This is a genomic window from Pseudomonas koreensis, from assembly GCF_024169245.1.
Lineage (GTDB): Bacteria > Pseudomonadota > Gammaproteobacteria > Pseudomonadales > Pseudomonadaceae > Aquipseudomonas > Aquipseudomonas koreensis_F.
Genome location: NZ_JALJWP010000001.1, coordinates 2,520,757 through 2,748,673, shown reverse-complemented (window position 1 = coordinate 2,748,673; position 227,917 = coordinate 2,520,757). Strand labels below are relative to the sequence as shown.

Below are 227,917 nucleotides of genomic sequence, written 5' to 3'. Positions count from 1 at the left end.
CGACGCCCCGGAAGTGGTCGATGACCCGCGCCCGGCCAATGTGCTGATCGACGAAGCGCTGAAAGCGGCGAAGGATGCTGACGTGATCGTCGCCGCAGTCGGCGAGTCCCGTGGCATGTCTCACGAATCCTCGAGCCGCACTGACCTCAACATCCCGGAAACCCAGCGTGAATTGATCCGCGCACTCAAAGCCACTGGCAAACCGCTGGTGCTGGTGTTGATGAACGGCCGCCCGTTGACGATTCTCGAAGAGAACCAGTCGGCCGACGCGATTCTGGAAACCTGGTTCAGCGGCACCGAGGGCGGCAACGCCATCGCCGACGTGCTGTTCGGCGACTACAACCCGTCGGGCAAACTGCCGGTGACCTTCCCGCGCTCCGTGGGCCAGATCCCGACCTACTACAACCACCTGAGCATTGGTCGACCGTTCACGCCGGGCAAACCGGGCAACTACACCTCGCAGTATTTCGATGACACCACCGGCCCGCTGTTTCCGTTCGGTTACGGCCTGAGCTACACCACGTTTGCCCTGAGCGACATGGCACTGTCGTCGACCACGCTGAACGCCACGGGCAAGCTCGACGCCAGCGTCATGGTCAAGAACACCGGCAAGCGTGACGGCGAAACCGTGGTGCAGTTGTACATCCAGGACGTCACCGGCTCGATGATCCGCCCGGTGAAAGAACTGAAGAACTTCCAGAAGATCATGCTCAAGGCCGGCGAACAGAAAGTCGTGCACTTCACCATCACCGAGGACGACCTGAAGTTCTACAACGCCCAGCTCAAATACGCAGCCGAGCCTGGCAAGTTCAACGTGCAGATCGGCCTGGATTCGCAGGCGGTGACGCAGCAGAGCTTTGAACTGCTGTAACCCATGAAAGCAAAAGATCGCAGCCTTCGGCAGCTCCTACAGGGTGTACACCCTGCCATTGTAGGAGCTGCCGAAGGCTGCGATCTTTTGATCTTGCTTCAACCGCGTCTATCGAGAATATTCACCACCAACCGATCCACCCAGCCCCACACCCGCTGCTTGACCCGCCGCCACAACGGTCGGCGCTGCCATTCTTCCAGGCTGACCAACTGACTCAGTCCGAAGTCCTTGACGAAACTCGTCTCCACCGCTGCCGTAAGAGCTGGATCGAGCGCCTCCAGATTCGCCTCCAGATTGAAGCGCAAATTCCAGTGATCGAAGTTGCACGACCCGATGCTCACCCAATCGTCCACCAGCACCATTTTCAGATGCAAGAAGCACGGCTGGTATTCGAAGATCTGCACGCCAGCCTTGAGCAGGCGCGGGTAGTAGCGATGCCCGGCGTAGCGCACCGAAGGGTGATCAGTGCGCGGCCCGGTCAGCAACAGACGCACATCGACACCGCGCGCAGCGGCTTTGCGTAGGGAGCGGCGGATTTGCCAGGTTGGCAGAAAGTACGGCGTGGCCATCCAGATGCGTTGCTGGCCGCTGTTCAAGGCGCGGAACAGGGATTGCAGAATGTCTCGGTGCTGACGGGCGTCGGCGTAGGCCACGCGGCCCATGCCCTCGCCCTTGTCCGGCACACGCGGCAGGCGCGGCAAACCGAAATGCGCGGCCGGGCGCCAGGCGCGGCGGTAACGGTTGGCGATCCACTGCCGATCAAACAGCAATTGCCAGTCGAGCACCAACGGGCCGCTGATCTCCACCATCACCTCATGCCATTCGCTGACATCATGACCCGGCGTCCAGAATTCATCGGTCACGCCCGTGCCGCCGACCACCGCGAGGCATTGATCCACCAGCAGCAATTTACGATGATCTCTGTAGAAGTTGCCGACCCAGCGCCGCCAGCTCAGGCGATTGTAGAAACGCAGCTCGACGCCGGCCTGGGTCAGGCGCTGACGCAACGTCAGTGTGAAAGCGAGACTGCCGTAATCATCGAACAGGCACCGGACGCGCACTCCGCGCTCGGCCGCCGCGACCAGCGCCTGGACGATGGCTTCGGCGCAGGCGCCGGCCTCGACCAGGTACAACTCCAGTTCGATCTGCTCTGTAGCTCCAGCGATATGCTCGAGCATGCGCGGAAAGAACTGCGGGCCGTCGATCAACAGTTCGAAACGGTTGCCGTCACGCCAGGGGAACACCGCACCGCGCATGTCAGCGCGCCGTGAAGATCAGCACCGCACCCACCGGCACCGACAGACTGATCGCCGACAGGTCGGCGAGTTTGCGCAGGCTTTCCAGGCCCGGCGCCAGATCGAAATCCTCGGCGTTGATCACCAGCGGCTCCAGGGTCACCACTTGAAAACGCCGATCATCGAGACGGGTGGCGAGCAACTCGGCCGGGTATTCGTGCTGCTTGCCGTGCAGGCTGACGGTCAGCGGCAGGCGTAATTCCAGCTGCGCGCCGGGGGCCAGATCGTTGATCGGGCGCAGGTCGATCTGCGTGGTGATGGTCGCTGCGGGGAATTGCTCGATCTGGAACAGCTCCTTGCGCATGCGTTCATCACGCAAGGGAACGCCACTGTTGATCGATTCGAGCTCGACTTCGACTTCGGCGCGGCCGTTGGGATCGACCTTGCCGTGCAGCACCAGAAAGCGCTGCACTTCCGACACGCTGGCATTTTTGGTGCTGACGAACGACAGCCGCGACGACTCGCCGTCCAGATACCAATTGGCCTGGGCCGGCAGTGCAGCGGCAGTCAACAGCAGAGTGGCGAAGACTGTATAGAGGGAGCGGTTGAACATTGAACACTCGTGGGGGCGATAAACCTGCACGAACCTTAACCGCCCATGGGTTTATTGCAACATCAAGATCAAAAGATCGCAGCCTTCGGCAGCTCCTACAGGATTGTGTACGCCCTGTAGGAGCTGCCGAAGGCTGCGATCTTTCAAGGCTGTAAGCGGCAGCCCTGGCGTTCGCTCAGCCACTGCGCGCTGTTGCTGCGGCCCATGCCGCTGACGGTGATGGTTTTGCTCGACGGGTTATCGGTGAAGCTACTGGTCGGCAACCACTGTTTTACATAGCCATGGCAATACTCTGCATCGTTGTGCATCACATAACGGCACGAGCAATACTCCTTGGCGGTGTAGGCGCTGATGATGTCCGGGAACGCCCAGAGATTCTCGCGTTCATACCAGCCCCAGCCGAGCAGCACCACCAGCAGCAACAATAGAAAACGCCTCATGGCCGCACCGCCTGCAACACACGTTTGAGCAGTTCGTTGTGTTTATAGCTGCCATCGCGATCATCGGCGTAACGCACGATCACCAGCTTCTGGCTGGGCATTACGTACAGCGCCTGGCCCCAGTGGCCGAGGGCGGCGAAGGTGTCGGGCGGGGCGTCGGGCCACGGTGATGCTGCGCCATCGACAGGACGATTGAGCCACCAATGGCCGCCCGGCACGGCTTCGTCCTGCTGCGCCTTGTAGCCGGCAAAAGGTGTGAGGTTGAACGTTACCCAATCTTCGGGCAGCAACTGCCGATCGTTCCAGCGTCCACCGCGCGCCATCAACAGACCGACCCGCGCCAGATCCCGCGCGGTGAGATAGGCATAGGACGAGGCGACGAAAGTACCGCGGGCATCGCTTTCCCACACGGCGTGGCGAATGCCCAACGGCTCGAACAATGCTGTCCACGGATAATCGACATAACGCTGCGCGCCGACCATGCTTTTCAGCGCGGCGGCGAGCAGGTTGCTGTCGCCGCTGGAGTAACGGAACGCCTGACCCGGTGCAGCGTAAGCGTCGTGGTACGCAGTGAACGCGGCCATGTCGCGATGGCCCCGGGTGTAGAGCATCGCTACCACCGAAGACTTCAGCGGGGCGTATTCGTAGTCTTCCTGCCAGTCCAGACCCGAGGCCCAGTTCAGTAGATGGCCGAGGGTGATCGCCGGGTGTTTTTCCAGCGCCGGATAGAACTTCAGCACCGGATCGTCGAGTTTGAACCGGCCTTCGCCGTAGGCCACACCGAGGACCGTGGCCATCAGGCTTTTGCTGATCGACCAGGTCAGATGTGGGGTCTGGTCGGTGGTTGGCCTGGCGTAGCGTTCGTAGATGATCTGGCCGTCGTGGATGATCAACAAGGCGTCGGTGCGGATGCCTTTGCGGGTGGCGTCGTTGCGGGCCGGGAAGGCGTAGTTTTCCAGCGCCTCGACGGCGGGGCCGGTGATCTGCGCGGCGGTTGGCCACTGTTCGCCGGGCCATTGTTCGGCCCGGGCGGTGAGGCTGATCAGCAGCAGGAACAGGGACAGGCCTTTGAACATGGTGGGGGGCTCGGGGAATGAACCTGCTGAGCCTAGTCTGGGTTCATGACAGGTTGTGGCGTTTCATGCATTGCTATCGCGAGCAGGCTCACTCCTACAGTTGATCGCATTCCAACTGAACAAACGTCCGGCCGGATTGTTCGGCGCTTGCCGACTGGCCTCGGCGCACCCGGCCAGCAGCGCCAGGGCTGTCATATAAGCATCACCGAACGTTCATGGCGATGACACCGGGGCTACATAGCCTGACTTTGCACAACACGGCTGCATAAAGAAAGTCGATCGGCTGCAACCCACGACGGGTTAAAGGCCCGTACGGAGATTCACATGACGCAAATCGCCCGCATCAGCGACACCGGCAATGAACGCCGCCTGCAAGCCGAACGCCTGATCGGCGCCCAAGCGTTGCAGCAAGCCCAGGCCCTGCGCTTCGCCGTCTTCAGCGGCGAGTTCAACGCCAAATTGAAAGGCGCCGAACTGGGTCTGGACATGGATGATTATGATGTTCACTGCAGCCACATCGGCGTGCGTGATCTGAACACCGGGCGCCTGGTCGCGACCACGCGTCTGCTCGATCACACCGCTGCCAGCAGCCTCGGCAAGTTCTACAGCGAAGAAGAATTCAGCCTGCATGGCCTGGCGCATCTGCAAGGCCCGATCCTGGAAATCGGCCGCACCTGCGTCGATCCGGCATATCGCAACGGTGGCACCATCGCCGTGCTCTGGGGTGAATTGGCCGAAGTGCTCAATCAGGGCGGCTACAGCTACCTGATGGGTTGCGCGAGCATCCCCATGCAGGACGGCGGCATCCAGGCCCACGCGATCATGCAGCGGCTGCGCGAACGTTATCTGTGCACTGAACACCTGCGCGCCGAGCCGAAAAATCCGTTGCCGACGCTGGATATTCCGTCCAACGTCATCGCCGAAATGCCGCCGCTGCTCAAGGCCTACATGCGCCTCGGTGCGAAGATCTGCGGCGAGCCGTGCTGGGACGAAGACTTCCAGGTCGCCGACGTGTTCATCCTGCTCAAACGCGACGAACTCTGCCCGCGCTACGCCAGGCACTTCAAGGCGGCGGTGTGATGAGCCGGTTGCGGGTGTACGCGCGAATCGCGCGAGTGCTGCTGGTGGTGACGCTGGGGCTGACCATGGCCAGCGTCTTCGGCGTGTTCGAACGCATCGGTCTGGCGCATTCGATGGAGCGTCGCCAGCGCTGGTCGCGCTTCTTCATGGCGCGGCTGAGCAACGCCCTGCCCTTTCGCGTGAGCGTGCACGGTGAGCTGCCGAAACAGCCGATGCTGTGGGTCAGCAATCACGTGTCGTGGACCGATATTCCGCTGCTGGGCATGCTCACGCCGCTGTCGTTTCTGTCCAAGGCCGAAGTGCGCACCTGGCCGGTGGCCGGCTGGCTCGCGGCCAAGGCCGGCAGCCTGTTCATCCGCCGTGGTTCGGGCGACAGCCAGTTGATCCGCAAGCAGATGACCCGCCATCTGCAGACCGAACATGCGCTGCTGATGTTCCCGGAAGGCACCACCACCGACGGCCGTTCGCTGCGCACCTTTCACGGTCGCCTGCTGTCGGCGGCGATCGATTCGGAGGTGATGCTGCAACCGGTGGCGATCCGTTACCTGCGTGATGGTGAGATCGATGCGCTTGCGCCGTTCATTGGTGACGATGATTTGCTCTCGCATTTGATGCGCCTGTTCAGCCATGACTGCGGCGATGTCGAAGTGCATCTGCTCAAACCGATTGCCTGTCAGGGCCGCGAGCGTGCGGCGCTGGCGTTCGACGCGCAGCAGGCGGTGCAGAAGGTGTTGTTCGGATCGATTCCGGAAAGCCGACAATCGCCCATGCGCCCGGCAATTGCTGCCTGAAACACAAATCCCCTGTAGGAGTGAGCCTGCTCGCGATAGCGGACTGTCAGTTGATGCAACTGTGCCTGACAGACAGTTATCGCGAGCAGGCTCACTCCTACATTAGATTTTCGGTGGTTTGGCGTTCTGGGCAAAATCCTGCAGCTGCGGGTAAAACAAACTGAAGTCTTCACTCAACGGTTCATACAACCGCCGCAACTCCGCCATCGCCCCGGCCAACTCTTCAGGCCTCGTCAACCGTCGCGAGATCCCGCGCAACACCTGCTCCAGCACGGCAAATTCGCGATACGAACCCAGCCAGTCATTGGCAACCATGTGCGGCGCGATCTTCGCCAGCCGTTCCGGCAATTGCCGTTCGCGGGACAGCACTCGATAGACATCCGCGGTGAACTGTTCCAACGGTTGATCGGCATACAAACCCCAGTCCCGCGCCAGGCAGTGATCGAAAAACACATCGAGGACGATCCCGGCGTAGCGCCGCCGCGTTTCGGTAAACCGCCCCAGAGCAATGTCCACCAGCGGATGGCGATCAGTGAACACGTCAATCCGCCGATGCAGCGCAATCGCCGCCTCTACCTCCGGGTCGAACTGGCCCTGCAGCCGACCTTTGACGAAGTCGCCATAGAGACTGCCGAGTAATTGACCGGGGCGCTGGCCGCCGAGATGCAAATGCGCGAGATAGTTCATTGGCGCAGCTTAGCACTGGGTTCGAACATTCAGCACCCTTGTATCGTTATAACCCGATATAGCGATTTACAAGATCCTCAGACTATTTTCATATTGGTATATCGCGATCCAACGATTTAAAGTTCGCTTCATCGCGATATATCGCCACTGCCACCACGAGCCCACGCCATGAACCTCGATCTCGACGAAATAATAAAAGCCCTGGCGCACCCAGTACGGCGAGACATCCTCAACTGGCTGAAAGACCCGAAAGGCGAATTCCCCGAGCAGTTGCACAACCATGAATACGGAATTTGCGCCGGGCAGATCGATCAGCGTTGCGGCCTGTCGCAATCGACCGTATCGGCACACCTGGCGACCCTGCAGCGGGCCGGGCTCATCAGCAGCCAGAAGGCCGGGCAGTGGCATTTTTTCAAACGTAACGAGGACGTCATCCAGGCGTTTCTCAGCACCCTCAGTAAAGAGCTCTGACCCTTAACGTCAGCCAGCCGACAAGGAAACCTGCATGCCCCTTTCGCTTCTCATCCTCGCCCTGAGCGCCTTCGCCATCGGCACCACCGAATTCGTCATCATGGGCCTGCTGCCCGACGTGGCGGCGGATCTCGGTGTGTCGATTCCCGGCGCCGGCTGGCTGGTCACCGGTTACGCCCTGGGCGTGGCCATCGGTGCACCGTTCATGGCGCTGGCCACCGCCAGGCTGCCGCGCAAGGCAGCGCTGGTGGCGTTGATGGGCATCTTCATTGTCGGCAACCTGCTCTGCGCCATCGCCAGCGACTACAACGTGCTGATGTTTGCCCGGGTGGTCACGGCGCTGTGTCACGGTGCGTTCTTCGGCATCGGCTCGGTGGTGGCGGCCAATCTGGTCGCGCCGAACAAACGTGCCTCGGCGGTCGCCCTGATGTTCACCGGTCTGACCCTGGCCAACGTGTTGGGCGTGCCGCTGGGCACCGCATTGGGTCAGGAAGCCGGCTGGCGTTCGACGTTTTGGGCGGTGACCGTTATCGGTGTGATCGCCCTGATCGGCCTGATCCGCTTTCTGCCGGCCAAGCGTGACGAAGAGAAACTCGACATGCGCGCCGAACTGGCCGCGCTCAAAGGCGCCGGCATCTGGCTGTCGCTGAGCATGACCGCGCTGTTCGCCGCCTCGGTGTTCACCCTGTTCACCTACGTCGCCCCACTGCTTGGCGAAGTCACCGGCGTGTCGCCGCGTGGCGTGACCTGGACGCTGATGCTGATCGGCCTCGGTCTGACGGTCGGCAACATCATCGGCGGCAAACTCGCCGACAAAGGCATGGCTGCCACGCTGATCGGCGTGTTCATCACCATGGCCGTGGTGTCCACGGTGCTGAGCTGGACCAGCGTTGCGCTGATCCCGACCGAGATCACCCTGTTCCTCTGGGCCACCGCGTGTTTCGCCGCCGTGCCTGCACTGCAAGTCAACGTGGTGACCTTCGGCAAGGCTGCGCCAAATCTGGTCTCGACCTTGAACATCGGCGCCTTCAACGTCGGCAATGCCCTCGGCGCCTGGGTCGGCGGCAGCGTCATCGCCCACGGCTACGGCCTGACCAGCGTGCCATTGGCCGCCGCCGCACTCGCGGTACTGGCCCTGCTGGTGACCCTGATTACTTTCCGCCAGAACGGCAATGCCGAGCTGGCGCCTGCATCCAACTGATCAACTTCCTTAATTAAAGAGAGGCTTTTAGACATGGCGACTATTTTCGACCCGATCAAACTCGGCGACATCGAGCTGAACAACCGCATCATCATGGCCCCGCTGACCCGCTGCCGCGCCGACGAAGGCCGTGTGCCGAACGCGCTGATGGCCGAATACTACGTACAACGCGCCTCGGCCGGCCTGATCCTCAGCGAAGCCACGTCGGTAACGCCAATGGGCGTCGGCTACCCGGACACCCCGGGCATCTGGTCCAACGATCAGGTGCGTGGCTGGGCCAACGTGACCAAGGCGATTCACGGCGCCGGCGGCAAGATCTTCCTGCAACTGTGGCACGTTGGCCGCATCTCTCACCCTTCGTATTTGAACGGTGAAGCACCGGTGGCGCCAAGCGCCATCCAGCCAAAGGGCCACGTCAGCCTGGTGCGTCCGCTGGCCGACTATCCAACCCCGCGCGCTCTGGAAACCGCTGAAATCGCCGACATCGTCGACGCCTACCGCACTGGTGCCGAGAACGCCAAGGCCGCCGGTTTCGACGGCGTGGAAATCCACGGCGCCAACGGTTACCTGCTCGACCAGTTCCTGCAAAGCAGCACCAACCAGCGCACTGACCAGTACGGCGGCTCGCTGGAAAACCGTGCGCGCCTGCTGCTGGAAGTCACCGACGCGGCGATCGAAGTCTGGGGCGCTGGCCGCGTTGGTGTGCACCTGGCACCGCGTGCCGATTCCCACGACATGGGCGATGACAACCTCGCCGAAACCTTTACCTACGTCGCCCGTGAACTGGGCAAGCGTGGCATCGCGTTCATCTGCTCACGGGAAAAAGAAGGCGCCGACAGCCTCGGCCCGCAACTGAAAGAAGCCTTCGGTGGCCCCTACATTGCCAACGAAAAATTCACCAAGCAAAGCGCCAACGAGTGGCTGGCCAGCGGTAAGGCAGACGCCGTAGCGTTCGGCGTGCCGTTCATTGCCAACCCGGATCTGCCGGTACGTTTGAAAGCCGATGCGCCGCTGAACGAGCCGCATCCAGAGACTTTCTACGGTAAAGGTCCGGTGGGTTATATCGACTATCCGACGTTGTAAGCACGCTGTAGCGCAGAAATGAAAAAGCCCCGGACTTGTGAGAGTCCGGGGCTTTTTGTTGTTCGGCTTCAGATTTGTTGCGTGGCACCCGACGTAGCCCCTCACCCCAGCCCTCTCCCGAGGGAGAGGGAGCCGATTTGCAGAGCTTTCAGAACCTGAGTTCGGCGGGATATTTCAGGTCGGCACGGCCTGAGCAAACAACCCGGTCGGTCCCGCCATTGGGGAAAGGGAGCCGATTTGCAGAGCTTTCAGAACCCGAGTTCGGCGGGATATTTCAGGTCGGCGTCACTCGAAAGATCAGCTCGGTCGGTCCCCTCTCCCTCTGGGAGAGGGCTAGGGTGAGGGGAAAGCGGCGAAACACGGTTTCACAAGAGCTACACAATTTCCCTACAAAATGCATGGCTCGCTAGGTTTAAACTCCCCGCCGCGATCATCAGCCATGGCGGCTGATTGACATCTCCCCGGGCAATTGCGCATTTTGTTTCATTTGCGCAGGCTCGGGCTCAGGCGCAGCATGTCCAGCCCGGTGTCGACCCAGCGTTCAGCCTCGGCGTGCAATTCGAAGCTGTCCGGGGCCAACAGCCAGCCGTACAGCAGGCCGTCGATGTAGGCATGAATGCTGATGGCCGCGCGGGCAGTGTCGAGGTCTTCCGGCAACTGGCCGCGATTCACCGCATTACGCAGGGTCAGGCCGATGCGCAGGTTGCAATCGAGACTGGCCGTCCGGCGCTGCTGGCGCAGATCGCACATTTCATCGGTGAACTCGCACTTATGAAACAGAATTTCGTTGATGCGTCGGGTTTTCGGGTCCAGTGCAACTTGATGAAACAAATGAATCAGCAACTGCCGCATGCAGCCCAGCGGGTCCGGTTCGTCCTCGCTTTCGCTGGCCTTGGCCAGTTCGTCCAGCGGTTCGTGCAGGCTGTCGAGCATGGCCTGGACCAGGTCGGCCTTGTTGCTGAAATGCCAGTAAATCGCGCCACGCGTCACGCCGGCGAGGGTCGCGATGTCCGCCAGGGTGGTGCGGGCAACCCCCCTTTCATAGAAGGCTTTCTCGGCCGCTTCCAGGATCTGGCTGCGGGTTTCCTGAGCTTCCTCTTTGGTACGACGGACCATGGCAGTAAAACCTCAAACAGGATGTTTCAGGGATGGCTGATTATCCGCTGAATAAAGAGGGGGCGATCTCTCGTGAATCGGCTCCCCGGCCTACAATTTCAAACCTCGCGCCGCTTTTGGTAACAGGGTGGGTACGCGGCGCAGGTGTTTACAAACAACCATGAACGTAAGTATATTACTTAGCAAGCTACTTATCCACCCGGTGCCCGATTTTTACTCTTTCACACTTCTTGTGCGCTCCTTGCGCGCCTGACCCGAGGATCTTCATGCAATTCAAGCCAGCTGTTACCGCTCTGGTCACTGCCGTCGCCCTGGCATCGCTGCTCAGCGGATGTAAAAAGGAAGAAGCGGCCCCTGCCGCTCCGCCCCCTCAGGTCGGCGTCGTCACCCTGCAACCACAAGCCTTTACCCTCACCTCCGAGCTGCCGGGCCGCACCAGTGCGTTCCGCATCGCTGAAGTTCGCCCGCAGGTCAACGGCATCATTCTCAAGCGTCTGTTCAAGGAAGGCGCCGACGTCAAGGCCGGCCAGCAGCTGTATCAGATCGATCCATCGGTCTATGAAGCGACGCTGAAAAGCGCCGAAGCCAGCCTGCGTTCGACCAAGTCGATATCCGATCGCTACAAGCAACTGGTCGATGAGCAGGCCGTCAGCCGGCAGGAATACGACACGGCCCTGTCCAACCGTCTGCAATCGGAAGCCGAGTTGCAGAGCGCGCAGATCAACGTGCGTTACACCAAGGTTTACGCACCGATCTCCGGCCGTATCGGCCGTTCTTCGGTCACCGAAGGCGCTCTGGTCAGCAATGGTCAGGCCGATGCGATGGCAGTGATTCAGCAGCTTGATCCGATCTACGTCGACGTGACTCAGTCGTCGGTGGAACTGCTGGAGCTGCGCCGCGAACTGGAAAGCGGCCGTCTGCAGAAGGCCGGCGACAACGCCGCGGCAGTCAAGCTGACCCTGGAAGATGGCAGCCAGTACAAGCTCGACGGCAAGCTGGAATTCTCCGAAGTCTCGGTTGACCAGACCACTGGCTCGGTGACCCTGCGCGCGGTGTTCCCGAACCCTGATCACACCCTGCTGCCAGGCATGTTCGTCCACGCCCAGTTGCAGGCCGGCGTCAACAGCGCAGCGATTCTCGCGCCGCAGCAAGGCGTGACCCGCGACCTCAAAGGCACCCCGACCGCACTGGTCGTCGGCGCCGACAACAAGGTCGAGCTGCGTCAGCTCAAGGCCAGCCGCACCGTCGGCAGCCAGTGGCTGATCGAAGACGGCCTGAAAGCCGGCGATCGTCTGATCACCGAAGGCCTGCAGTACGTCAAACCGGGCGTCGAGGTCAAAGCGACCGAGGCGACTAACGTCGGCACCAAGAACCCGGCCCCCGCACAGGCAGCTGACAAAGCCGCCGGCGGCAAAGGGGAGTAACCCATGTCAAAATTTTTCATCGACCGTCCGATTTTCGCCTGGGTGATCGCCCTGGTGATCATGCTGGTCGGGGCACTTTCGATCCTGAAATTGCCGATCAACCAATACCCGAGCATTGCGCCACCGGCCATTGCGATCCAGGTGACCTACCCGGGCGCATCCGCACAAACCGTGCAGGACACCGTGGTCCAGGTCATCGAGCAACAGCTCAACGGTATCGACAACCTGCGTTATGTGTCGTCGGAAAGTAACTCCGACGGCAGCATGACCATCACCGCGACCTTTGAGCAAGGCACCAACTCCGACACCGCGCAGGTTCAGGTCCAGAACAAGCTGAACCTGGCCACCCCGCTGCTGCCGCAGGAAGTGCAGCAACAGGGTATTCGCGTGACCAAGGCAGTGAAGAACTTCCTGCTGGTGATCGGCGTGGTGTCGCGTGACGGCAGCATGACCAAGGACGACCTGTCCAACTACATCGTGTCGAACATGCAGGACCCGATCTCGCGGACCGCCGGTGTCGGTGACTTCCAGGTCTTCGGTGCGCAGTACGCGATGCGTATCTGGCTCGACCCGGCCAAGTTGAACAACTTCAACCTGACCCCGGTCGACGTGAAAAACGCCATTGCCGCGCAGAACGTCCAGGTTTCATCCGGTCAGCTCGGTGGCTTGCCTGCCGTGCAGGGCCAGCAACTGAACGCGACGATCATCGGCAAGACCCGTCTGCAGACTGCCGAGCAGTTCAAGGAAATCCTGCTCAAGGTCAACAAGGACGGCTCGCAGGTTCGCCTCAAAGACGTCGCTGAAGTCGGCCTCGGCGGTGAGAACTACGCGATCAGCGCCCAGTTCAACGGTAGCCCGGCGTCCGGTCTGGCGGTGAAACTGGCCAACGGCGCCAACGCCCTCGACACGGCCAAGGCACTGCGCAACACCATCGACAGCCTCAAGCCGTTCTTCCCGCAAGGCATGGAAGTGGTGTTCCCGTACGACACCACCCCAGTGGTGACCGAGTCGATCAAAGGCGTGGTGCACACCCTGGTCGAAGCGATCGCGCTGGTGTTCCTGGTGATGTTCCTGTTCCTGCAGAACTTCCGCGCCACCGTCATCACCACGATGACCGTGCCAGTGGTACTGCTCGGTACGTTCGGCATCCTCGCCGCCGCCGGCTTCAGCATCAACACCCTGACCATGTTCGGCATGGTGCTGGCCATCGGTCTGCTGGTGGACGATGCCATCGTCGTGGTGGAAAACGTCGAGCGGGTGATGAGCGAAGAAGGCTTGTCACCGAAGGAAGCGACGAAGAAATCCATGGGCCAGATCCAGGGCGCGCTGGTCGGTATCGCCCTCGTGCTCTCGGCGGTACTGCTGCCGATGGCGTTCTTCAGCGGCTCCACCGGCGTGATCTACAAGCAGTTCTCGATCACCATCGTGTCGGCCATGGCCCTGTCGGTACTGGTTGCGCTGATCTTCACCCCGGCGCTGTGCGCGACCATGCTCAAGCCGATTCCGAAAGGCGAGCACGGTACTCCGAAGAAAGGTTTCTTCGGCTGGTTCAACCGCAACTTCGACCGTGGCGTGCGCAGCTACGAGCGCGGCGTCGGCAACATGCTGACCCGCAAGGCGCCGTATCTGTTGGCCTATCTGCTGATCGTGGTCGGCATGATCTGGCTGTTCACCCGCATCCCGACCGCGTTCCTGCCGGAAGAAGACCAGGGCGTTCTGTTCGCTCAGGTGCAGACCCCGGCCGGTTCCAGTGCCCAGCGCACGCAAGTGGTGGTGGATGAAATGCGGGAGTACCTGCTGCGTCCGAACAAGGACGGCGGTGAGGCGGACGCGGTGGCTTCGGTGTTCACCGTGACCGGCTTCAACTTCGCCGGCCGTGGGCAGAGCTCGGGTATGGCGTTCATCATGCTCAAGCCGTGGGGCGAACGTAACGCCGATAACAGCGTGTTCAATCTCGCTGCGCGTGCCCAGCAACACTTCTTCAGCTTCCGTGACGCGATGGTGTTTGCCTTTGCCCCGCCAGCGGTTCTGGAATTGGGTAACGCCACCGGTTTCGACGTGTTCCTGCAGGACCGTGCCGGTATCGGCCACGAAAAACTGATGGAGGCGCGTAACCAGTTCCTCGGCATGGCGGCGCAAAGCAAGGTGCTGACGCAGGTGCGTCCGAACGGCCTGAACGATGAGCCGCAGTTCCAGCTGGAAATCGATGACGAGAAGGCCAGTGCCCTCGGCATCACCATCAGCGACATCAACAACACCCTGTCGATCGCGCTGGGCAGTAGCTACGTCAACGACTTCATCGACCGTGGTCGGGTGAAGAAAGTCTACGTGCAGGGCCAGCCGGACTCGCGCATGAGCCCGGAAGACTTGAAGAAGTGGTACGTGCGCAACGCCGAAGGCACCATGGTTCCGTTCTCGGCATTCGCCAAGGGCGAGTGGGTCTACGGTTCGCCGAAACTGGCGCGCTACAACGGTGTGGAAGCGGTCGAGGTCCTCGGGGCTCCGGCGCCGGGCTACTCCACCGGTGAAGCGATGGCCGAAGTCGAAGCGATTGCCAAGAAGCTGCCGTCCGGTGTCGGTATCTCCTGGACCGGTCTGTCCTACGAGGAACGTCTGTCCGGCTCGCAAGCGCCAGCGCTGTACGCCCTGTCGTTGCTGATGGTGTTCCTGTGTCTGGCGGCGCTGTATGAAAGCTGGTCGATTCCGATCGCGGTCATGCTCGTGGTACCGCTGGGGATCATCGGTGCACTGATGGCGACCAGTCTGCGCGGTCTGTCCAACGACGTGTACTTCCAGGTAGGCCTGTTGACGACCATCGGTCTGGCGGCTAAAAACGCCATTCTGATCGTAGAATTCGCCAAGGAACTGCATGAACAGGGACGCACCCTGCGTGAAGCGGCAATCGAAGCCTGCCGCATGCGTCTGCGCCCGATCATCATGACCTCGCTGGCCTTCGTCCTCGGCGTGGTACCGCTGGCAATCTCCACCGGCGCCGGTTCAGGCAGTCAACATGCGATCGGTACCGGCGTGATTGGCGGTATGCTCACGGCCACGATCCTGGCGATCTTCTGGGTCCCACTGTTCTTCGTTACTGTGTCGTCGATCGGTCAGCGCAAAAAGACCGACGCGGATGAGACTACTGAAACTCCTAAAGAGGCTGGCCAATGAGCAAGTCGCTACTCTCCATCGCAGTCGCCGCCTTCGTGCTGAGCGGTTGCTCGTTGATACCTGACTATCAGCAGCCTGAGGCTCCGGTCGCAGGGCAGTACCCGCAGGGGCCGGCATATTCGCCGGCCCAGGCTCCGGCGCAAGCCGCTGCCGAACAGGGCTGGAAGCAGTTTTTCCATGACCCTGCCCTGCAACAGCTGATCCAGGTCGCCCTGGAAAACAACCGCGACCTGCGTGTCGCGGCGCTGAACATCGACGCTTACGCGGCGCAGTACCGCATCCAGCGCGCCGACCTGTTCCCGGCGGTGTCGGCCAATGCCGCCGGCAGCCGCCAGCGGGTTCCGGCCCGTGCCTCGCAGACCGGTGAGTCGGCTATCAGCAGCTCCTACTCGGCCACCGTCGGCGTCAGCGCCTACGAACTCGACCTGTTCGGTCGAGTGCGCAGCCTGAGCGAGCAAGCGCTGCAACAATACTTCGCCACTGAAGAAGCACGTCGCAGCACGCAGATCAGTCTGGTGGCCAACGTCGCCAATGCTTACCTGACCTGGCAGGCGGACAAGGAACTGCTCAAGCTGACTCAGGACACCCTCGGTGCCTTCGAAGAAAGCTACAAGCTGACCAGCCGCAGCAACGAAGTCGGTGTGGCTTCGGCGCTGGATCTGGCGCAGTCGCGCACTTCCGTGGAAAACGCCCGGGCACAATTGGCGCGTTACACCCGCCAGGTTGCACAGGACGAAAACAGCCTGACCCTGCTGCTCGGCACCGGTATTCCGGCCAACCTGCAAGCGGCCAAACCGCTGGCCGACGACCTGCTCAGCGACGTGCCGGCCGGTCTGCCTTCGGATCTGCTGCAACGTCGTCCGGACATTTTGCAGGCCGAGTACAACCTGAAGGCGGCCAACGCCAACATCGGCGCGGCCCGTGCAGCGTTCTTCCCGAGCATCAGCCTCACCGCCAACGCGGGCAGCCTGAGCCCGGACCTGTCCGGTCTGTTCAAGGGTGGTTCGGGGACGTGGCTGTTCCAGCCGCAGATCAACCTGCCGATCTTCAACGCCGGCAGCCTGCGCGCCAGCCTCGACTACGCCAAGATCCAGAAGGACATTGGCGTGGCAAATTACGAGAAGTCGATTCAGACAGCCTTCCAGGAAGTCGCCGACGGCCTCGCCGCCCGCCAGACCTACACCGAGCAGCTGCAAGCGCAGCGTGACTTCGTTCAGGCCAACCAGGATTACTACCGCCTGGCCGAACGTCGCTACCGCATCGGCGTCGATAGCAACCTGACCTTCCTCGATGCCCAGCGTCAGTTGTTCAGCGCGCAACAGGCGCTGATCACCGACCGCCTCGCGCAGCTGACCAGTGCGGTCAACCTGTACAAGGCCCTGGGTGGCGGCTGGAATGCGCAGACCGCGCAGAACGAACCGCTGAAAGAAGAAGCGCCGAAGATGAAGCTGTTCTGATCATCGGCTGAATACATCAAGCCCACCCTTTTGGGTGGGCTTTTTGTTGCCTGAAAATCGAAAGATCGCAGCCTCCGGCAGCTCCTACAGGGAAATGCATTCCAAATGTAGGAGCTGCCGAAGGCTGCGATCTTTGCTTTTTGCTGTTCGATAACCGCCCAAAACCCGCTTTCAGCAATTGAATCCGAACACACAGGCCCTTCACCATTCGACCCAGAAAACCAATAACAACAAGGTTCGACACCATGCTCCAGCGCCCTGCCCTGCCCGGCTGACCGCCACTGCTCCATCTCAAACCAGCATTTCCCGCCTGCGCCGCACCCGCCGCGACAGCGCAGCCGTTCGCCCTAAAAAAACAAGAGAGACCCAAGTCCATGACAGTTTTCCCTGTGCCCTACGCATTGCCCGCTGTGATCGCCCTGGCCGTCGCCGGTCTGGCCCTGCCAGCCAGCGCCGAAGAAAGCGGCTTCGTTGAAGGCGCCAAGGTCAACCTCAACCTGCGCAACTTCTACATCAACCGCAACTTCACCAACCCGACCAAGACCCAGGGCAAGGCCGAGGAGTGGACGCAGAGTTTCATCCTCGACGCCAAATCCGGCTTCACCCAAGGCACCGTCGGCTTTGGCATGGACGTACTCGGGCTTTATTCGATCAAGCTCGATGGCGGTAAGGGCACGGGCGGCACGCAGTTGTTGCCGCTGGACCATGACGGCCGCCCGGCGGACAACTTCGGTCGCACCAACGTCGCCTTCAAGGCCAGACTTTCCCAGACCGAAGTCAAGGTCGGCGAGTGGATGCCAGTGCTGCCGATTCTGCGTTCGGACGATGGTCGTTCGTTGCCGCAGACCTTCCGTGGCGGCCAGATCACCTCGAAGGAAATTGCTGGCCTGACCCTCTATGGCGGCCAGTTCCGCGCGAACAGCCCGCGCGACGACAGCAGCATGAGCGACATGTCGATGACTGGCAAAGCCGCGTTCACCTCTGACCGTTTCAACTTCCAGGGCGGTGAATACCTGTTCAACGACAAGCGCACGCAGATCGGCTTATGGAACGCGCAGCTCAAGGACATCTACAGCCAGCAGTACCTCAACGTGCTGCACAGCCAGCCGCTCGGCGACTGGACGCTGGGCGCCAACCTCGGGTTTTTCTACGGCAAGGAAGATGGCAGCGCCCGCGCCGGCGATCTCGACAACAAGACCTGGTACGGGATGTTTTCCGCCAAATACGGCGGCAACACCTTCTACGTCGGCCTGCAGAAACTCACCGGCGACAGCGCGTGGATGCGGGTCAACGGCACCAGTGGCGGCACCCTCGCCAACGACAGCTACAACGCCAGTTATGACAACGCTCAGGAACGCTCCTGGCAACTGCGCCACGACTACAACTTCGCCGCCATGGGCATCCCCGGCCTGACCCTGATGAACCGCTACATCAGCGGCGACAACGTGCACACCGGGACCATCACCAACGGCAAGGAATGGGGTCGCGAGTCGGAACTGGGCTACACGGTGCAGAGCGGCACGTTGAAAGACTTGAACGTCAGATGGCGCAACTCAACCATGCGCCGGGATTTCAGCAATAACGAGGTTGACGAGAACCGCTTGATCGTCAGCTACCCGATCAGCCTGCTGTAACCACCGATCCTTGTAGGAGCTGCCGAAGGCTGCGATCTTTTGATCTTGTTTTCAAAGAATCAAAATCAAAAGATCGCAGCCTTCGGCAGCTCCTACACGGGTACGCATTCCAACTGTGGGAGCGAGCCTGCTCGCGAAGGCGTCGGTTCAGGCGCTATCACTCACGGGATTCAACACCCAATTCATCCCAAACCGATTCCGCCAGATGAAACGTCGCATTCGCTGCAGGGATGCCGCAGTAGATCGCGCTCTGCATGATCACTTCCTTGATCTCGCCACGGCTGACGCCATTATTGGCCGCGGCGCGCAGGTGCAGTTTCAGTTCGCCTTCGCGGTTCATGCCGATCAGCATGGCGATGGTGATCAGGCTGCGGGTGTGCCGTGGCAGGCCCGGGCGGGTCCATATGTCGCCCCAGGCGTGGCGGGTGATCATCTCCTGGAATTCCGAGTTGAACTCGGTCAGCGTGGTCAGGCTGCGATCGACGTGGGCATCACCCAGTACCGCGCGGCGCACTTGCATGCCTTCGTCGTAACGTTGTTTCTCGTCCACAAAATCTTCCTCACTGAGCCTGCAAAAACGCCAGCACTCGGTCGCTGAAATCGGCGCCGGCCTGCACGTTGGACAAATGCGCCGCATAGAACTCGGCGTACTCGGCGCCGCGCACATGGTCGCGGATGAAATGCCCGCCGGACGGCGGCGTTACTGCATCTTCGCTGCCGGCAATCACCAGCAACGGCACATTGATCGAAGCCAGTTGTTCACGGAAATCGGCATCGCGCACGGCCGCGCAGTTGGCCGCATAGCCTTGTGGATTGGTCGCGGCAAGCATGTCGGTAATCTTCTTTGCCGCCTCGGGATGCGCCGCCGAAAAGTCCGGAGTAAACCAGCGCGCAATCGAAGCATCACGTAGTGCAACCATCGCCGCCGGGCCATCGCGCAATACGGTTTCGATGCGCGGATTCCACACCGACGGATCGCCGATCTTCGCTGCGGTGTTGCAGACGATCAGTTTGTGCAGACGATGCCCGGCGTTGATACCCAGCCACTGGCCGATCAGTCCGCCCATCGACAGCCCGCAGAAATGCGCGCGCTCGATGTGCAGCGCATCGAGCAGACCGAGCACGTCGTGGCCCAGTAGCTCGATGCTGTAAGGCCCTTCGGTGACCAGCGATTGTCCGTGGCCGCGCGTGTCGAAACGCAGCACGCGAAAATGCTCGGTGAATGCCGGCATCTGCGCGTCCCACATGTGCAGGTCGGTGCCCAACGAGTTGGACAGCACCAGCACCGGCGCATCGGCCGGGCCCTCAATTTGATAGTGCAGTTCGCCATCGGCGAGTTGAACGAAAGCCACAGCCCTCTCCTTCAGACAGTCAAAGCGTTGTGTTCGGCCACCGCGCGCTCGACCCAGACTTGCGCCTGACCGAGGTAATGCGCGGGGTTCAAGAGATCATCCAGTTCAGCGTCGCTCAGTTCGGCGGTGACCTGCGGCTCGTCAGCGAGCACGGCGCGCAAATGGCGTTGTTCGGCCACCGCGCGTTTGCAGCATTGTTCGAGCAGATGATGCGCGGTGTCGCGGCCGACTCGTTGCGCGAGGACGATGCTTACGGCTTCGGCCAACACCAGACCCTGCGTCAATTCGAGGTTGCGGGCCATGCGCGCCGCGTCGACCTCCAGGCCATCGGCGAGCAAACGCGCCTGTTGCAGCGAACCGGACACCAGGCAGCAGATTTCCGGCAGGGTTTCCCATTCGGCGTGCCACAAACCGAGGCTGCGTTCGTGCTCCTGCGGCATGGCGCTGAACAGTGTCGATACCAGCCCCGGCACCCGCGTTGCCGCGCCGATCAGCACCGCCGCGCCGACCGGGTTGCGCTTGTGCGGCATGGTCGACGAACCGCCCTTGCCCGGTGCGGCGGGTTCGAACACTTCCGCCGCCTCGGTCTGCATCAACAGGCTGATGTCGCGACCGAATTTGCCGAGACTGCCGGCGATCAGGCCAAGCACCGCGCCGAATTCGACGATGCGATCACGCTGGGTGTGCCACGGTTGCTCGGGCAGGCTCAGTTGCAGCTCTTCAGCCAGCGCTTGAGCAATCGGCAACCCCTGCTCGCCCAGCGCCGCGAGCGTCCCCGACGCGCCACCGAATTGCAGCACCAGCAGCCGTGGCTTGAGTTGTTGCAGACGCTGACGGCTGCGCGTGACGGCGCCGAGCCATCCAGCGATTTTCATCCCGAGAGTCACCGGCGTGGCGTGTTGCAGCCAGGTGCGCCCGGCCAATGGTGTGGTGGCGAAACGTTGCGCCTGAGCGGCCAGCGAGTCGGCCAGTTGCGCCAGTTCGCTTTCGATCAGCACCAACGCCTGGCGCAGTTGCAGGACCAGCCCGGAATCCATCACGTCTTGGCTGGTCGCGCCCAGATGCACATAGCGCTCGGCTTCGGCATCGCTCGCGGCAATCTGTTTGCCCAAGGCCTTGACCAGTGGAATCGCCGAATTGCCGGCGGTGGCAATCGCCTCGCCCAACGCGGCGAAGTCATACAGGCCCGCGTCGCACGCTGCAGCAATCGGCGCCACGGCAGATGAAGGAATCAGCCCGACCCGCGCCTCGGCCCGGGCCAGCGCCGCTTCGAAATCGAGCATCGCCTGCAGCCGGCCCTGATCGCAGAACACTTCGCGCATATCGCGGGCGGTGAAGTAGGCATCGAACAATTGATTGCCCGGTCGCTGAGTCATAAACAGTCCTTGCCGGCGCGGGCCAGAACAGCCCGCGCACTTCGGGTTAGAGATCGTGGTGCAAATACTTCGCCTGCTTGGGCAACCGCAGGCTGAACAGGAAGGCCACCGCCATCATCGCCGTGACGTACCAGTAGAAGGCGTTTTCCATACCGCCGGCCTTGAGGCTCAGGGCCACAAACTCTGCCGAACCACCGAAGATTGCATTGGCCACTGCGTAAGCCAGGCCGACACCAAGCGCGCGGACTTCCGGCGGGAACATCTCGGCTTTCACCAGACCGCTGATCGAGGTGTAGAAACTGACGATCGCCAGCGCCAGGGTAATCAGCACAAAGGCGAGGAACGGGCTGTTGATGCTTTTCAGGCTGAGCAAAATCGGCACGGTGAACAGCGTGCCGAGGGCGCCGAACCAGAGCATCGAATTACGCCGGCCGATCTTGTCGGCGAGCATGCCGAACAGCGGCTGCATGCACATGTACAGGAACAACGCGCCGGTCATGATGTAGCTGGCGGTCTTGGCGTGCATGCCGGCGGTGTTCACCAGGTATTTCTGCATGTAGGTGGTGAAGGTGTAGAAAATCAGCGAGCCGCCAGCGGTGTAACCAAGCACGGTGATGAACGCCGCTTTGTGATCGCGGAACAGTGCGGTGATGCTGCCGGCATCCTTGTGCGCGCGGGTTTCTTCGTTGGTGGTTTCTTTCAGCGAACGACGCAGGAACAGCGAAATCAGCGCCGCCACCGCACCGACCACGAACGGGATGCGCCAGCCGTAGGCGCGCAAATCTTCTTCAGTGAGGAACTGTTGCAGCACCACCACCAGCGACACCGCCAACAGCTGTCCGCCAATCAGCGTCACGTACTGGAACGAGGCGAAGAAACCGCGCTGGCCCTTGAGCGCGACTTCGCTCATGTAAGTCGCGGTGGTGCCGTACTCACCGCCGACCGACAGGCCTTGCAGCAAGCGCGCAAACAGCAACAGCACCGGCGCCCAGACGCCGATGTCCTTGTACGTAGGCAAGCAGGCGATCAGCAGCGAGCCGAAGCACATCATCAGGATCGAGATGAGCATCGAATTCTTGCGTCCGTGCTTGTCAGCGACGCGGCCGAAAATCCAGCCGCCAATCGGCCGCATCAGGAACCCGGCAGCGAACACGCCAGCGGTGTTGACCAGCTGCACGGTAGGGTTATCGGAGGGGAAGAACGCCGGGGCGAAATAGATCGCGCAGAAGGCGTAGACGTAGAAGTCGAACCATTCGACGAGGTTGCCGGAGGAAGCGCCGACAATGGCGAAGATGCGCTTGCTGCGCTCTTCCCCGGTGTAATGGGAGGTGGGCGTTGTCATTGTTTTTTCACTCGATAGGGACAGTCACAGTCTAGACATACTTTGCAACAGTCCCGTTCCACAGTTCCATCTGCAACACAGTTCCCTTGTAGGAGTGAGCCTGCTCGCGATGGCGGTGTGTCATGCAGACCATTTAAATCTGGCACACCGTCATCGCGAGCAGGCTCACTCCTACAGGGATTGGGGTGTTCTTAATAATCGAAGAACACCGTCTCGGCATCGGTGCCCTGCAGAACTACATTCCACTGGTAAACACCCGAGGCATCTTGCTTGGCCAGCAACGTTGCGCGACGCTCCGCCGGCACACATTCGAGCAACGGATCAGCAACGTTCGCCGGCTCACCCTCAAAATAAATCCGCGTCAGCAAGTGCTTGACCAGACCACGGGCAAATACCAAAACGACCAGATGCGGCGCCTGAGTCGAGCCTTTCAGGCCGGGCACGGTGCCGGGTTTGATCGTGGTGAAACGGAAGCGTCCTTCGGCATCCACCGGCACCCGGCCGAAGCCTTCGAAGTTCGGGTCGAGTGGTTTGTCCTGCTGATCTTCCGGGTGGTCGTACTTGCCGGCGGCATTGGCCTGCCAGACTTCGAGCATGGCGTCGTTGACGACATCACCATTGCCATCCACAACCTGGCCGGTGATCGCCACGCGTTCGCCGAGGGTCAGCTCGCTGGCCAGGGTTTCGCGGTTCAGCCAGGTCAGGCCGATGTGGTAATACGGCCCGACGGTGTGGGACGTGGTCGCATAGAGCGTCATCTTATTTCTCCATCGGCGTGGCTTCACGCCCGCGCAGCACGATGTCCCAGCGGTAACCGAGGGCGTAGGACGGAATGGTTTTTTCCAGATCGAAGCTGGCGATCAGGCGTTCCTTGGCCGAGGTGTCCGGCACGCAGTTGTAGATCGGGTCATATGCCAGCAACGGGTCGCCGGGAAAGTACATTTGCGTGACCAGTCGGGTGAGGATGCTCGGCCCGAATAGGGAAAAATGGATGTGCGCCGGGCGCCACGCGTTGTGGTGGTTGCCCCACGGATAGGCGCCGGGCTTGATGGTCTGGAACTGGTACCAGCCGTCGGCATCGGTGACGGTGCGGCCAGTGCCGGTAAAGTTCGGGTCCAGCGGCGCGTCGTGCAAGTCGCGGGCATGGTTGTAGCGGCCAGCGGCGTTGGCCTGCCAGATCTCCACCAGAATCCCCGGCACCGGCAGGCCGTCTTCGTCGAGCACGCGGCCGTGAATGATGATGCGCTCGCCCAACGGCTCGCCAGCGTGCTGCGCGGTCAGGTCGTTGTCTTTCTCGGCAACGTGTTCGGCACCGATGGTCGGCCCGGTGATTTCCGACAGCGAATGCGGCAGAAACACCAGCGGCTTGGACGGCGAGCGCAGGTTGGTGGATTGATACGTCGGGTGCAGGTACTCAGGCTGAGTGCCTTCCTGCGGGCGACGGTAACCAGGCTTGTCAGACATTTCGCTTTCCTCTGTTCTTTTTCGTCACGGCTCGCGTCAGACGCGTTCGATGGCCAAGGCCAGACCTTGGCCGACACCGACGCACATGGTCGCCAGACCTTTCTTGCCAGCGGTCTTTTCCAACTGATGCAGGGCGGTCAGCACCAGCCGCGCACCGCTCATGCCCAACGGGTGACCGAGAGCGATCGCGCCGCCATTGGGATTGACCTGCGGCGCATCGTCGGCCAGCCCCAACTCGCGCAGCACCGCCAGGCCCTGGCTGGCAAACGCCTCGTTGAGTTCGATCACGTCGAAATCGCTGACCGCCACGCCGAGGCGCTCGGTCAGTTTGCGCACCGCCGGCACCGGGCCGATGCCCATCACCCGCGGTGCAACGCCGGCGCTGGCCATGCCCAGCACTTTCGCGCGGGCGGTCAGGCCGTGTTTTTTTACCGCTTCAGCCGAGGCAAGTATCAGCGCCGCGGCGCCATCGTTAACGCCAGAGGCATTGCCGGCGGTGACGGTTTTGTCCGCGCCGTTGACCGGTTTCAGTCTGGCCAGCGCTTCGATCGTGGTGTCGGCGCGCGGATGTTCGTCCTGGCTGACCACGGTTTCGCCTTTTTTATGAGCGATGCGCACTTCGACGATTTCTTCAGCGAAGTAACCCGCGGCCTGAGCGGCAGCGGTACGTTGCTGACTGCGCAGGGCAAAGGCGTCCTGATCCTCACGCGAAACCTGGTAGTCGTCGGCGACGTTGTCAGCGGTTTGCGGCATGGCATCGACGCCGTACTGCGCCTTCATCAGCGGGTTGATGAAACGCCAGCCGATGGTGGTGTCTTCCAGTTTCATGTTGCGCGAGAACGCCGCGTCCGCCTTGGCCATCACGAACGGCGCGCGGGACATCGATTCGACGCCGCCGGCAATTGCCAGCTCCATTTCGCCGCTGGCGATCGCACGAAACGCAGTGCCGATGGCGTCCATGCCCGAAGCGCAAAGGCGATTGAGGGTCACGCCGGGCACGCTGTCCGGCAGACCGGCGAGCAACAGCGCCATGCGCGCAACGTTGCGGTTGTCTTCGCCGGCCTGGTTGGCGCACCCGAGGAACACCTCATCGACGGCGTTCCAGTCCACCGATGGATTGCGCTCCATCAGGGCCTTGATCGGCACGGCGGCGAGGTCATCGGCGCGCACGGCGGACAGTGCGCCGCCGAAACGGCCGATGGGGGTGCGAATCGCGTCGCAGATATACACGTCACGCATCATGCTTCTCCCGGTGCCTGGCCGTGGGCGGCAGCGGTGCGCGCTTCCAGATCACGCAGCGCCGTCAGCTCGACTTCGGTCGGCTCAGCGGTGGTTTCGACAGAGTCGGCAAAACGAATCGCCCAACCGGTGGCGGCGACCACTTGCTCGCGGGTCACGCCCGGATGCAACGCGGTGACCACGAACTCGTGGGTGCCCTGCTCCGGTTCCATGATGCACAGATCGGTGATGATGCCGACTGGACCGGCGCCCGGCAGACCCAGACGGTTGCGCGAATCGCCGCCCTCGCCGTGACCGACCGAAGTGATGAAATCGAGTTTGTCGACAAACGAACGCGCCGACTGTTTGAGAATGATCAACACGCTCCTCGCCGAACCGGCAATTTCCGGCGCACCGCCTGCACCTGGCAGGCGCACTTTCGGCGCGTGGTAGTCGCCGACCACGGTGGTGTTGATGTTGCCGAAGCGGTCGACCTGCGCGGCGCCGAGAAAACCGACGTCGATGCGCCCGCCCTGCAACCAATAGCGAAAAATCTCACCGGTCGGCACGACGGTGTCGGCGGTTTCGGCCAGCTCGCCGTCACCGATGGACAGTGGCAGCACGCTCGGCTTGGCGCCAATCGGGCCGGATTCGTAGATCAGCACCACGTCCGGCGATGACGTCAGGCGCGCGAGGTTGGCGGCTTTCGACGGCAGGCCGATGCCGACGAAGCATACCGAGCCGTTCTTCAGGCGCCGGGCCGCAGCGACGGTCATCATTTCATTGGTGGTGTAAGTCATTATTTGGCCTCCGAAGCAGCGGCCAACTTGGCCTGGAATTCGCTGAAATCAGCGCAGCCATGGATGTATTCGTTGATCCACGCGGTAAACGTCTCACGGTCGCGAGCGATCGGGTCCCACGCCTGATAGAAACGATTGTCGCGCTCGGTGTAACCGTGGGCGTAGGACGGATGCGCGCCACCTGGCACATGGCAGACCGCGCTCAAGGCCCAGGTCGGCAGTACACAGGCGTTCATCGGTGCATTGAGGTCATCGACGATTTCTTCCACGGTGACGATGCAGCGCTTGGCCGCCAGCGCGGCTTCTTTCTGCACGCCAAGAATGCCCCAGAGCAGAACGTTGCCTTTGCGGTCGGCCCTCTGCGCATGAATCACGGTGACATCGGGGCGTACCGATGGCACGGCCGCCAGCACTTCGCCGGTGAACGGGCAGGTCACGGTTTTGATCAGCGGGTTGACCTTCGGCAGGTCGGAACCGGCGTAGGCACGCAGCACCGCGAACGGCAGGCCGGACGCGCCGGCGACATAGGCATTGGCGAGGTCGGCGTGACTGTGTTCTTCGATTTCCAGCGCGTGCGGCCATTGCTTCTCGACCGCGTCACGCAGACGGTGCAGCGAGCCCACACCCGGGTTGCCGCCCCAGGAGAAAATCAGTTTGCGCGCGCAACCGGCGCCAATCAGTTGGTCGTAGATCAGGTCGGGCGTCATCCGCACCAGCGTCAGATCTTTCTTGCCTTGACGAATGATTTCATGACCCGCTGCCGTAGGGATCAGGTGAGTAAAGCCTTCGAGGGCGACGGTATCGCCGTCGTTGACGAATTGCTTCACCGCGTCGTGCAGCGAAAGGATCTCAGCCATGGAGCGGGCTCCTGTTCTTGTAAGGAATCGCCAGTGATAAAAAGGCGCGAGGTTCAGCGCCGGAGTCACTGAAGATTAAGCCTGGGAAAATCGCCAAACAATCCGATAATCGACTGAGTGTTCGTTTATCGAACGGATTGTTGCTTCCCTATCGGTTCGTGTCGCCTGCAAAAGATCGCAGCCTTCGGCAGCTCCTACATTTGAAATGCATTCCCCTGTAGGAGCACCGAAGGCTGCGATCTTTTCGCTCTAAATGAAAATATCAGGTGGCATCGGCGTGACTGACCATGCCCTTGATCAGCACCGCCGCCGTGGCCAAACCGGCCGGGATCACCAGTGCGGTCAGCACCTGCTCGAAATTCCAGCCGAGGCCGAGCAAAGTCGCGCCCATCCACGCGCCGAGAATCGCGCCAAAGCGGCCGATGCCGAGCATCCACGACACCCCGGTCGCGCGGCCCTGGGTCGGGTAAAAGCGCGCTGCCAGCGACGGCATCGCCGATTGCGCGCCGTTGACGCACATGCCCGCCACCAGCACCAGCGTCGCCAGCAGAGTGATGTTGCCCAGGCTCTGCCCTACCGCGTAGGCAAACACCCCGGCGAGCAGGTAGAAAATACCGATGACCTTGTGCGGATTGAAGCGGTCCATCGCCCAGCCCACTCCGACCGCGCTCAACACGCCGCCAAACTGGAACAAGGCACCGATGAACGCAGCCTGCTCCATGCTCGCGCCACTGTCGCGCATCAGCGTCGGCAGCCAACTGGTCAGCAGATACACGATCACCAGACCCATGAAGTAGGTCAGCCACAACAGCAGTGTGCCGGTACTGTAAGTGCCGGAGAAGATCACCGCGAAGACATTGCGCGCCTTGACGGTTTTCTGTTCCGGCACGCTGAAGCTCGCAGCCTGGGCGACGGTAACCGGGTCGATCGGCGCCAGGGTCTTGCGCACTTTGTCAGTGCCACGGTTGCGCACCACGAGATAGCGCGCCGATTCCGGCAGCCAGAACACCAGCACCACAGCCAGGATCAGCGGCAGGATCCCGCCGATCATCAGCAATGCGTGCCAGCCGAATGCCGGGATCAGTTTTGCCGAGATGAAACCACCGCCGGCCATGCCGAGATTGAAGCCGCAGAACATGCTCGTCACCAGCAGCGACTTCTTGCGCTCCGGGGTGTATTCCGACAGCAGTGTCGTGGCGTTGGGCATCCCCGCACCCAGACCGAGGCCGGTCAGGAAGCGCAACACCAGCAGTTGTTCGACGTTGGTGCTGTACGCCGAGGCCAGGCTGAAGCCGCCGAACAGAATCACCGCACCGACGAGTACGACTTTTCGTCCGAAGCGGTCAGCCAGAGGGCCGGAGCCGAGGGCTCCGAAGACCATGCCGATCAGCGCGGCGCTCATCACCGGGCCGAGGCTGGCGCGATCGATGCCCCAGTCCTGTGACAGCGCCGGGGCGATGAAGCCCATCGCGGCGGTGTCGAGGCCGTCGAGAAATACGATCAGGAAACACAGGATCACCACCCGCCACTGATAGCGCGAGATCGGTTGGGCGTTGATAAAGGTCTGCACGTCGAGGCAGTTACCCACAGCGGACTGAGGCTGGTTCATTATTTTTATTCCACGCAAAAAACGCAGTCGAACGGCGGCCGGCCAGAACAAGGCACGGTCACAAGAGTAGAAGGTTGTAATCAGGCGTTGCGCGGGACCCGGCAACAACGGGTGAAACACAGACAGACGGAAATCGGGCGCATGATGAGTTGCCTCTTGTCATTATTATGGGGTCGACAGTCCGGCGGGCTCATTCACATCAGCGCCGGATGACGCTGCCGCGACATTAATGATCCGGGGGTTTTAGCGTCAATTCGATAAACGCAACACTGTGCGTTTATCGAACAGGTTCATCAGGCAAACAACTGCGCACTGAGGTCGCGACTGGCGCTGAGCAGGCCCGGCAAAAAGCGCTGCTCCAGTTCGGCACGGCTGACCCGGCCAGCGTGGGTGCTGACATTCAGCGCCGCCACCACTTGCCCGGAGGCGTCGTACACCGGCACGGCGATCGAGCGCAGGCCCTGTTCCAGTTCCTGATCGACAATGCACCAACCCTGCTGACGCACCTGCTGCAAGCATTCGAGCAAAGCGTCGGGGGTGTGAATGGTGCGACTGGTCTTGGCCACCAGTTCAGCGTGGTCGAGGTATTCGCCCAGTGACGTGTCGTCCAGCGCCGCCAACAGAATGCGCCCCATTGACGTGCAATACGCCGGCAGCCGCCCACCGACCGAAAGGTCGACCGAGATCAATCGTTGAGTGGTAGCCGAACGAGCGATATAGAGAATGTCGTCGCCCTCCAGCGTCGCCATGTTGCAGGCTTCGTGCAGCTGCTCGCTCATGCGGTCGAGATAGGGCTGGGCAGAAACCGCCAGTGGCGTCGAGGACAGATAGGCATGGCCGAGGGTCAGCACCTTGGGCAGCAACGAATAGGTGCGACCGTCGGTGGTGGCGTAGCCGAGCTTGATCAGCGTATGCAGGCAACGGCGCACGGCGGCGCGGGGGATTTCCGTGCGATGGCTGATCTGCGCGATGGTCAGGTGGCGCTTGCGCTCCTGAAATGCCTGCACCACCGCCAAGCCACGGGCCAGCGAGGTCATGAAGTCCGGATCACCGGTCAGCGCCTGAATGCGCTTGGCCGGCGAGGCGACGATGGGCGGCGCCACCGACGTGAAGGAGTTGCGCATTTGATCGTTCATTTCTTGTCCTTGTCCGGCACGCATCAATGCCTAGTCAAACGGCTCGCCACGCGATGCACAAGCACCGGGGCATCAACATTGGGCGATTATCGAACCGCCGACCGATAATCGCAATCCAGCGCGATGCCCTCCTCGTCAGCCTTGAGGCGACTTAATCGATTCTGCGCGCAACTTAGTTGTTCGAGTTAATGGCGCCAAAAACAGAACGCCTGTTCTACAACGCTGTCTTTTCACTTAACTAGCGAAGAAACTTGCCAGCCACAAAACCATCACACATTCAGAACCGTTTTTAACTTGGCAAAGATAGTCATTCCCGAATCGACCGCTATAATGCATCCTGATCGCGACGCTTTAATCAAAAGCCCGCGACTTGCTGAAACGAGGCCCTTCGTCTCAGCTCCGGCCAGCGCCCGGCGCCCATTACACATGCAACGCCAGCGCTCGCTGAAACAGGAAACTGATGCTGCGTCAGTTTTAATCTGGTGCCGTAGCCGCCTGTAACACGGAAGTCTTGATCGCCTCTGCAATGTTTCCCCGCCTGTAAAGGCTGTGGATGACTGGCGGGAGCGCGCAATTGACTCGTTGCAGTGTGTTTCACCGGATAGTCAATTCAACTCATACAGGTAGCACCGTGACGAAAGACGAACTGCGCGCGGAACTAGAGCGCCAGGAACAACGTTACAAGGAAGTTTACGGCGGGGAAGTCACCACCTACGCCGCTCAGCCGGAACCGGAACGCAAGGCATGGCGCAAGCGCCCTACCGTTCAGGATCAAGTCTTCAAGCAGGAAATCGAAAAGATCGAGAAGGGACTCAAAGCCGAAGAGCCATGATCCACGGCTGTTGAACATTCCAGAGTCGGCGTCCACCCGAGCATCAGCGCGGTGGCAGGACGACACCTCGCGCGCCCGCTACCCGCGGGCAGCGGCTGCATCGCTATTGTGTGGCTCAAGAACGAACGTCCCACAGGTTTCAGAGATATTTCAGACAAACGTTTGAGGCGCCAAAGCGCCGGGAAAACGGTGTTGAAAATCCATTTTCCTTAGAAAAATCAATCAGTTGAAAAACCCTTCGTGACACCTGGATTTCACGCCCTGCAACAAATTAAATCGAACAAGGGTGAGACCAGTGAGCAGACGGGGCATCGATTTCCTGTCTTTTCTGGCATAATCGCGCCCCCTTACGACCGGGTCAGAAAACCTTCATGATCGATTTATTCAGCGGACTGGATGCTTGGGTGCTTGTGAGCCTCTTGCTCGCCCTGACGTTTGTCCTCGCCTTCGAGTTCATCAATGGATTTCATGACACCGCTAACGCGGTAGCCACTGTTATCTACACCAAAGCCATGCCGCCGCACCTGGCGGTGTTCTTTTCCGGTGTGTTCAATTTCCTCGGCGTGCTGCTGGGCGGCGTGGGGGTGGCGTATGCCATTGTCCATCTGCTGCCGGTTGAGCTGCTGATCAATGTGAACACCGGCCATGGCCTGGCGATGGTGTTTTCGTTGCTCGCCGCGGCAATCGCCTGGAATCTGGGCACCTGGTACTTCGGTATCCCGGCTTCCAGCTCGCACACCCTGATCGGCTCGATCCTCGGTGTCGGCCTGGCCAACGCATTGATCAACGATATCCCGTTGAGAGATGGCGTGAACTGGCAGAAAGCGATCGACATCGGCGCCTCGCTGGTGTTCTCGCCGATGGCCGGCTTCCTCATCGCCGCGCTGGTGCTGATCGGCCTGAAGTGGTGGCGCCCGCTGTCGAAGATGCACAAGACGCCGGAACAGCGCCGCAAGATCGACGACAAGAAACACCCGCCGTTCTGGAACCGTCTGGTCCTGGTGATCTCGGCCATGGCCGTGAGCTTCGTGCACGGTTCCAACGACGGCCAGAAAGGCATCGGCCTGATCATGCTGGTGCTGATCGGTATCGTCCCGGCGCAATTCGTGCTCGATCTGAACAGCACCACCTACCAGATCGAACGCACCCGCGACGCGACCCTGCACCTGAGCCAGTTCTACCAGCGCAACGCCGATTCGCTGGGTGAGTTCCTCGCCTTGGGCAAGAGCGTGGAAGGTGACCTGCCGGAGAAATTCCGCTGCAACCCGCAGCAGACCGAACCGACCATCACCGCCCTGCTGCACACCCTTAAAGGTGTAGCGGACTATCATTCGCTGTCGTCGGACAGCCGCATCGAAGTGCGTCGCTACCTGCTCTGCCTGGACGACACGGCGAAGAAAGTCGGTAAATTGCCTGGCCTGGAAGCCCGTGAAAAGGCTGACCTGGACAAGCTGCGCAAAGACCTGACCACCACCACCGAATACGCACCGTTCTGGGTGATTCTGGCGGTCGCCCTGGCTCTGGGTCTGGGCACCATGGTGGGCTGGAAGCGTGTGGTGCTGACCATTGGCGAGAAGATCGGCAAGCAGGGCATGACCTATTCGCAGGGCATGTCGGCACAGATCACCACGGCCAGTCTGATCGGCATGGCCAACATTTTCAGCCTGCCGGTGTCGACCACTCACGTGTTGTCTTCGGGTGTCGCCGGGACCATGGTTGCCAATAAGAGCGGCCTGCAGGGTGGCACGGTGAAGACTATTCTGCTGGCCTGGGTGTTGACCCTGCCCGCGACTGTGGCGCTGTCGGCCGGGTTGTTCTGGTTGGCTTCGAAGGCTTTGGGTAGTTGATCGATTGCTGCTTGTGAAGGAGGCGCGATTCTTTGGAATCGCGCCTTTTTCGTTTTGGGATTGGGGGCATATCCGTTTCTGGGGGTGCTGCCGCTGGCGGTTTCGCTCTTACAGCGACTCACTTTTCCAGACGCCGAAAAGTAAGCAAAAGGCTTTGCCCCGGCGTACGGCCCGCTCGCTGGGGCTCGGGGTTCCTTCGTTACGGGACCGATCCGGACGCAGCGGCTCCGGTTTGCTCCGCTGCACCTACACTCGCTGTGTACGACTGCGTCGTACGGTCGCTGCGCTCCCACCCCCGGATCGATCCCGTAACGAAGCCTGCCGAAGGGGCAAAAGATCAAGAGCAGAAGCAAAGCAAAAGCCAGATCAAGAGCCCCTCACCCTAACCCTCTCCCGGAGGGAGAGGGGACTGACCGAGGTGTTTAGGCGAAATACGCCGACATGAGATACCGAGTCGAATGCAAATATGCAGAAAATCAAAAGCCCCCTCACCCTAGCCCTCTCCCGAAGGGAGAGGGGACTGAACGAGGTGTTTGGGCGAGGTACGCCGACGTGCGATACCGCGTCGAACACAGATTTTGAAAAGCCCAAAAATCGGCCCCCTCTCCCTCGGGAGAGGGCTGGGGTGAGGGCGAACCCAACACAGATCCAAAGCAGACCACACGCTTTTCACCACTCAAAACAATGAGCGCAAGCTCGAGTACCGCTTTTGATCTTGATCCACAGGCGACTTCGGAAGGCTGAGCGGAGGGATTGATCCGGGCGTGGGAGCGCAGCGACCGTACGACGCAGTCGTACACAGCGGAAGGAGGTGCAGCGAAGCAAACCGGAGCCGCTGCGCCAGGATCGATCCCGCAGCGAAGGAACCCGAGCCTGCGAGGGCCGAACGCAGGAGCTAGCGTTTTTTGCTTACTTTTTTAGGCGCTTGTAAAAAAGTAAGTCGCCGTCAGGCGAAACCGCCAGTAGCCGCTACCGAAGCAACGGATATTCACCCAACCCCCCAAGAGCCTGGTCGGCCCAAAGGCCGCCAAGGCACAAAAAAAAGGGGCAACCGAAGTCGCCCCAAAATGCCTTGCGTGCCCATCAAATCCAGAAGAACTCACTTGCGCCGCTTATGCGCATCCTTCCAGATAAAAAATCCAAACCCTGCAAAAAACAGCACCATGAGCCCCACCGTCAGAACCCCGGCAAACACCACGTTATCGAAAAACATGACTGGCCTCCTGGCCCTGCTTTGCTGCGATGGACTCAAATTAACAAACACACAGGCGCACATATTGACCAGGATCAATATCCGCAACGAAGGGAAATAAAGGAGGGGAAATAACTGACCTGCATCAATGGATGCGGCGGGAGATCAACGCTTTTTCGGTTTGTTCTTCGACTTTTTCCTGGTTTTTCCCAACGGCATCGCCTGCTCGAAAGCCTGGCGCACTTCGTTCAGGCGCTTTTCGTTGAGGTCATGCACACGCTTGGCGCGTTCGGTGCTGAGGTCGATCAGTTTGTCGTCTTGGCTCATGGCGTTCGGCACATCGCAAAAGAGATCACAGCTGCCGTCACCGACAGGATTGCGCCAATCATGCCGCCTGGCGCACGCGCTGACCAGTCACAGCTCAAATCTCGATATCGACCCACAAGCCCTGACGCGGCTGATCGTCTATCAGCGGCACCACCGGCACAGTGTTGTCGGCGTTCAGTTCAGTGCCCGGCACGGCGAGATGCTCTTCAGGATCCTCATCCGCCTCGCGGCGCCGACGATCACGTTCCTGCTGGCGGCGCTGTTCTTCTCGCGCCAGCAGCCGATCCTCTTCCGGATCACGCTTCTGCAGGTCGATCGTGCTTTCGTTGGAGCTCTCCTGCACCGGCACCACCGGCGGAATGTCCGGCCGCTGGCGGATCGGATCCTGCTGGGAAGTGATCGGCACAGCGCTCAAGGGGAGCATGGGTGGCAACATATGAAGGTCTCCTGTCTGCAGGCTATCGGCTGGGGTGCAGGCGCCTTGAGCCGCCTGTCGTAATTGTGTGATGCACCTCGCACCCGTAGGAGCTGCCGCAGGCTGCGATCTTTCATGGGACAACGCAAAACCCAACTGTTCCCACAGATCAAAAGATCGCAGCCTTCGGCGGCTCCTACGCCAGTAATCTTTGGCCCTGAAGCCGTCATTCCGTTAAGATAGCCCGCTTTTTCAAGGTGGGAGTCAGGCAGCATGGCGCAGCAGTATCAACCGGGGCAACGCTGGATCAGTGACAGCGAAGCAGAGCTTGGTTTAGGCACCGTTCTGGCACAGGACGGCCGCTTGTTGACCGTGCTTTACCCGGCCACTGGCGAAACCCGCCAGTACGCGCTACGGAATGCGCCCCTGACCCGTGTGCGGTTCTCGCCCGGCGACTCCATCACCCATTTCGAAGGCTGGAAGATGACCGTGCAGCAGGTCGACGACGTCGACGGGCTGATGGTCTATCACGGCCTCAACGGGCAGAACGAAGTCGTCACCCTGCCGGAAACCCAGCTGTCGAACTTCATTCAGTTCCGTCTGGCCAGCGACCGTCTGTTCGCCGGGCAAATCGACCCGCTGCCGTGGTTCTCCCTGCGCTACAACACCCTTGAACACACCAGCCGCCAGTTGCAGTCGTCGCTGTGGGGCCTGGGCGGCGTGCGTGCGCAGCCGATCGCGCACCAGTTGCACATCGCCCGTGAAGTCGCCGACCGTATCGCCCCGCGTGTACTGCTGGCGGACGAAGTGGGTCTGGGTAAAACCATCGAAGCCGGTCTGGTGATCCATCGCCAACTGCTCTCGGGCCGCGCCAATCGCGTGCTGATTCTGGTTCCGGAAAACCTTCAGCATCAGTGGCTGGTGGAGATGCGCCGCCGCTTCAATCTGCAGGTCGCGCTGTTCGACGAAGAACGCTTTATCGAAAGCGATGCCACCAACCCGTTCGAAGACACGCAACTGGCGCTGGTCGCGCTGGAGTGGCTGGTCGATGATGAAAAGGCGCAGGACGCCTTGTTCGCCGCCGGTTGGGATCTGATGGTGGTCGATGAAGCGCACCACCTGGTGTGGCACGAAGACAAGGCCAGCGCGGAATATTCGCTGGTCGAGCAACTGGCCGAAGTGATTCCCGGCGTGCTGCTGCTCACCGCCACCCCGGAACAACTCGGTCAGGACAGCCACTTCGCGCGTTTGCGCCTGCTCGACCCGAACCGTTTCCACGACCTGGCCGCCTTCCGCGCCGAGAGCGACAACTATCGCCCGGTCGCCGAAGCCGTGCAGGAACTGCTCGACAAGGGCCGTCTCTCGGCCGAAGCGCACAAAACCATTCACGGTTTTCTCGGCAACGAAGGCGAAGCCCTGCTCACTGCCGTCAACGATGGCGACACAGAAGCCAGTGCCCGCCTCGTCCGTGAACTGCTCGATCGCCATGGCACCGGCCGCGTGCTGTTTCGCAACACCCGCGCCGCCGTGCAGGGTTTCCCCGAGCGCAAACTGCACCCCTACCCGCTTCCTTGCCCGGACGAATACCTCGAACTGCCGCTGGGCGAACACGCCGAGCTGTACCCGGAAGTCAGCTTCCAGGCGCAGCCGGACGCCAGCGAAGAAGAACGCTGGTGGAAATTCGATCCGCGCGTCGAGTGGCTGATCGATCAGCTGAAAATGCTCAAGCGCACCAAAGTGCTGGTGATCTGCGCCCACGCCGAAACCGCGATGGATCTGGAAGACGCCCTGCGCGTGCGCTCCGGCATCCCGGCCACGGTGTTCCACGAAGGCATGAACATCCTTGAGCGTGACCGCGCCGCCGCCTACTTCGCCGATGAAGAGTTTGGCGCGCAGGTGCTGATCTGCTCGGAAATCGGCAGTGAAGGTCGCAACTTCCAGTTCGCTCACCATCTGGTGCTGTTCGATCTGCCGGCGCACCCGGACCTGCTCGAGCAGCGCATCGGCCGTCTCGACCGGATCGGCCAGAAGCACATCATCGAACTGCACGTGCCGTACCTGGAAACCAGCCCGCAAGAGCGCCTGTTCCAGTGGTATCACGAAGCGCTCAACGCATTCCTCAATACCTGCCCGACCGGCAACGCCTTGCAGCATCAGTTCGGCCCGCGTCTGCTGCCGCTGCTCGAAGAAGCCGATGACGGCGAGTGGCAAGCGTTGATCGACGAAGCGCGCGCCGAGCGTGAACGTCTCGAAGCCGAGCTGCACACTGGCCGCGACCGTCTGCTGGAACTCAACTCCGGTGGCGCTGGCGAGGGTGAAGCGCTGGTAGAAGCGATCCTCGAGCAGGACGACCAGTTCGCCCTGCCGATCTACATGGAAACGCTGTTCGACGCGTTCGGCATCGACAGCGAAGACCACTCGGAAAACGCCTTGATCCTCAAGCCGAGCGAGAAGATGCTCGACGCCAGTTTCCCGCTGGGCGACGACGAAGGCGTGACCATCACCTACGACCGCAACCAGGCGCTGTCGCGCGAGGACATGCAGTTCATCACCTGGGAACACCCGATGGTGCAGGGCGGCATGGATCTGGTGCTGTCCGGCTCGATGGGCAACACCGCCGTCGCGCTGATCAAGAACAAGGCGCTGAAACCCGGCACCGTGTTGCTCGAATTGCTCTACGTCAGCGAAGTGGTCGCACCGCGTTCGCTGCAACTGGGGCGCTACTTGCCACCGGCGGCGCTGCGTTGCCTGCTCGACGCCAACGGCAATGACTTGTCGCCACGGGTTTCCTTCGAAACCCTCAACGACCAGCTGGAAAGCGTGCCGCGCGCCAGCGCCAACAAGTTCATCCAGGCCCAGCGCGATCAGCTGACGCCACGGATCAACGCGGGCGAAGAAAAGATCGCCCCGCGTCACGCCGAGCGTGTGGCCGAAGCACGCCGCCGTCTGGCCGCCGACACCGACGAAGAGCTGGCGCGCCTGACCGCGTTGCAAGCGGTCAACCCGACCGTGCGCGACAGCGAACTGGAGGCGTTGCGCACTCAGCGTGAGCAAGGTCTGGCGATGCTGGATAAAGCGGCGTTGCGCCTGGAAGCGATCCGGGTGCTGGTGGCGGGCTAACCGCCCCGCTCCACCGCTGAAAAAGAAAAGGCCCGCAGCGATGCGGGCCTTTTTGTTCTAGAAGCAAAAGCAAAAGATCGCAGCCTTCGGCAGCTCCTACAGGGAGAATGCGTTCCTCCTGTAGGAGCTGCCGAAGGCTGCGATCTTTTGATCTTAAGCAGTCGCCGCAGAAATTTCTGGCTCAACCACCGCCACCAACCCCTCCTTCATCCGCTGCGCATCCCGCACGAAACAGCGCGACGCGAGAAACAGAAAGACCATGGTCAAAAACAGTGCCACCGGGATCAGGTACATCGCGTCATGCAGGCCGACAGCCTTGAACGCTTCGGTCATCTGCTCAGCGCCCGCCGACAGCATCGCCGTGTGTGCGAAGTGATCCGACAGCCCACCCACGACTACCGGACCTAACCCGCCTCCCAGCAAATACAGACCGGCAAAGAACAACGCCATCGCCGTCGCCCGCAGGCGCGGCTCGACCACGTCCTGAATCGCCGTGTACACGCAGGTGTAGAAGTTGTAGGCGAACAGCCAGCCGACGCTGAACACCGCAACGAACACGCCGATCTCGACGCGCCCGGCATGCAGCGCCCACGCCGTGCACAAGGTCGAGATGATCAGACTGAACGCCGCAAACAGCAGGCGTCCACTGGCGAAACGCTGATGAATCTTGTCGGCGATCCAGCCGCCGAGGGTCAGCCCGACCAGCCCGGTGACGCCGACGATAAATCCGGTGGCGACCGCCGCCTCCTGCAACGGCATGAGGAAATAGCGCTGCAGCATCGGCACCAGAAACGAGTTGCAGGCATAGGTCGCGAAGTTGAAGCACAGCCCGGCCATCACCAGCCACAGGAACGTCGGCACGGCGAGGACGCGACGGATCGGCTTGTCGACTTTCTCTTGCGAAACCTGCACGGATTCCGCCGCACCGCGCTTGGGCTCTTTGATGAAGAACATGAAAATCGCCAGGATCAGCCCCGGCACGGCGGCGATGAAGAACGGCGCGCGCCAGCTGTCGAAGGCCTTGACCATCGCACCGATGGTGAAGAACGCCAACAGCAGCCCCAGCGGCAGGCCGAGCATGAAAATGCCCATCGCCCGCGCCCGACGGTGTGCCGGGAACAGGTCGCCGATCAGCGAGTTGGCCGCGGGTGCGTAACTGGCCTCGCCGATGCCGATGCCCATGCGCACGATCAGGAAGCTCCAGAAACTGCCGACCAGACCGTTGACCGCCGTCAGCGCGCTCCACGTCGCCAGGCCCCAGCCCATCAGTTTGCTGCGCGAACCGGTGTCGGCCATACGCCCCAGCGGCAGGCCGGCAATCGCATAAACGACGGTGAACGCGGTGCCGATGATGCCCAACTGAAAGTCACTGAGGTGCCATTCCATGCGGATCGGTTCGATGATGATCGCCGGGATGGTGCGGTCGAAGAAATTGAACAGGTTGGCGAGGAACAGCAGGAACAGAATGCGCCAGGCATTCGCCGCTTGGGTCGAGTTCTGCATGGGTCCGTCTCTTTATTGTTATGAGGGCTTCACTGCCAGCGCGTCGAGCCCGGAACCTGCAATCTAGTCAGCCGCGCGGGGGCTGTCTGTCATCATTCGTCAGCCTGATATCGGCCCATCGCACTGTAACGAAACGTAAGCCCTTGATAAGTCTGGAATCCCCCGCCATACGGGGCTTTCGCGGCAAAATCCGGCGACAAAAAAATAGTTTCGCGCCCCCCTTCCCAACGCCATGGCAAAGCCTAGAATGGCCGCCGGATCCGTCCGGATCTTCCGATCAATCCCTTTGATACCCCCGCTCATGTCCGAAGCCAGTCCGTGTCTGAATTGCGGTGCCTGCTGTTCCCATTTTCGCGTGTCGTTTTTCTGGGGTGAGTGCTCATCCGCTGGCGGGACGGTGCCCGATGAACTGGTCGCACAGATCACCCCGAGCCGGGTAGCAATGATCGGCACCGACCGCAAGCCGACGCGTTGCACGTCTCTGGCGGGTGAGGTCGGCAGCGCTGTGGCCTGCACGATCTATGACAAACGCTCGAGCACCTGCCGCGAGTTCGAGGCGTCATGGGAGAACGGCGAGCACAACCCTGACTGCGACAAGGCCCGCGCCGCCCACGGCCTGTCACCCTTGCCGCCACACTGGAACGACCTGCCGCTGGAGCGCATTGCCTGAGCCTTAGCGCGAATCGCTATGAGGCTAATGGCAAAATCGTTACCACCAATGTGCCACTACGCCTTGCAGCCGGAAAACCGCCTCTATACTCCCTGCATTCGCCTGCGTTGATTGACGCACGGGCCAAATGAATCCGAGACGGGGCACGCTATGGAGTGGCTTGGTTTGCAGTTTGTTGCCGAGCTGCCGGCGAGCGGGCAGATTCTCCTCGATTGCAGTCACAACCCGCTGTTGGTGATGGTGGCCTACCTGGTCGCCTGCGCGGCCAGTTTCGCCACCCTGGATATGGCTGAGCGCGTGGTGCATGCCGAAGATCGGGGGTCGCGGCGAATCTGGCGCTGGATCGGCGCGACCTGCCTGGCCGGCGGCATCTGGGCCATGCACTTCATCGGCATGCTGGCTTTCCAGACACCCATCGACATTCAGTACGACCTCGGCATCACCCTCTTCTCATTGCTGATCGCCCTGCTCGCCTCATGGCTGGCCATGCACACCCTGAGCGAGGTCCAGCCAAGCGCATTGCATTGCCTCAAAACTGCGTTTGTCATTGGCTTGGGCATCGCGGGGATGCATTACGTCGGCATGGCAGCGATGAAGTCGAGCGCCACCGCCTACTATCAGCCAGGGCTGTTCGCGCTGTCGGTGCTGATTGCCATCGGCGCCAGTTTCGCCGCGCTGTGGGTGGCGCGCTATCTGAGCGAAGGCAGCGGCGTCGCGCACCAATTGCTCAAATACAGCGCGGCGCTGATCCTCGGTGCCGGCATCATCAGCATGCACTTCACCGGCATGGCTGCGCTGGATCTGGTGCTTCCCGAAGGCGCTCTGGCAGCGAGCGGCGGCGATACCGGGCATCTGCAACTGGGCCTGACCGTGGCGCTGATCATCCTGTTGATCCTCGGCAGTGCGATCAGCGCCGCCCTCGCCGACAAGAAGTTGCAGAACAAGGAAAACGATCTGCGCCGGGTCAACGCCCTGCTCAGTCAGCTCGATCAGGCGCGCATGTCCCTCCAGCAAGCGGCCAATTACGACGCGCTGACCAACCTGATCAACCGCCGTGGCTTCAACCAGATGTTCGCCGAAAAACTCAGCCAGAAAACCAGCGAGGGCGGCATGCTCGCGGTGATGTTTCTCGACATCGACCACTTCAAGCGCATCAACGACAGCCTCGGCCATGACGCTGGCGACGCGCTGCTCAAAGTCATCGCGCAGCACATCAAAAGCTCGGTGCGCAGCCACGAAGACGTGGTCGCGCGGTTCGGCGGCGACGAATTCTGCATCCTCATCAGCCTGCGCGACCGCGAAGAAGCGCGCGGCATGGCGCAGCGCATCATGCACAAGATGAAGGAGCCGATTGAACTGGCCGGTCGGCGCATGGTGATGACCACCAGCATCGGCATCAGTCTGTTTCCCGAAGACGGCACCACTTGCGAGGAACTGCTCAAGCACGCCGACCTGGCGCTGTACCAATCCAAGGGCGCCGGGCGCAACGGCCTTCACTTTTTCAATTCCAGCCTGAAAACCCGCGCCAGTTTCGAGCTGCAACTGGAAGAAGAATTGCGCAGCGCGCTACGGGAAGACAACGCGCTGATGCTCTACTACCAGCCGATCTTCGAACTGAAAACCGGGCGCGTGACCAAGCTCGAAGCGCTGATTCGCTGGCAGCACCCGGTCCACGGTTTGCTCACACCGGACCGTTTTATCGGTATCGCCGAGAACAACGGTCTGATCGCCGAACTGGACAACTGGGTGCTGCGCCGCGCCTGCAAGGATCTTGGCGAGCTGTCGCGGCATGGTTGTGCCGAGGTGAAAATCGCCTGGAACTGCTCGCCCCTGAATCTGGCGCGGGAAGAGCTGGCCGAGGAAATCGAGCAGGCGTTGCGCACCGCCGGTGTAGCGCCGGAACGCCTGGAACTGGAGGTCACCGAAAACGCCTTGATGGGCAATATCGCCAACACCCTGGTGCTGCTGCGGCAGATCCGTGCCCTCGGCGTGTCGCTGTCGATCGATGATTTCGGCACCGGCTATTCGTCGCTGGCCTACCTCAAGCGCCTGCCGCTGAATACTCTGAAGATCGATCGCTCGTTCATCCTCGATATCCCCACCGCCACGGCGGACATGGAGATCGTCCAGGCGATCATCGTCATGGCCCACACTCTGCATCTGCAAGTGGTCACCGAGGGCGTCGAAAGCCTGGAGCAATATGAGTTCCTCAAGCGTTCAGGCTGCGATTTCATTCAGGGCTATCTGCTCAGCCGCCCGCTGCCGCTAGACGAATTGCGCGCGGTGCTCGATGAAATCAACCAGCGCAACCCCGTGCTCGGGGTCAATCCGTTGAGTCTGGCCCGCGATACATTTGCACCAGCGTCGCTGGATCCTGCGCCAAAAAGCCTTGCGCCCCATGCAGGCGCATCAATTGTGCGGCCAATCCGCTGATGGGCGTCGCCGAGCCCTGCTCACGAGAAAATTTCACTGCCGTGTCAAGATCCTTGAGCAACGTGCGCACGTGCCACTTGATCGGCTCGAAACGGCTCTCGGCCATTTGCGGAGCGAGGATCTGCAACGGCTTCGAATCGGCAAAACCGCCAGCCAGCGCCTCGGCGATCAGACTGGCATCGACCCCGGCCTGTTCGGCCAACGCCACCACTTCGGCGATCACCAGCGCATTGCAGGCGACGATCATCTGGTTGCAGGCCTTGGTCACTTGCCCGGCGCCAACGCCGCCCATGTGCGTGACGCGCTGGCCAAGATCGAGCAGCACCGGGCGCACGCGCTGAAGATCCGCCGCCGCACCACCGACCATGATCGCCAGGCTGCCGGCCTCGGCCCCGACCACACCGCCGGACACCGGGGAGTCGAGCCAGGCCATGGCGCTTTTCTCGGCCAGCGCTGCGGCCATCTCGCGAGTCGCGGTCGGTTCAAGGCTGGAAAAATCCACCAGCAACTGTCCGCTTTTCGCTCCTTCGGCAATACCGCCGGCGCCAAACACCACTTCACGCACCACGGCGGTGTCGGCCAGGCACAGCATGACGATGTCAGCGTGTGCGCAGAGTTCGGCGGGGCTCGTCACTTGTCGGGCGCCGGCAGCGACCAGTGGCGCGCACTTGTCCGGGTTGCGGTTCCACACGGTCAGCGGGTAACCCGCGGCCAGCAGACGCTGGCACATCGGCAGGCCCATCAGGCCGATTCCGGCAAACCCCAACGAAGGTAGCGTTGACATCATTTTGCCTCTTTTCCATTAAAGATCACCGAATCATGGCCGATTCATCAACGATCAGGAAAGGATTCCGCCCGGCGATCAAAGCAGCCAGCACCACGACGCCCGGGCCGTATTCGCGCACACAAGACGCGAGATCTTATTCCGTGAGGTTCGCCGACACTGTGCGGCGAGCCAACCCAGTCCAGGTAAATGGCGCACCATGACCTCCAAAAACAATCCCGCCAGTGCAACAGCCGATCTGACCCTGAGCCCCGCCGCGAACAGCGCGTCACTGTCCCGACCCGCGCCGCCTTCGCGTCCGCTGTCGACCCAGCAATACCTGTACTTCACCGAAACCAACACTGACCGCATCCTCGATAATCTCGACGGCCTGCGCGATTCGGTATTCCCGCGCCCGGCGCATCAGGAAGGCGACAACGAGCAGCACAACGATCAGGAATTCCCTTCGGTGTGCCTGATCGGCCTCGGTCGCTGCGGCTCCAACATCGCCCTCGACGTGGCGGAGCTGGTGTACAACGCGCGCAAGTTCTACCTCAACGAATTCAACAACGAAGACCGCCCGGCTGACCGGCGTCTGGCCGACAAGGGCTACAGCCCGGCGCAGTGGATCAAGAACAACCTGCGCATCGGCACCAGCAAATCGACCAAACCGGTATTCCTGGTCGAACCGCTGGTGATGCTCGGCGACCTCGACAAGGACATCGCCGGGCGCATCCGTTTTTCGCGCAAGGGCGAAAAAAGCGGCTTCCTGCGCGACTACAGCAAAATGAAGATCATGGACTTGTCCGAAGTCCACGCCGGCGGCGCCGGTAACGCGCCGATCCTCGGCCAGTACCTGGCGAAGATCATCCTCAACAAGGACACCCAGCGCTTCTCCAGCCCGGACTGGAAAATGATCCACTCGTACCTGATCGACAGCTGCGGGATCAAGGCCAACCAGTCGCGCCTGTATTTCTCGATCTTCAGTGCCGGCGGCGGCACCGGTTCGGGCATGGCCTCGGAGTTCGGTCTGGCCCAGCAGCACTCGTACATGAACAAGACGTTCGACACCAAGCCGATGGATGAGCATGACGGCAAGAGCGGTCATTCGTTTGTGTTCGAACCGATCTTCACCAGCGGCATCTGCGTGCTGCCGAACATTTCCGATCACCGCAGCGAAATGTCCGAAGCCCTGCACATCAACGCCGGGCGCCTGCTGTGCAAATACCTGTCGGAGGAATGGGATTTCTCCTACAACTTCGCCAACGAAGACAGCAGCGAAGCCAGCGTCATGGGGCGCATCCGCCCGTGGAACGCGATGATGCTGATCTCCAACGACATCATGCGTTACGCCGAAGAGAGCGATGACGGCAACATCCAGAACATTGATGTCAATGCCATGGAGAAGCACGCCAACCAGTACATCTCCCAGCAGATCTTCAACATTCTGACGGCGCAGGCAGTCACCACTGACTACGATCAGAACTACTTCCGCCGCGCCGGCATCGACATCGGCGAAACCATCCGCCTGGACGCCAACGACCTGTTCATGAGTCTGGCCGGGCCGGTGGCGATTGCCTACGCCGAATCGGTGGTCCCGGAAACCCCGCCGCCGAGCAGCGACAAGTTCAAGGTCTTCGATAAAGAGCCGCAGCGCCTGAACATCGACGACCTGTTCTTCCGTTCGATCGACCTGCCGCACTTCAACAAGGTCACCCAAGCGATCGAAGGCATCAGCCTGCTGCCGATCGAATCCAAGCGTTATCGCGCTTCGCTGGAGCAGTACAAGAACTCCGGTTACGACGCCGCCGCGCTGCACGACCTGCACTTCTTCAAGAATTGCTCGTCGGTGGTCTCGATCGTCTCGCTGCCGAAGGACTACAAGCTGTCGTACATGGACCTGAACCGGTTGAAGACCCACCTCAACAGCCTGTTCCCCAACACCACGCTCAAGCGCTACGCGCTGGTGATCGGCGCTTCGGCCAACCTGTCGCTGACCACCCTGATCGCCAAGAGCCCGTGCCTCTCGGACGACTTCCTGACCTTGATCGTGGCGTTCATCAAGCGCTGCTTTGCCAAGAACCCGTACCGTTTCGACGAGACGCTGGACAACTCGATTCTCGACTTCATCATTCAAGAGGATTTCGACGAAGCGCGTATCGACGACCTGCTCAACGAATTCGAAAACCCGGCGAAGATCCTCGACACCAACTGGTACGCGATCAAACCGATGTACGAGAAAAAGTATCGCGAGCTGATCAACGACAAAGACAAGTTCGTCTCGATCAATGACATTCGCCTGTCGCGTGATTGCGTGAAGAAGTCGATCAAGTATTTGCGCGAGATCTATCGCCACCGGATTGGCAAGACCAAGGTGATTTCGCTGAATAACCATACCGGCAAGACTTACTCGGTCTGATCAAAACCGAGTAACCCCCTTCGCGAGCAAGCTCGCTCCCACATTTGGAATACATTGCCCTGTGGGAGCGAGCTTACTCGCGAAGGGGCCGGCTAATTCGCCGAAAATCTCAGGCCTCCCAACATCCAGAAACAATTAAGCGACCCTAAGGCCGCTCAATAAACTGTTCCCGTTACGTTTACGTCACCGTGATGCGTGGTGTTTCTCTACGGCAACGTGCCATCACGCTACTCCGCTACACACTTGCGTGGTGGCGATGGAAGCACCAAAACGGTGCCCCCACTCAAACAGCCGCCCTTTCCTGGATCAGAATCCACGGCGAAACCACCACGGCCCACAGCTGCGGATCACGCTCGAAAATATCCAGCGCCCGCATTTCAGACAGCTTGGCGACCTTGTCCTCGGCCAGCCAGGCCGCGACTTTCTCGCCCTCATCCGATGCCACGGCCTCGGCGGCAGCGATCAAATCGAGGTCAGGGTCGACCCACAATAGGGCACCCTTGGCGAAGAACGGCTCCAGCTCTTTCCAGGTAATTGATGCCGTTTCACCAAGCAGCTTGGCATAGAGGGTGCTAGGTTCTTGATTCATGGGGAGCTGTCCGGAAAAGAAAACGACGCGAATGATAACGTCGGTGGTCCGTCAGAAAAACCCGGTTGCAAATCGCTGCACCGAACGAAAAAAGCAGGAAGGCCAGGGAATGCTGCCTTTTGGGATATATGCCCCCGATTGCCCCGCCGCAATTCTGTCTCTTTCATTCAAAAATGCGACACCCTCAAGTTTTGCCCCGTGGCGCCTGCTTCCCAGTTGATCAAGCGGCGCTCTACACTGTACCGGTACAGTTGCCGGGGCATTTTCCGGAGGGTATCGCAAAGATATCTGACCCGGTTCTGCTGCTACGGCGCCAGAACTCTAAAAAATACAACAGTAAGAGTGGAGCACTATGACTAAGGCTACTAAGCAGATTTCCAAACTGTTTGCCGCTATGGTTCTGGCCGGGGTTGCCAGCCATTCGTTCGCAGCTGACACCATCAAAATCGGTATCGCCGGCCCCAAGACCGGTCCAGTAGCCCAGTACGGCGACATGCAGTTCAGTGGCGCAAAAATGGCCATCGAGCAGATCAACGCCAAGGGCGGCGTCGACGGCAAGCAACTGCAAGCCGTTGAATACGACGATGCCTGCGATCCGAAACAAGCGGTAGCGGTAGCGAACAAGGTCGTCAACGACGGCGTCAAGTTCGTGGTCGGTCACCTGTGCTCCAGCTCCACCCAGCCAGCTTCGGACATCTACGAAGACGAAGGCGTGATCATGATCACCCCGGCTGCCACCAGCCCGGACATCACCGCTCGTGGCTACAAAATGATCTTCCGCACCATCGGTCTCGACAGCGCCCAGGGCCCTGCCGCCGGCAACTACATTGCTGATCACGTCAAACCGAAAGTGGTTGGCGTGCTGCACGACAAACAGCAGTACGGTGAAGGCATCGCCACCGCCGTCAAATCGACCCTCGAGAAGAAAGGCACCAAGGTTGCCGTCTTCGAAGGCGTCAACGCTGGCGACAAGGACTTCTCCGCAATCATCGCCAAGCTCAAGCAAGCCAACGTCGACTTCGTCTACTACGGCGGCTACCACCCGGAGCTGGGTCTGATCCTGCGTCAGGCTCAGGAAAAAGGCCTGAAAGCCCGCTTCATGGGTCCGGAAGGCGTGGGTAACGACTCGATCACCCAGATTGCCAAGGACGCGTCCGAAGGTCTGCTGGTGACCCTGCCGAAATCCTTCGACCAGGATCCGGCCAACGTTGCTCTGGCTGACGCATTCAAAGCCAAGAAAGAAGATCCGAGCGGTCCGTTCGTGTTCCCGTCCTACTCGGCGGTGACCGTGATTGCCGAAGGCATCAAGGCGGCCAAGTCCGAAGACGCGACCAAAGTGGCTGAAGCCATCCACGCCGGTTCGTTCAAGACCCCGACCGGTGACCTGAGCTTCGACGACAAGGGCGACCTGAAGGACTTCAAATTTGTCGTGTACGAGTGGCACAACGGCAAACCTAAAACCGAAGTTTCGCCTCAGTAAGGCCTTGCCCGACTGACTGCCAATAAAGCCCACGGCGTGCCGTGGGCTTTGTTTTGCGAATGTAAGGGCCGCGCTGGCGTGATCCGCCAGTCTGCCCACCTGAAAATCTCAAAACCGTCATCAGCGGTTCGCTGGCAAAACCCGGATTCGAAGTGGATAGAGATCCACGGGGCCGGGCGGGAAAATGACTCCACCAGTGAAATGCGTACAGGTTTTTAGGAGCGCTGTAATGCCTGACCTCTATCACTTCTTCCAACAGCTGGTTAACGGCCTCAACGTTGGCAGCATGTATGCCCTGATCGCCATCGGCTACACGATGGTTTACGGCATCATTGGAATGATCAACTTCGCCCACGGCGAGGTGTACATGATCGGTTCCTACGTGGCGTTCATCGCCATTGCCGGGCTGACCATGATGGGACTCGACAGTGTCCCGCTGTTGATGACCGCGGCGTTCATCGCCAGCATCGTCGTCACCAGTTCTTACGGTTACAGCATCGAACGGATCGCCTACCGCCCCCTGCGCGGCAGCAACCGTCTGATCCCGCTGATTTCCGCCATCGGTATGTCGATCTTCCTGCAGAACACCGTTCTGCTGGCGCAAGACTCCAAGGACAAAGCGATCCCCAACCTGATCCCGGGCAACTTCGCCTTCGGTCCGGGTGGCGCACAAGAAGTGCTGATTTCCTACATGCAGATCGTGGTGTTCGTCGTGACCCTGATCGCCATGCTCGGCCTGACCCTGTTCATCTCCCGTTCCCGCCTGGGCCGCGCCTGCCGTGCCTGTGCCGAGGACATCAAGATGGCCAACCTGCTCGGCATAAACACCAACAACATCATCGCCCTGACCTTCGTCATCGGTGCTGCGCTGGCAGCTGTTGCAGCAGTGCTGCTGAGCATGCAATACGGCGTGATCAACCCGAACGCCGGTTTCCTTGTCGGCCTCAAGGCCTTCACCGCTGCGGTACTGGGCGGCATCGGCAGCATCCCCGGGGCCATGCTCGGCGGTCTGGTGCTGGGTGTAGCGGAAGCGTTCGGTGCCGATATCTTCGGCGACCAGTACAAGGACGTCGTTGCGTTCGGCCTGCTGGTTCTGGTGCTGTTGTTCCGTCCGACCGGCATTCTGGGCCGTCCGGAGGTTGAGAAAGTATGACTAGGAATCTTAAACAGGCACTGTTCAGTGCCTTGCTGGTGTGGGCGGTGGCCTACCCGGTACTCGGACTGAAACTGACCATCGTCGGCATCAATCTGGAAGTGCACAACACCAGCCCGGCCATCCTCGCGACCATCGCGATCTGCTCGGTACTGATGTTCTTGCGCGTGCTGTTCAACCAGCAGATCAGCAAGGCCTGGCGCTCCTCGCCGGGCATGCCGCTGATCCCGGCCAAGGCCAGCAACTTTCTGACCCTGCCGACCACCCAGCGCTATTTCATCATTGCGCTGATTCTGATCGCCCTGGTCTGGCCGTTCTTCGGCTCCCGTGGCGCGGTGGATATCGCAACGCTGATCCTGATCTACGTGATGCTCGGCCTGGGCCTGAACATCGTCGTCGGTCTGGCCGGTCTGCTCGACCTCGGTTACGTCGGTTTCTACGCCGTCGGCGCCTACAGCTACGCGCTGCTGTCGCACTACTACGGGCTGAGTTTCTGGATCTGCCTGCCGATTGCCGGCCTGATGGCGGCGACGTTCGGCTTCCTGCTGGGCTTCCCGGTGCTGCGTTTGCGCGGTGACTATCTGGCGATCGTGACCTTGGGTTTCGGCGAGATCATCCGTCTGTTCCTGCGTAACCTGACCGATATCACCGGTGGCCCGAACGGCATCAGCAATATCGAAAAACCGACGTTCTTCGGCCTGACCTTCGAGCGCAAGGCCGCCGAAGGCCTGCAGACGTTCCACGAGTATTTCGGCCTGCAATACAACTCGATCAACAAGGTGATCTTCCTTTACCTGGTTGCGCTGTTGCTGGCACTGGCCGCGCTGTTCGTGATCAACCGTCTGCTGCGCATGCCGATCGGTCGCGCGTGGGAAGCGCTGCGTGAAGACGAAATCGCCTGCCGCGCGTTGGGCCTGAACCCGACCGTGATCAAGCTTTCCGCGTTCACCCTGGGTGCTGCGTTCGCCGGTTTCGCCGGCAGCTTCTTCGCCGCGCGCCAGGGTCTGGTGACCCCGGAGTCGTTCACCTTCATCGAGTCGGCGATCATCCTCGCCATCGTCGTGCTGGGTGGCATGGGCTCGCAACTGGGCGTGATCCTGGCGGCGATCGTGATGATCCTGTTGCCGGAAATGATGCGTGAGTTCAGCGAGTACCGCATGTTGATGTTCGGTGCGCTGATGGTGCTGATGATGATCTGGCGTCCACAAGGTCTGCTGCCGATGCAACGCCCACACATGGAGTTGCGCAAATGAGCCGCGAGATCCTTAAAGTCGAAAATCTGAGCATGCGCTTCGGCGGCTTGCTGGCGGTCAACGGCGTGGCGCTGACCGTCAAGGAAAAACAGGTAGTTGCCCTGATCGGCCCGAACGGCGCCGGCAAGACCACCGTGTTCAACTGCCTGACCGGTTTCTATCAGCCTACCGGCGGCAGCATCCTGCTCGACGGCGAGCCGATCCAGGGCCTGCCGGGCCACAAGATCGCCCTCAAGGGCGTGGTGCGTACTTTCCAGAACGTGCGTTTGTTCAAGGACATGACCGCGGTCGAGAACCTGTTGATCGCCCAGCATCGTCACTTGAACACCAACTTCCTGTCAGGCCTGTTCAAGACCCCGGCGTTCCGCAAAAGCGAGCGCGAGGCCATGGAGTTTGCCGAGTACTGGCTGGAAAAGGTCAATCTCAAAGAGTTCGCCAACCGCACCGCCGGCACCCTCGCCTACGGCCAGCAACGGCGCCTGGAAATCGCCCGCTGCATGATGACCCGCCCACGGATCCTCATGCTCGACGAACCGGCCGCCGGCCTGAACCCGAAGGAAACCGAAGACCTCAAGGCGCTGATCGGTGTGTTGCGCGAAGAGCACAACGTCACCGTGCTGTTGATCGAACACGACATGAAGCTGGTCATGAGCATTTCCGACCACATCGTCGTGATCAATCAGGGCACACCGCTGGCCGACGGCACGCCGGAGCAGATCCGCGACAATCCTGAAGTGATCAAAGCCTACCTGGGGGAAGCGTAAATGCTGCAGTTCGAAAACGTTTCCACCTTCTACGGCAAGATCCAGGCCCTGCACAGCGTCAACGTCGAAGTCCGTCAGGGCGAGATCGTGACGCTGATCGGCGCCAACGGTGCCGGGAAATCCACGCTGCTGATGACACTCTGCGGTTCGCCGCAGGCGCACAGCGGCAGCATCCGCTACATGGGTGAGGAACTGGTCGGCCAGGACTCGTCGCAGATCATGCGCAAGAGCATCGCCGTGGTCCCGGAAGGTCGTCGGGTGTTTGCCCGTCTGACCGTGGAAGAAAACCTGTCGATGGGCGGATTTTTCACCGACAAGGGCGACTATCAGGAACAGATGGACAAGGTTCTCGGACTTTTCCCACGCCTGAAAGAACGCTTCAACCAGCGCGGCGGCACCATGTCCGGCGGCGAACAGCAGATGCTCGCCATCGGCCGCGCGCTGATGAGCAAGCCCAAGCTGCTGCTGCTCGACGAGCCGTCGCTGGGCCTGGCGCCTATCATCATCCAGCAGATCTTCGACATCATCGAACAGCTGCGCAAGGACGGGGTGACGGTGTTCCTGGTCGAGCAGAACGCCAACCAGGCGCTGAAAATCGCCGACCGCGCCTACGTTCTGGAGAACGGCCGCGTGGTCATGCAAGGCACCGGTGAAGCGCTGCTGACCGACCCGAAAGTACGCGAGGCGTATCTCGGCGGTTGAGTGTTATCGCTGGACAAAAAAACGGTCTTCGGGCCGTTTTTTTATGCCCACCACAAATCCCCTGTAGGAGTGAGCCTGCTCACGAAAGCGGTGTATCAGTCGCAACGGCAGTGACTGACAAAGCGCCATCGCGAGCAGGCTCACTCCTACAGGGGACGCGGTGGTCTGAAGATTTTTATAAAAAATTGAGCCCCGCGTGTAACGCATCCCCCCACCCGTTCTCTAGAGGGACAAGCAAGCGCAAACCGCTTGCAGAAACCCTGATAAATCTGGAGAAACATCATGACTGCAACCACCCGCACCCTGTCCGCCACCGCCCTGGTTCTGGCCCTCGGTTCCGCTCTGAGCATCGCCACTGTCTCCACCGCCCAGGCCGCCGATGCCAACATGGAAAAATGCTTCGGTGTGGCCCTCAAGGGCAAGAATGATTGCGCCGCAGGTGCCGGGACCACCTGCGCCGGCACGGCGAAAATGGACTATCAGGCCAACGCCTGGAAGCTCGTTCCGAAGGGCACCTGCGCCACCACCGAGAGCAAAACCTCGCCGACCGGTTTCGGTCAGCTCGAAGCCTTCAAAGCCAAGTCCTGATCCACGGCCTGCCTGAGTGACGCCCATGTTCAGTCATCACGAACCGTCCCTGCCGCGCACTCAGGCAGCTCGCACCGAGCTCCCTGCCCGCGCCGGGCTGGGGCTCAAGACCGGGCACTTCCTTGAAGTGCTCGGTTCCTTGCCGGACCTCGGTTTCTTCGAAGTCCACGCCGAAAACTACATGGTGGCCGGCGGCCCGTTTCATCATTTTCTTGGTTTGATTCGTGAGCAGTACCCGCTGTCATTGCACGGCGTGGGACTGTCGATCGGTGGCGAAGGCCCGCTGGACAGCCAGCACCTCAAACGCCTCGCCGAGCTGATCGAGCGCTATCAGCCACAAGCCTTTTCCGAACATCTGGCCTGGTCGAGCCACGGCCCGGTGTTCCTCAATGATCTGCTGCCACTGGCCTACGACACGCCGACGCTGAACCGCGTCTGCGCGCACATCGACCAAGTGCAGAACACCCTGAAACGACCGATGCTGCTGGAGAATCCGGCGACGTATCTGGCGTTTGAGCATTCGACGATCGACGAAGCCGAGTTCATCGCTGAAGTGATCCGCCGCAGCGGCTGCGGCTTGTTGCTCGACGTCAACAATGTCTATGTGTCGTGCGTCAATCATCAACGCGATCCACTGGCCTATCTCGATGCGTTACCGCTGCACGCAGTCGGCGAAATTCATCTGGCCGGCTTCGCTGAAGATTGCGACAACCTCGGCGATCGCTTGCTGATTGACGATCACGGCGCGCCGATTGATCAGGCCGTCTGGGATCTGTACCGGCAAGTGCTGCAACGTATCGGCCCGGTGGCGACGCTGATCGAACGCGACAATCAAGTGCCGGCCTTCGACGTGTTGCTCGCCGAAGCGCAGCAAGCCGAGACGCTGTTGCGTCGAGCGGAGCGTGCGGCATGAGCACGCAAGCGGACTTCGCCGACGCCCTGCTCGATGTGCACCTGCCCTGCCCCAAGGGCCTGGGCAGCCGCAACGGCGCCGATCCGTCGCGGCGTTTCGCGGTCTATCGCAACAATGTGCAGAGCTCGCTGATCAATGCCCTGGCCGACAGTTATCCGGTGGTGCAGCAATTGGTCGGTGAGGAATTCTTTCGCGCGATGGCAGCGATTTTCGTACGCAGTCAGCCGCCAAAAAGTCCGTTGCTGAGCCGCTATGGCGAGAACTTCGCCGACTTCATCGCAGAGTTTGAACCCATCGCCGGCGTGCCTTATGTCGCGGATGTCGCGCGACTCGAGCACTTGCGTACTGTCGCCTACCACGCCGCTGATGCGCAGCCGATCCGGTCTGAACAAGTCAGTGCCGCGCTGGCCGATCCGCAGTCGCTGAGTGAGCTGTGTTTCGAACTGCATCCCTCGCTGCGCCTGCTCGACTCCGCTTTTGCGGTAGTGGCGATCTGGGCCGCGCATCAGCAGGAGCCAAGTCTGGCGGGCATTGGCCTCAATCAAGGCCAGCATGCCCTGGTGCTGCGCAACGGTCTCGACGTTGAGGTGTTTGCTCTTGAACCGGGTGCGAGCGTGTTTATTCGTCATTTGCTCGAGGGCTCGCCATTGCTCGCGGCGGCAGAAAACAGCCCGCCGTTCGATCTCGCCCAAACCCTCGCACTGTTGATTGCGCACAACGCCATCACCCGGCTGAATTACAAGGAGTTGCCATGAACGCTTTTATCCTGCGCGTCATCGCGTTGTTCGAAAAAATCCCGCACAGCCTGATTGCTTTGGTCGCGCGTTTTTCCATTGCTGCCGTGTTCTGGAAATCCGGGCAAACCAAGGTCGAGGGGCTGGCGATCGACTTGTTTGACGGCACATTTGAACTGGGCTGGCCGCGTTTGGCCGATTCGACGATTCCGCTGTTTCAGAGCGAATACGACTTGCCGCTGTTGTCGCCAGAACTCGCCGCACACATGGCGGCGTTCGCCGAGCATGTGTTCCCGCTGCTGATTCTGCTCGGCTTCGCCACACGGTTTTCGGCGCTGGCATTGCTCGGCATGACCCTGACCATTCAACTGTTTGTCTACCCGGATGCCTACCCGACCCACGGCACCTGGGCGGCGGTGTTGCTGTACCTGATGGCGACGGGGCCGGGTAGATTGTCGATTGATCACCTGATTGCCCGCCGCCTCCAACGCTGACCTGAATTGTAGGAGTGAGCCTGCTCGCGATAGCGGACTGTCAGTTGATGAATTCGTAGCTGATGTACCGTGATCGCGAGCAGGCTCACTCCTACAAGGGGATTGCTTTCAGCGCTGCAGTCGATCCAGCGCCTCGCCACTGCGTTTGAACCAGCCCATCAGATAATCCGCCAACACCTGCGTGCGTTTCGGCAATCCACCCTGATACGGATGCACCAGATACATCGGCATCCGTCGGGTCTGGTAATCGCGCAGCAACCAGCGCAAGCGGCCTTCAGCCAGTTCGGTTTGCAGCAGGTACGATGGCAAACGAGCGATGCCGGCGCCGGTCAACGCAGCTTTTTTCAGCAGGCTGTAATGGTTACTGGCGAAAGGGCCTGACACCCGCACCCGCAGCAGTTCGTGCTGCTGGTGATACAGCCATTCTTCGCGCCCGCTGTAATGGCTGTTGAGCAGGCAACGATGCTCGGCCAAGGCCTGCGGCGTCTGCGGTTCGCCGAAACGTTCAAGGTAGGCCGGGCTGGCGCAGGTCATTTCGTGCCACGCCAACAGCGGCTTGGCCACCAGCCGCTCGTCATTCGCCACATCGGCGCGAATCGCCAGATCAAAACCATCGCGGGACAGATCGCGATAACTGTTGTTCAGCTCCAGCTCGATCTGCACTTCGGGGTATTGCCCGGAAAATTCCAGCAACAAGCCATCGAAGAAGGTCTCGCCGAGCGATACCGGAACCGTCATGCGCACGGGGCCGGCCATGTCGTCCTTCAAACGCGCCAACGCCTGCCGTGCCCGTTCGACCTGAACCACCAGTGCCTGCGCCTGCGGCAGCAGCGCGGCCCCCGCCGCCGTCAGGCTCAAGCGCCGGGTGGTGCGTTGCAGCAACACCACACTGAACTGCGCTTCGAGCTGGCTGATGCGCTTGGACAACTGGCCCTTGCTGCAGCCCAACTGCTGCGCCGCGAGGGTAAAACTACCGGCCTCGATCAGCACGGCAAACGCAGCAAGATCATCCATTTCGCTCATGGATTGTTTCCATTTGAAAACCAAAGGTTGCCTATTAGTGCGCTTATCCGCTGAAAAAACCACTCTAGACTGAAACCTCATTCATTCACTTGGGGTACAGCTCGATGAAGATTCTGTTGATAGGCGCCGGCGGCACCATCGGTTCGGCGGTGGACAAAGAGTTGTCGCAGCGTCACGAAGTTATTCGCATCGGCCGCAACAGCGGAGACTTGCAGGTGGATATCAGCGACAGCGAGTCGATCCGCAAGCTGTTCGAACAGACCGGCAAGTTCGATGCGCTGATCTGCGCCGCGGGCAACGTGACCTTCGCAGCGCTGGACGAGATGACCGAAGACAGCTTCGCCCTCGGTCTGAAAGACAAGCTGATGGGCCAGGTCAACCTGCTGCTGATCGGTCGCGAATTCGCCAATGACGGTGCCTCGTTCACCTTCACCACCGGCGTGCTCAGCCACGACCCGATTCGCAGCGGCGCCTCGGCAGCACTGGTCAACGGCGCCCTCGACAGCTTCGTCCGCGCCGCCGCCATCGAACTGCCACGCGGGCTGCGGGTGAACTCGGTCAGCCCGACCGTGCTGACTGAAGCCCTTGGCAAATACGCGCCCTATTTCCGTGGCTTCAAGTCGGTTCCTGCAGCGGACGTCGCATTGGCCTACGCGAAAAGTGTTGAGGGATTGCAAACCGGGCAGACGTTTCACGTCGGTTAAGAGCAAAAGATCGCAGCCTTCGGCAGCTCCTACACAGGACTTTATGGTTCCCTGCAGAAACTGCCGCAGGCTGCGATCTTTTGCATTTGGGGGTCAGGCTGCGTAACGTGGCAGCACTTGTCTGGAGAGCCAAAGATGCGTGTTGCCCGTCCGTTAATCCTCGTTGCCCTGCTGCCGTTGTTTGCCGCCTGCCAGTTGTTCGACGGCCAGCGTGAAAGTGTTTCCCATGCCGGGCAGACGCGGATGCAGGGGCAACTGACCGCCGCCGACGGCAAGCTGGTGTTCCAGCCGTGTCAGGAGCAGCGGCAACTGGTAGTCAATGACATCGGCGGCACCAGCGTCCTGCAAGAGGCCGCCACCCTCGCCGACGAACAGGGCAAGCTGTTTGCCGATGTGCGCGGCAAGGTCTCCGGCGATCGCCTCGACCTGGGCCAGTTGTATCGCGCGGAACGCTCGGGCACAGCCTGCGATGACCCGAATTTCAAACTGTTGATCCTGCGCGCCGCCGGCCATGGCCCGGAGTGGAACGTCAAGGTCAGCGGCAAAGGCATGGTCATCGAGCGCGACGGCCAGTCCCCGCTCGCCGTGCCCTATGTGGAAGAGCAACTGGGCGACGGCCGCTTCAATCTCAGCAGCGAAGCCAACAACCAGCGCATCGAACTGTGGGTCGCGCCGCAGCGCTGCCTCGACAGCAGCACCGGCAGCGTGCAGCACATGAGCGCCGAGTTGCGTATCGACGGTCAGGTGCAGCGCGGCTGCGGCTATTTCGGCGGCGCGCGTAACGACTGATCGTTTTTCCGCCACGGATCCGCTCGCGGCGGCTTATAATCGCCGCCTTCAAACGCCCTGGCGCAGTTGTGCGCCCCGCGAATCCGGATCCTGCCATGTTACGAATCACCGAACTCAAGCTGCCAATCGACCATCCCGAAGAAGACCTGCGCGCCGCCATCGTGCAGCGTCTGGGCATCGCCAGCGATGATCTGCTCGATTTCACCTTGTTCAAGCGCAGCTATGACGCGCGCAAAAAGTCCTCAGAACTGTGCTTCATCTACACCATCGACCTCAACGTACGCGACGAGGCCAGAGTGTTGGGCAAGTTCGCCGACGACCGTAACGTCAACGTGGCGCCGGATGTCAGCTACAAATTCGTCGGCCAGGCACCGAGCGATCTCGGCCAGCGGCCGATCGTCGTCGGCTTCGGCCCGTGCGGCATCTTCGCCGGCCTGCTGCTGGCGCAGATGGGCTTCAAACCGATCATTCTCGAACGCGGCACCGAAGTCCGTCAGCGCACCAAGGACACCTGGGGCCTGTGGCGTAAAAGCGTGCTCAATCCCGAGTCCAACGTACAGTTTGGCGAAGGTGGGGCGGGGACGTTCTCCGACGGCAAGCTGTATAGCCAGATCAAGGACCCGAAATTCCTCGGCCGCAAAGTCCTGCACGAGTTCGTCAAGGCCGGCGCGCCGGAAGAAATCCTCTACGTCAGCAAGCCGCACATCGGTACGTTCCGTCTGACCGGCATGGTCGAAAACATGCGCGAGCAGATCCGTGAGCTGGGCGGCGAAGTGCGCTTCCAGGAGCGCGTCAGCGACGTGCTGATCGAAGACGGTCAACTGGTCGGCGTGCAACTGGCCAGCGGCGAAACCCTGCAGTCGAAACACGTGGTTCTGGCCCTCGGCCACAGCGCCCGCGACACCTTCCGCATGCTCCACAGCCGTGGCGTGTTCATGGAAGCCAAGCCGTTCTCGGTGGGTTTCCGCATCGAACACCCGCAATCGCTGATCGACCGCGCGCGCCTGGGCAAATACGCCGGCCACCCGAAACTCGGCGCTGCCGATTACAAGCTGGTGCACCACGCCAGGAATGGCCGTTCGGTCTACAGCTTCTGCATGTGCCCGGGCGGCACCGTGGTCGCGGCGACGTCCGAGCCCAATCGTGTGGTCACCAACGGCATGAGCCAGTACTCGCGTAACGAGCGCAATGCCAACTCCGGCATCGTCGTCGGCATCACCCCGGAAGTCGATTATCCGGGCGGCCCGCTCGCCGGTATCGAGTTGCAGGAACGCCTCGAGTCCCACGCCTTCATCCTCGGCGGCAGCGATTACAAGGCCCCGGCGCAACTGGTCGGCGACTTCATCAACGGCAAGCCGTCGACCGAACTGGGCGAAGTCGAACCATCGTACAAACCGGGCGTGGCGCTGGGCGATCTGGCTCTGGCGCTGCCGGATTTTGCCATTGAGGCGATCCGTGAAGCCTTGCCAGCATTCGAGAAGCAGATTCGCGGTTATTCGCTGCACGACGCAGTGCTGACCGGGATCGAGACCCGCACCTCGTCGCCGCTGCGCATTACCCGCAATGAGTCGCTGCAGAGCATGAACGTCAAGGGCCTGTTCCCGGCGGGCGAAGGCGCGGGTTATGCCGGCGGAATTCTCTCGGCGGGCGTCGACGGGATTCGCATTGCCGAGGCTGTGGCTCGCGATATCCTCGGCCTGGAAGCCTGATCCGCATAAGCTGACACAACACAAAACCCTGTGGGAGCGAGCCTGCTCGCGAAAGCTGTATTTCAGTCGACGATGATGTTGAATGAAAAAATGCCTTCGCGAGCAGGCTCGCTCCCACAGTGGTTTCTGCGTTCAGCTTTAGATATTCGCGCGCAGCACCGAGGTCGGCAGCGCCTCTCCGCGCTCGGCACTCGCCGCCACCGCTGCAATCAAATCATCCAATTCATACCCCTGCGCCCGCAGCCAATCCTGATCGTAATACGTGTCGGCATACCGCTCGCCGCCATCGCACAGAATCGCCACGATCGACCCCGACTGCCCCGCCGCTTTCATCTGCTGCGCCGCCATCAGCGCGCCGATCAGATTGGTCCCGCTCGACCCGCCGACATGCCGCCCCAAACGCTGCGCCAGATAATGCATGGCCGCCAGCGACAAGGCGTCCGGCACCTTGACCATCGCATCGATGACCTTGGGCAGGAATGACGCTTCCACCCGTGGCCGGCCAATGCCTTCGATGCGCGAGCCGCAGTCCAGGCGCAGGCTCGCATCACCACTCTGGTAAAAATCGAAGAACACCGAACGCTCGGCATCGGCACACAACACGCGGGTGCAGTGCTGGCGATAGCGCACGTAACGGCCGAGTGTCGCGGTGGTGCCGCCGGTGCCGGGGCTGGAAATCAGCCAGGTCGGCTCAGGGTGCTTTTCGTAGCGCATCTGCTGGAAGATCGATTCGGCGATGTTGTTGTTCGCCCGCCAGTCGGTGGCGCGTTCGGCGTAGGTGAACTGGTCGATGAAGTGACCGCCATGCTCACGCGCCAGGCGCTCGGATTCGGCGTAGATCTGCGTCGGATCCTGCACCAGATGGCTCTGGCCGCCGTAGAAGGCGATCTGGGCAATCTTCTCTTTCGAGGTGGTCGCGGGCATCACCGCGATAAACGGCAAACCGAGCATGCGCGCGAAATACGCTTCGGAAATCGCCGTCGAGCCGCTGGACGCCTCGATCACCGGCGCGCCGGGTTTCAGCCAGCCGTTACACAGCGCGTAAAGGAACAGCGAACGGGCGAGGCGATGCTTGAGGCTGCCGGTCGGGTGGCTGGATTCGTCCTTGAAATACAACTCGATGCCGGCAAAACCGGGCAGCGGCAAAGGGATCAGGTGGGTGTCGGCGCTGCGCTGGAAGTCCGCCTCAATGATGCGGATGGCTTCGCGGGCCCACTGTCGGTTGTCGCTCATGGTCTCGTTTCTCATTGAATCGGACAGGAGATGGGTCCCCTGAAAAAGGTCTTGCGCAAGCTTAGGAAATATCCCGCAGACGGCAAAGATACAGCTGAGTCTCAATGTGTCAGGCAACTGCTAGGCTCAATGCTTCCGAGCCAGACAGCCCGTAACGACATATAACAAAAAAGAATATAACTTTTGTTTTAACAACTAACGGTACGGGTTAGGGTAGCCCACCTTTTTCACCAATCGATGGAGAGCGACCTTGCCTCTGCGTAGCACTTTCACGCGTTTCTTTCAGTTGGAAGCTGCCAGCGGTCTGTTATTGATCGCCGCAGCCATTCTCGCCCTGATCATCAACAACTCACCATTGTCGTGGCTGTACACCGGCCTGCTCGACACTCCGGTGGTGGCGCAGATCGGCGCGTTGAAAATCGCCAAACCCCTGCTGCTATGGATCAACGACGGTCTGATGGCGCTGTTCTTCCTGCTGATCGGTCTGGAAGTCAAACGCGAAGTGCTCGACGGTCAGTTGTCCAGGCCCTCGCAGATCGTCCTGCCCGGCGCTGCGGCGATCGGCGGCATGCTGGTGCCGGCGCTGATCTACTGGTTCCTCAACCGCGACAACCCCGCCGCCCTGAGCGGCTGGGCCATTCCGACCGCCACCGACATCGCTTTCGCCCTCGGCGTATTGGCGCTGCTCGGCAAGCGCGTGCCGGTCTCGCTGAAACTGTTCCTGATGACCCTGGCAATCATCGATGACCTCGGCGCCATCGTCATCATCGCGATTTTCTACTCTGGCGAACTGTCGACCCTTTCGCTGGGCCTGGCGGCGGCCTGCATTGCCGCGCTGGTGGCGATGAACCGGCTCGGCGTGGTCAAGCTCGGGCCGTACATGATCATCGGCCTGATCCTCTGGGTCTGCGTGCTCAAGAGCGGTGTCCACGCCACATTGGCCGGCGTGACCCTGGCTTTCTGCATCCCATTGCGGACGAAAAATGCCGAGCCGTCGCCACTGCTGACCCTCGAACACGCGCTGCACCCGTGGGTCGCCTACGGCATCCTGCCGCTGTTCGCTTTCGCCAACGCTGGCCTGTCGCTGAGCGGCGTCACCGTCGAAAGCTTCACCCACGACGTACCGATGGGCATCGCCATCGGCCTGCTGCTGGGCAAGACCATCGGCGTGTTCGGCCTGACCTGGCTGGCGGTCAAGATCGGCATCGCCGCCCTGCCCCAAGGCGCCAACTGGGGCCAGGTCCTCGGCGTCGCGATCCTCTGCGGCATCGGCTTCACCATGAGCCTGTTCGTCGGCTCGCTGGCCTTCGAACCGGGCGTGAGTGATTACGCAGGAATGGATCGGATGGGCATCCTCACCGGCTCGATTCTCGCGGCGCTGATTGGTTATGCGGTGACGGCGGCGGCGAGTCGCAAGAATTCACAACTGCAATAACCCTTGCTCCCGCTGAACTGCGCAGCACGCCCACTTCTTGGGGGCGCTTCGCACCCCAGCGGGAGCAAGCTCCCTCGCCACAGATTCCTCGCCTCTCAGTTAAGCAGCGAACAATCCCACGTCTTTAGCGACGCGTCCTACAGCCACACTTTCCCCGCTTCGATAACGTCGTGCAGCCCCTTTCCAGGGGCTGTCGACGATGAACGAAGGGACGATCAGTGGCGCGGAACAAGGACATTCCCCGGGTGCAAAACCCACCGGAGGGCGACGGACATCACGTTACCTGGCGGTATATGACGGCGGCTGAACTGGCCGAGCGCGAAGCCGGGCAAAACGCTTACGACGCGATGCTGGCGCGGCAGGAAGCTTTCGAGCGCAGCCGTGAAGTGGCGGCGAAAAAACCTGAAGCCGTGCGTGCCGGCTGTGTATTCGCCAAGTCCTGCAAGCTGCCGGATGCGATCATCGATTACAGCAATCCTTCCGGCATGGTGCCGACCGACAGCCTCAAGGATTACGGCGAGCTGATCCTGCTCGGCGCTCGCGAAGCCGACCCAAGCGGCGGCATTCCACTCAAGAAAATCAGCGCCAACGCGATCCCGATCGGGTTTGGCAGTCTGGCCTTGGCAGGCTCGGCTTTTGAAGCGCTGCCGGCGCTCGTCTCCAGTGCGGTGGCTGCGCCCTTGGTCGGGCTGGTTGCGCTGCTGATGCCGTCAAGCCTGGGCGACAGCGCGCTCTACACCGATGAGCAACTGAGCACACTCAAACAAGCCAGAACACGCGTACGCCTGCGCGTCGAGCAACAGGCCAATGGCAGCCTCAAGGGTTACGGCTTCTACACCGGCAAGAACCGCGATTGGGAAATGGTCGATGTCGTGCAGTTCACTGCACGCGGCGACCGGTTCATTGCGGATCTGGGCGAAGGTATCGAACTGCTCTGGACCCCGGCGGTGGATGGTTCGGACATCCTCGGCATCCCAGCGCTGGAGGCTGCCCCGCAGGCACCGCATATCTGGGTGTATCCGCCGACGAAAGCGGCGGACGGGATACTGGTGAATCCGCTTTATCCGCCGGAGTACAAAGATTTCATTCTGGTGTTTCCGGCAAGTTCAGGCGTTAAACCGGTTTACATCGTCATCAGTACTCGCGCTGGGGATCACGAATATCATCAACCGCCTGACATACTGCCGGCCTTTCCAGATGCCAGAATCGTAGGCCGTAAAACAGCAGTCCAAGGCGGCGGTGCAAAACGCAAAAGATGGAAAACTCCCAAAGGGCATATTCTCGAATGGGACTCCATGCACGGAACGATTGAAAAATATGATGCTCGGGGAAACCACATCGGGGAATTTGATCCAATCACTGGTGAGCCTACGTCTACAAAAAAGAATAAAAACTCGAAGAAAGGAAAAACGGAGCATTGAGCCTTGAGATTTTTGATAGAAGCTTTTGATAAGCAGACTGACTACCAGGTATGGGTAGCGGAAATACCCAAAGAGTATGAGGAGCACATTGAATCAATTATGGGTTGGACGACCAAGCAGCAAGGTTGGGAAGGCTACGACTTGGATCAGAATCAAGTTCAAGCCTTTGAAAAACTGATGCAGATATCAATCGCAGATTCACGCTATTACTTTCAACTGACATGTAACGGCCCCGATTAGCCGTAAGCGAGCAATGTGAAGAACAAAAAACAAAAGCAACATCAAAGTATCTGCGAGGAAGAAATGGGTCTGGTATTGAGGCTGGAGTGGTACGACACAGCAACCTTAGAAATTCAGGGCGAGGAATCGTCAAAAGATCTGGGGGACGATGAATCAGTTTTGAATGCTCTGAGTATTCCGGTGGAAGGCAACATCAATAATGGCGGCTTCAACGTCATCGAAAAGTGGGTAGCTAGCATTCAGCCGTACTTTCAACATCAAATCACTCTGAATACCTGCGACTACCAGATTTCGTTTGATTACAGTTAAATAACCGGGATGAGTTCTTCATGCGCTTTCTTTCGATTACCGGATTCTTCCCTGACGAAGTTCAAGATGACTCCTTGCAGTTCGAGCTGGATATCACCGGCAGCGAGATGAATGAAAGAGTCGCCCAGCTCATTGAGTCCAAGCCCTTGGATGAGGTGGAACCCGGCGAGTTGTTGTTGACTCAGGATCAGGTAACCGCACTGGAAAATCTGCTCAGCGTCAGTTTCCCAAAGGGCCTCGTATACTTCATGGGGACCTGCGCCAAATACTGACTGACCCACTCACAAGCAAAGAAAAACCCCGACCAGTCAGCAACAATCTGCAAAATTATGATGAGAAACAGAATGGATTCTGACTGGTCACTTTGCACCAAAGCGAGATCAGAAACAGAACATGGATCAACCAGCTATACGCTGATTTTTCTGCACTCATAGTCGTGAGACGGAGGATTTTTCTCTCGGAGTGATCGGAGTCGAAATATTTATACGCCGCTGTAGTTCTGCCGGCTGCCGACGAGCATAGACTAACGAACTAGGAAGGCATCTGCGGCATCCAAAAGTCAGGGTGTAAAACGTATGCCCGGCCCTTGGCAGTCAACGTGACGTATCGACGATCATTGTAGTATTGGAACTCGATCAACTTCCTTGCCGCCAGCACGTCCATCGCCCCATCTGCTTCCAACAGATTCAGCCCAATGCGACCCGGGAACTCCTTTGCCGGACATTCTTTGCCTTCGCTGTCATAGGTTGCGATAACGGCGATCACTTTGTCTTGATCTTCTGTCATGGGCGGCAACGCCGGAGTACGCAGCTCTGCAATTTTCGCGTACGCAGCTTCAAGCTCCAAACTGACAGTATCAAGATCCTTGCGGGTTACACCCAGTTCAAGCTTGGTTCTGTCCAACTCGGCGTTGGCCATTTTCAGCTTAGAGGTAGCCTCCTCCGCTGTCGCAAATGCCTTGTCCTGCTCATTCTTTGCAAAAATCACTCCGTGACGTTTATCCGAAAGCGACCAAATTCCGAAAGCGATGGCCAGCGTTGCACCTATCCCTGCAACCCAAAACAACCACAGCTGAATTGAGACTGTCTGGCCTAGCCAAACGCCCGCAGTTGCGAACATGGTGCTGAAAGACGCAACGTCGAAGTAGCGCTCTGCCAATTTCGTAATGGGAACACCGAATACGGGTTAAGAGCATCGCAGCCCAAAACCATTTGGCCAGTTTCCAACCTGTACCCTGCTTTGCGTTTTCTGTGTGCATGCCCTCACCTGTACCAGCCGATTTTCGCGGATGTTAACCGAGTAATCTGCCCGAAAGCCAACCAGACTAGCGCATCCGAGGGACACAACCCTTGAAGCTTTACGGACAGAGCTTCGACTGTTCGCACACCCTTTGGCGTGACTGCAATGAAAGACTAATTGGTTGACGATCTGATTGATGATCCTGGCTTTAAGCTAGGGGCGCCAACACACGTTGAATTGCTCCAGAACTACAACCGCCTGTTGTAAGCAGAGTTGGACACTAATCGCCTTTGCCTACGGAAAGCCCATAGCGACATCGTTGGATTGATTGTGATATGCCGGGACAGCTCCACCGAGCTTGCTGCATTGAAGGGGGAACACGGGCGATTGCAGCGGACGTTGAGTAATGTGTACCGGCGCCAAACCGAGCAGGACACAGCCCGAATGGGATACCAGTACGGTGATCACACACCTTCTGAGAAAAAATATTAAACGAACTAGACCAGTCGGCACGGGGCTTGCAGGGCATTTCCGATTTTTAAATGCATTTACGCACTGGTTTATCCACAGGTAGTACGTTGCAATCGCCACATGAAACGCAATATGCTGGGCGTAAGCGGCGAAACAACCCTACATATTGGGGTTTGCCGTTAGCTGCTGACCTCGAATGAGGTACTTAGGAAAGTCTGCGAGCGGTTGTGATTTAAGTTGTCGAGACCGATTCACAACCACCCGCACCAACCAAAGCTAAACAGTAGTGACTATGTTAGCCCTAGGGGGACTGCATTGAGCCAAACATTGACGTGATCGTCAACAGCTCACTGCTGGCCGGCAATCCTTGGGGGTGACAATTCTATCCTTTGCTACAAAGGTAAAATGTCATGCCTAGTAATTCAAAGCAGTCCTCCGCGAAGGTGGCCAAGCTGGCCTCTGAAACCCTCCGCGATCCTCATGCCTCTAAAATTGCCAAAAGTCTCGCTGCCTGCACGTTGGCCCAAGCCAATACTGGTAAGCAAACGAGTGCTGAGATGGAAGCGAAAGCAGGTCGAGTGCTTCAGAGTGAGAAGTACAGCGAAGAGACGAAAACCCTTGCTGGTTCGGTTGTCTCTCAAGCCAACAAAGCGCGGGGGGAATGAATCATGACCCGTCATGCGATTCTCACTGTTGATTTGAACGGATATGTGCCGGAAGAAGCGAGAAAGACATTTGAGCGTGTACTTGATGCTCATCATTATGTCAAACGCAAGCTGACCACTGTCTGGAGGGTTCAATTTACTCCGGGCACGACCGCAGCCGATGCGGAGAGGATTATGCGAGAGCATGTTGCGCTTGCTGCTAGTACCGCAGGGATTCGAAACTACGAGGCGCTGGTGATGGTGGGTGAGCAGCCGCCCATTGAGTGGAAGAAAGATGGCGTATCCACAGGCTTGCTAGCGGAGGCACTCCTGCGATTGAGGTAGGTGGTTACGGCTTCAGACCCCACTCCGGTGGGGTTTTTTACATCTGGCCATCTGATTTTTAGCTACTGATGGTCTTGACGCAGCTTCTCTATAGCTGTGGTTATCGCGTCTGCATTCAAATCTAACGTTCCCAGCGCGGTGGTGATGTTATCGTGAGTATCCAGAGAGCCGCGTGCCTCGATCCACAGCGCCACTTCCTCAAGCCCGGCAGCGATAGCATGTTGGTTGAGAAGAAGCAGTTCCAATGCGTCGGCCATCGTTTCGTTGCTGTCACTCATTGGGTCGTCCTTGATTGAGTTGAAAGAAGATCGTAGCTCGATTCGAGATTGGTGGGGAGCTGGTGGAGCGATTTCCAAATCCCGCGAAAATCGGGATAACGCTTCTGAATGAATTTCCCAAAATCCCGCCAAAAATAATGGCTCCGACTTTAGAGGGTGCCCCTTCCACTCTGGAAGCGGTCGAGGTGGACTATGCATTCTATCAACACAGTTTTCCTGTCCAGCGTCTTCAATTCGTGGGCGATCTTCCTGCCTATGCTCCGACTGCATTTTCACTATTGAGGTGTCGGCGGGGCAACATGGGTGGATGGTTCGGGAGCTTCTGGTGCAGGCTTGATGATCGTTAACCCGCCGATACGAATCGGACAAGTGAAAGTGCTGGTGATAGCAAGCTTGACTTGTTCTTCGGCGTCGCTTTGTAGTGCATCAGGAAAGCGTTTGATCTATGATTTGCTCCATACTGATCATGGATGGATATCGCAGTGCTACAAAATCAAATAACACTTACATTCGATGGTACCTTAGCCCCTAATCATAGTGTGTCATTGCGTACACTTGCTTATACCTTGCCTCATATACAACGATCGATTGACAAGATTGTTTACTTCGAGCGTAAAGGGGAGATTAGAAAGTATACTTCGCTGCCTAAAGAGCTTCAGGGCTACGCTGATATTTATGTAAATGAGCTTGAAGAGGGCTCTCTTAGGATTCCTTTTGTCAGCGATCTGGCAGCTAAAGTGCCTGAGCTGTTTAATGCGTTTATGGCGGAGCCATATGAGAAATCAGCAAAGGAAGTAGTTTCTCACAGTAAAATTCTGCAGAGCGATTTGCAAGCGTGTAAGGGTTTAGTAATCCACGATAACGTTGATCCAATAACTCAAGAAGATTTGATTGCGGTCGAGGGTGGTCGAAAGCTGGCATATGCTCGGACTGCTGTGCTGAAGGATATAAATAACGCTTTAGCATTGGTGCGAACCACTCCCGGTGCACTTTTGAAAATTGACGTTGATTCACACAAAGGCTACGGTAGTTATTTGTTTGACGAGATGAGGGCTACACGATTTTCCAAAGTTGTTGCAACAAAACGGCTGGATAATCCAGCTGTCTATATTGGTCAGATCACAGGTCTAGAGCAGCAAGGAACAACAGCTGCATTTAAATATGCGGCAAAATTTTGGAGTCGTGTCACCGGACAGGAAAGCAAGATAATGATTCAAGACTATGATGACGTTTTGAAATTGCATGCCCACAACTTGAGTAACAAGGATATTGCAATTTGGGCAGCTCCTATTTCTGTGCATGAAACATTCGATCCGGTGCGTGGTGATCTTGTGTTTATTGATATTTTGCCGACAAAATGATTTTTGATAAGTTTTTTGAGTCTGTCTATAACGTAGCGTCGCGCTACGTCACGCTTTGTCGAATATTTTGTTTCGTATTTGCAATGCTCGTGGGGTCAGACAAGTTTTATCAGTTAATTTTTAGTGAGTTTTGGATCGGGTCAGCGGCAGACTTCGCAGAGGCGCTGCTTGATGCGATCACCAAGGCTCCGCTGTGGATTTTTATTGTAACTTTTATAATGGCTTTCTATGTTGTTCCTTTAATATCTAAGATCACTGCTCTGAAAATTTTGGAGTCGGAGCTACAGCAGGTGCGAGTGTCCGCGCTGATAGAGACGGTTGATATAGCAGTTCATTCCGTTCCTCTAGAAGCGGCAAGTGAAGAGCTTAAGTTAGCAAGACTAAAGGCCGAATTTGCAGAGAAGAAAATACTGAGATATAAGTCTCTATTGGAGATATTTAGCTTCTGGGTTTTTTATGGGTTATTATTTTTTGTACTAGGGAAGGCAAGTTTCGTTGTCGTGCTGATTTCATTGTCATGGCCTTTTCTGTGCTGGCGTGTTGCGCCTTATATTTTAAATGATTATATTCGATGGATATACTATTATAAGCAACTGGCGGTGAGGGTTGGTAGTGGGATCATTGCGAGCGAGTCAGGGAGAAACTAATGACGAAACTTCGGGTGCAAAAAACCGCCAAGAAGAACATTCACATACACAACGATATCTCCAACACGGCTCACCACCTCAAGGCTCGTATCGAGGAAATGGAAGCGACGGGAAACAGGCAAGGTATCGCTCTCGACATCACTGCCTGTCTCGTCATGTTGGCGTTCACCTTTGAATCGCGCCTTAACTTCATTGGCGAACAGACGGTGGAGGATTTAAAGGAAAGGCGGTGGTTCGACAAGAAGGTCGAGATTGTGTTGAAGGCTCTCGGGCTGGAACCTGACTTTTCAGTGCGTCCGTACTCGTCCATTAAAGAGTTGAAGAGCTTTCGTGACACCATCGCACATGGCAAGCCGGACACCATCGAGGTAGATGAAACGGTGGACTTTCAGCCAGGGACTAACTATGACGACTTCGATCTTCGTGGCGATTGGGAAGCTTTTCTAACCATCGACTTCATGCGGCAATGTTCCGATGACATCGACCAAATCTGGAGTGAATGGGTTGCTACTGCTGAAATCAAACTGCATCAAACACTGACCTACGGCGAGTACAGCGTTTCACTGATAGAAGAGCCTACGGTCTTTGGCGGGTGATCGAGTCGTGTTGAGGATAGGGGGCGTGTTGAAAATATCCCTGCCCCCGCCAAAATTTCGGGTGCACTTCGATAACCGTTTGGTTTTCGAGCTTGGAAAATAATTCTGGTGGTTTTGCCCGAGGTGCTAAGCCAAGTGCGAGGGGGCCAAATGAAAGCCGCAGCTTTTCTAAAATAAGGGGGCACTTGGCCCCGGATAGCTTGATCAGAAGTATCTGTGAAGCAACCAGCGTCACGCCGCCTTCGTTTCTTTTTTGATCCTGTACACCGTGGCGACACCACACTCAGCCAACTTGGCAATTTCATCGGCAGACATGGTTGGATGCTTCCGCATTAGCGACTGTACCTCAGCCCATTTGGCAGTGTTCCTTCCTTTGCCTGATGGCTTCCATTCAGGCTCAGCAGCTTTCTTGTTCTCCAAACCCTGCTTGATGCGTTCCACGCGCTTCTCTTGATCCAGTCGAGCCATAGTTGCCATGAGGTCGATCAGCATGTTGTTGATCACGTCCATGATTTGACCGGTGATCCCCTTCGCTTCAACCAGCATGTGACTGGTTGGCAGGTCAGCCACAACCAGACGCAACCCCTTCGCCCTGATAGTGGCCTTGAGCGTGTCCCAGTCAGCTTGTGAGAGGCGACTCAGACGGTCTACAGACTCAACCAATAGCACGTCTCCACTCTGGGCAGTATCGAGCAATGCAAGCAGCTCAGGACGGTTGAGCTTGGTGCCACTGATGTTCTCCGCATACACGCCAACGATTTTCAAACCCTTCTCGGTAGCGAACAACTCCAGAGCCACTTTTGCACGGTTGGCGTCTTGATCTTTGGTCGATGCTCGGAGGTACAAGTGGGCGTTCATGGCTGGCTATCCTTTGGAGTCTTGATTTGATAGAGCAATGATAAAGTATCATTAAGCTATTTTAAAGACTTTATTGATAGCTTGTGCTGGCCACTACGGAGCTACCGCCGCACTACCGGATAGGTCTACTGCTTTGATAGTGGTTATTGCCGGAGCTTGAGAATTCCAATGGTGATAGCAGACGCGTTCGCATCGAGAGTCTGCAATGCAGTGACGGCGTTCTCGTGGGTTTCGCTTGAGCCACTGGCTTTAGCCCATAGGGCCACTTCTTCGATTGCAGAAGCCAAAGCGTGCTGGTTGTGCAGCAGGAGTGTTAGAACGTCTGCTATAGCTATATGGACATCTGTGTTTTCTGCCATGGGTGGTCATCCTTGAGGGGTGGCAAGGATAGTAGTTCAACTTGAAGCTGGCTGAGGCTGTAGTGCGGACATGTCAACAGGAGCCTAAGCACTGGGAGGTTGGTGGCATTGCCGAATGGGCAGTACACTCAGGCATGACCAATTCGAAGCAAGGTGAGTGATGGGAAACGTTTTTGAAAAGCCTTTTGACACTGCACGTCAGTTGCTTGACTACGTTTCACCTCTTAATGAAGTTTGGAAAAACGGCAAATACGTCTTCAGGGGCCAGCCAAGCGACGAATACAAGCTAACCCCTTCTGTATGCCGTAATGGCGAGGGGTCATTTGGGTACGGCTCCCCTCGAAGAATGTTCGACAAATCAAGTTCAGGCCAAGTCCGCTTTGAACTAGACATTCTGAAGAAATTCTTAGATGGGTGTGACCGGTCTGGATTGATTGTGCCCGGATATACAGAACAGATTAGAGACAGATTGCTAACTGCTCAACACTCGTTCATGAGTGGACACAGACCATGGCCTCAGCAAGAAATGCACCAAATCATGGCGATAGCTCAGCACTATGAAGTGCCAACCCGCCTTCTAGACTGGACTGACCGAAGCTTTGTTGCATGTTACTTCGCCGCAGCATCAGCGAGCTTTGAGATTGACTTTATGGGGATGCCAAAGATTGCTGTGTGGGCGTTGGAAACAACTTCTGCTCCTTTCTGGAAAACGGTGAAGATCATTCGACCACCGGGAGGCACAAGCCAGAATCAAGCGGCTCAGTCTGGTTTGTTCACTGCTCACCACGCGAAGGATTACAGTGTAGACGATACATACACGACTGATGCACTTGAGGACGTTCAAGAGATATACGACATAACGAGTGGCTATGCTCCGCTTATCAAAATGACGCTACCATTAAGTGAAGCACCGGACTTGTTGGAGTTGTGTTCAAAGATGGGCATTGATGGCTCAACCCTCTTCCCCGGATTCCACGGTGTAGCAAAGATGGTTAAAGACTGGGGTAATGTCGAGATTGGAGTCAGGCATACACAGTCAGCAATAGACGAATACAACGCTGATAGCTTCGACCATGATCCAGACTTCCATTGATAGCAAAAAAAATACGATAATGGCGCATAGCCATTGAAAAGCCAGTATCCTGCCCCCATACCTTGATCACACCGCACTTCGCGGTTAGTCAGGCTACAATGAGAAAGGATGCATCGTATGATCAAGGTAATGCTGTCGCTGGACCTCACAAATGCAAAGGATAACCGACCTGAGTTCTATAGCGCCTTGGAAGACGCTGGTTGGAAAAAGGCACAAAATGTGGATACCGTCTGGTTGCAAGATTTCAGTAAGTATACAAGTCTCGATGAGCAGACTCTAACCAATATTAGGAATGATATTGCTAGGCCGCTCCTAGATGCTTATAAAAACCTAAAGCTGGATAAAATTTACTACGTCGCCCAAATAGGTAACGGCGCAGTCATTAGCCGCGTAGTTGAAAAACGTAATGGCGAGCTGAAGGCTTACGTTGAAAACCTGTTTTGATTAGCTAATCCTGTAAGAGTCCGGTGACTAAACACCACCGGATTTTAAGCAGTAGGTAAACCAGATACACCACTTCCCGGAGTAACACCAGTGTGTTTGTGGGTATCAAATGGAATCCCGTTGAATGCCCATGTTCCGCTGATTTTGGTGTTGCCCGTTAGTAACCTAGCCATCATAGGAAATCCCCGCCTATCTCCCCAACTCCTTCTCCACCAAGAGAATCAGCGTGGATGGGCTGCACTTCAACGCACCGGCTAACTTGAATAGGATTGCAATCGTAGGCTGATTGAGGCCCCTTTCGATCAGACTGACGTAGTTGCGTTGCACATCTGCTTCCAGTGCTAACTGTTCTTGGGTCAGGCTCGCTTCCTGTCTTTTCTGTCGCAGTACACGCCCAAAGGCTACCCCGATCTCCAATGCAATCCCTCCACGCTAGTGAGCGGGCACTGTCATGGTTGAGCATCGGCGGGTCTTCACAATATACTGTGAATATCACATCCAAATAAATGAAGCCCACCAAAGGAACGCTTGATGAACACCGTTACTCGTTTGCTCTGCCTGCTGCCCCTGATCGCGTCTGCTGCCGCTATGGCTGACACCTACCCAAAGCGAACGCTCGTTGCTGGTTCGATGGTTTGCTACAAGGCTGGTGACTGGACAAAGATGGTGGAGGCGTCCCTTGATCAGGACGAAGATGAGGCTGAACGCTTGATCGACTCGGGAAAGTGCCGAACGATCTCAACAGCTACCAAGGTCAATTTCATCGAAGGTCCTAAGGACGGCGACAAGTCAGCATTGATCCAGCTTCCCAGCGGGAAAACCGCCATGACAGCGAATGGTTGGCTGCGTTGATTCATTATCAAATGAGCCATTGGGGCACCAACCTCAGACCGAATAAGGGTAAGACATGAACGAAAAACTGTTTGTACTGACTACCCAGAAGAAGAAAACCAATCACATCCTGCACATCATCATGACCGTTCTAACCGGAGGTCTATGGTTGTTGGTGTGGGGCATTACCATGCGGAGCAATGACGCACACAACAGAAAGATTGACTGGCAAATCAGTCAGATCATGGAGAGCAAGGTGCGAAGTGAGAAACAACACAGTTGGGTTGAAACTGATCTAACATCCAAATGGTAATCCTGAGAAGTAGCGGATTCATCTAAGCGACGCATCGAGGATTTCAACTACTGTGGTTCTGTCAGTGTGTTTGCACCGAAAACGAGAGCTTTCAACGGAACTCAGCCATGGCGTTACCGCCGACGATCCTTCGGATGTACTTCAGTAACAAACAGAAATCACACAAATCCAGCTCTTCGCTTGTGATTTTGATCTTACTCTTGTCTATTGGTGCAAAATCGAATCGGGACGTATTAGGTAGTATTCCCGTCAACGTTCGCTGAAAGTTATCGCACGTTACCTTCATTGCAGCAGATCAAGAGCAAGAGCTAGGGTATGTGTTGATCCTTTTATTTTACTGATGTACTGATCCGGAATCGGGACGATGCAACTTCAGTCTTCGAAGCGGGTTACCTCGTTCCGATGTCTACCTTAGGCATAGAGTGCACAAGTGAACCTTGTATAGTCTTTATGGACAAAAAGTTCACCAACACAGGCGGTCGTACTCATGATCCACTTCTTGGGCAGATTCTTCAAACTGTAATCGTTGAGGAAGACGTTCCTCCATCTTACTCACAGCGTCTGACATTTGCCGTCCTTGAACGATTGGTCCAGCCGGATGGCTGCCTGTGACCATCGACAGAATCGCATCACGTACGTGCCAAGAGGAAGCGTTGGGGTACATTGCACAAAATTCTCCATGTAGTTCATCGAGTCGGTCTCTCAGGACGCTTGCAGCTTCGACAATTGCTGCTTGGCTTGATCTGGCCGCTTCAGGCTCCATCCAGTCAGGGCGGACAAACGCATCCTCGGGAAGACTTCGCTTGGTTTTCCGCTCGATGGATTCAGGGATCATGTCTCCAAATGGAATGCCGTACGCAGCTTTGATCTTGGTGCGGAACTCAAGGCGGGATATACCTTCAGGACGCAGCGCCAGCGGAGTCAGCTGTTCCATCAAGAAGAAATGAGTATCGTAGACGGCAACGGAATTCAGATTCTTCTTGCACCAATTGAGGGTTATGCCGTCATCGCTCAAGGCTAGGACGATCTCCGCATAAGTATCACCTTCAGTGCGCATCTGTATTGCTTTGGTGCGAGTTGTAGGCGTGATTTTGCTTCTTGTCATTTGTTCTCCTTCGTCAGTTCATTTCATAGGCGTTTGCCCCGTTGGTTTTGATGACCGCAGGCATGCACCTGCGGTTGTGCTTGGGTCTGCTAATCAGTCCCGAACGTGACGGGAGCAGGTTCGTAGCCGATTGATCACGCGTGCATCAAGTTTTGACTCGTAGCGATCTGCCAACTGATTGCAGTACGCCTGATGGGCCGACTGGTACGCTCCGAAAGCTTCAGTGATGTCATAGAATTTTCCCAGTACAACAGGCTTGCCGAGCATCGAAAGCACAGACACAAATCCAACTCCACCTGGCGCCACCGACACTCCGATAGGCAGTATCCCTCGACGACTTCTTGTATCCCTGAAAATCTGATTGATCAGCTTCGGAACCACCGAGCAACGCTCGGATGAGTACGTTGTGTTCAGCGGGTCTAAAATGTCTTTGTCCAGCTCGGCGTCAGCCTCGAATGCGTAGGGCTGCATGGAGTACCACGCCGCGAACTCTTGATAGTCCCACCACTTGATACAGACACTGCAACCTTCATAGGCAGCGGCCTTCTTGGGGCCGTAGGAACGCCGCATCATGTTGGACCAAGTTTTGTGTGGGGTGCCCTTGCCTGTCTTGAAGTAGGGCAGACCCATGGCCTTACGTCGATCCCGACTGTTGTAGCCGACGCCGTAGGTCAACTTCTTATCCTTCGGTGCTCCGAACAGTGGCAATTCTTCCCCGAGGGTGTAATCGAGTCTGTGTCCGGCAACGCATGGGAGTACGAGGATAGTTCGGGTGACGTCATATATGCTTTGTTGTTGCATTTGTTACCTCCGTTTGGTCGAAAAATGGGCAATAAAAAACCGACTCAAGGTCGGCATCGGAGGCTCGTCATTCTTCTGTCTCGGAGGAGCAGGAACTTAGCTATTCGATGTCGTTAACCTCATGTTGGTATTCACTTGCTTTGCAATGGTCATGGCGATTCTCATGGCTTGCTGTGATCGTCAAATGGTGATCAGCCAAATATCAGGCGTTAAAAAACCTCCTGCGGTTTCGTGCATTTTCAGCACTGGCCACGTAGAGGTTTCTCGGCGATCTGTTCTGCCTACGGAGGCAGACCAGTAATACTACACGAATTCAGACGAAAAGCAACCATTAATGGTTGACATTTACGTTTGCCGCGTTTTTAAAAACTGGATTTCATGGTGAGGAACGCCCTTTGCTTAGTTCAGACTGCCGATGAGCCCTGTAAACACTGGGCGGAATGGAGGTGGGGGGTGGAGCATGAGGAATTCAGTGCAGGTTATTCTGGGGTTTACGGAGGTTTTCAAAGGGTTTCTGTCGCCGATTATGCGACGACAGATTTCCGATATGCTCCAAACTTTTAAGCGCTTTCCTCAACAAGCTCAGTGCCATTCCAGCGTAAGTGTTGGGTTATGGGGGTAGCTTCAAAGTCGGCTATAGCGGCAGCCACACGCTTGGAATTTGGCATATCGAGGTCATATTCCGTATGGCCGTTCTCAATCAGCCTGTAAGTCTCTGTGGAGCGATGTGCCCCCTTATACTCGTATACTTGGCGCTCGCCCCCTGCCTGAAGGTGTGGCTCATCTACAGTAATTGAGGCACCGTCACAGACGATGACATATCCCACGCCTTGTAGTAGGGCGTTCAATCTCATTTCATCGTCATCCAGCAATGTATGCTGGAGGTCAACCATGTCATCCAAGGACGCTGGAGCCGGTGCTACTTTGAGCAACGCCCTTTCCCGCTCAAGTTGCTGGACTTGCTCCGTCAATCTGTCGAGGACAGTGGTGATCGCAGGAACCATTCCATACTTTGCCAACCCTTCCGCAGCGTTATCCGATTGGCGGCGTAGTTCGCTCAACTCACCTTCGATTTCAATCAAACGCTTTTCGCCTGACGTGAGATTCCGACTTTGGGCTGCACGCTGCATCGCACCGTACATTGTCTGGCTACGGACAAAATCGAGTACGTGCATAGGAATCGAACTTCCATTCGAACAACCCTCAGCACCCTGACGATGACGCCGATAACAACGCATCACAGCCGGCGAACGCTTCGTATCCACAACACAGTAATTCGTGCCACACCGCCCGCACCGAACCAACCCAGACAACAGATACTTCGACGGAGCGGATCGCGGCACATACCCTTCCTCTAAACGCTTCTGCACCCTGTACCAGAGTTCTTTACTTATGACAGGAGGGTAAACATCCTCGATGTCGTTCCAACGTCCAATCGCAGTTGGATTCCGCAACCAACGCTTCAATGTGGTGGGGTTAGTAGTTTCAACTGACGGGTGTTTGCCACGAATTCGGGAAAGAATTCGACGCTCTCCAAGTCCGTCTGCGTAGTCTTCAAACACTTGGACAATAATCGGTGCAAGTCCTTCAACAAGTTCGCCTTCAGAAGTGAGCCAGATCGGTGTGTGACGTTTGACACCATCACCGGCAGCGGCCTTCTCCCTTTTCCGGGTGTACGCATCCTTGACCCTTCGACTCAACGCGTCACTGTACTGATGCGCCTGTTGAACCTTGGCAACCAGAAGAAAGAGGTTGTTCGAATTGTTGGGGTCGTTGCTATAGGTGATTCCATCGTCCAGCGTGATCAGCTTTACACCCGCATTCACAATGCCAGTGAGCAGGTGGAGCATCACGGATGGCTCAAGCCTCCCTGCCCTGTCGATAGCTTCGATCAACACAACATCTGTCGACTTGATAACGCCGTTCTCAACAGCGGCGAGCAACTTGCCGAAACCATTTTCAAGGTGCTTACCGGAGTAACCACTGATGCCAAGGTCTTGGAAGCTCGCGCTACTCAGACTGTATTCGCCGTGAGCCAACAACCATTTGGCGACGTACTCTTGCTGGCGCGTGAGGCTGTCGCCATGAGCCTGTTCTGCACTGCTGAAACGGATATATGAGAATGCAACGGGCATGAAAAACCCCGACCGGTTGGACGAAAGCAGCGATCATAACATCGCCGATTCCTTCCACCTGATCGGGGTTTTCTCTACCCGGCTTCTTCCCGCTTAGTGCGAAACGCGGCTGGTCCCGCCAACGGTGGAAATCCGTACCCGCTCGCCAACGCGGAACACTTCATTCTCCTGAACCTGCTGCACATAGGCGCGCATGCTGCCGTCGTCTTCGCGGACGGTGATTTCCACGCCCTGGGTGCGGGTCAGGCCTTCTTCGGTGGCCGAACCGAGCAGGCCGCCAGCCACTGCGCCGATGACCGCAGCAACGATGCTGCCCTTGCCGCCGCCGATGGCGCTGCCGCCGACGCCGCCGACCACTGCGCCTGCTGCGCCGCCGATCGGGGTTTTGGTGCCTTCGATTTTTACCGGTCGCAGGGATTCGATGGTGCCCATGCGAATCGTCTGCACACGACGCGCTTCGTCACGGGAGTAGGAGTCGCCGGTGAGGCTCGATTGGCAGCCGGTCAGCAACATCGCCATCGTGGAAAAGGAAGCAACCAGCAGAACAGACTTACGCATAGCATCAACTCCAAAAGAACATGTGTTCATTAAACTCCGTGGCCTGGCGTCTGTCACGACACCATCCGGATAAAATTGGCTTCCATTCAGGCTGGGTACAGATGCCCGCGAGCGTTCACTTAAAGTAGCGTGAAATCACCGATCCGCCATCGTCCTTCATCCCGCTCGGTAGACTGCTCAGGGTGCCAGACGTTCAAGAATCCACTCGGCGCCCTGCAGCCGGTAGTTGAGGCGATCATGCAGGCGGCTCGAACGGCCCTGCCAGAACTCGATGCGCTCGGGCAGCAAACGGTAACCGCCCCAGTGTTCCGGGCAGTGCGGCTGGCTGTCGCTGAAGCGTTGCTCGGTGGCCTTGAGCAAATCTTCCAGCTCGCCACGACCGTTGATGACGCGGCTCTGCGGTGATGCCCAGGCGCCCAAGCGGCTGCCCAATGGACGCACCTGATAATAGGCATCGGACTCTTGCGGCGTGACCTTCACCACCCGCCCTTCGATGCGCACCTGGCGCTCCAGGGTTGGCCAGAAGAACGTCATGGCGGCAAACGGGTTGGCTGCCAGATGCTGGCCCTTGGCGCTGTCGTAGTTGGTGAAGAAGGTGAAGCCCTGCTCGTCCAGGCCCTTGAGCAACAGAATGCGGCAATGCGGACGACCGTCGGCATCGACCGTAGCCAGGGTCATGGCATTGGCTTCCACCGGCGCCTGCTCGGTTTTCACCGCATCGGCGAACCACTGATGAAACAACGCAAACGGCTCGGCCGGAGCTTGCGCCTCGGTCAAACCGTCACGGGTGTAATCGCGACGCATATCGGCCAGAGCCTGGGTCATGGCGGATTCCTTTTCGTTAGCGGATCACTTCTTCGCGGCGTCGGCTGCGGCGACTTTCTTGTCGGTCGCGGCGGCTTTGGCTGGCGCAGTCTTTTTCGCCGCAGCTTTGGCCGGAGCCTTTTTGGCTGGAGCCTTGGCGGCAGCTTTCTTGGCTGGCGCCTTTTTCGCCGCCGGGGCAGTAGCTTTCTTCGCCGCAGGCGCTGGGGTGGCTGGTTTGGCCACTGGCTTGACGTCTTGCGCGGCGACCATCGTTACCGGCTTCGGCGCTGGCATGTTGTATTTGCTCAGCAGTGCCACCATGGTGTTTTGCGGAGTCACCAACAGTTCGACACGGCGGTTCAAGGCGCGGCCTTCAACGCTGTCGTTGGCCGCACGCGGCGCTTCCGAACCCATGCCACGCAACATCAGGCGATCGCGCTGCAAGCCGCTGAGGCGGAAGATCGCTGCCACCGATTGCGCACGTTCCTGGCTCAGCTTGATGTTGGCCGGCGCGGCACCGCTGGTGTCGCTGTGACCGAGCACCAGCACTGCAGTCTTCGGGTCGGCTTCAAGGATTTTCGCCACGCGAGTGAACGGGCCGAGGGTGACCGGCAGCAGCATCGCCGGGCGGTCCGGGTTGAACGAGCCTTCAACCGGCGCCGTCACCACCAGCACGTTGTCGCGACGTTCGAGTTGCAGGTTGCTGTCCTTCACCGCTTCACGCAGACGCGGTTCGTAGTCGTCGAGCCAGGCTTGAGTCACCTTCGGATCCGGCATCGGCACGGCTTTGGCGGTTGGCTGATCCTTACCGCCGAACGGCCACCACCATTTGCCATTGGACTCGGCCTCGGCCTTGGCCACCTCGACCGGTTTGGCTTCAGGTTTGACCTCGGCTTTCAGATCAGCTTTTACCGCTTCATCGCTGGAACCGAACGGCCAGTACCACGGGTTGCTGCTCTCGGCTTTGGCCACTGGCGCGGTCGCCGCCGGTTTCAACGGAGCTGGGGCCGGAGCCGGGTCTTTGGCCGCGACTTTGTCGGAAGAACCGAACGGCCACCAGCTGCCGCCGTCCGCGTCGTTTTTCGGGTTCTGTGCGCAACCGGTGATCGCTACACACAGGGCCAGGGCGAGGGTCTTTTTAGATGACATTGAAAATCCACAAAATGAAGTAATGAAAAATCAGAGCACTTTCGCCCGGATAAACAGCCGTTTTGAAACGAAAATCCCTTCGAGGTTCCGATCCTGGAACCTCAGTCGAAGCTTTACAGACAAGTGGCAAGCACCCGCGCCAGCTTTTGCGCACGCGGATCCATCAAAACGTAAGGCCCCAAAGTATTGGTCACGAAACCGAAGGCGACATCGCGCTCGGGATCAGCAAAACCGATCGAGCCGCCCGCCCCCGGATGGCCGAAGGCGCGCGGGCCGAGGCCGTAGGTGGCGTTGGCCACGTCCGGCTGATCGAGCATGCAGCCGAGGCCGAAACGGGTGCGGGTGAGCAAGGTCTTGTCGTCGCCGAGGCTGTGCTCGCGGGTCAGCTCTTCAAGCATCTCGCTTTCGAGCAGACTGCCGTCGAGCAGGCCGGCGTAAAACCCGGCGAGGCTGCGCGCATTGCCGTGGCCATTGGCCGCAGGCTGCTGCATGCGGCGCCATTCCGGCTTGTTGGTGCTGGTCAGCACCGACGGCGGATTGGTGAAGGCGCGGGTAGTCATGGCAGTCGGTTCGCGCATGGTCACTTGCAGCAGGCGCTGAGCCGCGGCGTCGCCGGCATTGCCCTTGCCACGGGCGATGTGCGCCACGCGGTGAAACTCTTCGTCGGCCAGGCCCACATGGAAGTCCAGCCCCAACGGCTTGGCAACCCGAGCGACGATCGACTCGCCCGGCCCACGCCCGTCGGCGCGGCGCAGCAATTCGCCGACCAGCCAACCGTAGGTGATCGCGGCATAACCGTGACCGGTGCCCGGCGTCCACCACGGTGCTTCGGCCGCAAGGGCGTCGACCATGGTTTGCCAGTCGTAAAGGGCTTCAGGGGCGAGCAGTTCACGCAGCGCCGGCAGGCCGGCCTGATGGCAGAGCAATTGGCGCAGAGTTACTGATTCTTTGCCGGCGTCGGCGAATTCCGGCCAGTAGCGGGCAACCGGGGCATCGAGTTGCAACTTGCCTTCGGCGACCAGTTGCAGCGCGGTGACGGCGGTGAAGGTCTTGGTGCAGGAGAACAGATTGGCGATGGTGTCGCTGTGCCAGGCTTCGGTGCCATCCTTGTCGGCCGTACCAGACCAGAGGTCGAGGACGGTTTCTCCACCGACCTTGATGCACAGGGCTGCGCCGCGTTCCTGGGGATCGTCGAACAGTGCGGCGAAAGCCTCGCGCACCGCTTCGAATTGAAGCTCGTAATGTCCCTGAATCTGCACCCGCAACTCCCCCGCGAAAACGCTCTACAAAGTGGTCCGCATTGTTCCAGCCCTTGAGGGATTTGGGAACAGGCGCGGGCCAGACGGTTGATCGGCAATTTGTGCTGATCCCTTCGCGAGCAGGCTCGCTCCCACACTGAATCTCAACAGCAGCGGAGATCCCCTGTGGGAGCGAGCCTGCTCGCGAAGAACGATAACGCGGTCTGAAACCTAGTGACCATTCCCCGAATGCCCGCCCGCTTGCGCAGCCCCCGCCGCTTTGCCAGCCTCAGCCTTGCGCCCGCCTTCAGCCTCGGTATTCGGCGTTTTCTGCGCCTCCTTGCCCAACTGCTCCAGCGCTTGCAGGTTGCTTTTGCGCACTGCCTCGACAAAACCCTGATACGGCAGATCGGTGACCCCGACCAGGCCGAAATGGCCATTCTCGCCGTCGAGCAACCGGCCGGTAACCGGTTGGTCGAGATACTGGAACCAGTGCACGCCGACAATCGACGGTTCGCTCAGCGCCTGTTTGAGGAAATTGGCATAGGCCGGACCGCGATCTTCTTCCTTGGCCAATTGCGTCACGCCGCCCCAGAACGGGCCGCGGTCGGCCGAGCCGAAGTTGAATTCGGTGATCAGCAGCGGTTTGTCCAGCGCTGCCAGCGCGGCGAAGTCGTAACCGTCCTGCGGCTTGAGCGTGTACATGTTGAAGCTCAACACATCGCAATACTGCGCGCAGGACGCCACGGCCTCAGGCGTGCTGATAGCGAAGCGACCGCCCAGCAGCATCTGGTTCGGCGCGTGCCATTTCAGCGAATCAGAGATGGTCTTGAAATAGGTATCGGCGAAGACCTTCTGGAAGTATTTGAAATCCGCTTCGATCTCCGGGTGCTCAGGATTGGGCAGCGGGGGCACGAAGCCCGGGTCTTCCATCAACTCCCACGCCGGTAGCTCGATACCCCAGGCCTTGGACAGCCCGGCCTGATTGCGGTACTTGTCGCGCAACTGCTTGAGAAAGGCGCGTTTGGCCGGCACGTCGGTGGTCATTTTCAACGTCCCATAGGCCAAAGCGTAGCGAGCCTTCGGATCGTCACCGGGGCCGGCCCAGGCCAGCTCGTTGTCGGCGTAATAACCGATCAACCAGGGATCGTCACGGTGATCGCGAGCGGCAATGGCTACGGCGCGCTCAGTGGCCATGGCAAAACGCGGATCGAACGGATCCGGCATCCCGCCCCACCAATCGCTACCGGTGCTGATGCTGGCGTAATCGCCGACGATCGACAGCGGCAAGGTGTACGGCACACGTTCAGCGTCTGCCAGCGACGGCGCGCTCCAGTTGCCGACGGTGTTGAAACCCCAGGCTTGCAGGCGGTCGAGGGTATGCCGGGTCCAGCGTTCTTCATCAATCGTGGCTGTACACGGAGCGGCTTGCGTGCTGGACGTTTGCACCGCGTCGGTCTGCGCCGCTTCGGCGATACCTGACTTCGGCTCGGCAGGCGCCGCCACAGACTCAGCCGCCTGCACCGAGCTGGCCTCTGCGGCGCCCGCCTTCGCTGCTTCGGCGATCCCGGCCTTGTTGTCGCTGTCCGCCTTGCACGGTTCGCCGTACAGGCGTTGCAGATTGGCGCCATAGAAGTCGTACCAGCGGCCGTTGCCGTAGCCACGGCCCTGATCGGCGCCGTTGCCGCCACGGTTGTCACCTTCACCGAAATGCGCAGCCAGCGGGTCGTCGTTCTTCGGCAGTGATTCGAACATGTATTCGCGACCAGCCACGTAGGTCTGGTTGACCTGCGAGCTGACTGTGTTGACACCCAGCGAGTAGAACGGATGGCCTTCGGGGGTTACCAGATACCAGCGGCCATCGCGTTTTTCTGTGCGGAAGAACCCGCTGGCCTTGAACGCCGGGCCTTTGTTCCAGCCGCCGAATTTATCCAGCGAGGATTTCTCGCGCTCGGCCAGCCAACTGTTCAGTTGTTGCTGTTCTTTGCTAGCGGCGCTTTTCAGTTGCTCATCGCTGCTGACTTTTTCCGGCCATTTGCTGCGGGTCGACTGCCCGTAAGCATCGAGCAGATTGCCGTACACCGCCTGCGTCACCGATTCGCCGTCCTGCACCCCGAACCGCTCGAGCAACAGGCTCTGCGCCACTTTCGGCTGATCCATCGACAGGCTCACCGAAACCACCTGGCTGCGGTCGATCTCGCCCGTACTGCTGGCCAGCAGGATGCGCTGACCGTCAACGGTCGTCGGCATCGGCGGTCCGGCTTTCATGCCCTGACTCAGCGGCGTCGAAGCCACCAACGGCACCAGCAAGGTTTGCGCGGGGCCGGCCGGCAGATCGACGCGGCTGACCAGCGTGCGGCCATCGTTGCTCTGGATCTGCACATAAACCGTCACCGCCCAGTTCATCGCACTCTGCAGACGCAGGCTCATCATGCCGGACTGCGACCAGTCCCAGGCGCCGGTCTGTGGCGTCAGGCGCAAGGTCGGCCTGGCGACCGGGTTGAACGTCACCCGACGCAGCACTTCGCCTTCGGGGGTCTGTTCGGCATTGGCCTGCGGCAGGTCGGCGTTTTCCGTGGCGACCTTGACCACGTCGGCCGGACGCACGAAGTTGAACAGCGTCTGCTGACCGGCGGGTGCCGCCATCGACGGCCCGGCAAAGATCAAGGCGAAAACAGCGGGCAACGAACGGCGGATCATAAGAACGGAGTTCTCCCTAACAACCAGTCAAGGCCAGTGGAAAAGCGGTGGCAGAGAGATAGACAACGCGGTGGGCCAATCGGCCCACCCGTGTCTCAGGATATTTCACGACGGAAAGGAGGCAACGCATTGAGGATCGCCTTGCCGTAGCGCTGGGTGACCAGACGCCGGTCGAGCAAGGTGATGGTGCCGCGGTCTTCTTCGGTACGCAGCAGACGCCCGCAGGCCTGAACCAGTTTCAGCGAGGCATCGGGCACGGAGATTTCCATGAACGGATTGCCGCCGCGCGCCTCGATCCACTCCGACAACGCGGCCTCGACCGGATCATCGGGCACCGAGAACGGAATCTTGGCGATCACCACGTGTTCGCAGTAGGCCCCCGGCAAGTCGACACCCTCGGCAAAACTGGCCAGCCCGAACAGCACGCTGGAATCACCGCCATCAACCCGCGCCTTGTGTTTGTTCAGGGTTTCCTGCTTCGACAGGTTGCCCTGAATGAACACTTGTTTGCGCCAGTCGCGGTCGAGGCCGTCGAATACGTCCTGCATCTGCTTGCGCGAGGAGAACAGCACCAGCGTGCCGCGCGAACCTTCGACCAGATCCGGCAGTTCGCGAATGATCGCCGCCGTATGGGCGGCGGCATCGCGCGGGTCGGCTTTCAGATCCGGCACGCGCAACACGCCGGCGTCGGCGTGATGGAACGGGCTCGGCACCACTGCCGTGACGGCTTTTTTCGGCAGGCCGGCGCGCATGCGGAAGCGGTCGAAAGTGCCCAGCGCCGTCAGCGTCGCCGAGGTCACCAGACAGCCGTAAGCGACGTTCCACAAACTGCGACGCAAGGTTTCCGCCGCCAGAATCGGGCTGGCGTTGACCTCGATGTCGAACAGCGAGCCGCTTTCGGCCAGGGTCAGCCAGCGCGCCATTGGCGGGCTCTCTTCCGGGTCTTCGGCGGTGAACGCGGTCCACAGCTCCCAGTTGCCGGAAGCCCGGGACAGCAGGCTGCCGAACAGCGGATACCATTCTTCGGCCTGGTTGCTGGCGATACCAATGTTGACCTCGCCATCCATGCCTTCCTTGAGCAGGTCGGTCAGGCGCTGGAACAGGTCGTTGAGACGGGAAAAGCCCTTCTTCAACTCGATACCCATCTCGCGCATGTGCTCGGGAATCACCCCGCCGACGAAGCGATGACGCGGACGCTCACGGCCTTCGACATCTTCACCGGGTTTGAAATCGGCGATCTGCTCGCACGCGGTAAACATGAACTGCTGCTGGGTCTTGATCTCCCGCGCCAGCTCCGGCACCTGCTCGATCAGTTTGCCGAGATCGCCCGGCAACGGGTGCTGAGCGAGCAGTTTGGTCAGATTCTTCGCGGTGGTTTCCAGCCAGTCGGCGGTGGAGCGCAGGCGTGTGTAATGGGCGAAGTGGCCGATGGCCTTGTCCGGCAGGTGATGGCCTTCGTCGAACACGTAGATGGTGTCGCGCGGGTCCGGCAGCACGGCGCCGCCGCCCAGTGCCAGATCAGCCAGGACCATGTCGTGGTTAGTGACGATCACGTCGACCTTGCCCATGCCTTCGCGGGCCTTGTAGAAGGCGCACTGGCCGAAGTTCGGGCAATGCCGGTTGGTGCACTGGCTGTGATCGGTGGTCAGGCGCGCCCAGTCGGCGTCCTCCAGCGCGTTCGGCCAGCTGTCGCGATCGCCGTCCCACTTATTGCCGGCGAGTTTCTCGATCATGCTGGTGAACAGCTTCTGGCTGGCCTCGTCGACTTCGATCTTGAAGCCTTCTTCTTCGAACAGCTGCGCTGTGGCAGTTTGCGCGTGGCCTTCCTGCAGCAGCATGTCGAGCTTGGACAGGCACATGTAGCGGCCCCGGCCCTTGGCCAGGGCGAAACTGAAATTCAGCCCGCTGTTGCGCATCAGGTCAGGCAAGTCCTTGTAGACGATCTGCTCTTGCAGGGCGACTGTCGCGGTGGCGATCACCAGACGCTTGCCGGCCAGTTTCGCCGTGGGAATCGCCGCGAGGCTGTAGGCCACCGTCTTGCCGGTACCGGTGCCGGCTTCCACCGCGACAATCGCCGGGTCGCCACTGCGCCGGCCTTCATCGTCGGTGTCGATGTCACCGAGGACCTTGGCGATTTCGGCGATCATCAGGCGCTGGCCATAACGCGGCTTGAGGCTCTTGGCCTCTAGAAAACGCGAATAAGCGCCCTGGATCGTGGTTTTGAGTTCAGTGCTGATCATTGAGTGTCGGGCGCTAAAAACGCTGGATAAATTTTCAGTAGTTTGGTTCGCCGGCTATCATACCTGCCTAATCGATCCTGCGCAGAACGGAGTGCCCGAATGACACCTTTTAGCCTCGTTTATCCCCTGCATGTCCTCGCCGCTCTGGTGTGGGTCGGCGGCATGTTTTTCGCCTGGATGGTCTTGCGCCCTGCGGCTGTGAAGGCTCTGGACGGCCCCGCTCGCCTGACCCTGTGGGCGGAAGTGTTTCAAGGTTTTTTCCGTTGGGTCTGGGTGGCGGTGATCCTGTTGCCGATCAGCGGCGTGGGCATGCTGCATCTGCAGCAGGTCGGGTTTGAAACCGCGCCGAAGTATGTACAGGTGATGATCGGTTTGTACGTGGTGATGACCGCGCTGTTTATCCGCATTCAGGGGTTGATGCTGCCGGAGTTGCGCAAGGCGGTTGAGGCGAAGGATTGGCCGGCGGGTGCGGCGGTGCTGGGGCGGATTCGGCGGGTGGTGGGGCTTAATCTGCTGGTTGGGTTGGTACTGGTGGCGGTGGCTGCGGCTCGGCCGTGATCGTTCCCACGCTCTGCGTGGGAATGCCGTAAGGGACGCTCTGCGTCCAGTGACGCGGAGCGTCACGGCCTGTATTCCCACGCAGAGCGCGGGAACAATCAGCGGGTTGGCCGTTAGAGGCGCTGCACAGTAACCGAACCCGCCGCCCCTGTCGGCCCTGGCTGGCCATCCGCGCCGGCCTTGCCGTTCTTGCCACCATCGGCGCGGTACACCAGGCAGCCCTTGGACTTGCCGCCCTTGCCTGCTTTACCACCGATACCCGCCGGGCCGCCGGCACCGCCAGCCACGTTGACCTTGATCAGCTCGGCAGGAAAATCCCGTGGCACGGCCAGGCGCACCAGCGCACCCGGCGCGCCTGGCTGGCCATCGCTGCCGTCACTGCCATCGGCCCCGTGGCCGGCCGAGCCATAGGTGCAGCCCGGATCTTCACCGTTGCCGCCGTCGAGCCCGACGAAACCCGGCGCTCCGGTGCCGCCACGAGCATCGACGGTCAGTTGCGGCGCGCTCAGGGCCTGAAATTGCAGATTCAGATTGCGCCCGGCGCGGGCAGCTTTTTCATAAGTGCCGGGGGCGCCGCGTGCGGTGATCTGGCTGCCGTCGCTCAATTCAGCGCGCTTGACCTTCAGCTCCAGCGCCTGTTCAGCCGGAACGATGGCAATACGCGCTTCATGGCCAAGGCGCAGTTCATCGATGTTCAATTCGGTCACGTTGGAGGGGATCAGCAAAGTGCCGTAATCGGCAACTTCCAGCTTCTCCAGTTGCAGAGTGCTGGTGGTATTGGGCAAACGCATCAGCGAATTGCTTTGCACGTTGACCACCTGGGCGCAGGCCAGTGGACTGATGAATGCAGCGAGCAGGCAGAGTTTACGCATGGGAAGAAGCCTCCGGAGCGGCCGGGGCCGGGATGGTTTGCTGATGGAAAACGCCGAACAACAGAATGCGCCCACGATCACGCCAAGGATGCGGACGCCCCTTGAGACTGCGATTGCACAGCAGCACTTCGAGTACGTGAATCAGCAACAACAGAGCGCCGGCCAGATTGACCAGCAGATGCAGCGGATGGACGAACGGCACCAGTTGATTGGCCAGCACCACGCAGCAGAACAGCAGGGTCAGCAAACGCCCCAGCCCCCAGAACACCTTCATACGCTCCCCCGTGTTGCGAATTATTCTTTGCACGCACAGTACCGGCTTCTGCGGGGGATAAGCCAGAGGGAAAAATGAAATTTCTACAAACACCGGGTAAAAGGCTGCCGAGCCGATGATTTCGGCCCGGCAGCTCTAGCCTGCGGACTACAGACCTTTCCTAGCGATTGATGTGCAGCTCGACCCGGCGATTTTCCGCGCGGCCTTCATCGCTGGCGTTATCGGCCACCGGTTCACTCTCGCCTCGTCCTTCGCTGGTGAGCTTGTTCGGCGCCAGTCCCTGACTCAGCAGGTACGCGGCGACACTGCTCGCGCGGCGTTCCGACAATGCCTGGTTATAGGCGTCGGAGCCTTTGCTGTCGGTATGTCCGATGACTTTGATGCTCACCACATCGGCATTGCGCAGCTTGTCCATCAAGGTGTCGAGCTGGGCTTTTGCCGCCGGGGTCAGATCGGATTTGTCGAAATCGAATAACACGTTGCCAGCATCGCTCAGAGTGATCACTTCGGTTTGCGGCGCCGGTTCGACCGGTTTTACTGCGACGGGATATTGCGGCCGCGGGCAGCCACGGTGATCGACTTCGGTGTTTTCCGGGGTGTCCGGGCAGCGGTCGCGGCGGTCGAATACGCCGTCGCTGTCTTCGTCGCCATCCTGGGCGTAACAGATCAGGCCACCGGTGACGATGCCCAAGGCCGCGCCACCACCGGCCCAGCCAGCGCTTTCAATGGCGCCAAGACCGCCGCCGACCAGGCCGCCAAGCAGGCTGCAGATCGGCCACGTACGTTGATTGAGGGGGGCGGTGCCATCGCTGTGAGTGGCACAACCGGTGAGCAAGCTGCCAAGCAGCAGCACCGGCAAGACGGACCTTGAGAAAACACGCATTTGTGAACGCTCCTGTGTACCGGCCCATACCGGTTACTCAGGAGTAAAGACCCGCATCCGCGACTGCACAAGCCGCGGATGCGAGAGGGGCTAGCGGACGATTTTGATTTCGGTACGACGGTTCTGCGCGCGACCATCGGCCGACTTGTTGTCAGCGACAGGCTGGCTTTCACCAAGGCCCGACACCGAAACGAAGCTGGCACGCGGTACGCCCTGCTGGATCAGGTATTCCACCACCGAGTGCGCACGCCGATCCGAGAGTTTCTTGTTGTAGGCATCGCTGCCGACACTGTCGGTGTGACCGGTCACGGTCAATTGTGCGGTGGAGGATTCCTGTTTCAGGCGATCGGCGACCTTGTCCAGCACTTGCTTGTCAGGGCCGGTCAGCGTGGCTTTGTCGAACTCGAAGTGCACATCACGAATCACGATGGTTTCTTCCTTGACCACAACCGCTTCTTCGACCACTGGCGCAGGCGTTGGTGGCGGGCAACCGTCAGCGTCGACCTGCACGCCTTTAGGCGTACCCGGGCACTTGTCGCGACTGTCCGGCACGCCATCGCCGTCTTCATCGCCATCACCGTGCACCCAGCAATAAGCCGCTGCCGTACCGCCGACCAGCAGCGCACCATAACCGGCCCACGAAGCGCTTTCCGTCGCGCCGAGACCGGCACCGACCACACCACCGACCGCCGCACAGGTCGGCCAGTCGGTTTTCTGCAAACCTGCACAACCAGTCAACACACTGGTTAGCAGAACCAAGGGTAATGCTGTCCGAACTATGCTCATCTAGTTTTCTCCTGAGGGATCGGCTTAAAACCGATTCAGGGAGTAAAGACCGGAGTTTTAATCTCCGCCAGCAATAGGCCACCGCTGTTTGCGACCGTGTTCACAGGGGTTTGCCACATTCAGCGCAAACCAACGCAACCGGGCGCTTTGCCGCCGCAGTCTGGCAGGCTAGTCTTGGCGGTCTGACTGAGGAGCTTCGATGAACGTCGCCATTTCTTCGCGCACGCCACAACAGGCGCTGGCCGCTTTGCTGGATCGCTACGCCCCGGCCCGTCTGCTGCTGATCGGTGCCAGCGAATTTCCCGCTCTGAGCGCTTTCAAGGACGCGCATCCAGATACCATGGTCGCCCATGCCGCGCCCGGCGCATTGCCCGCCGAACTCGCCGCGCAACGTTTCGATCTGGCGCTGGTGGTCGATTGCCTGGAACATTTGCCCAAGCGCGATGGCCTGAATCTGTTGGGCGGGATCCGCAATCTCAACGCCAGTCGCATCGCGGTGCTGGCCGATCTTGCGGCCAGCGGCTGGCAGGAAACCGATTTCTATTCGCTGGCACTGCAGGCCAGCGAGCGTTTCCAGCGCGACGCGCAGGTGCTGACCCTGTTCACTTACGATCTGCTTGACTACAAACAAGTCCCCGACTGGCTCAACTCACGCTTCTGGGCCAATCCGGAAAACTTCGGGAAATACTGGTGGTAATGCAATGAGTACAGCCATTTGCCCATGCGGCAGCGGCAATCTGCTGGATGCCTGCTGCGGCCCTTATCATGACGGCCACCCGGCACCGTGTGCCGAGGCCTTGATGCGCTCGCGCTACAGCGCTTATGTGCTGGGCTTGGTCGACTATCTGGTGGCGACTACCCTGCCCGCGCAACAAGAGGGTTTGAACCGACAATCGATCAGTGACTGGAGTGCGCAGAGCACGTGGCTCGGCCTTGAGGTTGAAAGCTCGGAAGTGTTCGGCGGCCAGCCGGAGCACGCTTTTGTGACCTTCACCGCGCGCTGGCATGACAGCCAGGGCGAGCACAGCCATCGCGAGCGCTCATCCTTTGTACAAAACGCCGGGCGCTGGTATTTCATCGATCCCACGGTGCAGATGAAGCTGGGGCGCAATGACGGATGCCCTTGCGGCAGCGGGCAAAAGTTCAAGAAGTGCTGTGCGGGTTATTTCGGCGCTTGAGCTGAAGAACAAAAGATCGCAGCCTTCGGCAGCTCCTACACAGGATTTGCGGTCGCTCTGCAGGAGCTGCCGAAGGCTGCGATCTTTTAGCGTCTAGACTGGCAACAAAGGGAGTACAACCATGCTCGGTCGTCGGCGCACATTACATTTCCTGCTGTTGATGCTGATCGTAAACCTCGGCGGCTGTGCCTCGTGGTTCAGCGATGACAGCGTCGAGCCTGCCGTGCATCTGGTGAAAGTCGAGGTGATGCGGGCCAAGCTGCTCGAACAGAAATTCATCCTGCACTTTCGCGTCGACAATCCCAACGACAGCGATCTGACCGTGCGCGGCCTGGAATACCGGATTCACCTGGCCGACATGCTGCTCACCGAGGGCGAGCATGAGCACTGGTTTACCGTGGGGCCCAAGCGCAGCGCTTACTTCAAAGTACCGATCCGCACCAACCTGTGGCCGAAGGTCAAGCATGTGGTGAAACTGCTGAAAAATCCGAATCAGCAGATTCCCTATCGATTGCAGGGCGAAATGGAAACCGGTTTATTCATCGCGCACTACGTGCACCTGGAGCGCAATGGCGTGATAATCCCCGCCGATCTAACTCCGGAGTGACCTCGATGACCCAGCAACCTCATGTCCATGGCCCTGACTGCAACCACGATCATGACCACCATCACGATCACGACCATGGCCATGTCCACGGCCCGAACTGCGGCCACGCCCACCAGGAACCGGTGCGCAACGCCCTGAAAGACGTCGGCCGCAACGACCCTTGCCCCTGCGGCAACGGCAAGAAATTCAAGAAGTGCCACGGCGCTTGATGTCACTGGCGAAGATCTTCTTCGCCTGACACATCGCCTGCTCGCGAAGGCGGCGGCGCCTCCACTACAAAACTTCAGCCCGCCGCCAGAATCTGCGAAGAGCCGACCACCGTCGCATACTCCCCATCAAGATTCCCCAGCGACATCCCGTGCACCTCTTCAGCGGTACGCGGTGTGCCGAAATAATCGGCCTTGTCGAAGGTAAAACACGCATCCTCTGCCACCCATGCGTCGAACCCCAGGTTGCCCGCAGTGCGCGCCGTCGACTCAACAGAGTTATTGGTCGCCACACCAACGATGATCAGTTGCCCGATCCCAGCCTCACGCAACTGCGCCTCAAGCCCACTGACACAAAACGCATCCGGCACCTGTTTCTGCACCAGCCATTCCCCGTCCCGAGGAACAAATCGCTCTTGAAACTCCACCCCGTCCTGCTCCGGCCAGAACACCGAATCTGGTGAGCGCGATAAATGCTGCACGTGGATTACCGGGCGCCCGTGCAGGCGCCACAGCGCCAATAACTCAAGCATTCGCTCTTCGGCCTGAGGATTATTCCGCCGCCCCAGACGCGGATGCAGAATGCCTTTCTGCTGGTCGATGATGATCAGCGCAGCGTTGCTTTGAAGCTCCATAGCGATCTTTCTCCTGACAGGTCTCGGGACTCATTCCGCAGTTCAACATCAGCTCTTTCCCACAAGCAACTGTCACAGCTCTGACCGATCAGCCGACAACTGCACAAATAACCACTCGCCCCGCTTGCGCGGCCCTCGCGCCGTCACTAACGTAGCGGCTTTATTGCGCCCCCAGCCTTATACCCCCGCAGGAGCTTCGCCATGGCCTCGCCAGCCCTTACACATTTTCTTCCCCGGTTCGGCGTTGCCGCAGCAGTGGCCGGTGTCCTCGGCTTGTCCGGTTGCCAGACCTGGAACGCCCAGGACAGCCTGCCGCCGACCTCGGGCGTGCAACCGCTCAAGGGGCTGGCGCAGAACGTGTCGGTGCGGCGCAATGCGATGGGCATGCCGTTGATCGAGAGCAACAGCTTTCATGACGCGCTGTTCAGTTTGGGCTACGTCCACGCCAGCGATCGCATCAACCAGATGGTCATCCTGCGCCTGTTGGCTCAGGGCCGGCTGGCGGAAATGTCCGGCGCGTCGATGCTCGATGCCGACCGCTACATGCGCGCGGTCAATCTGAAGAAGAGCGCCGGCGAGCTGTACAAGGCCTCGTCGCCCCGGCTCAAACGCTTCTTCGAGGTGTACGCACGGGGCGTCAATGCCTACCTGTTCCGCTACGCCGACAAGTTGCCGGGCGACCTCGCCGCCAGCGGATACAAGCCGGAATACTGGAAACCGGAAGATTCGGCGTTGATTTTTGCCCTGCTCAACTTCAGTCAGTCGGCCAACCTGCCGGAGGAAATCCAGTCGCTGGTGCTCGCGCAAACCGTGACCACTGACAAACTCGCCTGGCTGAGCCCATCGGCGCCAGACGAAAATCTGCCCGTGGCTGAGGCCGACAAGCTGCAAGGACTCAAGCTCAACGGACAGATTCCCGGCCTGACAGAGCTGAGCAGCGCCAGCCAGCAACTGTCGGCGCTGAACCTGCTCGGCACGCCGACTGCGAACAACTGGGCGATTGCCCCGCAGCGCAGCCGCAGCGGCAAGAGCCTGCTGGCCAGCGATGCGCACGGGCCACTGGCCGCGCCGTCGCTGTGGAGTTTCGTGCAGATCCGCGCGCCGAAATATCAGGCCGCCGGCGTCACAATTGCCGGTCTGCCGATGGTGCTCGGTGGCTTCAATGGCAAAGTGGCGTGGAGCATGACCAGCGTGCTCGGCGACAATCAGGACCTGTTTCTGGAGAAAATCCGCCGTCAGGGCAGCAGCCTGACCTATGAGGTCAACGGCAAATGGCAGCCGCTGGGCGTGCGCAACGAAACCTACTTCGTCAAAGGCCAGCGGCCAATTCGCGAAGCCGTTTACGAAACCCGCCACGGCGCGCTGCTCAACAGTGCCCAGGCAGCGGCGCAGGGCAGCGGTTTCGGCCTCGCCTTGCAGACGCCAAGCTTCACCGACGACAAAACGCTGGATGCCTTCTTCGATCTGACCCGCGCTCAGAATGTCGAGCGCGCTTCGGACGCCAGCCGCGAAATCCGTGCCATAACCCTGAATCTGGTGTTTGCCGATGCGAGCAATATCGGCTGGCAAGTCACCGGGCGTTTCCCCAACCGTCGCGAAGGTGAAGGCCTGCTGCCCTCGCCGGGTTGGGACAGTCGCTACGACTGGGACGGTTACGCCGACCCGATGCTGCACCCCTACGATCAGGACCCGGCACAGGGCTGGCTCGGCACCGCCAACCAGCGTGTGATCCCCGACGGCTACGGCATGCAGTTGTCGAAATCCTGGGCGGCACCGGAGCGCGGCGAACGCCTGGCGGAAATGGCGGGAGGCGGCAAGCACGACAGCCGCAGCGTGATCGCCATGCAGTACGACCAGACCACCACGTTCGCCGCCAAGCTGAAAAAAGTCTTCGAAGCACCGGGGATGAAGCAACCGCTGAAACAGGCGATCGACGCCCTGCCGGACGCCGAACGCAGCAAGGCTCGCGAAGCCTTCACGCGCTTGATGGCGTTCGACGGCAAGCTCAGCCCGACCTCTGCGGATGCAGCGATTTATGAGTTGTTTCTGCAGGAAAGCATGAAGCAGATTTTCCTCGACGAACTGGGGCCCGAGTCGAGCCCGGCGTGGAAAGCCTTTGTTGCCAGCAGCGATCTGTCGTACGCGGCGCAGGCGGATCATCTGCTGGGTCGTGAGGACAGTCCGTTCTGGGACGATGTCCGTACGCCGCAGAAAGAAGACAAATCCGTGATTCTTGCCCGCAGCCTCGCTGCGGCGATAACTGCCGGCGACAGTCAATTGGGCGGCGATCATCGCGCTTGGCAGTGGGGCAAATTGCACAGCTATGCATGGACAAACAGCAACGGTCAGACTGTGCGCGGACCACTGGCAGCCGGTGGCGATCACACCACGCTGAACAGCTCGGCGTTTGCCTGGGGCCAGGACTTCGTCACCACGCGTGCGCCGTCGATGCGTTTTATCGTCGACTTCGGCCAGAGCGAACCACTGATGGCGCAGAACGGAACGGGTCAGTCGGGCAATCCGCTGAGTCCGAATTACCTGAACGGGATCGATGCCTGGCTCAAGGGTCAGTACATCGGCTTGCCGATGCAGCCGCAGAATTTTGATCGGGTGTATGGCAAGACGCGGTTGACCCTGACTCCTGGAAAATAGAGCGAAGATCAACAGCCCCTCACCCTGGCCCTCTCCCGGAGGGAGAGGGGACTGATTGGGGGATGCTGCAGACTTACGCCGACCTGAACGTGCAGCGCCGAATCCGGAACTGGCTCGGTTCGTGTTTTTCCACATCCGGATTTGCTCGGCTCTTGCCGTGCCGAAGCCATAATCGACTCGGTTTTTCAGGTCGATATCACTCGCTATACACCTCGGTCGGCCCCCTCTCCCTCCGGGAGAGGGCTGGGGTGAGGGTAGCGCTTCAAAGCCGATCGAACTTCCAGCCTCACACCCGCCTCATAGCTAACAAGCCCCCCATTGCGGTCATGACATGGATCTTGTTATCGCCCGACCTGAAGGTCTCTACTGCCCCGCCGGGGATTTCTATATCGATCCGTGGCGGCCGGTCGAGCGTTCGGTGATCACCCATGCTCATGGCGATCACGCGCGCACCGGTAATCAGCATTACCTGTCGAGCAGCGCCAGCGCCGGTATTCTGCGCGCGCGTCTCGGTCAGGATATCCAGTTGCAAACCCTCGACTACGGCCAGCGTCTGACCCATCACGGCGTCACTCTGAGCTTTCACCCGGCCGGGCATGTCCTCGGTTCGGCGCAGGTGCGCCTGGAATACGGCGGCGAAGTCTGGGTTGCGTCAGGCGATTACAAGGTCGAGCCGGATGGCACCTGCACGCCGTTCGAACCGGTACGCTGCCACACTTTCATCACCGAATCGACCTTCGGCCTGCCGATCTATCGCTGGCAGCCGCAAGCTCAGATCTTTGATGAGATCAATCAGTGGTGGGCGGCCAATATCGCCGCCGGCAAGGCCAGCGTGCTGTTCTGCTATTCCTTCGGCAAGGCCCAGCGCATTCTCCACGGCATCGACGAAACCCTCGGGCCGATCCTCAGCCACGGCGCGGTCGAGCCGTTGAACCGCGTCTACCGCGATGCCGGCGTGTACCTGCCGCCGACGATTTACGCGGGCGACGTGAAAAAAAGCGATCCAATCATGCGCCAGGCGCTGGTCATTGCGCCGCCATCGGCGGGCGGCAGTACCTGGATGCGCCGTTTCGGCGATTTCAGCGATGCCTTTGCCAGCGGCTGGATGCGCCTGCGCGGCACCCGGCGGCGGCGCGGCGTCGATCGCGGTTTCGTCCTCTCCGATCACGCCGACTGGCCCGGCCTGCTGTGGGCGATCAACCAGACCGGCGCCGAACGGGTGATGGTCACCCACGGCTCGATCGGCGTGCTCGTGCGCCATTTGCGCGAGCAAGGCCTCGATGCCCAAGGCTTCACAACCGAATACGGCGATGACGAAGAAGACATCGCCGTCGAACCCACCGTTGTCGAGACTTCCCCATGAAAGCCTTCGCCGAGTTATATGCCGAACTCGATGCGACCACGTCGAGCAACGCCAAGCTGGCGGCAATGCAGGCCTACTTCGCGCAGGCCGCGCCGGAAGATGCCGCATGGGCAGTGTATTTCCTCTCCGGGGGTCGGCCGCGACAGCTGGTGCCGGTGCGCATCCTCCGTGAACTCGCGGTGGAAGTTTCGGGGCTGGAGCCGTGGTTGTTCGAAGAAAGTTATCAAGCCGTCGGCGATCTGGCCGAGACCATTTCTCTGGTGCTGCCGGAAAACTCCCACAGCTCCGAGGCCGGTCTCGCTGAATGGATCGAAGACAAGCTGCTGCCATTGCGTGGCGAAACGCCGGAGTTTCTGGCGCGCCAACTGCCGATGTTGTGGGCGCAACTGGATCGGCCAAGCCTGATGCTGTGCATCAAACTGATCACCGGCAGTTTCCGCGTCGGCGTGTCGAAGTTGCTGGTCACCCGCGCCCTCGCCTCAATGGCGGGACTGGACAGCAAACGTGTGGCTCAGCGTCTGGTCGGGTACACCGATCTGTCGAACCGGCCGAGCGCCGCCAGCTATCTGAAACTGATTGCCCCGGAATCCGCCGACGAACATGCCCAGCGCGGCGGCCAGCCCTATCCGTTTTTTCTCGCCCACGCCCTGTCGCAACCGGTCGAGGAATTCGAAGCGCTGCTCGGCCCGGCCACTGACTGGCAGGTGGAATGGAAGTGGGACGGCATTCGCGCGCAAGTGGTCAAGCGTGACGGCAAGCTGTGGGTGTGGTCGCGCGGCGAAGAACTGGTGACCGAGCGCTTCCCTGAATTCGATGTGCTGGTGCACGGCTTGCCCGATGGCACGGTGATCGACGGCGAAATCGTCGTATGGAAGAGCACGCATCCGACTACCGAGGATGCCTTCGATCCGCAATCCGATGAGCCGCCAGCGGTGCAACCGTTCGCCCTGCTGCAACAGCGCATCGGTCGCAAGACGCTGGACAAGAAGATTCTTGAAGAAGTGCCGGTGGTGGTGCTGGCCTACGACCTGCTGGAATGGCAGGGCGAAGACTGGCGCAACCAGCCGCAGGTCAAGCGGCGGGCGCAACTCGAGGAAGTCATCGCGCGCTGCAACAGCCCGGTGCTGCTGCCCTCCCCTGTACTCACCGGCGAAGACTGGCTCGACCTCGGCCGCCAGCGCGAGGCGTCACGCAAACTCGGCGTCGAAGGCATGATGCTCAAGGCGCGGGACTCGTTGTATGGCGTCGGCCGGACCAAGGACATGGGCGTGTGGTGGAAGTGGAAGGTCGATCCTTTCAGCGTCGACGCCGTGCTGATTTACGCTCAGCGCGGACATGGCCGCCGCGCCAGTCTGTACAGCGATTACACCTTCGCCGTGTGGGACGGCCCGCCCGAATCCAGCCAGCGCTCGCTGGTGCCGTTCGCCAAGGCGTATTCGGGGCTGACCGATGAAGAGATGCGCCAGGTCGACAGCATCGTGCGCAAGACCACGGTGGAGAAATTCGGCCCGGTGAGCAGCGTGAAACCAAGTCTGGTATTCGAACTGGGCTTCGAAGGCATCGCCCTGTCGCGCCGCCACAAGAGCGGCATCGCCGTGCGCTTCCCGCGAATGCTGCGCTGGCGCAAGGACAAGACCGTCGAAGAAGCGGACAGCCTGGCTACCCTTCAGGATCTGTTGGCGTAATCCATATCCCAGACAACGCTGGACGCAATGGATCGTTACCCCGCTCTGCGTGGGAATGCAGCCAGGGACGCTCCGCGTCCCATGCAAAGCCGAACGCAGAGCGTCCGATGAGGCATTCCCACGCAGAGCGTGGGAACGATCCGTAGCGCGCGGCCAACCGGGCGCCAAAACAGTGCAGAAATTTTCAGTCAACCTTTCCGCCGCACCAAATACTTTCCTGCCCCTGTGCTACAACCTTTTAAAACGCCTGTTCGGCACTCTGGTTCGGAAATTGCTACTTTCTATAGGTCGTAAGCGTTGCAGTAACAATAATTCTGCGCCACAAGCGCTCATATTGGTTCTTAGGGATTGAATAATGAAAAAAGCATTGCTGACCCTTTCTGCACTGGCGTTGTGCATGGCCGCCGGCTCGGCGCTGGCCAAGGAATACAAAGAGCTGCGCTTTGGCGTTGACCCTTCGTACGCACCGTTCGAGTCGAAAGCGGCCGACGGCAGCCTGGTCGGGTTCGATATCGACCTGGGCAACGCGATCTGCGCCGAACTGAAGGTCAAGTGCAAGTGGGTCGAAAGCGATTTCGACGGCATGATTCCGGGCCTCAAGGCCAACAAGTTCGACGGTGTGATCTCGTCGATGACCGTGACCCCGGCCCGCGAGAAGGTCATCGACTTCTCCAGCGAGCTGTTTTCCGGCCCGACCGCTTACGTATTCAAAAAGGGCTCCGGCATCACCGCCGACGTCGCTTCGCTCAAGGGCAAAACCGTTGGCTATGAGCAAGGCACCATTCAGGAAGCCTACGCCAAAGCCGTGCTGGACAAGGCCGGCGTGAAAACCCAGGCCTATCAGAACCAGGATCAGGTGTATTCCGACCTGACTTCCGGCCGTCTCGATGCTGGTATCCAGGACATGCTGCAAGCCGAACTGGGCTTTCTGAAGTCGCCGAAAGGCGCCGATTACGAAATCAGCCAGCCGGTCGACAGCGAATTGCTGCCCGCCAAAACGGCTGTCGGTATCAAGAAAGGTAACACTGAGCTGAAGGCGCTTTTGGATAAAGGTATCAAAGCGTTACACGACGACGGCAAATACGCCGAGATTCAAAAGAAACACTTTGGCGACCTGAATCTGTACAGCGGCAAATAATGCCCCGGCGCCCATCCTCGATGGGCGCCTTTTCCATCCGCTCAGGTTGCTGATTTATGTTTGAAACCCTCCTGCAAAATCTGGGGCTGGCCTCGTTCAGTCTGCAGGGCTTCGGCCCGTTGCTGCTGCAAGGCACCTGGATGACCATCAAATTATCGGCGATGTCGCTGCTGGTGGCCGTGTTGCTCGGCCTGCTCGGCGCCAGTGCCAAACTGTCGAAAGTCAAACTGGTGCGCCTGCCCGCGCAGCTCTACACCACCCTGATTCGCGGCGTGCCGGACCTGGTGCTGATGCTGTTGATCTTCTACAGCCTGCAAACCTGGTTGACCTCGCTGACCGACTACATGGAATGGGAATACATCGAGATCGACCCGTTCAGCGCCGGCGTGCTGACGCTGGGCTTCATTTATGGCGCGTATTTCACCGAGACCTTCCGGGGCGCGATCCTCGCGGTGCCGCGAGGTCAGGTCGAAGCCGCCACCGCCTATGGCCTCAAACGCGGCCAGCGGTTTCGCTTCGTGGTGTTTCCGCAAATGATGCGCTTCGCCCTGCCCGGCATCGGCAACAACTGGATGGTCATGCTCAAGGCCACCGCGCTGGTGTCGATCATTGGCCTGGCCGATCTGGTCAAGGCCGCCCAGGACGCCGGTAAAAGCACCTATCAACTGTTCTACTTCCTGGTTCTCGCCGCCCTGATCTATCTGCTGATCACCAGTGCTTCGAACTTCATCCTGCGCTGGCTCGAACGCCGTTACGCCGCTGGTGCCCGGGAGGCCGTACGATGATCGAACTCCTGCAGGAATACTGGAAAGCCTTCCTTTATACCGACGGCCAGAACATCACCGGGCTGGCGATGACGATGTGGCTGCTGACCGCCTCGATCGGCATCGGCTTCATCGTCTCGATTCCGCTGTCGATCGCCCGGGTTTCGCCGCACTTCTATATTCGCTGGCCAGTGCAGTTCTACACCTACCTGTTCCGTGGCACGCCGCTGTATATCCAGTTGCTGATCTGCTACACCGGCATCTACAGCCTCGCCGCCGTGCGCGAACAGCCGATCCTCGACAGCTTCTTTCGCGATGCGATGAACTGCACGATCCTCGCTTTCGCTCTCAACACCTGCGCCTACACCACGGAGATTTTTGCCGGGGCGATTCGCAGCATGAACCACGGCGAAGTCGAAGCGGCCAAGGCCTACGGTCTGACCGGCTGGAAGTTGTACGCCTACGTGATCATGCCGTCAGCCCTGCGCCGTTCGTTGCCTTACTACAGCAACGAAGTGATCCTGATGCTGCACTCGACCACGGTGGCGTTCACCGCGACCATTCCGGATATTCTTAAAGTTGCGCGGGACGCCAACTCGGCAACCTTCCTGACGTTTCAGTCGTTTGGCATCGCCGCGCTGATCTACCTGACCATTACCTTTGCGCTGGTCGGCCTGTTCCGCCTCGCCGAACGCCGCTGGCTGGCCTTCCTCGGGCCAACTCACTAGCACCGGGTTCAGAGATAAAGAGAGAAAAATGCGCCACCAGATCCATGACTTGCTGGCCCCGCTGCCGGGGACCGCACGGCAGATTCACAGCTTCCACTTCGGCCCACAGCAGGCCAAGGGCAAGGTTTACATTCAAGCTTCGCTGCACGCCGATGAACTGCCGGGCATGCTGGTCGCCTGGCACCTCAAACAGCGTCTGGCCGAGCTGGAAGCCACTGGCCGCCTGCGTAGCGAAATCGTCCTGGTGCCAGTGGCCAACCCGGTCGGCCTCGAACAAGTGCTGATGGACGTGCCGCTGGGCCGTTACGAGCTGGAGAGCGGGCAGAATTTCAACCGCTGGTTTGTCGACCTCAGCGAAGAAATCGGCAACGCTATCGAAGGCCAACTGAATGACGATGCGCAGCACAACCTCGAACTGATTCGCACCAGCCTGCGCAACGCCCTCGCCCGCCAGACGCCAACCACGCAGCTGCAGTCCCAGCGCCTGACCCTGCAACGCCTGGCCTGCGATGCCGACATGGTGCTGGATTTACACTGCGACTTCGAATCGGTGGTGCACCTGTACACCACGCCCGAGGCATGGCCGCAGGTTGAACCTTTGGCGCGCTACATCGAAGCGCAGGCCAGCCTGCTCGCTACCGATTCCGGCGGCCAGTCGTTCGACGAATGCTTCACCCTGCTCTGGTGGCAATTGCGCGAGCGCTTCGGCGAGCACTTCGAGATTCCCCTGGGCAGTTTCTCGGTGACCGTCGAATTGCGCGGCCAGGGTGACGTCAATCACCCGCTGGCCAGCCGCGACTGTCAGGCATTGATCGATTACCTGATCCAGTTTGACGCCATCGTCGGCGAGACCAAACCGCAACCGCCGCTGCCGTACCCGGCCACGCCGCTGGCCGGTGTCGAACCGGTGACCACGCCCGTCGGCGGCCTGCTGGTGTACTGCGCGACGCCCGGTCAATACCTTGAAGCCGGGCAACAGATCGCCGAAGTCATCGACCCGATCCACGACAAGGTCACCCCCATTCATTGCACCGCCGCCGGCCTGCTGTATGCGCGCTCGCTGCGGCGCATGGCCACTGCCGGCATGGTCATCGCCCACGTCGCGGGCGCCGAAGCCTATCGCAGCGGCTACCTACTTTCGCCTTGAGGATGCTCGTCCATGTACAAACTGACCGTTGAAGGCCTGCACAAAAGCTATGGCGATCATCAGGTGCTCAAAGGCGTTTCGCTCAAGGCCAGAACCGGAGACGTGATCAGCCTGATCGGCGCCAGCGGCTCGGGCAAAAGCACCTTTTTGCGCTGCATCAATTTTCTCGAACAACCGAATGACGGCGCCATGAGCCTCGATGGCCAGGCGATCCGCATGGTCACCGACCGCCACGGCATGCACGTCGCCGACGCCAACGAACTGCAACGCCTGCGCACACGGCTGGCGATGGTGTTCCAGCATTTCAATCTGTGGAGCCACATGACCGTGCTGGAAAACATCACCATGGCCCCGCGCCGGGTGCTGGGTTGCAGCAAGCAGGAGGCCGAGGATCGCGCCCGGCGTTATCTGGACAAGGTCGGCTTGCCGGCGCGGGTGGCCGATCAATATCCGGCGTTTCTCTCCGGCGGCCAGCAACAGCGCGTGGCGATCGCCCGGGCACTGGCGATGGAGCCGGAAGTCATGCTGTTCGACGAACCGACCTCGGCGCTCGATCCGGAACTGGTCGGTGAAGTGTTGAAGGTGATTCAGGGCCTGGCCGAAGAAGGCCGGACGATGATCATGGTGACGCATGAGATGAGTTTTGCGCGCAAGGTGTCGAATCAGGTGCTGTTTCTGCATCAGGGTCTGGTGGAAGAAGAAGGCGCGCCCGAGGAAGTGCTGGGCAATCCCAAGAGTGAACGCCTGAAGCAGTTCCTCAGCGGCAACCTTAAATAACGCCATACACATCTCCCTGTAGGAGCTGCCGAAGGCTGCGATCTTTTGACTCTGCTTCCAAGATCAAAAGATCGCAGCCTCGTTTCACTCGTCAGCTCCTACAAGGGAATCGCGTTGTTTTAAACCTTTGGTCTGTTGCTGTGGTCTCTGAAACAACACCTCCAGAGCGCACGCAGCCGGCATGGCGAAATCCCCCGACTTTGCAAAAACCTGGTTCAGCGCTCGCGCCTGGAAGCCGTTCGCCTTTCAGAAACAGGTGTGGGCGGCGGTGAAAAACGGCGAATCCGGCTTGCTCCACGCCAGCACCGGCGCCGGCAAAACCTATGCGGTGTGGTTTGCCGCGCTCAATCGCTTCGCCCGCTTGCAGCCGCCCGTGGCCACGCCACGCAAACGCAAACCGCCGGCCGAACCGCTGACGGTGCTGTGGATCACGCCGATGCGCGCCCTCGCCGCCGACACTGCCCGCGCGCTGCAAAGCCCGGTGGATGATTTGCAGATTCCGTGGAGCATCGGCCTGCGCACCGGCGACACCAGCAGCAGCGAACGCGCCCGTCAGGGCCGGCGTCTGCCAACCACGCTGATCACCACACCCGAAAGCCTGACCCTGCTGCTCGCCCGCGCGGATGCGCGCACGGCGTTGTCGACCCTGCGCATGATCGTCGTTGATGAATGGCACGAATTGCTCGGCAACAAACGCGGCGTGCAACTGCAACTGGCCCTCGCCCGTCTGCGTCACTGGCAGCCGGAACTGATCGTCTGGGGCGTTTCCGCCACCCTCGGTAATCAATCCCACGCCGAGCAAGTGCTGATCCCACAGGGCGGCGCCGTCAGTGTTCAGGGCAAAAGCGAAAAAACCCTGCAGGTCGACACTTTGCTCCCACCCGCCACCGAGCGTTTTCCGTGGGCCGGGCACATCGGTCTGAAGATGCTCCCGCAAGTGGTGGCCGAACTTGACGCCTGCGCCAGCACCCTGGTATTCACCAATACCCGCGCGCAATCGGAAATCTGGTATCAGGCGCTATTGGAGGCGCGGCCGGACTGGGCCGGATTGATCGCGTTGCACCACAGCTCACTGTCCCGTGAGACCCGCGACTGGGTCGAACAGGCACTGAAAAATGGCCAATTGAAAGCCGTGGTGTGCACCTCGAGCCTGGATCTGGGCGTGGATTTTCTTCCGGTCGAGCGCGTGCTGCAGATCGGCTCGGCAAAGGGCGTCGCGCGTTTGATGCAACGTGCCGGGCGCTCCGGCCACGCGCCGGGGCGCACCTCGCGGGTGACGCTGGTGCCGACCCACAGCCTCGAACTGATCGAAGCGGTCGCCGCCCGCGATGCCGTCGAGCAACGGCGCATCGAGCCGCGGCTGTCACCGCACAAGCCGCTGGATGTACTGGTCCAGCATTTGGTCAGCATGGCCCTTGGCGGTGGCTTTATTCCTGAAGACTTGTACGAAGAAGTCCGCGGCGCCTGGGCTTATCGCGACCTGACAGCGGCGGATTGGACCTGGGCGCTGGCATTCGTACGCCATGGCGGGATGTCTCTTACCGCGTATCCGGATTACCGCCGGGTCGAGCCGGATGAACACGGCGTCTGGCGCGTGCCGGATGCGCGTCTGGCGCGGCGCCATCGCATGAGCATCGGCACCATCGTCAGCGACGCGAGCATCAACCTGAAATTCTGGAGCAAGGGCGGCGGCGGCAAACAGCTGGGCAGCGTCGAGGAAGGCTTTATCGCGCGGTTGAAACCCGGCGATGGTTTCCTCTTCGCCGGCCGCTTGCTGGAGCTGGTGCGGGTAGAAAACATGACCGCCTACGTCAAACGCAGCACCGCGAAAAAAGCCGCCGTGCCACGCTGGAATGGCGGACGCATGCCGTTATCCAACGAACTGGCCGAAGCGGTGGTGGCGCGTTTCAGCGCCGCAGCTCAAGGTCATTTCAACGGCCCGGAGATGCACGCGCTGCGGCCGTTGCTGGAAACGCAGATACGCTGGTCTGGTTTGCCCACCACGGAAAATCTGCTGGCGGAGGTGCTGAAATCCCGCGAAGGCTGGCACCTTTTCCTCTATCCGTTCGCCGGGCGCCAGGTGCATCTGGGACTGGCGAGCTTGCTGGCGTGGCGTGTCAGTCAGCGGCAACCGGTGACCTTCTCGATCGCGGTGAATGACTACGGCCTGGAATTGCTCAGCGCCACGCCGGTGGATTGGGCCACGCATCTGGACGCGCAACTGTTCAATGCCGATGACCTGTTGCTGGACGTGCTGGCCAGTCTCAATGCCGGCGAACTGGCGTTGCGCCGCTTCCGCGAAATCGCACGGATCGCCGGGCTGGTGTTCGCCGGCTATCCGGGCGCACCAAAAAGCACCCGCCAGGTGCAGGCGTCGAGTGGCTTGTTTTTCCAGGTGTTCAAACAATACGACGCCGACAACCTGCTGCTGGCCCAGGCCGGGGAAGAAGTCTTACGTGAAGAACTGGATATTCGTCGTCTGGAACAGACGTTGGAGCGCATCAATCAGATGAAACTGAACGTACATCAGGTTAAACGTCCTACACCGCTGGGCTTTCCGCTGCTGGTGGAGCGGATGCGCGAAAGCATGAGTTCGGAAAAACTGGCTGACAGGATCAGAAGAATGGTCGGTGACCTGGAAAAAACCGCTGATAACGGAAAATCATCGTGAGCGCATACCCGGTGCGCCTGGCGGGCGAAGAATTGTGGTTGCTGCCGGAGAAAGCGCTGTACTGGCCCGCGCAGGAGGCGTTGCTGATCGCCGATGTGCATTTCGGCAAAGCGGCGGCCTATCGCAGCCTCGGCCAGCCAGTGCCGCATGGTACGACCGCGAGCAATATCGCGGTGATCGACGCGCTGCTGGCGCGGCTGCCGTGTCGCCAGTTGATCTTCCTCGGGGATTTTCTGCATGGGCCTGGCTCCCATGTCGCAATCACACTGAATGCGCTGGCAGAATGGCGCGCGCGGCACGCCGACCTGCCGATGACACTGATTCGCGGCAACCACGACAAACGCGCCGGTGACCCACCAGCCTCGCTGAATATTCGCGTAGTGCCAGAGCCGCTGTTACTTGGGCCGTTCGCCCTGCAGCATGAGCCCGATCCGCATCCCGAGCGGCACGTGCTCGCGGGCCACGTGCATCCGGTTTATCGATTGCACGGCAAAGGTCGGCAGAGCCTGCGCCTGGCTTGTTTCAGACTCGGTGAGCGCATCAGCCTGATGCCGGCATTCGGTGCGTTTACCGGCGGCTATCAGGTCGAGCGCGACGACAGTTGCAAAGTCTTCGTGATCGGCGACAACGAAATATGGCCCGTCAGCTAGATCGCAAATCGATCGGACTGACGGGCCATACTCATGACAGTGGATCAGGCGACAGGCGCCGGAGGCGGTTCGTCCGGCAGCGTTGGTTCACCTGGTTCGGTTGGTTGTTCGTTGGGAGTATCGGGATCAGGCTGGCCAGGCACGCCACCGCCCAGGCTCAACGACGGATTCGCCAATAACGACCAGGCCAGGACGCCTATCTGATTGGGCTCAAGCCTTGCCAGTTCAGCGCTGATTCGCGGGTCGATCTTCATAGGGCACTCCTCAGTGAAGGCCCGGATTTGTGTGTAACAAAAACGGGCAGTACACCCCATAGAGTGTCTGCCCGCCAAAGAATTCCCGACATCCGTCGGATGGTCGATCAGGTACGCGGCAAGGTCACGCCACGCTGGCCCTGGTACTTGCCGCCACGATCCTTGTAGGAAACTTCACATTCCTCGTCGGATTCAAGGAAGAGCATCTGCGCCACGCCTTCGTTGGCGTAGATTTTCGCCGGCAGGTTGGTGGTGTTGGAGAATTCCAGCGTCACGTGACCTTCCCACTCAGGTTCGAGTGGGGTGACGTTGACGATGATGCCGCAGCGCGCGTAGGTGCTTTTACCGAGGCAGATGGTCAGCACATTGCGCGGAATACGGAAATACTCGACGGTGCTGGCCAGGGCGAAGGAGTTCGGCGGGATGATGCAGACATCGCTGTGGATGTCGACAAAGCTGCCTGCGTCGAAATTCTTCGGATCGACGATCGCCGAGTTGATGTTGGTGAACACCTTGAAGTGGTTGGTGCAACGTACGTCGTAACCGTAGCTCGACACGCCGTAGGAAATCACCCGGCTGTCGTCGCTGCCGCGCATCTGGCGCTCGACGAACGGTTCGATCATGCCGTGTTCCTGCGCCATGCGGCGAATCCACTTGTCCGATTTGATGCTCATGGCGGGTTTGTCCTGAATAGCGAGGTGGAAAAATTCTGTCCGGCATCTTACCGGGCGCGTCGCCGCGATCAAAGTGCGCAACGCAATTCTCGGCGAACACCCCGTATTTACGCGATGTGGCGACGAACAGTCGCACCGCCGATCCCTAAAACACAGAATCCTTTGCAAGAAACATTGGCACGTTCCGGAAAAAGGGTTAAGGTGGCGTCACTGTGTTGCTTGTGTCACTGAGAATCTCTACACGATATGTTGAATTTCGATCCAACCATCTACAAGAATTTTTCCTGCTCTTTGCACTCAGTCTCGGCCAGGGTTCTTCCTGAGTCGCAGTTATCTTTGTTCAAGGAGTTACACCATGTCTAATCGCCAAACCGGTACCGTTAAGTGGTTCAACGATGAAAAAGGCTTCGGCTTCATCACTCCACAATCCGGTGACGACCTGTTCGTTCACTTCAAAGCTATCCAATCCGACGGCTTCAAAAGCCTGAAAGAAGGCCAACAGGTTTCTTTCATCGCTACCCGCGGTCAGAAAGGCATGCAAGCTGAAGAAGTACAAGTTATCTAACTTGTAGCTTCTTTAGAAAAGAGCCCCGCCCTTAAAAGCGGGGCTTTTTTGTGGGCGCTTGTTTTTGAGCGTAAAAAAGATCGTCCGAACGCGGCCCGAGCCTTCAGCAACTCCTACGGGATGTACATCAATCCTCTGTAGGAGCTGCCGAAGGCTCGGGCCGCGTTCGGACGATCTTTTGCTTTAAGCTTTTACCAGGCCACGCCAAACCCTGCGGTATAACGGGTCTTGTTCAAGTCGGCATCGTTGGTGCCGCTGATGATGTCGCGCTCGGCCTTGAGGTTGAGCGAGGCCCACTCGGTGACCTTGTAGCGCAGGCCCAGCTCGGCATCCAGTGCGTAATCGGCAACGCCCGACAGCGGCTTGCCGACTTCGCCATTGGTGAAGAACTCGACCTTCTTGCCGATCAGGTAGCGGTTGTAGTCCCACTTCATCGCGACGGAATAGAAGTTGTCCTTGCTGCCATCGCGATATTCGTAATCGGTACGGTTGAGCAACGAACCCAGCGAGAACGCACCCAGTTCATCGTCCCAGAACTGGTAACCCGGACCGGTACCGACCACACGCTGACGCGCCAGCTCTTCGATGTGATCACGCTTGTAGTTGATGCGCCCTTGCCAGAACCACTGATCGGTGAGGAAGCGGTCGAGGGAGTATTCGGCGCGCCAGTTGTTGGTGGTGGTTTCCGCATCCTGCACTTCGCGGTTGTACTCGCCCTCGGCGATATGCCGCCAGCGACCATGGCGAGCGGAAGTCTTGAAGCCAACATCGTAGTCGTCGGTGTCCTTTTCGGCGCGCTGATAGTCCAGTGCCAGGTCGACGTTGCCCTTCCATACCAGGTCGGTGACGATCGGCTTGGGCTTGAGTATCTGCTGAATGCTCGCCAGCTCGACCGTCTTGGGCGCCTCGCCATTGGCCAGGGTGACTTTGCCGTCGTCGGCCGCAGTGAGCGATTTCGACACTTCGCCGGCATAGGCGTCCTGCTTCACCAGCAAGTGCTGATCGCTGTCGAGGGTCTTGACCTCTTTCCAGTCAATTGCCACCGCACCGGCGTATTTGGTCTGGATCAACAGCTTGCCGCCGTCGAAGACCGTGATAGTGCCACTCAGCTTGTCGCCGTTTTTCAACCAGACGGTGTCGGCAAGCAGGGGCGTGGACGTGCTGAAAACAGCAAGGCACAACAAGGTTCTGGGGAACATAAGCAGACCGGGGGCTCAGAGTTGGCGAAAAGGGTCGGCATTATCCGTAGGATTTTGCCCATGACAAGGACTGACCGGACTATTTCAATTGAGTTCATTTCTCAACTGCGCCCCGAGCGATTACGCTTGTCGCCATCGTCACGCCAATGCTCAGGAGCCGCTTACGTGAAAGACCCGCTCGACAGCGTCGAAAACGATGCGCAAATCCGACGCACGGCGCTCTACTCGACACTCGCGCAAGTGCCCGAAGGCAAAGTCGTCAGTTATGGACAACTGGCCGAACTGGCCGGACTGGGCCGCGCCGCGCGCTGGGTCGGGCGCACCCTGAGCCAGTTGCCCGGCGACACCAGGCTGCCCTGGCACCGCGTGCTCGGCGCCGGCGGACGCATCAGCCTGCCGGTCGGCAGCCCTTCCGGTGACGAACAACGCGCGCGATTGCGCATGGAAGGCATCACCGTCCAGAACAATCGTGTGGATATTCGGCGCCATGGCTGGCGTCCGGTAGAGCACAGCGGTTAGAGTGCGCGCTTTGTTTTCGCAATTTTGAGGCAGACTTCAGCCCATGCCCCGTAAAACCTGGCGCGCCGCGCTCGCCGCCTATGCCAGTCCTTCGACGCTCGTGCTGTTGTTGCTCGGTTTTGCCGCCGGCCTGCCGTACATGCTGGTGTTCTCGACGCTCTCCGTGTGGCTGCGTGAAGCGGGCGTAGCCCGTGAAACCATCGGCTATGCCAGCCTGATCGGCCTGGCGTATGCGTTCAAATGGGTCTGGTCACCGCTGCTCGACCAATGGCGCCTGCCATTGCTGGGCAAACTCGGCCGTCGCCGTTCCTGGCTGGTGCTGTCCCAGGCACTGGTGATTCTCGGCCTGATCGGGATGGGTTTCTGTGATCCGCAGAAGCATCTGTCCTGGCTGATCGCGATTGCCGTCGTCGTCGCTTTTGCCTCAGCCACGCAAGACATCGCGGTCGACGCCTATCGTCTGGAAATCGCCGATGACAGCCGCCAGGCCGCCCTTGCCGCCAGTTACATGTCCGGTTACCGCGTCGCCGCCCTGCTCGCCACCGCCGGTGCGCTGTTCTTCGCCGAAGGTTTTGGCTCGACCGGTTTCAACTATAAGCACGCGGCGTGGACCGGCACCTATGTGCTGTTCGGCGCATTGATGGTGCCCGCGCTGCTGACCACGCTGTTCATGCGTGAGCCGCCGGTGCCGCTGCGCACGCAGTTGCAGGCCGGGCGCTACACGTTCATGCATCAACTGATGTCGGTGTTCGTGCTGATCGTTTTGCTGGTTTCCGTACCGGCGATGTTCACCCAGCTGTACAACACTGATTTCGCTGGCGTGCTGTTCGGCGACATGAGCCCGCTCGACCTGCTGCTCGAAGACCGCGCGTTCCTTCGCGCCATTCTCTATACGCTGCTGACGGGAATGTGTCTGTCGGCCATGGGCCGGCGTGGATTGGCGCCGGTGCTGACGCCGGTCAATGACTTCATTCTGCGTTACCGCTGGCAGGCGCTGTTGCTGCTGGGCCTGATCGCCACCTATCGCATGTCCGACACGGTGATGGGCGTGATGGCCAACGTGTTCTACATCGACCAGGGCTTCACCAAGGATCAGATCGCTAGCGTCAGCAAGATCTTCGGCCTGATCATGACCCTCGTCGGCGCCGGCATGGGCGGCCTGTTGATCGTGCGCTTCGGTATTCTGCCGATCCTGTTTATCGGCGGCGTGGCTTCGGCGGCGACCAACCTGCTGTTCGTGATGCTCGCGGACATGGGCCCGAACCTGCAAATGCTGGTGGTGACCATTTCCCTCGACAACTTCAGCTCGGGCCTGGCGACCTCGGCGTTCGTCGCTTATCTGTCGAGCCTGACCAACCTGAAGTTCTCCGCCACACAATATGCTTTGCTCAGCTCGATCATGCTGCTGCTGCCGCGCTTGATGGGTGGTTATTCCGGCGTGCTGGTCGAGAAGTTCGGCTATCACAGCTTCTTCCTCATTACTGCGCTGCTCGGCGTGCCGACGCTGGTGCTGATTGCGCTGCACTGGTTTCAGGAGCGCCGCCGCGAAGGCCCGACACCTACGCCTGAGCCTGCACCGACGCCCGTCACCGAAGAATCGTAGGACGCTTCGCGAGTGGCGGGAGGAATCCCGCCGCTGGACCTCTGCGCCGGCCACACTTCTGTACGTCAGCAAAACTCGCCGGTACACTGCTCCGTCATTTCCAGTCATAGCAACCGACAACGGCCAACCATGCGCACCAGTCAATTTTTGCTCGCCACACAAAAAGAAACGCCTTCCGACGCGGTCGTGATCAGCCACCAGCTGATGCTGCGCGCCGGCATGATCCGCAAGCTTGCCTCGGGCCTGTACACCTGGCTGCCGATGGGCCTGCGAGTCATGCGCAAGGTCGAAGCCATCGTTCGCGAAGAGATGAACGCTGCCGGTTCTCTGGAAGTGTTGATGCCGAGCACCCAACCGGCCGAGCTGTGGCAGGAGTCGGGGCGCTGGGAAGAATACGGCCCTGAGTTGCTGCGCATCAAAGACCGCCACGGTCGTGATTTCTGCGCGGGCCCGACCCACGAAGAAGTGATCACCGATCTGATGCGCAACGAGTTGAGCAGCTACAAGCAGCTGCCAATCAACCTGTACCAGATCCAGACCAAATTCCGTGACGAAATCCGCCCACGCTTCGGTTTGATGCGCGGCCGCGAATTCATCATGAAGGACGCCTACTCGTTCCACGCCGATCAGGCGTCGCTGCAGATCACTTACGACCGCATGCACGAGGCGTACTGCAACGTGTTCACCCGCCTGGGTCTGAAATTCCGTCCGGTTGAAGCCGACAACGGTTCGATCGGTGGTGCCGGCTCCCACGAATTCCACGTACTGGCCGAGTCCGGCGAAGACGATATCGTTTTCAGCAACGGTTCCGACTACGCGGCGAACATCGAAAAAGCCGAAGCGGTGCCACGTGAAACCTCGCGCCCTGCGCCAACCGAAGAGCTGCGCCTGGTCGACACACCGGACACCAAAACCATCGCGGCGCTGGTGGAAAAATTCAATCTGCCGATTGAAAAGACCATCAAGACCCTGATCGTCCACGCCGAAGAAGAAGGCAAGCTGATCGCGCTGGTGATCCGTGGCGACCACGAACTGAACGAAATCAAGGCTGCCAACCAGCCAGGCGTTGCAAGCCCGCTGGTCATGGCCTCCGATGCCGAACTGCGCGACGCGATCGGCGCCGGCGCCGGTTCGCTCGGCCCGCTGAACCTGCCGCTGCCGATCATCATCGATCGCTCGGTCGCGATGATGAGCGACTTTGGCATCGGCGCGAACATCGATGACAAGCACTACTTCGGCGTGAACTGGGAGCGTGATCTGCCGGTTCCGACCGTTGCCGACCTGCGCAATGTCGTCGCTGGCGATCCAAGCCCGGACGGCAAAGGCACGCTGGAAATCAAACGCGGCATCGAAGTCGGGCACATCTTCCAGCTGGGCAACAAGTACAGCAAGGCGATGAAGTGCGAAGTGCTGGGCGAGAACGGCAAGCCGGTGACCCTGGAAATGGGCTGCTACGGCATTGGCGTTTCCCGCGTAGTGGCTGCTGCGATCGAGCAGAACAACGACGCCAACGGCATTATCTGGAGCGATACGCTGGCGCCATTCCAGATCGCTCTGGTACCGCTGCGCTATGAAACCGAGCAGGTGCGCGAAGCCACCGACAAGCTGTATGCCGAACTGACGGCGGCCGGTTTCGAAGTGCTGCTGGACGATCGCGACAAGAAAACCAGCCCGGGCATCAAGTTCGCGGACATGGAGCTGATCGGCATTCCACACCGGATCGTGGTCAGCGACCGCAGCCTCGCCGAAGGCAACCTGGAATACAAGAGTCGCACCGAAGGCGAGGCGCAAGCGCTGCCGGTGGCCGATGTTGTGTCCTTCCTTCAGGCCCGTATCCGCCGCTGAAACCAGATAGAGACGTCATGTTCAAGCGAAACACCTTAGGCCTCGGTGGCGCCGCCCTGTGCGGCGCCCTGCTGGTCAGCGGCTGCGCCAATCACATGTCGCAACGCAGCGAGCACGAAGAGCGGGTCGAGCGAAAGTTGCTCGACCACAGCCTGCAGATCGATGTCGGCGAGCCCAAGGTGCTCGAGCTGCCGCAGCGACGCGTGAAGATCAACGAGCAGAAGACTTTTGAAGTCACCGAGTTCGAGGTCACCCGCCGCTACGACCGCTACACGCCTTATCAACCCTGGCGCGAGGTCTATGAGATTCCGCTGGGCGCGGTGGCCGTGGTCGGTGGTGTCGGTGCGAACGTGGTCAACGTGTTCGCCCTCGGCAACCTGCCGGACAGCGTTACCAAAGACTGGCTGAGCTACGGTTTCGCCGGGCTCAACCCGTTCATGAACGTGCAGTCCAACGGTCGCGCGCAGCAGAACCTCGCGGGCATCGACGAACTCCAGCGCGACAAGCGCACGGAGTATTCGAGCCTGCCATGGAGCGAGCGGCCGGTGCAGGTCAAGGCCGGCAAGCAGACCTTCGACATGACGACCGATCGCAACGGCGTGCTGCGCTTGAATCTGCTCGACAGTCCGTTCGCCGAACATGACCTCAATCATATCGGCCGCTTGCAGATCAGTGTCGAGGACGCCAAGGACGACGTACATACCGACTCGACGCTGATGCTCAGCGGTCACCTGCGCGGCAAGTTGCTGGAAGCGCACGGGCTGATTTATGACGATCTGGAAGATGACGAGGTGAGCCAGTGGGTGCACCGGGTCAAGCGCCTGTCGGAACTGGGTCTGGAAGAGGAAGCCAGCGAACTGGAACAAAGCCTGATCGAACTGACCCGCAATGATCCCGAGTTGCAGACTGAGTTTCTCAAGTCTTTGGCCAAGGATGCCGGGCGTTTAGTGGCTGATCCTGGGCCGAATTAAAAGCAGAAGCTTCGCGAGCAGGCTCGCTCCCACAGGATAGAATGCATTCCAAATGTGGGAGCGAGCCTGCTCGCGAAGAGTCCTGACAGACGACGCAAAATTACCGCTCAAACAACTCCATCTGCTCAAACCCGCCGCGCAAATCCTCCAGCCTTACCCCCACCCCCAACAACCGCACCGGTTTGCCACCACGGTTGAACGCCTGCGTCAGCAGCAACTGATAGCTGCCCAGGTCGCGCCCTGCCCCGGCCTGTTCCAGCGTGGTCTGGGTGAAGTCATGAAATTTGACTTTGACGAACGGCTTGCCCGGTCGATAACTGCTGTCGATCCGCGCCATGCGGGTTTTCAGGGTCTCGAGCAGCTCGGGCAATTTGTCGAGGCAGGCGCGCAAATCCGGAAGATCAACGTCGTAGGTGTTTTCCACGCTGATCGACTGACGCCGACTGTCGTTATGCACCAGTCGGTCATCGATGCCTCGCGCCAGATTCCACAAGCGCTCGCCGAAACTGCCAAATTCGCGCACCAGCGCCAGCCTGCCCCATTCGCGCAGGTGCTGGCAGTCGACGATGCCGAGCTTGCCGAGCTTGTCGGCGGTGACTTTGCCGACGCCGTGCAGCTTGCTCACCGGCAGACCGCTGACGAAATCCTCGACCTGATCCGGAGTGATCACGAACAGACCGTTGGGCTTCTTCCAGTCGCTGGCGATCTTCGCCAGAAACTTGTTCGGCGCAACGCCAGCCGAGACGGTGATGTGCAGTTGATTGGAGACCCGGCGGCGAATGTCCTGGGCAATCCGCGTGGCGCTGCCGCCGAAATGTGCGCTGTCGGACACATCCAGGTAGGCCTCATCCAGCGACAGCGGCTCGATCAGATCGGTGTAGTCGGCAAAGATCGTATGAATTTCCTTCGACGCTTCCCGATAAGCATCCATTCGCGGCTTGACGATGGTCAGGTCCGGGCACAGCTTCAGCGCATGCCCCGAGGCCATCGCCGAGCGCACACCATAGGCCCGCGCTTCATAGTTGCAGGTGGCGATCACCCCGCGCCGATCCGCCGAACCACCCACCGCCAGTGGCTTGCCGGCCAGACGCGGGTCATCGCGCATTTCGATGGCGGCGTAGAAACAGTCACAGTCGATGTGGATGATTTTTCGCTGGGTCATGTAGGAAAAAGACAACGTGGCAAGCCGGAGCAGCAGTATCTCATTGGCACCTGTATATAGCACCAGTGGTTGAATGTTCTTTTCCGACCGTAGGAGATTTCCGATGAATTCATTTTTTCAATCAGAGATCAGCGGTCAATAGAGCTGAAAGCCTTGCGCCGCCTGCCCTGCACGCCGGTCAATCGCAAGAAAAAAACGCTAAGCGCTTGAACCTCAACAGATTTATCCAGATCGAAGGTTGACACACTCGTGAACCTCTGTAGAATGCCGCCACACAGACGCGGGATGGAGCAGTCTGGTAGCTCGTCGGGCTCATAACCCGAAGGTCGTCGGTTCAAATCCGGCTCCCGCAACCAAACATCAGAAAAGGCTACTCGAAAGAGTGGCCTTTTTTGTGCGCGTCTGTTTTGTCCAGCCAGCGTCGTGCGACGCGGGTTGAGGAGAAACAGGATTTCTTTGCATTTCCGAAACTTAACGCGCGCCTGCGACCGTTTGCCGCGATTTAGCAGTTATTTGATCCTTTCCTGGATTAGCGGTTGACACCTCGTCGTTCGCCTGTAGAATGCCGCCACACAGACGCGGGATGGAGCAGTCTGGTAGCTCGTCGGGCTCATAACCCGAAGGTCGTCGGTTCAAATCCGGCTCCCGCAACCAAACATCAAAAAAGGCTACTCGAAAGAGTGGCCTTTTTTGTATCTGTCGAAAAAGTCCTTTCGCAACAATGATCTGTCACTGTGCAGTGAACCGCTGGGGATCATTAGAAGTGCTGTGTTGCGACTATGCTTGAGTCGCAGACAGGGTTTCTGCAATCCAGGAACTGCCCTCGCCGATGCCCGACGAGAGGCGTAGTATTTTGTGATTATTTTTTTCTACAGGGATTGGTAACTTGGCTGGATACCTCCATCCTGTCGCGCACAATCCAAGAGGTGATTGATGCGCGCCAACTCGTCTGATCCACAAGACACCGTTACAGCAGAACAACCGATCAAGCCCCAGCGTTTGCGCTGGCTGGATCGGTTAAGCAAATACCGTCAGCCGATCGGTCTGGCGGTGACGTTGCTGCTGTTTGCCATTGCCCTGATTGCCTGCCGCCATCTGCTCGCCGAGCTCGATCTCTATGCGTTGCATGACTCGATTCTCGACGTGCCGAAACCGGCCCTGCTCGGCGCCATCGGCGCGACCGTGGTCGGTTTCATCATTCTGCTCGGCTATGAATGGTCGGCCAGCCGCTACGCTGGCGTGAAGCTGCCGCCGCGTACGCTCGCCCTCGGCGGCTTCACCGCTTTTGCGATCGGCAATGCGATTGGCCTGTCGCTGCTTTCCGGTGGCTCGGTGCGTTATCGTTTATATGCGCGATTGGGCGTCGGTGCGTCGGAAGTCGCGCACATGACCTTGTTCGCCAGCCTCTCGCTGGGCTGCGCCTTGCCGCCGCTGGCAGCATTGGCGACTTTGAGCAATCTGCCCGCTGCCTCGCAAGCACTGGGATTGTCCGAAGTCTTGCTCGGTTCGGTTGCCGCCGCTGTACTCATCCTCGGTGCAGTGCTGGCGATCGGCATCTATCGCCGTCGTCTGCCGGAACAACCCTACCCCGACAATCTGCTGGTTCGCGCCGGTCGGCGCACATTGCGCCTGCCAGGTCGACGCCTGACCTTCCTGCAACTGGTGATCACCGCCCTCGACGTCGCGGCTGCCGCCACCGTTCTCTATTTGTTGCTGCCGGAAGCGCCGCCGTTTGCGCCGTTCCTGCTGGTCTACCTGCTGGCCCTGGCCGCGGGCGTGCTCAGTCATGTGCCGGGCGGCGTCGGCGTGTTCGAAGCAATTCTGCTCGCGGCGTTTGCCGACAAGCTCGGCGCCGCACCGCTGGCCGCTGCCCTGCTGCTGTATCGACTGATCTATGTGGTGTTGCCGCTGCTGGTCGCCTGTGTGCTGTTGCTGATCAACGAAGGCCAGCGCCTGTTTCAAACCCAGACCATGCGTGCCGCGTCCGGTTTGGCAGCACCGATTCTGGCGGTATTGGTGTTCCTGTCTGGCGTGGTGCTGCTGTTTTCCGGCGCTACTCCTGAAATCGATACGCGCCTGGAACACATCGGTTTTCTGATCCCGCATCGTCTGGTCGACGCGTCGCACTTCGGCGCCAGCCTGGTCGGCGTGCTCTGTCTGCTGCTCGCCCAAGGCCTGCGCCGGCGCCTGTCGGCGGCGTGGATGCTGACCACCATTCTGCTGCTGGTCGGCGCCCTGCTCTCGCTGCTCAAAGGCTTCGACTGGGAAGAAGCCACGCTGATGACGCTGACGGCAGCACTACTGGGACTGTTCCGCCGCTCCTTCTACCGCCCGAGCCGTTTGACCGAACTGCCGTTCTCGCCGCTGTATCTGGTGGCCAGCCTGTGTGTGCTGGGCGCTTCGGCCTGGTTGCTGCTGTTCGCCTATCAGGACGTGCCCTACAGCCATCAACTGTGGTGGCAGTTCACCCTCGATGCTGACGCGCCGCGCGGTCTGCGCTCGCTGCTCGGCGCGGCGGTGTTGCTGGTGATCATCTCGCTGACCTGGCTGCTGCGCACCGCACGCCCGGTGATTCATTTGCCGACGCCAGACGAACTGGATCGCGCGGCAAAAATCCTCATGGCCTCATCGCAACCCGACGGCGGTCTCGCGTTGACCGGTGACAAGGCGTTGCTGTTTCACCCCAACGACGAGGCGTTCCTGATGTACGCCCGCCGTGGCCGCAGTCTGGTGGCGCTGTACGACCCGATCGGGCCGAGCCAGCAGCGCGCGGAAATGATCTGGCAGTTCCGCGACCTCTGCGACATCCATCACACCCGCCCGGTGTTCTATCAGGTACGTGCGGAGAATCTGCCGTACTACATGGACATCGGCCTGACCGCGATCAAGCTCGGCGAAGAAGCCCGGGTCGATCTGCGGCGCTTCGATCTGGAAGCCAAGGGCAAGGAGATGAAAGACCTGCGCTACACCTGGAACCGTGGCACCCGCGACGGTCTGTCGCTGGAAATCTTTGATCCGGGCCAGGCGCCGATGGATGAGCTGAAAGTGATTTCCGATGCCTGGCTGACCGGCAAGAACGTGCGCGAGAAAGGTTTCTCCCTCGGCCGGTTCAGTGACGATTACCTGAAGCACTTCCGGATTGCGGTGATTCGCTTTGAAGGCCGTCCGGTGGCGTTCGCCAATCTGCTCGAGACTTACAGCCACGATCTGGCCAGTCTCGACCTGATGCGCGCGCACCCGGAAGCGCCGAAGCTGACCATGGAATTCATGATGGTCGGCCTGATTCAACACTATAAGAGTCACGGATACGCGCGCTTCAGCCTGGGCATGGTGCCGTTGTCGGGGTTGCAACCCCGCCGTGGTGCGCCACTGACCCAGCGTCTGGGCTCGATGGTTTTCCGCCGTGGTGAGCAGCTGTACAACTTCCAAGGCTTGCGCCGCTTCAAAGACAAGTTCCAGCCTGACTGGGAACCCCGTTATATGGCCGTGCCCGCCGGACTTGATCCGCTGGTGGCGCTGGCCGACACTGCCGCCCTGATCGCGGGCGGCTTGACTGGATTGGTGAAACGCTGATGATTCAACGCTCCCTGAAGTACATCCTGGCCGCACTGATCGTGCTGGCCGTGATTGCCGGCGGCGGTTACTGGTACCTGAAACGCCCGGCACCGGAACCGACCGTCGAACAGCTGAAACCCGCCGATGGCGCGGCCATGACCCGGGTGATTCCGGGCAGCAAGCCGAAGGCTCAGGTGTTGGTCGCTGTCACCGACGAACAGAAGCTTTCCGAGAAACAACTGACCACCCTCAGCCGCAGCGCTTCGGCGCAGATCGTTCAGGTGATTCTGCCCAAGGACTGCCTGCTGCAAAGCCGTGCACTGCAATCTGGCCTGCGCGAACTCAACGGCCCGGCCACTCTGGTCAGCGGCATCGGCCCGGGCGCCGTACTGGCGTGGCGCTGGCTGGCGGAACAGCAAGACGACAAGGCCCAGGCCATCTCCGTCGATCTGGCCCTGGAAAAGCCCGGCTGCACCCACCTGCTGCCAAAATCCGCCGCCCATGGCCACTGGCTGGTGGCGTGGAACGACAACCCGGACGACGCCAGCGCAGGGTTCGTGCGCGATCAGCCGAACGCCGAAACCAGCATCAGCGACTACGACATCAACCTGCCGCAAGTGCTGAACAACGAACTGCGCAAAATCCTCGTCGGCGGCGACAAGGCCAACGGCGGGCTGGCAATACCGGTAGTGGAAGTCCCGGCCGGTCAGGCCAACGACACCGTGACCCTGTTCCTCTCCGGTGACGGCGGCTGGCGCGACCTCGACCGCGACGTCGCCGGGGAAATGGCCAAGATCGGCTACCCGGTGGTCGGCATCGACACCCTGCGCTACTACTGGCAGCACAAAAGCCCGGAACAAAGCGCCCTGGACCTCACCGAACTGATGCACCACTACCGGCAGAAATGGGGCACCAAGCGCTTCATCCTCACCGGCTACTCGTTCGGCGCTGACGTCCTGCCGGCGATCTACAACCGCCTGCCAGAGAACGAACAGCAGCGCGTCGACGCGATCATCCTGCTCGCCTTCGCCCGCACCGGCAGCTTCGAAATCGAAGTCGAAGGCTGGCTCGGCAACGCCGGCAAAGAAGCCGCCACCGGCCCGGAAATGGCCAAGCTGCCAGCGGCGAAGGTTGTGTGCATCTATGGTGAAGAAGAGACCGATGAAAGTGGCTGCACCGACAAGACTGCCGTTGGCGAACCGGTGAAACTGCCCGGCGGTCACCACTTCGACGAGAACTACCCGGCGCTGGCCAAGCGTCTGGTGGAGCTGATTCAGAAGCGCCAGAGCAAGGATTCGGTCGCTGAAGAGTGATCAGAGCCACACCCACAAAAAGCTCCCGCAACTTCACAGTTTCGGGGGCTTTTTTACATTTCGGATGATGAACCCGTTCCCCTGTAGGAGTGAGCCTGCTCGCGATAGCGGTGGGTCAGTTTACAGATTCGTCGACTGAGACTATGTCTTCGCGAGCAAGCTCGCTCCCACAGGGGAACCGCGCTGGATTCAGCGGTTTGTGCCGACGCTCGTAAATTTCTTGACTCTTCAGGAAGCTAAAAACGCCAAGTGTCCACATTCCATAAAACGTGGACACCTGCTTGATTGGCATTATCGAATCGTCAACTCCACACTCATTCATCTGCCGAACAAATACCCGCAAAACCGCCATCAACGTTTAGTTTCGTTTACTTCTGGTCTCGCAATATCAGATGACGCCCACAGACCTTGTAGGCAAACTCCGAAACTCGTGTTTGGACGCTCTGCCGCTCTATTGCGCTGTTTTTCGACGGGATACTCTCCGGACGTCGCTGACCCATTCAGCGATCGGGTGTGGTAACCCGGAGAAACCAGCGCAACAGCGCGCTCATCGAGTTATGGCGGCTGTGCGTGGGACGCTTTCGGGCGTGCCGGTTTCCTTGGTTCCCGGTTTACCACCCTGCGTACAGCTGCCTCCCTTTCGTGTGGTAACGAAAGTCGCGGCGCTTCGAACTAAGGAGTTACACGATGACCGAACCTGATCTGCACGGACTCGCAAGCGTTAAAACCATCGGCTTCACCCCTTTCCTCTACAGCTCGGATCAAGCGTTCTTCAACGTCCGCTCCGGAATCCCGATCATCAATGCCTTGTCCCAATCCTCCGACCTGCTGTCCCTCGCAAAATCCTTCGCAGAAGACGCAGCCTTCAACAGAGACACCGACCGCCATGCCTGGGCCGCGCATTACCTGACGGTGATGGGCAAAGCCTTGATTGATGATGTAATTCAGGCGTTGATGCCACGACCTGCGCGGACGAAGACCGAGTCTGAAGCTGATCTGTCTGAACGCACCTCTTGATTCAATCCAACACCCTGTGGGAGCGAGCTTGCTCGCGAATGCGGAGGGTCAGTTAACAGATTGTCGACTGACACTACGCCTTCGCGAGCAAGCTCGCTCCCACAGGGGGATTTGCAGTGGATTTGAAGTTTATCTGCGGGCACAAAAAAGCCCCCGCCAGCCACAAGGCTGACGGGGGCTCTTTCTATAACGCGAAGTTACATCTCCACCTGCGTCCCCAACTCAATCACCCGGTTCAGCGGCAGATTAAAGAACCGCAAATTCCCATTGGCATTCTTCAACATGAACGCAAACAACGCTTCACGCCAACGCGCCATGCCCTCAAGTTTCGAAGCAATCACCGTTTCCCGGCTGAGGAAGTAGGTGGTGCGCATCGGGCTGAAGTCCAGATCCTCCAGATGGCACAGTTTCAACGCCTGCGGCACGTCCGGCTCGTCGGTGAAGCCGAAGTGCAGGATCACCCGGAAGAAGCCTTCGCCGTGCGCTTCGACTTCGAAGCGCCGCGATGGCGGCACCCGCGGGATGTCTTCGTAGACCACCGTCAGCAGCACCACTTGCTCATGCAGCACCTGATTGTGCAGCAGGTTGTGTAACAGCGCATGCGGCACGGCGTCGGAGCGGGCAGTGAGGAAGACTGCGGTGCCCTGCACGCGATGCGGTGGTTGCACGCGGATACTGCTGATGAAGATCGGCAACGGCAGCGCGCCTTCGTCGAGGCGTTCGACCAGCAGTTGTTTGCCGCGCTTCCAGGTGGTCATCAGCACGAACAGGGCGATACCGGCGATCACCGGGAACGCACCGCCCTGCACGATCTTCGGCACGTTGGCGGCGAAGTACAGGCCGTCCACCAGCAGGAAGCCAAGCAGCACCGGGACCGCGAGGATCGGCGGCCATTTCCACAGCAGCAGCATGACCGCCGACACCAGAATGGTAGTCATCAGCATGGTGCCGGTCACCGCCACGCCGTAGGCCGAGGCCAGGGCGCCGGAGGATTCGAAGCCGATCACCAGCAGCACCACGCCGACCATCAGCGCCCAGTTCACCGCGCCGATGTAGATCTGGCCCTGCTCGTCGCTGGAGGTGTGCTGGATGTACATACGCGGAATGTAGCCGAGCTGGATCGCCTGACGGGTCAGGGAGAACGCGCCGGAAATCACCGCTTGCGAGGCGATCACCGTGGCCATCGTCGACAGAGCGACCAGCGGGATCAGCGCCCAGCTCGGTGCCAACAGATAAAACGGGTTACGCGCCGCGTCAGGATTTTCCAGCAGCAACGCGCCCTGACCAAAGTAGTTGAGCACCAGCGCCGGCAGCACCAGCAGGAACCAGGCGCGGGCGATCGGCTTGCGGCCGAAGTGGCCCATGTCGGCGTACAGCGCTTCGGCGCCGGTCAGCGCCAGCACCACAGCGCCGAGAATTGCCACGCCCATGCCCGGATGCACAATGAAAAAATTCACCGCCCACATCGGATTGATCGCGTGCAGCACTTCCGGGGTATGGCTGATGCCGTACACGCCGAGCGCGCCGAGAACGAGGAACCAGGTGACCATGATCGGCCCGAACAGAATGCCGATCCGCGCGGTACCGTGGCGCTGGATCAGAAACAGCGCGACCAGCACCACCAGCGACAGCGGCACCACCCAGTGATCGATGCCGTCAAACGCCAGGCCCAGGCCTTCGATGGCTGACAATACCGAGATCGCCGGGGTGATCATGCTGTCGCCGTAAAACAGCGCCGCGCCAATCAGTCCGCAGACCACCAGCAGCGTACGCAGGCGCTTGCGCCCCGCCGCTGCCCGCCGTGCCAGTGCGGTGAGCGCCATGATGCCGCCCTCGCCCTGGTTGTCCGCGCGCAGGACGAACATCATGTATTTGATCGAGACCACCCAGATCAGCGACCAGAAGATCAACGACAGAATGCCGAGTACGCCGTCGTGATTGACCGGCACACCGTAACCGCCGGAAAACACTTCCTTGAGGGTGTACAGCGGGCTCGTGCCGATGTCGCCATAAACCACCCCGACCGCCGCGACCAGCATGCTCAGCGGTCTGCTCGCCGAACCCTCGGCGCCCGCCGCATGACTACTTGCCTGACCCATCCAACACTCCTGATCTCGATACCGGCTTCTTTGAAGGAAGCACTATGCTTTGTATTGCAGCATGCGCTGTTTTACCTGTTGTTACAGACCAATGATTGACTGCAAGAAATCGGTAAAGCTCAACGGCGCGAAGCATAGCGCAGCACTCGTCGTATTTCCCCGTATAAAGCTGGTCAAGTGCGTTGCCCGCCGCTAGAATTGCGCACTTTTTGATCAGAGGCGCGCCCTAAGCGCCCATCCGTCGGTTTGCGCATCAAGCAAGCGACGTCACAAAACACCGAGGTTAGACATGTCCACCACTCCTGCGCCGGCCAATCCAAAGGTTGGCTTTGTATCTCTGGGTTGCCCGAAAGCACTGGTCGACTCCGAGCGCATCCTGACCCAGCTGCGCATGGAAGGCTATGACGTGGTGTCCACCTATCAGGACGCCGACGTCGTGGTGGTCAACACCTGCGGTTTCATCGATTCGGCCAAGGCTGAGTCGCTGGAAGTGATCGGCGAAGCGATCAAGGAAAACGGCAAGGTCATCGTCACCGGTTGCATGGGCGTAGAAGAAGGCAACATCCGCGATGTGCACCCGAGCGTGCTCGCCGTGACCGGTCCGCAGCAGTACGAGCAAGTGGTCAACGCCGTGCACGAAGTGGTGCCGCCGCGTCAGGATCACAACCCGCTGATCGACCTGGTGCCGCCACAAGGCATCAAGCTGACCCCGCGCCACTACGCGTACCTGAAGATTTCCGAAGGCTGCAACCACAGCTGCTCGTTCTGCATCATCCCGTCGATGCGCGGCAAACTGGTCAGCCGCCCGGTCGGTGATGTGCTCGACGAAGCCCAGCGTCTGGTCAAATCCGGCGTTAAAGAGTTGCTGGTGATTTCGCAAGACACCAGCGCTTACGGCGTTGATGTGAAATACCGCACCGGTTTCTGGAACGGCGCGCCGGTGAAAACCCGCATGACCGAGCTCTGCGAAGCGCTGAGCACGCTGGGCGTCTGGGTCCGCTTGCACTACGTTTACCCGTACCCGCACGTCGACGAGCTGATCCCGCTGATGGCCGCCGGCAAGATCCTGCCGTACCTGGACATCCCGTTCCAGCACGCCAGCCCGAAAGTGCTGAAGTCGATGAAACGACCGGCGTTCGAAGACAAGACCCTGGCGCGGATCAAGAACTGGCGCGAAATCTGCCCGGACCTGATCATCCGTTCGACCTTCATCGTCGGCTTCCCGGGCGAAACCGAAGAAGATTTCCAGTACCTGCTCAACTGGCTGACCGAAGCCCAGCTCGACCGCGTCGGCTGCTTCCAGTACTCGCCGGTAGACGGCGCGCCGGCGAATGATCTGGATCTGGAGATTGTTCCGGACGAGGTCAAGCAGGATCGTTGGGAGCGCTTCATGGCGCACCAGCAGGCGATCAGCTCGGCGCGTCTGCAAATGCGCATTGGTCGCGAGATCGAAGTGCTGGTGGATGAGGTTGACGAACAAGGCGCGGTCGGCCGCTGCTTCTTCGATGCACCGGAAATCGATGGCAACGTGTTTATCGACAATGGCAGCAACCTGAAGCCTGGCGACAAGGTCTGGTGCAAGGTGACTGACGCTGACGAGTATGACCTGTGGGCTGAGCAGATCTGACCTGAAGATCCAAAGCCCCTCACCCTAGCCCTCTCCCGGAGGGAGAGGGGACTGATCGAGGTGTTCTTTCGAATTGCGGCGACTTGGAATATCGAGTCGAACTCAGGTTCTGAAAAACATGAAGATCTGCTCCCTTCCCCCTCGCCCCTCTGGGGGAGAGGGTTGGGGTGAGGGGGAAAGCTCTTGCAGGCAACACGAACAGCCAGCCAGACACCGCAACAAATACAAAAAGCCCCGCTTTTTTTCCAGGATGCGGGGCTTTTTTGCGGCTATCGTTTAGCGGGGGACGGACTCCCTTGAAACGTACAAGAGGCACACGCACATGCGTCAGCATTCGGTCATCCACACACCGAAAATCAGCGATTACGAAGAACTGACCCGGGTCTGGGAGGCCTCGGTCCGGGCGACTCATCAATTCCTGCCGGACAGCTACATCGAGCTGCTGCGCAATCTGGTGCTCACCCGCTATCTCGATGCGGTGATGCTGATCTGCACCAAAGACGCCCAGCAGCGCATCACCGGGTTTGCCGGAGTGGCGGCGGGCAAGATTGAAATGCTGTTCATCGATCCCGATCATCGCGGTCAGGGGCTCGGCAAGCAATTGCTCCGCTATGCGATCGAACGGCTGAACGCCGATGAACTCGACGTCAACGAACAGAACCCGCAAGCCTTGGGCTTTTATGAAAAACAGGGCTTCGAGGTGATCGGACGCTCCGAGGTCGACGGCATGGGCCAGCCGTATCCGTTGCTGCACATGCGCTTGCGACAGTCCCAACAGCGCTCCAGCAACGGCTGACACACCATGGCCCCCCTGTGGGAGCAAGCCTGCTCGCGAATGCGGTGTACCAGTCACTGCACACATAGACTGGCAGGACGCCTTCGCGAGCAGGCTCGCTCCCACGTTGAATACAGCGCCTGCAAATGGAACCGGGCTTAACTGGCGCCACACAGGTACAATGCCCACCCCTTTTTTGTTACGGCCCTGTCATGACTGACCCGATTCGCCTCTCCAAACGCCTCATCGAACTGGTCGGTTGCTCCCGCCGGGAGGCCGAGCTGTTCATTGAGGGCGGCTGGGTCACTGTGGACGGCGAAGTCATCGATGAGCCGCAATTCAAGGTCGGCGACCAGAAGGTCGAGCTCGACAAGGACGCCAAGGCCACCGCGCCGGAGCCAGTGACCATTCTGCTCAACGCCCCCGCCGGCATGGATGTCGACAGCGCCATGCAGTCGCTCAGCGCCGAAACCCTCAGCGAAGAGCACCGCTACGGCAAGCGCCCGTTGCGCGGGCATTTCCTGCGCCTGACCGCCAGCGCCGACCTGCAGCCCAAGGCCAGCGGTCTGCTGGTGTTCACCCAGGACTGGAAAATTCTGCGCAAGCTCACCGCCGATGCTTCGAAGATCGAGCAGGAATACGTGGTTGAAGTCGAAGGTGAGATGGCTGCCCACGGCCTCAATCGCCTGCAGCACGGCCTGACCCACAAGGGCAAGGAGCTGCCGCCGGTCAAGGCCAGCTGGCAGAACGAAAACCGTCTGCGCTTCGCCATGAAAAACCCGCAGCCGGGAATCATCGCGCAGTTCTGCGAAGCGGTCGGCCTGAAGGTCATCGGCATCCGCCGCATCCGTATCGGCGGCGTCTCGATCGGCAAGGTCCCGCTCGGCCAGTGGCGCTACCTGTCCGGCAAAGAGAAGTTCTGAGACTTCCCTGCCGCCACACATTCCGGCAGCGCTCGCGAGCGCTGCCCACAACGCATCAGGAATACCGACATGGTTCATAACGACGTACTGCGCAGCGTGCGCTACATGCTCGACATCAGCGACAAGAAAGTGGTCGAGATCATCAAACTGGGCGGCCTCGACGTCACGCTCGCCGATGTAATCACCTGGCTGGACAAGAAAGAAGAAGACGAAGAGGGCTTCGTACGTTGCCCGGACGAAGTCATCGCGCACTTCCTCGACGGTCTGGTGATCTTCAAGCGCGGTAAGGACGAAAGTCGTCCGCCGCAGCCGATCGAAGTGCCGGTGACCAACAACATCATTCTGAAAAAACTGCGCGTGGCCTTCGAACTGAAAGAAGACGACATGCACGCGATCCTCAAGGCTGCCGAGTTTCCGGTGTCCAAGCCTGAGCTGAGCGCGCTGTTCCGCAAGGTCGGCCACACCAACTATCGCCCGTGTGGCGACCAGTTGCTGCGTAATTTCCTCAAAGGGCTCACGCTGCGCGTGAGAGCGTAAAGCAGCTACAAGCTACAAGCTACAAGCTGCCACTTCGCTTCTACTTGCCGCTTGTAGCTTGCAACTCGAAGCTGGCCGCATGGCCTAGAGTGTACTGATCCCTAATCTTCAGGACTCGCCATGCATCCCTACTTTTCCCTGCAAGGCCGCACCGCTCTGGTGACCGGCGGTGCCCGTGGTATCGGCAAAATGATCGCCAAGGCCTTCGTCGAGGCCGGCGCCCATGTCTACGTGTGCTCGCGCGACGTCGAAGCCTGCCATCAAACCGCTGAAGAACTTGGCGCCCTGGGCACTTGCCACGGCGTGGCGGCCAATCTGGCTACCGAAGCAGGTGTGCAGGAGCTGGCCGCGCGTCTGGGTGAGCAGATCACTCATCTGGACATTCTGGTGAACAACGCCGGCACTACTTGGGGCGCACCGCTGGAGAGCTATCCGGTCAAAGGCTGGGAAAAGGTCATGCAGCTCAACGTGACCTCGGTGTTCAGTTGCATTCAGCAGTTTCTGCCGTTGCTGCGCAAGGCCGGCTCGGCGGCGAATCCGGCACGGATCATCAATATCGGTTCGGTGGCGGGGATTTCTTCGTTTGGCGAGCAGGCTTACGCCTATGGGCCGAGCAAGGCCGCGCTGCATCAGTTGTCGCGGATTCTGGCGCGGGAACTGGTGAGCCAGCACATCAACGTCAACGTGATTGCGCCGGGGCGCTTCCCGAGCAAGATGACGCAGCATATTGGTAATGATGAGCAGGCGTTGGCTGAGGATACTGCGCTGATTCCGATGAAGCGCTGGGGACGCGAGGAAGAGATGGCGGCGCTGGCGATCAGCCTGGCGAGTACGGCGGGGGCTTATATGACCGGGAATATTATTCCTCTTGATGGCGGGTTCAGCCTCTAGGTCGGCGGTGAAGCTATCGCGAGCAGGCTCACTCCTACAGGGTCATGGGTGTACACAAAATCTGTGCTCGCTGAAAATCCCTGTAGGAGTGAGCCTGCTCGCGATGGCGTCAGCCCACTCACCACCTGCCATAAGGTTGGACGGGTTATCATGCCCGCCCTGATCCCGCTTCTGACTTTAAACCATGACTTACAGCGTCTCCCCCATCGGCTTCGTGCGCTCCTGCTTCAAGGAGAAGTTCGCCATCCCCCGCCAACCGCAACTGGCCCCGGCCGCCCGTGGCGTGCTGGAACTGGTCGCGCCATTCGATCAGGGTGACGCCGTGCAGGGCCTGGAGCAGGTCAGCCATGTCTGGCTGTTGTTCCTGTTTCATCAAGCCCTGGAAGAAAAGCCGCGCCTGAAGGTGCGTCCGCCTCGGCTGGGCGGCAACAAGTCGATGGGCGTATTCGCCACCCGCGCCACGCACCGACCAAACGGCATCGGCCAATCGGTAGTGAAGCTGGACAGGGTGGAAGCCAATCGCCTGTTCATTTCCGGCATCGATCTGCTCGACGGCACGCCGGTGCTGGATATCAAGCCGTATGTGCCATACGCCGATATCATCCAGGGCGCGACCAACCACATCGCCAGCGCGGCGCCGCAGTTGATCGACGTGCAGTGGGCGGATTCGGCACTGCAACAGGCGCACATACACGCACAGCGCCTCGACGAGCCGCTGGTAGAACTGATTGAGCAGTGTCTGGCGCAGGATCCACGTCCGGCGTATCAGACACCGGCGCCGGAACGGGAATATGGCGCGCAGTTCTGGGATCTCGACGTGCGCTGGCATTACCCGACGCCTGCGCAGATTTGCGTGCTGGAAGTCATTCCTGCCACCGCCTGAAACCGCGCCCAGTGTAGGAGCTGCCGAAGGCTGCGATCTTTTGATCTTGATCTTAAAACGCAGATCAAAAGATCGCAGCCTTCGGCAGCTCATGGATCGTGGCAGGCATGAAGGAAATGTATCGGGCATAAAAAAGCCCCCATTGCCTGTAAGGCAATGGGGGCTCTCTGTGGTGCTTACTTCTCGACGAACGCACGCTCGATCAGGTAATCACCCGGCTCGCGCATCCGCGCCGAGATTTTCAGGCCGAAGCTGTCGAGCACTTCGCTGGTCTCGTCGAGCATGCTCGGGCTGCCGCAGATCATCGCGCGGTCGTCCTGCGGGTTGATCGGTGGCAGGCCGATGTCGCTGAACAGCTTGCCGCTGCGCATCAGGTCGGTCAGGCGGCCCTGATTCTCGAACGGCTCGCGGGTCACGGTCGGGTAGTAGATCAGCTTGTCACGCAGCGCTTCGCCGAAAAACTCGTTCTGCGGCAGGTGCTCGGTGATGAATTCGCGGTAGGCGACTTCGTTGACGTAACGCACGCCGTGAACCAGGATCACTTTTTCAAAGCGCTCGTAGGTTTCCGGGTCCTGAATCACGCTCATGAACGGCGCCAGACCGGTGCCGGTGCTCAGCAGGTACAAATGCTTGCCCGGGTTCAGGTCATCGAGTACCAGAGTGCCGGTAGGCTTCTTCGAGATGATGATCTCGTCGCCTTCCTTCAAGTGCTGCAGTTGGGAGGTCAGCGGACCGTCCTGTACCTTGATGCTGAAGAACTCGAGATGCTCTTCCCAGTTCGGGCTGGCGATCGAGTAAGCGCGCATAAGCGGGCGGCCGTTGGGTTGTTGCAGGCCGATCATCACGAACTGACCGTTCTCGAAGCGCAGGCCCGGATCGCGGGTGCACTTGAAGCTGAACAGAGTGTCGTTCCAGTGATGAACACTGAGGACACGCTCGTGGTTCATGTTGCTCATGTACGTTTGACTCCTGGAGATTGGTCTGCGCGGCTCGATGAGGCTTAACGTGCGCAATTGCATCGCATTCTAATAGCGACGACAATATCTGTTAACTGGATTATTAAGATAAGGGTTATCGGTTATATCGATATGCGATTTACTCTCCGTCAACTGCAAGTCTTCGTCGCCGTCGCCCAGCAGGAAAGCGTATCCCGTGCTGCGGGTCTGCTCAACCTCTCGCAATCGGCGGCCAGCACTTCGATCACCGAGCTTGAGCGCCAGTCCAGTTGTCAGCTGTTCGACCGTGCCGGCAAACGCCTGAGCCTCAACGCCCTCGGCAAACAGCTGTTGCCGCAAGCGGTGGCCCTGCTCGATCAGGCCAAGGAAATCGAAGACCTGCTCAACGGCAAATCCGGTTTCGGCTCTTTATCAGTGGGGGCGACGCTGACCATTGGCAACTATCTGGCGACCCTGCTGATCGGCAGCTTCATGCAGCGGCACCCGGAAAGTCAGGTCAAGCTGCATGTACAGAACACTGCCAATATCGTGCAGCAAGTCGCCCACTACGAAATTGACCTAGGTCTGATTGAAGGCGACTGCAGCCATCCCGACATCGAAGTGCAGAGTTGGGTCGAGGATGAGCTGGTGGTGTTCTGCGCGCCGCAGCATCCGTTGGCCAAGCGCGGTAGCGCGACGATGGAAGAATTGCCCCACGAGGCGTGGATTCTCCGCGAACAGGGTTCCGGCACGCGGCTGACCTTCGATCAGGCCATGCGTCACCATCGCAGCGCGCTGAACATTCGTCTCGAGCTGGAACACACCGAAGCGATCAAACGTGCGGTGGAATCAGGTCTGGGGATCGGCTGCATTTCGCGGCTGGCGCTGCGCGATGCCTTCCGCCGCGGCAGTCTGGTGCCGGTGGAAACGCCGGATCTTGATCTGGCGCGGCAGTTCTATTTCATCTGGCACAAACAGAAGTATCAGACTTCTGCCATGCGCGAGTTTCTCGATCTGTGCCGCGCATTCACCGCCGGGGTGCAGCGCAGCGACGAGATCGTCTTGCCGACCATCGCTTAAAGCAGAATCACTGCCCACACCAGCGCGATCATGCTCAACGCCACGAACTGCGCGGCGCTGCCCATGTCCTTGGCGTTCTTCGACAGCGGGTGCAGTTCCAGCGAGATGCGGTCGATGGCCGCTTCCACCGCCGAATTGAGCAACTCGACGATCAGCGCCAGCAAGCAAACAGCAATCAACACCGCCTGCTCGACTCGGCTGACATTGAGGAAGAACGTCAGCGGAATCAGCACCACATTGAGCAGCACCAGTTGACGGAATGCCGCTTCGCCGGTGAAGGCTGCGCGCAGGCCGTCCAGCGAATAACCGGAGGCATTGAGGATTCGTTTCAGGCCGGTCTGGCCCTTGAAAGGTGACATAAAGTAAGAACCAACCAAAAAGGAGTGGGGAAGCTAGATCAACAAAAGTCAAAAAAGCGTGAAGACGCCAGCCTTTATTGGCTTGGAATTGACTCAAGTTGTTGCAGCAATAGAGCCGCCTGGGTGCGGGTACGCACATTCAGCTTGCGAAAGATCGCCGTGACGTGAGCCTTGATGGTCGCTTCCGACACGCTCAGCTCATAGGCTATCTGCTTGTTCAGCAGGCCTTCGCAGACCATGGTCAACACCCGGAACTGCTGCGGCGTCAGGCTGGCGAGGCCATCGCTGGCAGCCTTGGCTTCGTCGGAGACACTGACCGCTTCGAACGCTTGCGGTGGCCAGAACACATCGCCATCGAGCACTTTGCGCACCGCTTCCTGAATCACGCTCAGATCACTGGATTTGGGAATAAAGCCACTGGCGCCGAACTCACGGGACTTGACCATCACCGAAGCTTCTTCCTGTGCCGAAACCATCACCACCGGAATCTGCGGATATTGGCCACGCAACAGCACCAGACCGGAAAATCCGTAGGCGCCGGGCATGTTCAGGTCCAGCAGGACCAGGTCCCAGTCAGACTTTTCGGTCAGGCGTGCTTCCAGTTCGGCGATGCTCGCCACTTCCACCAGCCGAACATCCGGGCCAAGGCCCAGCGTCACCGCTTGATGCAGGGCACTACGAAACAAAGGGTGATCATCGGCAATCAGGATGTCGTATGTGGCCATTTTTCAAATGATCCTGTTTTTTTGATGGCTGACGCGGTGCATTCCGGTCTGGCCAAAGCAACTCGAGATACCGCTTCGCGGCGATATCCACAGGGGCACGTTCAACGCCAATCAACAGCAAACACGGCGTTGCAAACCTTGGCCGCACCCTGAACGGCGCCAAGCATGCCCAGCGAAGCCGGGGTGGTCAAGCAACACGGCCAGCGCTGTCGACAGTATGGGCCACTATTGGGCCAACGCCGGCTGCGGCTTTCGTATATAGGGCAACAACTCGGCGTGGGCTGGCGTCGACTCATTCATGTCCAATTGCTGTTTGGCGCCCAGGTAATGCTGGCTGAACACATCGAAATAGGCGTCCAGTGCCGATGCCGCATCGCTGTCACCGGCCAGTTCCAGACACAACGCAGCGACTTCAGCGGTGCATAAATGCTCGCTGCGAGTCGAACGGCGCAGGCGATAACGCGAAAGTTTGTCGGGCAGCAGGCTGAGGATCGGCAAGCGGTCGAAATACGGACTCTTGCGGAAGATCTTCCGCGCCTCGGTCCAGGTCGCATCGAGCAGAATGAACAGCGGACGCTTGCTGCTATCGACGGTTACCGTGTTGGTCACCCTCGACGGTTCGACATATTCGCCCGGAAACACCAGATACGGCTGCCATTGCGGATCGTTGAGCAGCGCCAGCATTTGCGGATCGGGCTCGGTGCGTGACCAGATGAACGCGTGGTTGTCGCGCACCACGTCGGCAATCAACCAGCCGGTGTTGCTGGGTTTGAACACTTCCTTGCCGGTCATGATCAGGCACACGCCGGAACGGGTGTCGACGCTTGGCCGCCATGCGCACAGGCAATGGCTGATGATCACTCGGCAATCACGGCAGCGCTCGGAGCGAAAGCCGCGCGCCTGAATCGGCTTGATGCCTTCGTCCTCACGCTGATCGCGCAGGCGGGCCACGGCGTTGGGGGCATGGGTCATCGCAGGCGACACCGGCAGACAGGGAAACTCGACACGAACGACACTCGGGAGGGCAATAAAGGCCGGCAGTTTACCAGAGCGACGGCCACAAGCCTGTACCGTCCAGACCGGCTCACCTATAATTCGCCGCCACTGAACGCACCGCCCCGTGACGGGTCGAACCACCAGTCACCGAATCAGGAGAGTTTCATGCTGCGCCTTATCGTTCCCACCGCTGTCATTCTGCTGGCGTCGTCCTTTACCGCTCAGGCTGCGTCCCTGAGTGAGCAGAATCTGAACAGAGAGCTGCGCAACGTCGCCGCCCAAAGCAGCGCCGGCACGCCACGGGCAATCAATGAAGACATTCTTGATCAAGGCTACACCGTCGAGGGTACGCAGCTGATCAACCATCTGAGCGTGCAGAAGAGCCACGCCGACAAGATGCGCGCCGATCCCAAGGCTGTGTACTTCCAGTTGGGCGCGTCGGTCTGCAATAACCCGTCGTACCGCAAGCTGATGGCCAAGGGCGCGATCATGCGTTACGACTTCACCGAAGTGAAAACCAACAAAGCGATCGGCTCGGCCAGCTATCAGGAGTCCGATTGCCCGAAAGCTGCACCGGCGAAGAAAAAGTAATCAGCGCGAAGCGTTAGCGCGCCGCTGTTCATCCTCGGCGCGCAATTCCGCCACCAGAGCCTGCAGATAGCGCGAGCGACGCTCGCCGCCCGCCAATCGTCGGCAGCACTCTTCCTCGAGACTCAATTGATTGGTCTTGGCCGACTCTTGCAACATTCGATACAGCTGCGTATCGATCTCCAGAATCACTCTGGCCATGCATCCCGCCTCCTTGCCACCCACGAATCCTTGAATTGCCTTGCCTCGTGCAACCGCAAGGTTGTCTTGCGACGTCTGTATTTGAGTAAATCAGAGGGATGGCCCTTCGCGACACGTTCAGACGAGCGGCGAGGCTTTGGCGCAAAACAGTAAGCGGTTGCCAGGCAAAACGTTACAGCGCACTGTTCAAGTCAGCACGAATACGTGCGAGGGTCTAGATTGAGAGTATTCCCGATCATTCGTTAACGGCAGAAATGGAACTGCCGGCCCTGTGTGTTTTTGCAGTGCGGCCCGGACGCTGGTTGTCAGGGCTACCCGCTCTGTACAGAAGGAGACGTTGAATGCCTTATCAACCGAATGACCTCTTGAGCCGTCATTTTCAGGAAAGCGGCGACCTTATCAGCCAGGTCGAAGCACAGCTCAACCATGTTTCCCCCAACAGCCCGAACATCCCTATCTACCGCGACATGATCCTCACCGTGCTGCGCATGGCCCAGGAAGACCACAACCGCTGGAACGCCAAGATCACACTGCAAGCCCTGCGTGAACTGGAGCAGGCGTTTCGTGTGCTCGAACAATTCAAGGGCCGGCGCAAAGTCACTGTGTTCGGCTCGGCCCGGACGCCTGTTGAACATCCGCTATACGCGATGGCCCGCGAACTCGGCGCAGCGTTGACGCGTGCGGACATGATGGTCATCACCGGCGCCGGCGGCGGCATCATGGCCGCCGCCCACGAAGGAGCCGGCCGAGATCACAGCCTGGGTTTCAACATCACCCTGCCCTTCGAGCAACATGCCAACCCCACCGTCGATGGCACTGACAATCTGTTGCCGTTCCACTTTTTCTTCACCCGCAAACTGTTCTTCGTCAAAGAGGCTGATGCGCTGGTGCTGTGCCCGGGCGGGTTTGGCACCCTTGATGAAGCGCTGGAAGTGCTGACGTTGATTCAGACCGGCAAAAGCCCATTGGTGCCGGTGGTGTTGCTGGATGTCCCGGGCGGGACGTTCTGGCAAGGCGCGCTGGATTTCATCCGCAATCAGCTGGAAGAAAACCGCTACATCCTGCCGACGGACATGAAGCTGATGCGGCTGGTCTACAGCGTTGAAGAAGCGGTGGAAGAGATCAATCAGTTCTACAGCAACTTCCACTCCAGCCGGTGGCTCAAGCGCCAATTCGTGATTCGCATGAACCACAAACTCACTGACCAGGCGCTGACACAGATGCAGGAAGCGTTCGCTGATCTGTGCCTGAGCGACCATTATCATCAACACGCCTACAGTGGTGAGGAACACGACGACGCCCGGTTCAGCCACCTGGCGCGCTTGGCGTTTGCCTTCAATGGTCGCACTCATGGCCGGCTGAGAGAGTTGGTGGATTACATCAACCTCCCGGAAAACTGGGTCGATTCGAAACCGCCGACAGCACAACGCTCGCTCGAGCCTTCAAACGCGATTTGAAAGCAAAAAAAAACGGCCCGCTATTTTTAAATAGCGGGCCGTTTTTATTGAATCGGTTTAATCGTCCATTTCTCGACCGCTGAACAAGCGGTTGATCATCTCCATCGAGAAACCCCGATACGCCAGAAACCGGCCTTGTTTTGCTCGTTCTTTGGCATCCATCGGTAAATGTCCGGAGAACTTGCGTTGCCACGTATCCTGAAGCTGCGCCTGCCAATTGATACCACTTTCGCGCAGGGCGATTTCGATATCGGGACGTTGCAAGCCCCGCTGGCTGAGCTCCTCACGAATTCGCAGAGGGCCATAGCCGGAACGGGCTCGGTAGGAAACAAAGCTTTCAAGGTAGCGGGCTTCGGAAAGCAGCCCTTCTTCCGTCAGACGGTCGAGGGCTGTTTCGATCAGCTCCGCCTCTGCGCCGCGCTGACGCAGCTTGCGCGTCAACTCGACTCGACCATGCTCGCGACGTGCGAGCAGGTCCATGGCGGTTCGCCGCACCGCGACGAGGGTATCCAGTACAAGTGTCATTCAAAGACTTCAAACGTCGACATCGGCCTCAGCCATATCATCGACTTTGTCCTTGGCCAACGAAGCCTTGACGTCGGCTGCCGGGGCCAGCAGCTTGTCACGCAGTTGCTTCTCGAGCTTCGCGGCGATTTCCGGGTTGTCCGCCAGGAACTTGGCCGAGTTGGCCTTGCCCTGACCGATCTTGGTGCCTTCGTAGGCGTACCAAGCGCCGGACTTCTCGACGAAACCGTGCAACACACCCAGGTCGATCATCTCGCCATTGAGGTAGATGCCCTTGCCATAAAGAATCTGGAATTCGGCCTGACGGAACGGCGAAGCCACCTTGTTCTTCACAACCTTGACGCGGGTTTCGCTGCCGACCACTTCGTCGCCTTCCTTCACCGCGCCGGTACGGCGGATGTCGAGACGAACCGAAGCGTAGAACTTCAGCGCGTTACCACCGGTGGTGGTTTCCGGGCTGCCGAACATCACGCCAATCTTCATACGGATCTGGTTGATGAAGATGACCAAGCAGTTGGCGTTCTTGATGTTGCCGGTGATCTTACGCAGCGCCTGAGACATCAGACGTGCTTGCAGGCCGACGTGCATGTCGCCCATTTCACCTTCGATTTCAGCCTTCGGTACCAGTGCCGCCACGGAGTCGACGATGATCACGTCAACGGCGTTGGAGCGCACCAGCATGTCGGTAATTTCCAGAGCCTGTTCGCCGGTGTCCGGTTGGGAAACCAGCAGGTCATCAACGTTAACGCCCAGCTTGCCGGCGTACTCTGGATCGAGGGCGTGTTCGGCGTCGACGAATGCGCAGGTCGCGCCGGCTTTTTGTGCCTGAGCGATCACGGACAAGGTCAGTGTGGTTTTACCGGAAGATTCAGGACCGTAGATTTCAACGATACGGCCTTTTGGCAGACCGCCAATGCCGAGTGCAATGTCCAGACCCAGAGAGCCAGTGGAGATGGATGGGATCGCCTGACGGTCCTGATCGCCCATACGCATTACGGCACCCTTGCCGAATTGACGTTCGATCTGACCCAGGGCCGCAGCCAAGGCTTTCTTCTTGTTGTCGTCCATTAAAGTCCTCACGTAATCAATAAGGCCTGACGGCCAACACCTGTATAAGTAGCCAGTATTATTCCACAGCGTTCGAAGATCGCCTACCCCTGATTTTCGATTTCTCGTGCCGCTAGTCGCACAAGCCCCTCTAGCGCGGCCTTCACCGTTTGTCGGCGGACTTCATCACGGTTGCCGGGAAAGTGTTGAACCTCGCTGTAAACCTCGTCGCCAACGCCCCAAGCCAGCCACACCGTCCCCACCGGCTTGTTCGGCGTGCCACCGTCGGGGCCGGCGACACCGCTGACCGCCACGGCAAAATGCGCGAGGCTGTGCTGCTGTGCACCGCGCACCATGGCCTCGACCACTTCGCGACTGACCGCACCGACCGTCTCGAACAATTCGCCCGGCACATTCAGCTGCCGGGTTTTCTGTCGATTGGAATAGGTCACATACCCTGCTTCAAACCAGGCCGAACTGCCCGGAATCCGCGTGATCGCTTCGGCAATCCCGCCGCCGGTGCAAGACTCGGCGGTGGTGACGTGGGCATTGAGCACTTGCAGACGTCGGCCCAGTTCGGCGGCCAGTTGGGTGGTCTCTTTCACGGCGAGCTCCGGGATCGTGTGGAATGCCTTCACCGTACACGAGCCGGACGCGCTTTCAATACACAGAATCATTCAAAATGTTCGGGCGCCAGTGCTCTGACATAGGCCTGACAGGCCTGCAACGCAATCAGTCCACGGTCGCCGGTGTCGGTGATGGCGATAATTCGTTGAGCATGCGCCGGGTCAAGTCGGGCGCGTATGGTTGCAGAATCCACGCCGACGGTGCCGGCGGTGGCTGGCACCGCACAGCCGTGGGCAGGGTCGCCGGCGTCGAGAAGGACTGACAGCCGCACATCAGCAGTAGCAAGACGATCGCGCAGGCGATCCTGATCACGTTGGGCATCGCTCAGCGCTCGATAATGGGTTTGTTCACTGGCCGCGAGTCGTTGCTCCAGCGCCAGGCGCTTATCCTGCTCGGCCTGTTGCGCGTTCGCGGCAGCTTGTGTCAGTTGATTTTGCGTTTCGGCGTTTAACCGCGCCTGCTCGGCCAATTGCCGCCCGTAGCGCCAGTCCTGAAACTGCCACGCCGCGACGAAAGCCCCTGCCACCAGCAGCAACAGGCCAATCACCCGCCAGGAGCCGGACATAGCACCGCCCTCGCCCGCGCCCAGATTTCCAGACGATCCTGCAAGCCATTCAACCCGCCGTTGATTCGCCGGGTGATGGTGTTGAGCTGGTCCGCGTCGGCCAGTTCATTCAGGCCCTTCTGCGCCCAGAACCATGCCGCCGATTCGGCAGCCCATTGCGGTTGCTCGAGCAACTCGGGCAACGCCAACAGGCGCTCATCGCCAAACAACCCGAGGCTGCATTGGCGATAGTTGGCGCGACCGGTGATTTGTATGAGCCCTCGCCCCCGGTATTTTTGCCCGTCGCCGTCCGCCTCGGGTGTATTGCCCAGACGCAGCGCCAGAGTGCCGGTGTCGTATTTGCTCAGGTATTGGTTGTTGCCCAGTTCGCGTACGTAACGCAATTGACCCGACTCGTGACCGACCTGTGCCAGAAACGCAGCGATGCGCTTGGGCGTATCGATGCGTTGCCTGGCCATGGCGGCGTTGAGTGGCGAAACAAAAACGCCCGCTTGGGAGCGGGCGTTGGGCATGATGTCGATAAGGTGTTTTTCAGTTATTTGCATGCTGCTTGATCCTCCCTGGATGTTGCCCCGATTGAATCACGGCTGGCGGCTGATGCCTGCCAGCCATTTCTTTCCAGAGTTTTCCGCAAACGTCTTCGTGAAGGAACGCGGGTCAGAGTGCCGCCGCCAACCAGCGCGGCGCTACCGGGCGATGCTCGCTGAACGGGAAGAAAGACCCTTGCGGCCAGTCGCGTAGTTCACGTCGATAGGCTTGCAGTTCGGCATATTGTCCGGTGGTTAGCGTCGTGCCACCGCCGTCCTCCAATTCATCGCGGTCGCGTGCAACCATGCCATCGGTGGCTGCCAGTTGTGAGTTACGCCAATCGCGCTCAGCCTCCGCCGCCTTTTCTACCGAAGGCGGTGGCGGATCGATTGCAACCGGATAACCGGTTTCCTCATGCACTCCAATGACTTTGGAAGTGACCGCCAATTGCTGGAGCAGCGAGATCCAATAGGCCTGAGGAATTTCAATGACGTCGCCCGGAATGTCCGATGAGTTGATACCCGGTACATATACCCCTCGGGTACTGGCGCTGAACAAAACGTTGAAAGTATTCATTTAATACCCCTTGGCAAAATAGAACACGGTCCAGCCAGCGCCAGGCTGGTTGACCGCGTTGCGCACTTTCAAGCGAACGCCTTGCTTGGTGGCGGTGCCTCCGACAACAATCACGATGGCCGCGTCGCCACCGGCATGGTTGGCGACACATGAGAAAAAACCATTCGGGAAGGACATAGGGAAATTCACCCACAATTCTCCGTTGGCATCTGTAGTGCCGAATCCCCACTGATCAATGTTTCCACTGGCGTGCTTCTGATACCCAGGGTTACTCGCCAAACCAGAAAACAGCGCGGCATATTTAAGGCTCGCCGTGCCGTGGACCGCCCAGGCTCCACTTTCCCTAACGAGGGTGGCGCTCTCGCCACTGTTGATCACAATCGAATTAAATAAAGCCCCTTGCGGGCTTATTTTTGCTGCGCCAGGGTGAGCAATGGTGACGGGGGCGTTGCTGCGGCAATGAAGTGCGATGACTGCGCCGATTGGAACCGTGTCGATGTTCGGCAAGGTGACGGTGTAAGGCGAATTACCGCCCAGCCCCAACGACCAGCCCAGATCAGCGAGAGTCAGTTGCGTACTGACCGTGATGTCGCGCGCCCCCGAATAATTGCCAAGCGCCCGCTGGACAAATTCGCATGTCGCCGCCGAACGACTGACATCGAAAGGCGCGGCAGTCTTGAACAACTCGGTACTGCGAAGTGCACCCAGCAATTGCGTGTTGGACGCTTCACTCGGCGTCAACCCGCCAGCTTGTACAACCCCCAGAATTTCCTGGGTGACACCATTGCCCCAACTCGCCGGGATCAACGATCCCGGTTTGCCGCTCAGCGGGTCTTCATCAACAAACTTGCCATCCACCAGCCCGGCGCTGGGGACACTTTTTGGATAATCCATAGAATATTCGTTCCTTTGAAGTCACAAATGACTGGCATCGGCAAAACGATCTTCGCCTACCTGTTCACGCTCTGTTTTCAGAAAATAAAAAGCCCACATCGAAGTGGGCGTGGGTGACGCAGAGCGGAGGGTTCTGATTTAGCTGGATGGACCGTTGTCCCATTCGCGAATGGCGACCAAAGCTTCTTCACTCGCGCTGCGCGCCAGATCCATCTTGCCCTTGGCAGCCTGCGCGCGAATGTGCGCTTTGGCTTTCAGGCGCAGAGTCCGCAGGGTCAGCAAACGGTCGGTCAGTTGATCGGCCTTGCTCAAAATCTGCTCGGCGGCCTGTTTGGCGCTGCGCCCTTTGGCAACCCACGCTGCGACCGAAAGTGGCACTTCCTTTTTCGGGTATCCGGCGTCGCTGAAAGCCTGAGCGTCTGCGGCTGCCTGTGCGTACTCCATGGCTTTGAGCGGGTCGCCTGCCAGTGCGATGCGAGCGCTGTCGGCAGTGGCGTCAACCTTGGTGCAGAGGCGTTCGGCTTCCTGCAGATCCAGCGCAATCTGCTTGTCTGCATCGAAAATCCAGCTCTGCCCATCCCACTCGTGCGCAGCCGACGGTTGCGGCAGGCGCAACTCACCGTCGCACTGATGGAGTTCCTGAATAACGATCATCGAATAAGCTCCCACGAAAACTGTACGTTCACCGCGTCGGAAAAGTTGATGGCAATTCCCACGCTGTAATCTGTGAGTGGATGGGTTTTGATACCCATGCTCAGCAATAGCTCATCGCTGTCGGCATTCGATTGGCCCAGGTTGTGTTCGGCCTGATAGCACTGCCACAGCGAGCGCAAATTGGCATGGTCGAAACTGGCTGCCAGAGTCGAAACCGTGACGTCATTGACGATGTTGTTGGTGAACAATACGCACGGTGAAACCGTTGCCGGGTTCCATCCTCCCGGGTTGTTCGAACTGCCCGTCAGGATCGGCGACAGGAAGCAGTAGTTGCCTCCTGCCCAATCGGTGGATGGAAAGGCGACTGAGGTGACCGCCGTCGACGACGGCGTCGGGTTACCGGCGACCAGTCGCGCCGCACGCGCATGCGGGTCGAGCGGTAAAAATATTGCGCCGGTACCGTTTACCGTTTGCGTCCAGGTCAAACGTGCGCGGTTGTATATGGTCCGCACAACCGGCACCGAACCGGGTGCTCCGGTTATTACCCACGCAAGGCACATGTCCAGAGGCGTGGACTGAAAACCGCCGCCGGCAGCGCCGTTGACCGTGCCTTTCAGCGAGTCAGGCACCACGTCATGAATGCCACCGCGTTGCGTGTAGAACGTCAGTACGCCTGCGACAACTTGCGCTCGCAGAAAGTAATGGCTGCTGGGCAGCAGGTCCGCGCTGCTCCACGCCGCCGTCACAAAGGTGCGCGAACGTCCGAGTTGGCCGGCCACTACTTCCTGACCGAGACTGATAAAGGTTCCCGCTGCGATCGAAACCCGGCCGCCACTGGTTGAGGCCGCAGCCGGACTGACCGGCAGACGTGCATCGGCGGTGGCAACTGTAGGTAAAGGCAAAGCAGCCAACGGCAGCGCCAAATCCTGGTTCCAGCCCTTGGCCGTCACCGATTGGATCGCCTGCAACAACTGATCGTATTTTTTCTCGTCCGGCGTCAGGTCTGCCGCCTTGATCACGTTGAGAATTTCCTGGGTAACCCCGTTGCCCCAGTCCGCTGGAATCAACGACCCCGGCGTCCCTGTCATGGGGTTCTCGTCGACAAACCTGCCATTCACCAGTCCGGCACTGGGCACACTATTCGGATAATCCATCCCTCATTCCTCCCTAGTCATAATTGATGTGCACCTTGGTATGCGCCGGCGCACTGCGATGGATCAGGCACTCCAGTGCCGAGCCCGGGTTGACGCCGAAGCGCTCCCCCCAATAACTAGCGCCATAACGCCGGCCGAGCAGCAGCCGGCCGCCGGTGTTGAGCGTCCACATGAACTGCGCTTCCCAGGTGCCCCAATGGGCTGAGCCGAAACGGGCGCGGCCCATGCGCGGCGCTTCGTGTTCGGTGATGCTGGCGTTGGGGTAACCCTGGCTTTTGGCGATGTCGAGGTAGTAGCCGACGGCCTGGCTGCCGACTGCGAGCAGACGGCGGCGTACGGCCAGGCGGCGGTCGTCGAACAGCGGTGTGGCGCCCAGACACGGGTCGGGTAGTTGCATGACGCGTTCCCAGTCGGGCACCAGTTCGCTGACGCCGGCCGGGTCCATTTCGTTGAGCAGGTCGGCGGCGCGGGCATCAAGGCGCGCCAGTTCGACGGCGACACCTTCGAGCACTTCTTCGAGCTCCGGTACCCGTTCCGGGTCCCACGCCGGGCCGCTGGGCAGCAAGGCGCGCAATTGCGCCTGGTATTGCGCGGCGGTTCTTATGCCCCCCATACGCAGCCTCCGAAGGTGAGCAGTTCGCTCTGCCCGGCCGGCACGTCAGCGGCTGGCGCGGTCAGCGTGTGATCGTACTCACCGCCAGCGCTGCTGATGGCTTCGCGGATATGGCTGATCAGCAACGGCACACCCAGATCGGCCTCGCGGTTGTGCAGATCGCGCAACTGCGCTTCGACGGCGGCGCGCACGGCGGTGGTGTCCGGATTGACGCTCTTGAAGCGATACACCACCGGCACTTGCACCGGTCGCTGCACTTGCACCTGGGCGGTGACCGGGCGCAGCGGTTCGAGGTAATCCTGAACCTCTGCCAGTTGCTCATCGTTGGGCACCGGTTGCGGGTCGTCGTCGCGCATGATGAACACGGTCACCGTGCCCGGACCGAGCAAGCCACCACGACACCACGCCCGCGTCACACCCGGCACTTCCAGTGCCCAGGTTTCGTAATCGCTGGCCGCGCCACCGTGGGGAATCACGCGGTAGGAACGGATGACCCGCGAGCGCAGTGACTCGAGGCTTTCGCGGGCCACGCCACCGCTGAGGCCCGGCGCCAGCACCACGAAGCTGTTGCCGACAATCCCGGCAATCGGTTGCACCGGGGTCAGCGTCAGACCGGCATCAGCGTTGCCGAGGCTGCCGGCCTCCAGCGCCGCAATCGTGGTGCTGTTGCTGCCATTGACCGTGGTGCGCGCGGTGGTGACTTTATAAGTGCGGCCATCGTTCGCTTGCAGCAGCGTGTCGATATCGAGCACAGCGCCGGGAGTGGCGGTAAAACTGACGCTGCCGGTAGCCACTTGCGCGGCTTTGCGCGGCTGGTTCAGGCGCAGTGCGGCGATACGTTCAAGGGTCGCCTCATCGGCCTTGTCGGGCAGGATCTGCTCGGCGATCCAGTCGAGATAACCGTACAAGCCATAAGCAGCACCGCCAAGAGTACGAGCGAGCACTTGCGCATCGGACTGGCGCAGCGAATCGCCGGCCAGGTCACTTTGGGTGCGCTTGATCAGCACCGGCAGCGAAGGGGTTTCAAACGGCATAGATCACCTGCCAACTGTTATCGGGGTTGATGTCCAGACGCTCGCCGTCGGCCAGGGTCAGGACCGTGCGCAGGTTCAGGCGCTGGGCGTCGAGGCGTTCGCTGATGATGTCGATGGCGCTGCAGTGGCCGTCGTCGAGCAGCCACTGCAGGGCTTCACGGGCATAGAACTCGGCGTCCATTTGCGTCTGCCGGGTCAGCTTGACCCGGCGCAACAGCCACAGCCGCGAGCCGATGCGATCGTCGGCCACGGTGGGAAAACTGTCGCCCCACCAGCCGAAGCGCTCTTCGTCATCGAGGGCGTCGTCATCGGCGGCGCGGCGCCAGGTGAACAGACTGATGAGCACGGCGCGGGTCAGTGCGGCGTGGAGATTCTGGCTGATGAGCATCATTGGCCTCCTGCCGGTGCGCCGGTCTGCCCATTACCGGCCTGAACGCCCACATGGACGTGCTTGATCTGGCTGATACCGCCGGCCAGTTGATCACCCGTGGAAACGATCTTGCCGGTCTGGTTGATGACCGGTGTATCGAAGTTCACCGCGCTACTGGCGCGGATGTTCAGCGTGGCGGTTTCGATGTCGATGATCCGCCCGCGCTTGAAATGAATCCTGTCGCCTTCGTCGGTGTAGATCGCCACTTCACCGGCAGCGAGTGCTTGCAAGCGATAGCGGCGGTCGGCAATGACCAGGGCGATGGCGTGGGAACGGTCACCGCCGATGAAGGTGACGATCCCTTCGGCCCCAGCCAGCGGATGGCTGGTAAAACCGTAGGGTTCGAAGTGTTCGAGGTCGTCGTTGACTTCACCGGCGGTGAGGCGCATTTGCAGCGATTGCAGTTTCGAAGCCGAATTGGCGAGCACGACAGTGCCGCGCGCCAGCAGGCGTGTCAGTAGGCTCATTCTTGGTTCTCGTAAGAAACGGGCCGAGGTCAAAAGATCGCAGCCTTCGGCAGCTCCTACATAAGATCGGCGTACACCTGTAGGAGCTGCCGAAGGCTGCGATCTTTTCCGGGCCTATGAGGATGTTTTTGGAGGTGTGGGATTGGCATCAAACGTATGCGGCGGTGCCACTTGCAACGTGGTTACCGAACCCTGCGCCGACAACGAATAAGTGACTTTGGAGATCAGCATGTCGCCATTGAAATCGAGCACCGGATCGGTGACTTTGACCAGCGTGTTGTGGCGCCACAAATCACCATTGCTCTGCCGCCAGCCCTGCACCTGATAGGTGGTGGTCTGCGCCCGGCCCATGCGGGTCGCGCTTTCCCATTGGGCACGCTGCTGCGCCAACTCAAAGGTCAGTTGAGTGCCTTCATTGATCACCGTGGTGCGGCGGCGTTTGAAGCTCAGATCCGCCGCCGTCGATTCGACTTCGCTGACCGCCGCGCCGCTTTTCGCATCCGAGCCTTTCTGCTGGCCGATCACCCGGTACTCGGAGAACACCTGGCTGAAATCCATCGGCGCATTGGCCGACAGAATATTTTTTCCCAACTCTAATGCATCGCTGGCGCGCCCGCCGGTACCGGGTTTGGCCAACACCAACTGGCCCAGCTCGTTGTCGGTGGAAAACACCCGCAGCAGCGACAACAATCGGTCTATCGACTGGAATACCGTTTCACCCGGCACGATGGTGTGTTTGGTCAGGCGAGTGGTTTCGCTGATTTCATTGACGACCCACAGTCCATATTCGCTCGCCAGATCGCGGACGATGCTCAGCAACGGTTGTTGCTGCCATTGGCTGGGCAGGTTGCGGGCGGCGCAATCGACCAGATCCTGGGTTTTCGAACTGCCTTCGATGGTCAGACTGATCTGCCGCCCGTCATAACGGATCGGCGCCTTGAACACGTAGCCCGTGAGCACCAGATCCTTGCCGATTCTTACTTCGCAGGGGTCGCCCGGTTTGATTCTTTGATCCACGGTCTGCCCCGGCCATTGCCAGGTGATGTCGAGCTTGAAGGTGCGGAACTGACGCTCCAGATCGGCAGTGATTTCGACGCTTTTCCAGCCGCCGTACTCCATGTCGTTGACCGTCAGTGTGACGTGATTGTCCATCTCGTTCATGGCGTCACTCCCGCGAGACTTTCACATCGTTGGGCGAGAAACCGGGATGGGTAATCGCGTTGCGCTGAGTCACTTCTTCGACTCGCGTGGCGTCGCCGAACTGCTTGTAGGCCACGACCACTGCCGGAAAGCTTTCCTGAAACGATTTGCTGACTTGCCGCACGCCGGAGGACGCCACCGCTTTGAGATGAGCCACCAGCGCTTCCTTGACATCATTGATTGCCTGGAAGTGCGCAGGTCCGGCTTTCGCCAGCATCGGGTCGATGGCGGCAGTCACCGCTGCGCGCAGGGCTTGCATGTCATCGCTGACGGGGACTTCCTGACGGCTGACCGGCGACGTCGACTGTTGCGCCACCGACGGTGTCGACGCCAGCTTCACCGGCGTGGTCGCCACCGGCATCGACGCGACCCACTGCGCGACTTTGACCAGCAGCGTGTCCTGCACCAGATCGGCCATCGCTTGCGCTGCGGCATTGGTGTCCTTGCCGGTGGTGATCTTCGGCGCATCGGCCTTGCGAATCGCTTCGAGTTGCTGCGACACGTCGGCAATCACGCCCCGGTAGCCTTCCTTGGCGAACGCTTTGAGCTCCTTGATATCACCGAGCAGGCCCTTGAATTCTGCCGCCACTTCTTTGGGCAGCTCCTTCACCGCTTTGACCAGTTCGGTGATCTGCCGGTACTGCTCGATCAACGGTTTCAGTTGTTCCTTGATCACCTCGTAAACGCCGGTGAGGCTGTTGCGCAGGTTGGTGATGCCGATCCGCGCAGCCTTGATCAACGTCATCGCCTGTTCAAAACGCGCCACCGCCGAACCCAGCAGACCGTCGGCTTTGGCCAGCAGCACTTTCTGCGTGCTCACCGTGGCTGTCGGAAACGGCAGCGGCTGATCGGGATGGAACTTCAAGGCGAACGTCACCAGCCCACCGTCCTGCCGGGTGTGGGTCATGTCGCATTCGCCGACCTTGACTTGCAGGCGTCCGAGCCACGGATGCACCAGCTCGCCACGGCCCTGCTCCAGCGCCTTGAGCAACTTGTCGCGCTGCTCCAGGCAATCGGGGCCGATGATGAACGCCGTCAGATCGTGGGTCTTGGCCTGCTGGCCGAGGTCCTCGAAAAACGGCAGGTCGCGTTGCGGATATTCATGCAACTGCCCTTTGCGACCGACCGGGGTTTTCGCCTGGTCGATCCAGAAGCCGACACCGCGAAAGGATGCCGGCAACAAACGGTCACGCCAGTTCATTGGGAACCTCCCATCGACAGCGAGCGATAGCCGATGCGCGAAGACACGGCGAGGCCCGGTTGATTGCTTTGCGGTTGTTCGGTGCGCAGGCCTGCCGGCGCATTTTCGAAGCGCACGGTCAGGCCGCCTTCGAGTTGCGTACGGTTGTTGGCGGCGCTCTGCTGGATCAGCGCGCTGGAGGTTTGCGGCAACGAACCGCTTTGCAAGGTGCCATTGCCCGCAGACGCCGGGCTGGCAGCGAAGAACGCCGGCGCCAGCTCACCCTTGCCTTCGGCATTGGTCTGGCGTTGCGCTTGGGTCAGCGTTTCGACCTTGCCGGTGACCTTGGCGATCAATCCGGCAAAACCGCCGTCGAACAATTCCTTGATCGGCGCGATGACGGTTTGCAGCTTTTGCCACAACTCGCCGAACCACTCGGTGATCGGCCCCCAACTCTCGATGATCTGATCCAGAGGCTTCCATTCGAACAGGCTGTGGAGAAAATCCACGACCGGCGCGGACAGTGCCATTACAACGCCCCAGATCGCCGAAAAGACCTCCCCGATCGGTTGCCAATACTGGGCAATCTGCTCCAGCGGCGACCATTCGAACAGGCTGGTGAAAAAGCCTCTGACCCGCTGCACAGACGTTTGCAGCGCCATCCAGATCGGTTCGAAGAACCCGACAATCCCGCCCCATGCGCTGGTGAGCATTTCCATCGGGAAAAAATCGAACAGCGTCCGCAGGATATCCCGGGTGCTTTGTACGGCCGATCGCAGCGTCGTGAACATCGGTTCGAAGAACGTCACGACACCACCCCACGCATCGGTAATCATCTGCATCGGCGAGAAATCGAACAGGTTTCTGAGAAACGCCGTCACCGGCACACTCAACGCCTCGAGCAATTCCCAGATCGCCGAGAACAGGCCGGTCAGCGGCCCCCAGTTTTCCATGATCATGCCGGCCGGGGACCAGGAGAACACCGATTGCAAAAAGTCAGTCACCGGCGCGGTGACTGCTTTGACTTTGTCCCAGACGCCGGAGAAAAATCCCGTGACCGGTTCCCACAACGCCGCCAGGGCCGCCAGCGGTCGCCAGTCGAGTATCGAGCGCAACGTCGCCATCGCACTCGCCCCGGCGTTTTTCACGCCCTCCCACATCCCTGTGAAGAACGCGCTGATCGGTGTCCAGTTGGCCACGATCAGACCGGCGGCCACGGCAATGCCCATGGCGATCAGCATGATCGGGTTGGTCTTGAGCACCATGCCCATCACATCGAACACTTGCGTCGCGCCAGCCACCGCAGTTTGCATCGCCGAGAAAGCAATGGCCCCCGCCGCCAGGCCTTCAACCAGTTGCGGATTGTCGGCGAGCAGGCTGCCGACCTGAGTCAGTACCGGCTCCAGGCCAACCACCAGCGCCCCGACGGCTGGCACCAGCGCGGCGTCGACCGAGGCCGAGACCTTTTCCATCGACGCACTGAACACGTTCATGTTCTGCGTCGCGATTTTCGGCGCGGCGGGCAGATCGACGGTTTTCGCCGTGTCACTGACCTCGCTCAGTTTGCCCTGAAACGCCGCTGCCGATTTGATCCCTTCCACAAACGGCGTGATGACACTGCCGCCCTTGAAAAGACCACTGATGTCCAGTTTGCCGAGGCCGGTCTGCTCGAGATTGTTTTTGAAACTCTCGACCTTCACGCGCAAGGCGCCCAGTTTGGGCGAGAGTTCATCGATGCCGGTGATCAGCACCGGTTTCGGGGTTTTCTTCTCTTCGTCTGCCATCACTGCACCTGCTGCATCGCGTTGATCCGTTGCGCGTGCTCCAGCGATTCGCGGAGCACATCCAGTGGCCTGGCCATCATCTGTTCGGGGTCAACCTTCCAGAACCAGGCCAGGTCATAGGCGACGGCGATCAGGTCGGTGATGGCGCCGACGCCGCACTCATGAAAAAACTCGCAACGGCCCAGCTCAGTGCGTTGAGGTCAGCCAGATCCAACTGGTTGACCGACGACGGCGGAATGCCGGCGCACACGGCGATGTATTTGGCCGCCACGTCCATGTCGAGGCTGACTTCTTCGCTCTTGTCGATCTTGTAAGGCAGCGCCTTGATCGCTCGCACTTCCTGCACCGTCGGACGGCGCAGAACGAGTTCGGTCAGGGGCTCGCCGTGGGCTTCGATCGCTACCTGAAGCTTCACGGCGGCGCTCATTGCCAGGTCCCCTTGATGCCTTCGAATTTCAGTTCGATGGTGGCGTCGTCGCCCTTGGACACTGGCTCTTCGACCAGATAGGCGCCGGCCAGCACGTAGACTTTGCCATTACTGAATTCGCAGGTGACGGTGATATCGGTGCCTTCGATCAGCTTCTTCAGCGGGAAGTCGGCGGTGTGCAGCGCGGTCACTTTGAACGACGGCGCGATGTCGGTTTCCTTGTAGAAACCGGGCACGACGGTTTCACGTTTGACGGCCATCAGCGGGGCTTCGCAGCCGCCATTGATGGTCAGTTGTGCGCCGTCGACCTTGACGTAGCAGGTGCCTGCAATCAGTTGACCCATGGTGTTTCTCCCTTCAAATAAAAAGCCCACGCGAGGTGGGCTGAATGCTGACGTCGACTGCGCAAATCAGGCCGCGTCGTCGTACTGCAGACGGAACTGGTTGAGCAGTGCGAACACGCGCAGACCGTTGATGTAATCCGGCGGGAACAGCACGTTCACGCGGCTCGGGTCCTGCACATCGCGCTCGACGATCAGGTGTTCGGCGAACAGTTCGGCATTCTCGACGTGGCCTTCCAGTTCCAGCTTGGCGTACTGCGCGATCAACTCGCCGCGAATGGTCGCCGGCGTCACGATCGGCTGGCCGGCGCCGAAACGGGTGCCGTCGGAGGCCAGTTTGTGGCGACCGTATTTGCTGGTGATCACGCTTTGCAGACGACGCACGATGAACGCCGACTGGTGCATGGTTTCGCTGTCCAGATAGGAGTTGTCGGCCTGGCCGTAAGCGTTCTTTTGATAAGTGGTGATCGAGCGCTGGATGCGCACGTAACCGCCCTCGTAGTACGCGGTGGCGATGCCGTAGTTGAGCAGCGACTGACGCTCGGTCAGGGTGAACCGCTCGCTCGCCGGCGCCGGGTCAACGCCCGGCAGGCTGCCGCTTTGCGTGGGACGGCTGGCGTCGGCAGAGATGAACACAGCAGTGCGCGCAGCCAGTGCCGCCGCTTGTACCCAGAACGGTTGCGGTACGCCCGGTTCCAGCGCCTGAATGGTCATGTGCTGATCATTGCGCGCCTGGCCTGCAGCGACCAGCGTGCCGACGGTACCGCGCTTGGCGCTGTAGACGTGACCGAACAATTGCTTGGCCCACGACCAGCGCCCGGTGCTGTCATCCATGACCGCTTGCCAAGTGTTCAGAGTGGCCAGATCGGACCACGGCAAAGCGATAAATTCGAACGGCTCATCGCCCAGTGCCGCGACGGCGGCGATCTGATCCGGCACACCGGCGCCACCGGTCATGGTGGTGATTGCGGTGGTCAGGCCTGCCGGGGTTTCTTCGCCATTGCTCTTGCCCAGGCGATTGAATTGCAGGCTGATGTCGTTGCCGCTGTCACCCGTCCACTTGGCAGTCAGGGTGACGACACCTTCGGCAGCGGCAGCGCTCACCGGCAGGTCGGCAGTGGCGTTGATTTTCTGCGCCAGTGCGGTGGCCGCTTGCGCGGCGGTGGCGCCGTTGACCACGGTGGCCTGCACGCGCACGCCGCCGACATACAGGTTGAGCATGCCCGCCTGAGTCGCGGTGCCGGTCAGGGTCAACACACCTTTGGCAATAGCGCCTTCAGTGTTGTGCAGCGGCAGGCACCAGATCTCGCCAATCGGGTCGGCTTTGCGAGAGGTCTCGTACATCGAAGCGAGCATCGAGCCCTGGCCACCGATGCTTTTCGCCAGTGCCACGCTGGAGACCAGCACCAGTTTGCCGACTTCAGTCGGGGCAATATTGTCGTTGACCTGCGCGACAATCAAACGGCGCATGGCCGAGGTCGCGCTGTTGGCGGCCGAGTTGTCCATTTCGGCATAGAACAGCGGCACACGAATGTCCGCCGGGATGTTGCTGAATCCGATCGCCATTATTTGGCTCCCTGTGGTTTAGCCGCTTTTGCGGTTTTGAGTGTGATGTCGCCGTCGGCCAGACGCCGGCGCCACCAGGCGCTGTCCAGCACTTCACGGCCTTCGGCCGGCAGCAGGTCGCCCGCCTCGGGGTCAGGTACGACACGGCCGGCGGCCGGCAGTACGGTGATGCGGTTGCTCATGGGGTTACGTCTCCAGAGAAAGTCATTTCCACGCGCCCATCGGGGCCCGGGCTTTGCAGGTTGGGGTCGGCCGGGTCGATCGCATCGACCCGCACCGTGGCCCCGGTAAAGGACGACAAACCGTCCAGTTCGCGTTCGTGCCAACTCTCCGCAGGCTGACCGGGCAGATTGCGGCCAAGCTGGAACTCGGCATAAAAACGCAGCCGATAAAACACGCGGCTGCTGTTGATCGACACCAGTTCGCCGCCGTCGTAAACGATGGCGCTGTAGTCAGCGTCAGGCTTGAACCCCACCAGCGCGCGCCACAGTTCGGCGCGCAGATCGTGCAACAAATCCAGCGCGTTTGTAGCGTCGGTGGCGTCAAGCGCGAGGACGATTTCGAAGCGCTCGCGGATCGGTTGGGTCAGGAGGTTTTGTGCGCTGCCAGGACTGGCCAGATCGGCCAGCGGTGTGAGACTGGCGTAGGGAGTCTGCAGTGAGGCATCGATTTGCAGTGCAGCGATGTCAATCCCCACTCCGATTCGATTGCCCAGCGTCGGGCACTGAGCACGCAGTTGCGTGACCAGAGGGGTCATTTTCATGAGGAAGTACCGAGTAGAGGCTGCCGCAGGTCAGATCCCACAACAACCCGGATTAACGATAGGCAAAAGCACTGGTGCGCTGTCCAAGTATCCGGCTTAGAACCACCTGCCGATGGCGAAGCAGTCAAAAGCGACCATGGACAAGTCGGTCTCAATGAACTGACCGAGACTGAAAACACAGATGCTGGCAAAACTAGAGGTTCTGCTGTAGGCACCGACGCTTGTCACCTGTTTCGCCACGCCCAGGACCCCCACCAGATTTGCGGTGACAAATCCCGGTGCCACAAAGCTCATCGGATAAGTCCAGTTGAAGCCCATGTTGGACGGGTTGTTGAACGCGATGCCAGCTCGGCCGTAGAGCGTGCAAATCAGCGTGCCGTCTGCAAACTTGACGTACTCACCATTGGTATTGGCGCCACGTTCAATGACAGCGCCGGTGGGAACGCCTTTGTCCTGGCTGACCGACCCGACCAACGCGGCGACAGCAGCACTGCCCAGTCCGAGTCCCGCTCGGGCGGCTGCCGGGGTGATACCGCCGGTTCCACCTCTCGCTACCGGGACAACAGCGTCCGACGCAACAGCGCCGAGTCCGAGCGCAAGTCGAGCCGAGGCGGCATCGGTCGCACCGGTGCCGCCTTTGCTCACAGGCAAGACATCAAAGTTTCCCGTAGTGCCCAGAGCGGCCAGTTTCGGGCCGTACTGAACATTCAGGTTGTTGAATGCATCAGCCAGTGCTTTGGGATAACCCTGCACCGGCATGATCGAATATGCCGCGTCGCTAGCCGTTGCGCCTTGGTAAGCCGGAGTGATCGACAACAAGCCCGGACTGGCAATATTGGTGACTTCATACTGTCGCCCATCCGGTCCGACGAACGCGTCGCCGACCCGGACATCGGTCACGAAATCCACATCGACACCGCTGACCGCAGGCGAGTTGTTGCTGACATTGACCGTACCTGTTCGGAGCCAGGGCATAGTGCAGTCCTTTTTTTAAGCGAAAAAAAACCGCAGTCGGCGGTATGGGGTGTTCAAGACGATCTCCATCACGTAGCAGTCAGAAAGCCAGTCAGCCCGTTGGCAAGATCGGGTCAACCACAATCACCGGAACATCAGGCTGGACAGGCCACTCTGGCGCCATGGGCCAGGCAGCTTGTGTGCTCACTTTGCCCAAACTGAACTTGTAGGCTTTCCACTGTTTCAGGTTGGCAAGCAGTGTTTGCTGTTCCGCCTCATCTTCAGACGTTGCCTCCCCCAGATCGATGCCGTAACCGAGGGTGTCGATCCGATCCTGAATGCGCGCGACCTGCCCTGCGGCCGCTTCGTTTCTGCTCTTGAGCAGTGCTTGCGCTTCGCTCAATCGTGCTGCGGCAGCTGCTGCCTCTTTCATCGCTTTGGTGATCAATTGCGACCAGTCGATATTCATACTTCAACCTCCGCTTGCGGCAATGGCTGTGGCAATGCCACGTCACCGTCAGGAATATCGATCAGGTCTGCGGGAAAGGCTTGCGCCTGACTGTAATGAGCGGGGATCGGCAACAACAGATGAAGCGTCAGTTTTCCCTGCTCGCAAGTAACGTCACCCACGAACCATTCGGAGTCGATTGCGCGTTGCGGCAACGTGTCGCCGTCGGACAATCGCGAGAAATCGAAGGTTTCGCCGTTCACGGTAATCAGCGCACCGGACTTGTGCAGTGTCAGAGAGTCGTCTCTGCGCTGCGGAGACAGAACAACGTTCATCAATACCACCTGCCTATTGCGATCAAATTGATTTGCGCAGCCGCGGCTGCGTTGGTTGTTGCGATGGCGCGCCAGGCGCCCCAGTTGGCGATCGTCGGAGGGATCCAGGCGCTGGCCATTACACAGTCGGCGTAGACCTTGCCAATCGCTGCCGACGTCACGGTAGGTATGGATGCGAAGGCTGAAGGATAGGCGCCCGGCGCATACGCATCACTGCCGAACAATGCGCCCACGGCATACGTACCCGTCGAGTTGGTGGCAATCACCTTCCAGCAGACCAGCGTGCCATCGGCGAATTTGGTGTATTCACCAGCCGCGTTGGCGCCCCGCTCGATAATCGCGCCGGTAGGTGCACCGGCCCCCGAAACAACCCCAACGATGTTGTTCTGTCGGTAAACCATGCGCCATGGACCGAAAACACCCGTACCGTATTGATCTCGCTCCCAGGTACGTAGAGTGCCGCCGCTGGCAACGCCGTTGACCTCGTGCCAGACCTGATGAACCGGCTGACCAACGTATTTGATGGTGTCCATCAAACCGTAGGATGATCCCGTCGGTTTCACGCCGGTGGCGGTGTTAATGACAAAACAGCGTCCCGCCGGAACAGCCGCAGTGTCGTCGATGTTGCCGTTGTAGACCGGAGCATCACCGCCAATCCCAAATGCTCCGACCTGCATGACGCGTCCGGCGGTTGCATCGCTGGGAGTGATTTGAAGCGCTGCTGTTGCAGCAGAACCGAGTTCCAGAGCAGCGCGAGCTGTGGCGGCTGACACGCCCCCAGTGCCGCCCTTCGAGACAGGCAGTACGTCGAAGTTAGCGGTGGCTCCTAATGCCGCAAGTTTGGCACCGTATGTGTTGACCAATGCCCGCAACGTATCGGCCGACTCTTTTATGTACCCCTGCAACGGCGCCAGTGCGTACGAGCCTGCTCCGTCAGTCACGCCCTGATAGTTCGGCGAAATTGACATCGCCGTGTCGCTAGCGATGTTGGTAACTTCATACCAACTGCCATCAGGCCCCCTGAACGCATCCCCTACACGTCCATTAACGATAAAGGATGTCCCTACGCCGATGACTGAATTGGAATTATTAGTGACGCTTACCGTTCCGGTCTTGCTCCATGGCATACCGATCTCCTTTAAATTGACTAGTTGTAATACCTAGACGATGGAAACTTACAAACCGGAATGCCGAAGCATGTCCCATTAGTCCCTTGGTAATACCAATATCCGCCGCCCGCCCTCTGCGCGGTAATATCTAAAACAGGAATATTATTATCCAGCAAGCTCATACCTACAAAACCAAAACCATCAGCAAACCACGTCACACCACGATCAATACTGGAAACACATACGAAATCATCCGCTTCGATGACAAGGTTGCTTTTGTATGTATCTACATAGTCACCTCCTACCAGCGACCATGATTTGGCAAACTTGTGATAACGAACAACCCTGTCTTCGGAAGAAAATGCGATGCGACCTTGGGCGTCAAAGATATTCATGCCATACCGCTGCGGACTGGGCTGATCAGAAAATTTACAGACGACATATTCAATCAGATAATTCTGTAAATTTTTGCCATTGCGCACTGCGGATGTCACTAGAAAACCAGTCCAGTTTCCAGGCCCTCCCAACATGGTCAGGTACACACCCAAGGATGTATGAAAACCACTTACATGCCTGAAAAAAACTTGTGGCGCCTCTAGGGTCTGGATCGGTTTCAGGAAGGTAACAGCGCCACTCCCTTCGCGATCGGTGTACCTGGACTGGATTCGAAAACTGCCACGTTCGGAAAACACCATCACTTTATAGGCGCTGGATATTACGACGGCGCCATATGCATTGGTCACTGAAAGCCCGTAGTCAGCCATTACAACACCCTCACGACTTCGACCACACACTCGACCGTGTGCTCAGTCCATTCATCGACGTAGTTGTTGTGATAACCGGTAGGCCGCCGCCTGTTCACGTAAGTGAAAATACCGATTTTTGTTCCGCCAAGGTCCTTGTAAGTTGGGACATAGCCCCAGGAATCCGGATAACCTGGCTGACCATATCCCGCATAAACTCGCGGAGTAATCACAACAAAACAGGTCGCCGGGTTATAACCTGGAACGTCCATCAAAATGTAATCGGACCTGACCCCATTTCCCATATTGCGAGTCGCGGGCAAGTTCATCTGAGCCAGCTTTTCAATGGTAAAGTCTTCCATACCCAAGGTTTGCACACCGTTGGCATCAAACACCGTCATTCCGAAGCTCATTCACTCAGATCTCCAAGTTGGACGCGCTTGACGTCATTGGCATCAAACACTCGGAGCGACCTGTTGGTCATGATCACTCGTCCCTGTCCGGCTACGCTGCTGTTGATTTCGAAGTTACCGGATCTAGTCAGTCTCCATCCAGATGTCCCTGGATGATAATTATCTGACTGCAAGCTATCGCCAATCTTCAACATATTAATAGAGCCATTCTGAATAAAGGCATCATTAATAAATGTTTGACCGCCGCTCACGGTAAATGGCGACACCGGATTTCCATTCGCCAGATTCAACAACATGAACGTATCGGCGCGCACAACAAATTGTGAGGAAACACCCGAAGGATCGACCTGCAGCCCCAAACCAAACGACGCGGCATATTTTTGGCCTCCCGCCGTTGTATCCATCTTCACCGACCAGATCGTCGATAACTTGCCATTGGTATCGGCAATAGCACTTGAGGCCTGCTGAACGGCAGCACTGTTTTGCCCAACAGACGCATTCAACTGTTCAAGCTTCGTCGCCGTGGCCGAGCTATTGGTCGTTACAACTTTCTCAAGCGACTGGATATTTGCCGCATTATTGCCAGTACGGACTTCCAGCGCTGAAACACGTTGCGCCGTGGCCTCATTCTGGGATGCCCGGACGCTGCTTTCCGTGGCGATGGCGGCCGTACTGGTCCAGCCCTTGAGCGCATCTGCGAGCTCGCCTTCACCGTTGTCATCTCGAGACGCTGCACGCAGCGCCTGAAATGCCGCGGCCTGAGCCGTTACCGCGCCGTCGATCTTGCTGATATCAGCGGTGTTGGTCCCGACCTGCTGAACCAGACCGGTAGCGGTCTCGATTGTTTGCCCCACATCGACCCAATATTCGGCGTTCGGTGGTGGCGAATTGACGGGGACGAGCGCCTTGGCCTGATACAACCGCTCGGCTTGACGCACGACGGCAGATTTCGCGTAGGTCCGGGTCGGGTCATAGTTCTCGTCCAGGGCATCAATCTGGCTCTGCAGTCCGGGGATCTTCTCGATGTCGCTGAGCAGGTCTTTCCCCAATTCGGTCTGCGAGATTTTACCCGCGAGCATGTCGAGTATCGGTCCGGCCTCTGAACTGGCCTGACCCAGCACACCATTGCCAGTCGGGTACCAAGGCCCGATATTGCCCGTGCGATCGACCAGCCGAGCCCAGAAGAAAAACGACGTGCCTGCCAGCAAGCTCTGCATTGCGTAATCACTTTGCGGATATGCAAGGTCGGCCAGCTTGGTAGCGGCTTCAAGGTTTGCCGTTGGCCCGTACCAGATTTCGGTTCGCTGCGTGTCTTCGGCACCTGCAGGAAACTCCCATTTCAAGCCGATACCGAACAACAGGCTGTCCGTCTTGAGGAATGTCACCGATGGCGGTGGCGTGGTTTTTCCTGACAGCTGAGTTTCAGCTGACGTCGCGTACACCGAGCCGATGTCCAACGCGTTTATCGCCCGAACCTTGGCCACGTATCGCCCGGCATAAATACCCCGCACCTCCATCGACGCCCCGCCGGTGCGGCCGGCAAACACCCATTCGCTGTCGTTCTTGCGCCAGTACACCTCGTAGGCAATGGCGCTCGCCGGACGCGCCCATTCGATCGTCATCACACCGACCGCGCTGCCTTGGTCGACAAAATGATTATTGCTGATCGTGACCGACGCCGGAGGGGCTTGCACGCCTGGCGGAATGACCGTGACCGGAGGGCGCTCGATACGAGAACCGTTGTCGATCGCCCCGTACTTGCTCGGGACATGTTTGACTGCGCTGATGCTGTATCTGATTTCGCTGGCGGAGAAGTCTTCGGCAATAGACAGAACACGAAATTGCTGAGTAGCCAACGATGCTGAATCAATCGCCCACATCGATTGCGCTGGTGGCAGTTCATTCAAGGGTTGAGCCAGAACCACACGCTGCGTCTCGTCGCTGACGCTCACCGACTTGATGACACGGGAAAGGGCTTTACCGGTCGGCATGATCAGCGTGATGGTGTCGCCCGCTTCGGCGCTGACGTGAGCATCGAGAGTCAGAGTGGTAAGTGTCGCATCACGCAGGCGTCCACCGATGCGTCGTCCGGCACGGTCATTGTCGGCTACCCGGATAATCTGCCCTGGGCGGGTCAACGTACCGTCCAGACCGACCGAGAACGTGACACTTTCAGTTTCCAGACGGTTGGTCAGCAGCGCCCATTTGCCAATGCGCTGGGCCTGCGCCTGCGACGTGCAGCCGGTGGCCGTGATCTCCGTCTGTTGTACGCCATAGCGGGCAATTCCGTCCGCGTCATCGACGTACTGGACCTTCTGTCGGTAGAAGTCCGCCGGATCATTCCAACTGACCAGTGCTACGGTGAAACGAGTCTTTTTCGCTGACCCGCCATAGACGAACTTGCCGTCAATCACGTTGGCATTGGAATAGGTGTAAACCGGGTCTTCCGGCATGTCGGCCACTGCCATGACCGAACCCGCGCCCCAATACGACATGCCACGAAAAGTGGTCGCGAGGTCTTGCAAGACCTTCAGCGCATCGGCGCGCACCGATAAATAGAGGTTGCAGGTGAATCGCGGCTCAGTCCCGCCCTTGCCGTCGGAAACCGGTTGGTCGCAATACTGACCAATGCGGTACAGCTCCCATTTGTCGACCTGACCGGCATTGAGCAGATGGCCCAGGCCATAACGCGGGTGCAGCAGCAGGTCGTAGTAAATCCACGCCGGGTTGTCGGTCCACGCCAATTTGAACGTGCCGTCCCAGACGCCGCTGTAGCCGCGGCTCTGCGGGTCGTAATTGCTTGGCACTCGAATGATCCGCCCCAGCAGTTCAAAGGAGCGCGATGGGATCGATTGGAATTGCGACGCGTCGAACTGCAAACCGATAATGGCTGAACCTGGATAGCGCAGCTTGGCGTCAATCACCTCGGTGCTCGATTCGACACTGGTCGTGTCGGCGATAGCGCCGCTGGTGGAGTTGGGGGTCAACCGACGCACGCGTACAGTCCAGCCGCTTTTGGCGGGCGGCAAGTCGATACGGTGTGAGCGTTCATACTTGGTGGTGGTTTTGCCACTGAATGCAGACGCGAGCACCTCGACGAAGGCACCGCCATCAGTGGCCAGATCGATCGCGTATTTAACCGTGTAACCGTTGGTGTCGCCGTTGCTGGTATTGGTCTGCGCCAGGCGAGAGACCGCCAGGCGAATCCGCACAGCTGACAGCTGCAGATTGGTGAACGCCTTGGTCCACGGTTGGTCGCTTCGCAGTTCGACGGCCGCGACCGACTCGTTTTCCACGGCCGGGAAACCGGGGATGTGTGCCTGGTCCTGGCTACCGGTGCGAACATCCAGCGTCACACCGTTGAAGTTCAAACTGCCGTCTTCATTGGCCAGCGGTGTCTCATCCAGAAACACCGAGCGAGTATCGTTTTTCAAACCGACGATTTCGCCTTCGCTGACGAGATCGAGGATACGAGCGTAAGCCGTGCTTTGCAGGCTGTCTGGCGCTTCCACGGAGGGGCGCGGCTTGGCGCCGCCGCCTTTGCTGCCAGCGATAATGAGGTCAGTCATGGCTTTCCTTCAGGCGAAATAAAACCCGCACACGGCGGGTTGGGTGGAGGTCGGTAACCGGGAGGCGCGTTAGAGTTGATCCTGCGCGTAAATTCCGGCACTGATCACGGCGCTGCCGACAATGGCCTGCCCGTAAAGCAGACCGACCGGATTGCCTTGAGCGCTGGTATTGACCGGCCCGTTGAAGCTATAACTGGCGCGGTTGGCCGGGCTGTCCTGGGCGCCTAGGCCTTTTGCCTGTGGAGACAGCATTTGCATTGCTCCTCCCATCATCAATGAGAGGCCGAATGCTTGTCCCCATCCCTGCATCGCGGGAACGAAAGTCGAGACGGTCAATATCACGGCCCCGATGATGGTTTGCAAAAGACCCGCGCGTTTGCTGCCGAGCAGTACCGGGGCAATCCGGATGTCATTATCGGCGACAGGAGCCCTCAGCCGTTCAGGCCCGATGTTCTCGGTCCCTATAAACACTGAGTAGGTCAGCCCCCTATCTTTGGATTCCATTAAAAACCGTTCGAAACCGGGAATCATGATGGAAAGAGCGCGAACCGCTTCACAAGTACTGTTTACCGCGAGACGGTGCAGCCGTCCAAATCTGGAACCCAACACGCCATACAATCTGATTGTTCTAACTTTCTCATTTGCCATTGAATCAATCCTCTATCCATTCAGGGAGTTCTTTGTGCCATGCCTCCAACAGCTCACCGTCACCTCTGCCCAATACCCGCCGTAGGTGTCGCGCCTGCTGTCCCGGCCATACAAGTGATGGAGGATGGAGCCCGGCGCCGGAAAGTGCTGCGGCTCACTCTTCAGCATGCCGTCTGCAAGAAAAATGGCGGCATGGTTGGGCACGGGTGAGCGAATCTGCATCAGCACGATATCGCCCTGTTGCGGTCGGCTGACCTGTTCGAAGCCGACGGCAGGTAGATTGTCCAGATAGAGGTTGCCGCCCTTGTCCCACCAACCGTCTTCGCGCTGATAGTTACCCAGCTCGATGCCCATTTCCCGTCGGTAATAGTCAAGGATGATGCTCAGGCAATCATGCACACCGTGGACAAATGCGCGCCCGATCAACGGAGCCTGATAGCCACTGGGTGTGATGGTGACCAGCTCACCAGTGCAAACCTGACCGTCATCATCCTTGCGTACTCCAAGGATATGCCAAGGCAATCCGGATGCCTCACAAGAGACCCGGTCTGCCTCACTGGCCGTGGCGGGATAGTCCGGATGGCTATGAATGACTGCGAGCACTTCTCCGCACTCCTCGGCCGCCGCGTAGTCTTGTGGGGACAGTCGAAAGTGTTCACTTGGCGTCGTCGCCGTATTGCGACAAGGCACATATCGTTGTCTACCGCCTTCGCGAATCAGCAAACCGCAGCACTCGTCGGGATACTGCGCGATGGCATGACGCTCGATGGCGGCCAGCGTTGTCTTGTTCATGCTCAGCTCCGAATCAGACCTGCCGCCGGAAATGAGCCGTAAGGCAGCGGATTGTTCTCGCCGAAACGCAGCTTGCAGCTGCTCAGGCGGCCACCGCATTTGTCCTTGGCGGCATCAGTGACAATCACGTCATTGGCGTCCGCCACCGGTCCGCCGTTATAGCCGCAATATGGACCTCGATAACCACCACAACTGAGCCACCAGCAAACGTTGGCAACGATTTGCCGACGAGGCAGTTGTACACCGTTGAAATCCAGAGCGCTGGCGAGTTCGAATTTCACCACCTCGTGGTCTTCACTGACTTTGCGCTCGATGTACCAGATGTCAGGCGGCAGCTCTTCTTCGGGGTCGGCTTCAGGCTGACCATCAAGGTACTTGCCCAAAGTGCGGTGACGAATCAGCCGCGCTCCGACCAAGTCATCGAAATACAAAACCAGAGCCGTAATAAATCCACCGACGTTACCTACCGATAGCGACGGTGTCGGTTGCGTGCCCTGCCCGCTCATCTCGAAACCTTCAGCCTGTATCGGCCAGGGTGAATATTCCAGGCCTTGCCAGAAAATCGAGGCTTGCTGTGGATAGCCGTGGAAGCGGTACAGCTCGGCGCCCAGACTGGTGGCATCGAGTTCGAACAGCTCAACCCAGGCGCCCGGTTCCAGCGATTGGATATCTGCGGTAATGGACATTGGAATCTCCGGACAAAGAAAACCCCGCAGTGGGCGGGGTTGGGGTTGTGACCGCATGCGCCTCTACCGATTACGGATGGAACGCCTGCTCAAAGGTGGCCGCCAAGCTGAATACACCAGCGCCCATCGGGGTCGGTTGATAAGCTTTACAGCGATAAAGAGCTGGCTCGCCCAAGGGTGCAGCCCAGTAAAACGGCGTGGCGCCAGCGTGACGATCGAGGAACTGCAGAATGGCTTTGATACGCGCCTCGTCGCCGACAAACGTCAGCGGCCAGGACTGCGATTTGTTGTTGATGCCGTCGGCGGCGACTTGTTGATAGCCATCGCCGAACTTCGCCCTTTTCAGGCGAAACTCGACATTGCCAACGGGTTCAATCTTCGGAACCCAGCTAAATGTTTCGATGCTCATGTTTTCTCCGGGCGTGAATGATTGCGGCCGCTGAAATTCAGCGGCCGTTGATGGCGGACCAGATCTGCCCACCCGGTTTGAGATCGCGGGCAATCTGCTCGGCAGCGCCTTGTTTGGCAGCGCCGGCATAGGCTTTGGCAACGGTTTGCGAGTTCATGTCGCCGACAGCGCCACCGCCGGAGCCGTCACCGACATTGATAGTTTGCTGGATTACTACTTGATGACTGCTGCTACCTACCAGTGATCCTCCTTGGAGTTGCACGCCAAGGGAACCATCGGAACCGCGGCTGAGCGGCATGATGGCCTCCGGACCGGCTTCGCCGAACATGGCCATGGGGGCCAGCGTCGGTCCTGTGGCGACGCCGTTTGTGAAGGCGCCACCTTTGGCGTGATAAGTGATTCCCGCCGTGTTGAGCTGCGGGACGAAGGTAGTGCTCATACCATCGACTTTGGCTATCGTCGCTGTGGGTGCCGCAGAGTTGCCGAGATATGACATTGCAGCGGAGCTCACCAGACCGAACAGCGAATTCAATCCGCTGGAGACCGCTGTTTGCGCAGCCAGCTTGGCCATGTCGCCGAGCACGGATTTGGCAAAATCGGAAAACGAAAACTTGCCTGTCATTGCAAATGTCGAGACCGCATCGCCCATGGTGTTGAATGCACTGGTGAACACGGCTCTGGATTTGGCTGCGACATTGTTGGAGCTTGTCAGGTAATCGTCCCAGGCTGAGGTGGCGCCGTTAATCCAGTTGCCTTGCGCTTCGGTCATCGCCTCGTAGTTGCTCTGAACCTGCAGAGTCATCTGCTCATGTTCGGCTTTCAGCTCGTCGAGTTTAGTGCCGTAATCGGCACCGTCCTGAGGCGCAATGCCTCCCGCCGTGGGCTTGTCCAGGGCCTTGCGGGCCAGCGCGTATTTCTGATCGATTTCACTCAACGCCTTGGCACGTTCACTTTCCCTTGTACCCATCGCGACCTGCGCGGCAGCAAGAGCACCTTGACTGCGTAATTTGTCGAAATCGTCTGAGTAGTGGGTTTGCTTGCTAACTTGTTCTTGAACATCGACGTAGGTGGCGATATTGGCTTGGGCAATCGAACTGGCCGAAGCATGCAACGTCACACCAATTTTCTTTGCCGCGTCCTCGATCTGCTTTTGCATCTGGCGCAGCTTTTGTTCAGTAATTCGTGACGCCTGAGTCCAGGCTTGTTCAAGGCCGTCCAGATTTGGCGTCAAACCCGCTGAGGAGGTAACTGCCATGTGCATTTCTCCGGGCTATGAAAAAACCCGCCGAAACGGGTCATGTAGTTGTCTGCCTATCGCCATTGCTCAATTGCACGTTCAAGGGATAACCCTTGACGCTGCTCATGAGGCATGAAATCCAGCAGTTCCGCCAGGCCGCCGCCCAGTCGGTGAGTCTGTAGAGCAACCATCGCGCTACCCGCCTCCAGCCGTCGGCCGGTATGAAGCGAACCATATCGATCGATATAGCAGCCCCACGCCAAGGCTTCGTGATAGGTCATGCGCTCCTTGGCTTCAGCAATAGTCCGGCCGCCAACTCCGTTCAGCACCAACTCGTGCCAGAACTCATCGGCGGCGGTCAGTTTTTTACGGCATTACCGCCCGTGCCATTCACCTCATTGATTGCATTGAGCATCAGAAAACCCAAGGAGGGTTCAAGACTGTAGGCATCATCGTAGGAGAGCGCTTCCGTGCCCTCAGCTCCCAGCGACACCGAAGCTGCAATGTAACTCGCATTTCGGCTCTGCTCGGTTTCGCCCTGAGCAAACAGCCGCTCGATGACGCCAAACGACTGCCGGCGAATATGCAGGATGAAGGTATCCGTTACTTCCTCGCCCGATTTGCTGTCCAGATGCGTCCAGCTCACCTCTTTACGGATCAGTTGGGCATCGACGATGCCCCCCCTGGCTTTCAGTTCTTTGAGGTTCATGGCATTTCTCAGGCTTTCTTGATCCAGGCGGAACCGCCGGTACGTTGAATAGTGACCGTGGTCGTGACCACGGCATTGAGCGCGAAATTGAACGGGAAGTCCGACACATAACCGTCAAACGCAAACCAGGTACGGGTCGCTGGCAGCTCAAAGTTATTGCCCTGTGCATTCACGGTTGGCACTACCCCTTTGCCGTCGGACCAACCCACTACCCATTTGATACCGGTGTCACCATCGGCTTCGGAAAGTTGATGCAGACGGATATGACTGGCATTGGTCGGGTCAGCGTTGAGGCCCAGACTGGCGGTGCCAGGCGTACGCAAGCCTTTTTTATAGGTGCGCGCCTCGGCGTCGAGGCTGGTGTCCTCAATCTGCTCCGACGGAGCACCACCCGGATCGAAAGACGTGGCGTGTTCGATTTCCAGCACGGTGTAGGAGCCGGTGCCTGTGGCGGGCGGAACAAGGGCGAAAATTTGAGTACCTTGGGTAAGAATCGACATCTGGTGTTCTCCAATGAACATAAAAAAACCCGCATAGGCGGGGGTGGGGGTGTTGCTTTATTCGGGGACGGTCTCAAAGGCACGAAGCCGCCGGATCACGGCGCCGGGGTGCCGTCAAGGTAAGGCGGTGCATTCGGATCCGGCTCCCGGCTCTTGATCAGATCCACCAGGGCCTGATTGCTTTGCGCCAATAACCGGATGGACGCATTCAGCGCAGTCTGTCCGTCAGACTGGATTTGTAGCGCTGCGACCAATCTATTTATCGCGGCCAGATCTTCATCATTCATAGTTGGTGTTTCTCTTGGAGAGGATCATTTATCGGTAGGTGAATCGCGCGGCGGCACTTCGCATACGCCGATGCGCTTGGCCGCCCAGCGTTCGTAAAGGCCGATGGCGACGTCGGCGCCGGCCATCGCTGTCAGGCAACCGAACGCGCCGGCGGCCCAGATCGATAATCCTGCGGCATACAGCAGCATGATTGCCGACACGCCGCAGATCATGCAGGCACCGGAGCGCAGGGCCAGACGCCGCAGCAGCGACCAGCCGCGTGCGCCTTCCTTGTCGGCGCGCCACATTTCGCCGGACACCCCGCCGACGACGGCAAGGAGGATGACCAGCCAGATCGGCATGTCCGCCAACGCTTGTTGCTCGTTTGTCATGTCACGCCTCCGTGGGTGATTGATGAGTGATGGGTTGGGTTCAAACGGTTTCTCTTGAGGCAGGCATTCCAAAAAGCCCGGCGCTTGCACGCCAGGCTTTTCAGTAATGCGCTCCTTCGCCTTCCTTCAAATCCTGTGTTCGAGAAGGAAGCTGACTTTTCGGCGCTACTGGCGCGGTACGAGTCCATTCAGATTGTTTTTCCGACCGCGGTCCCTGCCCGCCGGATAACTGCTTCTGGTGCTTTACGCTGCACACCCGGGTCAGTTGCCAACCCTCTGAACCGTTGAGGCCGGTTCATCGCTGCCTGTTCTTGTGGAACTAAAGAGCTTGTCTTGCCAGCCGCTTTGTCGAGCGGCTTGGTGGCAAGAATATGCATGGATGCATATACAGTCAATGCATAAATGCATTTATTTATGCATTGATTTTGCACGCATGCATGGAAGCCGCGCAGGACAAGGGCTGGAGGATTTCTGAAGGCGAAAAAAAACCTGCCGAGCGGCAGGTTTCAGTTCGATCGAAGGGGGCTAGCGGGCGTACATACCCCACCAGAAGACGTGACCGAGGATGACGATCTGCTCTTCCTGAATTTCCTGGAAGCTGTAGTCCTCGTCCGGATGCTCGTCGCGATTGAAGCTGCGCAGACGGATGCCAGTGGGCAGGCGATAGAGTTGCTTCACGCGCAACTGGCCATTGTGATTGATCGCATAGAGGTCGCCATCAATGATGTCGCCAATGCCGCACTTGCCAGCATTGACGCCGACAGTGGCGCCATCACGCAACACCGGCAACATGCTGTTGCCGCGCACTGTTACGCACTTGGCCTGGTCGAACTGAACGCCGTTATGGCGCAGGCTGCGCTTGCCGAAGCGCAGGCTGGAGCGCTCGCTCTCTTCGATGACGAATCTTCCTGATCCAGCAGCCAATTCAACCTCGCGTAGAAAGGGCACGGACACTTCGTCATCCTCGACGGGGGTGTCATCGTCCCACAGCATGATGTCCTTGAGTTCCGCATGCACGTCTTCGCGGGCGCCGCCCGCGTTCGATGCGACGTCCGCACGCCCGCGCAACTGATCGGTACTTACATTGAAGTAATCGGCGATCTTCGAGATATGTTTATCCGAAGGATCGACAATCTTCCCGCTGAGAATCCGCGAGAGCGTGGATTGAGGCACGCCGGTGCGACGGTGGAGCTCCGTGGGGGAGATCCCGTGCTGGTCGAGCAGTGCTCTTAAGACGGAGGATACGTTGCGTTTTTGCATAACGCGCATAGTGCTTGAACTCTTTTGCGAACACAAATGCTGATTTGCATAAATAATGCATAAAAACTCATCCGCACCGAGTCGTTTCACGGCTGCGACGTGCCAATGAGCCGTGGTAACCTAGCGCCAACTAGGAAACTTCCTACAAGCCAATCAGAACAATCTTATTTAAATCCAGCCTCCTTCAGATCCGACGCTGAAACGATTTGAGCCCGGAACAAGCAACTGTCGCCTGTGGCTCAGCCTGCAGGACTGCACAGTCGAGCGATCGATCAACACTGAGCCAACCATGACCACACCCCATGTAAAACAGCGCAAGAACAGCGACATTGAAGCGTTGCGCGCGCTGGCGATTGTCCTTGTCATCTTTGCCCACATCGCCTTGATCCTGTCTCCGCAATCACTCTACTGGAACGTCCTGGCGGACTATCGATTCGGCTACGGCGTCGATATTTTCTTCTGCGTTTCCGGGTTCATCATTACCAAATCGATTGCCAGTGAGATTCCGGCCAGCCGAAGCCTTCGTGACTTGCTGGAGTTGAGCGTGCCGTTCTGGGTCAGGCGGTTCTGGCGACTTATGCCATCGGCCCTGTTCTGGATCGGGGTTTCTCTGCTGCTGTCATATCTGTACGGCGGCAAAGGGGTGTTTTTGCAGTTGGAGATTTTCGTCCACTCCGCCATCGCCGCTGCCTTGCAGTATATGAATGTGGTGTACGCCGTCAGCCGGGACACCGGTACGCTGGGTGATGCCGGGATTTACTGGAGCCTTTCCCTGGAAAACCAGTTTTATCTGGTGCTGCCGATCATTGCGGTGCTGGCTGGTCGGCGCTGGATGCCTGCAGTATTCATTGCGGTATTCCTGGCGCAGTTCTTTCTGACCCGGCAACTGATCCGCCCTACGCCCGAGTTGTGGGCGTTCCGTACCGACGCCATTTCCCTGGGCGTGCTGTTGGCCCTGTGGCACGGCAGCGAAAGTTACCGGCGTCTGGAACCGACCTTCCTGAAAAACAAGGCAGTCGTTGTGCTGTTACTGGCGGCGATGATCTGGCTCCTTGCCGCGCTGACCGCCCCTAACCCGCCCCTGCCTTTCGCCATGGGACTGACCGCTGTCGGCTCAGGTTTGCTGGTCTGGGTCGCGAGCTACAACAAGGATTATCTGACGCCCAACCGCGCCTTGGCAGCCTTGTGCAATTACATCGGCTCGCGCTCCTACGCCATCTACCTGACGCACGTCATTGCGCTGTCGCTGGTCAGGCACTGGTTCTTTGCCTCACCTGGCGACACTCAGCCAACGCCTTTCGACGGTGGATACACGGCGTTGTATATCGGTGTTTTTGTCGCAGTCACTTTGTTGTTTTCCGAATTCAACTACCGCTACATCGAAAACCCGATGAGAAGGCAGGGCGAGAAATTGTCGCGCAATCTCAAATCGCGATTCGCCGTGGCTTGAAAGTCGCGAAAGGGCAAAAAGCGTTGTGGTACGACGCACTTTTGCCCTCGCCGGCACCTGAACCGCCCTTGTGCGGATCAACTGTCTCTACCCGCTGCTCAGCCTTTGACTCGGCGGGAGAAGTAATTAATGGTCACCATAGCGCCCTGGAATCCTCGTTCCATAAAAGGCAGTTCATCTGCGGCGGTGTCTGAATCGAACTTCACAAACGATCGCGTCTTGAATAGAAACCTGGATGTGTCGAGGTGGGATCCTTAAAGTTCAACCGAGCGTAAAACAGGGGAAGTGCCATCGCTGGCGCGACGGCTGTGTCACTGTGATGAAAGCCGGCTCGTCAGGCGCTGGCGCCGATCTCTTGGATTCAGCTCCGCCAGCTCAGCGCTGACCAATCGAATCTCACGCAACACCACCACGCCACATCGCTCGATGTCGATCCTGAGCCGATGCCTTCGGACTGTGCCACGCTGCTTCCTCGACTGACCTTCAACCCACGAATTCCGATCATCCATGGCTTTTCGGCACTCTAGGACACAATGCGAGCCCGAGCGGCGGCACGTTGCTGCATCCACCTCAAAAAAACTTCATACTCAGCGCCACTGAATCAACCCACGGGCCGCATCCCTGGCAAACACTCGCCATTTTGCAGATGCGAACGACCCCGTTTTTGCCTCGTCACTCATTCCGGTAAAGCTAAACCCCTGATGAATAAAGCTATTTCAGACCTGTCCTCCCACACTCCGATGATGCAGCAATACTGGCGCCTGAAGAATCAGCACCCGGATCAGCTGATGTTCTACCGCATGGGCGACTTCTACGAGATCTTCTACGAAGACGCGAAGAAGGCTGCCAAGTTGCTCGACATCACCCTGACCGCGCGCGGACAGTCGGCGGGGCAGGCGATTCCGATGTGTGGGATTCCTTACCATGCAGCGGAAGGGTATCTGGCGAAACTGGTCAAGCTCGGCGAGTCGGTGGTGATTTGCGAGCAGGTCGGCGACCCGGCCACCAGCAAAGGCCCGGTGGAGCGCCAAGTGGTGCGGATCATCACGCCGGGGACGGTCAGTGACGAAGCGCTGCTGGATGAACGCCGCGATAACCTGATCGCCGCGGTATTGGGCGATGAGCGCCTGTTCGGTCTCGCGGTGCTGGACATCACCAGCGGCAACTTCACCGTGCTCGAGATCAAAGGCTGGGAAAACCTGCTCGCGGAACTGGAGCGGGTGAATCCGGTTGAACTGCTGATCCCGGATGACTGGCCGAAAGACCTGCCGGCGGAAAAACGCCGTGGCGTGCGTCGTCGCGCACCATGGGATTTCGAGCGTGATTCAGCGCTGAAAAGCCTGTGTCAGCAGTTTTCCACTCAGGATCTCAAGGGCTTCGGGTGCGAGAACCTGACCCTGGCCATTGGCGCTGCCGGCTGCCTGTTGGCCTACGCCAAGGAAACCCAGCGCACTGCCCTGCCCCACTTGCGCAGCCTGCGTCACGAACGTCTCGATGACACCGTGGTGCTCGACGGTGCCAGCCGGCGCAATCTGGAACTCGACACCAACCTGGCCGGTGGCCGCGATAATACCCTGCAATCGGTGGTCGATCGCTGCCAGACCGCCATGGGCAGCCGCTTGCTCACTCGATGGTTGAACCGACCGTTGCGCGATCTCACCGTGTTACTGGCGCGTCAGACCTCGATCCGTTGCCTGCTCGACGGCTATCGCTTCGAAAAGCTGCAACCGCAGCTCAAGGAAATCGGCGACATCGAGCGCATTCTGGCGCGTATTGGTTTGCGCAATGCGCGGCCTCGTGACCTGGCGCGTCTGCGTGATGCCCTCGGCGCGCTGCCCGAACTGCAAGTGGCGATGACCGATCTGGAAGCGCCGCACCTGCAGCATCTGGCGGCCACCACCAGCACCTATCCGGAATTGGCGGCGCTGCTGGAAAAAGCCATCATCGACAACCCGCCAGCGGTGATCCGTGACGGCGGCGTGCTGAAAACCGGTTACGACAGCGAACTCGATGAACTGCAATCACTGAGCGAAAACGCCGGTCAGTTCCTCATCGATCTTGAAGCCCGGGAGAAAGCCCGCACCGGTCTGGCCAATCTGAAAGTCGGCTACAACCGTATCCACGGCTACTTCATCGAACTGCCGAGCAAGCAGGCTGAATCGGCGCCGGCCGACTATATCCGCCGGCAGACGCTCAAAGGTGCCGAACGCTTCATCACCCCGGAGCTGAAAGAATTCGAAGACAAGGCACTGTCCGCCAAAAGTCGCGCGCTCGCCCGCGAGAAGATGCTTTACGAAGCGCTGCTCGAAGACTTGATCAGCCAGTTGCCACCGTTGCAGGATACCGCTGGCGCTTTGGCCGAACTCGACGTCTTGAGCAACCTCGCCGAGCGTGCGCTGAACCTCGACCTGAATTGCCCGCGTTTCGTCAGCGAGCCGTGCATGCGCATCACCCAGGGTCGTCACCCGGTGGTCGAGCAAGTGCTGACCACGCCGTTCGTGGCCAACGATCTGAGCCTCGACGACAACACGCGCATGCTGGTCATTACCGGCCCGAACATGGGCGGTAAATCCACTTACATGCGTCAGACCGCGCTGATCGTATTGCTGGCGCATATCGGCAGTTTCGTACCGGCCGCCAGTTGCGAGTTGTCGCTGGTCGACCGGATCTTCACCCGCATCGGTTCCAGCGATGACCTCGCCGGTGGCCGTTCGACCTTCATGGTCGAGATGAGCGAAACCGCCAACATCCTGCACAACGCCACCGAACGCAGTCTGGTGCTGATGGACGAAGTCGGCCGCGGCACCAGCACCTTCGACGGTCTGTCGCTGGCGTGGGCAGCCGCCGAGCGCCTGGCCCATCTGCGCGCCTATACCCTGTTCGCCACCCACTATTTTGAACTGACCGTGCTGCCAGAAGCCGAACCTCTGGTAGCCAACGTGCATCTCAACGCTACCGAGCACAACGAGCGCATCGTGTTCCTGCACCACGTTCTGCCCGGGCCTGCCAGCCAGAGCTATGGCCTGGCGGTGGCGCAACTGGCGGGTGTGCCGAGCGAAGTGATCATGCGCGCGCGCGAGCATCTGAGTCGCCTGGAAGATACCGCCCTGCCCCATGAGGCGCCGAAACCGGCAGCCAAGGGCAAGCCGTCGACGCCGCAGCAAAGCGACATGTTCGCCTCGTTGCCACATCCGGTGCTGGACGAATTGGCCAAAGTGGATCTCGACGACATGACGCCACGGCGTGCGCTCGAGATGCTCTATGCACTGAAGAACCGGATATAAGCACTGAAGAAGCGGATATAACGCAAATCGCTTCAAGCTGTTAGAATCTCGCGCGGTTCGGGATGCTGCTGGCTCATAGCCTGGTCAGCAGGTATCGCTCCCGAACCTGGCGACCCCAACCGTGAAGGGGCAACGCTGCCGCCGCCTGAGGAGAAAATTAGAAATGACCTTCGTCGTCACCGACAACTGCATCAAGTGCAAGTACACCGACTGCGTAGAAGTCTGTCCGGTGGACTGCTTTTACGAAGGCCCGAACTTCCTGGTGATTCACCCGGACGAGTGCATCGATTGCGCGCTGTGTGAACCAGAATGCCCGGCTGTGGCGATCTTCTCGGAAGATGAGATCCCAAGCGGCATGGAAAACTTCATCGAGCTCAATGCCGAGCTGGCGGATGTCTGGCCGAACATCACCGAGCGCAAGGATCCCCTTCCGGATTCTGCCGAGTGGGATGGCAAGCCGAACAAGATCGAACAACTCGAACGCTGATCTGCCCGCGTTCGACCTGAAAGGCCCCTTGCGGGCCTTTTTGCTTTTTGCAGATTTTACTTTTCTACAGGCGAAAAAAGGGGCGGTATGACCCGCCCACATTTTTTCCCTATTCCCTGTGTTCCTTTTCATCGTCCTGATGAACCGCCTCCTGCGATGTCCGTTACCCTCATCCGTGAAGGGTGTGTCTGTCCGTCGACACAGGTTGAATATTAGAGGGTTTGCGGGCAGGAGCAATTGGAGCTCGATGCAAGTCCGCGCTGTCATAAGCACATAACAATCAAAATATATTCCATAAATACAGCAGGTTACCGATTAGCGTCCGATCGCGATCGGCTTCCACGGAAGGGCAAAGATAGCGAAAACTTACGACACAGTAAGCAAAGGCTTACAGCGAGAGACTACAAACACAGAAATTGCCTACCGCTTGTCGGGCGGCATTCCGTTTCGCTTCCCTAGAACAACAAAAAGCCCCGACTGATCAAATCAGCCGGGGCTTTTTGCGGCGGTCGACAAGGCGCTTATTGAAACAACGACTCGCTCGACAGGCCATTCTTCTCAAGGATCTCGCGAAGGCGCTTGAGGCCTTCCACCTGGATCTGCCGTACCCGTTCGCGGGTCAGACCGATCTCCAGGCCTACGTCTTCCAGCGTACTGCTCTCATGACCGCGCAGGCCGAAGCGGCGAATCACCACTTCACGCTGCTTGTCGGTCAGCTCCGACAGCCATTGATCGATGCTCTGCGACAGGTCGTCGTCCTGCAGCAGTTCGCACGGATCGGTTGGACGATCGTCAGTGAGGGTGTCCAGCAGGGTTTTATCCGAATCCGGACCCAGCGAGACGTCGACCGAAGAAACCCGTTCGTTCAGGCCGAGCATGCGCTTGACCTCGCCCACCGGTTTTTCCAGCAGGTTGGCGATTTCTTCGGGTGAAGGTTCGTGATCGAGTTTTTGCGTCAGCTCCCGTGCAGCCCGCAGGTACACGTTGAGCTCTTTGACCACATGAATCGGCAACCGGATGGTCCTGGTCTGATTCATGATCGCGCGTTCGATGGTCTGACGAATCCACCACGTGGCGTAGGTCGAGAAGCGGAAGCCGCGCTCGGGATCGAACTTTTCCACCGCGCGGATCAATCCGAGGTTGCCCTCTTCGATAAGATCCAGCAGCGACAGCCCCCGATTGACGTAACGCCGGGCGATCTTGACGACCAGCCGCAGGTTACTTTCGATCATGCGCTTGCGCCCGGCCGGGTCGCCACTTTGCGACAAGCGCGCAAAATGAACTTCTTCTTCCGGGGAGAGCAGAGGGGAAAAGCCGATTTCGTTGAGATACAACTGCGTGGCATCAAGTGCACGCGTGTAGTCGATGTACTTGTGTTGTTTAAGTGAAGCGGAGTGTCTGGATTTGGAACGAACGGAAGGTGGAGCAGCCCCTTCATCATTCGACATCGAAGATTCCGAATCGATGCCGGCCTCCATAAGGAGAACCTCATCGTCGATGTCAAACTCCGGCACTTCTTTACTGAGAGCCATTGTTATAGTCCTTTGGTGAGTTCGACCCCAAGCTCAAGCGACGCCTTTATCCTTGGCAACGCTGGAGCCTGTCCCCTCTACGCGACGGAACAGGCTGGCCTTCAAATCAACGTCTTGGCAGGAACTGCAGCGGATCCACAGGTTTACCTTGGCGGCGAATCTCAAAATGCAGTTTCACCCGGTCTGTACCCGTTGACCCCATTTCGGCAATTGTCTGTCCGACCTTGACCTGCTGCCCCTCCCGAACCAACAGCCTGCGGTTATGTCCGTAAGCACTGACGTAGGTTTCGCTGTGTTTGATGATGACCAATTCGCCGTAGCCCCGTAAGCCACTCCCGGCGTATACAACCGTCCCATCAGACGCAGCTAAAACAGGCTGTCCCAAATCCCCGGCGATATCAATTCCTTTATTCAAACTACCGTTTGAAGAGAATTTTCCAATCAGAACGCCATTAGATGGCCATCCCCAGCCGGTTGGGGCCGGGCCTGCCGGAGGCAGTGAAGCGGGCGCGGGTTTGCTCGCGACGGACGGTACAACCCCTTTGGAACCGGTGGTTGTAGTGGTCGTCGTGCCATTCGCCTGGCGCCGGATTACCGTGGTTTTACTGGAGGACGAAGGCGAAGAACTGGAGCTGCTCACGACCGCCGTCGGCGTTGAACCGGTTCGGCCGTCGAAGCGAATTGTCTGACCCGGATGGATCGTATACGGCGTAGGAATGTTGTTCCGCGCGGCGAGGGTTTTGTAGTCCCAGCCGTAACGAAAGGCGATCGAAAACAAGGTATCCCCGGGACGGACTACGTATTGCCCGGTTGTGACGGTCGGACGCTGGGCGACCGCATTGTTGCGATCGACAACGCGCACGCTGCTCGATTTGGTGCTGGAGCAACCGACCAGCAAGGTGCTCAAGACAAGGCCAGTCACCAGGCGCTGAAAGCTCGTGTTACCCATACGCTGCGCAATGACTGTGAGACTCACCCGCCGCTCCCTTTGTGGTGGCTGAAAATTCTGAATGCCGCACCGCGGCATGAGGTGACGCAAGTATAACGGGCCGAAACGGCTTTACCTTTAATGAAGCGAAATCACCAGGCGCACACGTTTGCAAGTTGCAACTACGCTGCGTTTAAACCCGGGCTGCCGGTGTAAGACCGGCGCCGTTCAAAGGAATTCAGCGCCTGTTTGCAAATGCTCACGCCAGCGGCCCGTTGAGCAAAGGCACGAAGCGAACAGCGCCCAGAACGTGTCGGGAAAAGCCATGTTCCTCGCGCACGATCAACATCAATTGTTGTACTTCACCGGAGCCGACTGGAATCACCATGCGCCCACCGGGAGCCAATTGATCGAGTAATGCTTGCGGCACATCGGTCGCTACCGCAGTGACAATGATGCCGTTATACGGCGCCAGCGCCGGCCAGCCTTCCCAGCCGTCGCCCCAGCGAAACACCACATTACGCAGGTTCAGTTCGACCAGACGCTCCTTGGCGCGATCCTGCAGCACCTTGATGCGTTCGACCGAGAACACCCGCTCGACCAGTTGCGACAACACCGCCGTCTGGTAGCCAGAGCCCGTACCGATCTCCAGTACCTTGTCCAACGGGCCCGCCTCCAGCAGCAGCTCGCTCATCCGCGCAACCATATAAGGCTGGGAAATCGTCTGGTTGTTGCCGATCGGCAGCGCGGTGTCTTCGTAAGCGCGGTGCGCCAGCGCCTCGTCGACAAACAGGTGACGCGGCGTGCGGCGGATCACTTCCAGCACTTTGGCATTCGACACGCCTTCTTCATACAGACGCTGGATCAGTCGCTCGCGGGTGCGCTGGGAAGTCATGCCTATGCCGCTGCGCAGGCGGTCGTCATGTTCACGCATCAGCTCAGTCCTCCCAGCCAGCCATCGAGACTTCTGAACGCATCATTGAAGGTGCGATCGAGCTGCAACGGCGTGATGGACACATAGCCCTGCATGACGGCATGAAAATCGGTGCCCGGGCCGCCGTCTTCGGCGTCGCCGGCGGCGGCAATCCAGTAACCGGCCTTGCCACGCGGATCGACCACTTTCATCGGCGCCGCCGCGCGGGCGCGATGGCCGAGGCGGGTCAGCTGGATGCCACGGATGTGATCGATAGGCAGATTGGGAATGTTCACGTTGAGCACCGTGCGCGGTGGCAGATCGAGCCCGGCGTGGGCCTCGACCAGCTTGCGCGCGAAGTACGCCGCCGTCGGCAGGTTATCCACCTGACGCGAGACCAATGAGAATGCAAAGGCTGGACGCTCGAGAAATCGTCCTTCAAGCGCAGCCGCCACGGTTCCGGAATACAGCACGTCGTCACCGAGGTTGGCGCCCAGGTTGATGCCGGAAACCACCATATCGGCCTCGCGTTCCAACAGGCCATTGAGCCCCAGGTGAATGCAATCGGTCGGTGTGCCGTTGAGGCTGATAAAGCCGTTGGCCAGGTATTGGGGGTGCAGCGGACGGTCGAGCGTCAGCGAACTGCTGGCGCCGCTTTTGTCCTGTTCCGGGGCGATAACCACGCATTCGGTGTAATCCGCCAGCGCAGCATAAAGCGCGGCGAGACCGGGCGCGGTTACCCCATCGTCGTTAGAAATCAGAATACGCATGGGCTGTCCGTCTGCCCCACCGGCACCAGATCAACGAGCTCGCGCACCAATACGGTGGCGAAGCATCCGGCCGGGAGGACGAATTCCAGTTGCAGAATGTCAGGTTGGGGATAATGCCACGTCAACCCGCCAATGGGCAGACGCAGGATGCGACGTTCATGGCTCATGCCGGCGTGAATCAACCAGTCGCGCAGATCCGCTTCACGGGCAGCGATCCCCTGCTCCAGAGCATGGACAGCGCCAGCAGCCGGCGAGTCACCTTCGCCCCACTGCGGGCCGGTCGGGTGCAGGTCGAGAATCGCCAGCCGCGGGTCGCTGCATTCAGCTTCACCGGCCGGGAAAAAACTGCGGCTGTCGGTAAACGCCAACAGATCGCCAACCAGTGCGGTATTCCAGGTGCCATCGGCGACGCGCGCCGCCAGCACCTGATTGAACAGAAAGCTGCGCGCCGTCGACAGCAAGCGCGAACGCACATTGCGCTGTTCCGGCAAGGCCTTGCGTGCGGCCCAGGAACGCGCATCGACAACGTTGCCGCCGTCATGGCCAAAGCGCTGGGCGCCGAAATAATTGGGGATGCCTTGTGTGGCGATCAGTTGCAGCCGCTGCTCAAGCGCAGCCTTGTCGCCGGCGAACTGGGTCAGGCGCAGGGTGAAGCCATTGGCCGAGTGCGCCCCGCGTTGCAGCTTGCGTTTATGGCGCGTGGTCTTGAGGATCTTCAGCGTGTCGTTTTCCGCTGCCGACAGATCCGGATCAGCCTTGCCCGGCAGTTGCACGCTGAACCACTGTCGGGTCAGGGCCTGACGGTCCTTGAGACCGGCATAGCTGACGGTGCGCAACGGCACGCCCGCGGCCTTGGCAATACGCCGCGCCGCTTCTTCGGTATTGAGGCCGCGCTTTTCTACCCAGATCCACAGATGTTCGCCGTCACCGCTGAACGGAATGTCGAGCACTTCATCGACCTGGAAGTTTTCGGCGATGGCTTTCAGTACCGCTGTGCCGAGGGGCTCGCCATAGGCACGCGGGCCGAGCAATTGCAGTTCATTCATGCGCGCAGCAACAAGGCAACGGAATGCACGGCGATGCCTTCTTCGCGACCGACAAAGCCAAGCTTTTCGGTGGTGGTAGCTTTGACGTTCACTTGATCCAACTCAACTTGAAGATCCGCCGCGATCAGCGCGCGCATCGATTCGATATGCGGCGCCATCTTCGGCGCCTGGGCAACGATGGTGTTGTCGACGTTGCCGATTTTCCAGCCCTTGGCGTGGATCAGACTGACCACATGACGCAGCAGCACGCGGCTGTCGGCGCCCTTGAATTGCGGGTCGGTGTCCGGGAAGTGTTTGCCGATATCACCCAGCGCCGCCGCGCCGAGCAAGGCGTCGCTCAAGGCGTGCAGCAGGACGTCACCGTCGGAATGAGCGAGCAGCCCGAAGCCGTGTGCAATCTGCACGCCGCCCAGAGTAATGAAATCGCCTTCAGCGAAACGGTGCACATCGTAGCCGTGGCCAATACGCATAAAAAAAACGCCCCGATTTTTGTCAGGGCGTGATTCTACCTGCTTTGTCAGACATTAGGCGTCTAGAGCGCGCGCGTGATGCTGCAAGTGGTCGTCAATGAAGCTTGAGATGAAGAAATAGCTGTGGTCGTAGCCCGGTTGCAGGCGCAACTCCAGCGGATGATTCGCTTGTTTTGCGGCGTGTTGCAAGGCTTCGGGCTTGAGTTGGGTGGCGAGGAAGTCGTCGCGATCACCTTGATCGACCAGCAATGGCAACTTCTCGGCAGCATCGGCGATCAGCACGCACGCGTCCCACTCTTTCCACTTCGAGCGGTCTTCGCCCAAATAGTTGGAAAAGGCTTTCTGGCCCCACGGGCAATCGATCGGATGGGTAATAGGCGAGAACGCCGACACCGATTTATAGCGCCCGGGATTGCGCAAAGCACAAACCAGTGCGCCATGGCCGCCCATGGAGTGGCCGCTGATACTGCGTTTGTCGGAAGCGGGGAAATGCTCCTCAACCAAAGCAGGCAACTCCTGCACGACATAGTCATGCATCCGATAGTGACGCGCCCAGGGCTCCTGCGTAGCGTTCAGGTAAAACCCCGCGCCGAGACCGAAGTCCCAGGCCTTGTCCGCATCGTCCGGGACATCGGGACCACGCGGGCTGGTGTCCGGTGCGACGATGATCAGACCGAGCTGCGCCGCCATGCGCATCGCACCGGCCTTCTGCATGAAATTCTCATCGGTGCAGGTCAGCCCCGACAACCAGTACAACACCGGCAGCTTGCCGCCCTGCTCCGCCTGTGGCGGCAGGTACACGGCAAAGACCATGTCGCAGTCAAGCACTTCGGAGCGATGGCGATAACGCTTGTGCCAGCCACCGAAACTTTTCTGACAGGAAATGTTTTCCAGATTCAAGGGATTCTCCCTAGCTGCAAGCTGCAAGCCGCAAGCTTCAAGACAAAGCACGAATGCCTTTGCTTGCAGCTTGAAACTTGCAGCTCGGAGCTGCTGTTAGAAATGAATGACGGTGCGGATGCTCTTGCCTTCGTGCATCAGGTCGAATGCCTTGTTGATATCTTCCAGGCTCATGGTGTGGGTGATGAAGGTATCCAGCGGGATTTCGCCGCTCTGGGCCATGTCGACGTAGCTTGGCAATTCAGTACGGCCACGCACGCCGCCGAACGCCGAACCGCGCCAGACGCGACCGGTGACCAGCTGGAATGGACGAGTAGCGATTTCCTGACCGGCACCGGCCACACCGATGATGACCGACTCGCCCCAGCCTTTGTGGCAGCACTCAAGCGCGGCGCGCATCAGTTGCACATTGCCGATGCACTCGAAGGAGAAGTCAACGCCGCCATCGGTCATGTCGACGATCACTTCCTGAATCGGACGATCGTAGTCTTTCGGGTTCACGCAGTCGGTGGCACCCAATTGCTTGGCGATTTCGAATTTGGCCGGGTTGATGTCGATGGCGATGATGCGCGCGGCCTTGGCTTTCACCGCACCGATCACTGCCGACAAGCCGATCCCACCGAGACCGAAGATAGCCACGGTGTCACCCGGTTTCACTTTGGCGGTGTTGAGCACGGCGCCGATGCCGGTAGTGACGCCGCAACCGAGCAGGCAGACCTTTTCCAGCGGCGCGTCTTTGGAGATCTTCGCTACGGAAATTTCCGGCAGTACGGTGTACTCCGAAAACGTCGACGTGCCCATGTAGTGGAAAATCGTTTCGCCCTTGTAGGAAAAACGCGAAGTGCCGTCCGGCATCAGGCCTTTGCCTTGGGTAGCGCGAATGGCCTGACAGAGGTTGGTCTTGCCCGATTTGCAGAATTTGCACTGGCCGCATTCCGGGGTGTACAGCGGGATGACGTGATCGCCGACGGCGACCGAGGTCACGCCCTCGCCAATCGCTTCAACGATAGCGCCGCCTTCGTGACCGAGGATCGACGGGAAGATGCCTTCCGGATCTGCGCCGGACAAGGTGTACGCGTCCGTATGGCAGACGCCGGAAGCGACGACGCGCAGCAGCACTTCACCGGCCTTGGGCATGGCGACATCGACTTCTACGATTTCCAGCGGCTTCTTGGCCTCGAAGGCAACGGCGGCGCGTGACTTGATCATGCTGACTCTCCAGTAAATCCAGTGAATAAAAAAGCAGACAGACAGTGTAGTTCAGCGCGTCCTGAGGAATAATCCGGACGAAAGCAAAACATTATTGCCATACAGGGATAATCCAAGTGTCGGAAAACCGCTGGGAAGGCATTGACGAGTTCGTCGCCGTCGCCGAGTGCAACCAATTCACCGCCGCTGCGGAGCGTCTTGGGGTTTCTTCCTCACACATCAGTCGACAAATCGTACGGCTCGAAGAGCGTTTGCAGACGCGTCTGCTCTACCGCAGTACCCGTCGCGTAACGCTGACCGAAGCCGGGCAGACTTTCCTGCAACATTGCCAGCGCCTGCAGGACGGCCGCGAGGAAGCCTTGCGCGCGGTGGGCGATCTGACCAGCGAACCGAAAGGCATGCTGCGCATGACCTGCGCCGTAGCCTATGGCGAACGGTTCATCGTGCCGCTGGTGACGCGCTTCATGGGTCTGTATCCGCAGCTGCGCATCGATATCGAGTTGAGCAATCGGCAACTGGATCTGGTGCATGAAGGGCTGGACCTGGCGATTCGCCTCGGTCGGCTGCAAGATTCCCGGTTGGTCGCGACACGCCTGGCGCCACGGCGCATGTACTTATGCGCGTCGCCTTCCTACCTTGAACGGTACGGGCGCCCACACAGTTTGTCGGAGTTGAGTCGGCACAATTGCCTGATCGGCAGTTCGGATATCTGGCAACTGGAACAGAACGGCCGGGAATTTTCCCAGCGGGTGCAAGGAAACTGGCGTTGCAACAGTGGGCAGGCGGTGCTGGATGCGGCACTGCAGGGGGTCGGGTTGTGTCAGTTGCCGGATTATTACGTGCTCGAGCATTTGCACAGCGGCGCGCTGATTTCCTTGCTGGAGGCGCATCAGCCGCCGAATACGGCCGTGTGGGCGCTGTATCCGCAGCAGCGGCATCTGTCGCCGAAGGTGCGCAAGTTGGTGGATTATTTGAAGGTGGGGCTGGCGGAGCGGCCGGAGTATCGAAGCTGAGTGATGGGTTGTTCGTGCGGCCGCCTTCGCGAGCAAGCTCGCTCCCACAGTGGACGTGCAGTAACTGCAAATCTGATGTCAGGCGCAAATCAAATGTGGGAGCGAGCTTGCTCGCGAAGGCGGCGCAATAGGCGCCACAGCAATCAGCGGCGACTCGCCCAACGCTGGCGCAACCACTCCAGATCTTCCGGCCGGGTCACCTTGAGGTTATCCGCCCGTCCTTCGACCAGACGCGGCGCCAGACCGGCCCACTCCATCGCCGAAGCTTCATCGGTAACAATCGCATCAGCGACCAGACTGTCCGCCAACGCCCGATGCAAAGCCCCGAGGCGAAACATCTGTGGTGTATACGCCTGCCAGATCACACTGCGATCCACCGTTTCAACCACACGCCCGTTTTTATCAACGCGTTTAAGCGTGTCGCGGGCGGGAACCGCCAATAGACCTCCAACCGGGTCATCCGCCAGTTCAGCGAGCAACTTGTCGAGATCGTCGCGACTCAGATTCGGCCGGGCCGCATCGTGCACCAGCACCCAATCGTCATCGTCGGCACCTTGCGCATGCAGATGCAGCAAGGCGTTGAGCACCGAAGCGGAACGCTCCGCTCCGCCGTCGACCCGCTGAATGCGTAGATCGTTGACACACGCCAGGTTCGGCCAGTAAGGATCGTCAACCGCAAGACTGACCACCAGCCCCTTGAGGCTCGGGTGATCGAGGAAACAGCCGAGGCTGTGTTCGAGAATTGTGCGCCCGCCCAGTTGCAGATATTGCTTGGGACGGTCCGCGGCCATTCGGGCACCGACGCCCGCGGCAGGAATCACGGCCCAGAAGGCCGGCAGGGAATCGATCATTGGGCCAACTGGTAAAGGGTTTCGCCGTCCTTGACCATGCCCAGTTCGTGACGAGCCCGCTCTTCAACGGTCTCCATGCCTTTTTTCAATTCGCTGACCTCAGCGTCCATCACCCGGTTGCGCTCCAGCAGGCCTTCGTTCTCGGCATGTTGATCGGCGATCTGCTGTTTCAGCTCGGCGACCTGCGCCAGACTGCCATTGCCCACCCACAGGCGGTACTGCAGACCGGCCAGCAGCAAGAGCAAAACAAGAAACAACCAGTAAGGACTGCGCATCGAATATCAGGTATCCAGTGAAAAAAGACAGCCACGCATCATGTTGCTGCATCTGATAGCACGAAGCCTGGAAAGATCCAGGCTTGTGCTTGAGACATCAGATTAGTGGCAAATCCATCGCTGTCACGACTTTTCCGACACAATCCGGTGTCCTTTGATCAGGTTGCGCTTAACCGCGGAACTCGGCGCGGCCGTTGTACTTGGCCTTGCCGTTCAACTGCTCTTCGATACGCAGCAGTTGGTTGTACTTGGAAACGCGGTCGGAACGGCACAGCGAACCGGTCTTGATCTGGCCAGCCGAGGTGCCCACGGCCAGGTCGGCAATGGTCGAATCTTCGGTTTCGCCGGAACGGTGCGAGATCACTGCGGTGTAACCGGCAGCCTTGGCCATCTGGATGGCTTCCAGGGTTTCGGTCAGGGTGCCGATCTGGTTGAACTTGATCAGGATCGAGTTGGCGATCTTTTTATCGATGCCTTCTTTCAGGATCTTGGTATTGGTCACGAACAGGTCGTCGCCCACCAGTTGGGTCTTCTCGCCGATCTTGTCGGTGAGGATTTTCCAGCCAGCCCAGTCGGACTCGTCCAGACCGTCTTCGATGGAGATGATCGGATAACGCTCGGTCAGACCTTTGAGGTAGTCGGCGAAACCTTCAGCGGTGAACACCTGGCCTTCGCCGGACAGGTTGTACTTGCCGTCTTCGTAGAACTCGCTCGCGGCGCAGTCCAGCGCCAGGGTCACGTCGGTGCCCAGCTTGTAACCGGCGTTGGCCACGGCTTCGGAGATCACTTTCAGCGCATCTTCGTTGGACGCCAGGTTCGGTGCGAAACCGCCTTCGTCGCCAACGGCGGTGCTCAGGCCACGGGCCTTCAGCACGGCTTTCAGATGATGGAAAATCTCGGTGCCCATGCGCAGACCTTCCGAGAACGACTTGGCGCCGACTGGCTGCACCATGAATTCCTGGATGTCGACGTTGTTATCGGCGTGCTCGCCACCGTTGATGATGTTCATCATCGGGACCGGCATCGAGTACACACCCGGGGTGCCGTTGAGGTTGGCGATGTGCGCGTACAGCGGCAGGTCCTGATCCTGCGCAGCCGCCTTGGCCGCAGCCAGGGACACGGCGAGGATGGCGTTGGCGCCCAGGGTCGCTTTGTTTTCGGTACCGTCGAGCTTGATCATCGCCTGGTCGAGGGCTTTCTGGTCGCTCGGGTCAGTGCCCAGCAGCAGATCGCGGATCGGACCGTTGATGTTGGCTACCGCCTTGAGCACGCCCTTGCCCAGGTAACGGCTCTTGTCGCCATCACGCAGCTCGAGTGCTTCACGCGAGCCAGTGGATGCACCGGACGGCGCGCAGGCGCTGCCGATGATGCCGTTGTCGAGAAGCACGTCCGCTTCCACGGTGGGATTGCCACGGGAGTCGAGAACTTCACGACCTTTGATGTCGACGATTTTTGCCATTGTTGTAAACACTCCAAAGTTGACGAAAACGACGCAGCTAGAGGAAATCTTTATCGTCGGCAAGCGAAGTACAGCGGGCAGACTTGCAGACGACAGCGCTCACGCCCGAGGGCATGAGCGACAAATCGTGCGGTACTTTACCGGAGAATCGAGCGTTACGCGGTTTCTACCGTCGGAAAACTCTTCACCAGTTCGTCCAGAGCTTTGAGCTGGGCCAGGAATGGCTCCAGTTTGTCCAGGCGCAAGGCGCAAGGGCCGTCGCATTTGGCGTTGTCCGGATCCGGGTGCGCTTCGAGGAACAGACCCGCCAGCGACTGGCTCATGCCGGCCTTGGCCAGATCCAGAACCTGGGCACGACGACCACCGGCGGAGTCGGCACGACCACCCGGCATTTGCAGCGCGTGGGTCACGTCGAAGAATACCGGGTATTCGAACTGCTTCATGATGCCGAAGCCGAGCATGTCGACCACGAGGTTGTTGTAGCCGAAGCTCGAGCCGCGCTCGCAGAGGATCAACTGATCGTTACCGGCTTCCACGCACTTGTTCAGGATGTGTTTCATTTCCTGAGGCGCGAGAAACTGGGCTTTCTTGATGTTGATCACGGCATTGGTCCTGGCCATCGCGACAACCAGATCGGTCTGGCGCGACAGGAAGGCCGGCAACTGGATGATGTCGCAGACTTCAGCGACGACCGCGGCCTGATCCGGCTCGTGGACGTCGGTGATGATCGGCACGCCGAAGGCCTGTTTGATGTCCTGGAAGATGCGCATGCCCTCTTCCAGGCCAGGACCGCGATACGAGGTCACAGAAGACCGGTTGGCCTTGTCGAAGCTGGCCTTGAACACGTATGGAATGCCGAGTTTCTCGGTGACCTTCACGTACTCCTCGCAAACCTGCATGGCCATGTCACGGCTTTCCAGCACGTTCATGCCGCCGAACAGCACCATGGGTTTGTCGTTGGCAATCTCGATGTCGCCGACGCGGATGATCTTCTGTGCCATCGGGTTACGCCTTCTTCTGGTGTTGAGCCAACGCGGCTTTGACGAAACCGCTGAACAGCGGGTGGCCGTCGCGTGGGGTCGAGGTGAACTCAGGGTGGAACTGGCAGGCGACGAACCACGGATGATCCGGCGCTTCAACCACTTCGACCAGCGCAGCATCGGCGGAGCGACCGGAGATTTTCAGGCCGGCTTCGATGATCTGCGGCAGCAGGTTGTTGTTCACTTCGTAACGGTGACGGTGACGCTCGACAATCACGTCTTTACCGTAGCAATCGTGCACTTTGGAGCCCGGCTCGAGCAGGCAATCCTGTGCGCCGAGGCGCATGGTGCCGCCCAGATCGGACGCTTCGGTACGCACTTCGACCGCGCCGGTGGCGTCTTCCCACTCGGTGATCAGGCCGACAACCGGATGGCCGCTGGCGCGATCGAACTCGGTGGAGTTGGCGTCTTTCCAGCCCAGCACGTTACGGGCGAATTCAATGACCGCCACTTGCATGCCGAGGCAGATGCCGAGGTACGGAACCTTGTTTTCGCGAGCGTACTGAACGGCAGTGATCTTGCCTTCCACACCGCGCAGACCGAAGCCGCCCGGCACCAGAATCGCGTCGACACCTTCGAGCAGCGCTGTGCCCTGGTTTTCGATGTCTTCGGAATCGATATAGCGCAGGTTGACCTTGGTGCGATTGCTGATGCCGGCGTGACTCATCGCTTCGATCAGCGACTTGTAGGCGTCGAGCAATTCCATGTATTTGCCGACCATGGCGATGGTCACTTCGTGTTCCGGGTTCAGCTTGGCATCGACCACTGCGTCCCACTCGGACAGATCGGCGCTGCCGCATTGCAGGCCGAAACGCTCAACCACGAAATCGTCCAGACCCTGCGAGTGCAGGATGCCCGGGATCTTGTAGATGGTATCGGCGTCTTCCAGGGCAATCACCGCACGTTCTTCAACGTTGGTGAATTGAGCGATCTTGCGACGCGAGGACACGTCGATCGGGTGATCGGAACGGCACACCAGCACGTCTGGCTGCAGGCCGATCGAACGCAGCTCCTTGACGGAATGCTGGGTCGGTTTGGTCTTGGTCTCGCCAGCAGTGGCGATGTACGGCACCAGCGTCAGGTGCATCAGCATCGCGCGCTTGGCGCCGACTTCGAAACGCAACTGGCGGATGGCTTCGAGGAACGGTTGCGACTCGATGTCACCGACGGTGCCACCGATTTCGACCATCGCCACGTCAGCGTCACCGGCACCCTTGATGATGCGGCGCTTGATTTCGTCGGTGATGTGCGGGATCACCTGGATGGTTGCACCCAGGTAGTCGCCACGGCGCTCTTTGCGCAGCACGTGCTCGTAGACGCGGCCGGTGGTGAAGTTGTTGTTCTGGGTCATGGTCGTGCGGATGAACCGCTCGTAGTGACCCAGGTCCAGGTCGGTCTCGGCGCCGTCGTGGGTGACGAACACTTCACCGTGCTGGAACGGGCTCATGGTGCCTGGATCGACGTTGATGTACGGATCCAGCTTCAGCATGGTGACCTTAAGCCCCCGCGCCTCCAGGATAGCCGCCAATGAAGCCGAGGCAATGCCTTTCCCCAATGAAGAAACAACACCGCCCGTGACGAATATGTAGCGCGTCATGAAAAACCCTAGAAGTCTGCGTTAAAGCGGAACGAGCCGCCGGGGAAAGCGAAGGAAGGCCGAAGCCCCCGATCACCTGCATTAATCACAGTGCACCTTTCGAAAAAACCGCCGCGTTGTGACAGACCGGCAGATGAAACACCGGTACGTTGCTCGCTACACATTTTTTGGAATCGCCCAGCAAAGACTGCTTGGTAATCGGCAACTCCTGCAATTCAGGCGAATCCACAGAAGTTGTATCAAGAAGGGAGCGTAGTCTACCGGAATGCTCCTTTCAGCTCAAACCTTGATCTTCGTCTGTTGGCTGCCAGTGCAATGCCCAGCCTTCGTGCATCTGACCATCAAGACCCGACAGGTTCGCCACCGCGAGCAATTCTTCGCCACGAAACAGCAGCGGCAATCTGCCACGCACGAACGCCGGCACTGCGCGCTCGTTGAGCAGACGCTTGAGGTCACGGCTGCCGCGCTCAGCCAGTTGCATGATTTCACCGCCCTGCCGATAGGCAATGCGCAAAGGCCCGAATGGAGCCTGACCGTTGAACATGACGCGTCCGTTATCGGCCAAGCGTAGCGCTGACGTCGGGGTCTGCCAGTCGGCGCCGATCACCGGCGTGTGCAGCCACTTACCGCTGAGCCACCAGACGCGACCGGCGCTGCGGTGCAACTCGCCATCGGCCAGACGCCAGACCGGTGAAGCGTCGGCGCTGGCATCGCGCAGGTCGACCCAACCCGACCAATGGTCAGCGTCTGGCAGCCGGGTCAACGGTTCGAGCCAGTGGCAGAGGGCATTACGCTGGCGCGCGTCAGGCAATGCAGCCAACGGCGCCAGCGCCAGCGATGGCACGCCGAGCCAATCAAACTCATGTGAAGTTTCAGCCTGCGCCAGATCGATCTGCGCCAGCTCATCGAGCAAGCCCTGCGCCTCACGCAGATGCGCAGCCGTGCGCGCCATGCTCGCCTGCGCTTGCGGCCAGCGCTCGGTCAGTACCGGCATGACTTGATGACGCAGGTAGTTGCGCGAAAACTGGTGATCCTGATTCGACGGATCTTCGATCCAGCGCAACTGATGTGCCTGTGCATAACTTTCCAGCTCAGCGCGGCTGACATCCAGCAAGGGTCGCACCAGCATGCCCTGCCCCACCGGGCGCTGCTGCGGCATCCCGCCGAGCCCACGTACGCCGGCTCCGCGCAACAGCCGAAACAGCAGTGTTTCCGCTTGGTCGTCACGGTGCTGGCCGGTCAGCAGTACGTCATTGGCTTGCGTCAGCGAACTGAACACCGCGTAACGCGCATCACGTGCCGCCCGCTCCAGGCTCGCCCCGGCCCTCACGGTTACCCGCTCTACTCGCAACGGCACGCCCAGCGCATCGCAAACGGCCTGACAATGTTGCGGCCACGCATCGGCCGCAGCCTGAAGGCCGTGATGGATATGAATGGCGCTTAGCGCAGGGAGGGATTCGGTCTTCGCCAGGGTGGCGAGCAGATGCAGGAGGACGGTGGAATCGAGGCCGCCGGAAAAGGCGACGCGCCAGTGAGCGGCATTGCGCCAGGGCTCAAGGTTCAGCAGAAGCTGCGACGGCAAATCACGCTTCGAAGACTTCATAGAGAGGGCCGCTTCTCTGAGATCCCTGTAGGAGCTGCCGAAGGCTGCGATCTTTTGATTCTGAAAAGCAAGATCAAAAGATCGCAGCCTTCGGCAGCTCCTACAAGGGGTAGCGCTCGATTAGAGACCGTAGCTCATCAGGCGATCGTAACGGCGCTTGAGCAGCGCTTCGTTATCGAACTGCTTGAGCATCGCCAGTTGCGAGCTCAGCTCGGCGCGGATCGAAGCGGCGGCAGCCGCCGGATCACGGTGGGCGCCGCCCAGTGGCTCGCTGATCACTTTGTCGACGATGCCCAGGCCTTTCAGACGCTCGGCGGTGATGCCCATTGCTTCAGCGGCATCCGGCGCTTTCTCGGCGGTTTTCCACAGGATCGATGCGCAACCTTCCGGCGAGATCACCGCGTAGGTCGAATATTGCAGCATGTTCAGTTGATCGCAGACGCCGATGGCCAGTGCGCCGCCGGAACCACCTTCACCAATTACAGTGGCGATGATCGGGGTCTTCAGACGCGCCATCACACGCAGGTTCCAGGCAATCGCTTCGCTCTGGTTGCGCTCTTCAGCGTCGATGCCAGGGTAAGCACCCGGGGTGTCGATGAAGGTCAGGATCGGCATCTTGAAGCGTTCGGCCATCTCCATCAGACGGCAGGCCTTGCGGTAGCCTTCCGGACGCGGCATGCCGAAGTTGCGGCGGACTTTCTCGCGCACTTCCCGGCCCTTCTGGTGGCCGATGATCATCACCGGCTGGTCTTCCAGACGGGCGATACCGCCAACGATGGCGGCGTCATCGGAGAAGTGACGGTCGCCGTGCAGTTCGTCGAACTCGGTGAAGATGTGCTCGATGTAATCGAGGGTGTAGGGGCGTTTCGGGTGACGCGCCAGGCGTGCGATCTGCCAGCTGGTCAGCTTGCCGAAGATGTCTTCGGTCAGCGTCTTGCTCTTGTCCTGCAGGCGGGAGATCTCATCGCCGATATTCAGCGAATTGTCATTACCGACCAAGCGCAACTCTTCGATCTTGGCTTGCAGGTCGGCGATCGGCTGTTCGAAATCTAGAAAATTCGGGTTCATAGGCGTCCGTCTTGGGTCGTGTCCAAAGTGAGCTTGGGCCGGCCGGTTGTCTATTCGCGCCCTACCTTAAGGGAGAGGCGCGCTGAGGTCGAGATTAAAAATTCAGGTTGCGGGCAAGCGCAATGATGGCACCTGCCGGTCAACGGTATTGGAGGAAGACGTTGTCTCGCCCGAACTGGTCACGCAGGGCTTGAATCAAGGCATCCGCCGGGTCGATCCGCCAGGTCTCGCCGAACTGCAGCAAGGTCTTCGCATCCGGGCTGGTGTACTCCATGGTCACCGGGCACGCGCCGCGATGACGCTTGAGCAGTTCGCCCAACCAGCGTAGCTGATCGCCTTTCAGGTCCTGAGTATGCAGCTTCAGGCGCAGGCTTTCGGCCAGATTGGTCCGCGCATCTTCCATGCTCATCACCCGCTTGACCCGCAGGCGCAGGCCGCCGGAGAAGTCGTCATTACTGACTTCGCCCTCGACCACCACCATCGCGTCGGTCTGCAGCAGTGACTGCGCCGAATGGAACGCATCGGCAAACAGCGACGCCTCGATCCGCCCGGAGCGGTCATCAAGGGTGATGAAGCCCATTTTGTCCCCCTTCTTGTTCTTCATCACCCGCAGGGCAATGATCATCCCCGCCACGGTCTGCGTATCGCGCGCCGGCTTCAAGTCAATGATGCGCTGACGGGCGAAACGGCGAATTTCGCCTTCGTATTCGTCGATCGGGTGACCGGTCAGGTACAGCCCCAGGGTGTCTTTTTCACCCTTGAGACGTTCCTTGAGGGTCAGCTCCTTGGCCTTGCGATGGGACGCGTATACGTCGGCATCTTCTTCGACAAACAAGCCGCCAAACAGATCGGCGTGACCACTGTCGTGGGTACGCGCGGTCTGCTCGGCCGCCTTGATCGCTTCTTCCATCGCCGCCAGCAGCACCGCGCGGTTACGGTCGATGTTGGCTTGATAGGCTTTCTGCTCGTCATGGAAATACGGGCCGAGGCGATCCAGCGCACCGCTGCGAATCAGGCCATCAAGGGTGCGTTTGTTGATGCGCTTGAGGTCGACCCGCGCGCAGAAATCGAACAGATCCTTGAACGGACCGGCCTGACGCGCTTCGGTGATCGCTTCCACCGGGCCTTCACCGACGCCCTTGATTGCGCCGAGGCCATAGACGATGCGGCCGTCGTCGTTCACCGTGAACTTGAACTCCGAATTGTTCACGTCCGGCGCGTCGAGGCGCAGCTTCATCGTCCGCACTTCTTCGATCAAGGTCACGACCTTGTCGGTGTTGTGCATATCCGCCGAAAGTACCGCGGCCATGAACGGCGCCGGGTAATGAGCTTTCAGCCAGGCGGTCTGGTACGACACCAGGCCGTAGGCGGCAGAGTGGGATTTGTTGAAGCCGTAACCGGCGAATTTTTCCACCAGGTCGAAAATGTTACCGGCAAGGTCGGCGTCAATGCCGTTGGTCGCGCAACCTTCAATGAAACCGCCGCGCTGCTTGGCCATTTCCTCGGGCTTTTTCTTACCCATCGCCCGACGGAGCATGTCTGCACCACCGAGGGTGTAACCGGCCATGACCTGGGCAATCTGCATCACCTGTTCCTGATACAGGATGATGCCGTAAGTCGGCGCCAGTACCGGCTTGAGGCCGTCGTACTGGTAATCCGAGTGCGGATAAGCCAGTTCGGCGCGACCGTGCTTACGGTTGATGAAGTCGTCCACCATGCCCGATTGCAGCGGCCCTGGGCGGAACAGGGCCACCAGTGCGATCAAGTCTTCCAGGCAGTCGGGCTTGAGCTTTTTGATCAGCTCTTTCATGCCCCGGGATTCAAGCTGGAACACCGCCGTGGTTTCGGCTCTTTGCAGCAACTGGTAGGTCGGTTTGTCGTCCAGCGGGATAAAGGCGATATCCAGCGGCGGCTCGTTGACCTTGGCGCGGTCGCGGTTGATGGTTTTCAGCGCCCAGTCGATGATCGTCAGCGTACGCAGGCCGAGGAAGTCGAACTTCACCAGACCGGCCGCCTCAACGTCGTCCTTGTCGAACTGGGTTACCAGACCGTCGCCGGCCTCGTCGCAATAGATCGGTGAGAAGTCGGTCAGCTTGGTCGGCGCGATCACCACACCACCGGCGTGTTTGCCGACGTTACGCACCACGCCCTCGAGCTTCCGCGCCATCTCCCAGATTTCCGCCGCTTCTTCATCGACCTTGATGAAGTCACGCAGGATCTCTTCCTGCTCGTAGGCTTTTTCCAGGGTCATGCCGACTTCGAACGGAATCATCTTCGACAGACGATCCGCCAGGCCGTAGGACTTGCCCTGCACCCGCGCCACGTCACGCACCACAGCCTTGGCGGCCATGGAACCGAAGGTGATGATCTGGCTTACCGCGTTGCGACCATATTTCTCGGCCACGTAATCGATCACGCGGTCACGACCGTCCATGCAGAAGTCGACGTCGAAGTCGGGCATGGAGACCCGTTCCGGGTTGAGGAAACGTTCGAACAGCAGGTCATATTCCAGCGGATCGAGGTCGGTGATCTTCTGTACGTAAGCCACCAGCGAACCGGCACCCGACCCACGGCCCGGACCTACCGGTACGCCGTTGTTCTTGGCCCACTGGATAAAGTCCATCACGATCAGGAAGTAACCGGGGAAGCCCATCTGGATAATGATATCCAGCTCGAAATTCAAGCGGTCGACATACACCTGACGCTTGGCTTCATAGTCTTCGGTGGTGTCCTTGGGCAGCAGCACCGCCAGGCGTTCTTCGAGACCTTCGAAGGACACCTTGCGGAAATATTCGTCGATGGTCATGCCATCGGGAATCGGGAAGTTGGGCAGGAAGTGCGTGCCCAGTTTCACTTCGATGTTGCAGCGTTTGGCGATTTCGACGGTGTTTTCGATGGCGTCGGGAATATCGCTGAACAGCTCGAGCATTTCCTCGGCGCTTTTCAGGTATTGCTGATCGCTGTAATTCTTTGAGCGGCGCGGATCGTCGAGTGCGCGGCCTTCACCGATGCACACGCGGGTTTCGTGGGCGGCGAAGTCTTCCTGCTTGATGAAGCGCACATCGTTGGTCGCCACCAGAGGTGCGCCAAGCTTGTCGGCCAGGACCACGGCGCCATGCAGTTGCTCTTCATCGTTGGGGCGGTTGGTGCGCTGGATTTCCAGATAGAAGCGATCCGGGAACACCGCCATCCACTCGCGCGTCAGCGCTTCGGCTTCCGCCGGATTGCCGCCGATCATCGCCATGCCGATCTCGCCCTCTTTGGCGGCGGACAGCATGATCAGGCCTTCGTTGGCCTCGGCCACCCATTCACGCTCGACGATGACCATGCCGTTGCGCTGGCCTTCGATGAAGCCGCGGGAGATCAATTCGGTGAGATTGCGATAACCCTGAGCGTTCATCACCAGCAGGCTGAGGCGGCTCAGCGGCGCATCCGGGTCCTTGTTCGCCAGCCACAGGTCGGCACCGCAGATCGGCTTGATGCCGGCGCCCATGGCGTTTTTATAGAACTTGACCAGAGAACACATGTTGTTCTGATCGGTGACCGCGACCGCCGGCATGTTCATGGCGGTCAGCGCCTTGACCAGGGGCTTGATCCGCACCAGCCCGTCGACCAGGGAGTACTCAGTGTGCAGGCGTAGATGAACGAATGAAGCCGGCATAGTGATCCTGTCCAGTTACATAGAGACAACGAGGCCCGGATTGTACCGGGCCTCGAATAAAACATCAGCCTTGCGCCTAAACCTGCGTCAGGCTTTCCCTCGCCTCGTAAGCCAGGCGGACCGGGGCGAACGAGCGGCGGTGAATCGGCGTCGGGCCGAGCCGCGCCAGCGCTTCCAGATGAACGGGCGTCGGGTAACCTTTATGGCCGCCGATGCCGTAGCCCGGGTAGATCAATTCGAATGCCGCCATCTCGCGATCGCGGCTGACCTTGGCGAGAATCGACGCTGCTGCGATGGCCGGAACCTTGCCGTCACCCTGAATCACCGCTTCGGCTCGCATCGGCAAATGCGGGCAGCGGTTGCCATCGATCATCGCCAGTTTCGGCTGAACGTGCAGGCCAGCGACCGCACGCTGCATCGCCAGCATGGTGGCGTGGAGAATGTTCAGGTCATCGATTTCTTCGACTTCGGCGCGGGCGATGCACCAGCTCAGGGCCTTTTCGCAGATCTCGTCGTAGAGTTTTTCACGCTTGGCTTCAGTGAGCTTTTTCGAATCATCGAGGCCGAGGATTGGCCGGTTTGGATCGAGGATCACCGCCGCCGTCACCACCGCGCCGCACAACGGACCACGACCGACCTCATCGACACCGGCGACCAGTTCTTCGACTTCGGCGACCAGAGTGAAGTCCAGGCCCATCTGCATGCTTGTCTTGGTCATTGTGGTTTGCCGATCAGGTTAAGGACGGCGTCCGCCGCCTGATTGGAAGCATCGCGCCGCAGCGTGCGGTGGATCTCGTCGAAACCGCGGGTCTGTTCCTCTCCGCCTTCGATCAATGGCGAGAGCGTCTGCGCCAATGCCTCGACAGTCGCATCATCCTGCAACAACTCCGGCACCAGCAAGCGCTGGGCGAGCAAGTTGGGCAGCGACACGTACGGGCTCTTGACCATGCGCTTGAGAATCCAGAACGTCAGCGGCGCCAACCGATACGCCACCACCATCGGCCGCTTGTACAGCAGCGCTTCAAGGGTAGCAGTGCCTGACGCGATCAACACGGCGTTGCAGGCGGCGAGGGCCAGATGCGATTGACCATCGAGCAATGTCACCGGCAAATCGCGGCCGACCAGCAGCGCTTCAAGTTGCACGCGGCGTTCCGGGTTGGCACAGGGAATGACAAAACGCACGCCCGGACGCATGCCTCGCAGGCGTTCGGCAGTATCAAGAAACAGCGCGCCGAGGCGACTGACTTCACCGCCACGACTGCCCGGCATCAGCGCCACCAGCGGACCGTCGGGCAAACCCAACTCGGCCCGTGCAGCGGCGCGGTCAGCTTCCAGCGGAATGGTATCGGCCAGGGTATGGCCCACGAAACGTACCGGCACGCCCTTCTCTTCGTAGAACTTCGCTTCGAACGGCAACAGGGTCAGCATCAGATCGCAGCCTTCGCGGATCTTCAGTACCCGTTTCTGCCGCCATGCCCACACCGACGGGCTGACGTAATGCACGGTCTTGATCCCGGCCTGACGCAGCTTGAGTTCGATGTTGAGGTTGAAATCCGGCGCGTCGATGCCGATGAACACGTCCGGCCTGGCGGCGATCAGCGTGGCAATCAAGTCCTTGCGGCGCTTGAGCAATTCACGCAGCCGACCGAGCACTTCCACCAGGCCCATGACCGACAGGCGCTCCATGGGAAAGTACGAGGTCAGGCCTTCGGCCTGCATCAGCGGCCCGCCCACACCGATGAACTCGATCGCCGGATGTTGTGCCTTGAGCGCGCGCATGAGGCCGGCGCCGAGAATGTCACCGGAAGCCTCACCCGCCACCAGCGCAATACGCAGACTGGCCATGATCAGCGGGTGATGCCGCGGGTCGAGGCCTGGATCGAATCGCGGAACACGGCGACTTCCGGGAACTGCGCAGACGGCTCGACCAGCTCGGCCAGCGCCTGCTCGACTGTCAGGCCCTGGCGGTAGACGGTCTTGTAGGCACGGCGCAAGGCGTGGATCGCGTCTTCGCTGAAACCGCGACGGCGCATGCCTTCAAAGTTCATGCTGCGCGCCTCGGCCGGGTTGCCGAATACGGTGACGAACGCCGGAACGTCCTTGCCGATCGCCGTGCCCATGCCGGAAAAGCTGTGGGCGCCGATGTGGCAGTACTGATGCACCAGGGTGAAACCGGAGAGGATCGCCCAGTCGTCAACGTGCACATGGCCAGCCAGCGCGGTGTTGTTGACCAGAATGCAGTGATTGCCGATGACACTGTCGTGACCGATGTGGGCATAGGCCATGATCAGGTTGTGATCACCCAGGGTGGTTTCCGAACGATCCTGAACGGTGCCACGGTGAATGGTCACGCCTTCGCGGATGACGTTGTGGTCACCGATCACCAGGCGGGTTTCCTCGCCTTTGTATTTCAGATCCGGGGTGTCTTCGCCTACCGAAGAAAACTGGTAGATGCGATTGTGCTTACCAATGCGGGTCGGCCCCTTGAGGATCACATGCGGCCCGATCACGGTACCCTCGCCGATTTCCACACCTGCGCCGATGATCGACCACGGGCCGACCTCGACGCCGTCAGCCAGAACGGCGGACGGATCGATGATTGCGCGAGGGTCAATCAAACTCATACTTTTTGTTCCGCGCAGATGATTTCCGCCGAGCAGACCGGCTTGCCATCGACCGAAGCCTGGCACTCGAATTTCCAGATCTTGCGCTTGCAGCTGATGAAGGTCGCTTCGAGGATCAACTGGTCGCCCGGCTTGACTGGCTGGCGGAAGCGCAGCTTGTCGGAACCGACGAAGTAATACAGGGTGCCGTCGGCCGGTTTGACGTCGAGCATCTTGAAACCGAGGATCCCGGCAGCCTGAGCCATCGCTTCGATGATCAGCACACCCGGCATGATCGGATGCGCAGGGAAGTGACCATTGAAGAACGGTTCATTGATGCTGACATTCTTGTAGGCGCGAATTCGCTTGCCTTCAGTGTCCAGTTCCACCACCCGGTCCACCAGCAGGAACGGGTAACGGTGAGGCAGGTATTCGCGAATCTCGTTGATGTCCATCATTTCAGGGGAAAGCCTATGTAAAGATTGGGAGCGCGACTGACGCGCACTCCTCTAGCAAATCAAGGAGGCAGTCTAGAGGCTGTGCACACTTGATATGGAAATGGTATCAGCCATCAGATGAAGCATTGCCGTCAGGGGTCACTTCCCCTACGCGCTTTTCCAGCTGTTTCAACCGTCGCGCGATGTCATCGAGCTGACGGATGCGGGCCGCGCTTTTGCGCCATTCGGCCGCCGGTTGCATGGCTGTGCCGGAAGAATAGGCACCCGGCTCGGTAATCGAGTGGGTCACCATGGTCATCCCGGTCAGGAAAACGTTGTCGCAAATATCAATGTGGCCGACCAGACCGACACCGCCGGCGAGCATGCAGTGCTTGCCGATTTTGGTGCTGCCGGAAATGCCGACACACGCGGCCATGGCGGTGTGATCACCGACCTGAACGTTGTGTGCGATCTGAATCTGGTTGTCGAGCTTCACACCATTGCCGATCACGGTGTCCGCCAGAGCGCCGCGGTCGATGGCGGTGTTCACACCGATCTCGACATCGTCGCCAATGGTCACGCCACCGATCTGGGCGATTTTCTGCCAGATACCTTTTTCGTTGGCGAAGCCGAAGCCCTCACCGCCAATCACCGCACCTGACTGAATGACTACGCGCTTGCCGATGCGTACGTCGTGATACAGCGTGACGCGAGGAGCCAGCCAGCCACCTTCACCGATTTCGCTGCGGGCACCGACCACGCAATGCGCGCCCAGCGTCACCTGTGCAGCAACACGTGCACCGGCTTCGATCACTACGAACGGGCCGATGCTGGCGGTTGGATCAACCAACGCATCCGCCGCAATCACTGCCGTCGGATGAATACCCGCAGCGGCTTTTGGCTTTGGATCGAACAGGTGCGAAAGACGCGCATAGGCCAGGTAAGGATCCGCCACCACCAGCGCGTTACCGGCAAAACCTTCGGCATCGGCTTCTTTGAGCAGTAACGCAGCCGCCTGCGAACCGGCGAGGTATTTGCGGTATTGGGGATTTGCCAGAAAGCTCAACTGAGCTGGGCCAGCCTCTTGCAAAGTGGCTAGCCCAGTAATTTGCCTCTCGGGGTCGCCACGCAGGGTGGCGCCGAGGTGCTCGGCCAACTGGCCGAGCCTGATAGTCACGGTCATGGGTTACTTCAGCTGATTCATGCGCTCGATAACCTGGCGCGTGATGTCGTACTGAGGTTTGACATCGATGACTGCGCCACGCTCGAACACCAGGTCAAAACCACCTTTCTTGATGACTTCTTCCACAGCGCTGTCCAGCTTCGGCTTCAGCTGCTTGAGCATTTCGCGGTCAGCAACGGCTTTGGCTTCGTTCAGCTCCTTGGACTGGAACTGGAAGTCGCGGGCCTTTTGCTTGAATTCCAGCTCCAGACGCTCACGCTCGCCCTGCTGCATCTTGTCGCCACCGGCCATCAGACGGTCCTGAATGCCTTTGGCGCTGCTTTCCAGGGTTTTCAGCTTGGTCAGCTGCGGACCGAACTTCTTCTCGGCGTCAACGGCGTACTTCTTCGCCGCATCAGATTCGAGCAAAGCCATCTGATAGTTCAGAACAGCAATTTTCATGTCGGCGAACGCCGGACCTGCCACCAGTACGGAGGCCAGGAGAACCAATTGAGTCAACTTACGCACGATGCACTCCTACAAAATCCATTGTCGTTATCTTGGGTCAGACGCTTAGAAGGTCTGGCCGAGGGAGAATTGGAACACTTGAGTTTCAGCTTCATCCGGCTTCTTGATCGGCATCGCCAGCGCAAAGCTTAAAGGACCCAGTGCGGTGACCCAGGTCACACCCACACCTACGGAACTGGCCATGTTGCTCAGGCTGATGTCGTTGCACTTGGTGTTGGACGAGGAACCGTTGGCGTTCGTAGTGTCCTTGCACTGCGAGTCAAACACGTTACCGACATCCCAGAAGACCGAAGTACGCAGGGAACGCTGATCCTTGACGAATGGCAGCGGGAACAGAACTTCCACACCGCCCTGGATCAGGACGTTACCACCGAACGGCAGTGGATCCTGATCCGGGTCCGCGATAGTGCCCGGGTTGGTACCACGACTCGGCGTACTGCGCGGGCCAAGGGTGCTGTCCTTGAAGCCGCGTACCGAGTTGAAACCACCTGCATAGTAGTTTTCATAGAACGGCAAGCCGTCGGTCGAACCGTAACCGTCGCCATAACCGAGTTCGGTGTGCAGGCGCATGGTGTAATTCTCAGTAATCGGCTGGAACAACTGACCACGGTAATCAAGTTTGAAGAACGACAGGTCGCTGCCTGGAATGGTGGTTTCCAGGGTCAGGCTCTGGGAACGGCCACGAGTTGGCAAAACGCCCTTGTTCAACGTCGACTCGGACCAACCGGCAGATGCCTTGAAGTTCAGGTAGTTATCGCCTTCCTTTTTAACGAAGTCGAAAATCTCGTCAACGGTATAGCGACCGGTATTGATCTTGTCCTGCTGAACCGAGGCACCGAAGGTCAGACGCGAAGTCTCGCTGATCGGGTACCCGACGTTCACGCCGGCACCGAGGCTGTCTACCGCATAGCTGGAAATATCGGCATCGAGTTCATCGTAGTCGGTGGTGCGATAGAACGCGTTGTAACCCAGGCTCACGCCATCGGCGGTCCAGTAGGGGTCAACGTAGCCGAAGTTGTAGCGGCTCTGGTATTCGCTGCGGGTCAGGCCGATGCTGACACGGTTACCGGTACCGAGGAAGTTGTTCTGGGTGATCGAGCCACCGAGGATCAGACCGGCACTCTGGGCGAAACCGACGCTGGCAGTGATCGAACCGGAAGCCTGTTCTTCAACGGCGTAGTTCACGTCAACCTGGTCGTCGACACCTGGCACGGCCGGGGTTTCAACGTTGACTTCCTTGAAGAAGCCGAGACGCTCCAGACGGGTCTTGGATTGGTCGATCAGGTAAGTCGAAGCCCAGCCGCCCTCCATCTGACGCATCTCACGACGCAGCACTTCGTCTTCGGACTTGGTGTTGCCACGGAAGTTGATGCGGTTGACGTAGGCGCGCTTGCCCGGGTCGACAGCGAAGAGGATGTCCACGGTGTGGTCGTCATCGTGCGGCTGAGGCACGCCGTTGACGTTGGCGAAGGTGTAACCCTCGTTACCCAGACGACGGGTGATCAGCTCGGAAGTAGTGGTCATCAACTTGCGCGAGAACACCTGGCCTTTCTGCACGAGCAACAGCGACTTGATCTGGTCTTCAGGAACCTTCAGGTCACCGCTGAGTTTGACATCGCGAACGGTGTACTTCTCGCCTTCGGTGACATTGACGGTGATGTAGACGTGCTTCTTGTCCGGGGTGATGGACACCTGGGTCGAAGCGATGTCCATGTTGATGTAGCCACGGTCCAGGTAGTAGGAACGCAGACGCTCCAGGTCACCGGAGAGTTTTTCACGGGCATATTTGTCATCGTTCTTGAAGAACGACAGCCAGTTGGTGGTTTTCAGTTCGAACAGGTCGGTCAGGTCTTCCTCAGGGAAAACCGTATTACCTACCACGTTGATGTGCTGGATGGCGGCAACCGTACCTTCGTTGATCTTCACCTTCAGACCCACGCGGTTACGTGGCTGCGAGACCACTTCGGTATCGACGGTAGCCGAGTAGCGACCCTGGGCGACGTACTGACGCTGCAGTTCGTTACGCACACCCTCGAGGGTAGCGCGCTGGAAGATTTCGCCTTCGGCCAGACCGGATTGCTTGAGGCCTTTCATCAGGTCTTCTGTGGAAATCGCTTTGTTGCCCTCGATTTCGATACTGGCGACCGATGGACGCTCAACCACAGTGATGACCAGAACGTTGCCTTCGCGGCCCAGCTGGATATCTTGAAAGAAACCGGTTTTGAACAACGCACGAGTGGATTCCACCAGGCGACGATCATCCGCCTGCTCGCCGACGTTCAACGGCAAGGCACCAAAGACGCTACCCGCGGAGACCCGCTGGAGGCCATTGACGCGAATATCAGAGATAGTGAAGGACTCGGCGTGAACTTCGGCGATCATCAATACGGTGAGAACCGCAGTTAGCAGCAGACGTTTCATGAAGTCCTTTCTTATTCCAACTGGCAATAAACAAACTGCCGCAAAATGCGGCAGATTCGCAATTCAGCGAAGCGTTACAGTCGACCCAGATCGTTAACCAGAGCAAGCAACATCACCCCGACCACCAAACTGATACCGATCTGTATCCCCCAACCTTGCACCCGATCCGACAAGGGGCGACCACGCACCCACTCGATCAGATAAAACAACAAATGCCCCCCATCCAGTACAGGAATGGGCAGCAAATTCAGAACGCCCAGGCTAATACTCAGATAAGCAAGGAAATTCAGGAAATCAGCGACGCCCGACTGGGCAGAAGCGCCCGCCACTTTAGCAATGGTTATCGGTCCACTCAAGTTTTTTACCGAGAGCTCGCCGAACAGCATTTTCTTCAGTGAATCGAGGGTCAGAATGCTCATGGTCCAAGTGCGACGGGCACCCTCGCCAATCGCGGCCAGCGGACCATAACTGACTTCGCGGATCATTTCCGGCGGCCAGTCGATGGCTTTGACGCCAGCGCCCAGATAACCGCTTGGCGACTTGCTCTCACCGCGCGCCGCCAGGGTCACAGGCACGTCGATTTGAGCATTGTCGCGCTCGATACGCAGCATGATTTTGGTATCAGGACGCGTACGAACGGTATCGACCACTTGCTGCCAGTCACTCAGCGGCTGGCCATCCAGCGCCAGCAAGCGATCGCCGGTTTTCAGCCCGGCTGCCTGGGCCGGGCCTTTCGGGTCGAGCTCGGCAAGCACCGGCGGCAAGGCCGGACGCCACGGACGAATACCCAGCGAGCGAATCGGATCCGGCTCGTCGGCACCTTTGAGCCAGTTATCCAGTGCCAGCGTGCGCGGCGACTCAGCGCTCGAGCCCTGGTCGCGCACCACCAATTGAATGGCGCCGCTTTCACCAAGACGACGAACCAGCTGCAAATTGACTGCAGCCCAGCCCGACGTGGGCTCACCATCGATCGAAACAATCTCCTGACCGGCATTCAGACCAGCCTTTGCAGCAATGCTGCCAGACTCGACCGCGCCGATAACCGGGCGCACCTGCTCGCTGCCGAGCATCGCCAACACCCAGAAGAACACCAGCGCCAACAGGAAGTTGGCAATCGGGCCGGCAGCGACAATAGCGATACGCTGGCGCACCGACTTGCGGTTGAACGACTGATCCAGCTGATCGACCGGCACTTCGCCTTCGCGCTCGTCGAGCATCTTGACGTAGCCGCCCAGCGGAATCGCGGCGACCACGAACTCGGTGCCTTGCCTGTCATGCCAGCGCAGCAGCGGCATGCCGAAGCCTACGGAAAAACGCAGAACCTTGACGCCACAACGACGCGCGACCCAGAAGTGGCCGAATTCATGGAAGGTGACCAGCACACCCAAGGCGATCAGGGTGCCGGCAATCATATAGAGCGCGCTCATCTACTTTCTCCGCAATCCTGTTCAGTGTCGCGTGTCGCCATTGTGTTGCAAAACTATCGGCCGTGCCGACTCAACCATTGCTCGGCCAGCATTCGTGCTTTCGCGTCCGCCGTAAACACGGCATCGAGATCGTTCAGCGCGACTACCGGCTCCAGATTCAGGACTTCCTCGATGATACTCGCGATTTCCAGGTAGCGAACCCGTCCGTCGAGAAAGGCTGCCACGGCCACTTCATTGGCCGCGTTGAGCATCGCCGGTGCGCTGTCGCCGGCTTCGGCCGCCTGTCGGGCCAAACGCAGGCACGGGAAGCGCACATCATCAGGCGCTTCGAAATCCAGTCGCGCAATGGCGAACAGATCCAGCGGCGGTACGCCGGAATCAATGCGCTCCGGCCAGGCCAGGGCACTGGCGATCGGCGTGCGCATATCGGGGTTGCCCAATTGCGCGAGTACCGAGCCATCGACGTAATCGACCAGAGAGTGGATCACACTCTGCGGATGAATCACCACTTCGACCTGAGCCGGTTTGGCATCGAACAGCCAGCAGGCTTCGATCAGCTCCAGCCCCTTGTTCATCATGCTCGCCGAATCCACGGAGATCTTGCGCCCCATGGACCAGTTCGGATGCGCACAAGCCTGTTCAGGCGAAACATCTGCCAGCTCGGCCATCGGCGTCTGCCGGAACGGGCCGCCAGAGGCTGTCAGCAAAATCCGCCGCACACCCACCGAGCTCAAGCCGCGCGCGAAGTCTGCGGGCATGCATTGAAAAATCGCGTTGTGTTCGCTGTCAATTGGCAGCAGTACCGAGCCGCTTTTGCGCACGGCCTGCATGAACAGAGCGCCGGACATCACCAGCGCTTCCTTGTTCGCCAGCAGTATCTTCTTGCCCGCCTCGACCGCCGCCAGTGTCGGACGCAGCCCGGCCGCGCCGACAATGGCCGCCATTACCGCATCGACTTCAGGCGCGGAGGCAACCTGACACAGGCCCTCCTCACCTACCAGCACGCGCGTCGGCAAGCCGGCAGCACGCAGGTCATCCTGCAACCCGCGCGCCGCGGCACCTTCGGGCACCACGGCAAATTGCGGCACATGCCGCACGCACAATGCGAGCAATTCGCTCAGACGTGAAAAGCCACTCAAGGCGAAAACCTGATAACGCTCAGGGTGGCGGGCAATCACATCCAGGGTGCTCAGACCGATCGAACCGGTCGCACCCAACACCGTAATCTGCTGGGGACGGCTCACGGTGCGGCCATCCAGAGCAATACGGCGAATACCGGAATGGCGGCGGTCAGACTGTCGATGCGATCCAGCACACCGCCATGGCCGGGTAGCAGGTTACTGCTGTCCTTGATGCCGGATTGGCGCTTGAACATGCTTTCGGTGAGGTCACCGACCACGGAAATGAAGACGATCACAGCAGCGCCGATCAAGCCTTTGAGCAGTTCGGCCACGGTCCAGTCGCGCACCAGCCCGACAATCGCGGTAATCACCAGGCTCAGAGCCAGACCACCATAAACGCCCTCCCAGCTTTTGCCCGGGCTGACTTGGGGTGCGAGCTTGCGCTTGCCGAATTTGCGCCCGGAGAAATAAGCGCCGATGTCCGCGCCCCAGACCAGCACCATCACCGCCATGATCAACCAGTTACCCAACGGATACTGCTTGATCTGCACCAGGCCCTGCCACGCAGGCAGCAGGATCAGCAGACCAATGAGCAGCTTGGTCGCCGCCGTTGACCAATGCGCGCTGGAGCGTGGATACGTCAGCACCAGATAAGTGGCAATGGCCCACCAGATCACCGAGGCGCCCAGCACCCAGGGCGCAAGCCCCGGCAGCACATACATGACAAGCAGCATCAAGGCGACTACGGCGGCAAAGCCAACGCGGAACGATTGTGCGGTGAAGCCGGCCAGACGCGCCCATTCCCAGGCACCGAGGCTGACTACCAGACCAATGAACAGCGCGAAGCCTGCACCCTTGAGCAGGAAAAACCCGCACAAGGCAATCGGCAGCAGGATCAGTGCGGTGATGATTCGTTGTTTAAGCATTAAACCCGGGCTCCAGCTTCGACCTGTTCGCTCGTTTTACCGAAACGACGCTGGCGTGAAGCGAAATCGGCCAGCGCGGTGCGCATGGCTTCGTGTTTGAAGTCCGGCCAGAACAGGTCGGAGAAGTACAGCTCGGCGTAGGCCAGCTGCCACAGCAGGAAGTTACTGATGCGATGCTCGCCACCGGTGCGAATGCACAGATCGGGCAACGGCAGATCGCCAGTCGCCAGACAGGTCTGCAGCAGATCCGGGGTGATATCCTCCGGACGCAAGTGCCCAGCCTGAACCTCGCGCGCCAGACGCTGCGCGGCCTGGGCAATATCCCATTGACCGCCATAATTGGCGGCGATCTGCAGGACAAAGCGGTTGGCGCCGACAGTCATGGCTTCGGCTTCGCGCATCGCCGCCTGAAGCTCAGGATGGAAGCGCGAGCGGTCGCCAATGATGCGCAGGCTGATGTTGTTGTCGTTGAGACGCTTGGCCTCACGACGCAGCGCCTTGAAGAACAGATCCATCAAGGCACTGACCTCATCGGCGGGGCGCTGCCAGTTTTCACTGGAGAAGGCGAACAGGGTCAGGACTTCGACCTTGGCCTCAGCGCACACCTCGATCACCGCCCGCACAGCATCCACGCCCGCTTTATGCCCGGCGACACCCGGCATGAAGCGTTTTTTCGCCCAGCGATTATTGCCATCCATGATGATCGCGACATGGCGCGGCACCGCGGACGGCGCAGTCTGCTTGGTCTTGTCCATTTAAAGCTCGACCCTTATACGGCCATCAGGTCTTTTTCTTTCTCGTCCGTGGCCTTGGTGATCTGGGCCTCGGATTCTTTGGTCAGCTTGTCGATATCGGCGATGGCACGACGCTCTTCGTCTTCGCTGATTTCCTTGTCCTTGACCAGCTTTTTCAGCTCGCCCAAGGCATCACGACGAATGTTGCGCACGGCAACGCGTGCGTCTTCGGCTGCGCTGCGGGCCTGTTTGGTGAAGCCTTTACGCGTTTCTTCGGTCAGGGCCGGCATCGGGATCAGCAGCAGCTCGCCCAGGTTGGTCGGGTTGAGGTTCAGCCCGGCGCTCTGGATCGCCTTGTCGACGGCAGCAAGCATGTTGCGCTCGAACGCCACGACCTGCAGGGTACGCGAGTCTTTAACGGTAACGTTGGCAACGCCGCTCAGCGGGGTGTCAGTGCCGTAGTAAGGCACCATGACGCTGCCGAGGATACTCGGGTGAGCCTTGCCGGTACGAATCTGGCCGAACGCGTGGTTCAGAGATTCCAGGGATTTCTGCATACGCGCTTGGGCGTCTTTCTTGATTTCGTTGATCATTGTTGGCCTTCCTCGATCAAAGTCCCTTCAGCGCCGCCGTGCACAATGTTCAGCAGGGCGCCGGGCTTGTTCATGTTGAATACGCGCAGCGGCATCTTGTGATCGCGGCACAGGCAGATAGCAGTCAGATCCATTACACCCAGCTTGCGATCCAGTACTTCATCATAAGTCAGATGATCGAACTTCTCGGCATGCGGATCCTTGAACGGGTCTGCGGTGTAGACGCCATCAACCTTGGTGGCTTTGAGCACAACGTCGGCGTCGATTTCGATTGCACGCAGGCAGGCTGCAGAATCCGTGGTGAAGAACGGATTGCCGGTACCGGCCGCGAAGATCACGACGTCTTTGGAGTTCAGGTGGCGCATGGCTTTGCGGCGATCGTAGTGATCGGTTACGCCAACCATGGAAATGGCCGACATGACGATGGCCGAGATATTGGCACGTTCCAGCGCATCGCGCATGGCCAGAGCGTTCATCACAGTGGCCAGCATGCCCATGTGGTCGCCCGTGACCCGATCCATACCGGCTTTGCTCAGGGCTTCGCCACGGAACAGGTTGCCACCGCCGATCACCAGACCGACCTGGACGCCGATGCCGACCAGTTGGCCGACTTCCAGCGCCATGCGGTCCAGCACTTTAGGATCGATCCCGAACTCTTCCGAGCCCATCAGGGCCTCGCCGCTAAGCTTGAGTAGAATGCGTTTATAGCGAGCCTGATAACCACTGCCCTGCTGAGCCATTGCGAATCTCTCCTGCGGCGTATTTAAAATTCTTTGCGAGCTGTTTACAGCTGGCGTTCACTCTAGCTTGGCGCTGCTGCAGCGCCATCGGAACATGGCTTTGTAAGTCAGTTCCGGGTGGAAACCAAATAAAAATTGGTACCCCATCTGAAAAGAGGCTGCGCGCGTAAGCGGGCAGCCTCTTTCGGGCGACAGTTGAAAAACCGTCTTATTGCTTGGCGGCAGCCAGCTGGGCAGCAACTTCTTCAGCGAAGTTGTCGACCGGCTTCTCGATGCCTTCGCCTACTTTGAAGTAAGTGAAGGAAACGATTTCAGCACCGGCTTTCTTGGCCAGTTCGCCAACCTTGACTTCAGGGTTCTTGACGAACGCCTGCTCGACCAGGCTTGCTTCTGCCAGGAACTTGCTGATACGGCCCTTGACCATGTTCTCAACAATGTTTTCCGGCTTGCCTTTGATCTTCTCTTCGTTCAGCTGCAGGAACACAGCCTTCTCGCGCTCGATCGCTTCGTCGGAGACTTGCGAAGGCAGCAGGAACTCAGGGTTGCTTGCAGCAACGTGCATCGCGATGTCTTTGGCCAGCTCGACGTCACCGCCTTTCAGGACAACAGCAACACCGATCTTGTTACCGTGCAGGTAAGTGCCGACAACGTCACCCTCTACGCGTACCAGACGACGGATGTTGACGTTCTCACCGACTTTGGCAACCAGAGCTTCACGAGCCGATTCCTGAGCGGCGATCAGCGGAGCTGCGTCGGTCAGTTTTTCGTCGAAAGCTTTTTCTACGCTGGCAGCAACGAAGTTCTTGAAATCGTCTTGCAGGGCCAGGAAGTCGGTCTGCGAGTTGACTTCCAGCAGCACGGCTGCCTTGTCATTCGATTTGATGGCGATTGCGCCTTCAGCGGCAACGTTGCCGGCTTTTTTCGCAGCCTTGATTGCGCCCGAAGCACGCATGTCATCAATGGCTTTTTCGATGTCGCCGTCAGCCTTTTCCAGGGCTTTCTTGCAATCCATCATGCCCTCGCCGGTACGCTCGCGCAGTTCTTTGACCAACGCTGCAGTAATTGCTGCCATTTTCAAATTCCTCTTGGATAGGTTTTCAACCATTCCACCCGATCGAACGGGCGTTCAATTCTTCCCGAACCACCCATGTTGGCTGCCGCACATGACAAATACGGACGTGGGCGCCGACAAATGGTTTTCGAGGTGGCAAAAAGGGGGCCAAGCCCCCTTTTTGCTTACTGAGTCAACGCCAGGGGCGTCGATTACTCAGCTGCAGCCTGAGTTTCTTCAGCTGCGAATTCAACAGTACCGCCAGCAACATTGTTGCGACCACGGATCACTGCGTCAGCCATCGAACCCATGTACAGCTGGATAGCGCGGATGGCGTCATCGTTGCCTGGGATGATGTAGTCAACGCCTTCCGGGCTGCTGTTGGTATCGACAACGCCGATGACCGGGATGCCCAGCTTGTTGGCTTCGGTGATCGCGATGCGCTCGTGGTCAACGTCGATCACGAACAGTGCGTCTGGCAGACCGCCCATGTCCTTGATGCCGCCCAGCGAACGATCCAGCTTCTCAAGATCACGGGAGCGCATCAGCGCTTCTTTCTTGGTCAGCTTGGCGAAAGTACCGTCTTCGGCTTGGACTTCAAGGTCACGCAGACGCTTGATGGAAGCACGAATGGTCTTGAAGTTGGTCAGCATGCCGCCCAACCAGCGGTGATCGACGTACGGCGAACCGCAACGTGCTGCTTCTTCAGCAACGATCTTGCCAGCGGAACGCTTGGTGCCGACGAACAGAATCTTGTTTTTGCCCTGGGCCAGACGCTCTACGAAAGTCAGAGCTTCGTTGAACATTGGCAGGGTTTTTTCAAGGTTGATGATGTGAATCTTGTTACGCGCGCCGAAAATGTACTTGCCCATTTTCGGATTCCAGTAACGGGTTTGGTGACCGAAGTGCACACCGGCCTTCAGCATATCGCGCATGTTGACTTGGGACATGATAGTTCCTTGATAAGTCGGGTTTGGCCTCCACGTATCCCAATGACCAACCAGAGGCATAAAGCCCAAGGCACCCAGGTCATCGTGTCGACACGTGTGTGGATTTAAGCTTTTCGGGGCATCCCCGGAAAGCGGCGCATTTTATACCACAGGGTGCGCAGAAACGGAACCCGGAATCTGTATTCGCACCCGCGACATGGGCGCGGCCCCCTTGGAATCGGCCTGACGGACTCCATTGTATAGAGAGAAGCCAGACATGCAGGCGCGGATTTGCGCCTCCCGTCTGGTAGAATCGCGTTTTTCAGGGTCGCAAATATACACCTGCCACCCGTTTCGTATCCGTAAGCGCCGCCGAGCGCAGAGAGAGCCTGTATGACCGTCAACCTCAAAACCCCCGAGGACATCGCTGGCATGCGTGTCGCCGGCAAACTGGCCGCCGATGTGCTGGAAATGATTGCCGAACATGTCAAACCGGGCGTGACCACCGATCAGCTCAATCAGATCTGCCACGATTACATCGTCAATGTGCAGCAAGCCATCCCTGCCCCGCTCAACTACAAGGGTTACCCGAAGTCGATTTGCACGTCGATCAACCATGTGGTCTGTCACGGCATCCCGAATGACAAGCCGCTGAAAAACGGCGACACCCTGAACATTGACGTTACCGTGATCAAAGACGGCTACCACGGCGACACCAGCCGCATGTTCCACGTCGGCGAAGTACCGGTCTGGGCCGAGCGCCTGTCGCAAGTCACCCAGGAATGCATGTACAAGGCCATCGAGATCGTCAAGCCCGGCTGCCGCCTCGGTGACATCGGTGAAGTGATCCAGAAGCATGCAGAAAAGAATGGTTTCTCGGTGGTGCGCGAGTTCTGCGGCCACGGTATCGGCAAGGTCTTCCACGAAGAACCGCAGATCCTGCACTACGGTCGCGCCGGCACCGGCATGGAACTGAAGGCCGGCATGACCTTCACCATCGAGCCGATGATCAACCAGGGCAAGGCCGACACCAAGGTACTGGGCGACGGCTGGACTGCAATCACCAAGGACCGCAAGCTCTCGGCCCAGTGGGAACACACGCTGCTGGTCACCGATACCGGCTACGAGATCTTCACTTTGCGCAGCGATGACACCATCCCGCGCGTCTCGGCCTGATTCACAAAACGCTCCCAGCCTATAGAAGGAAAGCCAATCGATGCCGCAGGTGGATCCCGAACTCTTCGACCGCGGCCAGTTCCAGGCTGAACTGGCCCTCAAAGCGAGTCCCATCGCGGCGTTCAAGAAGGCGATCCGCCAGGCCCGCGAGGTCCTCGACACGCGTTTTCGCAATGGGCGCGACATCCGCCGCCTGATCGAGGACCGCGCCTGGTTTGTCGACAACATCCTGCAAAAGGCTTGGGAGCAGTTCAACTGGAGCGAAGACGCCGATATCGCTCTGGTGGCGGTAGGCGGTTATGGTCGCGGCGAGCTGCATCCCTATTCCGACATTGATTTGCTGATCCTGCTCGACAGCGCTGACCACGAAGTTTTTCGCGATTCCATCGAGCGTTTTCTCACGCTGCTGTGGGACATCGGTCTGGAAGTCGGCCAGAGCGTACGCTCGGTCGACGAGTGTGCCGAAGAGGCCCGCGCCGACCTGACCGTGGTCACCAACCTGATGGAAAGCCGCACCATCTGCGGCCCCGAGCGTCTGCGCCAGCGCATGATCGAGGTGACCAGTACCGCACACATGTGGCCGGCCAAGGAGTTCTTCCTGGCCAAGCGTGCCGAGCAAAAGGCCCGTCACCACAAATACAACGACACCGAGTACAACCTCGAACCCAACGTCAAAGGTTCGCCCGGCGGCCTGCGCGATATTCAGACAATTCTGTGGGTGGCCCGCCGTCAGTACGGTACTTTGAACCTGCGCGCCCTCGCTGGCGAAGGCTTTCTGGTCGAGAGCGAAAACGCCCTGCTCGCCTCCTCCCAGGAATTCCTCTGGAAGGTGCGTTATGCCTTGCACATGCTCGCCGGGCGCTCGGAAGACCGTTTGCTGTTCGATCACCAGCGCACCATTGCCGGCCTGCTCGGTTTCGAAGGTGACGACGCCAAACAGGCCGTCGAAAACTTCATGCAGCAGTACTTCCGCACAGTGATGAGCATCGCCCAACTCAGCGACCTGATCATTCAGCATTTCGAGGAAGTCATCCTCGCCCCGGAAGATGAAGCACCGCCGCAACCGATCAACTCACGCTTCCAGTTGCACGACGGTTACATCGAAGCGCGTAACGACAACGTGTTCCGCCGCACGCCGTTCGCCATGCTGGAGATTTTCGTGCTGATGGCCCAGCAGCCGGAAATCAAAGGCGTGCGCGCCGACACGATTCGTCTGCTGCGTGAACATCGTCACCTGATCGACGACAACTTCCGCAACGATATCCGCAACACCAGCCTGTTCATCGAGCTGTTCAAGTGCAAGATCGGCATCCACCGCAATCTGCGACGGATGAACCGTTACGGCATTCTCGGCCGTTATCTGCCGGAATTCGGCTTTATCGTCGGGCAAATGCAGCATGACCTGTTCCACATTTATACGGTCGATGCGCACACGCTGAATCTGATCAAGCACCTGCGCAAACTGCAGTACACCCAGGTCTCGGAGAAATTTCCGCTGGCCGCCAAGCTTATGGCCAAGTTGCCCAAGCCCGAACTGATCTACATGGCCGGCCTGTACCACGACATCGGCAAGGGTCGACACGGCGATCACTCGGAGATCGGCGCGGTCGATGCCGAAGCGTTCTGCCAGCGCCACCAGTTGCCGGTGTGGGACAGCCGCCTGATCGTCTGGCTGGTGCAGAACCACCTGGTGATGTCGACCACTGCACAGCGCAAGGATCTGTCCGACCCGCAGGTGATCCACGATTTCGCCCAGGCGGTCGGCGACGAAACCCGCCTCGACTACCTCTATGTGCTGACCGTGGCCGACATCAACGCGACCAACCCGACACTGTGGAATTCATGGCGCGCCAGCCTGTTGCGCCAGCTCTACACCGAGACCAAACGAGCCCTGCGCCGGGGTCTGGAAAATCCGGTGGATCGCGAAGAGCAGATCCGCCAGACGCAAAGCGCCGCGCTGGATATTCTGGTGCGCGGCGGCACCGACCCGGACGATGTCGAGCAACTGTGGGCGCAACTGGGCGATGACTATTTCCTGCGCCACACCGCCGGTGACGTCGCCTGGCATAGCGATGCGATCCTGCAGCAACCGGTGGATGGCGGGCCGCTGGTGCTGATCAAGGAAACCACCCAGCGCGAGTTCGAGGGCGGCACGCAAATCTTCATTTATGCCCCGGACCAGCACGACTTCTTCGCCGTGACCGTAGCGGCGATGGACCAGCTCAACCTGAACATTCACGACGCCCGGGTGATCACCTCGAGCAGCCAGTTCACCCTCGACACCTACATCGTGCTCGACAACGAGGGCGAATCGATCGGCGACAACCCGGCGCGGATCAAGCAGATCCGTGAAGGCCTCACCGAGGCCCTGCGCAACCCGGACGATTACCCGACGATCATCCAGCGCCGCGTGCCGCGCCAGCTCAAGCATTTCGCCTTTGCGCCGCAAGTGACGATCCACAACGACGCCCAGCGTCCGGTGACCGTGCTGGAACTGACGGCCCCCGACCGGCCGGGCCTGCTGGCGCGAGTCGGGGGGATTTTCCTCGAGTTCGATCTGTCGCTGCAGAACGCCAAGATTGCGACCCTGGGCGAGCGCGTGGAAGACGTGTTCTTCATCACCGACGCGCACAACCAGCCGCTGTCCGATCCGCTGCTGTGCAGCCGCTTGCAGGATGCGATCGTCGAGCAGCTGAGCGTCAATCAGGAACCGGATATCAAGCTTTCGCGGATCAGTATTTGAATCAATGAATTTTCCCTGTCGGAGCGACCAGCGCCAATGACAGCCTGACAATGAAACCCTGTGGGAGCGAGCCTGCTCGCGAAGCGGTCATTCAGCACACCAATGTTGGATGGACCACCCTCTTCGCGAGCAGGCTCGCTCCCACAGGGCTCGTTCCAGCCTGATATTGCGCCTGGCCATCCGACATTGACCGAGGCCCCCATGAACAACGCTCTGAACCAGCTCCAGCCTTACCCGTTCGAAAAGCTCCGCGCCCTGCTCGGCAGCGTCACGCCGAACCCGGACAAACGCCCGATCGCCCTGTCGATCGGCGAGCCGAAACACCGTTCGCCGGGTTTTGTCGCCGAAGCCCTGGCGAACAATCTGGATCAGATGGCGGTGTACCCGACCACCCTCGGCATCCCGGCCCTGCGCGAAGCCATCGCCGGCTGGTGCGAGCGACGTTTCGGCGTGCCGAGCGGCTGGATCGATCCAGCGCGCAATGTGCTGCCGGTCAACGGCACACGTGAAGCGCTGTTCGCCTTCACCCAGACCGTGGTCAACCGTGGCGACGATGCGCTGGTGGTCAGCCCCAACCCGTTTTATCAGATCTACGAAGGCGCGGCGTTTCTCGCCGGGGCCAAACCGCACTATCTGCCGTGCCTTGATGAAAACGGCTTCAACCCGGACTTCGATGCCGTTTCGCCAGACATCTGGAAGCGCTGCCAGATCCTGTTCCTGTGCTCGCCCGGCAACCCGACCGGCGCACTGATTCCGGTGGAAACCCTGAAGAAGCTGATCGCCCTCGCCGATCAGTACGACTTCGTGATTGCCGCCGACGAGTGCTACAGCGAACTGTACTTCGACGAGCAAACCCCGCCGCCGGGCCTGCTCAGCGCCTGCGTTGAACTGGGCCGCAACGACTTCAAGCGCTGCGTGGTCTTCCATAGCCTGTCCAAGCGCTCCAACCTGCCGGGCCTGCGTTCAGGCTTCGTTGCCGGCGATGCCGACATCCTCAAAGGCTTCCTGCTTTATCGCACCTACCACGGTTGCGCGATGCCGGTGCAAACCCAACTGGCCAGCGTCGCTGCATGGAATGACGAAGAGCACGTGCGCGCCAACCGCGCGCTGTATCGCGAGAAGTTCGATGCGGTGCTGGAGATCCTCAGCCCGGTGCTGGACGTGCAGCGCCCGGATGGCAGCTTCTATCTGTGGCCGAATGTAAAAGGCGATGACGCGGCGTTCTGCCGGGATCTGTTCGAGCAGGAGCACGTGACCGTGGTGCCGGGCTCGTATCTGTCTCGCGACGTCGATGGCGTCAATCCTGGCGCCGGCCGTGTGCGCATGGCATTGGTTGCGCCGCTGGCTGAATGCGTTGAGGCCGCCGAACGAATTCGCGACTTCATCACCCGACAGCAGTGATCAGCGAACGCTTGCAGCAGCGGCCCTGCTGCAAGCGTTCAAACGGCTATTTGACCTGCCCCAGATTCGCCTCGCTCAAATCCAGTTCCCCGAGCACTTCTCGCAACACGTCATCGCCGATCTGGTGCTGACGGCTCAGGCTGTAAAGCTCGAGACGCTGCGCCCTTAGCGCTTTCAACCGCAAGCGCCGCTCAAGCAGATCCATCTGGAACGCCAGCGCCTGGGCTTCGGCGGAATCATTGAAGACGTCGAGTTGATGGCGATATTCGGACATGATCCGTGCCTTGAGCTCCGCTGCCAGCGCCGCTTGCGCAGCATCCTGTGGCACAACCTCTTCAGTTTCCAGTGAATGAATCGCGGCTTCAGCGGTCTTGCGCCAGGCATCACGCACTTCCTGGCGACGCTTGTCGTCCGGACTTTTTTCGATACCACGCAGCAGCAAGGGCAGCGCAATACAGGCCGAGACCAGCGACAGCAGGATCACTCCGGCAGCGATGAAGATCAGCAAGTCGCGTTCAGGAAAAGCCTCGGCGCCGATCAGCATCGGCACGGACATCACGCCCGCCAGCGTCACCGCCCCGCGTACGCCGCCCACCGTGAGCAACCAGCAAGAGCGGGCCGTCGGCACCTGCGTCAGCTCACCCTTGCCGCGCAATCGTCGCAACAACACCGACAAACGCCAGATGCTTTGCACCCAGACAAACCGCAGCAGGACCAGCGCAATGAAAATCGCCAGTACATCCAGGCAACGGTAAAACAGGGTAGGCCACAACGTCGGTTCATGGCTGACCACCGCTTTGATGATGTCCGGCAATTGCAGGCCGAGCAGCAAAAAGATCAAGCCGTTGAAAGCAAATTCGAGCAGCGACCAGACGCTGCGATTGAGCAATCGTGTACTGGTCTGGCGTGGCAACAGATCGAGCCAGCTCTGCATCATCCCCGCCGCCACCGCCGAAAGAATCCCTGAAGCGCCCAAACGTTCCGCCAACACGTAAGCGGCGAACGGCAGCAGCAACATGAACACCACGTGGGTCGCCGGGTCGTCCCAGCCACGCGCGATCATCCATGCGCGCAGGCGACCGACCAGCCAGCTCAGCGCAACGCCAACGGCCAGACCACCCAGCGCCACCGCGACGAACGTCAGGCTGGCATTGGTCAACGAGAACACCCCCGTGACCGCGGCAGCGAGGGCGAACTTGAACGTCACCAGACCCGAGGCGTCGTTCATCAGCGCCTCGCCCTGCAGCATGTGCATCAGCGGCGTCGGCAAGCGGTTCTGCGAAATCGCTGAAACGGCTACGGCGTCGGTCGGCGACAGAACCGCCGCCAGGGCGAAGGCCACGGGCAGCGGAATCGTCGGCAACAGCCAATGAATGAAATAGCCCGCACCGACCACGGTGAACAGAACAAGGCCGACGGCCAGGGTCAGGATCGGTCCGCGCAATTGCCAGAGCGCGCGTTTGGGCATGCGCCAGCCATCGGAAAACAGCAACGGCGGCAGGAACAGAAACAGGAACAGCTCGGGATCGAGGGCGACGTGCAGGCCCAGGTTCGGCCAGGCGAGCAAGGCACCGGCGGCGATTTGCACCAGCGGCAATGGCAGCGGGATGACCCGTCCGACCAGGCGCGAGACACTGACCAGCATCAGCAGGATCAGGACGGTGTAAGCAGTTTGCATAAAACGGAAATCTCAGGCGATCGACAGCGTTGAACTGCCATATTAGCGCCTTAGGCTGTGGCTGACCGTTGCACCTATGTCGCAGCCTCTGTGCATGACTCTCCTGTAGGAGCTGCGGAACGCTGCGATCTTTTTATTCCTGTGGTCAAGATCAGAAGATCGCAGCCTCGTTTCACTCGTCAGCTCCTACAGGGTTTTGCGTTGGAAATTGACCGTGAGCGCCGCGAAACCGTCCGGTCATGGCATAATCCGTCACCATTTTTTTCCAGCACCTGTAAAGGGGGCGATTCCTTGGCCGTTTCAAGTAAAACGTTGCACCTTTTCGGCATCAAAGCCTGCGACACCATGAAAAAGGCGCGCACCTGGCTCGATGAACACGCTGTCAGCTATGACTTTCACGATTACAAGACCGCCGGCATTGACCGTGAGCACCTGACCCAATGGTGCGACGAGCACGGCTGGCAAACCGTGTTGAACCGCGCCGGCACGACCTTTCGCAAACTCGACGACGAACGCAAAGCCGATCTCGACCAGTCGAAAGCCATCGAACTGATGCTCGCACAACCCTCGATGATCAAGCGCCCGGTGCTCGATCTCGGTGACCGAACCCTGATTGGCTTCAAGCCAGATATCTACGCGGCCGCTCTGAAGTAAGCAGCCCGTCACTCTTCGTAGAGGTATTCACATGTCCAATTCCCTGTTCAGCATCGCCTTTGGTGTCGGCACCCAGAACCGTCAAGGCGCATGGCTGGAAGTGTTCTACGCACAGCCACTGCTCAATCCTTCGGCCGAACTGGTCGCAGCGGTCGCGCCGATCCTCGGTTACAGCGAAGGCAACCAGGCCATCACCTTCACCACCGCCCAGGCTGCGCAACTGGCTGAAGCCGTGAAAGGCATCGACGCCGTGCAAGGCAAGCTGCTGACCCGCCTGGCTGAAAGCCACAAGCCGTTGGTCGCGACGCTGCTGGCCGAAGACGCGCAACTGACCTCCACGCCTGAGGCCTACCTCAAACTGCATCTGCTCTCGCACCGTCTGGTCAAGCCGCACGGCGTCAGCCTCGCCGGTATCTTCCCGCTGCTGCCAAACGTGGCATGGACCAGCCAGGGCGCGATCGACCTGAGCGAACTGGCGGAAATGCAACTCGAAGCGCGTCTGCGCGGCGAACTGCTGGAAGTCTTCTCGGTGGACAAGTTCCCGAAAATGACCGACTACGTAGTACCGGCCGGCGTGCGTATCGCTGATGCAGCACGTCTGCGTCTGGGCGCCTACGTCGGTGAAGGCACTACCGTCATGCACGAAGGTTTCATCAACTTCAACGCCGGCACCGAAGGCCCGGGCATGATCGAAGGCCGCGTTTCCGCTGGCGTATTCGTCGGCAAGGGTTCGGACCTGGGCGGCGGTTGCTCGACCATGGGCACCTTGTCGGGTGGCGGCAACATCGTGATCAAGGTCGGCGAAGGCTGCCTGATCGGCGCCAACGCCGGTATCGGTATTCCGCTGGGCGACCGCAACACTGTCGAATCGGGCCTGTACGTCACCGCCGGCACCAAGGTTGCGCTGCTGGACGAGCACAACAATCTGGTCAAGGTTGTGAAGGCGCGCGAGCTGGCTGGTCAGACTGACCTGCTGTTCCGTCGTAATTCGGAAACCGGTGCTGTGGAGTGCAAGACCCACAAATCGGCGATCGAACTGAACGAAGCGCTGCACGCTCACAACTAAGCAGCACCACCCAATACCTGTGGGAGCGAGCTTGCTCGCGAAAGCGGTCTGCGATTCGGCAACCATGTTGATTGACAGATCCCCTTCGCGAGCAAGCTCGCTCCCACAGGGTCAGGCGTATACCCTCCTGGGCCCGCTAACATGATGATCCCCTCCCCCTGGCGCGCCGATTTTCCGGCCATCGCTGCCCTGCAACGGCAAGACCAGACCTATCTGGACAATGCCGCCACGACGCAAAAACCCCAGGCCCTGCTCGACGCACTGACGCATTACTACGCCAACGGCGCGGCCAATGTGCACCGTGCGCAACACCTGCCGGGTGCCCATGCGACACAGGCGTTCGAAGACAGTCGACTGAAAGCCGCCCAATGGCTGAACGCCGGTGACAGCGGGCAAATCGTCTTCACACACGGTGCCACCAGTGCGCTGAATCTCCTCGCCTATGGCCTGGAACATCTTTTCAATCCGGGCGATGAGATTGTCATCAGCGCTCTCGAACATCACGCCAACCTGCTGCCGTGGCAGCAAATGGCGCAACGCCGCAACCTGAAACTGGTGATCCTGCCGCTGGATGCCGACGGCCTGATCGACCTCGCCGCTGCCGTGCATCTGATCGGCCCGCGCACGCGTTTGCTGGCAGTCAGTCAGCTGTCCAACGTCCTTGGTGCCTGGCAACCGCTGACCGCTTTGCTCGGCATGGCCAACGCGCAGAACGCCCTGACCGTGGTCGATGGCGCGCAAGGTGTGGTGCACGGTCGCCAAGACGTGCAGGCGCTGGGTTGCGACTTCTATGTGTTCTCCAGCCATAAGCTCTACGGTCCTGACGGCCTGGGCGTGCTGTTCGGGCGCAACGCTGCGCTGGCACAGTTGCAGCCATGGCAATTCGGCGGCGAGATGGTGCTGGATGCCAACTATCACGATTCGCGCTTCCGCCCCGCACCGCTGGGCTTCGAGGCGGGCACACCGCCGATCGCCAGTGTCATTGGCCTCGGTGCGACCCTCGATTATCTGGCCGGGCTGGATCAGCAAGCCGTGTCGGCACACGAAGCGGCGCTGCACGATTATCTGCTGCGCGGCCTCGCCGCACGCAATGGCGTTCGCCTGCTCGGCAAGCCGCAACTGGCGCTGGCCAGTTTCGTCGTCGAAGGCGTGCACAACGCCGATCTCGCGCACTTGCTGACCGAACAGGGCATCGCCGTGCGCGCCGGGCATCACTGCGCCATGCCATTGATGAAAGGCTTCGAACTGGCCGGCGCGATTCGCGTGTCGCTGGCGCTGTACAACGACTCGGAAGATCTGGAGCGCTTTTTCGAGGCACTGGATCAGGCGCTGGAGTTGTTGCGATGAGCTTGCCGGTTGAAGCGGCTGAAGCGCTGCAGACTTTTCAGAATGCGGCTGGCTGGGAACAGCGGGCGCGGCTGCTGATGCAGTCTGGTGATCGCTTACCGGTGTTGGATGACGCTGAAAAGTGCGAGGCCAACCGGGTGCATGGCTGTGAGAGTCAGGTGTGGCTGGTTGGCGAACTGCACGACGATCACTGGCAGTTCAGGGCGAGCAGCGATGCGCGGATGATTCGCGGACTGGTGGCGTTGTTGCTGCTACGGGTCAACGGGTTGTCGGCGGCTGAGTTGCAGCAGGTGGATCTGCCGCAGTGGTTCGCTCAGCTGGGGCTGTCGCGGCAGTTGTCGCCTTCGCGCAGTAATGGCTTGAATGCCGTGCTCCAGCGAATGAATGAGTTGGCTGGTTAATCGCTTTCGCGAGCAGGCTCGCTCCCACAGGGGAATGCATTTCAATGTGGGAGCGAGCCTGCTCGCGAAGAGGCCATCAGCCTCACCGATCAAACCTCAGGTTTAATGCGATCCGCCGGGCGCCGCACCCCCGCGACAATCTTGTCCACAGCCTTGGTCGCCGCGACCATGCCAAATGTCGCGGTAACCATCATCACCGCGCCAAACCCGCCGGCGCAGTCGAGCTTCACGCCATCGCCGACAAAGCTCTTCTGCAGACAAATGCTGCCGTCCGGTTTCGGGTAGCGCAGCTGTTCCGTGGAAAACACACACGGCACGCTGTAGTGGCGGGTCACGGTGCGGGAAAAGCCGTAGTCACGGCGCAAGGTCGAGCGCACTTTCGAGGCCAGCGGATCGTTGAAGGTGCGGTTGAGATCGCAGACCTGAATCAGCGTCGGGTCGATCTGCCCGCCAGCGCCGCCGGTGGTGATGATCTGGATCTTGCGGCGTTTGCACCAGGCGATCAGCGCCGCTTTGGCATTGACCGCATCGATGCAGTCGATCACGCAGTCAATGTTCGGCGTGATGTATTCGGCCATGGTGTCGCGGGTGACGAAATCGGCCACGGCGTGCACCGTGCAATCGGGATTGATCCCGCGCAGGCGCTCAGCCATCACCTCGACCTTGGGTTTGCCCACGGTGCTGTCCAAGGCGTGCAACTGGCGGTTGGCATTGCTGACGCAGACGTCGTCGAGGTCGAACAGCGAGATCTCGCCCACCCCGCAACGGGCCATGGCTTCCGCCGCCCAGGAACCGACGCCACCGACGCCGACGATCGCCACATGGGCAGCGCGCAAGCGTTCCAGGCCCTCGATGCCATACAAACGGGCGATGCCTGCAAACCGCGGATCTTCTGTACTCATGACCATTACCCCAAAAACCGGCGCGCATTATAGGGCCACGCAGCGACAAGTTTTAAGCTTCGCGATCAAGTGTAAGAACTTATGTGCTGGCCGGTTGCCCAAAGTCGGGCATTTCTGCGTCTGTTGTACGACTCATGGACTGCCGGTGTAGGATTCGCGCCCTTTGGCGTTTGCCAACCGTTCCTCCGTTCCACAGCCTTTGGAACCCGAAATCGTTATGTCATCGCGTAAATTTGGACTCAACCTGGTGGTGGTGCTGGCCATCGCTGCCCTGTTCACCGGTTTCTGGGCGTTGGTCAATCGCCCGGTCACGGCGCCGAACTGGCCGCAGCAGATCTCCGGCTTCTCGTATTCGCCATTCCAGCAGGGGCAATACCCCCAAAGGGATCAGTACCCGTCGGACGACGAGATGCGCCGTGACCTGGAAATCATGAGCAAGCTGACCGACAACATCCGTATCTATTCGGTCGACGGTTCGCTGGGAGACATCCCGAAACTGGCTGAAGAATTCGGCCTGCGCGTCACCCTGGGTATCTGGATCAGTCCGGATCAGGAACGCAACGAACGAGAAATCGTCAAGGCCATCGAACTGGCCAACACCTCGCGCAGCGTCGTGCGTGTAGTGGTCGGCAACGAGGCGTTGTTTCGCGAAGAGATCACCCCTGAGGCCCTGATCGTTCTGCTGGATCGGGTGCGCGCTGCCGTCAAGGTGCCGGTGACCACCTCCGAGCAATGGCACATCTGGGAGAAATACCCGCAACTGGCCAAGCACGTTGATTTGATCGCCGCCCACGTCCTGCCCTACTGGGAATTCATTCCGGTGGACAAGGCCGGCCAGTTCGTCTTCGACCGCGCGCGCGATCTGAAGAAGCTGTTCCCGAAAAAACCGCTGCTGCTGTCCGAAGTCGGCTGGCCGAGCAACGGCCGCATGCGCGGTGGTGCCGATGCATCGCCGGCGGATCAGGCGATTTATCTGCGCACACTGGTCAACAAGCTCAATCGCCAAGGCTTCAACTACTTCGTCATCGAAGCCTTCGACCAGCCGTGGAAGGCCAGTGATGAAGGTTCGGTTGGCGCCTACTGGGGCGTGTTCAACGCCGCGCGCCAGCAGAAATTCAATTTCGAAGGCCCGGTGGTGGCGATTCCGCAATGGCGCGTGCTGGCGATCGGCTCGGTGGTGCTGGCGCTGCTGTCGCTGACCCTGCTGATGATCGACGGCTCGGCCCTGCGCCAGCGCGGTCGCACGTTCCTGACTTTTATCGCATTCCTGTGCGGTTCGGTGCTGGTGTACATCGGCTACGACTACAGCCAGCAATACAGCACGTGGTTCAGCCTCACCGTCGGATTCCTTTTGGCGCTCGGTGCGCTAGGAGTATTCATCGTCCTGCTCACCGAGGCCCATGAACTGGCCGAGGCGGTGTGGATTCACAAGCGCCGGCGCGAATTCCTGCCAGTGCTTGGCGATTCCGACTATCGGCCGAAAGTGTCGATCCATGTGCCCTGCTACAACGAGCCACCGGAGATGGTCAAACAGACCCTCGACGCCTTGGCCAACCTCGATTACCCGGACTTCGAAGTCCTGATCATCGACAACAACACCAAGGACCCGGCGGTGTGGGAACCGGTGCGCGATTACTGCGCCACCCTCGGCCCGCGCTTCAAGTTCTTCCATGTATCGCCGCTGGCCGGTTTCAAGGGCGGCGCGCTGAATTATCTGATCCCGCACACCGCCAAGGATGCCGAAGTGATTGCGGTGATCGATTCCGATTACTGCGTGCACCCGAACTGGCTCAAGCACATGGTGCCGCACTTCGCCGACCCGAAAATCGCCGTGGTGCAGTCGCCGCAGGATTATCGCGACCAGAACGAAAGCACCTTCAAGAAGCTCTGCTACGCCGAATACAAAGGCTTTTTCCACATCGGCATGGTCACCCGCAACGACCGTGACGCGATCATTCAGCACGGCACCATGACCATGACCCGCCGCTCGGTGCTGGAAGAGTTGGGCTGGGCTGACTGGTGCATCTGTGAAGACGCCGAACTGGGCCTGCGCGTGTTCGAGAAAGGCCTGTCGGCGGCGTATTATCACGACAGCTACGGCAAGGGCCTGATGCCGGATACCTTCATCGACTTCAAGAAACAGCGCTTCCGCTGGGCCTACGGCGCAATCCAGATCATCAAGCGTCATACCCGCAGCCTGCTGCGCGGCAAGGACACCGAGCTGACCCGTGGCCAGCGTTATCACTTCCTCGCCGGGTGGCTGCCGTGGGTTGCCGATGGCATGAACATTTTCTTCACCGTCGGCGCGCTGTTGTGGTCGGCGGCGATGATCATCGTGCCGCAACGGGTCGATCCGCCGTTGCTGATTTTTGCGATCCCGCCGCTGGCGCTGTTCGTGTTCAAGGTCGGCAAGATCATCTTCCTTTACCGCCGCGCGGTGGGGGTGAATCTGAAGGATGCGTTCTGCGCGGCACTGGCCGGTCTGGCGTTGTCACACACCATCGCCAAAGCGGTGCTGTACGGTTTCTTCACCAGCAGCATTCCGTTTTTCCGCACGCCGAAAAACGCCGACAACCACGGTTTCTGGGTGGCGATCAGCGAGGCGCGCGAGGAGCTGTTCATCATGCTGTTGCTGTGGGGCGCAGCGCTGGGGATCTTCCTGGTCAACGGCATGCCGAGCAATGACATGCGCTTCTGGGTGACCATGCTGCTGGTGCAGTCGCTGCCGTATCTGGCGGCGCTGATCATGGCGTTCCTGTCGTCGCTGCCCAAACCTGTGGCCAAGGCTGAGCCGGCCGCCGCTTGATCGGTTACTGCTTAACGTCAAACGGCGGCCTTCGGGTCGCCGTTTTGCATTAGAATGGTCGCCTTTTTCAATGCCAACACATCCCGTAGGAGCTGCCGAAGGCTGCGATCTTTTGATTTTGCTGTTGATTTCAAAAACAAGATCAAAAGATCGCAGCCTTCGGCAGCTCCTACAGGTTTACCGTGCGCACCCCGGAGTTATTACATGACGGCCCACGCCGACCTATCGCCGACCCTTCAACTGGCCATCGACCTGATCCGCCGTCCTTCCGTGACTCCGGTCGACGCCGACTGCCAGAAGCAGATGATGCAGCGCCTGGGCGATGCCGGTTTCACCCTGGAGCCGATGCGCATCGAAGATGTGGATAACTTCTGGGCCACCCACGGCAACCACGACGGTCCGGTGCTGTGCTTCGCCGGTCACACAGACGTGGTGCCGACCGGTCCGGTCACCGAGTGGCAGATCGATCCGTTCAACGCCGTGATCGATGAACACGGCATGCTCTGCGGCCGGGGCGCGGCGGACATGAAAGGCAGCCTGGCATCAATGACCGTCGCCGCCGAGCGTTTCGTCGCCGATTACCCGAATCACAAAGGCAAAGTCGCCTTCCTGATCACCAGCGACGAAGAAGGCCCGGCGCATCACGGCACCAAAGCTGTGGTCGAGCGTCTGGTCGCGCGCAACGAGCGTCTGGACTGGTGCATCGTTGGCGAGCCGTCGAGTACCACGCTGGTCGGCGATGTGGTGAAAAACGGCCGCCGCGGATCCCTCGGCGCCAAGCTCACGGTCAAAGGCGTGCAGGGTCACGTGGCCTATCCGCATCTGGCGAAGAACCCGATTCACCTCGCCGCTCCCGCGCTGGCCGAACTGGCCGCCGAGCACTGGGACAATGGTAACGACTTCTTCCCACCGACCAGTTTCCAGGTGTCCAACCTCAATTCCGGTACCGGCGCGACCAACGTGATCCCGGGCGATCTGGTGGCGGTGTTCAACTTCCGTTTTTCCACCGAATCGACCGTCGAAGGCCTGCAGAAGCGCGTTGCCGATATCCTCGACAAGCATGGTCTGAACTGGCACATCGACTGGGCGCTGTCCGGCCTGCCTTTCCTCACCGAACCGGGCGCGCTGCTCGATGCGGTGTCGTCGAGCATCAGGGACATCACCGGTCGCGAAACCAAGGCGTCGACCAGCGGCGGCACCTCCGATGGCCGTTTCATCGCGACCATGGGCACGCAAGTGGTTGAACTGGGCCCGGTCAACGCGACCATTCACCAGGTCAACGAGCGCGTGCTGGCAGCCGATCTCGACGTGCTGACCGAGATCTACTACCAGACCCTGATCAAGTTGCTCGCCTGATGCTCGCGTGCCCGATCTGCAGTGAACCGCTCAACGCGGTGGACAACGGCGTGGTCTGCCCTGCCGGGCATCGTTTCGACCGTGCGCGTCAGGGTTATCTGAACCTGCTGCCAGTGCAACACAAGAACAGCCGTGACCCGGGCGACAATCAGGCAATGGTCGAAGCGCGGCGTGACTTCCTCAATGCCGGACATTACGCGCCAGTGGCCAAACGACTCGCCGAACTGGCAGCCAGTTTTGCCCCGGAGCGCTGGGTCGACATCGGTTGTGGCGAGGGTTATTACACCGCGCAAATCGCCGAGGCTTTGCCGAACGCCGATGGCTATGCGCTGGATATTTCCCGCGAAGCCGTCAAACGCGCCTGCAAGCGCAATCCGGCAATTACCTGGTTGATTGCCAGCATGGCGCGGGTGCCGTTGGCGTCAGGCAGTTGCCAGTTTCTCGCCAGCGTCTTCAGTCCGTTGGACTGGGGGGAAGCCAAGCGTCTGCTCAGCGTCGGCGGCGGCTTGATGAAAGTCGGCCCGACCCGTGGCCATCTGATGGAATTGCGCGAGCGTCTGTACGACGAAGTGCGCGAGTACACAGACGACAAGCATCTGGCGCTGGCGCCCGAAGGCATGGCGCTGGCACATAGCGAGACGCTGGAATTCAAGCTGACCCTGGACAAGCCCGAGGATCGCGCCAACCTGTTGGCGATGACACCCCACGGCTGGCGTGCCAGTGCCGAGCGACGCGCGGCGGTGATCGAACAGGCCGAGCCGTTCGAGACCAGCGTGTCGATGCGCTACGATTATTTCGTTCTTCAATAACTTTTGGTCTCGGGCACAGGCCCGGGGCCGGCTAAATCCGCGAATGGATTTTTCAGACCCGCAGTGAGGACATCCATGCGCCAACCGGACATCGAGATTTACCTGAAAGACGCTGACGTCGACCACAAGGCCATTTCCGCCTGGCTCGGCGCAGCGCTGGGCCCGTGCAGCGACTGGGTGCAGAAAGGCCAGACGTACAAGTGCAAGGCCGGCAACGTGCCGGTGACCTGGCTGCCGAAAGCCGTGGGCAAGTGGAACAGTCTGTACCTGGAAAGCGACCAGACCCCGTGGGACGACGACATCGCCTGCGCCCGCGCTGCATTCGCTGCGCTGAACGTTGAAGTGCGTTGTGCACCGGGAACGTGGGTTGAAGAAGAAGGTGAAGAAACCGCTGATCGCTGGATTCGCATCAGCGAAGACGGGGAAGAAGAGATCACCTGGAAGACCGCGTAACCAGGGCAACGTAGAGCCCACGTGGGAGCGAGCCTGCTCGCGAATGCGCAGTGTCAGTCGATATGAATGGTGACTGATACACCGCATTCGCGAGCAGGCTCGCTCCCACAGTGGTTTTTAGCGCTCTGCAGATTTGTGTTACAGACCTACAACATCCTCAGCCTGCAAGCCCTTCTCACCGGTGATCACCGCGTACTCAACCTGCTGACCTTCGGTCAGCGAGCGGTGCCCGTCGCCGCGAATCGCGCGGTAGTGCACGAACACGTCCACCCCGTCTTCGCGCTGGATAAAGCCGTAGCCTTTGGCGTCGTTGAACCACTTCACGTTGCCGGTTTCGCGTGTTGCCATCTGTTCATACTCCTTTTTTATTATTGAACGGGCTTTTCGCAGGAAAGCCTTCGAGGAACGTCAGCCTGCGTCCGACGTCCATGACAGGGCACCGGCAACAGACCGCCGAGTATATGACAGGTGCAGAAACTCTCAACAGGAGATTACTTCGGCGCTTTTTGCCGATTTTCCCTTAATACTGCACACTATCTGGCCCCGAGCGCCTGCTCGGTTCTATCCACTCACGCAGAAGCCGTATGACCCGTTCCCCGTTCCGCCGTCTTGTGTTTGGCACCCTGCGCCGCCTGTTGTATCTCTGGGTTCGCTCCGAGACCATCAATCAGTCGTCGTTCACCCTCAACCTCGACCGCAGTCGTCCGGTGTTCTACGTCCTGCAAAACCCCTCGCTGACCGATCTGGCAGTGGTCGACACCGAGTGCACCAAGGCCGGCCTGCCGCGTCCGGTGCTGTCGGTATCGGTGGGTTCGCTGATCGAGCCGGCGGCGTTTTTCTACCTGACGCCGGACCCGGACTGGCTCGGCCGCCAGGACAAACGCGGCGCGCCGCCGACCCTGACCCGTCTGGTCAGCGCGCTGACGCAGAACGCTGCCGAGGACGCGCAGATCATTCCCGTCAGCGTGTTCTGGGGTCAGTCGCCAGACAGCGAAAACAGCCCGTGGAAACTGTTGTTCGCCGACAGCTGGGCAGTCACTGGGCGCCTGCGCCGGCTGCTGAGCATCATCGTCCTCGGCCGCAAGACTCGCGTGCAGTTTTCCGCGCCGATCCACCTGCGTGAGCTGATCGATCACAACAAGGGCCACGAGCGCACCGTGCGCATGGCCCAGCGCATCCTGCGCGTGCACTTCCGCAATCTCAAAGCTGCGGTGATCGGCCCGGACATTTCCCACCGGCGCAATCTGGTCAAAGGCCTGCTCAACCAGCCGCTGGTCAAACAGGCGATTCTCGATGAAGCCGAGCGCGAAAATATCTCCGCGGAAAAAGCCAAGGCCCAGGCCCTGCGCTACGGCAACGAAATCGCCTCGGACTACACCTACACCGCGATCCGCTTTCTTGAAGTGGTGCTGAGCTGGTTCTGGAACAAGATCTACGACGGCATCAAGGTCAACCACATCGAGGGCGTGCAGAACGTCGCGCAAGGTCACGAAGTGATCTACGTGCCGTGCCACCGCAGCCACATCGACTACCTGCTGCTCTCGTATCTGCTGTTCCGCAACGGCCTGACCCCGCCGCACATTGCCGCCGGCATCAACCTGAACATGCCGGTTATCGGCAGCCTGCTGCGCCGTGGCGGCGCGTTTTTCATGCGCCGCACGTTCAAGGGCAATCCGTTGTACACCTCGGTGTTCAACGAATACCTGCACACCCTGTTCACCAAAGGTTTCCCGGTGGAGTATTTCGTCGAGGGCGGGCGCTCGCGCACCGGGCGCATGCTGCAACCGAAAACCGGCATGCTCGCGATTACTCTGCGCAGTTTCCTGCGTTCGTCGCGGATGCCGATCGTGTTCGTGCCGGTGTACATCGGATACGAGCGCGTGCTCGAAGGCCGCACCTACCTCGGCGAACTGCGCGGGGCGAGCAAGAAGAAAGAATCGATCTTCGACATTTTCAAAGTCATCGGTGCGCTGAAGCAGCGCTTCGGCCAAGTCGCGGTGAACTTCGGTGAGCCGATCAAACTGGCGGAATTCCTTGACGCCGAGCAACCGGACTGGCGCCAGCAGGAACTCGGCCCGCAGTTCAAACCGGCGTGGCTCAACGAAACCACCAACCGCCTCGGCGAGAAAGTCGCCCGACACCTGAACGAAGCGGCGGCGATCAACCCGGTCAATCTGGTGGCCCTTGCCTTGCTGTCGACTACGCGTCTGGCCCTGGACGATCGCGCCATGGCGCGGGTGCTGGATCTGTATCTGGCACTGCTGCGTAAAGTCCCGTATTCGCCGCACACTACCTTGCCGGAAGGCGATGGCCGGGCGCTGATCGAGCATGTGAAAGACATGGATCTGCTCGCCGAGCAGAACGATGCGCTGGGCAAGATTCTGTATCTGGACGAGCAGAACGCGGTCCTGATGACTTACTACCGCAACAACGTCCTGCACATCTTCGCCCTGCCCTCGTTGCTGGCGAGTTTCTTCCAGAGCACCTCGCGCATGAGCCGCGAGCAGATCCTGCGCTACACCCGCGCGCTGTATCCGTACCTGCAATCGGAGCTGTTCATCCGCTGGAGTCTGGACGAGCTCGACGCGGTGATCGATCAGTGGCTGGAAGCGTTCGTCGAGCAGGGCCTGCTGCGTTTCGAGAAGGACGTGTACATGCGTCCGGCACCGAGTTCGCGGCATTTCGTGCTGCTGACGCTGCTGTCGAAAAGCATCGCGCAGACCTTGCAGCGTTTCTACATGACCGTGTCTTTGCTGCTCAACAGCGGCCAGAACAGCATCAGCGCCGAAGAGCTGGAAGACCTCTGCACAGTGATGGCCCAGCGCCTTTCGATCCTGCACGGCCTCAATGCGCCGGAATTCTTCGACAAGAGCCTGTTCCGCCATTTCATCCAGACCCTGCTCGACCTCGACGTGTTGCGCCGCGACGAAGCCGGCAAGCTCAGCTACCACGAACTGCTCGGCGAGCTGGCCGAAGGCGCGGCCAAGCGCGTGTTGCCGGCGGAGATCCGCCTGTCGATCCGTCAGGTCGCGCTGCACCGCAGTGAAGATGCGGCTGATCAGGTTACCGCGTTGCCGGAAGCATGACGCAAATCCCTGTAGGAGTGAGCCTGCTCGCGATAGCGGTTTTTCAGTCAACATCACTGTCGTCTGACACACCGCTATCGCGAGCAGGCTCACTCCTACAATTGAATGGAGTACTACATGAAAAAACTGTTGACCCTCGCCGCCGCCACGCTGCTCAGCGCCTGCCAATCAATCACCCCCGCCGGCAAGGCCAGCCTCGACGGCGAAGTCATCTACCTGCAACGCATCGCCCTGCCCCCGAGCGCGACCCTGAGCGTGAGTCTGCAGGACGTGTCGCTGGCCGATGCGCCAGCCGTGGTCCTCGCCCAACAGAAAGGCCCGATCAAAGGCCAGGTGCCGCTGCCGTTTCATTTGAGCTACGATCCGGCGCAGGTCAAAACCGGCCACCGTTACTCGGTCAGCGCACGCATTGAAGTCAACGGCGAGCTGATGTTCATCACCACTCAAAACCACGCCGTGCAACTCGACGGCAACGACCCGCAGCCGCTGAAAATCCGCGTCGACGCCGTTCGTTAATCCATTTTTCGCCACAAGGAAGCCGCCATGCGCCGCCCTACCCTTCGCTTCGCCGCCGTCTGCGCCGGCCTGCTGATCACCACCAACGCCCTGGCCCTGTCGCTCAATGACCTGTCGCAGCAAGACGCCACCGGCGGCCTCAAGGACGCCCTGACCCAAGGCGCGCAGATCGCCGTGAAACAGCTTGGTACCCCGGGCGGCTTCAGCAACAACCCCGAAGTGAAAATCGAGCTGCCGGGCAAACTCGGCAAAGCTGCGAGCAAAATGAAAGCCTTCGGCATGGGTGCCCAGGTCGAAGAACTGGAAACCGCGATGAACAAAGCCGCCGAATCCGCCGTGACCCAGGCCCAGCCGATCCTCGTCGACGCGGTGAAGAAAATGAGCGTGGCCGACGCCAAAGGCATCCTCAGCGGCGGCAACGATTCGGCGACTCAATACCTGAACAAATCCAGCCGCGAACAGATCCGCGCGAAATTCCTGCCCATCGTCAAGCAAGCTACCGACAAGGTCGGCGTTGCGCAGAAGTACAATTCCTTTGCCGGCCAGGCTGCAGCCTTCGGCGTGGTCGATGCTAAGAGCGCCAATGTTGAAAGCTACGTCACTGAACAGGCACTTAATGGTTTGTTCGAGATGATCGGCAAGCAGGAAGAAACCATTCGTCAGAACCCGGCCGCTGCGGCGACGAGTCTGGCGAAGAAGGTGTTTGGTACGTTGTAAACGGTCATCACGCGGGGCGAAGTGATTCGACCCCGTGTGTTTTTTCTTCTACGGGCCCGCACAAAAAATACACCGCCTCCCGGCCCATCTTTCTTCTGGCGAATATTTGCAACTGCTTCAACCCTTCCAATATCGATTTCGCCTCACTGCCCGTGCAGGAAAAATTTTCCGCGACGTTGCTCGCCGTAAATTCCTTCGCTTCCCCGCTTTTAGCCACCTGATATAGGGCGCGCTGCTGTTGCGTCAGTTGCTCAAATACGCCCGAGCTGATCAGCCAACGGTCAAAATCCTCGGTGTCTGCCACGCTCTTGCGGTAAATATCGGTAAAGCCGACCACGGCTCGCAGAATGACAGAACACTGGAACTCGATGAAATAGGTCAGATCCAGCTCATCCGCCTCGGTGTGCAGATAGGAGCGCCCGTATTTCACCGGTGCATTGCGTAGCAACAGGCTGATCGTAATGTAGCGAAAGCCCGCGAACTCATGCTTGAACATGAACCAGTAAAACAAGGCTCTCGCAACCCGCCCGTTACCGTCGCGAAAGGGATGTTCGTAACCCATGGCGAAATGCAGCGTGATGGCCTTGATCAGTGGATGCAGATAGTTTTTTTCCAGGATCGAGGCATCGGGCTGGTTGATCCAGCCGGACAGCCTCGCCAACCGCGTAACCAGACCCGCCGCAGGAGGCGGTCGGTGCACGGTGTTGCCCGAACCATCCTGAACAACCACCTCATCATTGGTTCTGAACAATCCAGGGGAATACTGCTCGTCATCAATCCCCTCCACACCCACTCGATGGATCTCTGCAATCAGCTCAATGCTCAGAGGTTCATAACGCTTTTCCCAAGCGAAATTCATCATTTGATAATTACCCATGACCATGCGCTCATCCGGCGTCCGCGGCTGGCGCTGATGCTTGAGCATGTCCTTGGCAACACGAGTCGTAGTCGCAGCGCCCTCCAACTGGCTACTTGCGATGGCTTCGTCTTCGATCAGGTCATTGAGCAGACAAGAGAAATGCACACGTTCGCCGATCTGACTGGTCATGTAATCCAGCGCGGCCGTACTGGCGTGACGATCCACCACAGCCAAGGTTTTCTGCGCCAACGGCGTTGGCACATATTTGCCCCACTGCACCGGCTCGCCCAACGGCAACAAACGGATGTACTGGGCTGCCCGCGCCTTCTTCACCAACGCCCAACAAAGGTTGGCGTCCAATCCCGCAGGCCAGCGATAGCGCAACGCCTCGAATGGCAGATAGCGCCCCTGATCATCGAGCGGCTTGAGCAGCGCCAGATAATCCGCAAGTCGTTGCTTGTGGGGCGAGCGGGCCAACAGGTCGAAAACAGGATCCGTTCTGCCGCTTAATGTCGGTGGCTTCTTCATGGGACAGCCTCAAGGACTCGGAAAAACAGAACCCGGAGTACAGCATTCGACGGGCAGCGCCTCAAGATCGGAGGTTTCTGAAAAAGCTGTAGGAAGGCAGCGTGAATTGGCGAGTTGAAATGAATTGGCTGTCAGACCGCTTTCGCGAGCAGGCTCGCTCCCACAGGAGATCGAGTACATCTGATGGCGAATGGTTGGCCGACACGGCGTCATCGCGAGCAGGCTCACTCCTACAATTGGAATCGTCGCATCCGGGACAATCAGGTCGGCTGTCAGGCCGCCTTCGCGAGCAGGCTCTCTCCCACAGAAAAGCAAGCAGCGCAGCTGCCCGCGGCGAAGCCGCCCCACTCGACAATGAGCGCAAGCTCGAGTGCTCTTGATCTTGATCCACCGGCGACGTCGGAAGGCTGAGTGGAGGGATCGATCCGGGCGTGGGAGCGCAGCGACCGTTCGACGAAGTCGAACACAGCGGAAGGAGGTGCAGCGAAGCAAACCGGAGCCGCTGCGCCCGGATCGATCCCGCAGCGAAGGAACCCGAGCCTGCGAGGGCCGAACGCAGGAGCAAGCCTTTTCGGTTACCTTTTTGGCGTTTGAAAAAGGTGACCCGCCGTAAGGGCGGAACCGTAATCAGCAACACCCGCAGAAACGGATATACACCCAAAACACCCAAAGCATGGTCGGCCCGAAGGCCGCCACGACACCAAAAATCAAGCGTCCTTACGCACCCGAAACCAGGCCGCATACAACGCCGGCAAAAACAACAGCGTCAGCGCAGTCGCAACAATCAACCCACCCATGATCGCCACCGCCATCGGCCCGAAAAACACACTGCGCGACAGCGGAATCATCGCCAGTACCGCCGCCAGCGCCGTCAACACAATCGGCCGAAAGCGCCGCACCGTCGCCTCGATAATCGCCTGCCAAGGCCTGAGCCCCGCAGCAATATCCTGCTCGATCTGATCAACCAGAATCACCGAGTTGCGCATGATCATCCCGGACAATGCGATCGTCCCCAGCATCGCCACAAACCCGAACGGCTGCCGGAACACCATCAGAAACAACGTCACCCCGATCAAGCCCAACGGCGCGGTGAGGAACACCATCGCCGTGCGCGAGAAACTGCGCAGTTGCACCATCAGCAAGGTCAGTACCACGACAATGAACATCGGCACCCCGGCATTCACCGACTTCTGCCCGCGCTCGGAATCCTCCACCGTGCCGCCGACATCCAGCAGATAACCATCCGGCAATTCG

221 protein-coding genes and 2 tRNA genes (2 of these 223 running past the window's edge) are annotated in these 227,917 nt (G+C 59.5%); 93 read left to right on the top strand and 130 right to left on the bottom strand.

All coding sequences use genetic code 11. From position 1 onward, the window contains the following. Nucleotides 1–871, top strand: the 3' portion of a protein-coding gene (bglX, locus tag J2Y90_RS12365; protein WP_253499961.1) for a beta-glucosidase BglX. It extends 1,421 nt beyond the left edge of the window; the window shows 871 of its 2,292 coding nt (coding positions 1,422–2,292); its start codon lies beyond the left edge, outside the window; it ends in the stop codon at nt 869–871. Nucleotides 872–969: 98 nt separating this feature from the next. Here the strand turns inward: bglX and J2Y90_RS12360 are convergent, their stop codons facing one another. The 4 genes from J2Y90_RS12360 to J2Y90_RS12345 all read right to left on the bottom strand — a co-directional run bounded on the left by J2Y90_RS12360 (nt 970) and on the right by J2Y90_RS12345 (nt 4,235). Then, the gene (locus J2Y90_RS12360) at nt 970–2,127 is read right to left on the bottom strand and encodes a phospholipase D-like domain-containing protein (protein WP_253499959.1); all 1,158 of its coding nucleotides are present in this window, start codon (nt 2,125–2,127) and stop codon (nt 970–972) included. A gap of 1 nt (nt 2,128) precedes the next feature. Continuing rightward, a complete protein-coding gene (locus J2Y90_RS12355) occupies nt 2,129–2,719 on the bottom strand; it encodes a YceI family protein (RefSeq protein ID WP_253499957.1) in 591 nt (196 codons plus the stop codon). Nucleotides 2,720–2,862: 143 nt separating this feature from the next. Next, on the bottom strand, nt 2,863–3,159 hold the full coding sequence (locus tag J2Y90_RS12350) for an amidase (RefSeq protein WP_253499954.1): 297 nt from the start codon (nt 3,157–3,159) through the stop codon (nt 2,863–2,865). Then, on the bottom strand, nt 3,156–4,235 hold the full coding sequence (locus J2Y90_RS12345; RefSeq protein WP_253499951.1) for a serine hydrolase domain-containing protein: 1,080 nt from the start codon (nt 4,233–4,235) through the stop codon (nt 3,156–3,158). The genes J2Y90_RS12350 and J2Y90_RS12345 overlap by 4 nt, the downstream gene beginning before the upstream one ends. A 324-nt stretch (nt 4,236–4,559) precedes the next feature. Here J2Y90_RS12345 and olsB point away from each other — a divergent pair, with 324 nt between their 5' ends. Together olsB and J2Y90_RS12335 are read left to right on the top strand one after the other, a co-directional pair. After that, nucleotides 4,560–5,315, top strand: coding sequence for an L-ornithine N(alpha)-acyltransferase (olsB, locus tag J2Y90_RS12340; RefSeq protein ID WP_039762677.1), 756 nt, complete (start codon nt 4,560–4,562; stop codon nt 5,313–5,315). Then, nucleotides 5,315–6,106 (top strand): lysophospholipid acyltransferase family protein, encoded by a 792-nt coding sequence (locus J2Y90_RS12335; protein WP_253499948.1) that lies wholly within the window; start codon nt 5,315–5,317, stop codon nt 6,104–6,106. Before olsB ends, J2Y90_RS12335 begins: the two co-directional genes overlap by 1 nt. Before the next feature lie 102 nt (nt 6,107–6,208). On the opposite strand, the gene J2Y90_RS12330 is transcribed toward J2Y90_RS12335, so the two are convergent. Next, entirely contained in the window at nt 6,209–6,793 is a 585-nt protein-coding gene (locus J2Y90_RS12330; protein WP_253499945.1) for an ACP phosphodiesterase, read from the bottom strand. Nucleotides 6,794–6,961: 168 nt separating this feature from the next. Here J2Y90_RS12330 and J2Y90_RS12325 point away from each other — a divergent pair, with 168 nt between their 5' ends. The 3 genes from J2Y90_RS12325 to J2Y90_RS12315 are packed head-to-tail and all read left to right on the top strand — an operon-like array spanning nt 6,962 to nt 9,548. Next, nucleotides 6,962–7,264 carry an ArsR/SmtB family transcription factor gene (locus J2Y90_RS12325; RefSeq protein WP_016771327.1) on the top strand — a complete coding sequence of 101 codons (303 nt, stop codon included), beginning with the start codon at nt 6,962–6,964 and terminating at the stop codon, nt 7,262–7,264. Between the two features lie 34 nt (nt 7,265–7,298). After that, nucleotides 7,299–8,465, top strand: a complete 1,167-nt coding sequence (locus tag J2Y90_RS12320; RefSeq protein ID WP_253499942.1) for an MFS transporter — start codon at nt 7,299–7,301, stop codon at nt 8,463–8,465. 33 nt (nt 8,466–8,498) lie between these two features. Continuing rightward, complete coding sequence (locus tag J2Y90_RS12315) at nt 8,499–9,548, top strand: alkene reductase (RefSeq protein WP_253499939.1); 1,050 nt, start codon at nt 8,499–8,501, stop codon at nt 9,546–9,548. Between the two features lie 483 nt (nt 9,549–10,031). On the opposite strand, the gene emhR is transcribed toward J2Y90_RS12315, so the two are convergent. Then, on the bottom strand, nt 10,032–10,664 hold the full coding sequence (gene emhR / locus J2Y90_RS12310) for an efflux system transcriptional repressor EmhR (RefSeq protein ID WP_016771330.1): 633 nt from the start codon (nt 10,662–10,664) through the stop codon (nt 10,032–10,034). A gap of 266 nt (nt 10,665–10,930) precedes the next feature. Here emhR and emhA point away from each other — a divergent pair, with 266 nt between their 5' ends. From emhA to emhC, 3 genes are read left to right on the top strand one after another with little or no spacing between them, the layout of a single operon-like run. Next, nucleotides 10,931–12,088 (top strand): efflux RND transporter periplasmic adaptor subunit EmhA, encoded by a 1,158-nt coding sequence (gene emhA, locus J2Y90_RS12305; RefSeq protein WP_253499935.1) that lies wholly within the window; start codon nt 10,931–10,933, stop codon nt 12,086–12,088. 3 nt (nt 12,089–12,091) lie between these two features. Further along, nucleotides 12,092–15,256 carry an efflux RND transporter permease subunit EmhB gene (gene emhB / locus J2Y90_RS12300; RefSeq protein ID WP_039762672.1) on the top strand — a complete coding sequence of 1,055 codons (3,165 nt, stop codon included), beginning with the start codon at nt 12,092–12,094 and terminating at the stop codon, nt 15,254–15,256. Further along, nucleotides 15,253–16,713 carry an efflux RND transporter outer membrane subunit EmhC gene (gene emhC, locus J2Y90_RS12295; protein WP_253499931.1) on the top strand — a complete coding sequence of 487 codons (1,461 nt, stop codon included), beginning with the start codon at nt 15,253–15,255 and terminating at the stop codon, nt 16,711–16,713. Before emhB ends, emhC begins: the two co-directional genes overlap by 4 nt. A 16-nt stretch (nt 16,714–16,729) precedes the next feature. On the opposite strand, the gene J2Y90_RS12290 is transcribed toward emhC, so the two are convergent. Then, the gene (locus J2Y90_RS12290; protein WP_253499928.1) at nt 16,730–17,089 is read right to left on the bottom strand and encodes a hypothetical protein; all 360 of its coding nucleotides are present in this window, start codon (nt 17,087–17,089) and stop codon (nt 16,730–16,732) included. Between J2Y90_RS12290 and J2Y90_RS12285 the strand changes: the two genes are divergently transcribed. Next, nucleotides 17,088–18,347, top strand: coding sequence for an OprD family porin (locus J2Y90_RS12285; RefSeq protein WP_253499925.1), 1,260 nt, complete (start codon nt 17,088–17,090; stop codon nt 18,345–18,347). The two genes, J2Y90_RS12290 and J2Y90_RS12285, sit on opposite strands and share 2 nt — an antisense overlap. A gap of 157 nt (nt 18,348–18,504) precedes the next feature. Here J2Y90_RS12285 and pcaC read toward each other — a convergent pair whose 3' ends face one another. The 11 genes from pcaC to pcaR form a co-directional block, all read right to left on the bottom strand. After that, nucleotides 18,505–18,897 (bottom strand): 4-carboxymuconolactone decarboxylase, encoded by a 393-nt coding sequence (gene pcaC, locus J2Y90_RS12280; protein ID WP_007917093.1) that lies wholly within the window; start codon nt 18,895–18,897, stop codon nt 18,505–18,507. Between the two features lie 10 nt (nt 18,898–18,907). Next, on the bottom strand, nt 18,908–19,699 hold the full coding sequence (pcaD, locus tag J2Y90_RS12275; protein WP_253499922.1) for a 3-oxoadipate enol-lactonase: 792 nt from the start codon (nt 19,697–19,699) through the stop codon (nt 18,908–18,910). Nucleotides 19,700–19,710: 11 nt separating this feature from the next. Continuing rightward, entirely contained in the window at nt 19,711–21,075 is a 1,365-nt protein-coding gene (locus tag J2Y90_RS12270) for a 3-carboxy-cis,cis-muconate cycloisomerase (RefSeq protein ID WP_253499919.1), read from the bottom strand. 46 nt (nt 21,076–21,121) lie between these two features. Continuing rightward, on the bottom strand, nt 21,122–22,417 hold the full coding sequence (locus J2Y90_RS12265; protein WP_253499915.1) for an MFS family transporter: 1,296 nt from the start codon (nt 22,415–22,417) through the stop codon (nt 21,122–21,124). 191 nt (nt 22,418–22,608) lie between these two features. Continuing rightward, the gene (gene pcaG, locus J2Y90_RS12260) at nt 22,609–23,175 is read right to left on the bottom strand and encodes a protocatechuate 3,4-dioxygenase subunit alpha (RefSeq protein WP_253499912.1); all 567 of its coding nucleotides are present in this window, start codon (nt 23,173–23,175) and stop codon (nt 22,609–22,611) included. Between the two features lies 1 nt (nt 23,176). Beyond that, on the bottom strand, nt 23,177–23,881 hold the full coding sequence (gene pcaH / locus J2Y90_RS12255; RefSeq protein ID WP_253499909.1) for a protocatechuate 3,4-dioxygenase subunit beta: 705 nt from the start codon (nt 23,879–23,881) through the stop codon (nt 23,177–23,179). Nucleotides 23,882–23,917: 36 nt separating this feature from the next. Continuing rightward, nucleotides 23,918–25,123 (bottom strand): 3-oxoadipyl-CoA thiolase, encoded by a 1,206-nt coding sequence (gene pcaF, locus J2Y90_RS12250; RefSeq protein ID WP_253499905.1) that lies wholly within the window; start codon nt 25,121–25,123, stop codon nt 23,918–23,920. Then, nucleotides 25,120–25,902 carry a CoA-transferase subunit beta gene (locus J2Y90_RS12245; protein ID WP_253505144.1) on the bottom strand — a complete coding sequence of 261 codons (783 nt, stop codon included), beginning with the start codon at nt 25,900–25,902 and terminating at the stop codon, nt 25,120–25,122. The genes pcaF and J2Y90_RS12245 overlap by 4 nt, the downstream gene beginning before the upstream one ends. Beyond that, nucleotides 25,899–26,756 carry a CoA transferase subunit A gene (locus J2Y90_RS12240; protein WP_253499902.1) on the bottom strand — a complete coding sequence of 286 codons (858 nt, stop codon included), beginning with the start codon at nt 26,754–26,756 and terminating at the stop codon, nt 25,899–25,901. Before J2Y90_RS12240 ends, J2Y90_RS12245 begins: the two co-directional genes overlap by 4 nt. Before the next feature lie 262 nt (nt 26,757–27,018). After that, a complete protein-coding gene (locus J2Y90_RS12235; RefSeq protein WP_073475852.1) occupies nt 27,019–28,365 on the bottom strand; it encodes an MFS transporter in 1,347 nt (448 codons plus the stop codon). Between the two features lie 293 nt (nt 28,366–28,658). Then, nucleotides 28,659–29,501: a pca regulon transcriptional regulator PcaR gene (gene pcaR, locus J2Y90_RS12230; protein ID WP_016771343.1), complete on the bottom strand. Its 843-nt coding sequence runs from the start codon at nt 29,499–29,501 to the stop codon at nt 28,659–28,661. A gap of 631 nt (nt 29,502–30,132) precedes the next feature. On the opposite strand from pcaR, the gene J2Y90_RS12225 reads away from it, so the two are divergent. Both J2Y90_RS12225 and J2Y90_RS12220 read left to right on the top strand, forming a co-directional pair. Then, complete coding sequence (locus tag J2Y90_RS12225; RefSeq protein WP_253499899.1) at nt 30,133–30,333, top strand: hypothetical protein; 201 nt, start codon at nt 30,133–30,135, stop codon at nt 30,331–30,333. 371 nt (nt 30,334–30,704) lie between these two features. Beyond that, nucleotides 30,705–32,180, top strand: coding sequence for an inorganic phosphate transporter (locus J2Y90_RS12220; RefSeq protein WP_016771345.1), 1,476 nt, complete (start codon nt 30,705–30,707; stop codon nt 32,178–32,180). A gap of 1,099 nt (nt 32,181–33,279) precedes the next feature. Here J2Y90_RS12220 and ccoM read toward each other — a convergent pair. From ccoM to J2Y90_RS12210, 3 genes are all read right to left on the bottom strand, one after another. Next, the gene (ccoM, locus tag J2Y90_RS26505) at nt 33,280–33,393 is read right to left on the bottom strand and encodes a cytochrome c oxidase subunit CcoM (RefSeq protein ID WP_016771346.1); all 114 of its coding nucleotides are present in this window, start codon (nt 33,391–33,393) and stop codon (nt 33,280–33,282) included. Between the two features lie 144 nt (nt 33,394–33,537). Next, nucleotides 33,538–33,699 (bottom strand): hypothetical protein, encoded by a 162-nt coding sequence (locus J2Y90_RS12215; protein ID WP_172828188.1) that lies wholly within the window; start codon nt 33,697–33,699, stop codon nt 33,538–33,540. 94 nt (nt 33,700–33,793) lie between these two features. After that, nucleotides 33,794–34,135 carry a hypothetical protein gene (locus tag J2Y90_RS12210; RefSeq protein WP_024011931.1) on the bottom strand — a complete coding sequence of 114 codons (342 nt, stop codon included), beginning with the start codon at nt 34,133–34,135 and terminating at the stop codon, nt 33,794–33,796. A 252-nt stretch (nt 34,136–34,387) separates the two neighbouring features. On the opposite strand from J2Y90_RS12210, the gene rapA reads away from it, so the two are divergent. Beyond that, nucleotides 34,388–37,234, top strand: coding sequence for an RNA polymerase-associated protein RapA (gene rapA, locus J2Y90_RS12205; RefSeq protein WP_253499896.1), 2,847 nt, complete (start codon nt 34,388–34,390; stop codon nt 37,232–37,234). 153 nt (nt 37,235–37,387) lie between these two features. Here the strand turns inward: rapA and J2Y90_RS12200 are convergent, their stop codons facing one another. Next, a complete protein-coding gene (locus tag J2Y90_RS12200) occupies nt 37,388–38,737 on the bottom strand; it encodes a spinster family MFS transporter (protein WP_253499892.1) in 1,350 nt (449 codons plus the stop codon). A gap of 301 nt (nt 38,738–39,038) precedes the next feature. Between J2Y90_RS12200 and J2Y90_RS12195 the strand changes: the two genes are divergently transcribed. Then, nucleotides 39,039–39,407, top strand: coding sequence for a YkgJ family cysteine cluster protein (locus tag J2Y90_RS12195; protein WP_253499889.1), 369 nt, complete (start codon nt 39,039–39,041; stop codon nt 39,405–39,407). Between the two features lie 150 nt (nt 39,408–39,557). Beyond that, the gene (locus J2Y90_RS12190; protein ID WP_253499887.1) at nt 39,558–41,840 is read left to right on the top strand and encodes a putative bifunctional diguanylate cyclase/phosphodiesterase; all 2,283 of its coding nucleotides are present in this window, start codon (nt 39,558–39,560) and stop codon (nt 41,838–41,840) included. Here the strand turns inward: J2Y90_RS12190 and J2Y90_RS12185 are convergent. Further along, nucleotides 41,731–42,627, bottom strand: coding sequence for an NAD(P)-dependent oxidoreductase (locus J2Y90_RS12185; RefSeq protein ID WP_253499885.1), 897 nt, complete (start codon nt 42,625–42,627; stop codon nt 41,731–41,733). The two genes, J2Y90_RS12190 and J2Y90_RS12185, sit on opposite strands and share 110 nt — an antisense overlap. A 196-nt stretch (nt 42,628–42,823) precedes the next feature. Here J2Y90_RS12185 and J2Y90_RS12180 point away from each other — a divergent pair, with 196 nt between their 5' ends. Beyond that, entirely contained in the window at nt 42,824–45,022 is a 2,199-nt protein-coding gene (locus J2Y90_RS12180; RefSeq protein ID WP_253499882.1) for a hypothetical protein, read from the top strand. 283 nt (nt 45,023–45,305) lie between these two features. Here J2Y90_RS12180 and J2Y90_RS12175 read toward each other — a convergent pair whose 3' ends face one another. Further along, nucleotides 45,306–45,611, bottom strand: coding sequence for a DUF2288 domain-containing protein (locus tag J2Y90_RS12175; RefSeq protein ID WP_253499879.1), 306 nt, complete (start codon nt 45,609–45,611; stop codon nt 45,306–45,308). A gap of 352 nt (nt 45,612–45,963) precedes the next feature. On the opposite strand from J2Y90_RS12175, the gene J2Y90_RS12170 reads away from it, so the two are divergent. From J2Y90_RS12170 to J2Y90_RS12130, 9 genes are all read left to right on the top strand, one after another. Next, the gene (locus tag J2Y90_RS12170; RefSeq protein ID WP_253499876.1) at nt 45,964–47,091 is read left to right on the top strand and encodes a branched-chain amino acid ABC transporter substrate-binding protein; all 1,128 of its coding nucleotides are present in this window, start codon (nt 45,964–45,966) and stop codon (nt 47,089–47,091) included. A gap of 229 nt (nt 47,092–47,320) precedes the next feature. Further along, complete coding sequence (gene livH / locus J2Y90_RS12165; RefSeq protein WP_016771355.1) at nt 47,321–48,244, top strand: high-affinity branched-chain amino acid ABC transporter permease LivH; 924 nt, start codon at nt 47,321–47,323, stop codon at nt 48,242–48,244. Next, nucleotides 48,241–49,497 carry a high-affinity branched-chain amino acid ABC transporter permease LivM gene (locus J2Y90_RS12160; RefSeq protein WP_039762648.1) on the top strand — a complete coding sequence of 419 codons (1,257 nt, stop codon included), beginning with the start codon at nt 48,241–48,243 and terminating at the stop codon, nt 49,495–49,497. The genes livH and J2Y90_RS12160 overlap by 4 nt, the downstream gene beginning before the upstream one ends. Continuing rightward, nucleotides 49,494–50,261 carry a high-affinity branched-chain amino acid ABC transporter ATP-binding protein LivG gene (gene livG / locus J2Y90_RS12155; protein ID WP_016771357.1) on the top strand — a complete coding sequence of 256 codons (768 nt, stop codon included), beginning with the start codon at nt 49,494–49,496 and terminating at the stop codon, nt 50,259–50,261. The genes J2Y90_RS12160 and livG overlap by 4 nt, the downstream gene beginning before the upstream one ends. Then, a complete protein-coding gene (locus J2Y90_RS12150; protein WP_003222380.1) occupies nt 50,262–50,963 on the top strand; it encodes an ABC transporter ATP-binding protein in 702 nt (233 codons plus the stop codon). 282 nt (nt 50,964–51,245) lie between these two features. Next, nucleotides 51,246–51,551 carry a BufA1 family periplasmic bufferin-type metallophore gene (locus tag J2Y90_RS12145; protein ID WP_041478029.1) on the top strand — a complete coding sequence of 102 codons (306 nt, stop codon included), beginning with the start codon at nt 51,246–51,248 and terminating at the stop codon, nt 51,549–51,551. Nucleotides 51,552–51,576: 25 nt separating this feature from the next. Beyond that, complete coding sequence (gene bufB / locus J2Y90_RS12140; protein ID WP_253499873.1) at nt 51,577–52,464, top strand: MNIO family bufferin maturase; 888 nt, start codon at nt 51,577–51,579, stop codon at nt 52,462–52,464. Beyond that, nucleotides 52,461–53,219 (top strand): HvfC/BufC N-terminal domain-containing protein, encoded by a 759-nt coding sequence (locus J2Y90_RS12135; RefSeq protein ID WP_253499870.1) that lies wholly within the window; start codon nt 52,461–52,463, stop codon nt 53,217–53,219. Before bufB ends, J2Y90_RS12135 begins: the two co-directional genes overlap by 4 nt. Further along, the gene (locus tag J2Y90_RS12130) at nt 53,216–53,692 is read left to right on the top strand and encodes a DoxX family protein (protein WP_253499867.1); all 477 of its coding nucleotides are present in this window, start codon (nt 53,216–53,218) and stop codon (nt 53,690–53,692) included. Before J2Y90_RS12135 ends, J2Y90_RS12130 begins: the two co-directional genes overlap by 4 nt. A gap of 108 nt (nt 53,693–53,800) precedes the next feature. Here J2Y90_RS12130 and J2Y90_RS12125 read toward each other — a convergent pair whose 3' ends face one another. Further along, nucleotides 53,801–54,715, bottom strand: coding sequence for a LysR family transcriptional regulator (locus J2Y90_RS12125; RefSeq protein WP_253499864.1), 915 nt, complete (start codon nt 54,713–54,715; stop codon nt 53,801–53,803). 104 nt (nt 54,716–54,819) lie between these two features. Here J2Y90_RS12125 and J2Y90_RS12120 point away from each other — a divergent pair, with 104 nt between their 5' ends. From J2Y90_RS12120 to J2Y90_RS12110, 3 genes are all read left to right on the top strand, one after another. Next, nucleotides 54,820–55,419, top strand: a complete 600-nt coding sequence (locus J2Y90_RS12120; RefSeq protein ID WP_253499861.1) for a short chain dehydrogenase — start codon at nt 54,820–54,822, stop codon at nt 55,417–55,419. 135 nt (nt 55,420–55,554) lie between these two features. Next, entirely contained in the window at nt 55,555–56,208 is a 654-nt protein-coding gene (locus J2Y90_RS12115; protein WP_253499858.1) for a COG3650 family protein, read from the top strand. Nucleotides 56,209–56,303: 95 nt separating this feature from the next. After that, a complete protein-coding gene (locus tag J2Y90_RS12110; protein WP_253499855.1) occupies nt 56,304–57,917 on the top strand; it encodes an NAD(P)/FAD-dependent oxidoreductase in 1,614 nt (537 codons plus the stop codon). A 138-nt stretch (nt 57,918–58,055) separates the two neighbouring features. Here J2Y90_RS12110 and J2Y90_RS12105 read toward each other — a convergent pair whose 3' ends face one another. Next, nucleotides 58,056–59,150, bottom strand: a complete 1,095-nt coding sequence (locus tag J2Y90_RS12105) for a PLP-dependent cysteine synthase family protein (RefSeq protein ID WP_253499852.1) — start codon at nt 59,148–59,150, stop codon at nt 58,056–58,058. Nucleotides 59,151–59,400: 250 nt separating this feature from the next. Here J2Y90_RS12105 and nhaA point away from each other — a divergent pair, with 250 nt between their 5' ends. The 5 genes from nhaA (at nt 59,401) to J2Y90_RS12080 (ending at nt 62,827) form a co-directional block, all read left to right on the top strand. Next, nucleotides 59,401–60,585 (top strand): Na+/H+ antiporter NhaA, encoded by a 1,185-nt coding sequence (gene nhaA, locus J2Y90_RS12100; RefSeq protein ID WP_123418052.1) that lies wholly within the window; start codon nt 59,401–59,403, stop codon nt 60,583–60,585. A gap of 218 nt (nt 60,586–60,803) precedes the next feature. Further along, entirely contained in the window at nt 60,804–62,006 is a 1,203-nt protein-coding gene (locus J2Y90_RS12095) for an S-type pyocin domain-containing protein (RefSeq protein WP_253499849.1), read from the top strand. Nucleotides 62,007–62,009: 3 nt separating this feature from the next. Beyond that, nucleotides 62,010–62,246, top strand: coding sequence for a DUF7683 domain-containing protein (locus J2Y90_RS12090; protein WP_253499846.1), 237 nt, complete (start codon nt 62,010–62,012; stop codon nt 62,244–62,246). A gap of 15 nt (nt 62,247–62,261) precedes the next feature. Then, nucleotides 62,262–62,555, top strand: a complete 294-nt coding sequence (locus tag J2Y90_RS12085; RefSeq protein ID WP_429459924.1) for a colicin E3-like toxin immunity protein — start codon at nt 62,262–62,264, stop codon at nt 62,553–62,555. A gap of 20 nt (nt 62,556–62,575) precedes the next feature. Beyond that, entirely contained in the window at nt 62,576–62,827 is a 252-nt protein-coding gene (locus J2Y90_RS12080; protein ID WP_253499843.1) for a pyocin S6 family toxin immunity protein, read from the top strand. A 259-nt stretch (nt 62,828–63,086) separates the two neighbouring features. On the opposite strand, the gene J2Y90_RS12075 is transcribed toward J2Y90_RS12080, so the two are convergent. Beyond that, nucleotides 63,087–63,713 (bottom strand): hypothetical protein, encoded by a 627-nt coding sequence (locus J2Y90_RS12075; protein ID WP_253499840.1) that lies wholly within the window; start codon nt 63,711–63,713, stop codon nt 63,087–63,089. A 962-nt stretch (nt 63,714–64,675) separates the two neighbouring features. Between J2Y90_RS12075 and J2Y90_RS12070 the strand changes: the two genes are divergently transcribed. Further along, a complete protein-coding gene (locus tag J2Y90_RS12070; protein ID WP_253499837.1) occupies nt 64,676–64,930 on the top strand; it encodes a hypothetical protein in 255 nt (84 codons plus the stop codon). Nucleotides 64,931–64,933: 3 nt separating this feature from the next. Then, nucleotides 64,934–65,254 carry a hypothetical protein gene (locus J2Y90_RS12065; protein ID WP_253499834.1) on the top strand — a complete coding sequence of 107 codons (321 nt, stop codon included), beginning with the start codon at nt 64,934–64,936 and terminating at the stop codon, nt 65,252–65,254. A gap of 62 nt (nt 65,255–65,316) precedes the next feature. Here J2Y90_RS12065 and J2Y90_RS12060 read toward each other — a convergent pair whose 3' ends face one another. Then, complete coding sequence (locus J2Y90_RS12060) at nt 65,317–65,532, bottom strand: hypothetical protein (protein WP_253499832.1); 216 nt, start codon at nt 65,530–65,532, stop codon at nt 65,317–65,319. A 470-nt stretch (nt 65,533–66,002) separates the two neighbouring features. Between J2Y90_RS12060 and J2Y90_RS12055 the strand changes: the two genes are divergently transcribed. From J2Y90_RS12055 to J2Y90_RS12045, 3 genes are read left to right on the top strand one after another with little or no spacing between them, the layout of a single operon-like run. Further along, entirely contained in the window at nt 66,003–66,893 is an 891-nt protein-coding gene (locus tag J2Y90_RS12055; RefSeq protein ID WP_253499829.1) for a hypothetical protein, read from the top strand. Next, nucleotides 66,890–67,540 carry a hypothetical protein gene (locus J2Y90_RS12050; protein ID WP_253499826.1) on the top strand — a complete coding sequence of 217 codons (651 nt, stop codon included), beginning with the start codon at nt 66,890–66,892 and terminating at the stop codon, nt 67,538–67,540. The genes J2Y90_RS12055 and J2Y90_RS12050 overlap by 4 nt, the downstream gene beginning before the upstream one ends. Beyond that, entirely contained in the window at nt 67,540–68,136 is a 597-nt protein-coding gene (locus J2Y90_RS12045) for a hypothetical protein (RefSeq protein WP_253499823.1), read from the top strand. The genes J2Y90_RS12050 and J2Y90_RS12045 overlap by 1 nt, the downstream gene beginning before the upstream one ends. A 231-nt stretch (nt 68,137–68,367) precedes the next feature. On the opposite strand, the gene J2Y90_RS12040 is transcribed toward J2Y90_RS12045, so the two are convergent. Beyond that, nucleotides 68,368–68,994 (bottom strand): recombinase family protein, encoded by a 627-nt coding sequence (locus tag J2Y90_RS12040; protein WP_253499820.1) that lies wholly within the window; start codon nt 68,992–68,994, stop codon nt 68,368–68,370. A 143-nt stretch (nt 68,995–69,137) separates the two neighbouring features. Next, nucleotides 69,138–69,353, bottom strand: a complete 216-nt coding sequence (locus tag J2Y90_RS12035) for a hypothetical protein (protein WP_253439357.1) — start codon at nt 69,351–69,353, stop codon at nt 69,138–69,140. 160 nt (nt 69,354–69,513) lie between these two features. Between J2Y90_RS12035 and J2Y90_RS12030 the strand changes: the two genes are divergently transcribed. Then, the gene (locus tag J2Y90_RS12030) at nt 69,514–70,446 is read left to right on the top strand and encodes an FRG domain-containing protein (protein ID WP_253499817.1); all 933 of its coding nucleotides are present in this window, start codon (nt 69,514–69,516) and stop codon (nt 70,444–70,446) included. Nucleotides 70,447–70,563: 117 nt separating this feature from the next. Then, nucleotides 70,564–70,890: a hypothetical protein gene (locus tag J2Y90_RS12025; protein WP_253439361.1), complete on the top strand. Its 327-nt coding sequence runs from the start codon at nt 70,564–70,566 to the stop codon at nt 70,888–70,890. Nucleotides 70,891–71,079: 189 nt separating this feature from the next. On the opposite strand, the gene J2Y90_RS12020 is transcribed toward J2Y90_RS12025, so the two are convergent. Further along, nucleotides 71,080–71,307 (bottom strand): helix-turn-helix domain-containing protein, encoded by a 228-nt coding sequence (locus tag J2Y90_RS12020; RefSeq protein WP_253499814.1) that lies wholly within the window; start codon nt 71,305–71,307, stop codon nt 71,080–71,082. A 114-nt stretch (nt 71,308–71,421) separates the two neighbouring features. On the opposite strand from J2Y90_RS12020, the gene J2Y90_RS12015 reads away from it, so the two are divergent. After that, entirely contained in the window at nt 71,422–71,742 is a 321-nt protein-coding gene (locus tag J2Y90_RS12015; protein ID WP_253439365.1) for a hypothetical protein, read from the top strand. Nucleotides 71,743–72,497: 755 nt separating this feature from the next. Here J2Y90_RS12015 and J2Y90_RS12010 read toward each other — a convergent pair. The 9 genes from J2Y90_RS12010 to dinG all read right to left on the bottom strand — a co-directional run bounded on the left by J2Y90_RS12010 (nt 72,498) and on the right by dinG (nt 84,764). Then, complete coding sequence (locus J2Y90_RS12010) at nt 72,498–73,139, bottom strand: hypothetical protein (RefSeq protein ID WP_253499811.1); 642 nt, start codon at nt 73,137–73,139, stop codon at nt 72,498–72,500. Nucleotides 73,140–73,232: 93 nt separating this feature from the next. Continuing rightward, a complete protein-coding gene (locus tag J2Y90_RS12005; RefSeq protein WP_253499810.1) occupies nt 73,233–73,940 on the bottom strand; it encodes a hypothetical protein in 708 nt (235 codons plus the stop codon). A gap of 560 nt (nt 73,941–74,500) precedes the next feature. Continuing rightward, nucleotides 74,501–76,075: a recombinase family protein gene (locus J2Y90_RS12000; protein WP_253499809.1), complete on the bottom strand. Its 1,575-nt coding sequence runs from the start codon at nt 76,073–76,075 to the stop codon at nt 74,501–74,503. A 93-nt stretch (nt 76,076–76,168) separates the two neighbouring features. Further along, entirely contained in the window at nt 76,169–76,633 is a 465-nt protein-coding gene (locus tag J2Y90_RS11995; RefSeq protein ID WP_016771369.1) for a glycine zipper 2TM domain-containing protein, read from the bottom strand. 177 nt (nt 76,634–76,810) lie between these two features. Then, complete coding sequence (gene pdxH / locus J2Y90_RS11990; RefSeq protein WP_042608217.1) at nt 76,811–77,458, bottom strand: pyridoxamine 5'-phosphate oxidase; 648 nt, start codon at nt 77,456–77,458, stop codon at nt 76,811–76,813. 24 nt (nt 77,459–77,482) lie between these two features. Then, nucleotides 77,483–78,586 (bottom strand): OmpA family protein, encoded by a 1,104-nt coding sequence (locus J2Y90_RS11985; RefSeq protein ID WP_253499808.1) that lies wholly within the window; start codon nt 78,584–78,586, stop codon nt 77,483–77,485. A 113-nt stretch (nt 78,587–78,699) separates the two neighbouring features. Continuing rightward, a complete protein-coding gene (locus J2Y90_RS11980) occupies nt 78,700–79,845 on the bottom strand; it encodes a serine hydrolase domain-containing protein (protein WP_253499807.1) in 1,146 nt (381 codons plus the stop codon). A gap of 210 nt (nt 79,846–80,055) precedes the next feature. Further along, entirely contained in the window at nt 80,056–82,524 is a 2,469-nt protein-coding gene (locus J2Y90_RS11975; RefSeq protein ID WP_253499806.1) for a beta-galactosidase, read from the bottom strand. 95 nt (nt 82,525–82,619) lie between these two features. Continuing rightward, complete coding sequence (gene dinG / locus J2Y90_RS11970) at nt 82,620–84,764, bottom strand: ATP-dependent DNA helicase DinG (RefSeq protein WP_253499805.1); 2,145 nt, start codon at nt 84,762–84,764, stop codon at nt 82,620–82,622. Nucleotides 84,765–84,863: 99 nt separating this feature from the next. On the opposite strand from dinG, the gene J2Y90_RS11965 reads away from it, so the two are divergent. Next, entirely contained in the window at nt 84,864–85,322 is a 459-nt protein-coding gene (locus J2Y90_RS11965; RefSeq protein WP_253499802.1) for a CopD family protein, read from the top strand. Between the two features lie 113 nt (nt 85,323–85,435). Here J2Y90_RS11965 and J2Y90_RS11960 read toward each other — a convergent pair whose 3' ends face one another. The 4 genes from J2Y90_RS11960 to J2Y90_RS11945 form a co-directional block, all read right to left on the bottom strand. Further along, nucleotides 85,436–86,194, bottom strand: coding sequence for a collagen-like triple helix repeat-containing protein (locus J2Y90_RS11960; RefSeq protein WP_253499799.1), 759 nt, complete (start codon nt 86,192–86,194; stop codon nt 85,436–85,438). After that, nucleotides 86,187–86,468, bottom strand: coding sequence for a DUF1145 domain-containing protein (locus J2Y90_RS11955; protein WP_253499797.1), 282 nt, complete (start codon nt 86,466–86,468; stop codon nt 86,187–86,189). The genes J2Y90_RS11960 and J2Y90_RS11955 overlap by 8 nt, the downstream gene beginning before the upstream one ends. A gap of 160 nt (nt 86,469–86,628) precedes the next feature. Further along, on the bottom strand, nt 86,629–87,351 hold the full coding sequence (locus J2Y90_RS11950; protein WP_042608224.1) for an OmpA family protein: 723 nt from the start codon (nt 87,349–87,351) through the stop codon (nt 86,629–86,631). Nucleotides 87,352–87,441: 90 nt separating this feature from the next. Continuing rightward, entirely contained in the window at nt 87,442–88,137 is a 696-nt protein-coding gene (locus J2Y90_RS11945) for an OmpA family protein (protein ID WP_024011908.1), read from the bottom strand. A gap of 199 nt (nt 88,138–88,336) precedes the next feature. Between J2Y90_RS11945 and J2Y90_RS11940 the strand changes: the two genes are divergently transcribed. The 4 genes from J2Y90_RS11940 to J2Y90_RS11925 all read left to right on the top strand — a co-directional run bounded on the left by J2Y90_RS11940 (nt 88,337) and on the right by J2Y90_RS11925 (nt 90,131). Next, entirely contained in the window at nt 88,337–88,834 is a 498-nt protein-coding gene (locus J2Y90_RS11940) for a DUF6231 family protein (RefSeq protein ID WP_253499795.1), read from the top strand. Nucleotides 88,835–88,838: 4 nt separating this feature from the next. Next, a complete protein-coding gene (locus J2Y90_RS11935; protein WP_253499790.1) occupies nt 88,839–89,315 on the top strand; it encodes a YchJ family protein in 477 nt (158 codons plus the stop codon). Between the two features lie 121 nt (nt 89,316–89,436). Continuing rightward, nucleotides 89,437–89,922, top strand: coding sequence for an LEA type 2 family protein (locus tag J2Y90_RS11930; protein ID WP_253499787.1), 486 nt, complete (start codon nt 89,437–89,439; stop codon nt 89,920–89,922). Between the two features lie 5 nt (nt 89,923–89,927). Continuing rightward, a complete protein-coding gene (locus J2Y90_RS11925) occupies nt 89,928–90,131 on the top strand; it encodes an SEC-C metal-binding domain-containing protein (protein WP_003198420.1) in 204 nt (67 codons plus the stop codon). 74 nt (nt 90,132–90,205) lie between these two features. Here the strand turns inward: J2Y90_RS11925 and J2Y90_RS11920 are convergent, their stop codons facing one another. Continuing rightward, nucleotides 90,206–90,763, bottom strand: a complete 558-nt coding sequence (locus tag J2Y90_RS11920) for a cysteine hydrolase family protein (RefSeq protein ID WP_253499784.1) — start codon at nt 90,761–90,763, stop codon at nt 90,206–90,208. A 201-nt stretch (nt 90,764–90,964) separates the two neighbouring features. On the opposite strand from J2Y90_RS11920, the gene J2Y90_RS11915 reads away from it, so the two are divergent. The 10 genes from J2Y90_RS11915 (at nt 90,965) to pdeM (ending at nt 104,338) form a co-directional block, all read left to right on the top strand. Next, on the top strand, nt 90,965–93,415 hold the full coding sequence (locus J2Y90_RS11915) for a penicillin acylase family protein (protein ID WP_253499781.1): 2,451 nt from the start codon (nt 90,965–90,967) through the stop codon (nt 93,413–93,415). Between the two features lie 331 nt (nt 93,416–93,746). Continuing rightward, on the top strand, nt 93,747–94,778 hold the full coding sequence (locus tag J2Y90_RS11910) for a ligase-associated DNA damage response exonuclease (RefSeq protein WP_253499778.1): 1,032 nt from the start codon (nt 93,747–93,749) through the stop codon (nt 94,776–94,778). After that, nucleotides 94,775–96,463 (top strand): ATP-dependent DNA ligase, encoded by a 1,689-nt coding sequence (locus J2Y90_RS11905; RefSeq protein WP_253499775.1) that lies wholly within the window; start codon nt 94,775–94,777, stop codon nt 96,461–96,463. The genes J2Y90_RS11910 and J2Y90_RS11905 overlap by 4 nt, the downstream gene beginning before the upstream one ends. A 355-nt stretch (nt 96,464–96,818) precedes the next feature. Continuing rightward, complete coding sequence (locus tag J2Y90_RS11900) at nt 96,819–97,601, top strand: transporter substrate-binding domain-containing protein (protein ID WP_042608231.1); 783 nt, start codon at nt 96,819–96,821, stop codon at nt 97,599–97,601. Between the two features lie 56 nt (nt 97,602–97,657). Next, on the top strand, nt 97,658–98,386 hold the full coding sequence (locus J2Y90_RS11895) for an ABC transporter permease (protein WP_016771383.1): 729 nt from the start codon (nt 97,658–97,660) through the stop codon (nt 98,384–98,386). Next, nucleotides 98,383–99,093, top strand: coding sequence for an ABC transporter permease (locus J2Y90_RS11890; protein WP_042608233.1), 711 nt, complete (start codon nt 98,383–98,385; stop codon nt 99,091–99,093). The genes J2Y90_RS11895 and J2Y90_RS11890 overlap by 4 nt, the downstream gene beginning before the upstream one ends. 28 nt (nt 99,094–99,121) lie before the next feature. Then, nucleotides 99,122–100,240 carry a succinylglutamate desuccinylase/aspartoacylase family protein gene (locus J2Y90_RS11885; RefSeq protein WP_253499772.1) on the top strand — a complete coding sequence of 373 codons (1,119 nt, stop codon included), beginning with the start codon at nt 99,122–99,124 and terminating at the stop codon, nt 100,238–100,240. 12 nt (nt 100,241–100,252) lie between these two features. Next, nucleotides 100,253–101,017: an ABC transporter ATP-binding protein gene (locus tag J2Y90_RS11880; RefSeq protein WP_042608235.1), complete on the top strand. Its 765-nt coding sequence runs from the start codon at nt 100,253–100,255 to the stop codon at nt 101,015–101,017. 181 nt (nt 101,018–101,198) lie between these two features. Next, the gene (locus tag J2Y90_RS11875) at nt 101,199–103,688 is read left to right on the top strand and encodes a ligase-associated DNA damage response DEXH box helicase (protein WP_253499769.1); all 2,490 of its coding nucleotides are present in this window, start codon (nt 101,199–101,201) and stop codon (nt 103,686–103,688) included. Next, nucleotides 103,682–104,338, top strand: coding sequence for a ligase-associated DNA damage response endonuclease PdeM (gene pdeM / locus J2Y90_RS11870; RefSeq protein ID WP_253505138.1), 657 nt, complete (start codon nt 103,682–103,684; stop codon nt 104,336–104,338). Before J2Y90_RS11875 ends, pdeM begins: the two co-directional genes overlap by 7 nt. A 44-nt stretch (nt 104,339–104,382) precedes the next feature. Here pdeM and J2Y90_RS11865 read toward each other — a convergent pair whose 3' ends face one another. Both J2Y90_RS11865 and dcd read right to left on the bottom strand, forming a co-directional pair. Then, a complete protein-coding gene (locus J2Y90_RS11865; RefSeq protein ID WP_253499766.1) occupies nt 104,383–104,592 on the bottom strand; it encodes a hypothetical protein in 210 nt (69 codons plus the stop codon). A 107-nt stretch (nt 104,593–104,699) separates the two neighbouring features. After that, on the bottom strand, nt 104,700–105,266 hold the full coding sequence (gene dcd, locus J2Y90_RS11860) for a dCTP deaminase (RefSeq protein ID WP_007940589.1): 567 nt from the start codon (nt 105,264–105,266) through the stop codon (nt 104,700–104,702). A gap of 355 nt (nt 105,267–105,621) precedes the next feature. On the opposite strand from dcd, the gene J2Y90_RS11855 reads away from it, so the two are divergent. Beyond that, the gene (locus J2Y90_RS11855; RefSeq protein ID WP_002554837.1) at nt 105,622–105,831 is read left to right on the top strand and encodes a cold-shock protein; all 210 of its coding nucleotides are present in this window, start codon (nt 105,622–105,624) and stop codon (nt 105,829–105,831) included. A gap of 191 nt (nt 105,832–106,022) precedes the next feature. On the opposite strand, the gene J2Y90_RS11850 is transcribed toward J2Y90_RS11855, so the two are convergent. Further along, nucleotides 106,023–107,030 (bottom strand): DUF481 domain-containing protein, encoded by a 1,008-nt coding sequence (locus J2Y90_RS11850; protein ID WP_042608238.1) that lies wholly within the window; start codon nt 107,028–107,030, stop codon nt 106,023–106,025. A gap of 165 nt (nt 107,031–107,195) precedes the next feature. Here J2Y90_RS11850 and J2Y90_RS11845 point away from each other — a divergent pair, with 165 nt between their 5' ends. From J2Y90_RS11845 to J2Y90_RS11830, 4 genes are all read left to right on the top strand, one after another. Continuing rightward, entirely contained in the window at nt 107,196–107,549 is a 354-nt protein-coding gene (locus tag J2Y90_RS11845; protein WP_071174585.1) for an MGMT family protein, read from the top strand. A gap of 43 nt (nt 107,550–107,592) precedes the next feature. After that, entirely contained in the window at nt 107,593–109,152 is a 1,560-nt protein-coding gene (locus J2Y90_RS11840) for an AmpG family muropeptide MFS transporter (RefSeq protein ID WP_253499763.1), read from the top strand. 129 nt (nt 109,153–109,281) lie between these two features. Beyond that, on the top strand, nt 109,282–110,997 hold the full coding sequence (locus tag J2Y90_RS11835) for a proline--tRNA ligase (RefSeq protein WP_253499760.1): 1,716 nt from the start codon (nt 109,282–109,284) through the stop codon (nt 110,995–110,997). 17 nt (nt 110,998–111,014) lie between these two features. Continuing rightward, entirely contained in the window at nt 111,015–111,968 is a 954-nt protein-coding gene (locus J2Y90_RS11830) for a hypothetical protein (RefSeq protein ID WP_253499757.1), read from the top strand. 100 nt (nt 111,969–112,068) lie between these two features. Here the strand turns inward: J2Y90_RS11830 and dinB are convergent, their stop codons facing one another. Further along, on the bottom strand, nt 112,069–113,130 hold the full coding sequence (gene dinB, locus J2Y90_RS11825) for a DNA polymerase IV (protein WP_253499754.1): 1,062 nt from the start codon (nt 113,128–113,130) through the stop codon (nt 112,069–112,071). A 279-nt stretch (nt 113,131–113,409) separates the two neighbouring features. Here dinB and J2Y90_RS11820 point away from each other — a divergent pair. From J2Y90_RS11820 to J2Y90_RS11800, 5 genes are all read left to right on the top strand, one after another. After that, a tRNA-Met gene (locus J2Y90_RS11820) sits at nt 113,410–113,486 on the top strand. A gap of 221 nt (nt 113,487–113,707) precedes the next feature. Then, nucleotides 113,708–113,784 (top strand) — tRNA-Met (locus tag J2Y90_RS11815). Nucleotides 113,785–114,063: 279 nt separating this feature from the next. Continuing rightward, nucleotides 114,064–116,703 (top strand): bifunctional lysylphosphatidylglycerol flippase/synthetase MprF, encoded by a 2,640-nt coding sequence (gene mprF, locus J2Y90_RS11810; protein ID WP_253499751.1) that lies wholly within the window; start codon nt 114,064–114,066, stop codon nt 116,701–116,703. After that, nucleotides 116,703–117,998: a virulence factor family protein gene (locus tag J2Y90_RS11805; protein ID WP_253499748.1), complete on the top strand. Its 1,296-nt coding sequence runs from the start codon at nt 116,703–116,705 to the stop codon at nt 117,996–117,998. Before mprF ends, J2Y90_RS11805 begins: the two co-directional genes overlap by 1 nt. A gap of 687 nt (nt 117,999–118,685) precedes the next feature. Beyond that, entirely contained in the window at nt 118,686–119,015 is a 330-nt protein-coding gene (locus J2Y90_RS11800) for a DUF3077 domain-containing protein (RefSeq protein WP_253499745.1), read from the top strand. Between the two features lie 197 nt (nt 119,016–119,212). Here J2Y90_RS11800 and J2Y90_RS11795 read toward each other — a convergent pair whose 3' ends face one another. Further along, a complete protein-coding gene (locus J2Y90_RS11795) occupies nt 119,213–121,054 on the bottom strand; it encodes a potassium transporter Kup (RefSeq protein ID WP_429462238.1) in 1,842 nt (613 codons plus the stop codon). A gap of 349 nt (nt 121,055–121,403) precedes the next feature. Here J2Y90_RS11795 and rimO point away from each other — a divergent pair, with 349 nt between their 5' ends. The 6 genes from rimO to tsaA all read left to right on the top strand — a co-directional run bounded on the left by rimO (nt 121,404) and on the right by tsaA (nt 126,750). Beyond that, entirely contained in the window at nt 121,404–122,741 is a 1,338-nt protein-coding gene (gene rimO, locus J2Y90_RS11790) for a 30S ribosomal protein S12 methylthiotransferase RimO (RefSeq protein ID WP_042607049.1), read from the top strand. Between the two features lie 322 nt (nt 122,742–123,063). Beyond that, the gene (locus J2Y90_RS11785) at nt 123,064–123,537 is read left to right on the top strand and encodes a GNAT family N-acetyltransferase (protein ID WP_130910712.1); all 474 of its coding nucleotides are present in this window, start codon (nt 123,064–123,066) and stop codon (nt 123,535–123,537) included. Nucleotides 123,538–123,728: 191 nt separating this feature from the next. Next, nucleotides 123,729–124,439 carry an rRNA pseudouridine synthase gene (locus tag J2Y90_RS26745; protein ID WP_253499737.1) on the top strand — a complete coding sequence of 237 codons (711 nt, stop codon included), beginning with the start codon at nt 123,729–123,731 and terminating at the stop codon, nt 124,437–124,439. Nucleotides 124,440–124,508: 69 nt separating this feature from the next. Next, on the top strand, nt 124,509–124,976 hold the full coding sequence (locus tag J2Y90_RS11775) for a DUF1456 family protein (RefSeq protein ID WP_042607045.1): 468 nt from the start codon (nt 124,509–124,511) through the stop codon (nt 124,974–124,976). A 120-nt stretch (nt 124,977–125,096) separates the two neighbouring features. Further along, nucleotides 125,097–125,867: an SDR family oxidoreductase gene (locus tag J2Y90_RS11770; RefSeq protein WP_253499733.1), complete on the top strand. Its 771-nt coding sequence runs from the start codon at nt 125,097–125,099 to the stop codon at nt 125,865–125,867. A gap of 184 nt (nt 125,868–126,051) precedes the next feature. Continuing rightward, nucleotides 126,052–126,750, top strand: a complete 699-nt coding sequence (gene tsaA, locus J2Y90_RS11765) for a tRNA (N6-threonylcarbamoyladenosine(37)-N6)-methyltransferase TrmO (protein ID WP_253499730.1) — start codon at nt 126,052–126,054, stop codon at nt 126,748–126,750. 176 nt (nt 126,751–126,926) lie between these two features. Here tsaA and fpr read toward each other — a convergent pair whose 3' ends face one another. Beyond that, nucleotides 126,927–127,706 carry a ferredoxin-NADP reductase gene (gene fpr, locus J2Y90_RS11760; RefSeq protein WP_007908723.1) on the bottom strand — a complete coding sequence of 260 codons (780 nt, stop codon included), beginning with the start codon at nt 127,704–127,706 and terminating at the stop codon, nt 126,927–126,929. A 132-nt stretch (nt 127,707–127,838) separates the two neighbouring features. Here fpr and J2Y90_RS11755 point away from each other — a divergent pair, with 132 nt between their 5' ends. Then, on the top strand, nt 127,839–128,765 hold the full coding sequence (locus J2Y90_RS11755; protein ID WP_253499726.1) for a LysR family transcriptional regulator: 927 nt from the start codon (nt 127,839–127,841) through the stop codon (nt 128,763–128,765). On the opposite strand, the gene J2Y90_RS11750 is transcribed toward J2Y90_RS11755, so the two are convergent. The 3 genes from J2Y90_RS11750 to J2Y90_RS11740 all read right to left on the bottom strand — a co-directional run bounded on the left by J2Y90_RS11750 (nt 128,762) and on the right by J2Y90_RS11740 (nt 130,821). Continuing rightward, on the bottom strand, nt 128,762–129,124 hold the full coding sequence (locus tag J2Y90_RS11750) for a diacylglycerol kinase (protein ID WP_042607041.1): 363 nt from the start codon (nt 129,122–129,124) through the stop codon (nt 128,762–128,764). The two genes, J2Y90_RS11755 and J2Y90_RS11750, sit on opposite strands and share 4 nt — an antisense overlap. Nucleotides 129,125–129,198: 74 nt before the next feature. Further along, nucleotides 129,199–129,849, bottom strand: coding sequence for a response regulator transcription factor ErdR (gene erdR / locus J2Y90_RS11745; protein ID WP_253499722.1), 651 nt, complete (start codon nt 129,847–129,849; stop codon nt 129,199–129,201). Nucleotides 129,850–130,074: 225 nt separating this feature from the next. Beyond that, complete coding sequence (locus J2Y90_RS11740; protein WP_253499719.1) at nt 130,075–130,821, bottom strand: tRNA-uridine aminocarboxypropyltransferase; 747 nt, start codon at nt 130,819–130,821, stop codon at nt 130,075–130,077. A 189-nt stretch (nt 130,822–131,010) separates the two neighbouring features. Here J2Y90_RS11740 and J2Y90_RS11735 point away from each other — a divergent pair, with 189 nt between their 5' ends. Further along, the gene (locus tag J2Y90_RS11735) at nt 131,011–131,436 is read left to right on the top strand and encodes a PA3611 family quorum-sensing-regulated virulence factor (RefSeq protein WP_253499716.1); all 426 of its coding nucleotides are present in this window, start codon (nt 131,011–131,013) and stop codon (nt 131,434–131,436) included. On the opposite strand, the gene J2Y90_RS11730 is transcribed toward J2Y90_RS11735, so the two are convergent. After that, nucleotides 131,437–131,634: a hypothetical protein gene (locus J2Y90_RS11730; protein WP_253499713.1), complete on the bottom strand. Its 198-nt coding sequence runs from the start codon at nt 131,632–131,634 to the stop codon at nt 131,437–131,439. A gap of 341 nt (nt 131,635–131,975) precedes the next feature. Between J2Y90_RS11730 and J2Y90_RS11725 the strand changes: the two genes are divergently transcribed. Then, entirely contained in the window at nt 131,976–133,091 is a 1,116-nt protein-coding gene (locus J2Y90_RS11725) for a TIGR00730 family Rossman fold protein (RefSeq protein ID WP_253499710.1), read from the top strand. Between the two features lie 57 nt (nt 133,092–133,148). Here the strand turns inward: J2Y90_RS11725 and recX are convergent, their stop codons facing one another. The 39 genes from recX to J2Y90_RS11530 form a co-directional block, all read right to left on the bottom strand. Further along, nucleotides 133,149–133,616 carry a recombination regulator RecX gene (gene recX / locus J2Y90_RS11720; protein WP_253499707.1) on the bottom strand — a complete coding sequence of 156 codons (468 nt, stop codon included), beginning with the start codon at nt 133,614–133,616 and terminating at the stop codon, nt 133,149–133,151. A 9-nt stretch (nt 133,617–133,625) separates the two neighbouring features. After that, nucleotides 133,626–134,684 carry a recombinase RecA gene (gene recA, locus J2Y90_RS11715; protein WP_253499704.1) on the bottom strand — a complete coding sequence of 353 codons (1,059 nt, stop codon included), beginning with the start codon at nt 134,682–134,684 and terminating at the stop codon, nt 133,626–133,628. Nucleotides 134,685–134,767: 83 nt separating this feature from the next. Further along, the gene (locus J2Y90_RS11710; protein ID WP_253499701.1) at nt 134,768–135,268 is read right to left on the bottom strand and encodes a CinA family protein; all 501 of its coding nucleotides are present in this window, start codon (nt 135,266–135,268) and stop codon (nt 134,768–134,770) included. Nucleotides 135,269–135,336: 68 nt separating this feature from the next. After that, nucleotides 135,337–135,855, bottom strand: a complete 519-nt coding sequence (locus J2Y90_RS11705) for a lysis system i-spanin subunit Rz (protein WP_253499698.1) — start codon at nt 135,853–135,855, stop codon at nt 135,337–135,339. Next, nucleotides 135,834–136,400 carry a glycoside hydrolase family 19 protein gene (locus J2Y90_RS11700; RefSeq protein WP_253499696.1) on the bottom strand — a complete coding sequence of 189 codons (567 nt, stop codon included), beginning with the start codon at nt 136,398–136,400 and terminating at the stop codon, nt 135,834–135,836. The genes J2Y90_RS11705 and J2Y90_RS11700 overlap by 22 nt, the downstream gene beginning before the upstream one ends. Before the next feature lie 112 nt (nt 136,401–136,512). Continuing rightward, nucleotides 136,513–136,959 (bottom strand): phage tail assembly chaperone, encoded by a 447-nt coding sequence (locus J2Y90_RS11695; RefSeq protein ID WP_253499693.1) that lies wholly within the window; start codon nt 136,957–136,959, stop codon nt 136,513–136,515. Next, nucleotides 136,960–137,853, bottom strand: a complete 894-nt coding sequence (locus J2Y90_RS11690; protein WP_253499691.1) for a gp53-like domain-containing protein — start codon at nt 137,851–137,853, stop codon at nt 136,960–136,962. Nucleotides 137,854–137,991: 138 nt separating this feature from the next. Beyond that, nucleotides 137,992–138,507: a phage tail protein gene (locus J2Y90_RS11685; protein WP_253499688.1), complete on the bottom strand. Its 516-nt coding sequence runs from the start codon at nt 138,505–138,507 to the stop codon at nt 137,992–137,994. Continuing rightward, nucleotides 138,504–139,661, bottom strand: a complete 1,158-nt coding sequence (locus J2Y90_RS11680; RefSeq protein ID WP_253499685.1) for a phage tail protein — start codon at nt 139,659–139,661, stop codon at nt 138,504–138,506. The genes J2Y90_RS11685 and J2Y90_RS11680 overlap by 4 nt, the downstream gene beginning before the upstream one ends. A gap of 13 nt (nt 139,662–139,674) precedes the next feature. Then, the gene (locus J2Y90_RS11675; RefSeq protein ID WP_253499682.1) at nt 139,675–140,274 is read right to left on the bottom strand and encodes a YmfQ family protein; all 600 of its coding nucleotides are present in this window, start codon (nt 140,272–140,274) and stop codon (nt 139,675–139,677) included. Continuing rightward, nucleotides 140,262–141,308 (bottom strand): baseplate J/gp47 family protein, encoded by a 1,047-nt coding sequence (locus J2Y90_RS11670; protein WP_253499679.1) that lies wholly within the window; start codon nt 141,306–141,308, stop codon nt 140,262–140,264. Before J2Y90_RS11670 ends, J2Y90_RS11675 begins: the two co-directional genes overlap by 13 nt. Continuing rightward, complete coding sequence (locus J2Y90_RS11665) at nt 141,298–141,696, bottom strand: phage GP46 family protein (protein WP_101157940.1); 399 nt, start codon at nt 141,694–141,696, stop codon at nt 141,298–141,300. The genes J2Y90_RS11670 and J2Y90_RS11665 overlap by 11 nt, the downstream gene beginning before the upstream one ends. After that, nucleotides 141,696–142,205 carry a phage baseplate assembly protein V gene (locus J2Y90_RS11660; protein ID WP_116658366.1) on the bottom strand — a complete coding sequence of 170 codons (510 nt, stop codon included), beginning with the start codon at nt 142,203–142,205 and terminating at the stop codon, nt 141,696–141,698. Before J2Y90_RS11660 ends, J2Y90_RS11665 begins: the two co-directional genes overlap by 1 nt. 114 nt (nt 142,206–142,319) lie before the next feature. Further along, entirely contained in the window at nt 142,320–143,366 is a 1,047-nt protein-coding gene (locus J2Y90_RS11655) for a phage baseplate assembly protein (RefSeq protein WP_253499676.1), read from the bottom strand. A gap of 4 nt (nt 143,367–143,370) precedes the next feature. Then, nucleotides 143,371–144,606: a DNA circularization protein gene (locus J2Y90_RS11650; protein ID WP_253499673.1), complete on the bottom strand. Its 1,236-nt coding sequence runs from the start codon at nt 144,604–144,606 to the stop codon at nt 143,371–143,373. Continuing rightward, nucleotides 144,603–146,369, bottom strand: a complete 1,767-nt coding sequence (locus tag J2Y90_RS11645; RefSeq protein ID WP_253499670.1) for a phage tail protein — start codon at nt 146,367–146,369, stop codon at nt 144,603–144,605. The genes J2Y90_RS11650 and J2Y90_RS11645 overlap by 4 nt, the downstream gene beginning before the upstream one ends. A 130-nt stretch (nt 146,370–146,499) precedes the next feature. Beyond that, nucleotides 146,500–146,796, bottom strand: a complete 297-nt coding sequence (locus J2Y90_RS11640) for a phage tail assembly protein (RefSeq protein ID WP_024011858.1) — start codon at nt 146,794–146,796, stop codon at nt 146,500–146,502. Next, nucleotides 146,793–147,140, bottom strand: a complete 348-nt coding sequence (locus J2Y90_RS11635) for a phage tail tube protein (protein ID WP_007908779.1) — start codon at nt 147,138–147,140, stop codon at nt 146,793–146,795. Before J2Y90_RS11635 ends, J2Y90_RS11640 begins: the two co-directional genes overlap by 4 nt. 66 nt (nt 147,141–147,206) lie before the next feature. Then, a complete protein-coding gene (locus J2Y90_RS11630) occupies nt 147,207–148,703 on the bottom strand; it encodes a phage tail sheath subtilisin-like domain-containing protein (protein ID WP_253499667.1) in 1,497 nt (498 codons plus the stop codon). Beyond that, nucleotides 148,703–148,885, bottom strand: coding sequence for a DUF2635 domain-containing protein (locus tag J2Y90_RS11625; protein WP_253499664.1), 183 nt, complete (start codon nt 148,883–148,885; stop codon nt 148,703–148,705). The genes J2Y90_RS11630 and J2Y90_RS11625 overlap by 1 nt, the downstream gene beginning before the upstream one ends. After that, nucleotides 148,882–149,466 carry a phage tail terminator protein gene (locus J2Y90_RS11620; RefSeq protein ID WP_253499661.1) on the bottom strand — a complete coding sequence of 195 codons (585 nt, stop codon included), beginning with the start codon at nt 149,464–149,466 and terminating at the stop codon, nt 148,882–148,884. The genes J2Y90_RS11625 and J2Y90_RS11620 overlap by 4 nt, the downstream gene beginning before the upstream one ends. Before the next feature lie 96 nt (nt 149,467–149,562). Further along, nucleotides 149,563–150,441 carry a hypothetical protein gene (locus J2Y90_RS11615; protein ID WP_253499658.1) on the bottom strand — a complete coding sequence of 293 codons (879 nt, stop codon included), beginning with the start codon at nt 150,439–150,441 and terminating at the stop codon, nt 149,563–149,565. Between the two features lie 91 nt (nt 150,442–150,532). After that, complete coding sequence (locus tag J2Y90_RS11610; RefSeq protein ID WP_253499655.1) at nt 150,533–150,889, bottom strand: phage tail protein; 357 nt, start codon at nt 150,887–150,889, stop codon at nt 150,533–150,535. Beyond that, complete coding sequence (locus J2Y90_RS11605; protein ID WP_253499652.1) at nt 150,886–151,203, bottom strand: hypothetical protein; 318 nt, start codon at nt 151,201–151,203, stop codon at nt 150,886–150,888. Before J2Y90_RS11605 ends, J2Y90_RS11610 begins: the two co-directional genes overlap by 4 nt. Further along, nucleotides 151,203–152,330, bottom strand: a complete 1,128-nt coding sequence (locus J2Y90_RS11600) for a hypothetical protein (protein ID WP_253499650.1) — start codon at nt 152,328–152,330, stop codon at nt 151,203–151,205. Before J2Y90_RS11600 ends, J2Y90_RS11605 begins: the two co-directional genes overlap by 1 nt. A 20-nt stretch (nt 152,331–152,350) precedes the next feature. Next, the gene (locus tag J2Y90_RS11595; protein WP_253499648.1) at nt 152,351–153,076 is read right to left on the bottom strand and encodes a hypothetical protein; all 726 of its coding nucleotides are present in this window, start codon (nt 153,074–153,076) and stop codon (nt 152,351–152,353) included. Next, a complete protein-coding gene (locus J2Y90_RS11590) occupies nt 153,076–153,456 on the bottom strand; it encodes a hypothetical protein (RefSeq protein ID WP_253499645.1) in 381 nt (126 codons plus the stop codon). Before J2Y90_RS11590 ends, J2Y90_RS11595 begins: the two co-directional genes overlap by 1 nt. Nucleotides 153,457–153,464: 8 nt before the next feature. After that, nucleotides 153,465–157,037, bottom strand: a complete 3,573-nt coding sequence (locus tag J2Y90_RS11585; protein WP_253499642.1) for a host specificity protein J — start codon at nt 157,035–157,037, stop codon at nt 153,465–153,467. Between the two features lie 69 nt (nt 157,038–157,106). Next, on the bottom strand, nt 157,107–157,685 hold the full coding sequence (locus J2Y90_RS11580) for a tail assembly protein (protein WP_253499639.1): 579 nt from the start codon (nt 157,683–157,685) through the stop codon (nt 157,107–157,109). 12 nt (nt 157,686–157,697) lie between these two features. Beyond that, nucleotides 157,698–158,477, bottom strand: a complete 780-nt coding sequence (locus tag J2Y90_RS11575; protein WP_253499636.1) for a C40 family peptidase — start codon at nt 158,475–158,477, stop codon at nt 157,698–157,700. Between the two features lie 2 nt (nt 158,478–158,479). Beyond that, nucleotides 158,480–159,163 carry a phage minor tail protein L gene (locus J2Y90_RS11570; protein WP_253499633.1) on the bottom strand — a complete coding sequence of 228 codons (684 nt, stop codon included), beginning with the start codon at nt 159,161–159,163 and terminating at the stop codon, nt 158,480–158,482. Between the two features lie 70 nt (nt 159,164–159,233). Continuing rightward, complete coding sequence (locus tag J2Y90_RS11565) at nt 159,234–159,572, bottom strand: phage tail protein (protein ID WP_253499630.1); 339 nt, start codon at nt 159,570–159,572, stop codon at nt 159,234–159,236. Between the two features lie 37 nt (nt 159,573–159,609). Then, nucleotides 159,610–160,827 (bottom strand): phage tail tape measure protein, encoded by a 1,218-nt coding sequence (locus tag J2Y90_RS11560; protein WP_253499627.1) that lies wholly within the window; start codon nt 160,825–160,827, stop codon nt 159,610–159,612. A 56-nt stretch (nt 160,828–160,883) separates the two neighbouring features. Then, nucleotides 160,884–161,138 carry a hypothetical protein gene (locus tag J2Y90_RS11555; protein WP_253499624.1) on the bottom strand — a complete coding sequence of 85 codons (255 nt, stop codon included), beginning with the start codon at nt 161,136–161,138 and terminating at the stop codon, nt 160,884–160,886. 29 nt (nt 161,139–161,167) lie between these two features. Continuing rightward, complete coding sequence (locus tag J2Y90_RS11550) at nt 161,168–161,518, bottom strand: phage tail assembly chaperone family protein, TAC (protein WP_253499620.1); 351 nt, start codon at nt 161,516–161,518, stop codon at nt 161,168–161,170. 8 nt (nt 161,519–161,526) lie between these two features. Next, on the bottom strand, nt 161,527–162,018 hold the full coding sequence (locus J2Y90_RS11545) for a phage tail tube protein (protein ID WP_253499617.1): 492 nt from the start codon (nt 162,016–162,018) through the stop codon (nt 161,527–161,529). 95 nt (nt 162,019–162,113) lie between these two features. Next, nucleotides 162,114–162,305: a hypothetical protein gene (locus J2Y90_RS11540; protein WP_253499614.1), complete on the bottom strand. Its 192-nt coding sequence runs from the start codon at nt 162,303–162,305 to the stop codon at nt 162,114–162,116. A 24-nt stretch (nt 162,306–162,329) separates the two neighbouring features. Further along, complete coding sequence (locus J2Y90_RS11535; RefSeq protein ID WP_253499611.1) at nt 162,330–162,677, bottom strand: phage holin family protein; 348 nt, start codon at nt 162,675–162,677, stop codon at nt 162,330–162,332. 525 nt (nt 162,678–163,202) lie between these two features. Further along, a complete protein-coding gene (locus tag J2Y90_RS11530) occupies nt 163,203–163,937 on the bottom strand; it encodes a LexA family transcriptional regulator (RefSeq protein ID WP_253505136.1) in 735 nt (244 codons plus the stop codon). Nucleotides 163,938–164,226: 289 nt separating this feature from the next. On the opposite strand from J2Y90_RS11530, the gene J2Y90_RS11525 reads away from it, so the two are divergent. The 3 genes from J2Y90_RS11525 to fdxA all read left to right on the top strand — a co-directional run bounded on the left by J2Y90_RS11525 (nt 164,227) and on the right by fdxA (nt 169,158). Then, complete coding sequence (locus tag J2Y90_RS11525; RefSeq protein ID WP_253499608.1) at nt 164,227–165,387, top strand: acyltransferase family protein; 1,161 nt, start codon at nt 164,227–164,229, stop codon at nt 165,385–165,387. A 713-nt stretch (nt 165,388–166,100) separates the two neighbouring features. Next, nucleotides 166,101–168,671, top strand: a complete 2,571-nt coding sequence (gene mutS, locus J2Y90_RS11520) for a DNA mismatch repair protein MutS (RefSeq protein WP_253505133.1) — start codon at nt 166,101–166,103, stop codon at nt 168,669–168,671. 163 nt (nt 168,672–168,834) lie between these two features. Then, entirely contained in the window at nt 168,835–169,158 is a 324-nt protein-coding gene (gene fdxA / locus J2Y90_RS11515) for a ferredoxin FdxA (protein ID WP_064364244.1), read from the top strand. A 521-nt stretch (nt 169,159–169,679) separates the two neighbouring features. Here the strand turns inward: fdxA and rpoS are convergent. From rpoS to J2Y90_RS11475, 8 genes are all read right to left on the bottom strand, one after another. Then, nucleotides 169,680–170,690, bottom strand: a complete 1,011-nt coding sequence (gene rpoS / locus J2Y90_RS11510) for an RNA polymerase sigma factor RpoS (RefSeq protein ID WP_065615277.1) — start codon at nt 170,688–170,690, stop codon at nt 169,680–169,682. Between the two features lie 106 nt (nt 170,691–170,796). After that, nucleotides 170,797–171,666 carry a peptidoglycan DD-metalloendopeptidase family protein gene (locus J2Y90_RS11505; RefSeq protein WP_253499605.1) on the bottom strand — a complete coding sequence of 290 codons (870 nt, stop codon included), beginning with the start codon at nt 171,664–171,666 and terminating at the stop codon, nt 170,797–170,799. A 211-nt stretch (nt 171,667–171,877) separates the two neighbouring features. Next, the gene (locus J2Y90_RS11500; protein WP_160768345.1) at nt 171,878–172,513 is read right to left on the bottom strand and encodes a protein-L-isoaspartate(D-aspartate) O-methyltransferase; all 636 of its coding nucleotides are present in this window, start codon (nt 172,511–172,513) and stop codon (nt 171,878–171,880) included. 38 nt (nt 172,514–172,551) lie between these two features. Next, nucleotides 172,552–173,301 (bottom strand): 5'/3'-nucleotidase SurE, encoded by a 750-nt coding sequence (gene surE, locus J2Y90_RS11495; protein WP_042606997.1) that lies wholly within the window; start codon nt 173,299–173,301, stop codon nt 172,552–172,554. Further along, on the bottom strand, nt 173,289–174,347 hold the full coding sequence (truD, locus tag J2Y90_RS11490; protein ID WP_253499602.1) for a tRNA pseudouridine(13) synthase TruD: 1,059 nt from the start codon (nt 174,345–174,347) through the stop codon (nt 173,289–173,291). The genes surE and truD overlap by 13 nt, the downstream gene beginning before the upstream one ends. Next, nucleotides 174,344–174,817, bottom strand: a complete 474-nt coding sequence (gene ispF / locus J2Y90_RS11485) for a 2-C-methyl-D-erythritol 2,4-cyclodiphosphate synthase (protein WP_253499599.1) — start codon at nt 174,815–174,817, stop codon at nt 174,344–174,346. Before ispF ends, truD begins: the two co-directional genes overlap by 4 nt. Nucleotides 174,818–174,871: 54 nt before the next feature. Next, nucleotides 174,872–175,717, bottom strand: coding sequence for an S-formylglutathione hydrolase (gene fghA, locus J2Y90_RS11480; RefSeq protein WP_253499596.1), 846 nt, complete (start codon nt 175,715–175,717; stop codon nt 174,872–174,874). Nucleotides 175,718–175,813: 96 nt separating this feature from the next. Further along, nucleotides 175,814–176,926 (bottom strand): S-(hydroxymethyl)glutathione dehydrogenase/class III alcohol dehydrogenase, encoded by a 1,113-nt coding sequence (locus J2Y90_RS11475; RefSeq protein WP_253499593.1) that lies wholly within the window; start codon nt 176,924–176,926, stop codon nt 175,814–175,816. Nucleotides 176,927–177,042: 116 nt separating this feature from the next. Between J2Y90_RS11475 and J2Y90_RS11470 the strand changes: the two genes are divergently transcribed. Further along, complete coding sequence (locus J2Y90_RS11470; protein WP_130902035.1) at nt 177,043–177,939, top strand: LysR substrate-binding domain-containing protein; 897 nt, start codon at nt 177,043–177,045, stop codon at nt 177,937–177,939. 143 nt (nt 177,940–178,082) lie between these two features. On the opposite strand, the gene ispD is transcribed toward J2Y90_RS11470, so the two are convergent. The 23 genes from ispD to rpsB all read right to left on the bottom strand — a co-directional run bounded on the left by ispD (nt 178,083) and on the right by rpsB (nt 204,186). Further along, nucleotides 178,083–178,790, bottom strand: coding sequence for a 2-C-methyl-D-erythritol 4-phosphate cytidylyltransferase (gene ispD / locus J2Y90_RS11465; protein WP_253499590.1), 708 nt, complete (start codon nt 178,788–178,790; stop codon nt 178,083–178,085). Then, on the bottom strand, nt 178,787–179,065 hold the full coding sequence (gene ftsB / locus J2Y90_RS11460; protein ID WP_007964293.1) for a cell division protein FtsB: 279 nt from the start codon (nt 179,063–179,065) through the stop codon (nt 178,787–178,789). Before ftsB ends, ispD begins: the two co-directional genes overlap by 4 nt. A 169-nt stretch (nt 179,066–179,234) precedes the next feature. After that, nucleotides 179,235–180,524 (bottom strand): phosphopyruvate hydratase, encoded by a 1,290-nt coding sequence (eno, locus tag J2Y90_RS11455; RefSeq protein WP_041478121.1) that lies wholly within the window; start codon nt 180,522–180,524, stop codon nt 179,235–179,237. 155 nt (nt 180,525–180,679) lie between these two features. Further along, a complete protein-coding gene (gene kdsA, locus J2Y90_RS11450) occupies nt 180,680–181,525 on the bottom strand; it encodes a 3-deoxy-8-phosphooctulonate synthase (RefSeq protein ID WP_065615281.1) in 846 nt (281 codons plus the stop codon). A 4-nt stretch (nt 181,526–181,529) separates the two neighbouring features. Further along, a complete protein-coding gene (locus J2Y90_RS11445; protein WP_016771462.1) occupies nt 181,530–183,161 on the bottom strand; it encodes a CTP synthase in 1,632 nt (543 codons plus the stop codon). A gap of 274 nt (nt 183,162–183,435) precedes the next feature. Next, nucleotides 183,436–184,764: a tRNA lysidine(34) synthetase TilS gene (tilS, locus tag J2Y90_RS11440; protein WP_253499587.1), complete on the bottom strand. Its 1,329-nt coding sequence runs from the start codon at nt 184,762–184,764 to the stop codon at nt 183,436–183,438. 120 nt (nt 184,765–184,884) lie between these two features. After that, nucleotides 184,885–185,832, bottom strand: coding sequence for an acetyl-CoA carboxylase carboxyltransferase subunit alpha (locus tag J2Y90_RS11435; protein WP_016771465.1), 948 nt, complete (start codon nt 185,830–185,832; stop codon nt 184,885–184,887). Nucleotides 185,833–185,971: 139 nt separating this feature from the next. After that, the gene (dnaE, locus tag J2Y90_RS11430) at nt 185,972–189,493 is read right to left on the bottom strand and encodes a DNA polymerase III subunit alpha (RefSeq protein ID WP_253499584.1); all 3,522 of its coding nucleotides are present in this window, start codon (nt 189,491–189,493) and stop codon (nt 185,972–185,974) included. Nucleotides 189,494–189,569: 76 nt separating this feature from the next. After that, nucleotides 189,570–190,196 (bottom strand): ribonuclease HII, encoded by a 627-nt coding sequence (rnhB, locus tag J2Y90_RS11425; protein ID WP_042606986.1) that lies wholly within the window; start codon nt 190,194–190,196, stop codon nt 189,570–189,572. Nucleotides 190,197–190,207: 11 nt separating this feature from the next. Continuing rightward, nucleotides 190,208–191,338 carry a lipid-A-disaccharide synthase gene (gene lpxB / locus J2Y90_RS11420; protein WP_301291645.1) on the bottom strand — a complete coding sequence of 377 codons (1,131 nt, stop codon included), beginning with the start codon at nt 191,336–191,338 and terminating at the stop codon, nt 190,208–190,210. 2 nt (nt 191,339–191,340) lie between these two features. Next, complete coding sequence (gene lpxA / locus J2Y90_RS11415) at nt 191,341–192,117, bottom strand: acyl-ACP--UDP-N-acetylglucosamine O-acyltransferase (RefSeq protein ID WP_064364255.1); 777 nt, start codon at nt 192,115–192,117, stop codon at nt 191,341–191,343. Then, the gene (gene fabZ / locus J2Y90_RS11410) at nt 192,114–192,554 is read right to left on the bottom strand and encodes a 3-hydroxyacyl-ACP dehydratase FabZ (protein WP_016771469.1); all 441 of its coding nucleotides are present in this window, start codon (nt 192,552–192,554) and stop codon (nt 192,114–192,116) included. Before fabZ ends, lpxA begins: the two co-directional genes overlap by 4 nt. A gap of 106 nt (nt 192,555–192,660) precedes the next feature. Beyond that, nucleotides 192,661–193,716, bottom strand: coding sequence for a UDP-3-O-(3-hydroxymyristoyl)glucosamine N-acyltransferase (gene lpxD, locus J2Y90_RS11405; protein WP_253499581.1), 1,056 nt, complete (start codon nt 193,714–193,716; stop codon nt 192,661–192,663). A 3-nt stretch (nt 193,717–193,719) separates the two neighbouring features. Further along, on the bottom strand, nt 193,720–194,223 hold the full coding sequence (locus tag J2Y90_RS11400; RefSeq protein WP_003222140.1) for an OmpH family outer membrane protein: 504 nt from the start codon (nt 194,221–194,223) through the stop codon (nt 193,720–193,722). A gap of 45 nt (nt 194,224–194,268) precedes the next feature. After that, nucleotides 194,269–196,644: an outer membrane protein assembly factor BamA gene (bamA, locus tag J2Y90_RS11395; RefSeq protein WP_253499578.1), complete on the bottom strand. Its 2,376-nt coding sequence runs from the start codon at nt 196,642–196,644 to the stop codon at nt 194,269–194,271. A gap of 74 nt (nt 196,645–196,718) precedes the next feature. Then, entirely contained in the window at nt 196,719–198,071 is a 1,353-nt protein-coding gene (gene rseP / locus J2Y90_RS11390) for a sigma E protease regulator RseP (RefSeq protein WP_253499575.1), read from the bottom strand. Nucleotides 198,072–198,124: 53 nt separating this feature from the next. Continuing rightward, a complete protein-coding gene (ispC, locus tag J2Y90_RS11385; RefSeq protein WP_253499570.1) occupies nt 198,125–199,315 on the bottom strand; it encodes a 1-deoxy-D-xylulose-5-phosphate reductoisomerase in 1,191 nt (396 codons plus the stop codon). Continuing rightward, nucleotides 199,312–200,118, bottom strand: coding sequence for a phosphatidate cytidylyltransferase (locus J2Y90_RS11380; RefSeq protein WP_253499567.1), 807 nt, complete (start codon nt 200,116–200,118; stop codon nt 199,312–199,314). Before J2Y90_RS11380 ends, ispC begins: the two co-directional genes overlap by 4 nt. Continuing rightward, nucleotides 200,118–200,873, bottom strand: coding sequence for a polyprenyl diphosphate synthase (gene uppS / locus J2Y90_RS11375; protein ID WP_039762463.1), 756 nt, complete (start codon nt 200,871–200,873; stop codon nt 200,118–200,120). The genes J2Y90_RS11380 and uppS overlap by 1 nt, the downstream gene beginning before the upstream one ends. A 14-nt stretch (nt 200,874–200,887) precedes the next feature. After that, nucleotides 200,888–201,445: a ribosome recycling factor gene (gene frr, locus J2Y90_RS11370; protein ID WP_007954771.1), complete on the bottom strand. Its 558-nt coding sequence runs from the start codon at nt 201,443–201,445 to the stop codon at nt 200,888–200,890. Next, nucleotides 201,442–202,185: a UMP kinase gene (pyrH, locus tag J2Y90_RS11365; protein WP_003222124.1), complete on the bottom strand. Its 744-nt coding sequence runs from the start codon at nt 202,183–202,185 to the stop codon at nt 201,442–201,444. The genes frr and pyrH overlap by 4 nt, the downstream gene beginning before the upstream one ends. 208 nt (nt 202,186–202,393) lie before the next feature. Continuing rightward, nucleotides 202,394–203,257 carry a translation elongation factor Ts gene (tsf, locus tag J2Y90_RS11360; protein WP_016771476.1) on the bottom strand — a complete coding sequence of 288 codons (864 nt, stop codon included), beginning with the start codon at nt 203,255–203,257 and terminating at the stop codon, nt 202,394–202,396. 191 nt (nt 203,258–203,448) lie between these two features. Then, nucleotides 203,449–204,186 carry a 30S ribosomal protein S2 gene (gene rpsB / locus J2Y90_RS11355; RefSeq protein ID WP_003222119.1) on the bottom strand — a complete coding sequence of 246 codons (738 nt, stop codon included), beginning with the start codon at nt 204,184–204,186 and terminating at the stop codon, nt 203,449–203,451. A gap of 372 nt (nt 204,187–204,558) precedes the next feature. Here rpsB and map point away from each other — a divergent pair, with 372 nt between their 5' ends. The 3 genes from map (at nt 204,559) to dapC (ending at nt 209,485) form a co-directional block, all read left to right on the top strand. Beyond that, the gene (gene map, locus J2Y90_RS11350; protein WP_016771477.1) at nt 204,559–205,341 is read left to right on the top strand and encodes a type I methionyl aminopeptidase; all 783 of its coding nucleotides are present in this window, start codon (nt 204,559–204,561) and stop codon (nt 205,339–205,341) included. Nucleotides 205,342–205,381: 40 nt separating this feature from the next. After that, nucleotides 205,382–208,084, top strand: a complete 2,703-nt coding sequence (locus J2Y90_RS11345) for a [protein-PII] uridylyltransferase (protein ID WP_042606977.1) — start codon at nt 205,382–205,384, stop codon at nt 208,082–208,084. Between the two features lie 201 nt (nt 208,085–208,285). Next, nucleotides 208,286–209,485 carry a succinyldiaminopimelate transaminase gene (gene dapC, locus J2Y90_RS11340; RefSeq protein WP_253499564.1) on the top strand — a complete coding sequence of 400 codons (1,200 nt, stop codon included), beginning with the start codon at nt 208,286–208,288 and terminating at the stop codon, nt 209,483–209,485. Between the two features lie 46 nt (nt 209,486–209,531). On the opposite strand, the gene J2Y90_RS11335 is transcribed toward dapC, so the two are convergent. After that, nucleotides 209,532–211,163, bottom strand: a complete 1,632-nt coding sequence (locus J2Y90_RS11335; RefSeq protein ID WP_253499561.1) for a Na+/H+ antiporter — start codon at nt 211,161–211,163, stop codon at nt 209,532–209,534. A gap of 291 nt (nt 211,164–211,454) precedes the next feature. On the opposite strand from J2Y90_RS11335, the gene J2Y90_RS11330 reads away from it, so the two are divergent. From J2Y90_RS11330 to J2Y90_RS11315, 4 genes are all read left to right on the top strand, one after another. Further along, complete coding sequence (locus tag J2Y90_RS11330) at nt 211,455–211,817, top strand: ArsC family reductase (protein WP_093104271.1); 363 nt, start codon at nt 211,455–211,457, stop codon at nt 211,815–211,817. Nucleotides 211,818–211,848: 31 nt separating this feature from the next. Beyond that, nucleotides 211,849–212,883 carry a 2,3,4,5-tetrahydropyridine-2,6-dicarboxylate N-succinyltransferase gene (gene dapD, locus J2Y90_RS11325; protein ID WP_073476070.1) on the top strand — a complete coding sequence of 345 codons (1,035 nt, stop codon included), beginning with the start codon at nt 211,849–211,851 and terminating at the stop codon, nt 212,881–212,883. A gap of 141 nt (nt 212,884–213,024) precedes the next feature. Further along, nucleotides 213,025–214,230, top strand: a complete 1,206-nt coding sequence (locus tag J2Y90_RS11320; RefSeq protein ID WP_253499558.1) for an aminotransferase class V-fold PLP-dependent enzyme — start codon at nt 213,025–213,027, stop codon at nt 214,228–214,230. Further along, nucleotides 214,227–214,631 (top strand): SufE family protein, encoded by a 405-nt coding sequence (locus tag J2Y90_RS11315; protein ID WP_253499555.1) that lies wholly within the window; start codon nt 214,227–214,229, stop codon nt 214,629–214,631. Before J2Y90_RS11320 ends, J2Y90_RS11315 begins: the two co-directional genes overlap by 4 nt. 89 nt (nt 214,632–214,720) lie before the next feature. On the opposite strand, the gene tcdA is transcribed toward J2Y90_RS11315, so the two are convergent. Continuing rightward, nucleotides 214,721–215,539, bottom strand: a complete 819-nt coding sequence (gene tcdA / locus J2Y90_RS11310) for a tRNA cyclic N6-threonylcarbamoyladenosine(37) synthase TcdA (protein ID WP_095119300.1) — start codon at nt 215,537–215,539, stop codon at nt 214,721–214,723. Nucleotides 215,540–215,750: 211 nt separating this feature from the next. Here tcdA and J2Y90_RS11305 point away from each other — a divergent pair, with 211 nt between their 5' ends. The 4 genes from J2Y90_RS11305 to J2Y90_RS11290 all read left to right on the top strand — a co-directional run bounded on the left by J2Y90_RS11305 (nt 215,751) and on the right by J2Y90_RS11290 (nt 220,957). Continuing rightward, nucleotides 215,751–218,339, top strand: coding sequence for a glycosyltransferase (locus J2Y90_RS11305; protein ID WP_253499551.1), 2,589 nt, complete (start codon nt 215,751–215,753; stop codon nt 218,337–218,339). 204 nt (nt 218,340–218,543) lie between these two features. Continuing rightward, nucleotides 218,544–219,695 carry a succinyl-diaminopimelate desuccinylase gene (dapE, locus tag J2Y90_RS11300; protein ID WP_253499549.1) on the top strand — a complete coding sequence of 384 codons (1,152 nt, stop codon included), beginning with the start codon at nt 218,544–218,546 and terminating at the stop codon, nt 219,693–219,695. Next, nucleotides 219,695–220,504: a putative RNA methyltransferase gene (locus J2Y90_RS11295; protein ID WP_253499546.1), complete on the top strand. Its 810-nt coding sequence runs from the start codon at nt 219,695–219,697 to the stop codon at nt 220,502–220,504. The genes dapE and J2Y90_RS11295 overlap by 1 nt, the downstream gene beginning before the upstream one ends. Before the next feature lie 75 nt (nt 220,505–220,579). Further along, complete coding sequence (locus J2Y90_RS11290) at nt 220,580–220,957, top strand: hypothetical protein (RefSeq protein ID WP_115146380.1); 378 nt, start codon at nt 220,580–220,582, stop codon at nt 220,955–220,957. Nucleotides 220,958–221,095: 138 nt separating this feature from the next. Here the strand turns inward: J2Y90_RS11290 and J2Y90_RS11285 are convergent, their stop codons facing one another. Beyond that, nucleotides 221,096–221,305: a cold shock domain-containing protein gene (locus J2Y90_RS11285; protein WP_180699591.1), complete on the bottom strand. Its 210-nt coding sequence runs from the start codon at nt 221,303–221,305 to the stop codon at nt 221,096–221,098. 236 nt (nt 221,306–221,541) lie between these two features. On the opposite strand from J2Y90_RS11285, the gene plsB reads away from it, so the two are divergent. From plsB to J2Y90_RS11270, 3 genes are all read left to right on the top strand, one after another. Further along, entirely contained in the window at nt 221,542–224,043 is a 2,502-nt protein-coding gene (gene plsB, locus J2Y90_RS11280) for a glycerol-3-phosphate 1-O-acyltransferase PlsB (RefSeq protein ID WP_253499543.1), read from the top strand. A gap of 117 nt (nt 224,044–224,160) precedes the next feature. Further along, nucleotides 224,161–224,559, top strand: a complete 399-nt coding sequence (locus tag J2Y90_RS11275; RefSeq protein ID WP_253499540.1) for a YbaY family lipoprotein — start codon at nt 224,161–224,163, stop codon at nt 224,557–224,559. Between the two features lie 27 nt (nt 224,560–224,586). Beyond that, nucleotides 224,587–225,276, top strand: coding sequence for a DUF4197 domain-containing protein (locus J2Y90_RS11270; protein WP_253499537.1), 690 nt, complete (start codon nt 224,587–224,589; stop codon nt 225,274–225,276). Between the two features lie 7 nt (nt 225,277–225,283). Here the strand turns inward: J2Y90_RS11270 and J2Y90_RS11265 are convergent, their stop codons facing one another. After that, nucleotides 225,284–226,663: a Fic family protein gene (locus J2Y90_RS11265; protein WP_253499534.1), complete on the bottom strand. Its 1,380-nt coding sequence runs from the start codon at nt 226,661–226,663 to the stop codon at nt 225,284–225,286. A gap of 707 nt (nt 226,664–227,370) precedes the next feature. Beyond that, nucleotides 227,371–227,917, bottom strand: the 3' portion of a protein-coding gene (locus J2Y90_RS11260; RefSeq protein ID WP_253499531.1) for an efflux RND transporter permease subunit. Its footprint extends 2,522 nt past the window's final position; 547 of the gene's 3,069 nt are visible here — the last part of the coding sequence; its start codon lies off the right edge, out of view — the gene reads right to left on this strand; the stop codon is at nt 227,371–227,373.

Bases quoted from the DNA above. Each gene is read 5' to 3' on its own strand.
- J2Y90_RS12360 (WP_253499959.1), bottom strand. From the start codon at position 2,127: ATGCGCGGTGCGGTGTTCCCCTGGCGTGACGGCAACCGTTTCGAACTG.
- J2Y90_RS12355 (WP_253499957.1), bottom strand. From the start codon at position 2,719: ATGTTCAACCGCTCCCTCTATACAGTCTTCGCCACTCTGCTGTTGACT.
- J2Y90_RS12350 (WP_253499954.1), bottom strand. From the start codon at position 3,159: ATGAGGCGTTTTCTATTGTTGCTGCTGGTGGTGCTGCTCGGCTGGGGC.
- J2Y90_RS12345 (WP_253499951.1), bottom strand. From the start codon at position 4,235: ATGTTCAAAGGCCTGTCCCTGTTCCTGCTGCTGATCAGCCTCACCGCC.
- olsB (WP_039762677.1), top strand. From the start codon at position 4,560: ATGACGCAAATCGCCCGCATCAGCGACACCGGCAATGAACGCCGCCTG.
- J2Y90_RS12335 (WP_253499948.1), top strand. From the start codon at position 5,315: ATGAGCCGGTTGCGGGTGTACGCGCGAATCGCGCGAGTGCTGCTGGTG.
- J2Y90_RS12330 (WP_253499945.1), bottom strand. From the start codon at position 6,793: ATGAACTATCTCGCGCATTTGCATCTCGGCGGCCAGCGCCCCGGTCAA.
- J2Y90_RS12325 (WP_016771327.1), top strand. From the start codon at position 6,962: ATGAACCTCGATCTCGACGAAATAATAAAAGCCCTGGCGCACCCAGTA.
- J2Y90_RS12320 (WP_253499942.1), top strand. From the start codon at position 7,299: ATGCCCCTTTCGCTTCTCATCCTCGCCCTGAGCGCCTTCGCCATCGGC.
- J2Y90_RS12315 (WP_253499939.1), top strand. From the start codon at position 8,499: ATGGCGACTATTTTCGACCCGATCAAACTCGGCGACATCGAGCTGAAC.
- emhR (WP_016771330.1), bottom strand. From the start codon at position 10,664: ATGGTCCGTCGTACCAAAGAGGAAGCTCAGGAAACCCGCAGCCAGATC.
- emhA (WP_253499935.1), top strand. From the start codon at position 10,931: ATGCAATTCAAGCCAGCTGTTACCGCTCTGGTCACTGCCGTCGCCCTG.
- emhB (WP_039762672.1), top strand. From the start codon at position 12,092: ATGTCAAAATTTTTCATCGACCGTCCGATTTTCGCCTGGGTGATCGCC.
- emhC (WP_253499931.1), top strand. From the start codon at position 15,253: ATGAGCAAGTCGCTACTCTCCATCGCAGTCGCCGCCTTCGTGCTGAGC.
- J2Y90_RS12285 (WP_253499925.1), top strand. From the start codon at position 17,088: ATGACAGTTTTCCCTGTGCCCTACGCATTGCCCGCTGTGATCGCCCTG.
- J2Y90_RS12290 (WP_253499928.1), bottom strand. From the start codon at position 17,089: ATGGACTTGGGTCTCTCTTGTTTTTTTAGGGCGAACGGCTGCGCTGTC.
- J2Y90_RS12270 (WP_253499919.1), bottom strand. From the start codon at position 21,075: ATGACTCAGCGACCGGGCAATCAATTGTTCGATGCCTACTTCACCGCC.
- J2Y90_RS12265 (WP_253499915.1), bottom strand. From the start codon at position 22,417: ATGACAACGCCCACCTCCCATTACACCGGGGAAGAGCGCAGCAAGCGC.
- pcaG (WP_253499912.1), bottom strand. From the start codon at position 23,175: ATGACGCTCTATGCGACCACGTCCCACACCGTCGGGCCGTATTACCAC.
- pcaH (WP_253499909.1), bottom strand. From the start codon at position 23,881: ATGTCTGACAAGCCTGGTTACCGTCGCCCGCAGGAAGGCACTCAGCCT.
- pcaF (WP_253499905.1), bottom strand. From the start codon at position 25,123: ATGATGCGTGACGTGTATATCTGCGACGCGATTCGCACCCCCATCGGC.
- J2Y90_RS12240 (WP_253499902.1), bottom strand. From the start codon at position 26,756: ATGGCTGAGATCCTTTCGCTGCACGACGCGGTGAAGCAATTCGTCAAC.
- J2Y90_RS12235 (WP_073475852.1), bottom strand. From the start codon at position 28,365: ATGAACCAGCCTCAGTCCGCTGTGGGTAACTGCCTCGACGTGCAGACC.
- pcaR (WP_016771343.1), bottom strand. From the start codon at position 29,501: ATGAACGATCAAATGCGCAACTCCTTCACGTCGGTGGCGCCGCCCATC.
- J2Y90_RS12220 (WP_016771345.1), top strand. From the start codon at position 30,705: ATGATCGATTTATTCAGCGGACTGGATGCTTGGGTGCTTGTGAGCCTC.
- ccoM (WP_016771346.1), bottom strand. From the start codon at position 33,393: ATGTTTTTCGATAACGTGGTGTTTGCCGGGGTTCTGACGGTGGGGCTC.
- J2Y90_RS12215 (WP_172828188.1), bottom strand. From the start codon at position 33,699: ATGAGCCAAGACGACAAACTGATCGACCTCAGCACCGAACGCGCCAAG.
- J2Y90_RS12210 (WP_024011931.1), bottom strand. From the start codon at position 34,135: ATGTTGCCACCCATGCTCCCCTTGAGCGCTGTGCCGATCACTTCCCAG.
- rapA (WP_253499896.1), top strand. From the start codon at position 34,388: ATGGCGCAGCAGTATCAACCGGGGCAACGCTGGATCAGTGACAGCGAA.
- J2Y90_RS12200 (WP_253499892.1), bottom strand. From the start codon at position 38,737: ATGCAGAACTCGACCCAAGCGGCGAATGCCTGGCGCATTCTGTTCCTG.
- J2Y90_RS12195 (WP_253499889.1), top strand. From the start codon at position 39,039: ATGTCCGAAGCCAGTCCGTGTCTGAATTGCGGTGCCTGCTGTTCCCAT.
- J2Y90_RS12190 (WP_253499887.1), top strand. From the start codon at position 39,558: ATGGAGTGGCTTGGTTTGCAGTTTGTTGCCGAGCTGCCGGCGAGCGGG.
- J2Y90_RS12185 (WP_253499885.1), bottom strand. From the start codon at position 42,627: ATGATGTCAACGCTACCTTCGTTGGGGTTTGCCGGAATCGGCCTGATG.
- J2Y90_RS12180 (WP_253499882.1), top strand. From the start codon at position 42,824: ATGACCTCCAAAAACAATCCCGCCAGTGCAACAGCCGATCTGACCCTG.
- J2Y90_RS12175 (WP_253499879.1), bottom strand. From the start codon at position 45,611: ATGAATCAAGAACCTAGCACCCTCTATGCCAAGCTGCTTGGTGAAACG.
- J2Y90_RS12170 (WP_253499876.1), top strand. From the start codon at position 45,964: ATGACTAAGGCTACTAAGCAGATTTCCAAACTGTTTGCCGCTATGGTT.
- livH (WP_016771355.1), top strand. From the start codon at position 47,321: ATGCCTGACCTCTATCACTTCTTCCAACAGCTGGTTAACGGCCTCAAC.
- J2Y90_RS12160 (WP_039762648.1), top strand. From the start codon at position 48,241: ATGACTAGGAATCTTAAACAGGCACTGTTCAGTGCCTTGCTGGTGTGG.
- livG (WP_016771357.1), top strand. From the start codon at position 49,494: ATGAGCCGCGAGATCCTTAAAGTCGAAAATCTGAGCATGCGCTTCGGC.
- J2Y90_RS12150 (WP_003222380.1), top strand. From the start codon at position 50,262: ATGCTGCAGTTCGAAAACGTTTCCACCTTCTACGGCAAGATCCAGGCC.
- J2Y90_RS12145 (WP_041478029.1), top strand. From the start codon at position 51,246: ATGACTGCAACCACCCGCACCCTGTCCGCCACCGCCCTGGTTCTGGCC.
- bufB (WP_253499873.1), top strand. From the start codon at position 51,577: ATGTTCAGTCATCACGAACCGTCCCTGCCGCGCACTCAGGCAGCTCGC.
- J2Y90_RS12135 (WP_253499870.1), top strand. From the start codon at position 52,461: ATGAGCACGCAAGCGGACTTCGCCGACGCCCTGCTCGATGTGCACCTG.
- J2Y90_RS12130 (WP_253499867.1), top strand. From the start codon at position 53,216: ATGAACGCTTTTATCCTGCGCGTCATCGCGTTGTTCGAAAAAATCCCG.
- J2Y90_RS12125 (WP_253499864.1), bottom strand. From the start codon at position 54,715: ATGAGCGAAATGGATGATCTTGCTGCGTTTGCCGTGCTGATCGAGGCC.
- J2Y90_RS12120 (WP_253499861.1), top strand. From the start codon at position 54,820: ATGAAGATTCTGTTGATAGGCGCCGGCGGCACCATCGGTTCGGCGGTG.
- J2Y90_RS12115 (WP_253499858.1), top strand. From the start codon at position 55,555: ATGCGTGTTGCCCGTCCGTTAATCCTCGTTGCCCTGCTGCCGTTGTTT.
- J2Y90_RS12110 (WP_253499855.1), top strand. From the start codon at position 56,304: ATGTTACGAATCACCGAACTCAAGCTGCCAATCGACCATCCCGAAGAA.
- J2Y90_RS12105 (WP_253499852.1), bottom strand. From the start codon at position 59,150: ATGAGCGACAACCGACAGTGGGCCCGCGAAGCCATCCGCATCATTGAG.
- J2Y90_RS12080 (WP_253499843.1), top strand. From the start codon at position 62,576: ATGCGCTTTCTTTCGATTACCGGATTCTTCCCTGACGAAGTTCAAGAT.
- J2Y90_RS12070 (WP_253499837.1), top strand. From the start codon at position 64,676: ATGCCTAGTAATTCAAAGCAGTCCTCCGCGAAGGTGGCCAAGCTGGCC.
- J2Y90_RS12065 (WP_253499834.1), top strand. From the start codon at position 64,934: ATGACCCGTCATGCGATTCTCACTGTTGATTTGAACGGATATGTGCCG.
- J2Y90_RS12060 (WP_253499832.1), bottom strand. From the start codon at position 65,532: ATGAGTGACAGCAACGAAACGATGGCCGACGCATTGGAACTGCTTCTT.
- J2Y90_RS12055 (WP_253499829.1), top strand. From the start codon at position 66,003: ATGGATATCGCAGTGCTACAAAATCAAATAACACTTACATTCGATGGT.
- J2Y90_RS12050 (WP_253499826.1), top strand. From the start codon at position 66,890: ATGATTTTTGATAAGTTTTTTGAGTCTGTCTATAACGTAGCGTCGCGC.
- J2Y90_RS12045 (WP_253499823.1), top strand. From the start codon at position 67,540: ATGACGAAACTTCGGGTGCAAAAAACCGCCAAGAAGAACATTCACATA.
- J2Y90_RS12040 (WP_253499820.1), bottom strand. From the start codon at position 68,994: ATGAACGCCCACTTGTACCTCCGAGCATCGACCAAAGATCAAGACGCC.
- J2Y90_RS12035 (WP_253439357.1), bottom strand. From the start codon at position 69,353: ATGGCAGAAAACACAGATGTCCATATAGCTATAGCAGACGTTCTAACA.
- J2Y90_RS12030 (WP_253499817.1), top strand. From the start codon at position 69,514: ATGGGAAACGTTTTTGAAAAGCCTTTTGACACTGCACGTCAGTTGCTT.
- J2Y90_RS12025 (WP_253439361.1), top strand. From the start codon at position 70,564: ATGATCAAGGTAATGCTGTCGCTGGACCTCACAAATGCAAAGGATAAC.
- J2Y90_RS12015 (WP_253439365.1), top strand. From the start codon at position 71,422: ATGAACACCGTTACTCGTTTGCTCTGCCTGCTGCCCCTGATCGCGTCT.
- J2Y90_RS12010 (WP_253499811.1), bottom strand. From the start codon at position 73,139: ATGACAAGAAGCAAAATCACGCCTACAACTCGCACCAAAGCAATACAG.
- J2Y90_RS12005 (WP_253499810.1), bottom strand. From the start codon at position 73,940: ATGCAACAACAAAGCATATATGACGTCACCCGAACTATCCTCGTACTC.
- J2Y90_RS12000 (WP_253499809.1), bottom strand. From the start codon at position 76,075: ATGCCCGTTGCATTCTCATATATCCGTTTCAGCAGTGCAGAACAGGCT.
- J2Y90_RS11995 (WP_016771369.1), bottom strand. From the start codon at position 76,633: ATGCGTAAGTCTGTTCTGCTGGTTGCTTCCTTTTCCACGATGGCGATG.
- pdxH (WP_042608217.1), bottom strand. From the start codon at position 77,458: ATGACCCAGGCTCTGGCCGATATGCGTCGCGATTACACCCGTGACGGT.
- J2Y90_RS11985 (WP_253499808.1), bottom strand. From the start codon at position 78,586: ATGTCATCTAAAAAGACCCTCGCCCTGGCCCTGTGTGTAGCGATCACC.
- J2Y90_RS11975 (WP_253499806.1), bottom strand. From the start codon at position 82,524: ATGATCCGCCGTTCGTTGCCCGCTGTTTTCGCCTTGATCTTTGCCGGG.
- dinG (WP_253499805.1), bottom strand. From the start codon at position 84,764: ATGATCAGCACTGAACTCAAAACCACGATCCAGGGCGCTTATTCGCGT.
- J2Y90_RS11965 (WP_253499802.1), top strand. From the start codon at position 84,864: ATGACACCTTTTAGCCTCGTTTATCCCCTGCATGTCCTCGCCGCTCTG.
- J2Y90_RS11960 (WP_253499799.1), bottom strand. From the start codon at position 86,194: ATGCGTAAACTCTGCCTGCTCGCTGCATTCATCAGTCCACTGGCCTGC.
- J2Y90_RS11955 (WP_253499797.1), bottom strand. From the start codon at position 86,468: ATGAAGGTGTTCTGGGGGCTGGGGCGTTTGCTGACCCTGCTGTTCTGC.
- J2Y90_RS11950 (WP_042608224.1), bottom strand. From the start codon at position 87,351: ATGCGTGTTTTCTCAAGGTCCGTCTTGCCGGTGCTGCTGCTTGGCAGC.
- J2Y90_RS11945 (WP_024011908.1), bottom strand. From the start codon at position 88,137: ATGAGCATAGTTCGGACAGCATTACCCTTGGTTCTGCTAACCAGTGTG.
- J2Y90_RS11940 (WP_253499795.1), top strand. From the start codon at position 88,337: ATGAACGTCGCCATTTCTTCGCGCACGCCACAACAGGCGCTGGCCGCT.
- J2Y90_RS11935 (WP_253499790.1), top strand. From the start codon at position 88,839: ATGAGTACAGCCATTTGCCCATGCGGCAGCGGCAATCTGCTGGATGCC.
- J2Y90_RS11930 (WP_253499787.1), top strand. From the start codon at position 89,437: ATGCTCGGTCGTCGGCGCACATTACATTTCCTGCTGTTGATGCTGATC.
- J2Y90_RS11925 (WP_003198420.1), top strand. From the start codon at position 89,928: ATGACCCAGCAACCTCATGTCCATGGCCCTGACTGCAACCACGATCAT.
- J2Y90_RS11920 (WP_253499784.1), bottom strand. From the start codon at position 90,763: ATGGAGCTTCAAAGCAACGCTGCGCTGATCATCATCGACCAGCAGAAA.
- J2Y90_RS11915 (WP_253499781.1), top strand. From the start codon at position 90,965: ATGGCCTCGCCAGCCCTTACACATTTTCTTCCCCGGTTCGGCGTTGCC.
- J2Y90_RS11910 (WP_253499778.1), top strand. From the start codon at position 93,747: ATGGATCTTGTTATCGCCCGACCTGAAGGTCTCTACTGCCCCGCCGGG.
- J2Y90_RS11905 (WP_253499775.1), top strand. From the start codon at position 94,775: ATGAAAGCCTTCGCCGAGTTATATGCCGAACTCGATGCGACCACGTCG.
- J2Y90_RS11900 (WP_042608231.1), top strand. From the start codon at position 96,819: ATGAAAAAAGCATTGCTGACCCTTTCTGCACTGGCGTTGTGCATGGCC.
- J2Y90_RS11895 (WP_016771383.1), top strand. From the start codon at position 97,658: ATGTTTGAAACCCTCCTGCAAAATCTGGGGCTGGCCTCGTTCAGTCTG.
- J2Y90_RS11890 (WP_042608233.1), top strand. From the start codon at position 98,383: ATGATCGAACTCCTGCAGGAATACTGGAAAGCCTTCCTTTATACCGAC.
- J2Y90_RS11885 (WP_253499772.1), top strand. From the start codon at position 99,122: ATGCGCCACCAGATCCATGACTTGCTGGCCCCGCTGCCGGGGACCGCA.
- J2Y90_RS11880 (WP_042608235.1), top strand. From the start codon at position 100,253: ATGTACAAACTGACCGTTGAAGGCCTGCACAAAAGCTATGGCGATCAT.
- J2Y90_RS11875 (WP_253499769.1), top strand. From the start codon at position 101,199: ATGGCGAAATCCCCCGACTTTGCAAAAACCTGGTTCAGCGCTCGCGCC.
- J2Y90_RS11865 (WP_253499766.1), bottom strand. From the start codon at position 104,592: ATGAAGATCGACCCGCGAATCAGCGCTGAACTGGCAAGGCTTGAGCCC.
- dcd (WP_007940589.1), bottom strand. From the start codon at position 105,266: ATGAGCATCAAATCGGACAAGTGGATTCGCCGCATGGCGCAGGAACAC.
- J2Y90_RS11855 (WP_002554837.1), top strand. From the start codon at position 105,622: ATGTCTAATCGCCAAACCGGTACCGTTAAGTGGTTCAACGATGAAAAA.
- J2Y90_RS11850 (WP_042608238.1), bottom strand. From the start codon at position 107,030: ATGTTCCCCAGAACCTTGTTGTGCCTTGCTGTTTTCAGCACGTCCACG.
- J2Y90_RS11840 (WP_253499763.1), top strand. From the start codon at position 107,593: ATGCCCCGTAAAACCTGGCGCGCCGCGCTCGCCGCCTATGCCAGTCCT.
- J2Y90_RS11835 (WP_253499760.1), top strand. From the start codon at position 109,282: ATGCGCACCAGTCAATTTTTGCTCGCCACACAAAAAGAAACGCCTTCC.
- J2Y90_RS11830 (WP_253499757.1), top strand. From the start codon at position 111,015: ATGTTCAAGCGAAACACCTTAGGCCTCGGTGGCGCCGCCCTGTGCGGC.
- dinB (WP_253499754.1), bottom strand. From the start codon at position 113,130: ATGACCCAGCGAAAAATCATCCACATCGACTGTGACTGTTTCTACGCC.
- mprF (WP_253499751.1), top strand. From the start codon at position 114,064: ATGCGCGCCAACTCGTCTGATCCACAAGACACCGTTACAGCAGAACAA.
- J2Y90_RS11805 (WP_253499748.1), top strand. From the start codon at position 116,703: ATGATTCAACGCTCCCTGAAGTACATCCTGGCCGCACTGATCGTGCTG.
- J2Y90_RS11800 (WP_253499745.1), top strand. From the start codon at position 118,686: ATGACCGAACCTGATCTGCACGGACTCGCAAGCGTTAAAACCATCGGC.
- J2Y90_RS11795 (WP_429462238.1), bottom strand. From the start codon at position 121,054: ATGCTGGTCGCGGCGGTCGGGGTGGTTTATGGCGACATCGGCACGAGC.
- rimO (WP_042607049.1), top strand. From the start codon at position 121,404: ATGTCCACCACTCCTGCGCCGGCCAATCCAAAGGTTGGCTTTGTATCT.
- J2Y90_RS11785 (WP_130910712.1), top strand. From the start codon at position 123,064: ATGCGTCAGCATTCGGTCATCCACACACCGAAAATCAGCGATTACGAA.
- J2Y90_RS26745 (WP_253499737.1), top strand. From the start codon at position 123,729: ATGACTGACCCGATTCGCCTCTCCAAACGCCTCATCGAACTGGTCGGT.
- J2Y90_RS11775 (WP_042607045.1), top strand. From the start codon at position 124,509: ATGGTTCATAACGACGTACTGCGCAGCGTGCGCTACATGCTCGACATC.
- J2Y90_RS11770 (WP_253499733.1), top strand. From the start codon at position 125,097: ATGCATCCCTACTTTTCCCTGCAAGGCCGCACCGCTCTGGTGACCGGC.
- tsaA (WP_253499730.1), top strand. From the start codon at position 126,052: ATGACTTACAGCGTCTCCCCCATCGGCTTCGTGCGCTCCTGCTTCAAG.
- fpr (WP_007908723.1), bottom strand. From the start codon at position 127,706: ATGAGCAACATGAACCACGAGCGTGTCCTCAGTGTTCATCACTGGAAC.
- J2Y90_RS11755 (WP_253499726.1), top strand. From the start codon at position 127,839: ATGCGATTTACTCTCCGTCAACTGCAAGTCTTCGTCGCCGTCGCCCAG.
- J2Y90_RS11750 (WP_042607041.1), bottom strand. From the start codon at position 129,124: ATGTCACCTTTCAAGGGCCAGACCGGCCTGAAACGAATCCTCAATGCC.
- erdR (WP_253499722.1), bottom strand. From the start codon at position 129,849: ATGGCCACATACGACATCCTGATTGCCGATGATCACCCTTTGTTTCGT.
- J2Y90_RS11740 (WP_253499719.1), bottom strand. From the start codon at position 130,821: ATGACCCATGCCCCCAACGCCGTGGCCCGCCTGCGCGATCAGCGTGAG.
- J2Y90_RS11735 (WP_253499716.1), top strand. From the start codon at position 131,011: ATGCTGCGCCTTATCGTTCCCACCGCTGTCATTCTGCTGGCGTCGTCC.
- J2Y90_RS11730 (WP_253499713.1), bottom strand. From the start codon at position 131,634: ATGGCCAGAGTGATTCTGGAGATCGATACGCAGCTGTATCGAATGTTG.
- J2Y90_RS11725 (WP_253499710.1), top strand. From the start codon at position 131,976: ATGCCTTATCAACCGAATGACCTCTTGAGCCGTCATTTTCAGGAAAGC.
- recX (WP_253499707.1), bottom strand. From the start codon at position 133,616: ATGACACTTGTACTGGATACCCTCGTCGCGGTGCGGCGAACCGCCATG.
- recA (WP_253499704.1), bottom strand. From the start codon at position 134,684: ATGGACGACAACAAGAAGAAAGCCTTGGCTGCGGCCCTGGGTCAGATC.
- J2Y90_RS11705 (WP_253499698.1), bottom strand. From the start codon at position 135,855: ATGTCCGGCTCCTGGCGGGTGATTGGCCTGTTGCTGCTGGTGGCAGGG.
- J2Y90_RS11700 (WP_253499696.1), bottom strand. From the start codon at position 136,400: ATGCAAATAACTGAAAAACACCTTATCGACATCATGCCCAACGCCCGC.
- J2Y90_RS11695 (WP_253499693.1), bottom strand. From the start codon at position 136,959: ATGAATACTTTCAACGTTTTGTTCAGCGCCAGTACCCGAGGGGTATAT.
- J2Y90_RS11690 (WP_253499691.1), bottom strand. From the start codon at position 137,853: ATGGATTATCCAAAAAGTGTCCCCAGCGCCGGGCTGGTGGATGGCAAG.
- J2Y90_RS11685 (WP_253499688.1), bottom strand. From the start codon at position 138,507: ATGATCGTTATTCAGGAACTCCATCAGTGCGACGGTGAGTTGCGCCTG.
- J2Y90_RS11680 (WP_253499685.1), bottom strand. From the start codon at position 139,661: ATGGATTATCCGAATAGTGTGCCCAGTGCCGGACTGGTGAATGGCAGG.
- J2Y90_RS11675 (WP_253499682.1), bottom strand. From the start codon at position 140,274: ATGGGGGGCATAAGAACCGCCGCGCAATACCAGGCGCAATTGCGCGCC.
- J2Y90_RS11670 (WP_253499679.1), bottom strand. From the start codon at position 141,308: ATGCCGTTTGAAACCCCTTCGCTGCCGGTGCTGATCAAGCGCACCCAA.
- J2Y90_RS11665 (WP_101157940.1), bottom strand. From the start codon at position 141,696: ATGCTCATCAGCCAGAATCTCCACGCCGCACTGACCCGCGCCGTGCTC.
- J2Y90_RS11660 (WP_116658366.1), bottom strand. From the start codon at position 142,205: ATGAGCCTACTGACACGCCTGCTGGCGCGCGGCACTGTCGTGCTCGCC.
- J2Y90_RS11655 (WP_253499676.1), bottom strand. From the start codon at position 143,366: ATGAACGAGATGGACAATCACGTCACACTGACGGTCAACGACATGGAG.
- J2Y90_RS11650 (WP_253499673.1), bottom strand. From the start codon at position 144,606: ATGAACTGGCGTGACCGTTTGTTGCCGGCATCCTTTCGCGGTGTCGGC.
- J2Y90_RS11645 (WP_253499670.1), bottom strand. From the start codon at position 146,369: ATGGCAGACGAAGAGAAGAAAACCCCGAAACCGGTGCTGATCACCGGC.
- J2Y90_RS11640 (WP_024011858.1), bottom strand. From the start codon at position 146,796: ATGAGCGCCGCCGTGAAGCTTCAGGTAGCGATCGAAGCCCACGGCGAG.
- J2Y90_RS11635 (WP_007908779.1), bottom strand. From the start codon at position 147,140: ATGGGTCAACTGATTGCAGGCACCTGCTACGTCAAGGTCGACGGCGCA.
- J2Y90_RS11630 (WP_253499667.1), bottom strand. From the start codon at position 148,703: ATGGCGATCGGATTCAGCAACATCCCGGCGGACATTCGTGTGCCGCTG.
- J2Y90_RS11625 (WP_253499664.1), bottom strand. From the start codon at position 148,885: ATGAGCAACCGCATCACCGTACTGCCGGCCGCCGGCCGTGTCGTACCT.
- J2Y90_RS11620 (WP_253499661.1), bottom strand. From the start codon at position 149,466: ATGAAAATGACCCCTCTGGTCACGCAACTGCGTGCTCAGTGCCCGACG.
- J2Y90_RS11615 (WP_253499658.1), bottom strand. From the start codon at position 150,441: ATGCCCTGGCTCCGAACAGGTACGGTCAATGTCAGCAACAACTCGCCT.
- J2Y90_RS11610 (WP_253499655.1), bottom strand. From the start codon at position 150,889: ATGAATATCGACTGGTCGCAATTGATCACCAAAGCGATGAAAGAGGCA.
- J2Y90_RS11605 (WP_253499652.1), bottom strand. From the start codon at position 151,203: ATGAACGTTGTTCTGTCTCCGCAGCGCAGAGACGACTCTCTGACACTG.
- J2Y90_RS11600 (WP_253499650.1), bottom strand. From the start codon at position 152,330: ATGCCATGGAGCAAGACCGGAACGGTAAGCGTCACTAATAATTCCAAT.
- J2Y90_RS11595 (WP_253499648.1), bottom strand. From the start codon at position 153,076: ATGGCTGACTACGGGCTTTCAGTGACCAATGCATATGGCGCCGTCGTA.
- J2Y90_RS11590 (WP_253499645.1), bottom strand. From the start codon at position 153,456: ATGACGGTGTTTGATGCCAACGGTGTGCAAACCTTGGGTATGGAAGAC.
- J2Y90_RS11585 (WP_253499642.1), bottom strand. From the start codon at position 157,037: ATGACTGACCTCATTATCGCTGGCAGCAAAGGCGGCGGCGCCAAGCCG.
- J2Y90_RS11580 (WP_253499639.1), bottom strand. From the start codon at position 157,685: ATGGCAAATGAGAAAGTTAGAACAATCAGATTGTATGGCGTGTTGGGT.
- J2Y90_RS11575 (WP_253499636.1), bottom strand. From the start codon at position 158,477: ATGAACAAGACAACGCTGGCCGCCATCGAGCGTCATGCCATCGCGCAG.
- J2Y90_RS11570 (WP_253499633.1), bottom strand. From the start codon at position 159,163: ATGTCCATTACCGCAGATATCCAATCGCTGGAACCGGGCGCCTGGGTT.
- J2Y90_RS11565 (WP_253499630.1), bottom strand. From the start codon at position 159,572: ATGAGCATCGAAACATTTAGCTGGGTTCCGAAGATTGAACCCGTTGGC.
- J2Y90_RS11560 (WP_253499627.1), bottom strand. From the start codon at position 160,827: ATGGCAGTTACCTCCTCAGCGGGTTTGACGCCAAATCTGGACGGCCTT.
- J2Y90_RS11550 (WP_253499620.1), bottom strand. From the start codon at position 161,518: ATGAACCTCAAAGAACTGAAAGCCAGGGGGGGCATCGTCGATGCCCAA.
- J2Y90_RS11545 (WP_253499617.1), bottom strand. From the start codon at position 162,018: ATGTCGATTCTTACCCAAGGTACTCAAATTTTCGCCCTTGTTCCGCCC.
- J2Y90_RS11540 (WP_253499614.1), bottom strand. From the start codon at position 162,305: ATGAATGATGAAGATCTGGCCGCGATAAATAGATTGGTCGCAGCGCTA.
- J2Y90_RS11535 (WP_253499611.1), bottom strand. From the start codon at position 162,677: ATGACAAACGAGCAACAAGCGTTGGCGGACATGCCGATCTGGCTGGTC.
- J2Y90_RS11530 (WP_253505136.1), bottom strand. From the start codon at position 163,937: ATGCAAAAACGCAACGTATCCTCCGTCTTAAGAGCACTGCTCGACCAG.
- J2Y90_RS11525 (WP_253499608.1), top strand. From the start codon at position 164,227: ATGACCACACCCCATGTAAAACAGCGCAAGAACAGCGACATTGAAGCG.
- fdxA (WP_064364244.1), top strand. From the start codon at position 168,835: ATGACCTTCGTCGTCACCGACAACTGCATCAAGTGCAAGTACACCGAC.
- rpoS (WP_065615277.1), bottom strand. From the start codon at position 170,690: ATGGCTCTCAGTAAAGAAGTGCCGGAGTTTGACATCGACGATGAGGTT.
- J2Y90_RS11500 (WP_160768345.1), bottom strand. From the start codon at position 172,513: ATGACTTCCCAGCGCACCCGCGAGCGACTGATCCAGCGTCTGTATGAA.
- surE (WP_042606997.1), bottom strand. From the start codon at position 173,301: ATGCGTATTCTGATTTCTAACGACGATGGGGTAACCGCGCCCGGTCTC.
- truD (WP_253499602.1), bottom strand. From the start codon at position 174,347: ATGAATGAACTGCAATTGCTCGGCCCGCGTGCCTATGGCGAGCCCCTC.
- ispF (WP_253499599.1), bottom strand. From the start codon at position 174,817: ATGCGTATTGGCCACGGCTACGATGTGCACCGTTTCGCTGAAGGCGAT.
- J2Y90_RS11475 (WP_253499593.1), bottom strand. From the start codon at position 176,926: ATGATCAAGTCACGCGCCGCCGTTGCCTTCGAGGCCAAGAAGCCGCTG.
- ispD (WP_253499590.1), bottom strand. From the start codon at position 178,790: ATGATCGATTCCCTGCCGGCCTTCTGGGCCGTGATTCCTGCCGCGGGC.
- ftsB (WP_007964293.1), bottom strand. From the start codon at position 179,065: ATGCGCAGTCCTTACTGGTTGTTTCTTGTTTTGCTCTTGCTGCTGGCC.
- eno (WP_041478121.1), bottom strand. From the start codon at position 180,524: ATGGCAAAAATCGTCGACATCAAAGGTCGTGAAGTTCTCGACTCCCGT.
- kdsA (WP_065615281.1), bottom strand. From the start codon at position 181,525: ATGGCACAGAAGATCATCCGCGTCGGCGACATCGAGATTGCCAACGAC.
- J2Y90_RS11445 (WP_016771462.1), bottom strand. From the start codon at position 183,161: ATGACGCGCTACATATTCGTCACGGGCGGTGTTGTTTCTTCATTGGGG.
- tilS (WP_253499587.1), bottom strand. From the start codon at position 184,764: ATGAAGTCTTCGAAGCGTGATTTGCCGTCGCAGCTTCTGCTGAACCTT.
- J2Y90_RS11435 (WP_016771465.1), bottom strand. From the start codon at position 185,832: ATGAACCCGAATTTTCTAGATTTCGAACAGCCGATCGCCGACCTGCAA.
- dnaE (WP_253499584.1), bottom strand. From the start codon at position 189,493: ATGCCGGCTTCATTCGTTCATCTACGCCTGCACACTGAGTACTCCCTG.
- rnhB (WP_042606986.1), bottom strand. From the start codon at position 190,196: ATGCAGATGGGCCTGGACTTCACTCTGGTCGCCGAAGTCGAAGAACTG.
- lpxB (WP_301291645.1), bottom strand. From the start codon at position 191,338: ATGGCCAGTCTGCGTATTGCGCTGGTGGCGGGTGAGGCTTCCGGTGAC.
- lpxA (WP_064364255.1), bottom strand. From the start codon at position 192,117: ATGAGTTTGATTGACCCTCGCGCAATCATCGATCCGTCCGCCGTTCTG.
- fabZ (WP_016771469.1), bottom strand. From the start codon at position 192,554: ATGATGGACATCAACGAGATTCGCGAATACCTGCCTCACCGTTACCCG.
- lpxD (WP_253499581.1), bottom strand. From the start codon at position 193,716: ATGACCGTGACTATCAGGCTCGGCCAGTTGGCCGAGCACCTCGGCGCC.
- bamA (WP_253499578.1), bottom strand. From the start codon at position 196,644: ATGAAACGTCTGCTGCTAACTGCGGTTCTCACCGTATTGATGATCGCC.
- rseP (WP_253499575.1), bottom strand. From the start codon at position 198,071: ATGAGCGCGCTCTATATGATTGCCGGCACCCTGATCGCCTTGGGTGTG.
- J2Y90_RS11380 (WP_253499567.1), bottom strand. From the start codon at position 200,118: ATGCTTAAACAACGAATCATCACCGCACTGATCCTGCTGCCGATTGCC.
- uppS (WP_039762463.1), bottom strand. From the start codon at position 200,873: ATGGACAAGACCAAGCAGACTGCGCCGTCCGCGGTGCCGCGCCATGTC.
- frr (WP_007954771.1), bottom strand. From the start codon at position 201,445: ATGATCAACGAAATCAAGAAAGACGCCCAAGCGCGTATGCAGAAATCC.
- pyrH (WP_003222124.1), bottom strand. From the start codon at position 202,185: ATGGCTCAGCAGGGCAGTGGTTATCAGGCTCGCTATAAACGCATTCTA.
- tsf (WP_016771476.1), bottom strand. From the start codon at position 203,257: ATGGCAGCAATTACTGCAGCGTTGGTCAAAGAACTGCGCGAGCGTACC.
- rpsB (WP_003222119.1), bottom strand. From the start codon at position 204,186: ATGTCCCAAGTCAACATGCGCGATATGCTGAAGGCCGGTGTGCACTTC.
- map (WP_016771477.1), top strand. From the start codon at position 204,559: ATGACCGTCAACCTCAAAACCCCCGAGGACATCGCTGGCATGCGTGTC.
- J2Y90_RS11345 (WP_042606977.1), top strand. From the start codon at position 205,382: ATGCCGCAGGTGGATCCCGAACTCTTCGACCGCGGCCAGTTCCAGGCT.
- dapC (WP_253499564.1), top strand. From the start codon at position 208,286: ATGAACAACGCTCTGAACCAGCTCCAGCCTTACCCGTTCGAAAAGCTC.
- J2Y90_RS11335 (WP_253499561.1), bottom strand. From the start codon at position 211,163: ATGCAAACTGCTTACACCGTCCTGATCCTGCTGATGCTGGTCAGTGTC.
- dapD (WP_073476070.1), top strand. From the start codon at position 211,849: ATGTCCAATTCCCTGTTCAGCATCGCCTTTGGTGTCGGCACCCAGAAC.
- J2Y90_RS11320 (WP_253499558.1), top strand. From the start codon at position 213,025: ATGATGATCCCCTCCCCCTGGCGCGCCGATTTTCCGGCCATCGCTGCC.
- J2Y90_RS11315 (WP_253499555.1), top strand. From the start codon at position 214,227: ATGAGCTTGCCGGTTGAAGCGGCTGAAGCGCTGCAGACTTTTCAGAAT.
- tcdA (WP_095119300.1), bottom strand. From the start codon at position 215,539: ATGGTCATGAGTACAGAAGATCCGCGGTTTGCAGGCATCGCCCGTTTG.
- J2Y90_RS11305 (WP_253499551.1), top strand. From the start codon at position 215,751: ATGTCATCGCGTAAATTTGGACTCAACCTGGTGGTGGTGCTGGCCATC.
- dapE (WP_253499549.1), top strand. From the start codon at position 218,544: ATGACGGCCCACGCCGACCTATCGCCGACCCTTCAACTGGCCATCGAC.
- J2Y90_RS11295 (WP_253499546.1), top strand. From the start codon at position 219,695: ATGCTCGCGTGCCCGATCTGCAGTGAACCGCTCAACGCGGTGGACAAC.
- J2Y90_RS11290 (WP_115146380.1), top strand. From the start codon at position 220,580: ATGCGCCAACCGGACATCGAGATTTACCTGAAAGACGCTGACGTCGAC.
- J2Y90_RS11285 (WP_180699591.1), bottom strand. From the start codon at position 221,305: ATGGCAACACGCGAAACCGGCAACGTGAAGTGGTTCAACGACGCCAAA.
- plsB (WP_253499543.1), top strand. From the start codon at position 221,542: ATGACCCGTTCCCCGTTCCGCCGTCTTGTGTTTGGCACCCTGCGCCGC.
- J2Y90_RS11275 (WP_253499540.1), top strand. From the start codon at position 224,161: ATGAAAAAACTGTTGACCCTCGCCGCCGCCACGCTGCTCAGCGCCTGC.
- J2Y90_RS11270 (WP_253499537.1), top strand. From the start codon at position 224,587: ATGCGCCGCCCTACCCTTCGCTTCGCCGCCGTCTGCGCCGGCCTGCTG.
- J2Y90_RS11265 (WP_253499534.1), bottom strand. From the start codon at position 226,663: ATGAAGAAGCCACCGACATTAAGCGGCAGAACGGATCCTGTTTTCGAC.